Genomic DNA, 215828 nt, shown 5'->3' with positions numbered 1-215828 from the left:
TTCCACTCAGCAACCAGCTCCTGGGCCGGTTGCCGACCCTCCTTCGGGATGAGGATTCTCACCCTGTCCGGGATGAAGCCTGAGGGAAACTGCCAATTGCCCTCCAAGAGCTGGAAATATCGCAACGCGTAGCGTCCCTCCCCCACCTTCATGCCAAGATCCCGGCCACTGAGGATCCTGGGCTTGTCAGCCAGACTGCCTTCGAGCCGGATCTGCACCTGCCCCCGAAACAGCTCCCGCTTCTTGGCGGGTTGTGTGAGCGCCAGACGATAGTGGTAGCGACCCGGCACACTCGTCTCCTGCAATGTCAGATTGTCGATGGATACCCCCACCTGTTCGCCGGTGGGACGCATGATGCGTTCGAAGAAGGCGAGCTGACGCTTCTGCTCCTGTACCTGGGCTTCCTGATCCTTGAGCGTCTGCTGAAGTTGCTCGAAGGCGGCCTTCTGGGTCGCCAGCAGGGTCTCCCTGACGCCGAGATCCGTCTTCAGTTGTGCAATGGCCTTGCTCTGACGCTCCAACGTCTCTTGCTGCACCGTCATCAGGCTGCTCTGAGCCAGCTCCTGTCTGTTCCCGACGACATAACCGATACATGCCCCCACAGCCAGCACCACCAATAACTTCACGATTTGGGACATAAGGCCTCTTCTATATGCCGACATCAACACAGCCGGTTTCTTTTCACTATACGCGACCATGCCGGATTGATACGGATAAACAAAGAGTTAACCGGTCGCGATGCTGCTTTCACCCCGGTTTTGACGCGCAGCAAGCCGTAAAGTTCGCTCCAGGATCTGGGAATAGATGGGACGCCCCCCCAACCATTGCGCCACCAGGGTTGCCCCTATGGTGGTGATCATCATGGGCAGGATCAGCTGATAGTTGTCTGTCATCTCTGTCACCAGCACGATGCCGGTAATGGGGGCACGTACGGTGGCGGCGAAAAGCGCCCCCATGCCGGCGATGGCAAAGGCGCCCGGTTCGATGCCGAGATCGGGAAATGCAGAGTGGAACAGGTGACCAAAGATCACCCCGAACAGGGTGCCCAGCGCCAGGGTCGGCGCAAAGACACCACCAGGGGCCCCCGAGCAAAAGCAGATGAGGGTACCCACCAGTCGCACCGAGAAGATGATGAAGAGCGTCGCCATCGCATAGTCTCCCCCCGTCAGATGCGGGATGAGCTCGATTCCCCCTCCAGTGACCGAAGGGGCGAACAGCGACAGCATGCCAAAGGTTCCAGCCACCACCATGCCGATGATGACGAAGCGGTGGCGCTTGTTCTGATGCAATGCCAGGTAACCATCCTGACAGGCGAGCACCAGCTTGTTGAAGACGAACCCCAGCACACCAAAGCAGCCCCCCATGAAAAGAAACAGCCAGAGCGCCTTCAAGGCCGGAGCGTCGTAGTGAGGCAGCATGATGACGGGGGATTGCCCTTTCATGTTCTGCAGCATCAGGGTCGCCATGACGGCCGAAATCCCGACCGCCTTGATGGCGAGGAAGGAGTAGCGAAATTGCGGTCGCATCTCTTCCATGACAAACAGTATCCCTGCCAGCGGGGCATTGAAGGCCGCAGCGAGACCACCCGCCGCACCGGCAGCCAGCAGGGCATGGCCATGCTCCTTGGGCAACCGGAAGATATCCGCCACCATCTTGCCGAGGTTGCCCCCTATCTGCACCGAGGGCCCCTCCCGCCCCAGCACCATGCCGGAACTCAGGGTACAGACCCCGCCAAAAAACTTCACCGGCAACACCCGCCACCAGCGTACCGGGCGCAGGTCGTCCATGGCCCCTTCAATTTCCGGGATACCGGATCCCCCCGCCTCGGGGGCAAAGGCATGAGTGAGGAAATAGCCGACCAACCCCAGCAGGGCGCTGAAACCAAAGCCGAGCAGGCCGAGCTGCCACCAGGGGCGATCGGCCAGCAAGTCGACACGCTGCTGGGCCAGCCAGTGAACGCAAGACTCGAACAATCCGCACACCAGGCCTGCCAGCAGGCCGACCAGGGCCGCCAACAGGAGCACCAGCAGCGGCATCTTGTCCCGCCGTATCAGGCGCTGCAAGACTGGAGGACGACGCAGCGAGGCCGCGTCGGCGGAAGGAATGGCTTGTTGCTCCATGGATAATCACGCTCATCTAACGAGGACTAGGCACACCTCGGCCTCGGCTGCCCAGCTCTGGGCCTTTCTGCTATAGTCGGCCCGTTTCATGTATCACGGGCGAGAGTCCGGGGCGAGAGCGCAAAGCATACTCCTCCCGCCATCCCCTGCCGAGCCGCAATCGGCAGCCTGCGCCCGGGTAACGACCAAAATCCCATTAAGGATGATCCATGTCAAAATCAGATCAGCTGTTTGAACAGGCCCGCCAGACCATTCCGGGCGGCGTCAACTCACCGGTCCGCGCCTTCAACGGGGTCGGCGGCACACCCCGCTTCATCGATCACGCCGATGGCGCCTACCTCTATGACGTGGACGGCCAGGCCTATGTGGATTACATCGGTTCCTGGGGCCCCATGCTGCTGGGCCATAACCACCCGGCCATCAAGGCCGCCGTCATCAAGGCGGTGGAAAAAGGGCTGAGCTACGGCGCGCCGACCGAGATCGAAGTGCTGATGGCCGAGAAAGTGCGCCAGATCGTGCCCTCCATGGAGCAGGTGCGGATGGTCAACTCCGGCACCGAGGCGACCATGAGCGCCATCCGGCTGGCCCGCGGCTACACCGGCCGCGACAAGATAGTCAAATTCGAAGGCTGCTACCACGGCCACGCCGACTCCCTGCTGGTCAAGGCTGGCTCCGGCGCCCTGACCCTGGGTCAGCCCAACAGCCCGGGCGTACCGGCCGATTTCGCCAAGCACACCTTGACCTGCGTGTTCAACGATCTGGACTCGGTGCGCGAAGCCTTTACCCAGTACGGCAGCGAGATCGCCTGTATCATCGTCGAGCCGGTCGCTGGCAACATGAACTGCATCCCGCCGGTGCCCGGCTTCCTGGAAGGGCTGCGCGCCATTTGTGACGAGTTCGGCGCCCTGCTGATCCTGGATGAGGTGATGACGGGTTTTCGCGTCTCCCTGCGTGGTGCCCAGGGCCACTACAACATCGACCCGGATCTCACCACCCTCGGCAAGATCATCGGTGCCGGCATGCCGGTGGGCGCCTTCGGCGGCAAGAAGAAGGTGATGCAGCACATCGCCCCGACCGGCCCCGTCTATCAGGCCGGCACCCTCTCCGGCAACCCGGTGGCCATGGCCGCCGGCCTCACCATGCTGGATCTGCTGCTGGAGCCGGGCCTCTATGAGCAGCTGAGCACCAAGACCGCCCGTGTCGCCGAGGGGCTGAAAGCCGCCGCCGCCAGGCACGGCATCCCGCTTGCCATCAACTACGTGGGCGGCATGTTCGGCTTCTTCTTCACCGACGAGACCGAGATCACCCGCTACGAGCAGGTGACCCGCTGCGACATGGAACGCTTCAAGCGCTTCTATCATCTGATGCTGGAAGAGGGTGTCTATCTGGCGCCGAGCGCCTACGAGGCGGGCTTCCTGTCGTTGGCCCACGGCGACAAGGAGATTGAACACACCCTGGCGGCCGCCGAGCGCAGCTTCGCCAAGCTGGCTGGCTGACAAGCCGCAAGATGTGCAGAGGGCCCCGATGGGGCCCTTTTTTGTTTGCTCATCCCGGCAAGGCACCATAGTGGTGCATCCTTAAGTCCCTCACCGGAGCCTTGCCACCTGCTGGTGCGCCGCGCCGTACACGGGCTGTCATAAATCGGGCCCACAATTTGCAGGCCCCTGCTCAGGAGCCCATTGGACCGAGGTGTATATGGCAGAGATGAGCCCCATCGATGTGCTGCGGCGCTATCAGGAGTACGAAACCGAGCTGGCCCCCCTGCTGCTGGGGCTGCTTACCCTCCCCGAGGCGTCTCTCAAGACCTATGCCTTCGTCGAGGAGGTGAAGAGCCTGCCCCCCCAGATCAGGCCAGCCATACTGGCGCCCGTTCCGGCGGCCCAGGGGCAGCTGCGCCTGCTGGTGCAGGGCCATGGCCGGGAGCTGGAGATCAACCTGCACCAGCTGATCGCCTGGCTGATGGGGGACAGAGAGCGGCGGCGCGCCATTCCCTGGTTCAGGGCCGTCTACGTCGTCTTGAGTCTGGCCCTGTTTCTCATCGTCGGCACCCTCATCTGGCACGGGCTGGAACAGCTCTATCTGCTGCTGTGCGGCACCCAGCAGAACCGGCTCGGCGCCTTCAGCGCCATCATCTTCCTCACGCTCGCGCTGGCGGTGTTCGATCTCGGCAAGACCATCCTCGAAGAGGAAGTGCTGCTGCATAAGGACATCTTCCGCCACAGCGCAATCCGGCGCACCATTACCCGCTTTATCGCCGCCATCCTGATCGCGGTCTCCATCGAGGGGTTGCTGCTGCTGTTCAAGGGATCCCTCGGCCAGAGCGAACTGCTCTGGCCTGCGGTGGGGGTGATGGGCTGCGCCGTGGGGTTGCTGCTGGCGCTGGGGCTCTATGTGTTTCTCGGTGCCAGGGCGGAAGCCGCACTGGTCGCCTCCAGCCAACAGACTGCCCACTCGGAGGGGGCTGCCAGAGGCATCAGAAGACGCGCCAGGACCGGGCGAGCGGGATGACATACCAACGCGGGGTGCCCGTGCAGGCGGGCCTCGCCGACGCCAGCTAGCTCGTCGCCTCTGCCAGCGCGGGCGCTGGCTGTCGCCGCGCCGCCCGCCAGGAGGCGTACATGGTCCAGGAGGTATAGATGACGATGAAGGCCACCAGCCATTTGAGCATCTCCATCTCCATGGATTTGACCAGCATGGCCGCCAGCACCACGCCGATGGGGCCGAAGATGGCCACCGCCAGCACGGCCCGCGCATCGAAAGCCCCCTTGCGAATGAATGTCCCCGCCGAGAAGACGCTGAGCACGGCGGTGGATCCCATCATGATGGGGAAGGCCACCAGCGGGTTCATGCCGAGCAGATAGACCAGGGTCATGCAGGGGGCGAACAGGCCGATACCGACGTTCATCAGAGCTCCGAACAGGAAGTTGCCGGCAAGGGCGATCCCCAGCTTGTAACCGCTCAGCCCCATGGCCTCGCCACCGAGGGGGAAGAGCCCGAGCAGACCGGCAAAGATGAGACCGGCGACCACCAGCAGGGAGACCGCCATTACCAGCAGGATGGTCTGGCGATCAAAGGAAGCCACGTAACGGGCGCCCCAGGCCGCACCGGCCGCCGCCGCCGCCATCATGCTGATGAGGGTGACGGGATCCACGTTGACCACGCCGATGAAGATGAGAGCCTGGGTCACGGTCGGCAGCACGCACTGGCCGTTGAGGGTACCGGGCAGCACCCGATCATCGATCAGCCTGAACTGCTTGTAGCAGGCGGTCTTCACCGCAAAGCTCCCCACCCCCAGGGTATCGAGAAAATTGGTCACAAAACCGATGGCCGCCACCGGCCAGAAAGGGGTGGCTTCGAGCTGGCCATGACGCCGTTTGTGCCACCAGGCACGGACCAGCATAAAGAGAAAGACCAGAGCACAACCGATAAACAAGAAACGCAGAAAAGTGACAAGCATGGGGAGACCTCCAACAACGGGCGGCGATTCTAAGGCAGCGGAGGGAAAAAATCCTGGCCAGGATCATGAGACGACGGGTGCAAACGTTTAGCCCCGACTATTTTGGCTGGCAGAACCCGAATGGGGCTATCCATACTGGTTGGGAGGGCGACAGCCCGGGCTCATCGGGCGTAGTCCTGGTCATTTCGCGACGACCACAGCACCGGTGAGGCGTAAACGAAAGAAGGCGGGGTGACCCGCCTTCTTTTTTCATTCTCCGTCAGGCAATCCAGCGTGGCAGCCGGGGAGCCAGGCGGTCGATCAGGCGATCCGACACGGGAGTGAGCAACAGCAGCGGCAGGCAGATCAGGGAGAGGCAAAGAGCGCCCACATAGACGTCCGTCATCCAGTGCGCACCAGCCAGGATGCGGGGCGCCGAAAACAGGGGCACCATCACCACCGCAACTACCCCGGCCCAGCGCGGCAGATAGCGCAGGGCAAAACCGGCGAAGATCATCAGGAAGAGGGCGTGATCACCGGGGAAGCTGTCACCGGCGGAGTCCTTGGTGGGAATCGCACTGATCTCGGTCAGGCGCAGTGCCCCGTCCACCATCAAGGTGGGGCTGGGACGGCTGACCGGCAACAGATGCCCGAGCTGATTGATCACCAGGGCCCCCAGCAGCATCACGACCCCCATGGCCACCAGACGACGGCGCTCCTGCCCGTCGGCACGGAAGAAGCAACTGGCAAGGATCCCGCCCATGCAGGCCAGCGCGGCCAGATCGAACAGGCGGTTGTTGGTGATGGCCACCAGATCGGCCCAACGGGGGGAGTGGCCAATCCAGCCATTGACCAGCTGGAAGAGGGCGAGATCCCACCCATCCCAGGGGCCGTGCTCAGGCAGGGCGCCCCAACTGAAGGCGATGAGGCCCCCGGCCAGATAGAAAGGAATGAACTTGCTCATGCCGACGTGTCCTTCGAAAAACGCTCATTCTAGGCCAGCCGCAAGATGACTTGCATCACAAAAGTGTAAGAATTCGTGTAACAAAGGTATTCCATCGGCTCTTCTTTTGGCGCCGCCGACCGGGTGGGCAAGCGCGTCCCCTCCTTGGCTCTCCCACCGGTTGCGGCTAGTATGGGCGCTCCCTTCGTTCAGGATGATGATGATGCGCAGCTACCTTCGCATGATGTTGTTTGCCCTCGGTTTGCTGGCAGGTGTACAGATCCCCGGGCTGGTCGATCTCTACTTCCAGCGGCTGGATGCCCGGCTGCAGCAAGCCGGTCTGGCGCTGGCCCCCTTCCAGCGCACGGCGGACCAGCACTTCAATGGCGATCTGCAGGCGCTGGTCGCCCATTACGGTGCCAGCCAGGATCCCGTCTTCACCCAGGATGCCACCAGCCTCCAGCAACTGGTCAACCAGCAGCAGCACCTTCAGGGGGAGATCGCCGTGCGGGAGAGTCCCTGGTACCAGCAGCTCTCCCACCTGTTGCTGCGCGCCGATCCCGCCCTCTGGCAGGATACCCTGCACAACTACGGCTATGTGGTCCCCCTCAAACAGGCCGCCATTTTCTGCGGCGTGGCGGCGGGTCTGCTGGCCTCCCTGGCGGGGGATCTGCTGCTCGGCCTCCTGCTGCTGCCATTTCGCTCCCGCCAGCGCGTCCCCCGTCACGGCCTGCGCTGATCCCCTCTCACTGCCAACCGGGGTATCCGCCCCGGTTGGCGGCTACTCGAAGGGTTCGAGATAGGCTTCTATTGCCTTCTTCAGCCAGGCCAGCACCTTGCCGTGATGGGCGTTCTCCGACAGATAGACTCCGTAATCGCGCCACTGCAGACTGAACTTGTGCTTCAGGGTCAGCAGCTCTCCCAGGCGCAGCTGGCTCTGGATGAGGGGTGAAGGCAGCACCGCCCAACCCAGACCATCCAGCACCGCATCCCGCATCAGTTCGAAACTCGACAACCCGATATGCTGCCCTCCGATGGGCAGCAGGCTCTTGACCGAAAACGCGTCCACATAGGAGAGGGTGACCTGGGTGTGATCGGTCAGATCCTGCTGCAACACCCGCTTCAGCCCAGCCAGCGGGTGGCTTGGTGCGACCACCATCAGGGTGCGGATCGGATTGAGCACGTCGATGCAAAGACCGCTGCGCTCCTGTTCCTCGGTGATGAGGCCGAAGGCGGCATCCACGAACCCCTCTTCCACCAGGGCCGGCAGCTCCGGCGGTGAGGCCAGCACCAGGGAGATGCTGGTGCCCGGAAACTGGCGACGCAGCGCCCCCAGCATCTCGCGCCATACCACCTCGGGAATGGCGTCGTCCCGGGCTACCCGCAGCGCCACCTCGGCACCGGAGGCATGGTGCTCGCACTTGAGCTTCAGGCTGTTGGCGGCCTGCAACAGCCGCCGACAGTCGTCCAGCACTTGCTCGCCGATTTCGGTCAGTCGGCTCTGATTCGCCCCTCGTTCGAAAAGTTCGACGCCAAGCTCCACTTCCAGGGTTGCAATCGCCGAGCTCACGGCGCTGCGACTCTTGCCAAGTCGTCTGGCGGCATTGGCTATCGAACCACTGTCTGCTGTTTCTACAAAGAGTTGTATCTGATTTAGCTTCATGGCTTCAAACTGGCGGCAGATTATTCCATCACCACCTTATCCCCTGGCCCGCCCCCAAGGCAAACAAGCAGCGACAGCTTTCTCGACGCTCAGCGATAACCTTGCCGTTTCGGGTGCCGTTATCCTCTCTTCATCGCAGCAACAGAAGGAAACTGCATGTCATCCCGTCCCCTGCTTTTGGCCCGCCTCTTTCTGACAGGGGCCATCCTGACCGAGGTCGCCGGCACCTCCTCCATGGCCCTGATCCCAGAGAGCGCGAGCGGCTGGATCCACTATCTGCCGATGTGGCTCCTCATCACCCTCTCCTACCTGCTGCTCGCCAAGGCCGCCAGGACAATCTCCATTGGTATCGCGTTTGCGCTGTGGGAAGGGTTGGGGATCGCCCTCATCACCGCCGTCTCCGTCCTGTTCCTCGGCTACGAGCTGAGCATCCAGGAGTGGATCGGACTGGCGCTGGCCATAGTGGGGATTGTCATGGTGACCCTGGGCGAGACCCATCATGCACCAGCCCCCACCCGCCAAAAAAGGGAAGCCCCATGCACCCGTTGATCATCGTACTGGGCGCCGCCCTGCTGGATATCGGCGCCAACATGGCAATCAACCGCTCCGTCGGTTTTCGCGACAAGGGGTGGGGCGTCCTCGGCATTCTGCTGGTGCTCTGTGCCTTCACTCTGCTCAGCGAGGCGGTCAGTACCGGCAAGATCGACCTGGCCGTGGCCTATGCCACCTGGGGTGCCATCGGCATCCTGGGCACCGCCCTCGGGGGCCTGCTGCTGTTCGGCGAGCGCCTCAGACCCGTCGGCTGGCTCGGCATGATGGTGATGGCGGTGGCGGTCGCCCTGCTGACCACAGCATGATCCCCTCTCCAACCCCATGAAAAAAGCCGCCCTGTTCCCAGGGCGGCTTTTTTCATGGTCAAACCGATCACCCAGATTGCAACAGGCAGCCTAACGCGCTGCCTCGTACAGCTCCAGCGGCAGGCCGTCGGGGTCGGCGAAGAAGGTAAAGCGCTTGCCGGTCAGCTCGTCCACCCGCACCGGCTCAACTTCCACCCCGTGCTGCTCCAGGTGGGCGATGACCCGGTCGAGATCCGCTACCCGAAACGCCAGGTGGCGCAACCCGCACGCCTCCGGCCGGGAGGGGCGCGGTGGCGGCGCCGGGAAGCTGAACAGCTCCAGCTGGCTGCCGTCCGGCAGCGCCAGATCCAGCTTCCACGACTGACGCTCGGCCCGCAGGGTCTCGGCAATGATGGGCAACCCCAGCACCTGGTGATAGAAGTGGCGCGAGCGCGGATAGTCGCTGGCGATGATGGCCACGTGATGGATGGCCTCAAACAGGGGATGGGTCATGGCAATCCTTGCAAAACGGGCAGCCTGTGCTGCCCGTCTTCGTCAGTTGAAGAAACCGTTGAACCAGTTGTCCAGGGCATTCGCCGGGTCCGAGACCGGGCTGGCACAGCTCATGGGCTCGGCCAGACCGGCCAGCTTGGCCGGCACCTGGAGACTGCCGGGACAATCGCTGGCCACCCGGGCACCGCTCGAGCGGGAGAAGTTGGCCCAGCTCACCCCTTCGGGCATCTTCAGCCCCAGGCTGTTGACCCCTCGCTGGCTCATGTAGCCGCTGAACAGCTGCAAGGCGCCACTGGCACCGGTCAAGCCGGCCGGGGTGTTGTCGTCACGGCCGACCCAGACGCTCACCAACTCGTTGTTGTCCATCCCGGCAAACCAGGAGTCACGCAGCTCGTTGGTGGTACCGGTCTTGGCGGCCATGGTGGCCCCGGGGAACTTGGCACCGAGCGCCCGGGCCGTCCCCTGGCTCACCGTCTTGGTCATGGCGAACAGGGTCAGCCAGCTTGCCTGGGGATCCGTCACTCGCTTGGCCGCTTCGTCATGCAGGTAGAGCTGGCGTCCCTCGCCATTCACCACGGCCCGGATGGCCGACAGGGGCTGGGTCAACCCCTGGTTGGCGATGGGCAGGTACATCTGGTTCACTTCCATGGGCGAGAGCGCCACCGCCCCCAGCACCAGGGACGGATAGGGCTGGATCTCCTGCTGCACACCCAGCTTGTGCAGGGTGTCCACCACCTTGTCCAGGCCTATCTGCATCCCGAGGTTGACGGTCGGCACGTTGAGGGAGCTGGCAAGCGCCTCCATCAGGGGCACGCTCTGGCGGAACTTGCGGTCGTAGTTCTGCGGCGTCCAGATCTGGCCATCCTGGCCGCGAATGCGGATCGGCTGATCTTTAAGCGGCGTGCCCAGGGTCAGGCCGTTGGAGAGGCCGGTCAGGTAGACCGCCGGTTTGACCAGGGAGCCAATCTGACGGCGGGCATCCAGCGCCCGGTTGAAGCCGGCGTAGCGGGGATCCCGTCCCCCCACCATGGCGACCACCTCGCCCTTGTGCCAGTCGGAGACCACCATGGCCGCCTCCAGCTTCTTCTTGCCACGCTGCTTCTCGATGGTGGCCAGACCCGACTCCACCGCCTGCTCGGCGGCGTGCTGGGCGATGGGATCCAGACTGGTGAAGATCTTGAGGCCGGACTGCTTGAGCAGATCCGGGCCGAAGCGGTTCTGGATCTCCCGCTTGAGCAGCCCCATGAAGGCCGGGGTACGGCCATAGCTCATCTGGCCGCGGGCGATAATGCCAAGGGGCTGCTTGCTGGCCAGGTCATACTCGGCCTGGGTCAGGCTGCCGTGATCCGCAAGCAGTTTCAGCACCAGATCCCGGCGCGCCTTGGCCCGGTCGGGGAATCGCCAGGGATCGTAATAGGAGGGGCCCTTCACCATGCCCACCAGCAGGGCCACCTGATCGATGTCCAGCTCGTTGACCGGAATACCGAAGTAGAAGTAGGAGGCGAGCCCGAAGCCGTAGACCCCCTGGGAGAAGTTCTGCCCCAGATAGACCTCGTTGAGGTAGGCCTCCAGGATCTCGTCCTTGCTGTAGCGGTAGTCGATGAGCACCGCCATGTAGGCTTCCTGCAGTTTGCGCCACAGGCTGCGCTCACGGGTCAGGAAGAAGTTCTTGGCGAGCTGCTGGGTGAGCGTACTGCCCCCCTGCACGGTGCGACCCGCCAGCAGGTTGGCTGCCATGGCGCGCATGATGGCCACCGGCGAGACACCGCCATGCTGGTAGAAGTCCCTGTCTTCCGTGGTGAGCAGCGTCACCAGCAGGCTGTCCGGCACCTCGGAAAGGCGCACCAGCAGACGGTCTTCCCGATCCTCGGTGTTGAGGCGATCGAGCAGCACCGGGTCCATCTGGGCATAGCCGAGCTGACGCTGGTTCTCCAGGGACTGGATCCCCTCGAGGCGCGCCCCGTTGAAGGTGAGACGCAGGCCACGGGCGCCGTCGGCACCGTCGTGGAACTCGAACGGCCGGCGCACCAGCTCGATGCGATTGCCGCTCACCGCGTACTCACCCGGGGTATGAGGCTGACGCACCTGCTTGTAGCTCAGCATGTTGAGCTCGCGCAGCATCTGGGTCTGGGAGAGCCGCTGGCTGGGATAGAGCTCCAGCGGGCGGCTGTAGACCATCACCGGCAACTGCCACTTCTCGCCGTCGAAGCGCTCGCGCACCTTGGTGTCGAGATAGATGCCAAACACCACCATGAAGGCCGCCACCACCAGAGAGAGCTTGAAGCCCAGCCAGAACAGGGTGCGCCAGATGGTGCGTTTGGGCGCCGCCTTCTTGGGCGTGCGCTTGCGTCGTTGGGTTGCCATAAATCCTCTTGTCGTTCTCCTCGCCATCCCGCTGATGCGAGCGGCCTGCGATGCCTGTTGTGGAGGGGGACTGTGCCACCGCCATCTTGTTCTGATCGTACCGACCGATCACTGTCCCGTCGGCTACTCCTGCAATCCCATCTTCTTCTTGGTCACCCGGGTCGGCATCGCCTCCAGCGGGTTGTCCGGCCAGTAGTGACGGGGGTAGCGCCCCTTCATCTCTTTTTTCACCTGCTCATAGGATCCCGCCCAGAAGGCCGCGAGATCCGCGGTGATCTGCAAGGGGCGCTGGGCCGGGGAGAGCAGCTCCACCACCAGGGGCACCCGGCCATCGGCCACGCATGGGGTGGCGCCCAGCCCGAACATCTCCTGGATGCGCACCGGGATCGCCGGCGCCTGACCCGGCTGGTAGCGGATCCGCACCCGGCTGCCAGTCGGTGCGGTGAAGTGGCTCGGCAGCGCCTCGTCCAGCCGCCTTGGCAAGGGCCAGGGCAGAGACTGGCGCAGGATGTCGCTCATGTCGAGCCGCTTCAACTGCTCCAGCCGGGTCATGCCGCTCACCGCCGGCAGCAGCCACTGCTCGAGGTCGGCCAGCAGGCTCTCCTCATCCATGGCGGGCCAGGCTTCGTCGGGCAGCCAGTCGCGGGCGCAGCGCAAGCGGGCCAGCAGCCCCTCGCTGCTCTCGTCCCAGGGCAGCACGTGCAGCCCCTTGCGCCGAATGCCCTGCAGCAGGCAACGCCCCTTCTGTTCATCGGAGAGATCCGTCAGCGGCCGCTGGCCGAGCACCAGCTCGCCGAGCACCTGCTGGCGCTCCGCACGCACCCGTTCCTCCCGATCGTCCCAGTCGAACCACTGGCGCTCGCCGACTAGCTCGGGCAGCTGGCGCACCAACTCATCCAGCGCCACCGGCTCGGCGATGAAGATGCGGCTGCCGCGCTCGTTCTGACCCATTTCGACGGCCACGATGGCCCCCTGCCCCTGGCAGGGATGCCCTTCTACCAGATCGCAGCTCACCCCGCCACTGAGCTGATAGCGGCTGCCACTGCGCAGCTTGCCGATGCGATCGGGCCAGGCGAGGGCGCACAGCAACCCCAGCCATTGACCCTGCGGGCTGCTTGCCCGCACGCCGAGCCGCTCGAACCAGCGGGCCGCCCCCTGGCGCAGGGCGCCCTGACGGCGGTGGAACAGCACGGACAGGCGCTCCGATCCTCGCAGATCTTCTTCCAGCAGCGCCACCAGGAAAGCCGCATCGGCGACAATCCCTGTCAGACCCTCGGATTCCAGCTCCCGGGCCCGCAGCAACATGCGGGCGAGGCGGGGATGGGTGCCGAAGGCCGCCATGGCACGGCCTGCCGGGGTAAGTTGTTGCTCACCCTCCGGGGCCATGGCGCCCAGGGCCACCAGCAACCGCCGGGCGCTGGCCACGGCGGCAGGGGGCGGCATGTCCAGCAGGGGCAGCGCCTCCACCCGGGCCCCCCACTGGGCGGCGTCCATCAGCAGGCCGGTGAGCTCTTGCGTCAGGATGTCGGGGGGGCTCTGCTCGGCGAGGCGCTCCTGCACCTCGCTGCTCCAGAGCCGGTAGCAGACGCCGGGGCCAAGCCGCCCTGCCCGCCCCGCCCGCTGGGTGGCGGAGGCTTTGGCGATGGGCCGGGTCTCCAGCCGGGTAACGCCGCTCTTGATATCGAAGGTGGCGCGCCGCTCCAGTCCGCTGTCGATGACCACGGAGATCCCCTCGATGGTGAGGGAGGTCTCCGCCACGTTGGTGGTGAGCACCAGCTTGCGACGACCCGCAGGCGCAGGCTCGATGGCCGCTTGCTGGGCCGCGAGGTCAAGACGGCCATAGAGGGGAGCCAGGGTCACATCCCCTGGCAACCGCCCTTCCAGCCACTGTGCCAGCCGCTCTATCTCCCCCTGTCCCGGCAGGAACACCAGGGCACTGCCAGCCTGACTGGCGAGCGCCTCCAGCACCACGGCGCCGACCTGGGGCTCCAGCCACTGCTGGCGATTGGCGGGGCGATAGTGGTACTCGATGGGAAAGCCGCGCCCCTCGGAGCGCACCACGGGGGCACCTGGCAGCAGGCGCTCCAGGGCCATGCCATCCAGGGTGGCGGACATCACCAAGAGCTTGAGATCATCGCGCAACCCCTGCTGGCTTTCGATGGCGAAGGCCAGCGCGGTATCGGCGTGCAGGCTGCGCTCGTGGAACTCGTCAAAGATGACGAGCGACACGCCGGTGAGCTCAGGATCCTGCTGCAGCATCCGGGTCAGCACCCCCTCGGTCACGATCTCGAGCTGGGTCTGGCTGCTGGTGCGGCTCTCCCCGCGCACACGCAGGCCGATGCGCTCGCCCACCTTCTCCCCCAGCTGACGCGCGAGGAAGCTCGCGATGTTGCGCGCCGCAAGGCGCCTGGGCTCCAGCATGATGATGCGCCCGGGCAGCCGGTGCTGGCGCACCAGCTCCAGGGGCAGCAGGGTCGATTTGCCCGCGCCGGGGGGTGCCTGCAGGATCACGCTGGTATGGTTGTCGAGGGCTGCAATGAGTTCGGGCAACACCGGGACGATGGGGAGGGAAGACAAAGCGATGGGCACCTTCTGTGACACTTCTGAAAAGGGGTCCATTCTGCCACAGCCTCCCGGCCATCGTAAGCGCCCCTGCCGGGCAGGGGCAGGAAGCGTCAGGTGCAACACGGCAAGACATCCCGGGAGCGGCTGCCATAGAATGGCCCTTATCCGATACCCATCACGAGGACCAACACGCCGCATGCCCAAACTCTTCTTTGCCCTGCCCCTGCCAGAGCTTGCCCCCGAGCTTGCAACCTGGCGAGACCAGCGCCCCTGGCCCGGCCAGCCGGTGCCCGAGAGCAACCTGCACCTGACCCTGGCCTTTCTCGGGGAGGCCGACGAAACGACCCAGGCTCGCCTGATCGCGGCCGCCGAGCGACAGCACTGCCCCCCTTTCAGCGTCCATCTGGATCAGACCGGCTGGTTTCAGCGCGCCAAAGCCGCCTGGGTGGGGCCCGGTGAGTGGCCGAACGAGCTGACCGTGCTCGCGAGGGCACTGCGCCGCCACGGTGAAAAACTCGGGCTGGGCAACGGCGAGCAGGGCTATCGCCCCCACGTCACCCTGTCGCGCAAGGCGGGCGAGGCCCCCGGCGAGCTGCCTGCGCCGGATTTTCTGCTCAGGGCCGATCGCTTCTGCCTCTATCAATCCGTCAGCACGCCGGACGGTGTCCACTACGAACCGCTCGCCTGCTGGCCCCTGCGGGCCCGCGTCAAAGAACCGCACCGCGAGGAGCTCACCCCATGATCTTCGATCCCCCCCTGCAGTCCGGGCAGCTGATCTCACGCTACAAGCGCTTCCTGACGGATGTCGCGCTCAACAACGGCGAGGTGATCACCATCCACTGCGCCAATACAGGTGCCATGACCGGCTGCGCCCTGCCGGGCACCCGGGTCTGGTACTCCACATCCGACAACCCCAAGCGCAAGCTGCCAAACAGTTGGGAAATCGCCGAGAGCCCGGCGGGTCACTTCATCTGCGTCAACACGGCCCGTGCCAACCAGATCGCCCGGGAGCTCATCGAACAGGGCGCTCTCTCCCCCCTGGCAGGTTATGCCAGGCTGCGCACCGAAGTGAAATACGGGGAAGAGAACAGCCGCATCGACCTGCTGCTGGAAGATGACAACAGGCCGGATTGTTACATCGAGGTGAAATCCGTCACCCTGCTCGACGAGCGGGAGCAACCCGGCATGGGGTACTTCCCCGATGCGGTCACCACCCGCGGCGCCAAGCACTTGCGTGAATTGATGGCCATGAAGGCGGCAGGGCACCGGGCCGTGCTGCTGTTCATGGTATTGCACTCCGGCATCGCGAGAATGCGCCCTGCAGCCCATATCGATCCGCACTATAGTCAGCTTGTTGAACAGGCGATGGCGGCAGGGGTTGAAATTTTATGCTATCGCCCCCATGTTGGGGTGCAGGGCATGGTGGCTCAGGATTTTATCCCATTTGAATCTGACCATATGCTACCCGAGGGCGGAGAATAAATGCAGAAGTGGGTAACATTATTGATAAGGCTTGTTTGCCTCCCGTTGACCCTTCTGCTATAGATGTCGCCCTCAATTTATGGATGGCACGGGTAGCGTGCTGAATTAGGAGACAGGGCATGCCAACAGGCGAAAACAGGAAATCTCTGGGCCCCCTGGCCATTGCGGGTGTAGAGCCTTACCAGATGAAAGCCGGTGAGGAGTACATGAATGACCAACAGAAGGTACATTTTCGCAAGATCCTGGGAGCCTGGCGCAACCAACTGATGCAGGAAGTTGATCGCACCGTCGACCACATGAAGGATGAGGCTGCCAACTTCCCGGATCCCGTGGATCGCGCCGCGCAAGAAGAAGAGTTTGCTCTCGAACTGCGCACCCGCGACCGTGAACGCAAGCTGATCAAGAAGATCGAGAAAACCTTGCTGCTGCTCGAAGAAGATGACTTCGGTTACTGCGAGCATTGCGGCATCGAGATCGGCATCCGCCGTCTGGAAGCCCGTCCGACCGCAGACCTCTGCGTGGACTGCAAGACGCTGGCCGAGATCAAGGAAAAACAGATGGCTGGCTGATGCCGCCCATCCACAGAAACGAAAAGGGAGCCCAGGCTCCCTTTTTTATTGAGCTTTTGGTCGGGCCGTCCCAGAATGCAGCCTCAATGCATCGCCTACCCGAATTGCCATGGTCATGACATCCCCCCCCTCCCGACGCCCCTATGTGGGCCGCTTCGCCCCCTCACCGTCCGGTCCGCTCCACTTCGGATCCCTGGTCGCCGCCCTTGGCAGCTTCTTGCAGGCCAGGGCGCAGCAGGGACGCTGGCTGGTGCGCATCGAAGACATCGATCCCCCGCGGGAGATGCCGGGAGCGGCTGACCTTATCCTCACCACCCTGGAGGCACACGGTCTTGGCTGGGATGGGGAGGTGATGTTCCAAAGCGCGCGCCATGGCCGCTATGACGAGATCATCGATCAGCTCTATCGGGCCGGGGATCTCTACTGGTGCCGCTGTACCCGGCGCGAAATCATGGCCGCAGGGGGGTTCTACAACGGCCATTGCCGCGCTCTGGGGCTGACCGCAGAGGGGTGTGCCGCCCGTTTGCGCCAGCACCACCCGGTCTATCGGTTCGAGGATGCGCTTCAGGGAGAGATCACCGTCCCCGCGGCGCTGGCGGAGGAGGACTTCATCGTGCGCCGCCGAGACGGGCTCTACGCCTACAACCTGGCGGTGGTGGTGGATGACATGGACAGCGGCATCACCGAGATCGTCCGCGGCGCCGATCTGCTGGAACCCACGGTGCGCCAGATTGCCCTCTACCAGACTCTGGGGGCTGCCGTCCCCGATTGGGTGCACCTGCCGCTGGCGGTGCAAGCGGATGGCAACAAGCTCTCCAAGCAGAACCATGCGCCGGCGCTGTCGCAGGACGAGGTACGACCGGCCCTGTGGCAGGCGCTGCACTTTCTCGGCCAGTGCCCGCCGCCCGAGCTGATGGCGAGCCGGATCGACGAGATCATCGGCTGGGGCATCGCCCACTGGCAGCTGGCCCGGGTGCCCCGCCAGCAGAAGATCCCGCAAGGGCAAAGCTAGCCCCGGCTGCATTTCTTGCCCCAAAAGGACCAATCAAGGGGAAGCAGGCCACACCGTTTCTCATTTGGTTGGGGCTGAGCTATGATAGGCCGCTATTTTTTTGGCCTCCCGTCAATTTGAAGTCATAACGAGGTGTACCATTTTTTCCCAGATCGCAAACTTTTGCCGCAAAGTGCTCGGCAAGGAAGACGGCGAGCAGTCGGTGGAGTCCCCCATTCCGGCCCGTGTCGCCGGACAGCGCCGTACCTTGAGCCGTGACCAGCACCCGATTTCGCGCAAAGAGATCAGCGAGAATGCCCTCAAGGTGCTCTATCGCCTGAACAAGGGGGGCTATGAGGCCTACCTGGTCGGCGGCGGCGTCCGTGACCTGCTGCTCGGGAAGACCCCCAAGGATTTCGACATCGCCACCGACGCGACGCCGGAGCAGATCAAGGCGCTGTTCAGCAACTGCCGCCTGATTGGCCGCCGTTTCCGCCTGGCCCACATCGTCTTTGGTCGTGACGTGATCGAAGTGGCCACCTTCCGGGGTCACCACCATCAGGTCAATACCAGCAAGCATGTGTCGGCCCAGTCCGATGAAGGCATGCTGCTGCGGGACAACGTCTACGGCACCATCGAAGAGGATGCCGAGCGTCGCGACTTTACCGTCAACGCTCTCTACTACAGCGCCAAGGATTTCACCCTGCACGATTTCGAGGGCGGGCTGGAAGACCTGGCCGCGCGTAGACTGGAGCTCATCGGCGACCCCGAGACCCGCTACCGGGAAGATCCGGTGCGGATGCTGCGTGCCGTGCGCTTCGCCGCCAAGCTCGACATGACCATCAGCCCGCGCACCGCCGCCCCCATCCGGGAGCTCGCCCCGCTGCTGCAGGACATCCCGGCCGCCCGCCTGTTCGAGGAGACCCTCAAGCTGTTCCTGGCGGGGGACGGTCTGGCCACCTACAAGCTGCTGCGGGAATACGGGCTGTTCCAGCCGCTGTTCCCCCAGGTAGCCGCCCTGTTCACGCCCCACGGCAACTCGCCCTACGAGCAGTTCATCGAGCAGGCGCTGATGGACACCGATACCCGGGTCCGTGAAGAGAAGCGCGTCACTCCCGCCTTCCTCTACGCCACCCTGCTGTGGGGTGCCGTCGAGGCCCGCGGCCGCGTGCTGGAAAACGAGAGCGGCCTGCCCTGGTACGATGCCTTCATGCTGGCCATCAACGAGGTGCTCGACAACCAGGTGCGGATCATCGCCGTGCCACGCCGCTTCACCACGGACGTGCGCGACATCTGGGCCCTGCAACAGCGCCTGACCCGCCGCCAGGGCAAGCACCCCGAGCGCGCCATGGAGCACCCGAAATTCCGTGCGGCCTTCGACTTCCTGTTGCTGCGCAACCGGGTCGAGCGCGGCCTCGGCGAGCTGGCGAGCTGGTGGGAGCGCTATGTGGCCTCCAACCCGGACGTACGCCCGCAACTGCAACGGGAGGCGACCCGCCGCCCGGCGAGCGGCGAGCGCGCCGACTCCCGCAGCGGTGATGGCGAGAAGCGCAGCGGCAATGGCCGCAACCGCCGTCGCCCCCGTCGCCGCAAGCCGAAGTCGGCAGAGTAAGGGTCCGCCGATGATCGAGGTCTTCGTCGCCATCGGCTCCAACCTGGCCGACCCCCTCGGCCAGGCTCGTCGCGCCATCGCCGCGCTGGCGACCCTGCCCGAGTCCGAGCTGCTGCAGACCTCCCACCTTTACGGCAGCCGCCCCATGGGCCCTGCGGATCAGCCGGACTACGTCAATGCCGTGGCGCGCCTTGCCACCCGCCTCAGCCCTCTGGCGCTGCTGGACGAACTGCAGCGCATCGAGCAGGCACAGGGGCGAGTGCGCAAGGATGAGCGCTGGGGCCCCCGGACCCTGGATCTCGATCTGCTGCTGTACGGCGACGAAGTCATCCGACATGAGCGCCTGACGGTGCCTCACTATGGCATGAAGGAGCGGGAGTTCGTCCTGCTGCCCCTTGCCGAGATAGCCCCCTCCCTGGTGCTGCCCTGCGGCACCCCGCTCACCGAACTGGTTGCCCGCTGCCCGCGCAATGGACTCGCGATCCTGGCCGGTGCAGCAGGCGAGTAGAGAAGAGTAGGAACAACGTAATGAGCAAGATCACCATTACCCACCTGCAGAAAATGAAGCAGGACGGACAGAAAATCACCGCCATCACCGCCTATGACGCCACCTTCGCCAAGCTGTTCGACGACGAGGGCGCCCAGGTGCTGCTCATCGGCGACTCCCTCGGCATGGTATTGCAGGGCGGAGACGACACCCTGGCGGTCAGCATGGACGAGATGGTCTATCACACCCGCTGCGTGGTGCGCGGCACCACCAATGCCCTGGTGGTGACCGACATGCCGTTCATGAGCTACGCCACCCCGGAGCAGACCTACCAGAACGCGGCGCGCCTGATGGCGGCCGGTGCCCGCATGGTGAAGATGGAAGGGGGGGACTGGCTGTGTGACTCCATCCGCCACCTCACCCGCAACGGGGTGCCGGTGTGCGGCCATCTCGGCCTGACCCCGCAATCCGTCCACGTGTTTGGCGGCTTCAAGGTGCAGGGGCGCGACGAGTTCCACGCTCAGGAGATCTACCGCCAGGCGCTGGAGCTGCAAGCGGCCGGCATCCAGTTGCTGGTGCTCGAGTGCGTGCCCGTCTCTCTGGCAGAGCGCATCACCAAGGCGCTGCGCATTCCGGTGATCGGCATCGGTGCCGGCCCTGCCACCGACGGCCAGATCCTGGTGATGCACGATGCCTTCGGCATCACCTCCGGTTATGTGCCCAAGTTCACCAAGAACTTCCTGGCCGAGACCGGTGACATGCGTGCCGCCATTCGTCTCTATGTGAAGCAGGTGAGCGAGGGAACCTTCCCCGGCCCCGAGCACTGCTTCAACTGACTTTCTGTCGTCATGCGAGCGGGGGCCTGTGCCCCCGTCTCGCCCTCCCCCCTGACGACCCCCTCTTTTATTGATTCATCTGAAGGTGAACTGACGATGTTGGTTGTGAACAATCCCGCCGCGCTGCGCGAGCAGATCGGTCAATGGCATCGCGAAGGCCGCGCCATCGCATTCGTGCCCACCATGGGCAATCTGCATCAGGGTCATCTCACCCTGGTCGAGGAGGCCCGCCGCCATGGCGACAAGGTGGTGGTCAGCATCTTTGTGAACCCCTTGCAGTTCGACAAGGCCGAGGATCTCGCCAACTACCCCCGCACCCTGGAGCAGGATTGCGCCGCCCTGGAGGCCGCCGGTGTGGACCTGGTCTTCACCCCGACGCCGGAGATCATGTATCCCCAGGGGCTCGCCAGCCAGACCTTCGTCGAGGTGCCCGGCATCTCCAGCCTGCTGGAAGGGGCGCTGCGTCCGGGGCATTTTCGCGGGGTCAGCACCGTGGTCACCAAGCTGTTCAATCTGGTACAACCAAACGTGGCCTGCTTTGGCGAGAAGGATTACCAGCAGCTCGCGCTCATTCGCAAAATGGTGGCCGACATGGCCATGCCCATCGAGATCGTGGGCGTACCGACCGTGCGGGCCGAAGACGGGCTGGCCCTCTCTTCGCGCAACGGCTATCTGACCGCGGCCGAACGGGCCATCGCCCCCGAGCTCGCGCGCACCATGAACTGGATTGCCGAGCAGATTGAAGCGGGGAACAGTCACCTCCCCTCCCTGGTTGCCCAGGCCAGCCAACGCCTCGACAACGCGGGATTCAGGACGGATGCCATCGACATAGTCGATGCCGACACCCTGGAATCCGCCAGCGCCGAGAGCCAGCGCCTGGTGATCCTGATGGCCGCCTATCTGGGCAAGGCCCGCCTCATCGACAACCGGGTCGTCGCCCTGCGGGGTTGAGACACGGCAAGGAGACCACGATGTCCAAGAAGGTTTACTGCATCGCCCAGTTCCAACCCAAGCCGGGCCAGGAGCAGGCCCTGTTCCGCGTCCTGCAAGGGCTCGAACCCGACACCCTGCGTGAAGATGGCTGCCTGCAGTACATCGTCACCCGCCATATCCAGAGCCCCTTTGCCGAGGGGGAGAGCTTCCCCATCGTCTTCAACGAGATCTGGCGCGACATGGCGAGCTTCGAGGCCCACTGCCAGCGCGCCGGTATCAAGGCCTTCTTCGAGCGCTACTGCCTCGCGGATGATGGCCTCGCGGCCAAGTGGAACGTCTGCGTCTACAGCGACGAGCCCGCGGACTACGATGCCCCGGCCCTCTGAGACCGACATGTGCAAATAAAAGGCGCCCGAGGGCGCCTTTTTGCTGGCGGGTGCGCGCCTCAGTGGCGCAGACCGGTGCCACGGGAGATGAGCCACCAGGCCATCCCGTAGAGTACCAGGATGAAGCCGATGATGATGAGATAGGCGGTGCCGAGGGGCACGTCGGAGATCCCGAGGAAGCCGTAGCGGAACGCGTTCACCATGTAGATGATGGGGTTCACCTGGGAAACCCCCTGCCAGAACGGCGGCAGCAGGGTGATGGAGTAGAAGACGCCCCCCAGATAGGTCAGGGGAGTCAGGATGAAGGTCGGGATGATGCTGATGTCATCGAACGACTTCGCGAACACCGCGTTGATGAGCCCCCCCAGGGAGAAGAGGATGGAGGTGAGCAGCACGGTCACGCAGACGCTGAACAGATGATGGATCTGCAGCGGCACGAAGAACAGCGACACCAGGGTGACGATGAGGCCGACACAGAGGCCGCGCGCCACGCCACCGCCCACATACCCCGCGATGATGATGTAGTTGGGCACCGGCGCCACCAGCAGCTCCTCCACGTTGCGCTGGAACTTGGCGCTGTAGAAGGAGGAGGCGACGTTGGAGTAGGAGTTGGTGATGACCGACATCATGATGAGGCCGGGCACGATGAACTCCATGTAGCTGAAGCCACCCATGTCACCGATGCGCGAGCCGATGAGGTTGCCGAAGATGACGAAGTAGAGGCTCATGGTGATGGCGGGCGGCACCAGGGTCTGGATCCAGATCCGGGTGAAGCGGCTCACTTCCTTGGCCAGAATGCTCTTGAAGGCGATGTAATAGGTCATGGGGTTCATGCTTTGCGACCCTCCTCTACCAGATTGACGAACAGCTCTTCCAGCCGGTTCGCCTTGTTGCGCATGCTGAGCACCTTCACCCCCTGGGCGGAGAGCTGCTCGAACAGGCTGTTGAGGGACTGGCTCTTCTCCAGCTCCACTTCCAGGGTGTTCTCATCCTGCATCCGGCCGTTGAACTCGGGCAGGGCCGGTACGGTGGAACCCGGCACCAGATCCAGCAGGAAGGTCTCGCGACCCAGCTTGCCGAGCAGGCTCTTCATGCTGGTGTTCTCGATGAGACGGCCCTTGTCGATGATGCCGATGTTGCGGCACAGCATCTCGGCCTCTTCCAGGTAGTGGGTGGTCAGGATGATGGTCACCCCCTGCTCGTTGAGATCCTTGAGGAAACTCCACATGGAACGGCGGATCTCGATGTCCACCCCGGCGGTCGGCTCATCCAGGATCAGCAGCTTGGGCTCATGCATCAGGGCGCGGGCAATCATCAACCGGCGCTTCATGCCACCGGAGAGAGTGCGGGCGGCCATGTCGCGCTTGTCCCACAGATCGAGCTGACGCAGGTACTTCTCGGCGCGCACCTTGGCCTCGGCCCGCGGCACTCCATAGAAACCGGCCTGGTGAGTCACTATCTGGCTCACCTTCTCGAACTGGCTGAAGTTGAACTCCTGGGGCACCAGGCCGAGCTGGGACTTGGCCAGCTCCAGATCGGTATCGATGTCATGACCGAATACCTTCACCTTGCCGGCACTCTTGTTGACCAGTGAGCTGATCACGCCGATGGTGGTGGATTTGCCCGCCCCGTTGGGACCGAGCAGGGCGAAGAAATCCCCCTGTTTGACGGTGAGATCGATGCCCTTGAGGGCTTCGACGCCCCCCTGATAGGTCTTCTTCAGACCGCTGATTTCCAATGCGTTCATTGCAACCCCTGTGATGGATGAGCCCATCTCGAGACAGAAAAGGCGGCTGTGACGCCGCCTGAAGACAGTCGATGGCGGGCCGGCCAGCCTGCCTTGCTACTTCGGACCCGGCTTACTCTTGCGGTACCACCTTGCCGATGAAAGGCAGGTTACGGTACTTCTGGGCGTAGTCAATGCCACAGCCCACCACGAACTCGTCCGGGATGGAGAAGCCAAGCCAGTCCACCGGCACCTGAACCTCGCGGCGGGACGGTTTGTCCAGCAGGGTGCAGATGGCCAGGGATTTCGGCTCGCGCAGGGAGAGGATCTCGCGCACCTTGTTGAGGGTGTAACCGGTGTCGATGATGTCCTCGACGATCACCACGTCCTTGCCTTTGATGTCGTCATCCAGATCCTTGAGGATGCGCACGTCACGGGTGCTGTGCATGCCGGAGCCATAGCTGGAGGCAGTCATAAAGTCCAGGGTGATGGGCAACTGGCACTGACGGCAGAGATCCGCCAGGAAGACGCAGGAGCCGCGCAACAGGCAGATCATGACCACTTCCTCGGAGCCCTGGTAACGGGCGGTAATCTCTTCACCCAGCGTGGCGATCCGGGCTGCAACCTCGGCCTCGGGGATCATCACCTCGACAATGTGTTTCATCACATACTCCAATAATGACCAAAGGGTTATTGGCCGTTCATTAACGTCAAAACCGAGGATTCTACCACTCCAACCAGTGGGCGTCAGGCATACGTGATGCTTTTATCGGCTTATTTTAATTGATAGAGTTAGCAAGCCTTCGGGCATTATCGGTGACAATACTATAAACACCATAATCAATAACTATTAGATGAAAAAACTATGGAACCACGCGCAGAAATAAGACGTCGAACCCGGCTTTCACCGGAGGCTCGCCGTGATCAATTGATGGAGTGTGCCGTCGAGGTATTTTCCCGTCGCGGCATCGGCCGTGCGGGGCATGCCGAAATAGCCGAACAGGCAAAGGTCTCGGTTGCGACCGTTTTTAACTATTTCAATACTCGTGAAGATCTGGTCGACGAAGTGCTGACAGAAATCGAAGCCTTCGTACAGCAGATCCTCGAACAGGCTTACAACGGTCAGGGCTCCGCCAGGGAGAGCATTCACCGCCACGTGAAGCTGTTCGTTGACGCCGCCTATGACAAGCCCGATCACGCCAGCATCTGGCTGGAGTGGAGCTCCTCGGTGCGGGAAGAAGTGTGGCCTCGCTACACTCGGCTGCTGGACAAGGCGCTGGAGCGCATTGCCCCCCACCTGCAACGGGCCATCGACAACGGCGAGATCCAGAGCGTGCTGTCGGCGCAGGATCTGGCCCGCTCCCTGACCGGTTTTGGCTATGTGATGATGCAGATGATCAATCAGCCGCAGCGTCCGAGCCGGGAAGAGGTGACGGATTTCCTGTTCAAGTACGTGACGGCCCCCATCCAGGCCAGCTGACTCGCGCAGATGTTGACAAAGCGGCGCCGGGCTTTACGCCCGGCGCCGCTTTTTTGTCCGCTCCCCGCCGTATCAGTGGCTGGCATAACCCCAGCGACTGGTCAACTCATGCTCGACACCCAGGTGGTCGAGGATGCGGGCGACCATGAAGTCCACCAGATCCTCGATGCTTTTCGGTTCATGGTAGAACCCTGGCGCCGCCGGCATGATGGTCACGCCAAGACGGGCAAGCTTGAGCATGTTCTCCAGATGGATCGCCGAGAAGGGGCTCTCCCGGGGCACCAGGATGAGCTGGCCTCGCTCCTTGATCACCACGTCCGCCGCCCGCTCCAGCAGGTTGTCCGAGGTGCCGTTGGCGATCGCCGAGACGGTGCCCATGGAGCAGGGGCAGACCACCATCTGTTTGGGGGCCGCCGAGCCGGAAGCCACCGGCGAGAACCACTCCTCCTTGCCGCAGGCGACGATCTGACCCTCTTTGGCACCATATTGGCGACAGAGGTACGCCGACAGCTCCCTGGGAGAGCCCGGCCAATCCTGCTGCTGCTCGGTCTTGAGCACAACCCTGGCCGCCGAGGAGGCGAGCAGGAAGACCCGATAGTCCGCCTGCACCAGGCATTCCAGCAGGCGCAGGGCATAGGGAGCGCCGGAGGCGCCGGTCAGCGCCAGGGTGATGGCCTTGTTCATGATGCGCTCTGCTGCTCCTTGAGGCGGGCGATCAGCTTGTCGTGAATGCCACCGAACCCGCCGTTGCTCATGATCAGAATATGATCCCCTGGGCGGCTCTCGGCCACCAGAGCGCCAATCAGGGCATCAAGGGCCTCGAATACCCGGGCAGGCCGGGTCATGTGGGCCGTCACCTCCCCCAGATCCCAGCCGATGTTGGGGGGCTGGAAGAAGAACACCTGGTCGGCACCGTCGAAGCAACCGGCCAGCTCCTCCTTGTGAACCCCGAGCTTCATGGTGTTGGAGCGGGGCTCCAGCACCGCCAGGATGCGGGCCTTGCCCACCTTGGCGCGCAGGCCGCCCAGAGTGGTCTCGATGGCGGTGGGGTGGTGGGCGAAGTCGTCATAGACGCTGATGCCGGCCACTTCCCCTTTCAGCTCCATGCGCCGCTTGGGGGACTTGAACTGGCAGAGGGCGTTGATCCCGTGCTCCACCATGACACCGGCATGGCGGGCAGCGGCGATGGCCATCAGACCGTTGTTGACGTTGTGCTCGCCGATGCACTCCCAGTGCACCTCCCCCTGTTTCACGCCATCCAGCCACACCTCGAAGACGGAGCCGTCGTCCGCCAGCTTGACCGCCTTCCACTTGGCGTCGTCCTGGCCCACCAGCTCCACCTCGCTCCAGCAGCCCATCTCGCGCACGGCGGTAAGGTTGTCATCACCTTTGGGGAAGAGCACCCGGCCGTTGCTCGGCACGGTGCGCATCAGGTGGTGGAACTGGCGCTGGATGGCGGCGAGATCCGGGAAGATGTCCGCGTGGTCGAACTCCAGGTTGTTCATCACCAGGGTGCGCGGGTGGTAGTGGACAAACTTGGATCGCTTGTCGAAGAAGGCGCAGTCATATTCGTCCGCTTCAATCACAAAGAAGGGAGCCGAGCCGAGACGGGCGGAAACCGGGAAGTTGCCCGGCACGCCGCCGATGAGGAAACCGGGTTCCAGCTTGGCATACTCCAGCACCCAGGCCAGCATGCTGGCGGTGGTGGTCTTGCCATGGGTGCCCGCGACGGCCAGCACCCAGCGATCTTTCAGCACGTGCTCCAGCAGCCACTGGGGGCCGGAGATATAGGGCAGATTGCGGTCCAGCACATATTCCACACAGGGGTTGCCACGGCTCATGGCATTGCCGATCACCACCAGATCCGGCGCCGGATCGAGCTGGGAGGGGTCGTAGCCTTCGGTCAATTCGATGCCCTGTTGCTCGAGCTGGGTGCTCATGGGGGGATAGACGTTGGCGTCGGAGCCGGTCACCCGATAGCCAAGCTGTTTTGCCAACACCGCCAGACCACCCATGAAGGTGCCGCAGATCCCGAGAATGTGAATGTGCATACCGCTGCCTTTTCCAGTAAAGGGAGTGCGCATTCTAGGGTCTGTTGACCCGGTGGCACAAGCCGCCCCCATGGGGAGCGAAGGCATCGGCGCCCGCAGACGACAGAAATCGGGCAAGCGCGGGTAAAAGCCACCCTCCAGCACGCCACCCGGCCCTTGAAATATGGTCATTTGACGGGACATCGCTATAATGTCGGCCTGCAAACTTGACTCCAACACTCAAAGGAAACGTCATGAGCCTGAACCTGGTACCGGCCGGCAAGAGCCTGCCTGACGACATCTACGTCATCATCGAAATCCCGCAGAACGCCGACCCGATCAAATACGAAGTCGACAAGGACAGCGGCGCCATCTTCGTTGACCGTTTCATGTCCACCCCGATGTTCTACCCGTGCAACTACGGTTACGTGAACGCCACCCTGTCCCTGGACGGGGATCCGGTCGACGTGCTGGTTCCGACTCCCTACCCGCTGCTGGCCGGCTCCGTCATCCGCTGCCGCCCGGTCGGCGTGCTGAAGATGACCGACGAATCTGGCGAAGACGCCAAGATCGTGGCCGTTCCCCACTCCAAGCTGACCAAGCAGTACGATCACATCCAGGATGTGAACGATCTGCCCGAGCTGCTGAAAGCCCAGATCCAGCACTTCTTCGAGCGCTACAAAGAGCTGGAAGCGGGCAAGTGGGTCAAAGTGGAAGGTTGGGGCGACAAGGCCGCTGCCGAAGCCGAAATTAAGACCTCTGCCGAGCGTTACGCTGCAAAATAAGCGTATTCCTCGCAAAAAAGGCGCCTTATGGCGCCTTTTTTATTGGTCGTTGCGGGGACGCTCCGGGGGGATCCCCCTGGATATAGAGGTCGCGCCCGTTTTGCCGATAGGGGCGGTAATAGTCATCACCGCAGCGATATTCCTGACCGGCACCTCCCACCAGATCGCAGTTGACCGGCAGCACCTCCAGCCACTTGATGGCCTGCTGGAAGCGCAGCCACTCCTGCCATTCATGCTCCCGGGCCAGCTGATCCCGCAGGGCGAAGGTATCCGCGCTGGACAATCCCTGATTGACGATGACCTGCCCCGCCAGCGCCGGCGTGGCCACCAATATCAGCAGAAACCGTGAAACAAGCTTCATGATGATTTCCCCCATGACTTATTTCCTGAATTAAATTTAAAGTCAGATCAGATAATTACCAATATATCTGTCACCAGACCAATCCAAATGCCGGTCACTCACCTAGTTGTTTATTATCAACCCAGGCGGAGGCGCACCATGAAACTGGCACAAGGCTTTCTGTGCAGTCTGCTCTTCGGCACCATGGCGCAGGCCAACGAGATCAACCTGAGCTGGCAGTGGCAATCTGCGGATGGTCAGCAAAAGCACCTGCAATTGACGGCGGATGAGCGCACCTTTTCAGCCAGCCGTCACGAGATGACACAGCTCGACACCGCCCTCAACTTCCCGCTGGAAACACTCTACTCCTACATCAGTCCACGCCTCTACAACAGCATCAACCAGATCAACCAGCACAGCCCGGAGACGGCCACCAAGTTCCGCAACCTGGAACAGGCCTTTACCCTGCACGACAGCAGCCTCGAATCCGCCCAGTTCTGGCAGGCCTACCGGCAATATCAGGAGGACGCCTTCTACGAGATGCGGGTCCAACCCTGCGTTCACCCGGCCAATCAGAAGCTGCCCTGTGTGCGCCCCAACTACTCCCAGCTGTTCTATCAGTTCAAGGGAGACCTCAAACCCCTGGCACAGCAGTTTTCGGCCAAGGATCTCGCCACCAGCGTCATCCTGCTGCAGGAGTGGCTGAGCGGCATCCCCACCCCGCCCGAGCAGATGGACCACTTCGCTCCGCCCTTGCAGGCCCTGCAGGACAACAAGGCCGACAGCGACGAGAAGGCGCTGCTCATGGCCAGTCTGCTGGCGGAGCTGGCGCCCCAGTACAGCCTCAGCATCATCTATCCGAACATCAGCATAGGCAGCGTCTCGCCGGCCTGGCTCGCCATCACGGCCGACAGCGGCCTTGAGGGAGACACCCTGGTGATCGGCAATCAGCGCCACGTGCTGCTCACCGGCTCTCCCCTGCTGGCCCAGCAGATGACCATGGCCCAGATTCCCTTGATCAGCGAACCGCTCTACTAGCCTCTTCTGACCATCACTTGCTTTTGATGGATGACATGCCATCCTTGCCGCCGTCATTGGGGGGATGGCGCCCATGTTGACAAGATCACCGTCGCACCCTGCATTATTTAACACTTTTTAAACAGATCCGATCAGTTTAGGATGTTCAGGGTCCCATTCCCTCGACCCAAAAATCGTTATAACATCACAAAGGAGTGTCATCCGGATGAAACATCTCGTGCTTACTCTGGCGCTGCTGCCAACCCTGGTCATGGCCCACAACATCAAGGAATCAACCCAGGTGCCGCTGGTCAACATCAGCGACAAGGGGGAGCTGGTGCTCAAGGAGAAGGAGATCAGCTATCAGCCCTGGCAGAGCAAGGTCCTGACCGGCAAGGTCTTCCTGATCCAGCACATCGCGGGTCGCTCCAGCGCCAAGGAGCTCAATGCCCCCATGATCGAGGCGATCAAGGCGGCCAAGCTGCCCCACGACAAGTACCAGACCGTCACCATCATCAACAGCAATGACGCCATCTGGGGCACGTCCGGTTTCGTGAAGAGCAGTGCCGAGGACAGCAAGAAAGAGTTCCCCTGGTCCGCCATGGTGCTGGATGCCAAGGGGATGGCCCGCAACGCCTGGGCGCTCACCCCGGAAAGTTCGGCCATCATACTGCTGGATAAAGAGGGCAAGGTGCTGTTTGCCAAAGATGGCCAGCTCGATGCCGCCGAGATAACCAAGGTGATGGGGCTCATCCAGTCCCATCTCTGAATCAGAGAGAAGGGCGCTGATGGCGCCCTTTCCACAAGGGTCTATGGGTCGTTCCACACTGACAATCTGGGTGTTGCTGCTGGGCTGGTTGTGGATGCAACCGGCGCTGGCACAGCACCCTCTTGAAGCAGCCCTGCCCGATCACGGTCATGCCTGCACCCTCTGCGTCCTGCATCTGGATGGCAAGCTGGCACTGACGCCGACCCCCGTTCTCCCTCCCCTCTCCTCTGGCATCGACCGGTATATCGGCACTCCCCAACCGAGGGCGGCCACCGGCACCACGGGACATCGCCGTATCCGTGCCCCGCCGCCCCTTCATTGTTTCTTTTTTTGAACCAATCTTTTCTCTATTTATTCAAAAGGATTAACGATGAAAGCAGTCACCCTGTTGCTGGCCGCTGCCGCCTTCGGCGCCCAGGCCCATCACGACGAACACGAAAGCCACAGCCACGGTGCCCATGAGCACGGTCACGGCCACCTCAACCTGGTACTCGACGGCAACCAGCTGATGATCGAGTTGCAGGCCCCTGCCGCCGATCTGGTGGGCTTCGAGCATGCCGCCAACACCGATGAGGAGAAAGCGCAGTATGCCAAGGCGGTGGCCCGCCTCCAGCAGCCCGACGCCCTCTTCCGTTTCGACCCGGCCGCCGGCTGCAAGCTGACCCAGCAGGAACTGCAGGCCGCCAAGGAAGATCATGACCATGAGCACGAGCACGAGCACGAGCACGAGCACGACAAGGCTGATGGCGCTCACGATGAACACCATCACGACGACGCGGGCCATGCGGACATGGGGGCCATGTACACCTACACCTGCGCAACCCCGGCCAAGCTCACCGGTCTCGAGGCCACCCTGTTCAGCCTCTACCCGAGCCTGGAGAAGCTGAGCGTGCAGGGCATACTGCCCACCGGCCAGACCGCCGCCGAACTGACTCCGTCCGCCAACAAACTGGGCTGGTAACACCATGAAACATGCCGTGGTTGAGATCCGTGATCTGGCCTTTGCCTGGCCGGGTCACGAAGCCGTCCTCGATCTGCCCGCCCTTCGCATCCACGAGGGTGAGCGCGTCTTCATCAAGGGCCCATCGGGTTGTGGCAAGTCCACCCTGCTCGGGTTGCTGGCCGGTATCCAGACCGCCAACCACGGCACCCTGGAGGTGCTGGGCCAGCCCCTGGCCCGGCTTTCCGGCCGCGCCCGTGACCAGTTCCGGGCGGCCAATCTGGGGTACATCTTCCAGCAGTTCAATCTGCTGCCGTTTCTCTCGGTGCAGGACAACGTCACCGCTGCCCTCACCTTTTCACCCGCCAAGCGGGCCCGCCTGACAGGGAGCCCCGAGCAGGAGGCGCGCCGCCTGCTGGCAGAACTGCAACTGCCGGATGAAGCGCTCCATCGCCCCGTCCACGCCCTCAGCATCGGCCAGCAGCAGCGAGTCGCCGCCGCCCGCGCCCTGATAGGCTCCCCTCCTCTGGTGATCGCCGACGAGCCCACCTCGGCCCTGGACACCGACAACCGGGCCGCCTTCATCCGGCTGCTGTTCGAGGAGTGTGACAAGCAGGGATCTACCCTGGTCTTCGTCAGTCACGATCCCTATCTGGAGCCCCTCTTCCCCCGGGTGGAGAACCTGCAACAGCTCAACCGGAGGGCGGCATGACCACACGCCATCATCTCGCAGCCCGTCCGGCCATCTCCCCTTCACTGCGGAGGCTCTCATGCTGAAACTCGCCCTGCAAAGTCTCTGGGCCCGTCGCCTCACCGCCGGGCTCACCCTGCTGGCCGTCGCCATCAGCGTCACCCTGCTGCTCGGGGTGGAGCGGGTGCGCAGTCAGGCACGGGACAGCTTCGCCAACACCGTCTCCGGCACCGATCTCATCGTCGGCGCCCGCTCCGGCCAGGTGAACCTGCTGCTCTATTCGGTGTTTCGCATCGGCAACCCCACCAACAACGTGGGCTGGGACTCCTACCAGGCCATCAAGGCCAGGCCCGGTATCGCCTGGACCATCCCCCTCTCCCTTGGCGACTCCCACAAGGGGTTTCGCGTGCTCGGCACCAATGGGGACTACTTCACCCACCTGAAGTACGGCCAGCAGCAGGCGCTCGTCCTGCGCGAAGGCCGCCCCTTCGAAACACCGTTTGAAGCGGTGCTGGGTGCCCAGGTGGCCGAAAAGCTCGGCTATCACCTGGATCAATCCATCGTCATCGCACATGGCGCCGGCAACACCTCGTTCAGCCAGCACGACAACATGCCGTTCAAGGTGGTGGGGATCCTGGCCCCCACCGGCACCCCCATCGATCGCACCATTCATGTGCCGCTGGCGGGCATAGAGGCGATCCACCTGGGCTGGGACACCGGTCGTCACAGCAAGAACGTGACCCCGGAACAGGCGATGGCGCTGGATCTCACCCCCAAGACCATCACCGCCTTCATGGTGGGGCTGAGCAACCGGATCCTGGCGTTCCAGTTGCAGCGCAGCGTCAACACCTATCCCAGGGAGCCCCTGATGGCCATCCTGCCGGGAGCCGCCCTGCAGGAGCTCTGGGGGTTGATGAGCGTGGCGGAGACCGCCCTGTCGGTGATCGCGGGCTTCGTGGTGGTGGCGGGCCTCATCGGCATGCTGACCACCCTGCTCGCCGGCCTCAACGAGCGGCGCCGCGAGCTCGCCATTCTGCGCTCGCTGGGGGCGGGCCCTGCCCACCTCTTCCTGCTGCTGGCGCTGGAGGCGATGGCGCTCACCACGGCGGGCATCGCCCTCGGGGTGGCCGCTCTCTATCTCGGTCAGGGGCTTGCTAGCCCCTGGCTGCTCAGCCACTATGGCCTGCAAATGAGCCTGGGTCTGCCGAGCGCCTATGAGTGGCAACTGCTGGGCCTGGTCTGGCTGGCGGGCATGGTGATCGGGCTGCTGCCTGCCGCCCGCGCTTACCGCTACAGCCTGAGCGACGGCATGAGCATTCGCGTCTGACCCGACGCATCCGACCAAGAGAGAAGAACAGATGATGAAGTGGAAAATAGTGGCGCTGCTGGCCAGCCTGCTGGTGCTGCCTGCCATGGCCGCAGATTACAAGACCATCGACTGGGATATCCTCATCCCGGAGGGGGAAAAACTGCTGCCACCGCCCCAGGTCAGCCATGATGGCGACTTCTCCTCGGTGCCGCAGCCGGTGGGGGGCGTCAACAAGACGCTGGACAATCAGGAGGTGCGGATCCCCGGGTTCGTAGTGCCCCTGGAAGGGGATGCCAAGACCATCACCGCCTTCCTGCTGGTCCCCTACTTCGGCGCCTGCATTCACGTGCCGCCCCCGCCCACCAACCAGGTGATCTACGTGAGCTACCCCAAAGGGGCGCCGGTGGATGACCTCTGGGACGCCATCTGGGTCAAGGGCAAGATGCACACCGTCAGCTCCAGCCACGAGATGGCCACCGCCTCCTACTCCATGGACGCGGTCGAGGTCAGCGTCTACGAAGAGTGAGCCCCTGATGGCCTCCCCCGGGAGGTCATTTTTTTATCCCGTGACGACCCCGGCAAAGGGATTGTTCATGGATCTGGTTGGAGTAACATTCACTACCAGACCTTGCCATCACGGAGCCAGCATGGCTGACCTGCCCCCCAAGAAAGAGAGTTCCATCCTGAGCAGCCAGGAGCAGACCCTGCGCCTGGCCCGCAGCCGCGGCATCGATGGCATGCTCACCCGCAACAGCGACAGCACCTTTGAGCAGCGCGCCACCTTTCGCCAGCTGGCGGAGCAGGCCACCCGCCAGCGCAATCTGGAATCCATCATGGTGATGGCCGCGCGCCACTGCGAAGAGACTGCCGCCGGCGGCGAGATAGACAGCGACTGGCTCACCCGCTTCCTGCAACTGGCCGAAGACATCAGCATGACCCCCATGCAGCAGTTGTGGGGCCGCATCTTCGCCCTGGAAGTCGCCACCCCGGGCCGCTTCTCCATCCGGGCCCTCAATACCCTCAAGGAGATGACCCAGCGCGAAGCCCAGCTGTTCCAGCGCATCTGCGCCCTCTCCTGCCACTACGAGGGCAGCGACGAGCAGCGCCTGCTGCTGGGCATGCACAAGGGGGCCAGCCTGCTCAGTCGCGCCAAGGTCACCCGGATGGGGCTCGGCAAATACCGGGTGCCCTACAGCGCCCTGCTGCTGCTGTGCGATCTCGGGCTGCTGCACCGTGGCGAGCTCGAATCCGGTCCCCTGCCCGCCGACGGGGTCGAGCTGGCCTTTGGCAACCAGCGCTGGCGTCTGCGCCAACGCCAGAGCAACCTCACCCTGCTCTATTACCGGCTCACCCCCATCGGCAACGAGCTTGCCCTGCTGCTGGACGAGCCCCCTTTGGAGGAGTACCTGCAGGATCTGAAGACCCTGCTCTCCACCCACCTGCAGATAGAGACCCAGATACCGGCCCCGGTCAGCGAGCCGGATCTGCCCGCCTGAGACTGGCGGAGGCCCAGGCCCCGCCTTGCCAAATTGCGAAACCCGCCACGCCATTGCCAAAACGGCTCCCAAAAAGCGAATCCTGACGGCCGGGACAGACGCGAGCCCGGGCCATGTACGGCCCTCTGCGGGTTTTGAGCGCAAAAGATACATATAGAACGCAATTTAAGCGTTTTTGGGCACTCTGGTGTACGAATTGCAACCAGACTCTCTTTCCTCTGTCAGGCAGGAAGTACCATGAGAGTCAATCAACCCGTTACCCAGCGTGAGCGCCTCTACCCGTCGCACCAGAACCTGATTTCCACCACGGATCTGGAGAGCCGCATCACCTATGCCAACGACGAGTTCTGCCAGATAGCCGGCTTCACCCTGGAGGAGCTGCAAGGGGCACCCCACAACCTGGTCCGCCACCCCGACATGCCGCCCCAGGCGTTTGCCGACATGTGGCGCCATCTGCGGGAAGGCAAAAGCTGGATGGGCCCGGTCAAGAACCGCTGCAAGAACGGGGATCACTACTGGGTCAACGCCTTCGTCACCCCCATTCAGGACGCAAGCGGCAAGGTGGTGGAGTACCGGTCGGTGCGCACGGCGCCGGACGACGCGATCAAGCAGCGTGCGGAGCGGGTCTATGAAGAAATGCGCCGCGGCAAGACCCCCCGGGCCCTGCGCCTGCCCCCCTGCTGCCACACCCTGGGGATCCACCTCTGCCTGATGGCGTTGCTGGCCAGTCTGGTCACCCTCGGCTATCAGCACGGCCCGGGCTGGCCTCTGCTCATCGGCGCCCTGCCCCTGGTGGTTGTGCTCGTCATCTGCCAGACCCTCTCCCGGCGCCTCGCCCGGCTGGAGACCCTGGCCCGCCACCCTTTCGACAACCCCTTGATGCAACTGCTGTATACCGGCCGGGTCGATCGTCTGGCTGCCGTCGAGCTCGCCATGAAGATGAACCAGGCCGAGTTCAATGCGGTGCTGGCCCGCACCCAGCAGACCTGCCAGCAGATCGTGCAGGCGGCGCAGACGGATCTGAACAATGCCGAGTCCATCACCGGCAACCTGCAACAACAGCAGGCCCAGACCAACCAGGTCGCGACCGCCATCACCGAGATGACGGCGTCCATTCGCGAAGTCTCCCACAGCTCGAGCGCCTCCTCGGACAGCCTGGACAACACCGCCGTGCTGTTTCGGGAGGGCAATCGCAGCGTGCTCGATACCGTGGCGGCGGTGGAAGGGGTTCACGGCGAGCTGCTCACCTCCCGCGCCGTGATAGAAGCGCTGGCCAGCCAGTGCCGCGCCATCGACGGCATCCTGGACGTCATCAACAACATCGCCAACCAGACCAACCTGCTGGCCCTCAATGCGGCCATCGAGGCGGCCCGGGCGGGCGAGTCCGGTCGCGGCTTCTCGGTGGTGGCGGACGAAATCCGCACCCTGGCCATCAAGACCCAATCCTCCACCGGCGAGATCCAGCAGATGATAAGCCTCTTGCAGGCCAGCGCCGGCGATGCCCAGCAGGCCATGGCGCAAGGGGAGCAGCTCTCCGCCAGTTGCCGCCTCAAGGCCGCCGCCACCGGCGATATCCTGCAACAGATAAGCGAACGCCTGTTGCAGGTGACCGCAGGCAGCAACCAGATAGCCCAGGCGGTGCAGGAGCAATCCCTGGTCACCCAGGACATCCACCACAGCGTGCTGGACATCAAGCGTCTGGCCGACGACTCCAGCCAGGGCAGCCGCCACGCCGTGCAGGGCATCATTGCCCTCGTGAAGCAGCTCGGGGATCTGGAGCGGCTGGTACGCCAGTTCCAGCAGCATCCCGCCACCCGGCCAACCAGCACCGCCCTGACCAGCGGCCAACCCCTGCTGGCCCGCTAAGCCTTCACGGAGCAAACCAGACCCAAAGACCGTGCGCTAACAACAAAAACGGGCCCCTGCCGCCACCGGCAGCGGGCCCCTCTTTTGGGTGGTGCATGGGCGTCTGAGCGGGTTTCAAATTCGAGTCCTCGACTGAACCCGCGGCTCTTTCGCCCCCTCCCAACCACCTGCTCGCCCGTGCCAGGCCACCCCTCTCGGCTGCACCGCATGGCACTCGGCAGGGCAATGACCTCGCTCACTCTCCCATCCATACACCGTGAATCGTGGGCCTTGAGCGGGAAAGCGGGAACGCGTTGCGCCTTGAGAGCCTTCTTATCCAACCTGACGCAGGCCCCGCTGTCCCCCCAATTTATTGATCTTGCCCGAGAAATCACCCGATCCCCCTTCCCTAACCAGCTCCGTTCGGTAACATGGCAATCGGGATCACCTCTTGTCGGAGTCAGCCATGAACCAGACCGGAGCCACAGGAAAAGTGCAGCAGGCTGGAGGCTGAAATTCAGGGGCGGTAGCGTGTTTTTTGCCGGTTGGTGCAGAGCGCAGCGGCGCCCAACAAACGAGCATGGTCACATGAACCAGAGTGGGATAAAGAGGGATGGGGTCGAACGGTAACTAAAAATAGGTGATGCAACCAAAGTCAGACTGGACTTCCAGCCACGTTGTATTGTTCCTGATGAGGTTGATGTCCCTCTCGGTTTTGGCGTTGAAATTCTATTTTCTGCTGCACACATGATCGATATTGAACGACCACCTCAAGAGTATATTGATTGGCAATGAGGTCAAAAGCCAGAGGGAACCTGGTCACGAAACGGATGCACAATCGATGGGTAAAAAGAAACTTTCATCGCTCGGTGTTTTCAGCCCCATTGACCTAAATGGTTATTTTTGTTGCCGCAGAGTTTAGCGGTTATATGTTATCAGCCCCTTGATGGGCATTACTATTCACAAGGACGTGTCATGAAAAAATCCTCTATTGGTGCTGTTTTTTTACTTAGTTCAAGTGCGCTAGCCAACCCATATAAAAGTGAATTTGTTGATGTGGCATTTCAAATACAAGAAGGAAAAAATACATTTCAACTGGTCTGTCAACCCAAGCTCACCATGGGGGAGCTGCCCAAAAAATGGGTTGATACGTGCAATCAGATTGGCAAGAAGTTTTTGGAGTTGGCTGTCGAAAGCGGAATAAAGGTCGACCCCATTGACAACGCGTTTGGTTTGGCTGGTGAACTTGCTCAAAAAATGTCGAGTGACTTGCCAGAGAATGTTGTCCCCACACAAATTATTAGCCGTGAATTTGGTGGTTAATCACTGATAACAGGGTGCGAGAACCAATAAAAGCCGGGCTGGGGCGGTTTTCACTACGCTTCCTCAGCCCTTTTTCCATTCAAGAGGAATGAAGGTTTCAGCACTTATTAACGTACTGCCTCTATCATGACTCTCAGGGAATAATATGCAAGTCCGCGCAATATCTTTACTCTTGCTCATTTTTTCCTGCTCGGTAAGCGCAACAGCGATCATGACTCGCACAGTTAGCAGAGATGATGGTTCGTTTATTTCCTATTATCTTGTCCAACATGCCCATGACACAGATACACTGCTGTTGATCCTGCAAGGCTCTGATTGCAATAGCGTGCTTAACATAGACTCCATACTCACCGAGTATAAAAATGTCTGGCCAGAAGCTGATGTGTTGCTAATCGAAAAGTACGGCATCAATCGCAAGTTAAAATACAGTACCGACCCGGCACGCAAGGACTGCCCTGCTCAATACCTTGAAAAGGACAATCCTGCGCAGCGAGTCGCGGATATCAACACTGTGCTCGATATCGTTCGAAAAGACGGGCAATACAAAAAGCTCATCCAATTGGGCGGCAGTGAAGGTGCCGTTATCGCCAACCTGGTGAGCGCAGATATTGACTCTATCGATGCCACCATCGCCTTTAATGGCGGTGGCCGCTGGTTTATCGATGACGTTTCACACAGCATCGAGGTAAAGCATAAAAACCCCGAAGCGGCGAGAAAAGAGGTCGATGACTTTAAAGAGTTTGCCGAGCATGTTCTTCACAGCAAACCCTTTGAGCTTGAGGTGAGCGGACATGGTTATCATTGGTGGCAGCAGATGCTCTCCCTCGATCAGCTTGATACCCTGCAAAACGTAAAATCTCCTTTGCTGATCGTTCAGGGAGGGAGAGACACGTCGGTATCACCGCAAAAAACAGATGAATTGTGGCAGCGCCTTAAAGACCTAGGGAAAAACAATATTGAATATCGGCGTTACGAAAAACTCGATCATGGATTGAAGGACAGTGACGGGAAAAACCTGCGTAAAGAGGTCGTTAGCGATATGAATATGTGGTTAAAGTCGAAGCTAGGTAACCCAACCAATAACCCAGCGTCAGCTGATTGAGGTAGGATGGAGCTGGCGGGTCAATCTCCGCTTTAGACTAACGACAAGCAGTTAATTAATTTACCTCTCGTCGGAGTTATCCATGAGCCAGACCGGAGCCATATCGCAGGGAAAGCGCAGCAAGCTAGAGGCTGGAATTCAGGGGCGGTAGCGTTGCCTGATGAAACCGGCACACGAGTGGCTACACGCTAGGTATTACTCAAAATGGTGATAGTCCTTATTTTATTATCTATGTTTTTCTCTGCGGAAAGGTATAGCGAAAAGAATAATCCAAGCGAGTAAGTCACTATATCAGAGATAGTCGAATAAGATTATAATTTAAATTAATACTTCTATTTATTGAGCAGAGTTTCATGGAAGGCTAGATTGTCAAATCCGTACCGCTTTCCATCTAATTACCAGTATATTCACATACAAACCAAGAGTTATATATGATACGAGATACTTTAGACATCGGTGAAGTAAGAGCTAATAACCTAAAAAGTATAAATATACTACTAGGGAGAAATGGTGCCGGTAAAAGTAGGTTTCTTCGAGCAATAGACCAATACTTTATGGGAAACAGTGAGTTTAACGTGAGGTATATAAGCCCAGAGCGCGCAGGTGTTTTCAAGCGAGATGGAAACATTATGACCAACATGGAAAGTGATCCAAACTGGATTGGCTATGCGCGAAGAATGAATCAAGCTGCTAACTTTAAGGCAGCTTCTGCAAACCTACTTAGGGAGGTTGAAACAGCATATTTAAGAAAACTGCAGGACAACCCTGAAATAAGGCTTAATCAAACTAAGAACTTTCGCACAGAGCGATTAGACTCTATTAACAGATTACTTTCAAATCTGGAAATTTGCCAGGAGGGCTCGAACTTTGTATTTAGAAATATTAATGGTGAAGAAGTTCAGCCAGATCAAATCAGTAGCGGAGAGTCTGAATCGGTTTCTCTCGCAGTCGAAATGATGTATTTCTTTGATAATCTTAAAGAAGAGAAGTTCAATCTACTATTATTGGATGAGCCTGATGTTCACTTGCACCCAGATCTCCAAGCCAGGCTAGCAACGTTTTTAATAAATTTAGTAGAAGGGCTAAATGAAGTAAGAAGAAAAAATGTGGCAGTTATTCTCGCAACTCATAGCACTCCCCTAATATGTTCTCTTTCTCAGTCAGAATACACATCAATTGGCACTAAAGAATTCAATTCAAATAATGTTTCATTTGTTGAAATAAGTAATCAACTAAAGAAAATCGCACCATTTTTCGGACATCCTCTGTCATTAAGTCTAAGTCAAGACGTCATGCTAATTCTTGAGGGGGAAGATGATGAAAGGGTATGGCAGCAAGCATCTCGAAGTTCACAAGGAAGATTAAAAATCTTTCCTGTCATTGCTAGCTCGGTGAACCAGCAAACGGAACTAGAGAAATTTACAGCAGATCTAATTGATAGTCTTTATGATGAACCAAAAGCATTTTCTCTTCGTGATGGCGATGGAGTTTCAGGACCACTGACCAATATCAAATCGGTGATTAGATATCGACTTCAATGTTATGCGATCGAGAACTTATTACTTTCAGACCAATGCCTTTCTGTATTAGGTAAAACTTGGGAAGAGTTTAAATACACTGCTACATCTTGGCTAAAAGAAAATGAAAAACACAAAGATAGCGAGAAGATTCAGGAATTAATAGTCTCACCAACTCGGCTTGTAAATACTAAGATAAAAACAATCCGACAGTTAATCTGTGCTATTTGCGGAAGCGGAAAACCGTGGGAGGTTGTTGTTGGTCAGTCCATCGGCTCTCTTGACATTTCTAATCTTCCCGATGGAGATTTTGATCTTCCAAAACTTATTGGCCGAGATGCAACTCTCGCACTATTAGGTGAATAAACATAGTTAGAACGCAATAAGTAGGAGGGGGGAAATGCCCCCCCCTCCCTTATATCACTGCTCTGTATGAACAACCGACCTTAGTCAATCAACACCCGCAACCTTAGCGCAGTCAGCAACTCCTCCACCAGCGCATCCACCGGTTTACCGGCATTCAGCAGATGGATTTCCGGCTGCTCCGGTGCCTCGTAGGCCGAATCGATACCGGTAAAGTTGCGAATTTCCCCCGCTCGCGCCTTCTTGTAGAGCCCCTTGGGGTCGCGCTCTTCACAGACGGCGAGCGGCGCATCCACAAACACCTCGACAAACTCCCCTTCACCCACAAGATTGCGCACCAGTTGCCGCTCGGCACGGAACGGCGAGATAAAGGCAGTGAGCACGATAAGGCCCGCATCCACCATCAGTTTTGCCACTTCGCCGACCCGGCGGATATTCTCCTGGCGGGCGGCGTCATCGAAGCCGAGATCGCCACAGAGGCCGTGGCGCACATTGTCCCCATCCAGCAGATAGGTGTGCTTGCCCGAGGCGGCCAGCGCCTGCTCCAGCGCCCCCGCCAGGGTGGACTTGCCCGCCCCGGAGAGCCCGGTAAACCAGATCACCAGCGGCTTTTGCCCCTTCTGCTCGGCCCGGCTCTGTTTGTCGACGGCATGGGCATGCCACACGATATTGCTCATCCAACACTCCTTGATTGGCGCTCACGCCTCAATACTGAAAACTGTCCGCTACCGCGGGGAGTCGCCTCGCACCATGAGGCGGCAAGGTACTGATGCCCTGATATTGCGCATGCAACCCCCCCTGATTGGCGCTCACGCCTGGATGCCAGTGCCCTGGCACTCCCCTGTGTAATAAGCAGCCTTGATAAAAGCCGCGTTAACATAAGCAGCCCTTAACACATCCCCCGGTATCAGACCTTAAAACGGAAACAGCAGGGGTACCATGACGATCACCCCGATGCTGTAGGCCAGGGAGACCGGCAGGGCCAGCTTGAGATAATCCGGCATCTTGTAGTTGCCCGCCGCATAGACCATCAGGTTGGTCTGGTAGCCGTAGGGCAGGATAAAGCTGGAACTCGCCCCGAACAGCACCGCCAGAATGAACGGCATGGTGGAGACGTCCATGCTGAGCGCCAGCTGGAATCCCATGGGGAAGGCCAGGGCCGCCGCCGCGTTGTTGCTCATCAGCTCCGTCAGCACCAGGGTAAACAGATAGATCCCCACGAAGGCGATAAAGGGACTGGCCCCGTTGAACTCCCCCATCAGCCAGTCGGCGATGAGCTTGGCCAGACCGCTCTTCTCCAGCTGATCGGCGATGGCGAGGGCCCCGCCCACCACCAGCCAGATATCCAGCGGAAAGCGGCGGCGGATCTCGTCCAGGGTCAGGATGCGGGAGAAGAGCAGCACCACCAACATCACCAGCAGCCCCTTGAAGAGCGGCACCAGATCGAGCACCGACAGGGTCAGCACCCCGAGGAACCCCGCCACCACGGCGGCGCTGCGTGTGGCATCAAGCCGGGTGGAGGCCTCCAGCCCGCTCACCACCACGAACTCGCGGGAGAGGGACTTGTTGCTGGCAAACTTGGGGCCGGGGGCCAGCAGCAGGGTGTCCCCCGCATGCAATTCAATCTGGCCGAGGCCGCCGGTGAGCTGGGTCTCGCCCCGGCGCACCGCCAGCACCACCGCATCGAAGTGGGTGCGAAACTCCGCATCCTTGATGGTCTGACCCACCAGGCGCGAGCTGTGGCTGACGATCACCTCCACCAGGTGCTGGCCGTTGAGGCGGTGCTGGCCGTAGAGATCCAGCCCTTTGAGCTCCTGCAACACGCCGACGCTCTCCACGTCGCCACAGAACAGCAGCATGTCCCCCTCGTGCAGCTCGTGTTCCGGCTGCACCGGGCAGATCACCTGGTTGCCCCGGATGATCTCGGCGAGATAAAGGCTTTTCAGGCTGCGCAGGCCGTTCTCCTTGACGCTGCGCCCGGCCATCGGCGAGCCGGGGCCCACCTTGGCCTCGAGAAAATAGCCGGATTCCCGGCTCATCTCGGTGTCCTGCTCCGGCAGGTGGCGGGCAAACAGCAGCACGGCGATGAGGCCGGTCAGCAGGGTCCCCGCCCCCACCATGAAGAAGTCGAACATGCCGAGCGGCTTGGCCCCCATCTTGATGAGGAAGCTGTTGACGATGAGGTTGGTGGAGGTGCCGATCAGGGTCAGCACGCCGCCAAAGGTCGCCGCGAAGCACATGGGCAACAGCAGCCGGGAGGGCGCATGGTTGGGGTTGCGCTTGACCGCCCCCAGCATGGACGCCACCACGGCGGTGTTGTTGACGAACGCCGACAGGAAGGCGGTGGAAAACCACACCTTCACCAGCACCTTGTTGAAGGAGCCGGTGCCCACCAGGTTGGCAAACCAGCTCATGACCCGGGTCTTCTCCACCGCGAGCGACACCAGCAGCAACAGCACCAGGGTCAGCAGGGCGCTGTTGGTGTAGCCCGCCACCACGGCGTTAATGTCCGCCAGGCCGCTCAGATAGGTGATGAGCACGGCGCCCGAGAAGAGCAGCGCCGGCCGGAGTTTGCCCTGGATCAGCAGGGCGACGAGGGCAGCCAGCAGACCCAGCACCAGGGATTGTTGCCAGGTCATGGGCTTACTCCTTGCCGGAATCGTTGCTGATGGTCAGCGCCTGCCAGTGGGGGAAGTGCTTGCGCACCAGGGCGTTGAGCTCGACTTCGAACTCGCTGTATTGCCCTGCCACCGCCTTGGCCGCCAGCCCTTCCACTATCATGCCCGCGCCCACGGTGACGTTGGTCAGCCGGTCGATGAGGATGAAGCTGCCGGTGTCGCGGATCTCCTGGTAGGGGTCGAACGCCACCGGGTCGGTCAGGCTGAATTCACACAGGCCGATCTCGTTGAGCTTGAGCTCGGAGGCGGGCAGCTCGTCGAGCTTGTTGATCTCGATGCGGTGGCGGATGGCCTCCACCTGGCCACGGCTCTTCTTGGTGGCCAGCTTGACGTCATAGACCCGGCCCGGTTGCAGGGACTCTTCCCCCATCCAGACGATGTGAGCCAGCACGTTCTGGGTCACCTGGGGCTTGTTCGCCGCGTCCACCAGCAGGTCGCCCCGGCTGATGTCGATTTCATCCGCGAAGGTGACCGTGATGGCCTGACCCGGCAGGGCGTACTCCAGATCCCCGTCGAAGGTGACGATGCGGGTCACCGTGCTCTCTTTGCCGGACGGCAGCACGGCAAGCTTGTCGCCCACCCGCAGGATGCCGGAGGCGAGCGTGCCAGCGAAGCCGCGAAAATCGAGGTTGGGGCGGTTCACGTACTGCACCGGCAGGCGCACCGGGTGACGCTCCAGCTCGCGCTCCACTTCGGCAGACTCCAGCAAGGAGAGCAGGGTCTCGCCCTGGTACCAGGCCAGCTTGTCGCTCGGGTTCACCACGTTGTCGCCGTCCAGGGCCGAGACCGGCACGATGTGGATGGTGTTGACGCTGAGTTTCTTGGCGAATTCGCGGTACTCCAAGCTGATGCGATCGAACACCTCCTGGCTGAACTCCACCAGGTCCATCTTGTTCACTGCCACCACGAACTGCTTGATGCCGAGCAGGCTCGCGATAAAGCTGTGGCGGCGGGTCTGATCCAGCACCCCTTTGCGGGCGTCGATCAGGATGATGGCCAGATCGCAGGTGGAGGCGCCGGTGGCCATGTTGCGGGTGTACTGCTCATGGCCCGGGGTGTCCGAGATGATGAATTTGCGCTTGGCGGTGGAGAAATAGCGGTAGGCCACGTCGATGGTGATGCCCTGCTCGCGCTCCGCCTGCAGGCCGTCCACCAGCAGGGCCAGGTCCAGCTTCTCGCCGGTGGTGCCGAGCTTCTGGCTGTCGGACTCCAGCGCTTTGAGCTGATCTTCATAGATCTGCTGGGAGTCGTGCAGCAGGCGGCCGATGAGGGTGCTCTTGCCGTCGTCCACGCTGCCGCAGGTGAGAAAACGAAGCAGGCTCTTGTGCTGCTGGGCGTGCAGGTAGGCTTCAATGCCCTGTTCGCTGATGGCGGTCTGAATGTGGTTGTTCATGTTGCGATTCCTTAGAACATTTTTTAGAAATAGCCCTGACGCTTCTTCTGCTCCATGGAGCCGGCCTGATCGTGGTCGATGAGCCGCCCTTGCCGCTCGCTCGAGGTGGTGATCAGCATCTCTTCGATGATCTCCGGCAGGGTGGTGGCATTGGATTCGATGGCCCCGGTCAGCGGGTAGCAGCCGAGGGTACGGAAGCGCACCAGCTCCTGCTTCACTTCGTCTTCCGGGCCGATGGGCATGCGATCGTCATCCACCATGATCTTGATGCCGCCGCGATCCACCACGGGGCGCATGGCCGCGAAGTAGAGCGGGACTATGTCGATGTTCTCGAGATAGATGTATTGCCAGATGTCCAGCTCGGTCCAGTTGGAGAGCGGGAAGACACGGATGCTCTCCCCCTTGTTGACCTGGCTGTTGTAGACGCGCCACAGCTCCGGGCGCTGGTTCTTCGGATCCCAGCGGTGGGACTTGTCACGGAAGGAGTAGACGCGCTCCTTGGCGCGGGATTTCTCCTCGTCGCGACGGGCACCACCGAAGGCGGCGTCGAAGCCGTATTTGTTGAGCGCCTGCTTGAGCCCCTCGGTCTTCATGATGTCGGTGTGCTTGCTGCTGCCGTGCACGAAGGGGTTGATGTCCATGGCCAGACCATCCGGGTTCTTGTGGACGATGAGATCCAGCCCGAACTTTTTGGCGGTCTCGTCCCGGAACTTGATCATCTCCTTGAACTTCCAGTTGGTGTCCACGTGGAGCAGGGGGAAGGGGATCTTGCCCGGGTAGAAGGCCTTGCGGGCCAGGTGCAGCATGACGGAGGAGTCCTTGCCGATGGAGTACATCATCACCGGGTTTTCAAATTCGGCGGCCACCTCGCGGATGATATGGATGCTCTCGGCTTCCAGTTGCTGCAGGTGAGTCAGTCGCTCGCGGGTGACACCTGCACGGATGCTCTGTGCATCGGATGGCTGCAGTTGGGTCAGTCTTTCACGGTCCATGTCTGGGTCCTCGGTTCATTGCTATCGCACCTGTTCGGGGCGCGGTGTTGGTTCAGTTCGGTGCCGCCTTGGCCGCACCGTCAAATCGATTCGGGTCTCGCCTCTCAGGTCAGGCTCACCAGCTTGAGCTCGTGGCCGCTTTCTGCCTCCTGCCCTTGCCCCTGTTCGCCAAACCAGGCGAGTTGCTGGCGCAGGGCCACCACTTCACCGATGACGATAAGCGACGGGCTCACCGCCTGCTGGGCCAGCTCGGCCAGATCCGCCAGGGTGCCGGTCAGCACCCGCTGACGGGCCGTGGTGCCCCGCTCGATGATGGCGATAGGGGTGGCGGCGCGTCGGCCATGGCTCACCAGTTGCTGCTGGATATGCTCGGAGCGCATCAGCCCCATGTAGATGACCAGGGTCTGGTTGGTGGCCGCAAGCTGCTGCCAGTCGGGCTCCTTGCCCTCCTTCTGGCAGTGGCCGGTGATGAAGACGGCGCTCTGGGCATGGTCGCGGTGGGTGAGCGGAATGCCCGCATAGGCGGTGGCACCGGCGGCGGCGGTGATGCCGGGCACCACGGAGAAGGGAATGCCCTCCTCGGCCAGCACTTCCAGCTCCTCGCCACCACGGCCGAACATGAAGGGATCGCCCCCTTTGAGGCGCACCACCCGGTTGCCCGCTTTGGCGTATTCCACCAAGAGGCGATTGGTCTCTTCCTGGGGCACGCTGTGGGCCCCCGCCTTCTTGCCGACCGACACCAGGGTGGCGTCGCGGCGCACCAGGTCCAGGATCTCGGGGGAGACCAGCTGGTCATAGAGCACCACTTCGGCCTGCTGGATCTGTTGCAGCGCCTTGAGGGTCAGCAGGCCAGGATCCCCTGGGCCCGCCCCCACCAAGACCACTTCCCCCACCTCGGTCTGGGCCTTGTCCAGCCCCTCATTGAGCCACTGCTCGGCCCCTTGCCAATCGGCTTTCTCAATCAGACCGGCCAGGGTGTTGGAGGCAAAGGCGCGCTCCCAGAAGCGGCGGCGATCGGAGAGGGAGGCCAGCACCTGCTTGGCCCGGCTGCGCACCCGGCCGGAGAGCTCCGCCAGACCGCCGAGGTGGCGGGGCAGCAAGCTCTCGAGCCGCTCGCGCAACAGACGCACCAGCACGGGGGCCTTGCCGCCGCTGGAGACGGCCACCACGATGGGGCTGCGATCGATGATGGAGGGGAAGATAAAGCTGGAGCGCTCGGGGTCATCCACCAGGTTGACGAACAGACCGCGCTCGGTGGCGCTCTGGTAGACCAGGGCGTTGACCTCGAGATCGTCGGTCGCGGCCACCACCAGGATCTGTCCTGCCAGGTGGGCCGGGTCGAAACGCGCCGCCACATGGGTGAAGCGACCGGCAAATTCATGGAATTCGGGCTCGAGCGCGGGAGAGACCAGGGTGATCCGGGCACCTGCCGCCAGCAGCAGGCGCGCCTTGCGCAGGGCAACCTCGCCCCCGCCCACCAGCAGTACCGGGCGGCCTTCCAACCTGGCAAACATAGGTAAATAATCCATCAGGGCCCGCTCCTCGGCATCGCGACATCTGGGGCGACTATAGGCAGGAGCGCTTATCCCTCAAAATAATAAAAAATGCTCTTTAATGCGTTTTGGTAATTAGTAAAGCCGTGTGGCGGCAATAGAGAAGCGAATCTGCTTGTGGTGGATGGCACCAGACCCTAGGCTAGTGAAAGTGTTTCATAAGGAGCTTAATCATGAATGAGTCATTGATTGTATTGGGGATCTTCATATTCCTGGTACTCGCCACCCTGAGTGCCGGCATCAAGATAGTGCCCCAGGGTTACAACTGGACCGTGGAGCGCTTCGGCCGCTACACCCGCACCCTCTCCCCGGGCCTCAACCTGCTGATCCCCTACATCGACCGCATCGGCCACAAGATCATCATGATGGAGCAGGTGCTGGACATCCCGGCCCAGGAGGTGATCTCCCGGGACAACGCCAACGTCACCATCGACGCCATCAGCTTCGTGCAGGTGGTGGATGCCCGCAAGGCGGGCTACGAGGTCAACGATCTCACCAGCGCCATCCGCAATCTCACCATGACCAACATGCGGACCGTGCTCGGCGCCATGGAGCTGGACGAGATGCTCTCCCAGCGCGACACCATCAACGAGAAGCTGCTGCGCACCATGGATGCGGCCACCGCCCCCTGGGGCATCAAGGTGACCCGGATCGAGATCAAGGATGTGCGCCCGCCGCTCGCCCTGGTGGAAGCCATGAACGCCCAGATGAAGGCCGAGCGGCAGAAGCGGGCCGAGGTACTGGAAGCCGAAGGGGTGCGCCAGTCCAAGATCTTGAAAGCGGAAGGGGAGAAGCAGTCCCAGATCCTGAAAGCCGAGGGGGAACGTCAGGCCGCCTTCCTCGCCGCCGAGGCGCGGGAGCGTGCCGCCGAGGCGGAAGCCAAGGCGACCCATATGGTCTCGAAAGCTATAGCGGAAGGGGATATGCAGGCCATCAACTACTTCGTGGCCCAGAAATACACAGAGGCGCTGGCCCGCATAGGCGAGGGCCCCAACAGCAAGATCATCATGATGCCGCTGGAGGCGGGCAGCCTGATCGGCTCGGTGGCCGGCATGGCCGAGCTGTTCAACAAAGATGGCAAGGTCGGCAAGTCATGACAGCCCTGTTCGAGGGGCTGACCCACTGGCACTGGCTGGGGCTCGGCTTCGTGCTGCTGGCCATCGAGGTGATGGGGTCGGTAGGCTTTCTGCTCTGGACCGGCATCGCCGCCCTGGAGGTGGGACTCTTGCTGCTGGTCTGGCCCTTCGGCTGGCAGGCGCAGTTGCTGCTCTTCGCCCTGCAATCCCTGCTCACCACCTGGGCCTGGTGGCGCTGGCAGCATCGCCGGGATCGCTCCGGGCTGGATGCCGCAGCTCCCATCAACGAGCGGATGCAAAGCTACATGGGCCGCGAGCTGACCCTGCTGGACGAGGTCAGCCAGGGGATGAGCCGGGTGCATCTGGACGACACCGTCTGGACGGTGCGCTGCAACGCGCCGCTGCCGGCCGGCAGCCGGGTCAAGGTGGTGGGGGCCGACTCCCACATCCTGCTGGTGGAACCCCTCGGCTGACCGGGCAACGCCCAGCCATGGCCATAAAAAAACGGGCCCGGCGCGAGTGCGCCGGGCCCATTTTTCAATGAGGTGCTGGCTTAGTTGGCCTTGGCATCGCTCACGGCAGCTTCAGCCTTGGTGGCCACGTCAGCGGCAGCCTTCTCGACAGTAGCGGAAGCTTCGGAAGCAGCCTTCTCGACGGTAGCAGACGCTTCGCTAGCGGCTTTCTCGACAGTGGCAGCAACGTCTGCGGCCGGGGTCGCAGCCGGAGCGGCAGCTTCTTCTTTCTGACCACAGGCGGTCAACATCAGACCCAGGATACCGGCTACCAGTACTTTGTTCATGTGCATACCCTCAAAAAAAGATGGAGAGATGGTGCAGGGACCATCACTGTACGCCCCGGCTCCTGTCGGCACACCGGCCGCTGGAGCCCGAAGGCGCGCGAAATATATCCCCATATGCGGCCGATGAAAACGCGTATCACAATGATATTTTCTCGTTGGCATGATAAGAAACACTGCTGCAACGACAAATATTAATATAAAACACCCATTCATCACCAGATTCGCACAACAAATCGCCAATTACCTGACGATTGCCAGTCAGCCATTGTCTTTCTGTCAGGCTCTCGGCGCTGCCGGATTACGCCGTCAGTCAGACAGCTTCTGACAAGGCAGGCGCCGCCCCTGCTGGTCGCTCTCCCGGGCCAGGTCCAGCAAGGCCATCACCGCCAGGGCCTCGTCGGCCGGCACCGGGTTCTCCCCCTCTCCCCGGATGGCGGCGCAGACACCGCGATAGTAGGCGCCGTAGTCCCCCGCTTCGCCAGCCACGGTCTGCTGCACGAGCTGACCGTCCCGGATCTGGCTGAGCTGGCCGGGGGCGGGATCCACGCCCCAGTCCGCCGCCGGAGGCCGCTTGCCCTCCTTGAGCTGCTCCTCCTGCACGTCCATGCCGAACTTGATGAAGGAGCCCTGACTGCCGTGCACCACGAAGCGGGGCATCACGGCCGACACCAGACAACTGCCGTGCAGAATGACCCGCATCTCGCCGTAACCCAGCACCACATGGAAGTAGTCGTCCGCCAGGGCCCCGGGGCGCTGCTTGCCCAGATCCGCCTGCAACCAGTCCGGCTGACCGAACAGCTGGAGCGACTGATCCAAGATATGAGGGCCGAGATCGAACCAGAGACCGGAGCCCGGGCCGCCCGCCTCGCGCCAGCGCTGGCGCACCTCGGGGCGATAACGGTCGAAGTGGGATTCGAACTGGGCGACTTGCCCCAGCGCCCCCTCCGCCAGCAGACGGCGCACCGTGAGGAAATCCCCGTCCCAGCGCCGGTTGTGGAAGATGCTGAGCAGCCGCTGCTGCTTCTCCGCCAACTCGACCAGCGCCTTCGCTTCGGCCAGATCCAGGGCGAACGGCTTGTCGATCACCACGTGCTTGCCCGCCAGCAGGGCCTCGCGAGCGATGGGGGCATGGGTGTCGTTGGGGGTGGCGATCACCACCAGATCGAGGCTGTCATCGGCCAGCACCTGCTCCAGGGTGCCGACCCGGGTGCCGGGCAACGCGGCCTGTACCTTGGCGGCATCCCGGCTCACCACCCAGCGCAGGGTCAGGCCCGGGGTCGTGGCCAGGAAGGGGGCGTGAAAGGTCTGTCCTGCGAAGCCGTATCCCACCAGGGCGGCGTTGATTGTGTGGCTCATCCGGTTTTCTCCACGGGTCTGTGATCATGCGAGGCAGGCGGGTCGCCTGAAAAAGAGAAGGGGGCTCAAGGCCCCCTGAGTGTGCTCATCAGAGCACAGGATTTATTGCAAACACAAGCGCCGGCCCTGGCGGGTCATCAGCATCACCAGCGGGGGCAGCAGCAGCCACATGTGCAGGGCCAGCTGGCTCAGGGGATCCGGCATCAGCCAACCGGTGATCCCCACCAGGGCGCCGGAGCCGCTCATCTGGAACAGGCCGAGCAGGGCGGCCGCAGTGCCGGCGCAGTGGCCGAAGGGGGCCAGCGCCATACCGGCGGCGGCGCCCAGGATCATCGCAAAGCCGATGCTGGAGAGGAACACCGGGCCCATCATGGCCAGCGGGTGCGGGATGTGCATGGCCAGGGTCAGGGTGATGGCGGAGAGCAGCAGCACCAGCAGGCCGATACGCAGGGTCCGTCTTGGCCCTACCCGGGCGATGAAGCGCGGGGCCAGGAAGCAGGCCAGGATGTTGAGTGCCGCATTGGCGGTGAACCAGTGGCTGAAGCCACTCATGTCCAGCCCCAGGGTCACCATCAGTTGTACCGGTGCCGCCGTCACGTAGGCGAGGATCACCGCCATCGCCAGCATGCACAGCGCCGCGTTGAACAGGAAGCTCGGGGAGCGCAGCACCGGGCTGTAGCGGGACCAGCTGATGAGCGGGCCAGCACTGCTGGTCTCCTCAGGGCGGGTTTCCGGCATCCGCCACAGCAGCCAGCTGCCGACCACGACGGCGTAACCCGCCATGAACCAGAAGTTCGCCGACCAGCCCGCCTTGGCGGTGAGCCAGCCACCCAGCAGGGGCGCCAGTGCGGGGATAAAGCAGATCGCACCGTTCAGATAGGAGATCATCTGACCGCTCTTCTTGGGGCCATAGCTGTCACGGACCACCGAGAAGGCGGCCACCGAGGTGGCGCAGGCCCCGAAGCCTTGCAGCACTCGCGCCAGCATCAGCTCGCCCAGGCTGGCAGCAAAGCCGGCTGCCAGGGCGCTCAGGCCGTAGAGCAGCACGCCCCCCAGGGCAATGGGTTTGCGCCCGTAGCGATCGGCGAGCGGCCCCACCAGCAGTTGCCCCAGCCCCATGCTGAACAGGAACCAGGTGATGGTGCCCTGCATCAGGGTCACTTCGGCCCCCAGCTGCTCGGCCATCTGGGGGATGGCAGGCAGATAGATGTCGATGGCCAGCGGGCTGAACAACACCAGGAGTACAAGCAAAAGAATCAATGGCATCAGTCACCTCAAGCCCTAGGAATATCGATTGGGCCGCGAGTCTACTGACTCAGAGTAATGAATTGAAATGGTATTTAATCACTTCGGTTATTCCCTGCTGGAAACATGTATCTCTTCTACCTCTCAGGGGGTGGAACCCGGATCCCCCGTTGGCACCGGATCCCGGGCAATTGGCGCTTTTACTAAACCCCTCCCCCGCATAGAATGCGCAGATTATTTTTGCGGAGGTGTGTGATGAACAAGCTTGTCCTGGCAACAGGGAACCAGAAAAAGGTGAAGGAATTGGCCGCCATGCTGGCCGATATGAAGATCCAGGTGATCCCGCAGAGCGAGTTTGCAGTCTCCGATGCCGACGAGACCGGCACCACCTTCGTCGAGAATGCCATCATCAAGGCCCGCCACGCCGCCCGCGTCACCGGCCTGCCCGCCGTGGCCGACGACTCCGGTCTGGAAGTGGATCTGCTGCACGGCCGCCCCGGCGTCTACTCCGCCCGTTTTGCCGGTGCCGGTGCCAGCGACAAGGAGAACATCGACAAGCTGCTGGCCGAGCTCAAGGGCGCGCCGGATTACCTGAAAAGCGCCCGCTTCTGGTGCGTGCTGGTCTACATGCGCCACGCCGACGATCCCACCCCCATTATCTGCCAGGCCAGCTGGGAAGGGATGATCATCGACGAACCCCGCGGCCAGCACGGCTTTGGCTACGACCCCGTGTTCTTCGTCCCCGACCACGACTGCACCTCGGCCCAGATGCCGGCGGAACTCAAGAACCAGCTCAGCCACCGTGGCCAGGCCCTGGCCAAGCTCAAAGCGGCCCTGGCGGCGGTCAACTAAAGCGCTGTCTCCCGCCGCGTTGTCATCTACAATGGGGGCCGTCGGCCCCCGTTTCGTTCGCGGCGCCCCGCCCGTTGTCACCGGCAACCAGGGCCACCCGACCCCATTTGATTGTTGAATACTGGAAATCCCATGCTGCAACTGCCGCCCCTCTCCCTCTATATCCACGTGCCCTGGTGCGTCCAGAAGTGCCCCTACTGCGACTTCAACTCCCACGCCCAGAAGGGGGAGCTGCCCCACCTCGAGTACGTGGCGGCCCTGCTGGAGGATCTGGAGCAGGATCTGCACTGGGCCCAGGGGCGCCCCCTCTCCTCCATCTTTATCGGTGGCGGCACGCCGAGCCTGCTCTCCGTCAACGCCATGCAGGCGCTGCTGGACGGGGTGCGCGCACGCATCGAACTCACCGCAGACTGCGAGATTACCATGGAGGCCAACCCGGGCACGGTGGAGGCGGACAAGTTCGCCGGCTTCCAGCGGGCCGGTATCAACCGCATCTCCATCGGGGTACAGAGCTTCCAGCAGGAGAAATTGACCCGGCTCGGCCGCATCCACGGCCCCGAGGAGGCGCGCAAGGCCGCCGAACTGGCCCACGCCATCGCGCTTCCCACCTTCAACCTGGATCTGATGCACGGCCTGCCGGATCAGAGCCTGGACGATGCGCTCTACGACCTGCAGCAGGCCATCGACTGCGCGCCGCCGCACCTCTCCTGGTATCAGCTCACCATAGAGCCGAACACGGCATTCGCCTCCAAGCCCCCCACATTGCCGGAAGATGACACCCTGTGGGACATCTACGAGCAGGGCCACGCCATGCTGACCGCCCAGGGCTATCAGCAGTACGAGATCTCGGCCTATGCCAAAGAGGGGTATCAGTGCCGCCATAACCTCAACTACTGGCGCTTTGGCGACTATCTGGGGATCGGCTGCGGCGCCCACGGCAAGGTGACGGATCTCGCGAGCCAGCAGATCCTGCGCACCGCCAAGGTGAAGCATCCGAAAGGTTATCTGGATCAGAGCCGCCCCTATCTGGACAGCCAATGGCAGGTGAGCGCGGACGATTTGCCCCTGGAATACTTCATGAACCGGTTCAGATTGTTTGAACCCGCCCCCAAGGCGGAGTTCGAGGCCTTCACGGGGCTACCGCTGGAGCGGGTAGAGACCATGCTCGCCATCGCCCGGACCAAGGAGCTTGTCGAGGATCTTGGCGACAGCTGGCAGCTCACCCCCCTCGGCCATCGCTATCTCAATGTGCTGCTCGAACTCTTTATGGACGAGTGAAAACTTGTTCACGATCTTGCTGCGAAGCCGTGATCAAGGTTCATGCACTGCTCGGAATCCTCACGTATGTCTATACGCTCCGGTTCCTGCGCTGCTCTTCACCTTGCTGACAGCTTCTCGCGACAGGTCGTGAGCCAGTTTTGTAAAACCGTGTTTCTACATAACAATCAGGGCGCCCATGGGCGCCCTGATTGTTTTCGTTACAAGGGGTAGAAACCCGCTCAACAGCAGACGCATTGCATCCGCTGTTGGCCGGGCTCCCACCGCTTGCCGTGCTTGGCCTTGCGTTGATAGCTGCCCTTGCCCTTCTTGCTCGGCTCGACCCGGGCCTGGAACAGGGGGGAGGTCACCAGTGCCTTGAGGTGGTTGTCCTGAATGATGCCGCGCTGATGTTCGCAGGCGGGTTCGGCGGTGACACAGGTCACCTTCTTCTTGGCCATATGGGCTCCTTGATGGGGTTGTCGTGTTTGCCTATCGTCCCTGCCTGGAAGGGCAGGTGGCGAAAAACGCGCCGATTGTGCGCCTCTTGCCTCCCCCGTGCAAGCTGTCAGGCGGGGTGATAGATAACCCGCACCAGGCCGCTTGGCAGCACGGCGCTCGACACCGGTCTCAACCCTGCGGGGAGAGGCCCGGTAAAGAGCGGGATCCCGCCCCCCAGGGTGACCGGTACCCAGAACAGGGTCAGCTCGTCCACCAGGGCCCCCTGCAGACCCTGCCTCACCAGCTCCCCGCCATCCAGATAGAGGTGACGGCTTCCTCCCTGCCACAACTCGTCCAGCACCTGCGCCAGCGCCCCCTGCCTGAACGCGACTCGAGGACGGGGGTCGGCGGGCCTGTGGGTCAGTACCACCAGCGGCTTGTCCCCGTAGGGCCACTCGGGAAAGGCGCTCACGATATCGTAGGTGTTGCGCCCCATCAGCAGGGTGTCCGCGCTCGCCATCAGGGCGCTGTAGCCGGTCTCCTCCGGCCCGTCGCCACCATAGGGGGCCAGCCATGCCAGATCGCCCCCCTCCCCGGCGATGAAACCGTCGAGGGAGAGGGCGAGAAAGGCGGAGACCCGGGGCCGACGCAGCTCAGAGCTCATGGTCGTGGTGCTCGTGGCGGGAAGGGGCGCCGGACTCCAGGGTCTCGAGGATGGCGCAGTGCTCCGCCGAGCGCGGGCCGCCGCAGCAGATGTCGGAGAGGGCCTTCAGGTTCTCGCGAAAACGGGTCAGCTCCAGGAGCTTCTGCTCCACCTGTTCGAGCTTGGTGTCGGCCACCGCCTTCACCTCCTGGCAGGTGACCTTGGCCTTGTTGGTGTCGAGGGCGAGCAGCTCGCCGATGTCCGCGAGGGAGAAGCCCACCGACTTGGCGCGGATGATGAACTCCAGCCGCCGCTTGTCCTGCTCCCCGTAGAGGCGATAGCCGGATTCGTTGCGAATGCCCGGCGAGATGAGGCCGTTCTTCTCGTAAAAGCGCAGGGTGTCGGCCTTCACCCCGCACGCCTTGGCCAGTTCACCGATCCGATACATGGTCCTCTCCCCCCGCATGACATTCCCGACATGGTACTCAATATAAACCGGCCTCCACTATCACCTCTTTGCCCGGCGATTGCCAGTCAAAGGCAGGAAAGCAGCAGCTAACCCCTCACTTGCCGGCCATTTATCCCCAAAACACTGAAAAGACAAACGTTTCACAAAAATTCACCAGAAAACGTTTAACGCCGCATCCCACAAGGGTTTGTCTCTTTAAAAAATCCACCACAGGTCACATTTTTTGTGTAGAATACGCGCCCACAAGAGAGCGTCGCGTCAAGCGGGCATTTCCTAAAACGCTTTTGCCAACGGCCGCCCCGGGCGAGAGTGGTTTGCGAAATCCCCCACTTCCATTTATTTGGGGACTCTCTGTGTGTTGAGCCTCGCCTCCCATGGAACGGTCCCCGTTATGCTGAGGACGATAGTGTGATGGAACAAGCTCGACCCATTCGCCGTGCACTGCTGAGTGTGTCTGACAAGACTGGCATCCTGGAATTTGCCAAGGCACTCGACGCGCGTGGTGTGGCCCTGCTCTCCACCGGTGGTACCGCCAAGCTGCTGGCCGATGCGGGCCTGCCGGTGACCGAGGTGTCCGACTACACCGGATTCCCCGAGATGATGGATGGCCGGGTCAAGACCCTGCATCCCAAGGTCCACGGCGGCATTCTCGGCCGGCGCGAGCAAGACGACGCCATCATGGCCCAGCACGCTATCTCCCCCATCGACATGGTCGTGGTCAACCTCTATCCCTTCGCCGCGACCGTCGCCAAGCCCGGCTGCACCCTGGCCGATGCGGTCGAGAACATCGACATCGGCGGCCCGACCATGGTTCGCTCCGCCGCCAAGAACCACAAAGATGTGGCCATCGTGGTCAAGGCTGCCGACTATGACCGCGTCATCCGCGAGATGGATGGCAACCGCAACAGCCTGAAACTGGCCACCCGTTTCGATCTGGCCATTGCCGCCTTCGAGCACACCGCCGCCTACGACGGCATGATCGCCAACTACTTCGGCACCATGGTTCCCTCTTACGGTGACAACAAGGAGGGTGACGAGGAGTCCCGCTTCCCGCGCACCTTCAACAGCCAGTTCATCAAGAAACAAGACATGCGCTACGGCGAGAACAGCCACCAGGCCGCCGCCTTCTATGCCGAGGAGCAGGCCGCACCAGGTTCGGTGGCCAGCGCCATCCAGCTGCAGGGCAAGGCCCTCTCCTACAACAACATCGCCGACACCGACGCGGCGCTGGAGTGCGTCAAGGAGTTCGACCAGCCGGCCTGCGTCATCGTCAAGCACGCCAACCCGTGTGGTGTGGCCATTGGCAGCGACCTGCTGAGCGCCTACGAGCGCGCCTGGCAGACCGACCCCACCTCCGCGTTTGGCGGCATCATCGCCTTCAACCGTGAACTGGATGGTGCCACCGCCAAGGCCATCGTCGAGCGCCAGTTCGTCGAGGTGATCATCGCCCCCACCGTCAGCCAGGCGGCCCGCGAGGCGGTCGCCGCCAAGCAGAACGTGCGCCTGCTGGAATGCGGCCAGTGGACTGCCCCGGCGCAAGGCTTTGACTTCAAGCGCGTCAACGGCGGCCTGCTGGTACAGGAGCGCGATCTGGGCATGGTGACGCTCGGGGATCTGACCGTGGTCAGCCAGCGTCAACCCACCGAGGCCGAGCTGCAGGATCTGCTGTTCTGCTGGAAGGTCGCCAAGTTCGTCAAATCCAACGCCATCGTCTACGCCAAGAACGGCCAGACCATCGGTGTGGGCGCCGGCCAGATGAGCCGCGTCTACTCTGCCAAGATCGCCGGCATCAAGGCCGAGGATGAAGGGCTGACCGTGGCGGGCTCCGTCATGGCCTCCGACGCCTTCTTCCCGTTCCGCGACGGCATCGATGCCGCCGCTGCCGCGGGCATCTCCTGCGTCATCCAGCCAGGTGGCTCGATGCGCGACCAGGAGGTGATCGACGCCGCCAACGAACACGGCATGTGCATGGTGTTCACCAACATGCGTCATTTCCGTCACTGACAGCCCAGGGCCGCCGATGGCGGCCCTGCCTCTTTAGCACCGGATCCTTTCCACTGGCAGTGCCACCGCAGCGCCAGTGAACTCAGACAGAAGCGAGCGAGACGATGAAAGTACTGATCATTGGCAACGGCGGCCGTGAACACGCCCTGGCCTGGAAGGCCAAACACTCCCCCCTGGTGACCCAGGTCTTCGTGGCACCGGGCAATGCGGGCACCCAGCTTGAGCCGGGCATCGAGAACGTCGCCATCCAGGCCACCGACATCGAGGGCCTGCTGGCCTTCGCCAAGGCGAACCAGGTCGGCCTCACCATCGTCGGACCGGAAGCCCCCCTGGTGAAAGGGGTGGTCGATGCCTTCCGCGCCGCCGATCAGACCATCTTCGGCCCGACCGCCGCCGCCGCCCAGCTGGAAGGCTCCAAGGCCTTCACCAAGGACTTCCTGGCCCGCCACGCCATTCCCACCGCCGATTACCAGAACTTCACCGAGGTGGAGCCGGCGCTGGCCTATCTGCGCGAGAAGGGCGCCCCCATCGTCATCAAGGCCGACGGTCTGGCCGCCGGCAAAGGGGTGATCGTCGCCATGACCCTCGACGAGGCGGAAGCGGCGGTGCGTGACATGCTCTCCGGCAATGCCTTCGGCGATGCCGGCGCCCGGGTGGTGATCGAGGAGTTTCTGGACGGGGAAGAGGCGAGCTTCATCGTGATGGTGGACGGCGAGCACGTGCTGCCCATGGCCACCAGCCAGGATCACAAGCGCGCCTTCGACGGCGACACCGGCCCCAACACCGGCGGCATGGGGGCTTACTCCCCGGCGCCCGTGGTGACCGACGAAGTGCACCAGCGCGTGATGGAACGGGTGATCATGCCGACCGTGCGCGGCATGGCGGCCGAGGGCAACGTCTACACCGGCTTCCTCTACGCCGGCCTGATGATCGATGCCGAGGGCAACCCCAAGGTGATCGAGTTCAACTGCCGCTTCGGCGACCCCGAAACCCAGCCCATCATGCTGCGGATGCAGTCCGATCTGGTGGATCTCTGCCTCGCCGCCTGCGCCGGCCAGCTGGATCAGAAGGAAGCCGTCTATGACCCCCGTGCCGCCATCGGCGTGGTGCTGGCGGCGGGTGGCTATCCCGGCGACTACACCAGCAACCACCCCATCAGCGGTCTGCCGGTGGACGAAGTGGCAGGGGAGAAGGTGTTCCATGCAGGCACCCGCCTGGAAGGACACACCAGCCTGACCCAGGGTGGCCGCGTGCTGTGCGCCACCGCCCTCGGCCACACGGTGCAGGAAGCCCAGCAGCGGGCCTATGCCCTGGCTGGTCGCATCCAGTGGGACGGCATCTTCTATCGCAAGGACATCGGTTGGCGTGCCATCGAGCGCGAGCAGGCCGAATAAGGGCCGGATCCCGATCACTCAAAGGGCCTGCGGGCCCTTTTTTTGTTGCACGGCGTCTGTGCGGGCAGTGGAATCGTCCATGGGTGGTGGCTTTCAAAAACAAAAACACCTGAAAAACTCACCTGACTTTAAAAAACCGATGTGTGATAAAAAATGGCAGCATGATTCACTGCCTGCGGACCCCTTCCCGGGCCAGATGCGCGCCCTTGTATCCCCTGCCGGAGGCGAGATCCGGTGGCCGTTCTCTTTCGGCTACATTCCCACAGCAATCCCCTGCACAATTCGTCACAATTGGTCGCACTTTCTTCATACAATGATCGCCCTTTCATGGCATCATGATGCGTGAAACCGCACTCAAATGAGTGCTATAACAACCTGCAATCTCGTCGTCTCATAAGGAAATCCCATGCTGAAAACTGTGCGTCCCCTGCTGCTGCCCCTGATGTTCGGCCTGATGGCCCTGCCTGCCATGGCCGGCGATCTGGAGCAGCCGATGAAGAAGATCGGCTTCAACTACAAGCAGGCCGTCAAGGCCGACGACGCGGCCACCATGGAGAAATACATCAAGGAGATGAAGGCCCAGCTGGACGTCGCCAAGGGCAAGAACATGCCCGCCGCCAAGAAGGAGAAGTTCCTGGAAGGCATGACCGAAGTGCAGACCGAGCTGGATGCCAGCCTGGCAGCCCTCCAGGCCGGTGACGAAGCCAAGGCGCGCGAGCACCTGGCCAAGGTCAACGACCTGAAGAAGGAGTACCACAACTATGCCAAGCAGAAAGGCTGATCCCTTCCACTGGGATCCTCTGGTGCGCCTCACCCACTGGGGTGTGGCGGCCATCTGTATCGGCAACCTCTGGCTCAACGAGGCGGGCGAGGAGTGGCACGAGCGGATGGGATACGCCGTCATGGTGCTCATCGGCATACGCCTGCTGTGGGGGCTCACCTTCGCTCGCGGCCACGCCCGCCTGCGTGCCCTCATCCCGAGCCGGGCGGATTTTCGCCATCAGGCCGACGCCCTGCGCGAACGGACCCCGCCCACCCCTGGCCATCACGGCAGCGGCAAGCTGGCGGTCTGGGCACTCTGGCTGCTGGTACTCGCCACCGCAGGGACCGGCTGGTTCCAGAACACCGAGACCGGCTTCGATCTGGGGGCGGACGACTGGCACGAGTGGTGCACCTGGGCACTCCAGGGCATGATCGCCCTGCACCTGTGCGCCATCGCCTACACCTCCTGGCGCCAGCGCAGCAACCTGGTCACCCGCATGCTGCCAGGGCGTCGTGCCCGGGCCAGTGCCGGGCAGCAGGAACCCAACGTCTGAACGTTCACGGGGCCCCTGTTCATCCCCTTCGCTACCCGCTTGACGGGATCTCGCACCGATCTGCTCCCCTCTGCATCCTCCTGCTGCCACCGACTGGCATGAAAGCATTTTCATTCACATTTCTTAATTAATTCAGCTTGTTCGATTTTCAACCACATCGATTTCATGAATGCTACGGAGCTGAACGAGGTTGTTTGTTGTCCGTTCGACTACACGACAGTGATACGTCAATAACAAGATCGAAGGGAAAATCGTCATGCACAACACACTGTTTCGAACCGCCCTGCTGGCGGCGGCACTCGGCTCTTTCAGCCACACTGCCAGCGCCGAAGGGGTCATGGTTCACCTGTTCCAATGGAAATTCAACGACATCGCCAACGAGTGCGAGACCGTGCTCGGGCCCAAGGGGTTCGGTGGCGTCCAGATCACCCCACCCGCCGAGCACAAGCAGGGCAGCCAGGTCTGGTGGACCGTCTATCAACCGGTCAGCTTCAAGAATTTCAACAGCTTCGGCGGTAGCGAGGCAGAGCTCAGAAGCATGATCGCCCGCTGCAACGCGGCCGGGGTCAAGGTCTATGCCGACGCTGTCTTCAACCAGCTGGCATCGGGTTCGGGCACCGCCACCGGCGGCGGCAGCTACAACTCGGGGCAATACCAATATCCCCAGTTCGGCTACAACGACTTCCATCACAGCGGCGACATCACCAACTACGGTGACAGCAACAACGTCTGGAACGGCGCCCTCTACGGTATGCCGGACCTCAACACCGGCTCATCCTACGTCCAGGATCAGATCGCCACCTACATGAAGACCCTGCTCGGCTGGGGCGTGGCGGGCTTTCGCATCGATGCGGCCAAGCACATGGCGCCGGCCGATGTGAAGGCCATCCTCGACAAGGCGGGCAGCCCCAGGGCCTACCTGGAGGTGATCGGCGCAGGCGGGGAGTCCCCCGACATCCAGCCGGGCCGCTACACCTATATCGACACCGTCACCGACTTCAAATACGGCACCGATCTCGCCGCCAACTTCAACGGCCAGATCAAGAACCTCAAGACCCTGGGCGAGAGCTGGGGCCTGCTCCCCTCCAACAAGGCCTTCGTCTTCGTGGTCAACCACGACCGCGAACGCGGCCACGGCGGTGGCGGCATGCTCACCTTCATGAGCGGTGCCCGCTACGATCTGGCCAACACCTTCATGATGGCCTGGCCCTATGGCTGGAAACAGGTGATGTCGGGCTATCGCTTCGAAAACATGGGCACCTATGAAACCGACAAGGGGGCGCCGGGTAGCACGCCCTGCACGGACAGCCAGTGGAACTGCGAACAGCGCCGACCGACCATCATGAACATGGCCCTGTTCCACAACCGGACCGAAGGCCAGCCCGTCAGCAACTGGTGGGACAACGGCAACAACCAGATCGCCTTCAGCCGCGGTAACAAGGGCTTCGTCGCCATCAACAACGAAAGCGGCAGCCTGGTGGCCTCGGTGCAGACCGGTCTGCCGGCCGGCGAGTACTGCAACCTCCTGGGGGGCAATGACTACTGCAGCGGCGGTTATGTCACCGTCGACGGCAGCGGCAAGGCCAGCCTGAACGTCCCCGGCATGAAGGCGGCCGCCATCATCGCCGGTTGCACCAAGGCCAGCCCCTGCGGCGGTTCCGTCCTGCCGGGCAACAAGTTCAGCAGCATGAACCTGCGCGGCACCCACAACGCCTGGGGCAACACCCCCATGACCGTCGATGCCAACCGTGTCTGGTCCGCCACCCTCACCCTGACCGGCAACGGTGACGCCACCGGTGCCCAGCGCTTCAAGTTCGACGTCTTCGGCAACTGGGCCGAGAACTACGGCGACAACGAAGGGGATGGCATCGCCGACAAGGGCAGCAGCAAGGATATCCTGGTCAGCGGGGTGGGCACCTACCGCATCACCCTGAGCGAGAGCGATCTGCGCTACACGGTCACACCCCTCACCAGCAACCAGGCACCGGTCGCTACCCTCTCCCCCAAAACCCTCAGCGTCAAGGCGGGGGAGAGCGTGGTGTTCGACGCCTCCGCTTCCAGCGATGACGGCGGCGTGGTGAGCTACAGCTGGTCCAGCGGGGGCACCGCCGCCACGGAGACAGTCCGGTTCGATACCCCGGGTACCCATACCGTGACGGTCACCGTGACCGATGCGGAAGGGTTGACCGCCAGTGCCAGCGCCACCGTGACCGTCACCGATGACAACGGCACCTACGCCAGCGTATTGCCCACCCTGAACTTCCGCGGCACCCCCAATGCCTGGGGCTCCCTTGCCATGACACTGGTCGCCGACAATCAGTGGGAAGCCCTGGTCACCTTCAACGGTCAGACCAACCAGCGCTTCAAGTTCGACGTCAAGGGGGACTGGACCCAGAACTACGGCGACACCAACAAGGACGGCGTGGCCGAACTGACCGGCAGTGACATCCTCACCCCGGTCATCGGCCAGTACCGGGTACGTTTCAACGATCAGACCCTGCAATACAGCCTGACTCCGGTGAGCGTCATCTATGCCAAGAATGTCGCCAGCCTCAACATTCGCGGCACCACCAACAACTGGGGCACCACCCCCATGTCCCTGGTCGGGGATCACCTCTGGCAGGCCAGCGTCACCTTCACCGGCAGCGGTGATGGCAACGGCAGCCAGCGCTTCAAGTTCGACGTCAAGGGGGACTGGACCCAGAACTACGGCGACACCAACAAGGATGGCGTGGCCGAGCTGGCCGGGGCAGACATCACCACGGCAGTGGTCGGTGCCTATGTGGTGCGCTTCAACGACCAGACCCTGGCCTACAGCCTGAGCGCCCAGTAGGGCTGGACACACGCCAGGGCCATTGCGCCCCGGCGCCGAACCAGGCCTCCCGCCATCGGCGGGAGGCCTTTTTCATGGCCCCATGACCCGTTCCCCGCCAGCCTGCCGGCAGGCATACTGATCCTTCATCCCCATGCAGGAGCGCATATGAAACAGTTGAACACCCTCAAGGCCGAGGGACGGCTCGAGGAAGCCCGTCAGCACGGTCTGCTGCAACTCATCGCGCACCCAACCCACGCCGAGCTGCATTACGAAGTGGCCGGACTGCACGACATGCTGGGGCGAGAGGCCGAGGCCATTCCGCTCTATCAGAAGGCCGTGTCGCTGGGGCTTGGCGAGGCGTCGCTGCGCGGGGCCCTGCTTGGACTAGGCAGCTCCTATCGCACCACGGGCCGTCATGCCGAGGCGCTGGTCACCTTTGACGAGGCCCTGTCCCGCTTCCCCGATGCCATGGAGTTCAAGGTGTTTCGTGCCATGACCTGCTACAACCTGGGGCGCAGCAAGGAGGGGATGGAGACGCTGCTGGGGATCCTCGCGACCACCACCACGGATCCCGCCCTGCTTCCCTACCGGCGCGCGATGGCACTCTATGCCGAGGATCTGGACAGACGCTGGTGAGCGCCAGAAACGACAAAGCCGCTCAAAAGAGCGGCTTTTTCTGAAAATGGTGGCCCCTGGGGGACTTGAACCCACGACCAATCGATTATGAGTCGACTGCTCTGACCAACTGAGCTAAGGGGCCATTGATGCTGGTTAGCGGCGTGGATTATAGGGGATGGCGGATACCCCGTCCATAGTCAGATCAACCACTTGGCGAGATTTCATCCATATTCAAGCGGTTCCATGACCCCTCTTCACGCCCATGCCAGCACGGATAAAACAAAGCCCCGCACGGCGGGGCTTTTTGTTGCAATGTCAGGCTGACAGAACCCGGGACTACTCGTCCAGGAAACTGCGCAGCACTTCCGAGCGGCTCGGATGGCGCAGTTTGCGCAGGGCCTTGGCTTCGATCTGACGGATACGCTCACGGGTGACGTCGAACTGCTTGCCCACTTCCTCGAGGGTGTGGTCGGTGTTCATGTCGATACCGAAGCGCATGCGCAGTACCTTGGCTTCCCGTGCGGTCAGCCCGGCCAGCACTTCGCGGGTCGCGTTGCGCAGGCTCTCGCTGGTGGCCGCATCCGCTGGCAGAGCCAGGGTGGTATCTTCGATGAAGTCGCCCAAGTGGGAGTCTTCATCATCACCGATGGGCGTCTCCATGGAGATGGGCTCCTTGGCGATTTTCAGTACCTTGCGGATCTTGTCTTCCGGCATGCCCATGCGCATGGCCAGCTCTTCCGGGTTCGGTTCACGACCCATCTCCTGCAGCATCTGGCGGGAGATACGGTTGAGCTTGTTGATGGTCTCGATCATGTGCACCGGGATACGGATAGTACGGGCCTGATCCGCGATGGAGCGGGTAATGGCCTGACGGATCCACCAGGTGGCATAGGTCGAGAACTTGTAGCCGCGACGATATTCGAACTTGTCGACCGCCTTCATCAGACCGATGTTGCCCTCCTGGATCAGATCCAGGAACTGCAGACCGCGGTTGGTGTACTTCTTGGCGATGGAGATAACCAGACGCAAGTTGGCCTCGACCATCTCTTTCTTGGCACGGCGGGCTTTGGCCTCACCAATGCTCATGCGGCGGTTGATGTCCTTGATCTGGGCGATGGACAGACCGGTCTCTTCTTCGATCTGCTGCAGCTTGCCGATGGAACGCAGTACTTCTTCGTCCATCTCGAGCAGACGGGGAGACCACGCCTTGCCGGCCTGCTTCTGGTATTCGAACCAGGCAGTTTCGCACTCGTTGTTGGTGAAGGCCGCGACGAAGGTCTTCTTCGGCATCTTGGCCTGCTCAACGCAGAGCTTCATGATGATGCGTTCCTGCACGCGGACACGCTCCATCATCTCCCGCATATTGTTGACCAGGCGATCGAACTGCTTGGGCATCAGGCGGAATTGACGGAAGACATCGGCCAGCTGGGCGATGGCATTCTGGGTGTCGTCGTGGGCACGACCATTCTGCTGAATGGAGAGACGAGTCACCTCGTACTGGGCACGCAGTTCGCCGAATTTCTCGCGAGCGACTTCCGGATCCGGGCCACCGTCGCCATCATCGTCGGAGTTGTCACCGTCTTCGTCTTCGTCCTCATCTTCGTCTTCGTCTTCGTCGGCGAGGTCGTCCTCGCTGAGCTCGGAGCCGATATGAGTGGCGGTCGGCGCCACGTCATCCACTTCGTTCGGATCGATGAAGCCGGAGATGATGTCGGACAGGCGAAGCTGCTCGGCTTCGTACTTGTCGTACTGTTCGAGCAGATAGGTGATGGCTTCAGGGTACTCGGCGACGGAGCTTTGTACCTGGTTGATACCGTCTTCGATCCGCTTGGCGATGTCGATCTCGCCTTCGCGGGTCAGCAGTTCGACGGTACCCATTTCCCGCATGTACATGCGGACGGGATCGGTCGTGCGACCAATCTCAGATTCAACAGATGCCAGAGCCTGGGCCGCTGCTTCGGCAGCGTCCTCATCGGCGGTACCACCTTCAGCCATGATAAGGTCATCGGCATCCGGAGCGTTTTCAACCACTTGAATGCCCATATCGTTGATCATCTGGATGATGTCTTCGATCTGGTCTGAATCGACAATGTCTTGCGGGAGGTGATCGTTCACCTCGGCATAGGTCAGGTAGCCCTGTTCTTTACCTTTGGCAACGAGGAGTTTAAGCTGAGACTGCGGGGTTTGCTCCATAGAACTCATCCGGTTGGTGTTGCTAGGTTGCGCGTACAGTGCGCTGCTGCGCAAATAGCCAATTCTAATAGAAAACCGCCAGACATGCTATGTCTGGTTGCGGCGTCGGTCATGAGAAACCCCTGCCCGCAGTGTTGTCGGGGCCAGGTGGTTATAAAGTGTTTGCTTTCAATCCCGTCGATTCGGGCAACGCTATTCATATTGGGACTGCTCACTCAAATATCAAGCCCCACTCTCATTTCTTTTCTCAATCTGCACCTCTCTGATCAGCATCATCAGCTCCTGAGTTTCTTCAGAGCTTAGCCCTTCCTGCGCCACCTTGGCCTGCAATTCTTCGATCCGTTGCTTCAGGAAAAGGTTGATGAAACCGACAAAGGTATCCTGCAATTCTCCCAGAATATCGGGCTCCTGGTCGAGCTTTACCTCTTCAAACAGGTCATGCATCGCCAGCTGGGCAAGTATTTCTCCCTCTTTTGTGCCGCGCCAATGCTCCAGCAGGATACCCGTTGTCACTCCCGGCTGGATCAGGATCTGCTGGTGCAGTTGCAGCAGGAAAGGGATCCCCTGCAGGCGCAGCCCGGCCAACTCGGGCATGGCCGGCAGCTCGGCGGTGATCGCCGGATACTGCACCATCAGGGCCAGAGCCCTGCGGATCGGCGTCAGTTTGGTCGCCTTGGGTTTGTTAACTTCCGCCTTGGGCTGGCTGTTGCGGGCAAACAGCTCGGCAATCCGCTGCTTGTTTTCTCCCCAGCGCATCATGCTGGAAAGTCGGGTAATCAACCCCTCGCGAGTGAAACCTTCCGGTACCCGACGAATCAGCTCGGCGGCCTTGTTGGCCACTTCAAACTTGCCTGCCTCACCGGAAAGAGCCGCATCGCGCCCGAGGCGTTCGAACATGAAATCCGCAAACGACTGGGCCTTGTCGAGCAGCGCTTCGAACCCCTCCTTGCCGATCTGGCGTACCAGCGAGTCGGGATCCTCGCCATCCGGCAAAAAGACGAACTTGAGTTCACGGCCGTCCTGCAGGTGGGAGAGCGCGTTATCGAGCGCCCGCCAGGCCGCTTCCCGACCGGCGTTGTCGCCGTCGTAGCAACAGACCACCTCTGCCGTGGTACGGAACAGGGTGTGGATGTGATCGCTGGTGGTCGCAGTCCCCAGTGCCGCCACCGCATAGTCGATGTCGTACTGGCCGAGCGCCACCACATCCATGTAGCCTTCCACCACAAGGATCCGGCGCGGATCCTTGTGTGCCTGCTTGACCTCATAAAGGCCGAACAGCTCTCGCCCCTTGTGGAAGATGGGGGTTTCGGGGGAGTTCAGGTACTTGGGCGTGCCATCCCCCAGCACTCGGCCACCGAAGCCGATGACCCGACCGCGTTTGTCTCGGATCGGAAACATGATGCGATCGCGGAAACGATCGTAGCTGCCCGGGCCGCTGTCACGGGGGATCAGCATACCGCCCGAAATCAGCAGTTGTTCGTGATCCCTACTGGCGCCAAAGCGGCGACGCACCTGATCCCAGTCCCCAGGGGCATAACCGATGTTGAAGCGCTTGACCACCTCGCCAGTCAGGCCCCGGCCTTTCAGATACTCCACCGCCTGAGGCGCGTTCTTGAGATTGCTCTCGTAGAAGCGCGCAATCTGGTTCATCAGCTCGAACAGATCCTTGCTGACGGCTGGTTGGCTATGGCTTGATCCACTCGCCGTTTGCTCACGGGGGACCTGCATACCGTGCAGGCTTGCCAGCTCTTCGATGGCATCGGGGAATTCCAGGCCGTCGTACTCCATGACAAAGCCGATGGCATTGCCGTGGGCACCACAACCGAAACAGTGATAGAACTGCTTCTCCTGGCTGACGGTAAAGGAGGGGCTTTTTTCGTTATGAAAAGGGCAGCAAGCCTGGTAGTTCTTACCGGCTTTCTTCAACCGCACACGGGAGTCGATCAACTCGACTATGTCCGTGCGTACGAGCAGATCATCGATAAAGGATTGCGGGATCCTGCCAGCCATAACCGTCCTGTTTCATTGCATAGGAAATAAAAAAGCCGCGCATTCCAATGGGAAGCACGGCTTCTTCGACCAAACAAGAGAGTTGCCTGTTACGCCAAGCGGGTTTTCACCTGAGCACTGACGGCGCCGACATCGGCACGCCCCTGAATTTTTGGCTTCAAGACAGCCATGACTTTACCCATGTCAGCCATGACGGCAGCACCACTTTCAGTGATGGCTTGCTCGATCAGGGCGGCAATTTCGTCTGCGGTCAGCTGTTGTGGCAGGAACTCCTGCAGCACAACGATCTCGGCGGACTCTTTGTCGGCGAGATCCTGGCGACCGGCAGCTTCAAACTGGCTGATGGAATCGCGACGCTGTTTGACCATTTTGGTCACGACAGCGAGGATCTCTTCATCATTGAGCTCGACACGGGTATCGACTTCACGCTGCTTGATTTCTGCCATCAACAAGCGGATAGCACCCAACCGAGGCTTGTCTTTGGCAAGCATGGCGAGCTTTTGCTGATCCTTGAGTTGATCCTTCAGAGACACGGCATGATCCCTTGATTAGTACAGGCGGATACGACGTGCGTTTTCGCGGGACAGCTTCTTGGCGTGACGCTTGACAGCGGACGCTTTGGCGCGCTTGCGAATGGTAGTCGGCTTCTCGTAGAACTCACGGCTACGAACTTCGGACAGGATACCGGCCTTTTCGCAAGAACGCTTGAAGCGACGCAGAGCAACGTCAAACGGCTCATTTTCACGGACTTTGATTACTGGCATGTGCCTTTCACCTCAGTGATAAATTGTTAGCTGACCTTCAATCGATCAGCATGTCTTAAAATGGTGCGAAATTATACTCTGGACAGGGAATGAAAGTAAACCCGCAGAGATCGCTCTGGTTTAAAAAACCCGCGAAGGTTACCATAGCCGTCTCATTTTAGCAGTGAAATTTTTTAGCAATGCGTGTATTGGGCATAGAGACATCCTGTGACGAAACCGGGATCGCGATCTTCGATGATCAAAAAGGGATCCTTTCCCACCAGTTGTACAGCCAGGTCAAGCTGCATGCGGACTACGGCGGCGTCGTTCCCGAGCTCGCCAGCCGGGACCATGTACGCAAGACGATCCCCTTGATCCAGGCCGCCTTGAAAGAGGCCGGACTTGGCAAGGATGACATCGATGGCATCGCCTATACCGCGGGGCCTGGTCTGGTTGGCGCCATCCTGGTCGGGGCTACCATAGGCCGCTCGCTGGCCATGGCCTGGGACAAGCCGGCCATCGCCGTTCACCACATGGAAGGTCACCTGCTGGCCCCCATGCTGGAAGAAAAGGCACCCGAGTTCCCCTTCGTGGCGCTCTTGGTTTCCGGCGGCCACTCCATGCTGGTTCGGGTCGATGGTATCGGCAGCTATCAGCTGCTGGGCGAATCGATCGACGATGCCGCCGGTGAGGCGTTCGACAAGACCGCCAAGCTGATGGGTCTGGATTATCCCGGTGGCCCGCTGCTCTCCCGGCTGGCAGAAAAGGGCACCACTGGGCGCTTCACCTTCCCCCGTCCCATGACCGATCGCCCTGGGCTCGACATGAGCTTCTCCGGCCTCAAGACCTTTGCCGCCAATACCATAGCAGCCAATGGCGACGACGAGCAGACCCGTGCCGACATCGCCCGGGCGTTTGAGGATGCGGTGGTCGACACCCTGGCCATCAAGTGCCGTCGTGCCCTGAAAGAGACCGGTCTCAATCGTCTGGTCGTGGCAGGCGGCGTCAGCGCCAACCGTCATCTGCGCGCCCAGCTGGCCGAGCTGATGGAGAGCCTCAAAGGTGAAGTCTTCTACCCGCGCACCGAATACTGCACCGACAACGGCGCCATGATCGCCTATGCCGGCATGCAACGCCTGAAAGCGGGAGTCTTCGAACCCCTCGTCGTCAAGGCCGTGCCGCGCTGGCCGCTGGATACCCTGGATCCGGTGTGATCCTGACGATCCACGACAAAAAGAAAGGGGCCTGCGGCCCCTTTTTCATCTTGATGACGGTATTCATACCCGTTTAGTTGGTGCGGAACAGCGCCTCAATGGACAGCCCCTGCCCCAGCAGAATTTCCCGCAGACGGCGCAACCCTTCCACCTGGATCTGGCGCACCCGCTCGCGGGTCAAACCAATCTCGGCGCCCACGTCTTCCAGGGTGGCCGGTTCATAGCCGAGCAGACCGAAACGGCGGGCCAGCACTTCGCGCTGCTTGGGATTCAGCTCCTCCAGCCAGTGCACTATGCTGCTGCGCATGTCATCTTCCTGGGACTCCAGCTCGGGCCCCATGCCGCGCTCGTCGGAAAGTACATCCAGCAGCGCCTTGTCGCGATCGCCACCAATGGGAGTATCCACCGAGGTGATCTTCTCGTTGAGCTTGAGCATGCGATTCACATCGTCCACAGAGCGATCCAGTGCAGAGGCGATATCCTCGGCGGTCGGCTCATGGTCGAGACGATGAGAAAGCTCGCGCGCAGTGCGCAGATAGACGTTCAGCTCCTTGACCACATGGATGGGCAGACGAATGGTACGGGTCTGGTTCATGATGGCCCGTTCTATGGTCTGGCGGATCCACCAGGTGGCATAGGTAGAGAAACGGAAGCCTCGCTCGGGGTCGAACTTCTCGACGGCGCGGATGAGACCGAGGTTGCCCTCTTCGATGAGATCCAGCAGCACCAGGCCGCGGTTGTTGTAGCGCCGGGCAATCTTGACCACCAGGCGCAGGTTGGATTCAATCATGCGCTTGCGCGCCGCTTTGTCGCCACGCAGGGCACGGCGGGCGTAGTAGACTTCCTCTTCGGCCGTGAGCAAGGGGGAGAAACCTATCTCCCCCAGATAGAGCTGGGTGGCGTCCATTACCTTGTTCAGCTCTGGCGCCATCAGTTCATCGGAAATGGTCTCTTCGGCTTCGGCCGCCACTTCCTGAACCTCTTCTTCCTCCTGAACCTCCAGCTCCTCGTCGAACTCTAACTCTGCATCCTGCATTACCAGTTGTTCTTGGCTCATGATATCTCTCCCTGACCTACACCAGAGTAAGACTCAGCTCTCTGAGTTAACGCTTTGGCAAATAGCCCATCGGGTTGATCGACTTGCCTTTGTACCGGATTTCAAAGTGCAAGCGCACATCCGGCGCATCCGTGCTACCCATATTGGCGATAACCGCTCCGCCCTTCACGGTGTCTCCCTCCTTGACCCTCAACTCATCGTTGTGAGCGTAGGCGGAGAGGTAATCATCGTTGTGCTTGAGAATTATCAGCTTGCCATAACCTCGCAGTGCACTGCCCGCATAGACCACTTTGCCGCTGCTCGCAGCGTAAATGGGTTGGCCCTTCTGGCCGGAAATGTCGATGCCCTTGTTGCCTTGTTCCGCAACGGAGAAGCCTTCAACGATCCGCCCTTTGGTCGGCCAATGCCAGGAGAGTGTTGACGAGGAACTGACGGTTTTTTGTTCTTTCGCCTGAGCGTATGCTGTTGACGAGGCAGGAGCAATCGTTTTCTGAGCAATAAATGGTGTGGTCGTACCTGCCGGAGCCGTGGCCAGGGGTTTGGGCCCCGTGCTGGTCACAACCGGTGTGGTTGCTGCCACCATCTGACCACCCGAGGAACCCGAGCCCCCCACATTGAGCACCTGGCCCACGTGCAATGCATAAGGAGCCTGGAGGTTGTTGCGCTGGGCCAAGGCCTGGTTGGAAAGACCGAACTGGCGACCGATGCTGCTCAATGTATCGCCACGGCGCACCTCGTAACTACCAGACCCCGTCACGCTGCCACGACTGACAGGGCTGCCGACGGTTGCCACCGCCATGGGGGCGGAAGCGCCATCGAGCCTGAGCTGCTGGCCGGGATAAATGTTATAGGGGGGAGTGATGCCATTGATGCTGATAAGCGAAGCCACATCCATGCCAGAACGAAATGCAATGGAGTAGAGAGTGTCTCCTTTGACCACGGTGTACCCGTTGCCTGCAATGCCGGGCTTGGTCATACCTTGACGCACGGGGATGGTCGAAGCGACCTGATCATTGCCCAGGCTGTGCACCGGAGCCGCAGTCTTGCTGGAGGAACAGGCAAGCAGCAGCCATGACAACACGACGACACCGCTACCTTGCCAAACACGCGAACACATAGTGGATCCTTAACGACTAAACCAGAAATAGGCCGCAACGGCCAAACCAATACAGAGCCAGCCCAGCACATCCACATAGTGCATCAGCTTGCGCTCCATCTTCTCGCCGCCCCAGCGCATCAGACCTGCAACCAGGAAGAAGCGCATGCCACGACCGATCAGCGAGGTCAGGATGAAAGGCAACAGTGCCATGTGGAGCAAGCCAGCCGTGACGGTAAACACCTTGTAGGGGATCGGCGTGAAGCTGGCAATAAAAATAACCCAGATGCCCCACTGCGCGAACCACTGCTCGGCCAGGGCAATCTTGTCCTCATAGCCAACCGAGGTCACCAGCGGCTGCACCACTGGCTCCCACAGGGCATAGCCGAGCAGATAACCAAACAGGGCGCCCAGCACCGACAAGAGGGTAGCCAGCGCGGCATAGTGCCAGGCGCGATGAGGTTTGCCGAGCGCCATGGGCGCCAGCATCACATCCACCGGGATGGGCCAGAAGATGGATTCAATAAAGGCGGTGATGGCCAGATACCAGGGGGCATACTTGTGGCGTGCCCACTGCATCACCAGAACATAAAGGCGGGAAAACAACTTCACTCGACATCTCCGTCAATCAGGGGAACGAAACGTACCGGCTCCAGAATCCGGCTGGTGAGCTGGGAGCCCGATCGCTCGATGAGCTGCAGGGTCTGCTGGCCATCACCCACCGGCAACACCAGACGACCACCGTCAGCCAGCTGATCGGTCAGGGCCTTGGGGACCTCACTGGCCGCCGCCGTCACCAGAATGGCGTCGAAAGGGCCCTTGTTGGGCCAACCTAGCCACCCATTGCCGTGCTTGGCCGACACATTGTGCAGATCGAGCTGGCGCAATCTGCGCCTAGCCTGAAACTGCAGCGACTTGATCCGCTCCATGGTGTAGACATGCTCCACCAGGTGGGCCAGTACCGCCGTCTGGTAGCCCGATCCCGTCCCGATCTCCAGCACATGGGCCGGATCGTTCTGGATCAGCAGCTCGGTCATGCGCGCCACGATGTAAGGCTGGGAGATGGTCTGCCCATGGCCGATGGGCAGGGCCGTATTGTCCCAGGCCTTGTGGGCCATGGCCTCGTCCACAAACAGCTGGCGCGGCACCTTCGCGATCGCCGCCAATACGCGGAAATCGCGGACATCCTGGGCAATCAGTTGATTCAACAGGCGCTGTACTATCACAACGTCATCCCTGCAGATCCAGCCACGCGCCCAGGGTCGACAGACTGCCGTAGGCCGTCATGTCGATGGTCAGGGGAGTGATGGAGACATAACCCTGCTCGATGGCGGCAAAGTCCGTTCCCTCTCCCGCATCCTGCTGGTTGCCGGGGGGACCAATCCAGTAGACCGGCTGACCACGGGGATCCTCGGTGCGGATCACCGACTCCGCCCGGTGGCGATTGCCAAGGCGCGTCACCCTGATCCCCTTGATCTGCTCAAGCGGCAGGTCAGGCACATTCACGTTGAGGATCTGATCCGCAGGCAACGGATGCACCATCAGCCCCCGCACCAGCTGGGCGGCGTAGTGGGCCGCACTGGCGAAATGGGTCTTGCCCACCAGCGATACGGCGATGGAGGGGAAACCAAGATGACGCCCTTCCGTCGCGGCCGCGACCGTCCCCGAGTAGATGACGTCATCCCCCAGATTGGCCCCGTGATTGATACCGGCCACCACCATGTCGGGCTCAGGGCGCAGCAGTTCGTTGACCGCCAGATGAACGCAGTCGGTCGGCGTCCCCTTGACCGCATAACTCTTGATGCCGTGAAAACTGGACGCATCGAGGCGGGTGACCCGCAGCGGCACTTCCAGCGTCAGGGAGTGGCTGGCACCGCTGCGGTTGCGATCCGGCGCCACCACCACGACCTCGCCACAGGCACGCAACGCCTCGCTGAGGGCGCGAATGCCCTCGGCGTGTACCCCATCGTCATTACTGACCAGAATTCGCATCGGTTGAGTTCCTGAAACCGTGATCGGCCTCTTCGGCCTGCATTAACTCTCGTACCACGCTGGTGGCAAAGGCACCGGCAGGCAGGAAGAACGACAGGGTCAGCACCGCGTCCTCCCGTTGCCAGCTCATCTGCTCCGGCTTGAGCAGCAGCGGGCGCCTGTCCTGATCCAGCCCAGCTTTCTCCAGCCCCTCGCACCAGTCACCATAAGGAGCCAGCACTTCTTGCTCGAACTCGGCGGCAGCACCCTGGCTCGCCAGACGGCCACGGCCCCACTGGGGAGCGGTCAGTTGCACGTCTCCGGAGGCAAGGCGTGCTTCCAGCTCGGGGGTCACGCTCTCTTCACTGAAGATGGAGTGGCTGCCCTTGAGCATCACGCAGTCGCCAGCCAGCAGCTGATGGGCCAGTCCCTGCTCGATGCGGGCGCTGACGATGGCATTGAACAGCATGCTGCGGGCGGCGGACAGATAGAGGGAGCGCTTGTTGCGATCCTTGATCCGTTTGCCGGCGAACATCGCCTTGGCGGCCTCCAGGTTGTTTCCACCGCGGCCGAAACGCTGCTCGCCGTAGTAGTTGGGAACCCCCTGGGTTGCAATCGCCTGCAGACGGGATTCCAGCCCGTCGGCCTGCTCCAGCCCGGTGAGGCGCAGGGTGAAGTGGTTGCCCTTGAGATAGCCGACCCGCAGCTTCTTGTTGTGGCGCTTCACCTCAAGGATCCGGATGTTGTCGTTCTCGATGACCGAGAGATCCGGCTCGCCCTTGCCCGGCAGATGGATGCCGAACCACTGTTCGGTCACCGCATGGCGATCTTTCAGACCAGCCCAGGTCACCGCATTGCGGGCAACCCCGGCCGCATCGGCCAGCAGGCCAGCCACCCAGGCGGTATTCTCGCCGGTTTTGCGTACCCGGACGAAGATGTGTTCCCCCTCGCCGCAAGGTGCAAACCCGAGATCTTCATTGACCACGAAGTCGGCGGCCTCGGCCTTGAGGATGCCGCGAGCAGTGGGCGTCCCGTGCAGATAGGCAAGTTGTTCAAGCATCATTGTTTCACCAGCAAGACGACGGCTTCGGTGGCGATCCCTTCCTTGCGCCCCGTGAATCCAAGTTGTTCGGTGGTGGTCGCCTTGACGTTCACCCGGTCCAAGTCACATTGCAGATCCGCGGCCAGCACGGCGCACATGGCGTCGATATGGGGGGCCATCTTGGGGGCCTGGGCGATGATGGTCACATCCAGGTTGCCGATGGCATAACCTGCGAGCTGCACGCGGGCAAAGACATCCCGCAGCAGGATGCGGCTGTCGATGCCCTTGAATTCGGCGGCGGTATCGGGGAAGTGGCGGCCGATGTCGCCGGCGCCGATGGCCCCCAGCAGGGCATCGCTCACCGCATGCAACACCACGTCGCCATCGGAGTGGGCCAGCAGGCCCTGTTCATAGGGCACTGCCACCCCGCCCAGCATGCAGGGGCCGACCCCGCCAAACTTGTGAACATCAAAACCATGTCCGATCCGCATCATGCTTGCGCCCTCCTCAATACACGGAAATCTGTCTCATCAAAACCATGTCCGGTGCGGATCATGCCTGCTCCTCTGGGGATGAATCGGGTCGTGCCGACCGGCACGCACGTTGTTGCTGTAAATAGAGCCCGGCCAGGGAGAGATCTTCCGGCCGGGTCACCTTGATGTTGTCGGCCCGCCCTTCCACCATGCGCACGGGGAAACCGGCGCGTTCCATGGCGGAGGCTTCATCGGTGATGGCGGCGCCGAGCGCCAGCCCCTCCTCCAGCGCCCGCTTGAGGGGGCGGACCAAAAACATCTGGGGCGTCAGGGCATGCCAGAGCTGCTCGCGATCCACGGTGGCGAGGATATTGCCGGCCGCATCGGTGCGCTTCATGGTATCGCGCACCCGGCTGCCGAGGATGGCACCGCCAGAGGCCATGGCGGCAACAATGAGCGCATCGAGATCCTCATGGGTCAGACAGGGCCGGGCGGCGTCATGCACCAGTGCCCACTCCCCTTCTGCCACGTGCAACGCATTGAGCACGGAGAAGGCGCGCTCGCTTCCCCCTTCCACTCGCAGCACCCGCGGGTCAGTGGCCACGGTCAAGGTCTCAAACCAGCTGTCGTGGGGCGCCAGCGCCACGATCACACGGGCGATGGCGGGATGGGAGAGCAAACGCTCCAGGGTGTGCTCCAGAATGCATTTCCCTGCCAGGGACAGGTACTGCTTGGGGCAACTGGCCCCCATGCGACTACCAATACCGGCAGCCGGGACGATGGCGGTCAGGCCGCTCAGGCTATCAGTCATCGTAGGGGGCACCATCAGGCTCCGTCACCTGATCCTTTTCTTTGGGAATGATTCGGTAGAAGGTCTCGCCCTGCTTGATATAGCCAAGATCGTTGCGCGACAACTCCTCGATGGCCTCAAGGCCAGAGGTAAGATCGTCGATTTCCCGGTAAATCAGACTGTTGCGATCCTTGAGTACCAGGTTGTCCTGTTGCTGCCGCTCGATGGCGGTGGAGAGTTCCCGATAGTCGGAGAGGCCGTTTTTCCCCAGCCAGAGGTCATATTGCAGCCCTCCCAACAGGAGGAGCAGGATAAGAGTGAGTAGCCGCATGCACTGAGTCTCCTTCAAGCGGCCTAGTTTCCCATATTCGCAGGCAAGACAAAAGAAAGCCTGTGTGCCGGATGGGTTGGTCGGAATAAAAAATGCAGGTCGCACACGCCCATAAGCGCAGAACGAAAAAGCCCCGCCAGATGGCGGGGCTTTGTGAAGCATGAACGCAGGCGAAAATTAAGCCTGGTTCTTCACTTCTTTCAGACCACGGAACGGAGCCTTGGCACCCAGGGCTTCTTCGATACGGATCAGCTGGTTGTACTTGGCAACACGGTCAGAACGGCTCATGGAACCGGTCTTGATCTGGCCAGCAGCGGTACCCACAGCCAGGTCGGCGATGGTCGCGTCTTCGGTCTCACCGGAACGGTGGGAGATGACGGCAGTGTAGCCAGCGTCTTTGGCCATCTTGATGGCAGCCAGAGTTTCGGTCAGGGAACCGATCTGGTTGAACTTGATCAGGATGGAGTTGGCGATGCCGTTGTCGATACCGCGCTTCAGGATCTTGGTGTTGGTTACGAACAGGTCGTCACCCACGATCTGGATTTTCTTGCCCAGTTCGGCGGTCTGGTAGGCGAAGCCTTCCCAGTCGGATTCGTCCAGGCCATCTTCGATGGAGACGATCGGGAACTTGGTGGTCAGGTCAGCCAGGAAGTCGGAGAAACCGTTGGAGGTGAAGATACGACCTTCGCCCTTCAGGTTGTACTCTTTCTTCTCTGCGTCGTAGAACTCGGACGCAGCGCAGTCCATGGCCAGGGTGATGTCGGTGCCCAGTTTGTAACCGGCAGCGGCAACAGCTTCAGCGATCACTTCCAGCGCTTCGGCGTTGGATTTCAGGTTCGGAGCGAAACCACCTTCGTCACCGACGGCAGTGTTGTAGCCCTTGGACTTCAGCACTTTGGCCAGGTTGTGGAACACTTCTGCGCCCATGCGAACGGCTTCTTTCAGGGTCTTGGCGCCAACCGGCTGGATCATGAACTCCTGGATGTCGACGTTGTTGTCAGCGTGCTCACCACCGTTGATGATGTTCATCATGGGCAGCGGCATGGAGTAGACACCCGGGGTGCCATTCAGCTCGGCGATGTGGGCGTACAGCGGCATGCCTTTGGCAGCAGCGGCAGCTTTGGCGTTGGCCAGGGAAACAGCCAGGATGGCGTTGGCGCCGAACTTGGATTTGTTCTCGGTACCGTCGAGGTCGATCATGATCTGGTCGACAGTGGCCTGGTCCTTGGCATCTTTACCCAGCAGAGCCTGAGCGATCGGGCCGTTGACGGCTTCGATGGCTTTCAGCACGCCTTTACCCAGGAAACGGCTCTTGTCGCCGTCACGCAGTTCCAGCGCTTCGCGGGAACCGGTGGACGCGCCAGACGGAGCGGCTGCCATACCAACAAAACCACCTTCCAGGTGAACTTCGGCCTCAACGGTCGGGTTACCACGGGAGTCGATGATTTCACGACCGATCACTTTAACGATCTTGGACATGTGTATTTCCTCAGGTTTCGTAAAAAAACAACAAAAATATGCCAAAAAAAGCGGCTGTGGCACAGAGCCCCAACCGCATTTATTTTCAATTACTTCAAATTACGCTTCTGATACTCGCCCGCCGCCTTCACAAAACCGGCGAACAGGGCGTGGCCATCACGGGGAGTCGAGGTGAACTCCGGGTGGAACTGCGCGGCCACGAACCAGGGGTGATCCGGGATCTCGATGATTTCCACCAGCTTCTTGTCGGCGGAGAGACCGGTCACCTTCAGACCTGCCGCTTCAATCTGCGGCAGCAGCTTGTTGTTCACTTCATAACGGTGACGGTGGCGCTCGTAAATGGTCGGGCTGCCGTACATCTGACGGACCTTGGAATCTTCCACCAGGTGGCAGAGCTGGGAGCCCAGACGCATGGTGCCGCCCAGATCGGACTTCTCGGTCCGGGTCTCGACGTTGCCTTCATCATCCACCCACTCGGTGATGAGACCGACCACGGGGAACGGGCTGTCTTTCTTGAACTCGGAGGAGTGAGCCCCTTCCATGCCCGCCACGTTGCGGGCGTATTCGATCAAGGCAACCTGCATGCCCAGGCAGATACCGAGGTACGGGATCTTGTTCTCGCGGGCATATTTGGCGGCCAGAATCTTGCCTTCCACGCCGCGTTCGCCGAAGCCACCTGGTACCAGGATCGCATCCAGACCTTCCAGCAGCTCGGCGCCACGGGTCTCGATGTCCTGGGAGTCGATGTACTTGATGTTGACGGAGAGACGGGTCTTCAGGCCACCGTGCTTGAGCGCTTCGTTGACGGACTTGTAGGCGTCCGGCAGGGAGACATACTTGCCCACCATGCCGATGGTGACTTCGGCAGTCGGGTTGGCCTCTTCATAGATGACCTGTTCCCACTCGGCCAGGTCGGCTTCTTTGCACTCGATGCCGAAGCGCTCGGTGATGTAGCCGTCCAGACCCTGGGATTTCAGCAGCGCCGGGATCTTGTAGATGGAGTCGACATCCTTCATAGAGATGACGGCGCGCTCGGGCACATTGCAGAACAGGGCGATCTTGGCACGCTCGTTGGCCGGAATGGCGCGGTCGGAGCGGCAGATCAGCACATCCGGCTGGATACCGATGGAGAGCAGCTCCTTCACGGAGTGCTGGGTCGGCTTGGTCTTCACCTCGCCGGCGGCGGCCAGGTAAGGAACCAGGGTCAGGTGCATGAACATGGCATTGTTGCGACCCACGATGGCCGCCAGCTGACGAATGGCTTCAAGGAATGGCAGGGACTCGATGTCGCCCACGGTACCGCCCACTTCGACGATGGCAACCTGATGACCTTCGGCACCGGCAATCACCCGCTCCTTGATGGCGTTGGTGATGTGCGGGATCACCTGGATGGTGGCGCCCAGATAGTCACCACGACGCTCCTTGCGCAGCACGTCTGCATAGATGCGACCGGTGGTGAAGTTGTTGCGGCGGGTCATCTTGGTGCGGATGAAACGCTCGTAGTGGCCCAAATCCAGATCGGTTTCGGCCCCGTCCTCGGTTACGAACACTTCACCATGCTGGGTCGGGCTCATGGTGCCCGGATCCACGTTGATGTACGGGTCCAGTTTCATGATGGTCACATCCAGACCACGGGCTTCCAGAATGGCTGCCAGAGAAGCTGCGGCAATGCCTTTGCCGAGGGATGAAACAACGCCACCAGTCACAAAAATATATTTGGTCGTCATGCTGAACCTGAAAGAAGTTTAGGGAATTTTAAGGGGTGCTTCGGGGATGAAGCAGGACGGGGAAACAGTATACCAAAACCCCCACTCCCAAACAATGAACAAAAATCTATCAGGCTCCCCGCCGCCCCGTCTTGCGCCAAATCAACTTTGCTCGGTTTCCTTGGCCTTGTTCCAGGCCTCGTCCAGCTTCTCCAGGGAGCAATCCGTCATTTTCAGACCTTCTGCGGCAATAAAGTGTTCAACCTGACGAAAACGACGCTCAAACTTGGTGTTGGCACCCCGCAGCACCTGCTCCGGATCCTTGCCCAGATGGCGCACCAGATTGACGGTGGCGAACAGGAGATCGCCGAGCTCGTCGCTCACCCGAGTCTCGTCCACGTCTACCATCAGCGCCTCTTCCATCACCTCTTCGATCTCCTCGTGGATCTTGTCCACCACGGGCCCCAGGGTCTTCCAGTCAAAACCGACGGTGGCGCAGCGCTTCTGGATCTTGGCTGCCCGGGTCAGGGCAGGCAGGGAGAGGGGGATATCGTCCAGCACGCTCTCCTTGTCGAGCGCCGCACGCTCTTTCGCCTTTTCCGCCTCCCAGTTCGCTTTGACCGCCTTCTCGTCACCGAGATCGGCATCGGAGAAAACATGGGGGTGGCGGCGAATGAGCTTCTCGCTCACGGTATCGATGATGTCGGCAAAGTCGAACAACCCCTGCTCCTTGCCGAGCTGGGCATAGAACACGACCTGGAACAGCAGATCACCGAGTTCCCCCTTCAGCCCTTGCCAATCTTCGCTCTCGATGGCATCCGCCACCTCGTAGGCCTCCTCCAGGGTGTGCGGCACTATGGTCTGGAAGCTCTGCTTCAGATCCCAGGGGCAGCCCCCGTTCGGGTCACGCAATCTGGCCATGATGTCGAGCAGTTGGGGAAGGTCGTAGCGTTGGGACATGGGCAACTCACTTTCGATTCAGTAAATGGGGTTCATGAATATCCGCTCACGCCACTGTTCCAGATGATATGGAGCCATGGCGGACGGAGATGGGGCGCATGATATCCGTCTTCAATGCTCTACAAGGAGGGAGAAAATGCAGACCGGCCACTGGGGCCGGTCGGTTGAGCATTACAGCCGCTTGGCGCTGATCACGTCGTTGAGCTGACTGAGCTTGGCCAACGCCCGGTTGAAGGCGTTGATGTTGTAAATCTCCAGCTCCATGTCTATTTCGGCGGTCTGCTCGCGCACGTTGGAGCGCGAACGCACTCCCATCACGTTGATCTTCTCGTTGGCGAGCACGGTGGTGATGTCGCGCAGCAGGCCGGACCTGTCGTTGGAGAGAATGCGGATGGTGAGACCGTAACCGCCGGAGTAGTTCTCCCCCCAGACCGCATCGATCAAGCGCTCCGGGTTGCGACGCGACAGCTCCTTGAGCTGCTCGCAATCCTCCCGGTGGATGGAAACCCCCCGTCCCATGGTGATGAAGCCCTGGATGGCGTCCCCCGGGATGGGCTGGCAGCAGCGGGCGATGTGAGTCATCAGGTTGCCCACCCCTTCCACTACTATGTGATCCTTGGGTTTGGGGCGGAAGGGCACATTGGCCTTCTGCTCCAGCTTCTCCAGCAGACGGCGATCTTCTTCTTCCGCCGTCGGCTTGTTGTAGCGGGTGTCCAGATAATTGAGCAGCTGGTTGATGCGGATGTCGCCGCTGCCGATACCGGCCAGCAAATCTTCCAGCTCCTCCGCATGGAAGCGCTCCAGCACCACCTTGTCCACCTTGGATAGGGTGAGGTTGTGTCTGTCCAGCTCTTTCTCCAGCAGCTCCTTGCCGGCGGCGATGTTCTTGTCCCGGTCCAGCTTTCTGAACCAGGTGGCCACCTTGGCCCGCGCCCGGCTGGAGCGCAGGAAGCCGGCGTTCGGGTTCATCCAGTCGCGGCTCGGGTTCGGCTCCTTCTGGGTGATCACCTCAACCTGATCACCGGTTTGCAGCGTATAGGTGAAGGGCACGATACGACCGTCGATCTTGGTGCCGATGCAGCGGTGACCGATCATGCTGTGCACGTGATAGGCGAAGTCGAGCGGCGTCGCCCCTGCCGGCAGGTCGATGACATCGCCCTTGGGAGTGAAGACATAAACCCTGTCCTCGAACACCTGACTGCGCAGATCGTCCAGCAAGGAGCCGCTCTCCGAGAGGTCCTCCTGCCAGGCGAGGAGTTTGCGCAGCCATTCGATCTTGTCTTCGAAGGTGCTGGTCTTGGCAGCGGCCTGGGCCCCTTCCTTGTAGCGCCAGTGCGCAGCCACACCGAGCTCCGCATCCTGATGCATCTGCTCGGTACGGATCTGGATCTCCACTGTCTTGCCCTCCTCCCCCACCACCACGGTGTGGATGGACTGGTAGCCATTGGGCTTGGGGTTGGCGACATAGTCGTCAAATTCGCGGGGAATATGGTGGAAATGGGTGTGAACGATACCGAGCGCCGCGTAGCAATCCTGCAGCCGCTTGGTGATCACCCGCACCGCGCGCACATCGAACAGCTCGTTGAATTCGAGGTGCTTCTTCTGCATCTTGCGCCAGATGCTGTAGATGTGTTTCGGTCGGCCATAGACCTCGGCCTCGACGCCGGCCTCGGCCAGGGCATCGCGCAGGGACTGCACGAATTCGCGGATGTAGCGCTCGCGGTCGAGCCGTTTCTCGTCCAGTTGCTTGGCGATCTGCTTGTAGGTATCCGGGTGCAGGTAGCGGAAGGCGAGATCCTCGAGCTCCCACTTGAGCTGACCGATACCGAGGCGGTTCGCAAGGGGAGCATAGATGTTGGTGATCTCCTGGGCCATCAGCACCCGGGTCTCCTCATCCGCTTTCTTCGCCTCACGCAGGCAGGCGATGCGCTCCGCCAGCTTGATGACCACGGCGCGCACGTCCTCGACCATGGCGAGCAGCATGCGGCGCACGTTGTCCACCTGCTCCGGCGAGGTTTCGCTGCGGTGAAGGGTTTGCAGGGAGCGGATGGCCTCCATCTCCAGCACCCCTTCCACCAGCTTGGCGATCTTGGGGCCGAAGTCCTCGTTCACCTTTTCCTGGCTGATGAGACCGGCTTCGACGAAGGGATAGAGAATGGCGGCCTTGAGGGTGGCGAGATCCATGCTGAGCATCAGCAGGATGCCCACCATCTCGACCCCGCGCACCAGCAGGCGGTTGGTGAGCGCTTCGTCACCCAGGGTCAGGCAGTACTGGTAGACGGTTCGCAGCTGATTCTTGTCACTTTCACTCAGGGTAAGGGAACTGACCCACTCATCCAGAGTGAAATTGTCTTTCAAATGAATATCGCGCACCGCAACCATGGTATCAATCCTTAAAAGTGTGGGGTCGAAAGCCGATGCTCTCCTCATCCCCTCATCAACTGATGACTGCCTCAAATGGGGATGCATGAAAGAGTTTTCAAGGCATGTCACCGCGCAAGGTGACAGGGCTCTTCCCCGCATCCGATCCACTATCGACGACCTAGATTACCCTAATCACTCCCGCTCAAACAGCGCTGCCGCCGCTGGAAAACCAAGATAACCGCATGCTGCCCTGCCCATTGAAGGCAGCGAGAAACACCTGTTTTACCTCACTCTGGCAGCATCATGCACATCGAAAAATCATCACGACCGCATCTTGATTCACCCAGAATAATGCGGTCGTCTCGACTCAGCCTCGTTCGAACAGCGCCATGGACTCCAGATGACCAGTGTGGGGGAACATGTCCAGCATCCCCAGACGGGTCAGCTTGTAGCCCCCCTGCACCAGCACCTGACTGTCACGGGCCAGGGTGACCGGGTTACAGGAAACATAGACCACCCGTTTGGGGGAAAGTGCCACCACGTGGCTCATCACCTCCAGCGCCCCGGGTCTGGCCGGATCCAGCAGTACCAGATCGAATCCTTCCCGGGCCCAGGACATGCCCACGATGTCACCGCTCAAGTCCGCCTTGTAGAAGCGGGCGTTGTCGATGCCGTTGCGGCGGGCATTCTCCTGTGCACGCGTCACCATGGCGAGCTCCCCTTCCACCCCCACCACTTCGCGGGCCTGACGGGCCAGCGGCAGGGTGAAGTTGCCGATGCCGCAGAAGAGGTCCAGCACCTTGTCATCCTTGCCTGCGTCGAGCCAGCTCAATGCCTGCTCCACCATGCGCTGGTTGACGGGCCCGTTGACCTGGATGAAGTCGCCGGGAGCGAATGCAAGAGACAGGCCATCCAGCGTGTAACTTGGCTGAGACTGTTGACGCAGAGGTTCGATCTGCTCGTCCGCCGCCTGCAGATAGAGGTCTATCCCCTGGGCGGTGGCAAACTCAGTCAAGTGCGCCCGATCTGCCTCGGTGGGGCGACCGGTGTGGCGCAGCAGCATCAGAATGCCCTGCTCCCCCTTAATGAGTTCCGCATGGCCCAGTTCGCGCTGGCTCTTCAACCGGTTGAGGCATTCGCGCAGAGGGGCGATAAGAGCAGAGAGGGGCTCGGCCAGCACAGGACAGCCGGCAATCTCTACCAGATCGTTCGACTGGCGACGACGAAAGCCCACCCGGGTGCAGCGACCGTTCTTGTCAAACTTGATGGCCAGACGGCAGACCCGGCGGTAGGCGCGGGACTCCCCCGTCAGCGCAGGTGCCAACGCTGGCGCCTGGATGTTGCCAAGGCGCTCGAACAGGCTGACCAGTCCCGCCTCCTTGGCCGCCAGCTGATCTCCCTCTCCCAGGTGCTGGGCACTGCAACCGCCACACTCGCGATAGTGGTCGCAGAAGGGGGCAACCCGGTTGACCGCCGGGGTCACCACCTGTTGCAGGGCGGCGTGGGCATAGTGCTTCTTGTCGTCGATGATGCGGGCCTTGATGGCCTCGCCGGGCAGCGCCCCTTCGACGAAGATGGCCTTGCCTTGATGACGGCCGACGCCGACACAGTGGTGATCCAGACTGTCTACCGTAAATTCAATACGTTGGGGCTGGGTGGATTTCTTTTGGGGCTTGAAAAACTGGGCCATAAAACTTGGTGCCTATAGGTGGCTATGTCATGATTGTGGAATCTGCGGCAGACCATTGTCCCACAAGAATAATCGTATGACCAAATACGGCCTGAGGGCCCCAGCCGCGGCATCCGCCCCATCGTCCATTCTGACCAAAAGTGGCCCATTGATATGACCGGATACGGCCTGAGACCCCGTACAGCGACAATGACTGTATTGCCTGCCCGACCCCGGTGCCTGCATGCGCCCCGGATCATGGCTTCTCTTGCGAAAGGCGGGTCGGCGGCATGACCAAGTACGGTCTCAGGGCCCGGGTGCTGGCCTTCACCATCTTGCCGACCCTCATCATTGGCGGCCTCATCGCCGGCTATTTCACCTTCCACCGCTATCAGCAGCTGGAAAACAACCTCATCGATCAGGGCATCAACATCATCGAGCCCCTGGCCATCGCCAGCGAATACGGCATGACACAGCACAGCCGCGAATCCCTCAAGCGGCTGATCGGGCTCACCCATCGCAAAAACTCGCCCTTCATCAAGTCCATCGCCGTCTTCACCCAGGAGAACCAGCTGTTCGTGACGTCCAACTATCACAGGGACTTCAGCCAGCTTCGTCTGCCGGACGGCAGCGTCATCCCGGCCCTGACCAGCGTCTCCGTCAACGGCGATGACATCATACTGCGCACCCCCATCCAGGCAGAGACCAGCCTGGACGGCTTCCCGCTGCCAAGCGACCTGGAGCCGCCGGTCATTGGCTACATCTCCATGCAACTCGCCACGGACAGGGCCATCGTCCTGCAGTACCGCGACGCCTTCTTCGCGGTCATCATCGTGCTCATCGGGCTGGCCATCAGCGCCCTGTTCGGCTTCCGTCTGGTCAAGAGCGTGACCCAGCCCATCACCGACATGGTGCAGGCGGTGCACCGGATCAGGGAGGGGCGACTCGATACCCGGGTCAGCGGCCAGCTCACCGGCGAGCTGGACATGCTCAAGAACGGCATCAACGCCATGGCCAAGGCGCTCTCCGAATATCACGAGGAGATGCAGCAGAACATCGATCAGGCGACGTCGGATCTGCGGGAGACCCTCGAGCAGATCGAGATCCAGAACGTCGAGCTCGACATGGCGAAGAAGCGCGCCCAGGAGGCGGCCAGGGTCAAGTCCGAGTTTCTCGCCAACATGTCCCACGAGCTGCGCACCCCGCTCAACGGGGTCATCGGCTTCACCCGCCAACTGCTCAAGACCAGTCTGACCCCGAGCCAGACCGACTACATGCAGACCATCGAGAAGTCGGCACGCAACCTCCTTGGGATCATCAACGACATCCTCGACTTCTCCAAGCTGGAGGCGGGCAAGCTGCAGCTCGAGCACATCCCCTTCAGCCTGCGGGACACCCTCAACGAGACCATGCACCTGCTGGGGCCGAGCGCCCACGACAAGCAGCTCGAACTCTCCCTCCAGGTGGATGCCGCCGTGCCGGACTACCTCACCGGCGACCCCATGCGCCTGCAGCAGGTGCTCACCAACCTCACCGGCAACGCCATCAAGTTCACCGAGCGCGGCAACGTGGACGTGCGTGTCGAGCAGACCGGGGAATCGAACGGCAACAAGGTGCGCCTGCGGGCGCTGATTCGCGATACCGGCATCGGCATCTCGGAAGAGCAGCAGCGCCAGTTGTTCCAGGCCTTCAACCAGGCAGACTCCTCCATCTCCCGCCGCTATGGGGGCACCGGGCTCGGGCTCGTCATCACCCAGAAGCTGGTGCAGCAGATGGGGGGCCAGATCCGCTTCGAATCCGAACTCGGCAAGGGGTCGGTCTTCTCGTTCCACCTGGATCTGGATGTCTCGCCCCTGCCCCAGAGCGAGCGGCTTCCGCTGGATCGCATCCAGGGCAAGCGGGTCTGGCTGCTGGAGCCGGATCCCTTCACTCACGCCTCCCTGCTTGCCCTGCTGGGAGAGTGGCACCTGGATGTGCACTCCCTGACGGTGGACGAGGAGTGGCCCCCGATGAGCAGCCAGGACATGGTGCTCATCGGCAGCAGCACCCTGCACAGCCCGCAGCAGGTGATTGCCCGTCTCGACGGACTGGACGGCCAGCAGAACACCATAGTGCTGCTCAGCAGCCACGAGCCGGCCCTCTACGACGCCATGCTGGCCCACGGCGCCGTCCACTGCCTCTCCAAGCCCATCAACCATCGCAAGTTGCTGCACGCTCTGCTCTCCCCCGAGGCGGTACGCCGTGCCCCCCTGCCCGCGCCGACGCCGCGCAGCGTGCAGGCTGTCAAGGTGCTTGCGGTGGATGACAACGCCGCCAACCTCAAGCTCATCGCCGCCATGCTCAAGGAGATGGTGACCGAGGTGGTGGTGTGCAAGAACGGCAAGGAGGCGGTCAACCTGGCCCAGAGCCAGCCGTTCGACATCATCTTCATGGATATCCAGATGCCCGTCATGGACGGCATCAGCGCCACCCAGGCGATCCGCCACCACTCCCTCAACACCGAGACCCCCATCGTCGCGGTCACCGCCCATGCCATTCCCGGTGAGCGGGAGCGCCTCATTCGCCAGGGCATGGACGACTACCTGGCCAAACCCATCGACGAGGGGATGCTGGCGCAGCTCATCACCGACTTCGCTCACCGGCGGCACCAGAATCACGGGGATCAGCAGATAGACTGGCCCCTCGCCGTGCGTCAGGCCGCCGGCAAGCCAGCCCTCGCCCGGGAGATGCTGACCATGCTGCTGGCCAGCTTCGACGAGGTGGAGCCCATCCTGGCGGCGGCGCTGGAAGGGAGTGCCGACGATGCAGACGTGCTGGCCCAGCTCCACCGCCTCAACGGTGGCTGCGCCTACTCCGGGGTGCCGGGTCTGCAACGCCTGCTCTCCCAGCTCGAGCAGCAGCTGCGCGACGGGGTCACCGTGAGCGATCTGGAACCCGAATTGCTGGAGCTGCAGGATGCCCTGGAGCAGGTGAGGCAGGAGGCCCCCCGCTACCTGGCCCTGACCGACTGAGGCGCTTTTTCTGACTGGACAGGCGGCAGGTGGTAACATCTGCGCCGTTTCCACAGGAGTCAACATGACCAACAACGATATTCTGCGCCGCCTGCGCTATGCCCTCAGCATCAGTAACGACCAGATGGTCGAGATCTTTGCCAAGGGCAATCTGGCCATCACCCATGCCCAGTTGCACGGCTGGCTGATGAAAGAGGCCGAAGAGGGCGAGGCACAGGAAGCGGGCTTCGCCGCCTGCCCGGACTCGGCACTGAGCCAGTTCCTCGACGGCTTCATCGCCCTGCGCCGCGGTGTGCGGGAAGATGCCCCGCCCCAGGTGATCCCGAACCGGATCAACAACAACCTGATCCTGCGCAAGCTGCGCATCGGCCTCAACTACAAGGAAGAGGAGATGCTGGGCACCCTCAAGCTCGCGAACTTCAACCTCTCCAAGTCCGAGCTGAGCGCCCTGTTCCGTGCCAGGGATCACAAGCACTATCAGGATTGCGGGGATCAGATCCTGCGCAACTTCCTGATTGGCCTCACCGCCAAATACAGGCCCGGGCCCTGATGACCGCCTCCGGCCAGGTGCGAGGCTAGACCATGGGCTGGCGCCGCCTGCTGACTCCACGCCCGTCGGCGAGCGGCGGCGCGTGCCGGTTCGCGGCGCGCTGGCGCTGGTCACTGCCCCTCATCCTGCTGCTCGGCGCCTGCCAGCCTGCGCCCTATCGTCTCAACCAGGATCATCAGAGCGCCAGCCAGAACGAACGCATCGCCTTTCTCATCCTGCACTACACGGATGAAGAGGATGCCCGCTCCCTACGCCTGCTGACCGAACCGGAGCACAAGGTGAGCGCCCACTACCTGATCCCCCGCGACACCGACGAGCAACCGTTCCCGGTCTACCAGCTGGTGCCCGACAGCCAGCGGGCCTGGCACGCCGGACGCAGTCGCTGGCATCACTACGCCGGGCTCAACGCCAGTTCGCTCGGCATCGAGATAGTGAATCTCGGGTATGACGAGAAAGACGCGGCCCTGCCCGCCCATCTGAGACACTGGCAACCCTATCCTCCTGCCCAGATCGCCGCCCTCGGCGCCCTCGCCCGGGATCTGGTCGAACGCTACCAGATCCCCCCCACCCAGGTGCTGGCCCACAGCGACGTCGCCCCCGAGCGCAAGCAGGATCCCGGCCCCCGGTTCCCCTGGCGCGAGCTCGCCCTGCGCTACGGTGTCGGCGCCTGGCCCGACGAGGCCCGGGTGGCCGAGCTGCGCCAGACGCAGCTCATCCCCTGGGATGCGCTGCAATGGCAGCAGCAGCTTGCCCGTTACGGCTACGGCCTCCCCCAGCACGGCGCCTGGGATGAGCAGAGTCGCGCCGTCCTGCGCGCCTTCCAGCTTCACTTTCGCCCCGCCCTGGTCACCGGCGAGCCGGATGCCGAGTGCCAGGCCATCCTCACCGCCCTGCTGGAGCGCTACTTCCCGGAACCAGGCTGAGACGCCCCTTCCCTTTCGCCCTCTGCACACGGATGCCCGGCCCCATGCCAGATGAGCACGGGGTTCACCCCGCCTTCCACTCCTGAAAACCACAAGGGACGCCGAAGCGTCCCTTGTGGTTTTCATACCTGCGAAGCGGCATCAGATCCCCTGACGGGCTTCCTGCATCAGCGCACGCATGTCGCTGACCGCCTTGGCCAGACCGTCGAAGGCGGCGCGACCGATGATGGCATGACCGATGTTGAGCTCATAGAGCTCGGGGATCGCGGCGATGGCCTTGACGTTGTGGTAGTGCAGGCCGTGGCCCGCATTGACCTTCAAGCCCTTGCCAGCGGCGTAGGAAGCTCCGGCTGCGATGCGCTTGAACTCGGCGTTGCGCTCGGCATCCGTGGTGGCATCGGCGTAGCGGCCGGTGTGGATCTCGATGAAGGGAGCACCGCTCGCGGCGGCCGCATCGATCTGCAACGGATCCGCATCGATGAAGAGCGACACCTGGGCGCCCACGGCGGCCAGGCGGGTCACCGCATCGGTCACCTTGTCCAGCTGGCCCGCCACGTCCAGACCACCCTCGGTGGTCACCTCGGTGCGCTTCTCCGGCACCAGGCAGACGAAGTGGGGCTTGATGCGGCAGGCGATGCCGATCATCTCCTCGGTCACCGCCATCTCCAGGTTCATCCTGGTCTGGATGGTCTGGCGCAGGATCTCCACGTCCCGGTCGGTGATGTGGCGGCGATCTTCCCGCAGGTGGACCGTGATGCCATCGGCACCGGCCTGCTCGGCCACGAAGGCGGCCTGTACCGGATCCGGATACTGGGTGCCGCGGGCGTTGCGCAGGGTGGCGATATGGTCGATGTTCACACCCAGGTAGATCTCGCTCATTGCTTACTCCTTGATACAGGTCATCTGTGAATGCCGGAGCGGGTGGAGCCCGCTCCTCTGTCCATGTGCCGCCGCAGGCCGGTTCTGGTCGCGGCGACAGCATTATTGTTCATGAAAGGCGATGTCATAAACACAAAACATCACCAGATAATAAAAATCAGCTTGAAACACTGCCTTTTCGCTTCAAAAAGAGCTCCCTGCTCTTCAGTTGACGCTTGCCGAGATAGGGCTGCAGCGCCAGTCGGCTGAAACGCTTGGCCGCCTGCAGCAAGGGAGGCGTGTCAAAACGCCCCTCGGCGAAGGCCAGCAGGTGGGCGCCGAGGAACAGGGTACGGGGATCCGGCGCCCGCTCGCAAGCGACAAAGCCGAGCTCCCGCTCGAAGCCGTAGAGCAGGGTGGGGTCGATGGGGGAGTCGTCGTCCGCGGCATATTCGAAGTCCACCGCGTAGCCCAGGGCCTGCAGCAGCAGGAACTCGAAGCGGCGCAGGGGCAGCTCCGGGGTCTCGCCGTCCGCCAGGGCCATGATGGCACGGGCATAGGCGTCGAACACCTCGGGGAAGGGGGTGTGCGCTTCCAGCAGGTAGTAGACCAGCTCGTTGAGATAGAGGCCGTAGAAGAGACGATCCCCGCCGAGGCGCAACGAGTGATCCGGGCACTCCACCTGGGTGAGGTTCTTGAGATCCCCCTTGCCGCGCCAGGCAATGGTGAGCAGGGTGAAGGGCTGAAGCAGCCCCTTCAGAGAGGAGCGTGGCCCGCGGGAACCGCGAGCCACCAGGGTGAATCGACCGCTATCCTGGGTGAAGACCTCGACCAGCTGGCTGGTCTCCCGATAGGGCCGACTGTGGATGACGAAAGCCGGGGTCAGCAATCAGTCGTCGCCATACCCGAGGCTGCGCAGGGCCCGCTCGTCGTCGGCCCAGCCGGACTTGACCTTGACCCACAGCTCGAGATGCACCTTGTTCTGGAACAGCCGTTCCATGTCGATGCGCGCCTCTGTGCCGATGGTCTTGATCTTCTCGCCCTTGTTGCCGATGACCATCTTTTTCTGGCCTTCGCGCTCCACCAGGATGAGCCCGTGGATGTGGTAGAGACCGGTCTCCTCCACCTTGAAGCGCTCGATCTCCACCGTCACCGAATAGGGCAGCTCCTCACCGGTGAAGCGCATCAGCTTCTCGCGGATGATCTCGGAGGCCATGAAGCGGGAAGAACGGTCGGTCACGTAATCTTCCGGGAAGAAGTGGACGTTCTCCGGCAGCAGATCCTTGGCCCACTCGCGGATCTTCTCCACGTTGGTGCCCTTCTCGGCGCTGATGGGCAGGATGTGGGCAAAGTTCATCTGCTGACCCAGCCACTCGAGGTGCGGCAGCAGATCCTCTTTCTCCTTGACGTTGTCGATCTTGTTGACCGCCAGCACCACGGGGCACTTGAGGTGGCGCAGCTTGCCCAGCACCATCTCGTCATCCTTGGTCCAGTGAGTGCCGTCCACCACGAACACCACCATGGCCACGTCCCCCAGGGAACTGGTGGCGGCGCGGTTCATCAGACGGTTGATGGCCCGCTTCTCCTCGATGTGCAGACCCGGGGTATCCACATAGATGGTCTGATGGTTCTCCTCGGTGTCGATCCCCAGGATCCGGTGACGGGTAGTCTGGGGCTTCTTCGAGGTGATGCTGACCTTCTGGCCGAGCAACTTGTTGAGCAGGGTGGACTTGCCCACGTTGGGGCGGCCCACGATGGCGACAAAGCCGCAATAGGTGGTATCTGTCATGACCGCGTTCCCAATGCTGATGGAGTGAAATGAGCGCACAGTGCCGGATCCGTCATGGTGCTCATGACAGCCGTTCCAGTGCTTGCTGCGCCGCGGCCTGTTCGGCCTTGCGGCGGCTGGAGCCGATCCCGACCAGGGGGCCATCCAGCCCATCCACTTCGCACTGGACGGTGAACTCCTGGTTGTGGGCCTCGCCCTTGACGTTGGTCACCGTGTAGGTCGGCAGGGATTTGCGGCTGCCCTGCAGGATCTCTTGCAGACGGGTCTTGGGATCCTTCTGTTCGATCCCGGGCTTGATCTCGCCAAGGCGGCTGGCATACCAGCCGAGCAGGAGGCTGCGCACCCGCTCCAGATCCGTGTCCAGATAGATGGCGCCGATCACCGCCTCGACGGTGTCGGCCAGGATGGACTCGCGGCGAAAACCGCCGCTTTTCAGCTCCCCCGGCCCCAGGATCAGGTGATCCCCGAGGTCGAATTCCCGGCCCAGCTCGGCCAGCGTCTTCTCGCGCACCAGGGTGGCGCGCATCCGGCTGAGATCCCCTTCCGCCGCCTGCGGGAAGCGGTGGAAGAGGTCATCGGCAATCACCAGACTCAGGATGGAGTCCCCCAGAAATTCCAGGCGCTCGTTGTGACGGGACCCTGCGCTGCGATGGGTCAGGGCCCGGGTCAGCAGCTCAGGATCCTGAAAGACATGCCCGAGACGGGACTGCAGTCTGTTCATCTTGATATTCATTTACTTGATTCCGCCAATGCGGTTGAAGCGCACACCGGTCGGCACCCAGCTCGGCAAGCTGGACCCTTCCTCGCGCTCGAATTCGAAACTGATCCAGATGGCGACCGCCTTGCCCACCAGGTTCTGTTCGGGCACGAAACCCCAGAAACGGCTGTCGGTGCTGTTGTCGCGGTTGTCACCCATCACGAAATAGTGGCCTTCCGGCACCACCCACTCGTCGGGGTAGGTGCCGGGCTGGCGATAGTAGCGGTCCACCAGGTCCGGCATCAGCGGGTTGCGCAAGGTCTCGTGGGAGACATCGCCCAGCTGTTCGGTGTAGCGATCCAGCGGGATCCCCATCTGGCTGAACTCGCCGCGCTGCTCGAACTTGACGTCCAGCTTCTGGAAGCCGGGGCAGGTTTTCCCTTCCTGTTCGTCGCGGCTCTCTTCCACACAGCGCGGCCGGATCATCAGCTCCTTGTTGCGATAGATGACCCGATCGCCGGGCATGCCGACCACCCGCTTGATGTAGTCCACCCGGGTATCCAGCGGATACTTGAAGACCACCACATCACCGCGCTTCGGCTCACCGGTCTCGAGGAACTTGGTGTTGGTCACCGGGTCCTTGAGGCCGTAGGCAAACTTCTCCACCAGGATGAAGTCGCCCACCAGCAGGGTCGGCATCATGGAGCCGGACGGGATCTGGAACGGCTCGAAGATGAAGGAGCGCAGGATCAGCACCAGCGCGATCACCGGGAAAACCCCGCCGGTCTGTTCGATCCAGACCGGCATGGGGGCCACCTTGGCCAGTGTCTTCTCGTCCACATCCGGACCGGCATTGGCACGGGCGGCGGCAATCTTGGCTGCCCGCTGCTTGGCCCAGACCAGCTTGTCGAGCGTCCAGATGATGCCGGTCAGCAGGGTGACGACGACGAGGATCAGGGAAAAGGTGCTTGCCATCGATTAATCCTTTCCGACGTGGAGAATGGCGAGGAAGGCCTCTTGCGGCACGTCCACACGACCCAGGGACTTCATCCGCTTCTTGCCTTCTTTCTGCTTGTTCAACAGCTTCTTCTTCCGGCTCACGTCACCACCGTAGCACTTGGCGGTGACGTCTTTACGCAATGCCTTGACGGTGCTGCGGGCGATGATCTGGTTGCCGATGGCGGCCTGAATGGCGATGTCGAACATCTGGCGCGGGATCAGCTCGCGCATCTTCTCCACCACCTGGCGACCGCGATACTGGGCGTTCTCCTTGTGGGTGATGATGGCCAGGGCGTCGACCCGCTCGCCGTTGATCATGATGTCCAGACGGACCATGTCGGAGGTTTCGAAACGCTTGAAGCCGTAGTCAAGGGAGGCGTAGCCGCGACTGGTGGACTTCAGACGGTCGAAGAAGTCGAGCACCACTTCCGCCATCGGGATCTCGTAGGTCAGCGCCACCTGCTTGCCGTGGTAGACCATGTTGGTCTGTACGCCGCGCTTCTCGATGCAGAGGGTGATGACGTTGCCCATGTACTCCTGCGGCAGCAGGATGTGACACTCAGCGATGGGCTCGCGCATCTCCTTGATGTTGTTGATGGCAGGCATCTGGGCCGGGCTGTCGATGTGGATGGTGGAGCCATCGTTCAGCTCGATCTCGTAGACCACGGTCGGCGCGGTGGTGATGAGATCCAGATCGTATTCACGCTCCAGACGCTCCTGGATGATCTCCATGTGCAGCATCCCGAGGAAGCCGCAGCGGAAGCCGAAGCCCAGCGCCGTGGAGCTCTCCGGTTCGTAGAACAAGGAGGCGTCGTTGAGGGAGAGCTTCTCCAGCGCATCGCGGAAGGACTCGTAGTCATCGCTGGAGATGGGGAACAGGCCCGCATAGACCTGGGGCTTCACCTTCTTGAAGCCGGCCAGCGCCTTCTCGGCACCGTGCTTGGCCAGGGTCAGGGTATCCCCCACCGGCGCACCGTGGATGTCCTTGATGCCGCAGACGACCCAACCTACCTCGCCACAACCCAGGCCGTCGGTGTCCACCTGCTTGGGGGTGAAGATACCGATGCGATCCACACCCCACACCTGACCGGTGCTCATCACCTTGATCTTGTCGTTCTTCTTCAGGGAACCGTTCTTGATCCGCACGAGCGACACGACCCCGAGGTAGGAGTCGAACCAGGAGTCGATGATCAGCGCCTGCAGCGGCGCCTCCGGATCCCCTTCCGGGGACGGGATCTTGGCGACGATCTCTTCCAGCACCAGATCGACACCGAGGCCGGTCTTGGCGGAGCAGCGCACCGCGTCCACCGCGTCGATGCCGACGATGTCCTCGATCTCCTCGGCAACCCGCTCGGGCTCTGCGGCCGGCAGGTCAATCTTGTTCAGCACCGGCACCACTTCCAGCTCCATTTCCATGGCGGTGTAGCAGTTGGCCAGAGTCTGTGCCTCAACCCCCTGACCGGCATCCACCACCAGCAGTGCCCCTTCACAGGCAGCCAGGGAGCGAGAAACCTCGTAGGAGAAATCCACGTGGCCCGGGGTGTCGATAAAGTTCAGCTGATAGGTGTTACCGTCTTGTGCCTGGTAGTTCAGGGTCACACTCTGTGCCTTGATGGTAATGCCGCGCTCGCGCTCCAGATCCATGGAGTCCAGCACCTGGGCCTGCATCTCGCGATCGGACAGGCCGCCGCAAGTCTGGATCAGACGGTCCGACAGGGTCGACTTACCGTGGTCGATGTGCGCAATAATCGAAAAGTTACGAATGTGTTTCATCGAGCAAGAATCACTCAAAATTAAGTTAGGGTCGGATATGAGGGCAGGATTTTACTGGATAACCCGGTCGACGGCCAATCTTTAGTCGGCGGGCCCCACAAATAGCGCCTTGTCTGGCGGGCGTTGGGCACCTAGATGCCCTCCGCCAGACCCGGCTCCTCAAGAGAGATGACGGGTATTGAGCACCACCCCGAGCATGCGGGGACCGTATTCCCCCTGCTCGAGCCGGTCAGAAAAGTAACGAACCAGTAAAAATCCGATGGCGCCGCCCAGCAGACAGCAGAGGATGGTCACCCCCTCTCCCGCCGACAAGAGCGGCACCAGCCAGAGCTGGCCGAGCAGGGCGCCCAGCAGCAGACAGAAGAGCGGCAGCACGTACACCAGGGCCGCACCGCGCAGGATGCTGGCCTGAGGGATGCCCAGGCGGATCTGCTGGCCCACCGCCACATCGCCGGTGAGGGCGACCCGCAGCCGCTGCGCCTTCATGGGAAAGGCCTTGGCGACGGTGCCGGTCCCGCAGCTGGATTGTTGGTGGCAACCGCTGCAGGCGGATCGCCGCTCGCACTCCACCCAGGCGTGATTGCCGTCGATGGCCACTACTGTGGCCAGCTCTTCACTCATGTTACTCACCTGATGACTCCTCACAGGGGGCGGTGGATGCACCGGATCTCAGCACGGCGGCACCCTCAGGGCAAGTCTCACGGCAAAGACTCACTGCACCGCCTCGTTGCGGGCCAGGGGCTGCACTGCCTCGGCGATGCGCTTGGCGGTTTCGGCGGGCACCTCGCCCACCACGGTGATCTCCACCCCGACCTCGTTGACGAAGCTCACCAGCGAGGTAGCCCCCTGGCGAATCAACTGCTGGCGCACCGCCTGCTTGGGATCGACCCGGGAGACGTAGACGGAGAGATCCACCAGCCCGTCGGAGAGCATCATGTAATCCACCGGCAGACTGGTGCTGACCAGCTGATGCCGATCCTGAGAGAGCACCTTGAAGCCATCGGGCAACCAGGTCAGGTGCCAGTTGAGGGTCTGCTGGGGAGCGGGATAGGCATCTTCCAGCGCCAGCGCATCCGGCAGCTTGCTGCGTGCCAGGGTGACCAGCCAGGGGGCCGGCGCAGATTGCCTGTCCAGATCCACCCCCAGCACCTGTTCCACCAGATTGCCTTCCCGATCCACCATGTCCACCCGCAGCAGCAGATGGCTCTGTTCGTCAATCCAGAGCACGAAGCCGTACTTGTCCGCCTCCTTGGGCACCAGCCGCACCACTTGTGCCACCAGGCCGGCCACCCGGCTGCGGCCCGCCAGCACGGGGTCATAGCTCTCCATCACCCGGGGCAGCGGCATCCTCACCAGGCTCGACCACACCCCGGGGAAACGCGCCCCTTTGAGGGTGTAGGGTTCATGGGTGTTTTCGAAGAAGGTGTATTCGTTCTGGCGTTGCAGGAACTCCACGGCCTTGCCGTCGAGATAGCTCAGGTGAGCCACCTCCTTGCCATCGATGATCCCGTGGCTGAAACGGATAGGCTCGAGGCGCCCCTGGCGGGCCTTGACCATGGACAATTCGAAGTTTTGTTGCGAAACGGCACTCTGCATCTGCTGCAACAAGGCCTCGGCCGACAGATCGTCGGCCGAGGCCTTGGCACAAATCAACAGGAGAGAGGCCAGCAGGATACGGCTGGACTGGCGCACGATCTGATCCCTAAAAATGCGTTATTCCTGAATCTGCTTGTCTTGCAGCAGACGCTGTTGCAGTTGATGGTCGCGCAGGAAGGCATTGATGCGCTCGCGCTGCTCCTGCATCTGCTGCTCGCTCAGACCTTGCTGACGCACACCGGTCCGGCTGCCATCCTGGGGATAGTGCACGCTCACCGGCGCAGCACTGCCACCCACGGGTATGGTATTGAGCACCGGGCTGGTCGGCACACCATCCTTGCCCTGGTACTGCTGCACGCCGAAGATGACGGCGGCAGCCACGGAGGCGGCAATGGCATACTGCCCCACTTGCTGGCCAAAGCGGCGAACGAAGGGGATCACCTTGCCGGCGGGCTGCACCTGGGGCGCAGCAGGCTGTGCCGGCTTGGGCGCCAGTATGGCGGGTTCATCCTCCAGCGCCAGCATGATGCTGTCGCTGAGATCCAGTTGCAGATTGACCGGCAGGTCACCCCGCATGGCATCACCGATCAGATGGTAACGCGACCAGGTATCCTGCAGAGCGGGATCCGTTCCCAGCTCGTTCAGTACCTCGATTTCGCTGAGGTCGCCATCCATCAGGGCTGAAAGTTGCTCTTTATTTGCCATAAGTTTGCCTGTCTTTCCCCAGTTAATGCTCGATCAGAGGTTGCAGCTTTTTATCGATTGCTTCCCTCGCCCGGAAGATGCGGGATCTCACCGTACCCACCGGGCAATCCATGATCTCCGCAATCTCCTCGTAGCTCAGCCCTTCCATTTCACGAAGGGTGATCGCCGTTCTCAAATCTTCTGGCAAGGCTTCTATGGCGGTAAACACGGTGCGCTTGATCTCGTCGGTCAGCGCCAGGTTTTCCGGGGTGGCCACCTCTTGCAGGGCTTCACCACCACCATAATATTCAGCCTCGTCCGCTTCGACATCACTGCTGGGCGGTCTGCGCCCCTGTGACGTCAGGTAGTTTTTGGCCGTGTTGACGGCGATCCGGTACAACCAGGTGTAAAACGCGCTCTCGCCACGGAATGTCGGCAACGCACGGTAGGCCTTGATGAATGCCTCCTGCGCCACATCCGGTACATCGCCCGGATTGTTGACATACCTGGCCACCAGGTTGACCACCTTGTGCTGGTACTTGCGTACCAACAGGTTGAATGCATTTTTATCGCCACGCTGGACCCGTTCAACCAGCTGTTCGTCCAGTAGATTCTGGTCGCTCATCAGAGCCGTAAAACCCCCATCAGGTTATCGTTTTTCTTTTCCGGCCCCTTCTAAGCGCACAAGTTCAGACAGGAGGAATCAGGGAAAGTTCGCTTGCATTGAAAAAAATGTGATGCGGGCTGCATCACAACCCCCCTTGGGCTACCATGGGGCCAGTTCTTAATCCAGGCCAATGATACTTATGAAAGCAAGTGTTGAATACCTTTGCGACGTACTCATCATTGGCAGCGGTGCCGCCGGTCTGTCCCTCGCGTTGCGATTGGCAGACCAGGCCAAAGTCCTGGTTCTGAGCAAGGGGCCCATCAGTGAGGGGGCCACTCTCTATGCGCAAGGAGGCATCGCTGCCGTGTTCGACGAGACCGACAGCATCGAATCCCACGTGAGCGACACGCTCAACGCCGGCGCCGGGTTGTGCGACCCGGCGGTGGTGGAGTTCACCGCCCGCAACGCCCGCGACTCCATCCAGTGGCTCATTCAGCAAGGGGTCCCCTTCGATCAGGAAGAGGATGCCGAGGGGGAATCCCACTATCACCTGACCCGGGAAGGGGGCCACAGCCATCGCCGCATCTTCCACGCGGCCGACGCCACCGGCAAGGCGGTGCAGCTCACCCTGATCGACCAGGTGCGCGCCCACCCCAACATCCAGCTGATGGAGCGCTTCAACGCGGTCGATCTCATCACCACCCGCAAGCTGGGTCTGCCGGGCAACAAGGTACTGGGAGCCTATGTCTGGAATCGCAACGCCGAGCAGGTCGAGGTGATCCGCGCCCGCTTCGTGGCACTGGCCACCGGCGGGGCCTCCAAGGTGTACCAGTACACCTCCAACCCCGATGTAAGCTCCGGCGATGGCATCGCCATGGCATGGCGCGCCGGCTGCCGGGTGGCGAACCTGGAGTTCAACCAGTTCCACCCCACCAGCCTGTTCCACCCGGACGACCCCAACTTCCTGCTGACCGAGGCCCTGCGCGGCGAAGGGGCCTATCTGCGCCGTCCCGACGGCAGCCGCTTCATGCCGGAGTTTGACGAGCGGGCCGAGCTGGCCCCGCGGGACATCGTCGCCCGCGCCATCGACCACGAGATGAAGCGCCTCGGGGCGGATTGCATGTATCTGGACATCAGCCACAAGCCGGCGGATTTCATCATCAAGCACTTCCCGACCATTTATGAGCGCTGCCTCGCGGTCGGTATCGACATCACCAGGGAGGCGATGCCCATCGTCCCGGCGGCCCACTACACCTGTGGCGGCGTGATGATCGACAACAACGGCCAGACCGACATCCCCGGCCTCTATGCCATCGGCGAGGTGACCTATACCGGGTTGCACGGCGCCAATCGCATGGCCTCCAACTCCCTGCTCGAATGCGTGGTCTATGCCCATCAGGCGGGAGCCGACATCCTGGCCAAGCTGCCCACCAGCGTGGCGCCCCCCAGCCTGCCGGCCTGGGACGAGAGCCAGGTGGATGACTCGGACGAGCAGGTGGTGATCCAGCACAACTGGCACGAACTGCGACTGATGATGTGGGACTACGTGGGCATAGTGCGCACCAACAAGCGCCTGGCCCGGGCCAAGCGTCGCATCGATCTGCTCAAGCAGGAGGTGCAGGAGTACTACGCCAACTTCCGGGTCTCCAACAACCTGCTGGAGCTGCGCAACCTGTTGCAGGTGGCCGAGCTCATCGTCAACTGCGCCCTGGAGCGCAAGGAGTCTCGCGGTTTGCACTACAACCTGGATTATCCGGACATGCAGCCGGACTCCAAGCCGACCGTGCTGACCCCGGATCGGGAATGACGCCGGATCAGGAATAAGGCCGTTGCGTTCGATTCGGGCGTATGCCCTCCCCCAGATGACCCCGCCCAGGCGGGGTCATCTGCTATGAGCGGCAGATGTGGCAGGTAGAGAGAGACGCCCCTAGCGGACAGCGAGGTGGATGGCGCGGGCCAGGGCGCGGTAGTGTGCTGGGGCCAGGGCATCGGAGAAGAGCCAGAGCTGCCCCTCGGAGCCCTCCACCGTCTTCAGCCGCAACCAGAGCACCCCGGGCAGGATGCGGCTGCGAGGATCGAGCCGATGGCGCGCCCCTTGCCACTCGAGCCACTCCCCATCCCAGACGAGCACGCCGCTCGCCGCCGGATGGCGGCGCAACGCGCGCCACAGACTCAGCCCCCAGACAGGGAGGAACAGCCCCCATTGCCAGCCCTGGATCAGGCTGGCGACGGGCAAGAGCAGCAACAGAAACAGGATGCACAGCAGCAGACGCTGCTGGCGGGAGGCGATCACGGGCATCACTACCCGCTGGGAAGACGCGAGGCTGACCATGAGGGGTGGCGGTCGCGAGTCGGGCTCAGCGCAGGCTGTCGTGGCGGGCCTGGTTGCGCTCGAGGATCAGGGGGATCATGGCGGCAAAAGCGGGATCCTCGGGCACGCCGTGACCCATGCACCAGCGGAACAGCTCGGGATCCTCGCACTCCAGCAGGCGGATGAAGGTGCGCTGTTCGGCCTCGCCGAGGCCATCGAACTCGTGCTCAAAGAAGGGCATAAAGATCACATCCAGCTCGAGCATGCCGCGACGGCAGGCCCACTTCAGGCGGGACTTCTCACTTGGGTTCAACATGGAACTCTCCTTACAAAGACCGGGGAATGGTAGCAGCAGGATTTTCCGGCTGACAAACATTCCTTACGTCTTTACCATGCAGGTCACATACTTTCTGTCTCTGGAATCCCATCGTGAGCCTGCCGACCCCTCTTCTTCCTGCCGAGCCGACCCTGTTTTCCCTGACCAACCTGGCCATCACCCGCCTCGGCGGCCCGGATCGCGCCAAGTATCTGCAAGGTCAGGTCACCTGCGACGTCAACGCCCTGCAACCGGGCCAGAGCACCCTCGGCGGCCACTGCGATCCCAAGGGCAAGCTGTGGAGCGATTTTCGCCTGCTCTGCCTGGAAGACAGCCTGCTGATGCTGACCAAGCCCTCGGTGCTGGCCCGCCAGCTGCCGGAGCTCAAGAAGTTTGCGATCTTTGCCAAGGTCGAGATCGGCGAGTTTCAGGGCAGCCTGACCGGACTGGCCGGTCAGGGGACGGACGACTGGATGGCACAACACTTCGCGCTGACCGGCACCGGCCTGGTGGAGGGCGGCATGGCAGTCAGGGTGGAGGCGGACCGCTGGCTGCTGGCGAGCACATCCCCGCTGGCCCTGAACCTGCCGGTGGGCGACGAAGGACTCTGGTGGGGGCTGGAAATCAAAGCCGGTCTCCCCCATCTGGAAGCGGTCCATCAGGGGGAATACATCCCCCAGATGCTGAACCTGCAAGCCCTTGATGGCATCAGTTTCAACAAGGGCTGCTACATGGGGCAGGAGACGGTGGCGCGCGCCAAGTATCGCGGCGCCAACAACCGCGCCCTCTTCGTGCTGAGCGGCACTGCCGCAACGCAGGTAGCCAGCGGTGACACCCTGGAGATCCAGCTCGGTGACAACTGGCGCCGCAGCGGTCTGGTGCTCAACGCCTGGCAGCAGCAAGGTCAGGTGTGGCTCACCGCCGTGCTGCCCAAGGATACCGAGGCCGACGCCCGCTTCCGCCTCAAGCTGGAAGAGGGCTCCAGCCTCGGTCTGCAACCCCTGCCCTATGCGTTGATCGACTGAATCCCCCCTAGCGAGGCACCCGCGCCAGCAGTGCCTCCTGCAACCAGCGCCCCGCCTGCCCGAGCGGGCGGGCGCGATACCACTGCAACTCCAGCGCCAGTTCCGCCTCGGCGATGAAGTCCGGCTTGAGCACCACCAGCTCCCCCCGCGCCAGGGGCCGGTGCAGCAGAAACTCGGGCACCGCCGCCCATCCCAGCCCCAGTTTCACCAGCTCCAGGATCCCGAGATCCCCCTCCACCCACCACACTTGCGCCGAGAGACGGAAGCGATGACGCTCCGTCCCCTCCCGCCGTCCGGTCACCATCAACTGGCGAGCCCCTTGCAGGTCGCTCTCCTTCAACGGCGTCTTGTGGGCCAGGGGGTGATCCGGAGAGACCACCAGGGGCATGGTGACCGTCCCCAGGGAGCGGGAGACCAGCTCCCGCTCGGGGTGCGCCTTTTGATAGCTGATGCCGAGCTGGGTACGGCCGCTCTTGAGCAGCTCGGTCACGTCCTCCATCAGCGGGAACAACAGCTCCAGCTCCACCGCCGGGTAACGGCTGGCGAACTCCTCCAGCAGGGAACCAAGCCAGGGCAGGTGGGAGTCATCGTCGATGGCCAGGGTGAGGCGCGACTCGACGCCGTTGGCCAGTTCTCCTGCGATGGCCTGCAGTCGCTCGCTCTGGGCCAGCAGCACCCCTGCCTCCTGACAGATGCGGGCACCCGCCTCGGTCAGCACGGGATAGCGGCCGCTGCGATCGAACAGCGCAAGGCCGAGATCGATCTCCAGGTTGGCGATGGCGGCACTCACCACCGACTGGGCCTTGCCCAGCCTGCGCGCCGCCGCCGAGAACGACCCGGTCTCGGCCGTCGCCAGCAATGCCTTGAAGTGTTCCAGTGAAGGGGTCATGAGCCTGCTCCGCCGTGCCGTTGTGTCGTCACATCTATCTATTTTAGCGATAGATACCAACGTGAATCTATCCAGTTTTGGCGATACATTGCCGCCATTCCCTGACCAAAGAGAGAGATAAACCATGCGTACGACCCGTGACCGCCTGCGCCACGCCATCGGCTTCGAATTGATTGGCCTGCTGATCGCCGCCCCGCTGGCTAGCTGGGTGACCGGCGTCGGGCTCAACCACATGGGCCCCCTGGCCCTGTTCTTCTCGGTGGTCGCCACCGTCTGGAACTATGTCTACAACATCGGCGTCGACAGGCTGCTGCTGCGCCTGCAGGGCCATACCCACAAGAGCCTGTGGCAGCGGGTGCTGCATACCTTGGGTTTCGAGGGGGGCTTGCTGATCGTCGCCCTGCCGGTGATGGCCTGGTGGCTCGACATCGGCCTGCTGGAGGCGCTGGTGCTGGATATGGGCTTCGTGCTCTTCTACCTGGTCTATGCCTTCGTCTACAACTGGAGTTACGATAAGGTGTTCCCCATTCCCATGGGACAGGTGCAGAAGGCACTGGGATAAGTGATTCGAGGGGTAAGGGCGAGGCACCATCATGCGATGGCATGATGGTGCTGAAGAGGGCCTCGCGGGGTCAGGCCTGGGCCTTGACCTCTTCCGGCGGGGTATCGTCCTGCCTGGTTTCCTGGCGCATCATGGCTTCGAGGTCGCTCTGGTACTGGTTCAGCATGCGCTGGGCCGCCACCATGTCCCCCTTGTGCAGGCGCTCGAACAGATGATGCTGCACCACGCCGTTGAGGTACTCCACCGTGATGGGTTGCTCCAACGCCGACAACAGCTCCTCTTTTTCCAGCTCCGCATTGATCTCGTCGACACTGGTACGCAGCAGACCGGCCAGTTGCACCAGCATGCGGCGCTCCCCTTCACGCAACAGGCTCAACATGCGGTTTCTCTGCTGCTCATTCTGTTGGGTCATACATTTCCTTACGTAGAATTGGAACAAGCCCGCTCATTCTGCCCTGTCCTTTTCACAGCGTCCATCTCGGGCGCATGACTTATTCCGGGTGCGGGGGGCCGGGTGCTATTTGCCCCCCGGCCCGGTATAGTAACGGCTGATCCAGGGGGCCCGTGCGCCCCGTTGCCGAGACCGTCCATCCCTATGACCGATGCCATTCTGGTGCTCTGCACCTGCCCCGACGAGACCAGTGCAGACCGCCTCTGCGAGCAGCTGCTCGACCAGCGCCTCGCCGCCTGCATCAACCAGCTACCCGGGGTCACCTCCGTCTATCGCTGGCAGGGCAAGACGGAGCGAACCCGGGAGATCCAGCTCGTCATCAAGAGTCGGGCCGCGCTGTTCGAACCCCTGCGCCAGTGCATTCTCGCCCACCATCCCTACGAGGTACCGGAGATCCTGGCGCTCCCGGCAAGCCAGGGCCACCCTGCCTATCTCGACTGGTTGACACAGGAGACCTCATGACCGCCTCTCGCCCCCTCTCCTTCCTGCTGATGCTGCTGGGCCTGCTCTGCGTCCTGACGACGGCCCCCGCCCGGGCCAGCAGCCAGGATCTGCTCGGCAGCCTCGGCATCGAGACCCAGCCCAGATTCCTCAAGGTGGATCAGGCCTTCGCCCTCGAGAGCGAACAACAGGGTGATCGGCTGCTGCTCCGGATACGCATCGCCGACGGCTACTACCTCTATCGCCACAGCATCCGTGTGAAGGGAGAGAACCTCGCCTTTGACGAGCCCGTCCTGCCCCCCGGTACCGAGCACGAGGATGACTTCTTCGGCAAGAGCCGGGTCTATTACCAGGAGGTGCAGATCCCCGTGGCGCTGACCCGGGTCGGGGACGCGGCCAGCCTCACCCTGAGTTACCAGGGCTGCACCGAGGGACTCTGCTACCCACCGACCGACAAGCGGATCGCCGTCGAGCCCCTCACTGCCCCCGCCCAGGCGGAAGCGGCGGCCAGCCTTCAGGGCACAGACGTGCCGGGCAGCCAGCAGGACAGGCTGGCGGCCGCCCTCGGCAGCCAGGGGTTCTGGATCAGCGTCGCCGCCTTCTTCGCCCTGGGTCTCGGCCTCGCCTTCACCCCCTGCGTCTTCCCCATGTATCCCATCCTGACCGGGATCATCGCCGGGGCCGGGCATCGCCTCTCCACCCGTCGCGCCTTCCTGCTCTCCTTTGTCTATGTGCAGGGGATGGCGGTCACCTATACCCTGCTCGGGCTCGTCGTCGCCTCGGCAGGCCTGCAGTTCCAGGCGGCCCTGCAGCACCCCTATGTGCTCATCGGCCTCTCGGTGATGTTCGTGCTGCTCGCCCTCTCCATGTTCGGGCTCTACACCCTGCAACTGCCGAGCAGCCTGCAAACCCGTCTCTCGGGCTTCTCCAACCGCCAGCAGGGCGGATCCGTGGCCGGCGTTGCCATCATGGGCATGATCTCGGGACTGGTCTGCTCCCCCTGCACCACGGCGCCGCTCTCCGGGGCCCTTATCTACGTGGCCCAGAGTGGCGATCTCTGGCTCGGCGGTGCGGCCCTCTATGCCCTCTCCCTGGGCATGGGGCTGCCGCTGCTCTTGCTCGGCACCTCTGGCGGCAAGCTGCTGCCCAGGGCCGGCGCCTGGATGGATGTGATCAAGCAACTCTTCGGTTTTGCGCTGCTGGCGGTACCCATCCTACTGCTCTCAAGGCTCCTGAGCGATCAGGTGGCTACCCTGCTCTGGCTCGGCTGGGGGCTGGTGCTGTGCGGTTATCTCTATCACCACAACCAGCATCGCGCCCATTCGGTGGGCAAGAGCCTTGGCGGCTTCGTCCTGCTGCTGGCGATGATGGGTCTGGTGGTTGTGGGCAAGGATCTGCTGCTGCCACCCGAGGGGGCCAATGCAGCCGCCCAGACCCAGGCCCCCCGATTCATCCGCATCAAGACCCTGGACGATCTCAAGGTGCAGCTCGCCGCCGCCCGCGGCAAGCCGGTGCTGCTGGATCTCTACGCCGACTGGTGCGTGGCCTGCAAGGAGTTCGAGCACAAGACCTTCAGCAACCCCGATGTGCAGGCGCGCTTCAGCGAGATGGTGCTGCTGCAGGCGGACGTCACCGCCAACGACGACGCCGACGTGGATCTGCTCAACGGCCTCAACGTGCTGGGATTGCCGACCCTCCTCTTCTTCGATCGCGATGGCAACGAGATGAACGGCCAGCGGGTGACCGGCTTCATGGGGCCTGTCGAATTTCTCGGCCAGCTGGACAAGCTGCGCTGATACCGGGTGGCCCGTGCAACCGTGTGGGCCCCCGGTTTGACCGCCATTTTTCCGGCAATCCCTTGTATATGACCGACGCCGTGGCAGAATTTGCCCTTTCCCGTCTCGTTCGTCCGGAGTTTTGATGAAAAAGTGGTTCATCCCCCTGCTGGCCCTCTGGCTTTATGGCTGCAACGCAGGTCCCGGTGAAGAGACCATCCAGAGCCAGGTCACCGCCAGGTTGCAGGCGGGCACGGATGCTGACCTGTTCGACATCCGCGACTTCGCCGTGCTCGGCAAGGAGGAGCGGATGGAGGGGGTCTATCTGGTCAAGGTGAGCTACCAGCTCCACTTCAAGCAGGGACTGGATCAGTTGCAGGTGCTGCACGACGAGGATCTCGTCTATGACAGGGTCGGCCCCTTCCAGCAGGAGATGGGGCTGATGGAGCTCGAGCGCAAATATGGCGACTTCGAGGCTGGCCAGGCCCTGGCGCAGGAGACCCAGGTCTGGATGATGAAGACGGAGCAGGGCTGGCGCCTGGCCGAGCCAGACGCGACGCAGCAGGGATAATCCCGAGCCCCCCTCCCCCTAGAGCAGATCCTTCAGCCGATACCAGAGCATCCCGAGCGCCAGCAACGGAGAGCGCAGCGCCGGGCCACCCGGGAAGGTCATGTGGGGGACGCGGCTGAAGAGATCGAAGCCCCGGCTCTCCCCCTTGATCGCCTCCGCCACCAGCTTGCCCGCCATGTGGGTGGCATTGAGGCCATGGCCCGAATAGGCCTGGGCATAGAAGACGTTGGGATGCTGCTCGAGGCGGCCTATCTGGGGCAGCCGGTTGGCGCCTATGCCTATCATGCCCCCCCACTGGAACTCGATGGCGGTACCCGCGAGCTCGGGGAAGACCCGCAGCAGCTTGGGCAGCATGAAGGCCTTGATGTCGCGGGGATCCCTTCCCGAGTAGTTGCAGGCCCCGCCAAACAGCAGGCGACCGTCGGCGGAGAGGCGGTAGTAGTCGAGCGCTACGTTCTGATCGCACACCGCCATGTTTTGTGGCAGCAAGCGCTGGCGCAGGCGCTTCTCCAGCACCTGGGTGGCGAGAATGTAGGAGCCCGCCGGCAGCACCTTGCCCCCGAGATCGGGCTGGAGGTCGCCCAGGTAAGCGTTGCAGCCGATCACCAGGTAGTCCGCGCTGACCCGGCCGTGGGCCGTGGTCACCTCGACCCGCTCGCCGTAATCGATGTGGGTCACCCTTGAGTGTTCGAACAGGGAGACCCCGAGACTGGCTGCCGCACGCGCTTCGCCGAGGGCCAGGTTGAGAGGATGCAGATGACCGGAGCCCATGTCGATCATCCCGCCGATATAGCGATCCGACCCGACCACGGTGTGCATCTCCTCCCGCGCCACCATTTTCAGTGCGTGCCGGTAACCCAGGCTAGCCAGGTGCTCGGCATCCTCCTCGAACCCCTTCAGGTGGCGCGCCTTGGTGGCAAGATCGCAATAGCCCCAGGTGAGATCGCACTCGATATTGAAACGCTCGACCCGCTCGCGCACCAGTTGCACCGCTTCGATCCCCATCAGATCCAGCTCCCGCACGCCCGCCTCGCCAATCCAGCGGGCAAACTGGCTGGTATCGTGGCCGATGCCGCGGATCAGCTGGCCGCCGTTGCGCCCCGACGCTCCCCAACCGATGCGGTTGGCCTCCAGCAGCACCACCTTGTAACCGGCATCGGCCAGGTTGATGGCGGTGTTGAGGCCGGTGAAACCGCCACCGATGACGCAGACGTCCGCATCCAGCTCACCACTGAGCTCGGGCCACTGCCGATGGTCGTTGCGAGTGGCCGCGTAATAGGAGGCCGTGTGTTCCTGATGTCCCTGTCTTCCTGTCTGCATGCTCAGCATCCTGCCTGGTTGCATTCGTTTACTAAATTAAACGGGTGTCATCGATAATACCCAGCCCCCCATCCCCATTCCAGCCCGTCAGGATCACAGAAATGCAAAAGGCGCCCCGAAGGGCGCCTTTTCATGCAATCAAGGTGCTGCGAATTACAGTACGTCGATGGCGTTCAGGTCGGAGAAGGCCTTCTCCAGACGTGCGATCATGGAAGTCTGACCGGCACGCAGCCATACGCGCGGATCGTAGAACTTCTTGTTCGGCTTGTCGGCACCTTCCGGGTTGCCCAGCTGGCCTTGCAGGTAGGCTTCGTTGGACTTGTAGAAGTTCAGCACGCCTTCCCAGGTCGCCCACTGGGTGTCGGTGTCGATGTTCATCTTCACCACACCGTAGGAGATGGATTCGCGGATCTCTTCCAGGGTAGAGCCGGAGCCACCGTGGAACACGAAGTCCAGGGACTTGGCAGGCAGACCGAACTTCTCGGAGACGTACTTCTGGGAGTTGTCCAGGATCTTCGGAGTCAGCTTGACGTTACCCGGCTTGTACACACCGTGCACGTTGCCGAAGGAGGCAGCGATGGTGAAGCGCGGGCTGATCTTGGACAGACGCTCGTAGGCGTAGGCCACGTCTTCCGGCTGGGTGTACAGGGAGGATTGGTCCAGGTGGCTGTTGTCCACGCCGTCTTCTTCACCGCCGGTGCAGCCCAGTTCCAGCTCCAGAGTCATGTTCATCTTGGCCATGCGGGTCAGGTACTCGCAGCAGATGTCGATGTTCTCTTCCAGAGACTCTTCGGACAGATCCAGCATGTGGGAGGAGAACAGCGGCTTGCCGGTTTCAGCAAAGTGCTTCTCACCGGCATCCAGCAGACCGTCGATCCACGGCAGCAGCTTCTTGGCGGCGTGGTCGGTGTGCAGGATCACCGGTACACCGTAGGCTTCGGCAACGGCGTGCACGTGCTTGGCACCGGAGATGGCACCCAGGATGGCAGCTTGCTGGCCTTCCAGCTTCAGACCCTTGCCGGCGGTGAACACGGCACCACCGTTGGAGAACTGTACGATAACCGGGGCTTTGACCTTGGCGGCAGCTTCCAGCACGGCGTTCACGGAGTCGGTACCGACGCAGTTGACGGCCGGCAGAGCGAAGCCGTTTTCCTTGGCGATGGCGAACACTTTCTGAACGTCATCACCAGTGATCACGCCGGGTTTTACGAAGTCGAAAATTTTCTTAGACATGTTTAATCGTCCTGTCTCGTATGCCGTTAATAAAAAGTGGGGGGTTCATCATGAACCGGCACAGCGGCCACATGATAAACGAAACGGGAGGCTTTTGCCCCCCGTCCCGGGTCAATTAGGCTTTGGCGCGCTCTTCGAGAATCGCGACAGCCGGCAGTACCTTGCCTTCTACGAACTCCAGGAAGGCGCCGCCGCCGGTGGAGATGTAGGAGACCTTGTCGGCGATGCCGAACTTGTCGATGGCAGCCAGGGTGTCACCACCGCCAGCGATGGAGAAGGCCGGGGATTCAGCGATGGCGCGAGCGATCACTTCGGTACCCTTGGCGAACTGGTCGAACTCGAACACGCCGACCGGGCCGTTCCACAGGATGGTCTTGGCGTTCATGATGATGTCGGCCAGGGCCTTGGCGGAATCCGGACCGATGTCGAAGATCATGTCGCCGTCAGTCACGTCGGACACGGACTTGATGGTGGCCGGGGTGGATTCGGAGAATTCGCTACCCACAACCACGTCGGTGGTCACCGGAATGTTGGTTTCGGCAGCCAGTTTCTTGGCGGTGTCGATCAGATCGTGCTCGCACAGGGACTTGCCGACGTTGTGACCGGCAGCAGCGATGAAGGTGTTGGCGATGCCACCACCGACCACCAGCTGGTCAGCGATCTTGGAGAGGGATTCCAGCACGGTCAGCTTGGTGGAGACCTTGGAGCCGCCCACGATGGCAACCATGGGGCGCTCGGGCTTCAGCATGGCTTTGCCCAGGGCTTCCAGTTCACCGGCCAGCAGGGGGCCTGCACAGGCAACCGGCGCGAACTGGGCCACACCGTAGGTAGAGCCTTCGGCGCGGTGAGCAGTACCGAATGCATCCATTACAAAGACGTCACACAGGGCGGCGTATTTTTTGGCCAGCTCTTCGGTGTTCTTCTTCTCGCCTTTGTTGAAGCGGCAGTTTTCCAGCACAACCAGCTCACCGGCGGCGACGTCTACGCCATCCAGGTAGTCTTTGGCCAGACGAACCGGGCAGGACAGTGCGTCTTTCAGATAGTTGACAACCGGAGCCAGGGAGAATTCTTCGTTGTATTCACCCTCGGTCGGACGACCCAGGTGGGAGGTGATCATCAGCTTGGCGCCCTTTTCCAGAGCCAGCTTGATGGTCGGCAGAGTCGCAACGATACGTGCATCGGAAGTGACCTTGCCGTCTTTTACCGGCACGTTCAGGTCAGCACGGATCAGAACGCGTTTGCCCGCCAGATCCAGGTCGGTCATCTTGATAACAGACATATTCAGTCCTCTATATATTTTCAGGTAATGTTAAAAAAACAGTAACCTTGCGCCCGGTGCAGACTTTCAGCCTGCGGCCATCATGGCCCGGGTGGTATCCAGCATGCGGTTGGCGAAGCCCCATTCGTTATCGCACCACATCAACATCTTGACGAGGTTGGCATCGCTGACCCGGGTCTGGGTACCATCAATGATGCAGGAGTGTGCATCATGATTAAAGTCTACGGAGACCAGTGGCTCTTCCGTGTAGTCCAGAATACCGTGTAATGTACCTCTGGATGCCCGTTGCAGGGCTTGATTTACGTCACTAACTGTCACTTTTTTACGAACAGTAATGCTCAGATCCATGGCGGTTACATTGATGGTCGGTACCCGTACCGCGATCGCCTCGAACTTGCCGGCAAAGTGGGGAAGGATACGTTCCAACCCCTTTGCCAGCTTGGTGTCCACCGGGATGATGGACTGGCTGGCTGCCCGGGTTCTGCGCAAGTCGCCGTGATAGGCATCGATGACTTGCTGATCGTGCATGGCCGAATGAATTGTCGTAATAGTACCACAATTTATCTCGAATTCTCGATGCAATGTTTCGATGACGGGGACCACGCAGTTGGTGGTGCAGGAGGCGTTGGAGACGATCCGCTCCCGCCCGGTCAGCACCTGGTGGTTGACCCCGTAGACGATGGTGGCGTCCACGTCCGCGTCCGCCGGATGGGAGAAGAGCACCTTGCCCGCTCCCGCCCCCAGATGCAGCTCGGCATCGGCCCGGGAGCCGAACACCCCGGTGCAGTCCAGCACCACGTCCACCCCCAGCGCCCGCCACGGCAAGTTCGACGGATCCCGCTCGGCAAACAGGGCGATGAGATCCTCCCCCACCTGCATGCTGTTGCCCGCCAGTTGCACCGGATAGCGGAAGCGACCGTGGCTGGTGTCGAAGCGGGTCAGGTGCACCATGGCCTCGGGGGCCGCCAGCTCGTTGATGGCCACTATCTTGATAGTCTTGTCGCGGCCGCTCTCGTAGAGGGCCCGCAGCACGTTGCGGCCGATGCGGCCATAGCCGTTGATGGCAATCTTGATCATGGAAACGTTGTGTCCTTAGCTGCGACAAAGGGATGGGAGGAAGGGGCGACTCACGAGAGCAGTGCCTCGCGAAAGACGCCGCGGGCCAGCAGTGCGGCACCGAATACCCCGGCGCTGTCCCCCAGGGCCGGCGCTATCATGGGGGTGGCGAAACGGGGGTTGAACAGGAAGGGCAATACCGTTTCGCGCCCGGCGCGATAGAGGCTCTGCACATTGCCCACGCCGCCACCGATGACGATGACGTCCGGATCGAGAATATTGATCACGTTGGCGAGGGCCTGGCCGAACAGCAGGTGCAACCTGTCCATGGTGAGCCTGGCGACGTGATCATGGGCACTGGCCGCAGCAATCTGGGCGAGCGAGAGACGGCGTTTGGTCCTGGCCTCGTACCAGGCCTCCAGCGCCGGGCCGCTGATGAGGGTTTCGACGCAGCCGCGCTTGCCGCAGTAGCACTCTGGCCCCTCCGGCAACAGGACGTTGTGCCCCCACTCCCCGGCGATGCCGTGGTGACCGTTGAGGATCTGGCCGTTGATGACGATGCCGGCCCCGACCCCGGTGCCCATGATGATGCCAAACACCACTTTTGCATCGGGATGCTGCTGGCGCACCGCCCCCAGATGGGTTTCCGCCAGGGCGAAACAGTTGGCGTCGTTGGCGATGAGCACGGGGACGCCCAGCCTGCGCTCCAGATCTTCCTTGAGCGGCTTGCCGTTGAACTCGGTGGTGTTGCTGTTTTTCAGCAGCCCGGTCTGGGGGTCCCGGGCCCCCGGCGTCCCCATGCCGATGAGTGCAGGACGCTGACCGAGTTTGGCGGCACACTCGTCCACCAGTTTGGCGATCTGGCCCAGCATGTGCTGGTAGCCGCCGTGCCGTTCAGTGGGAATGCGGTGGCGCAGCAACACCTCGTCGCCATCGAGCACCACGCACTCGCACTTGGTCCCGCCAAAGTCGATCCCCCAATCCCACGCCTGCTTCTCCATCCAGCCTCCTGCCCCTCAACGACCCCATCCCGGCCACGACTGCCAACATGGGGGTGCAGTGTAACCCGAGCCGCAACCAGGATGCAGCCCCCTGTGTCACGGACAGCAAAACGGGGCCCGCAGGCCCCGTTCATCACGCTGTTTGCCGCGCTCAGCGACCGTGGTACCGGGCGGAGAGCTCATGCACCGCGTTGACGAACACGCCGGCATGTTCCGGGTCCACATCCTGATGGATGCCGTGCCCCAGGTTGAAGACATGACCGTTGCCATGACCGAAGCCGGCCAGGATGGAGGCGACCTCTTCACGGATGCGGGCCGGGCTGGCGTAGAGCATGGAGGGGTCCATGTTGCCCTGCAGCGCCACCTTGTCGCCGACCCGGCGCTTGGCGTCGGCGATGTCGGTGGTCCAGTCCAGACCCAGCGCATCGCAACCGGTGGCGGCGATCTGCTCCAGCCACTGGCCGCCGTTCTTGGTGAACAGGGTGACCGGCACACGGCGGCCCTCATGTTCACGGATCAGGCCATCGACGATCTTGTGCATGTACTGCAGGGAGAAGTCGCGGTAATCGCGCGGGGTGAGCACGCCGCCCCAGGTGTCGAATACCATGACCGCCTGGGCACCCGCCCTGATCTGGGCGTTGAGATAGCTAATCACGCTGTCGGCCAGCTTGTCGAGCAGCAGATGCAGGGTCTGCGGCTCTGCATACATCATCTGCTTGATCTTGGTGAAGGCCTTGGAGCTGCCCCCCTCCACCATGTAGGTGGCCAGGGTCCAGGGGCTGCCGGAGAAGCCGATGAGCGGCACGTCGCCCTTGAGCTCACGGCGGATGGTGCGCACCGCATTCATCACGTAGCCGAGCTCGTCTTCCGGATCCGGGATGGGCAGGGCCTGCACGTCGGCCATGGAGGTGATCGGGCGCTCGAAGCGCGGGCCTTCCCCGTGTTCGAAGTAGAGGCCCAGCCCCATGGCATCGGGCACGGTCAGGATGTCGGAGAAGAGAATGGCGGCATCGAGTGGATAGCGGCGCAGGGGCTGCAAGGTGACTTCACAGGCCAGCTCGGCGTTGCGACACAGGGACATGAAATCCCCCGCAACGGCGCGGGTCGCCTTGTATTCCGGCAGATAACGGCCAGCCTGACGCATCATCCATACCGGGGTCATGTCCACTTCCTGGCGCAGCAGGGCACGCAGGTATCGATCGTTTTTCAGCTCTTTCATCCCAGTTCCTGAGTCATGTCACGCATAAAATGGCGGACATGATACCACTTTGTGCAAGGCTGAGGGCGACCCTGACGCCGCACATCGCCGCAGGAGTGCAAAGATGTGAGGGGGCGCATACAAGCGCCCCCGTTTTCCCTCAACGCGCCTCGGCGAGACACTGTTCGATGAGCCGGCGCGCTATGGTGCCATGAGGGGGCAAGCGCGGCAGCCGGTCAGCCTCAAAGAAGCCTGCCGCCACCAGTTCGTCATCCTGCACCCGGATCTCGCCGCTCTCGTAGTCGGCGGTGAAGCCCATCATCAGGCTGTGGGGGAAGGGCCAGGGCTGGCTCGCCACGTAACGCACATTGGTCACCCGGATGCCGCTCTCCTCGAACACCTCCCGCGCCACGCACTGCTCCAGATTCTCCCCTGCCTCCACGAAGCCGGCCAGCACGGTATACATGGGATCATCCGCCTGATAGTAACGGCGGTGGACTGCCAGCAAGATGGCCGGCCCCTTGCGCACCGCGACGATGATGCAGGGGGAGATGCGCGGATAGACGACATGGCCGTGATGACACCCCTGGGCCCACTCCCCTTCCCTCGGGGTCATGGGGGCGCCGCACTCACCGCAGAAACGATGGGTACGGCGAAAAGTGGCGAGCTGCCAGGCCCGCCCTGCGAGGCGAAAGCCCTCTTCGTCCCCCGCCACCATAAGCTGGCGCAGCGGGGCCATGGCCCCGGTCTCCGCCTCGCCCCCCAGATCCAGCAGATGGCAAGGCAGGCCGTCCCACTCGTCGAAGCGCTCGAAGGAGGCGGTGTGCAGATGGGTGGGCAAAACGGCGCGGGGCCCTTGTGGAATGCGCCCCTGTTCATCCAGCAGGACGAGGTGATCGCCCCCCAGCACGAACCAGAAGGCCTGTTCAGTTGATGACATATGATGAAGGCTCTTGTTGAGAATGCGCGCGGCACAGGATCGTTTGCCTCATATTACGAGCGGGAAGGGCCGATGGCGACCCCCGACATGGCCCTCTTCTCGCCAGGCACACCATGAAAAAAGGCCGCCTCTGGCGACCTTTCATCCTGTTGACCGCCCGGGCGATCAGTTCATCCAGCGCTCGCTGCTCTTACGACGGCGCGGGAGCATGGGCAGGAGGATCCCGAGCAGGATTCCGCCCCCCACCATGGCACCACCGCGGATGAACCAGTCCATCTGCATGTCGTGCTCACGGTTGTCATAGCTCTGGGTCAGGGCGTCGTTCTGTTCCTTGAGGCTGCTCATCTCGGCGCTCTGGCTGTCCAGACGGGCTTTGAGGCTGGCGATCTCCTTGCTCTGCTCGGCGATCTTGCCATCCTTCTCGGCGAAGCGTTTCTCGTTGTCGCCATTGAGGTTCAGCAGGCGGGCCTTGGCTTCGTCCAGCTCTTTCTGAACCTGGGGAAGACGTTCACGCAGGCTGATCTCCCCCTGCAGCTCGCTGTTCTTGATCCAGCCCTCGCGGCCACGACCGTCCACCACCTGGGTGAATCCGGCCTCCTGGTTCACCGCCTTGACCTCCAGCGGCTCACCGGCCTTGACGCTGCCGAGGATCCGGTACTGGGTACCCGGACCGTTGTGGATATAGGTAAAGATGTTGTCTGAAACATAGCGGGTATCGGCCAGTGCCTGTTGGGCACACAAGCAGATCAGGATCCCGAGAAGGGCGCGCATGGTCGATCGATTCTCTTCGTTGGATTAGGTTGCAGGCCGAATGTTAAGCCGCCTGCGGGTCAAAGGACAAGCAAAGAAAAGCGCCATCTCCCCGAGTGAGAGCTGTCTCGCAGCGCCGCCGGTTTACGACGCGACCATTCCAGACGTCGCACCTACTTCTGTTTCAGCGCCTGCACCTCGGCGCGCAGGGCCTTGAGCTCTTTGAGCAGTTGCGCCTGCTGCTCGCTCTGCTGGCGTCGCCACACAGCGGTGTCGTCGTTGGTCTTGCCGGGATGGACGAACAGGCTGGCCATGAAGCCGCTGAGGGCGCCAAACAACCCCACTCCAAAGAGGATCAGCAGGCTGGCGACGAAGCGCCCCTCCTCCGTCTTGGGCACCAGATCCCCGTACCCCACGGTAGAGAGGGTCACCAGCGTCCACCAGAAGGCATCGTAAGGAGTCTGGATCTGGCTGCCGGGTTGCCCCGTTTCCAGCCAGTACATGACGCCGGAGCCGACCCCCAGCAACAGGAAGAAGAGGAAGAGAATGCCGGAGAGGGTGGTTTCGTTGCGTTCACGACGGAACATGGCCAGCAGATCCGGTCTGTCCCGGAGCAACTGGTAGACCCGCCACAGCTGGATGAGCCGCGCCCAACGTAGTTGTTCCACCATGGGCAGGCTGCCGGGCAGATAGAACCAGTTGCTCTTGAAGAAGGCCATCCTGTCGGAGGCGCGCGCCCAGCCATAGGCGAAGTGAGCGAGGAAGAAGTAGCAGATCAGGCTGTCGACATCATAAAAGAGCTGCAAAGTCTGGGGGCTCAGTTCACCGTGCCCCAGCCAGCGAGCAGCCACCAGGCAAACCGAAATCACGGAGAGAAACCCCATCAGCAGATCCATGGTACGCAAATGAGTTAAGTGATGTCGCATACATTTTCCAACTTTAAGCACGGTGCAAATTAATAAAAAGGAAGATAATGCCGATAGCTATGACGGCAAAGGAATAATGGACGTTGAAAGGAGAAAAATTATGCAGTTGAACCCGCTGGAGAGGCGCATGAGCAACATCCGACTGGTGCCCAAGGTGGTGCTGCTCATGGTGTTCAGCACCCTGCTGCTGCTGGCCAAACTCTGGTTCGATGCCAGCAACCTGGAAGCGACCCTGCTCAGCGAGGGCATTGATGCCGCCATGGCCAACACCATCGCCGATCGCCTGCTCTGGACCGGGCTGGTGGAGACGGCGCTCATGGGGGTCGTCTTCGTGGTGCTGCTGCTCACCGGCTCCCGCCTCATGGTCAAGCAGGTCCACTACTTGGTGGGGCTGCTGGAGCGTTTCGCCAACAAGGATCTCAGCCACAGCGTGCTGCTCAAGTCCCGGGACGAGTTCGGCGACATCGCCAAGGCGGTGGCCCACTCCCAGGAGAACCTCAAGGAGGTGTTCGGGACCCAGCGTGCCGCCTGCAAGGAGCTCAACGAGATCGCCTCCCAAGTGACTCTCTGCATGGATGAGGCGAACGAGGCCATCAACGAGGAGTTCACCCAGATTGAGCAGCTTGCCAGCGCCATGAGCCAGATGGTAGGTGCCATTCGAGAAGTGGCCAACCACGCGGAGCAGGCGTCCCACGCCACCGCCGAAACCAGCCAGCTGGCCGAGGAGGGCAGCCGCTGCGTGGCGGCTACCGTCAACACCATCGACACTCTCTCCGGCAACATCCAGCGCTCCTCCACCGTGGTCAACGAAGTGGAGCACGGGGTCGATCGCATCGGCTCCGTGGTGGACACCATCCGCAGCATCTCCGAGCAGACCAACCTGCTGGCCCTGAACGCCGCCATCGAAGCCGCACGCGCCGGTGAGGCGGGTCGCGGTTTTGCCGTGGTCGCCTCCGAGGTGCGCGAACTCGCGAACCGTGCCCAGGCCGCCACCGTCGAGATCCAGAAGATGATCGAGCAGCTTCAGGGCAACGCCCGCCAGGCCGTCGGCCTAATGGCCGAGAGCGTGCAGCAGGCGGACAAGGGGGTGGAGCAGGTGACCCAGGCTGGTACCCAGCTCGACACCATAGTGCAGCGGGTGCAGGGAGTGGCCGACATGAACCGCCAGATCGCCGCCGCCTCCGAGCAGCAGAGCTCGGTCGCCGAGGAGATGAATGCCAACCTGGAGCAGGTCAAACAGGTGGTGGAAGGCTCCGTCGTGGTGCTGCGGGAGCTGAAAGATGCCTCCGAACTGGTGGAACACCACAGCCAGACGCTGGACAGCCATATCCAGGCCTTCAAGCTGGCCTGATGCTGGCCTGATGCTGGCGCCCATCGTCAAACCTTCAGGCTGGCCTGAGGTCGTGATTTGAGTACACTGGAAGGCCCCCTTAGGGGCCTTTCTTTTTTCATCACGGCAAGGAGCCAGGATGCAGACCACAGAACGTGCGCTTGAGATAAGCGACGACAAGGGGCGCCTCGACGTCCCGCTCATTCACCGTTTCCTCAGTGAAGAGGCCTACTGGTGCCTCGGCATTCCCCTCGCTACCCTGCAGCGGGCCATCAACCACTCCCTGTGCTTCGGAGCCTATCTCGACGGCCAGCAGGTCGCCTTCGCCCGGGTCATCACCGACAAGGCCACCTTCGGTTATCTCGCCGACGTCTTCGTGCTGCCCGAACATCGCGGGCGCGGTCACAGCAAGGCCCTGGTGGCAGCCATCCTCGCCCACCCGGAGCTGCAAGGGCTGCGCCGTCTCTCCCTCGCCACCTCCGATGCCCACGGCCTCTACGCCGGTTTCGGTTTTGTGCCGCCGAGAAGCCCCGGCAGCCTGATGGAAATCTACGACCCCGAGATCTACCGGCGTCCCTGAGCCCGGCCGATCGCCAGATCCGTCGCCGGATCACCTTCCGGGCAGCGGCGCTGTGACGCCAGCGCCCGGGAGTGCTAGATTGGCAGCCGGCATTTCACTCTCCCTGCAGACTCGTCAACCACAAGGATGGCAACCGTGGCCCAGCACTCTCCCTCTTTCTCCGCCTTCTCTCCCTTGTTGCAGGAGCAGGCCCTGCGCCACTGGCAGCGGCTGCTCGCCCTGGCGCCCCAGTATGACGCACTGCCCGAGTCCACCCGCCAGACCCTGCTGACCCTGCTCGGCCTCTCCGACTTTGTCGCCGACTCCCTTATCAAGCAGCCGGGGCTGCTGGCCGAGACCCTGGCATCGGACGCACTGACCCGGGCCGAGCGCTGGCCCGCCTATGAACCTGAGCTCGCAGCCCTGCTCGCCGAGGTCGCGGACGAGGAGGCGCTCAAGCGCATCCTGCGTCAGTTCCGCCGCAGCCGCATGCTGGTGATCGCCTGGCGCGAGCTGCTCGGGGAGTCCGAGGTCGAAGAGAGCTTCATCCATCTCACCAAGCTGGCGGATGCCCTCATCTGTGGTGCCCGCGACTGGCTCTACGCCAAACAGTGCAGCGAGCTGGGCACCCCCATGGACGGCGATGGCAACCCCCAGCCGCTGCTCATCCTCGGGATGGGCAAGCTCGGCGGCGGCGAGCTCAACTTCTCCTCGGACATCGACCTTATCTTCACCTTCCCCGAGAACGGCTACACCGTTGGCGGTCGGCGGGAGCTCGCCAACCAGCAGTTCTTCATCAAGCTGGGGCAGCGTCTCATCAACGCCCTCCACCAGCCCACCCAGGATGGTCAGGTGTTCCGGGTCGACATGCGGCTGCGCCCCTTTGGCGATGCGGGGCCGCTCGCCATCTCCTTCGCCGCCATGGAGGACTACTACCAGCATCACGGCCGCAACTGGGAGCGCTACGCCATGGTCAAGGCGCGGGTGCTGGGCCCCCAGTGCGAACACGCCATGGCCCTGACCGAACTGCTGCGCCCCTTCGTGTTCCGCCGCTACATCGACTTCGGCGTCATCGACGGCCTGCGCCAGATGAAGGCGATGATCGCCGCCGAGGTGCGCCGCAAGGGACTGGAGGGCAACATCAAGCTGGGGGCCGGGGGCATTCGCGAGGTGGAGTTCATCGCCCAGGCGCTGCAACTCATCCGTGGCGGGCGCGAGCCCGCCCTGCGGGTACGCCACCTGCCCGAGGCGCTGGCCGCCATCGCCCAGGGGGGTGCCCTGGAGGGGAGCCAGTGCGAACGCCTGCTCACCGCCTATCGCTTCCTGCGCCGGGTGGAAAACATCTTGCAGGAGATCGGCGATCAGCAGACCCAGACTCTGCCCACCGAGGATCGGGATCGCCAGCGGCTCATCGCCACCCTCGGCTTTACCGACTGGGACGCCTTCATGGCCCACCTCGATGAGGAGATGGCCGCCGTCCATCAGGAGTTCGTCGCCGTGGTGGGGGAAGAGAAGGAGGCCCCCGCCCACCTGGAACAGCTCTGGCTCGATCTCTGGCGCACCGAGCTTGATGCCGCCGAGCTGGAAAAACTGCTGACCACGCAGGGAGTGGTGGAGCCCGCCCCCCTCTGCGCCGCCCTGCTGCGTTTCAAGGAGGAGTACAAGCGCCGTCAGGTAGGGCCCCAGGGGCGCATCGCCCTGGACTGGCTGATGCCGGAGCTGCTGCGGCTGGTGGTGGCGAGCCGCGAGCCTGCCCGCCTGTTCGAGCGGGTCTGCACCCTGCTGACCCGCATCTTCACCCGCAGCGCCTATCTGCAACTGCTGGCGGAAAACCCCGCCGCCCTGCGCCAGCTGGTACGCCTGTGTGACGAGAGCAACCTGGTGAGCGAGCAGCTGGCCCGCTACCCCATCCTGCTGGACGAGCTGCTGGATCCCCAGCACCTCTACCACCCCACCCCGCTGGATCAGTACAAGCCCCAGCTGCGCCAGTTCCTGCTGCGCATCCCCGAGGAGGACGTGGAGCAGCAGATGGAGGCGCTGCGCCAGTTCAAGCAGGTGCAGCTCCTGCGCATCGTCGCCGCCGACATCGCCGGCGCCCTGCCGCTGATGAAGGTGAGCGACCACCTCACCTGGCTGGCGGAGGCGATCACCGAGGAGGTGGTCAATCAGGCGTGGGCCCAGATGAGCGAACGCTACGGGGTGCCGCCCGAGGTGGCGGTAAGCGGCCAGCGCGGCTTTGCGGTGGTGGCCTACGGCAAGCTGGGGGGCATCGAACTCGGCTACGGCTCGGATCTCGATCTGGTGTTCCTGCACGGCGGCGACCCCAACAGTTACACCGATGGCCGCAAGCCCATCGACAGCCGCCAGTTCTACCTGCGCCTGGCCCAGCGGATCCTGCATCTGTTCAGCACCCGCACTCCGTCCGGCATCCTCTACGAGATCGACATGCGGCTGCGCCCCTCCGGCGACGCCGGCCTGCTGGTCTCATCGCTGTCGGCCTATGAGCAGTACCAGCAGCAGGAAGCCTGGACCTGGGAGCATCAGGCCCTGGTGCGAGCCCGTCCCATCTATGGCGATGATGCCGTGGTCGCCGAATTTGCCCGCATCCGCCGCGACGTGCTGGCCAAGGAGCGGGATCTGCCCACCCTGGCCCGCGAAGTGCGGGAGATGCGCCACAAGATGCGGGATCACCTGCTCAAGGCGGGAGAGGGAGAGTTCGATCTCAAGCAGTCCCCCGGCGGCATGGTGGACATCGAGTTCATCGCCCAGTACCTGGTGCTGGCCCATGCCTGCGGTGAGCCGGACGCTCTCACCCGCTGGTCAGACAATGTGCGCATCTTCGATGAGTGCGTGATGGCGGGGGTACTCACACTGGAGCAGGCAGAGGGGCTCAAGCAGGCCTATCTGGAGATCCGCAACCTCGGCCATCGCCTCAATCTCTCGGAGATCTCCCGCAAGGTGGGGGACGATCAGTTGCCGCGAGAGCGGGGCCATGTGCTGGCGGTCTGGCAACAGCTGCTGGGAGAATAAGCAGAAGGGGCGCCATGGCGCCCCTTCTCGTTAACACCACCGATATAGAACCGTTTTCTTCTCTAACCACACTCAATAGCGGTGAGCTGGATCCAGTTTCGAGCACTCTGCGCTTGGAATCGTATGGCACTTTGCTATGTATAGGCAGAGGACTAATTCCAGGTCATTAATGAAAGCCCAGCGTGGTAGAGAGAGGAAAAAATGGATTTTTCAGAACAGTTGCAAAGCCTTGCCAAAAAAATTGCTCAGCAATCCTCCATGATCACAACTGAGGAAGCGACCAAAAACGCTTTTGTCATGCCATTTCTCAATCGTGTACTTGGTTATGATGTATTCGATCCTACTGAAGTGATTCCCGAGTTCACAGCTGACACTGGCATTAAAAAAGGCGAAAAGGTTGACTACGCCATTCTAAAAGATGGCCAAGTTCAAATTCTGGTCGAATGTAAAAAGTATAGTGAAAAACTATCAGCTAAACACTCTGGTCAACTCTTCCGTTATTTCTCTGTTACAAATGCCCGCATAGGTATTTTGACTAATGGTGCACAATATGAGTTCTATACAGATCTTGATGCTCCAAACAAAATGGATGAGAAACCATTTCTTACGCTGGATCTGGAAGATATTGACGAACACGTAGTTCCTGAAGTACTGAAATTAACCAAAACTTCCTTCGATGTAGAGTCTGTTGTTGATGCAGCTGGTGAGCTTAAATATCTTAGTCAGATTAAAAAGTTACTTGCAGAACAATTTGGGGCACCGGAAGAGGATTTTGTGAAATTTTTTGCCTCCCGAATTTATGATGGAGTATTGACTGCTCGTGTCAAACAGTCCTTCACCGACATTACAAAAAAGGCATTGAGTCAATTCCTCAATGACAGCATCAACGCAAGATTAAAATCCGCAATAGGTAGTGGCCTTAGCACCTCAACAGCACAGCCAATATCAGAGGCTGAACAATCCATAGAAAATAATGAATCTGGCAATAGCCAAGAAAAATCAAAAGTAGAAACCACGATTGAGGAAATGGAAGCATTTAATATTGTGAAAGCGATTCTTAGACAAAAATTCGATGTAAGTCGAATCGCACCAAGAGACACACAAAGCTATTTTGGTGTGTTGCTTGACGATAACAATCGGAAACCTCTATGTCGGCTACATTTCAACTCAAAACAGAAATATTTGGGATTGTTTGATGAAGAAAAGAAAGAAACCAGACATCCCATTAGTTCTATAGATGAGATTTTTACTCTTGCTGACAAATTGCTTTCTACAACTGCTGTCTACGAATAACCATTCCTTAGGGGGAGCGTCCTCCCCCCTTTTTTCTACGATGACCTAGCGCCCGCCTGCCACATCGATAAAGGTGCCGGTGGCATAGGAGGCCTCGTCCGACAGCAGCCAGGCGATGGCGGTCGCCACCTCACGGGGTTCGCCGCCCCGTTGCAGCGGAATGGCCCCCTTGATCCTGTCCACCCGGCCGGGCTCGCCGCCGTCGGCATGCATCTCGGTGTAGATGAAACCCGGACGCACCCCGTTGACCCGGATCCCCTGAGCCGCCAGCTCCAGCGACAAGCCTCTGGTCAGCACGTCGACGGCCCCCTTGGCGGCGGCATAATCCACGTACTCCCCGGGGGAGCCCAGCCTGGCAGCGGCGGAAGAGACGTTGACGATGGCGCCCCCCGCCGTCATGCGGCGCACTGCCTCGCGGCAGCAGAGAAAGCAGCTGGTGACATTGGTGGTCAGGGTCTGGTTGATGCGCTCGGCGCTCATCTCCAGTACCCGCATCTGGGGCTGCAACCTGCCGGCGTTGTTCACCAGGTGGGTAACGGGGCCGAGCCGCGCGTCCATCTCCTCGAACAGGCGCACCACCTCGGCCTCCACGCTGACATCGGCCTGCACCGCGATGCACTCGACCGGATGGGTGGCCAGAATCTCAGCCACCACCGCCTCGGCGGACGCCTTGTCCTGACGATAGTTGAGACAGAGATGGTAACCCTGCGCCGCCAGATAGCGGGCTGTCGCGGCCCCGATACCTCTGCCACCGCCGGTGATCAGCACCCGTTTGTTCATGAACCCTCCCGGTTCCCGGTTTCGATGACTGCTTCGCATAGTACCTCATGTTGGCGACCACACCTCGTCCCGTGACGCCCGGCACAACAACAAAGAGCCCGCACGGGGCGGGCTCTTGATGGCAATAACGGGAGGTTGGCTATTTGAACAGACCCTTGAGCAGCTGGTCCGCCACCCCCTTCACCCCTTCGTTGTCGGCCTTGTCACCCAGCAGCTTCTTGAGACCGCGCTCGGCCTCCTTGCGGGCCTTCTCCTCCAGCACCTTGTTGTTGCTGAGCAAGGCCTTCACGTCGAGCTTGTAGCTCGGCGCCTGCCAGTGGCCGCCGATGCGCACCGGTATGGTGATGTCCTTGAGCTCATCCACCGTCTTGCCCCCCTGCCCCTTGCTGCTCTCCACCACGGAGGTGAGGAACAGGAAGTCGAGGGTCTCCGGCACCAGGGCGGTCTGGCCCTGCCCCTTCACCCGCAGGGCGGGGGCAAAGAGCTGGATGTCATCGCTCCTGGCAACCCCGTTGGCAATCTGGAAGCTGGCGGTGAGGGCGCTGAAGTCGGTCTTGCGCACCTCCTTCACCTGATCCGCCCCCTTGCCGGTCAGGGTGGCCCGCGCCTCGCGGATCATCTCCGCCAAGTTGATGCCGTGCAGGGCGCCATCGCTCAACTTGAGGTTCACCTTGCCCTGCATCCGGCTGCGCAGCGCCTGCTCGGAGAGTCCTGAGCCCTGCACCTGCACCTCCAGATCCCCTTTGCCTTCCAGCAGGTCGGTCTGGGCCAGGATCTGCAGCAGGGGCCGCACATCGACTCCCTGCACCCGCTTGCTGGCCTGATAGCGGGCGGGTTGCTGACGGGCATCGAGCAGACCGCTGGCGGTCACCTTGCCGCCGGCCACCCCGGCACTGAACTGCTTGAGGGTGAGCTGACCACCGGCCAGGGCCAGTTGCAGATCGACGGCGCTCAGATCCAGCCCCTTGAGGCGCAGGCTACCCAGTTGCAGGCGGCCAGCCAGGTCCACCGACTTGAGGGCGGTCAGATCCGGTTCGGCCGTGGAGAGCGCCCTGTTGGCGGGCACGGCGGTCTGTGCCGGCGTTCCGGCCGGTGCAGCCGCTCCCGAGGTGGCGGCCACAGGTGCAGCCTTGGCCGGTTGACCGAGCCAGCCGTCGAGATCCAGCTTCTCCCCCTTGAGGTCAAACCCTACCCTGGGCACGGCGCCAAGCTGCACGCTGCCGTTGCCGCTCAGCAGAGCATCATCCACCCCCATCACCAGGTTGCTGAGGGTGACGGCCTGCTTGTCCAGCTCGGCGCGGGCAAAGCCCGCCAGCTTCACCTGCATCTGCGGACGTGGCAGGGCATCGCCGCTGAGCTTGGCGGCCAGCACGGCATCCGATATCTCCAGCAGTTGCCGGTTCTCATCGAGGCGCGCCTTGAGGGTCCCCTCCAGGGTGCCGGCCAGGGTCGGCTTGTCCGCTGCCCCCTGTGCCCCTTGCAGACTGAGGGTGAGGCTGCTCCACTGCCCCAGCGCCAGCCGATCGGCCTTGAGGGAGAAGGCATCCAGCCGCTGGATCGGTTCGCTCAGGCTCCCCGCCAGTGCGACATCTTTCAGCTCGCTGCGGCTGGCATCGGACGCCAGCTTGAGCTGGGCCGACCCCTTGAGATCAAACGCCAGTTCACCCTGGGCACCCTTGGCGGCCAGGGTCACCGGTACCCACTGAGCCACCGCCAGCTGGCCCAGGTTCAGGTCCAGCTGTTCGAGGCGGGAGACGGTGCCGTTGCGATCGTCCTGCAGCAGGGCGCTGGCCTGTTGCAGCTCCACCCCTTGCAGGCTGATCTGCCAGGGCCGCTCGTCGCTGGCGGCAGGGGACGTCGTTGCGACAGGCTCGGAGGCCGCCTCCCCCTTGGGCTCGGCGGAGGCCTTGAGCAGATCCCTCAGGTTGGAGCTGCCGTCAGCCTTGGTCTGGATAAACAGATGGGCACCGCTCAGGGTCACCTTGCCGATCTCAAGCTTGTGGGAGAGCAGTGGCAACAGGCCCACCGAGGCCTCCCCGCGCGTGAAGCGCACTAGGTCGGGCTCGGCAAAGCCGGCGGGGTTGCGCAGCGCCACCTGCTCGAGGGAGAGGCCCAGGCTTGGCCAGAAACGCCAACCGATATCCCCTTGTATCACCAGCTCGCGGCCGGTGCTCTTGCGCACCTGTTCCACCAGCTGGGGCTTGAACTGATTGGGATCGATGAGGGACACCAGGGCGGCGATGGCCACCACGGCCGCCAGCGCCAACCCCAGCAGGATGTAGATGATCTTCTTCACGATGGACTCCTTGAATGCGGATCTTGTGGCTGACTATACCACCGGGGGGATGACAGATGGGGCCCGTCTACCAAAGCGGGCCAGCGGCGAGACAGGGATGGTCGTAGGCCCACGTTCAAACGCGCGACAATAAAAGGGCCCCGCAGGGCCCTGATGATAATGGATGGCTGGCGCCCGCCTCGCCCGGATCAAGGCTGACGAGGCAACTGCTGATAGCCCATCTCGTACAGAGTGAAGGCATAGATGTCCGCACTCTGCTCGATAAGTTTGGCCACCGGCGTGCCCGCCCCGTGCCCGGCATTGGTCTCGATGCGGATGAGCTGGGGATGGGGGCCGGCATTGTCGGCCTGCAGGGTGGCGGCAAACTTGAAGGAGTGGGCCGGCACCACCCGATCGTCGTGATCCGCCGTGGTCACCAGGGTCGAGGGGTAGCTGACCCCGGGCCGGACGTTGTGCAGGGGCGAGTAGCCCTTCAGGTAGTCGAACATCGCCTCGCTGTCGGCGCTGGTGCCGTAGTCATAGGCCCAGCCCGCCCCGGCGGTGAAGGTGTGGTAGCGCAGCATGTCGAGCACCCCCACCGCCGGCAGGGCGACCCGCATCAGATCCGGCCGCTGGGTCATCACGGCCCCCACCAGCAGACCGCCGTTGGAGCCACCTCGGATCGCCAGCCGATCGGTGCGGGTGTAGCCCTCGGCCTTGAGGTACTCGGCCGCCGCGATGAAATCGTCGAACACGTTCTGCTTGTTCTGCTGGGTGCCCGCCAGGTGCCAGGCCTGGCCGTACTCGCCGCCCCCGCGCAGGTTGGCCACCGCATAGACGCCCCCCAGATCCAGCCAGTTGGCTACCGACACGCTGAAGCTCGGGGTCAGGCTCACGTCGAAGCCGCCATAGCCGTAGAGGATCGTCGGGTTGCTGCCATCGAGTTTCAGCCCCTTGCGGTAGCTGATGATGAGCGGCACCCGGGTGCCGTCCTTGCTCTGGTAGAAGCGCTGCTCGGAAACGTAATCCTCCGGTTTGAACGGCGCCGCCGAGGCGCGATAGAGGCTGATGGCGCCGCTCTTGGGCTCGAACCGGTAGAGAGTCGGCGGCTGGGCATAGTGCTCGAAGCCGAAGTAGAGGGCGGGATCATCGTGCTTGCCGTTGAAGCCGCTGACGCTGCCAAGGCCGGGCAGCGCCACCTCGCGCACCCGCTTGCCTTCGTAGTCGAACTGCTCGACCCGGGCGGTGGCATCCACCATGTATTCGGCGAACAGATAGCCGCTGCCGCTGTGCACCGTCAGCACCTGCTGGCGCTCGGGGATGAGATCCCGCCAGCGGGCCGGACCCGGGTTGGCGGCATCCACCGTCACCAGCCGGCCATTGGGGGCGTCCCGGTTGGTCAGCAGGTAAAGGGTGCCGCCCTTGTTATCCACCAGGCTCACGTCCGCCTCCAGATCCCCCTGCACCGTCAGCAGCGGCGCGTTCTCCTGGCTCAGATCCTTCACATAGAGGCGGTTGCCTGAGGTGGAGTTCGCCGCCGAGATAAGCAGGAAGCGGTCATCTTCGGTGACGGTCGCCCCCACGTAACGGTGGTGCTGGGCCGGGATGGCGCCGAACACCAGCCGGTCATCCTCCTGCGCCGTGCCGAGCCGGTGGAAATAGACCTTGTGCTGATCGGTCCTGGCCGACAGCTCGCTGCCGTCGGGCTTGTCGTAGCTCGAGTAGAAGAAGCCCTCGTTGCCGAGCCAGCTGATGCCGCTGAACTTCACGTCCTTGAGGGGCGCTTCCAGCGGCTGCTTGCTCTCCACGTCCATCAAGTGGATCTCGCGCCAGTCGCTGCCGGCCAGCGACAATGAGTAGGCCAGGATGCGGCCGTCCCGGGAGAAGCTCAGCTGATCCAGCGCCGTGGTGCCGTCAGGGCTGAGGGTATTGGGATCGAGGAACACCTCGGCCGGCTTGCCCTCCTGCTGGCGCCACAGCACGTTCTGGTTCTGCAGGCCGTCGTTCTTGAAGAAGTAGTGGTAGCGCCCCTCGCGAAACGGCGCCCCCTCCTTGGCGTAGTTCCAGGACGCGGCGAGCTTCTCCTTGATGGCGGCGCGATACGGGATCTGCGCCAGGTAGTCCCGGGTCACGGCGTTCTGGGCCTCGACCCAGGCCTCGGTCTCGGGGCTGCGGTCATCCTCCAGCCAGCGATAGGGGTCGGCCACGGCCTGGCCGAAGTAGTGATCCACCTGCTCACCCTGGCGGGTGACGGGGTAGTGAAGGCTCGCTTTCCCTGACATGGCATCCTCTTTGGTTGACTGACCGCTGCACGCACACAGCAGTGACAGGGCCAGCAGGCTGACAATGGCTCGCATCGAGGCGGCTCCCTGCAATTTCGGTGAAGCGGGCAGGGTAACAAAGAGTGCCGGATGGCCCAACCCCCCAGCGGGGTCGGCGTCGCCCTGCCGCCCCCCTTCATCTCGCAGGAGTCATATGACTTTTTTCGCTTAAGTTTGCCGCTTTATTTTGTTTGTTATCCGGCCCCTGGGTCACAGGATGGAATAAGAAACCAGCCAACGTGACACATTCAGGATAAAGCATGCCGTACAGCTACCTATCACATCTGCGGTGCAGCAAGACGGGCGAGATCCATGATGCCGATCAGCCCCAGCAACTGAGCCGGGTCGGTGCGCCACTGCTCGCCAGCTACGATCTCGAGGCCCTGAAGCAGGCCTGGCATCCGGCCGCCCTGCTGGGCCGTCCCGCCAGCCTGTGGCGTTATCACGAGCTGCTGCCGGTACGCGACCCCGCCCAGGTGGTCACCCTGGGGGAAGGCTTCACCCCCCTGCTGCCCCTGCCCACCCTGGGCAAGCAGATAGGCATCCCGGATCTCTGGATGAAGGATGAGAGCGTCATCCCCACCGGCTCCTTCAAGGCCCGTGGCGCCGCGGTCGGCGTCTCCCGCGCCCGGGAGCTCGGCGTCACCCACTTCGCCATGCCCACCAACGGCAACGCTGGTGCGGCCTGGGCGCTCTACGGCGCCCGCGCCGGGCTGCGCAGCACCATAGTCATGCCCCAGGCGGCCCCCGCCATCACCCGGCTGGAGACATCCTTGGCTGGCTCCCGCCTCTATCTGGTGGACGGCCTCATCAGCGACGCCGGTCGCCAGGTGGCCGAGGCGGTGGCCGAGCAGGGACTGTTCGATGCCTCCACCCTTAAGGAGCCCTATCGCATCGAGGGCAAGAAGACCATGGGGCTGGAGATCGCCGAGCAGCTCGGCTGGACCCTGCCGGACGTCATCCTCTACCCCACAGGTGGCGGAGTCGGCCTCATCGGTATCTACAAGGCGCTGCGGGAATTGCAGGAGCTGGGCTGGGTCAAGGGCGACCTGCCCCGGCTGGTGGCGGTGCAGGCGAGCGGCTGCGCCCCCATAGTCCAGGCCTGGCAACAGGGGGAGCGCGAGTCGCGCTTCTGGCCCGACTCCCAGACCCTGGCGTTCGGCATCAATGTGCCCAAGGCGCTGGGGGACTTTCTGGTGCTGGACGCCCTCTATCGCACCGAGGGCTGCGCCGTCGCGGTGGACGACAGGGCCATCCAGAGCGAGATCCGCCAGCTCGCCTCCCGGGAAGGCAGCTTCGTCTGCCCGGAAGGGGCGGCCGCCTTCGCCGCCGCCCGCCAGCTGCGAGAGTCGGGCTGGATCCAGGGGGGCGAGCGGGTGGTGGTGCTCAACACCGGCGCCGGCATCAAGTACCCGGACGCCATCACAGTGCTGCCCCAGCGGCTGCGCCGTGACGGGAGGATCCCGGCATGAGTTTCGACTGGTCCTTTGTCCTCACCACCCTGCCGGCCTTTGGCCAATCGGTCTGGGTCACCCTGCAACTCGGCGCCATCGTCATTGTCACCTCCCTCACCGTGGCCCTGCTCAACGTGACGCTGCAAAGCTTGCACAAGCCCTGGCTGAACCGGGTGATCCACGCCTATGTGGAGCTGGCCCGCAACACGCCGCTCCTGATCCAGCTGTTCTTTCTCTACTTCGGGCTGCCGGCGCTCGACCTGTCGCTGTCGGGCTTTGCCACTGCGGTGATCGCCATGACCTTCCTCGGCGGCGGCTACCTGACCGAGGCGCTGCGGGCCGGGGTGCAGGCGGTCCCCGCCAGTCAGCTGGAGGCGGGTCGGGCCATCGGCCTCTCCCGCTGGCAACTGCTGCGCCATGTGCAACTGCCCCAGGCCTGGCTCGCCAGCCTGCCGGCGCTGTTTGCCAACTTCATCTTCCTGCTCAAAGAGACCACGGTGGCCTCGGCGGTGGCGGTGCCCGAGCTCCTTTACACCACCAGGAACTACATCGCCCTCTACTACAAGACCTACGAGATGCTGGCGGTGCTGACCTTGATGTGCGTGTTGATCTTTCTGCCGCTCTCCTTGGCCCTGCGCGTCGTTGAAAGGAGGCTGCAGTATGGTCAGTTCGGTCACTGAATCGCTGATGCAGGCATCTATTTTCCTGCTGCCACCGTCACTCGCCACCAATGCAGAGGAAAGGAGGGATCAATATGGTCAGTCCGGTCACTGAATCGCTGATGCAGACGAGGATCCCGATGTGGGGACTTATCTTTCTGCCGCCGTCACTCGCCACCCATACACAAGAAGGGAGGGGTCACTATGGCCAGTCCGGTCACTGAGCAGTTGGCGCAGGCGCTGCCGCTGCTGGCGGTGGGCGCGGGTCAGACCCTCGCCATCTCCCTGCTCGCCATCCTGTTCGCCACCCTGGGCGGGGTCGGTTACGGCGTGCTGGCCCAGCAAGGGGGAAGGCTGACTCGGGTAGTGCTTCGGGTCTATCTGGAGCTGTTTCGGGTGGTGCCCGTGCTGGTCTGGCTCTACCTCTTCTTCTTCGGGCTGCCGATCTTCTTTGGCCTGGATATCCCGGCCTTCTGGTGCGCCGTGCTGGTGCTGGCCCTGTGGGGCGCCAGCGAGGTGGGAGAGGTAGTGCGCGGCGGCCTCAAGTCCCTCGCCCGCGGCCAGCAGGAGGCTGGCCTGGCGCTCGGGCTCTCCCGCTGGCAACTCTATCGTCACGTGCTGCTGCCCCAGGCGCTGCAACGGCTGACGCCGCCGACCATCAACATCTACACCCGCATCATCAAGACCAGCTCGCTGGCGGTGCTGATCGGGGTGGTGGAGGTGATCAAGGTGGGCCAGCAGATCATCGAGCGCACCTATGGCTCGCTGCTCATCTACGGTCTGCTGTTCCTGTTCTTTTTTCTGGTCTGCTATCCGCTCTCGCTTGCCTCGCGCCGGCTGGAGCAACAATGGGGTAATGCGGTATGACACCTCTGCTTGAGCTCAATGCTGTCAGCAAACAATTCGGCCAACACCGGGTACTGGACGAGGTCAGCCTCACGGTGAACGCCGGGGAAGTGATCGTCATCCTGGGGCCGAGCGGCTGCGGCAAGAGTACCTTGCTGCGCACCCTCAACGGGCTCGAACCCATTCAGGGGGGCGACATTCGCTTCGATGGAGACAGGCTGGATGCCAGCACCGACTGGCAGCGGCTGCGCCAGCGCATCGGCATGGTGTTCCAGAGCTATCACCTCTTCCCCAACCTGACGGTGCTGGAGAACGTGCTGCTCGGCCCTGTGCAGGTGCAGAAGCGGGAGCGGCAGGAAGCCCTGCTGCAGGCGGAACAGCTGCTGACTCGCATCGGCCTGTGGGAGCGGCGCCACGACTATCCACGTCAGCTTTCCGGCGGCCAGCAGCAGCGCATCGCCATCGTGCGGGCCCTGTGCATGAACCCGCAGGTGATGCTGTTTGACGAGGTGACCGCTGCGCTGGATCCCGAGATGGTGCAGGAGGTGTTGGAGGTGATCCGGGATCTCGCCGGCAGCGGCATGACCCTGCTCATCGTCACCCACGAGCTGGCGTTCGCCCAGGCGGTGGCGGATCGCATCGTCTTCATGGACGGCGGCCACATCCTGGAGCAGGCAGCCCCCCATCAATTTTTCGACAATCCCAGGAGCCAGCGTGCCCGCCAGTTCCTCGCTAAGTTTTCTTATACAACTGTCAGCAAACGAAAGGAGTCAGCATGAAGATAATTACCTCGGTCCTGTTTAGCGCCCTCATCGGCCTGGGCCTCGCCAGCGGCGCCGCCCAGGCAGAAGACGGTTCCCTCGCCAAGATCAAGGCCCGTGACAAGCTCATCGTCGGCGTCTTCACCGACAAGCCGCCGTTTGGCTATGTGGACGAGAAGGGCAACTACGTCGGCTTTGACACCGATCTCGGCCGCCGCTTCGCCAAGGATCTGCTGGGGGACGAGAACAAGGTCGAGTTCGTGGCGGTGGAGCCCGCCAGCCGCATCCCCTTCCTGCAGAGCGACAAGGTGGATCTCATCCTCGCCAACATGACGGTGACCCCGGAGCGGCGGCAGGTGGTGGACTTCACCAACCCGAACCTCAAGGTCGCGGTGCAGGTGCTGGTGCCGGAAGGCAGCGACGCCAAGAAGCTCGACGATCTGGCCAGCAAGCGGCTTATCGTCACCACCGGCACCACGGCCGACATCTGGCTGACCCGCAACCACCCGGAGTGGAAGGTGCTCAAGTTCGAGAAGAACACCGAATCCCTGCAGGCGCTGACCCAGGGCCGTGGCGATGCCTATGCCCAGGACAACCTGGTGCTGTTCAGCTGGGCCAAGGAGAACCCGGGCTATCGGGTGCTGCCCGAGAAGCTGGGCTCGGAAGACCCCATCGCCCCGGCGGTGAAGAAGGGCAATATCGAGCTGCGGGACTGGGTCAACGACCGTCTCGCCAAGCTGGGGGAAGAGAAGTACCTGCTCAAACTCTACGACCAGTATGTGCGCGACAAACTGAGCGCCGATACCGATCCCAACGACGTGATAGTGGAAGGAGGCAAGTGGCAGGGTTGAGCCCTGCCCCCACAGCAGTGCTGAGTTTGAAGTGTGTGATCTTTGGTTCCGTTGGTCTGCAAACCGCAAGGTTTGACCTTTCCAGGCGCCCCCTCCAGGTGGCGCCTTTTTTTTGTTTGCAAGACCCCGGCAGGCGGGACACCAGCCCTGTGAGCCAGCTCCCCCTGCCCCGGGATGCCCTGTGCCATCCTCACTGAAACGGCAGCGGGAGGAGAAACCCATGTGGATAGAGGCCGAGCCCGTCTACGGCGCCCTGGTGTCCCTGGCCATCGGGCTCATCATCGGGCTGGAGCGGGGCTGGCAGGTGCGCCAGCTCGGAGACAACCAGCGCATCGCCGGGATGCGCACCTATGGCCTCATCGGTCTGCTCGGCGGGGTCTGCGCCCTGCTGCTGCCCACCCTGGGCGCCTGGCTGGCCCTGCTCGGTCTGCTGACCGTGGTGACGGGGTGCGGCCTCTCGGTCTGGCTGGCCCAGCGCTGGCAGGGGGAGTTCGGCCTCACCAGCTCGGTAGCCATGGTGCTCACCTACCTGCTGGGGCTGATGTCGGTGCTGCAGAGCCCGAGCGAGGCGGTGGCCTGCGCCGTGCTGGCGGCCCTCCTGATGGGGCTCAAGGGCAAGATCCAGCAGGGGATGCTGTTCTTGAGCGAAATGGAGTTTCACGCCACCCTGCGCTTTCTGCTCATCTCCCTGGTGCTGCTGCCGGTGCTCCCCGATACCGAGATGGGTCCCCTCAATGCCTTCAATCCCTTCAAGATCTGGCTCATGGTGGTGGTGATCGCCGGCATCTCGTTCTGTGGTCACTTCGCGGTGCGCCTGCTCGGCACCCGCTCCGGGCTGGTGCTCACCAGCATGCTGGCGGGGCTCGCCTCCTCCACCGCCCTCACCCTGCAATTTGCCCGCCTCAACAAGGAGCAGGGGGGGCTGGAGCGGCTGCTGGCCACCGGCATCCTGCTGGCGGGGGCCACCATGTGGCTCAGGCTGCTGGCACTGGTGCTGATCATCCACGGAGAGCTGGCGCTGCGTCTGGCTGTCCCCCTGCTGCTGCTGGCAGCCATCGTCTACGGCTTTGCGTTCTGGTTCTGGCGCCAGCGGGAAGAGATGCCGGACGGCCCGGTACAGCCCGAAACCCGCAACCCGCTGGATCTCGCCACCGCCATCAAGTTCGGTCTGCTGCTCGCCCTCATCGGCTTCATGGCCACCCTGCTGCAAAACAAGGTGGGCAACTCCGGGGTCTATCTGCTGTCGCTGGTCTCCGGCATCACGGACGTGGACGCCATCACCCTATCCCTCTCCCAGCTCGCCCAGAAGGAGCTGGCCCTGGAGGTGGCGGCCAGAGGCATACTGCTCGCCGGGCTGGTCAACTCCCTGGTGAAAGGGGTGCTGGCACTGGTGATTGGCGGACGCAGCCTGGGGCGGCGGGTCTTGCTCCCCTACCTCGTCTCCATCCTGCTCATCCTGCCCCTTGTCCTGATGACGTGATGACGTGATGACGTGATGACGTGATGACAGGATGACGGGGATCACCTGACGGGCCCGGCACTCTGACACCCCCTCCCCTTGTCGCGTATACTGCCCCCTCTTGCAGCAGGAGGAGATGACCATGGCAAGCGACTGGGACAAGGTACTGGCGGGGGGCGCCCTGGACAGCCAGAGCGAGGAGATAGCGAACGACCGCATTCGCGGCCAGGCGCTGCTGAGCCGGCTCAACGCCTCACCGGCGGGGGATCACGTCCTGCGCCAGCAGATCTGCCGCGACCTCTTCGCCCACTGTCCCGACTCCTGCTGGATCAGCACCCCCTTCACCTGCGAATTCGGCCGCAACATCCACATCGGCGAGAAGACCTTCTTCAACTTCAACGTCACCATACTCGACGTGGGCGAGGTGCACATCGGCAACCATGTGTTGCTGGCCCCCAACGTGCAGATCTACACCGCCACCCACACCATGGACTATCTGGAGCGACGCAACTGGACCGCCTACAACAAGCCGGTGCGGATCGGCGATGACTGCTGGATTGGCGGCGGGGCCATCATCTGCCCAGGCGTCACCATAGGGCCCCGCTCCATCATAGGGGCTGGCGCCGTGGTCACCCGGGACATCCCGGCGGACTCCCTGGCGGTGGGTAATCCGGCCCGGGTGATCCGCACGCTACAACCGGGCGAGACTCGGGATCAGGCGTGCCTGTCATGATGGCCCTTGCCCTGCTGCCTTTGGGTTGGGCAGGCTGGCTCGGCGCGCACGATGCCAACTGGTGGCCGCTGGCCCTGATCCTGCTGATGAGCCTGCTGACCCTGGTCGTCTACGCCTGGGACAAACGCCAGGCCATTCGTGGCGGCTGGCGCGTCCCCGAGGCCCGCCTGCATCTGCTTGAGCTGTGCGGCGGCTGGCCTGGCGCCCTGGTCGCCCGCCAGTGGCTGCGCCACAAGACCCAGAAGGGGAGCTACCGCCTGCGGTTCTGGGCCATCGTCTGGGGGCAGTTGCTGCTGCTCGGGATCTGGCTCGGCTGGCCGCTCTGGCCGCTCTGAACAACCAGGCGGGCATTGCCGCCCAAGGTCGGGTATGAGACAACGACAGCGCGGGAGACAGATCCTCTCGTTCAAATCTTGAAAGGAGTCATTCATGACCATGTGGACAGGTATCGTCCTGATCGTCTTTATCAGCGTGTCGTTCAGCTATCTCACCAAACGCGCCCGCTACCAGATGGGGGATGCCCGCATTACCGATCGTCTCGGCAAGCAGGACATGATCATCAAGGAGTTGCAGGAGCGCATCGCCAATCTGGAGGCCATCGTCATCGAGGAGGAGAAGCGCCGCCCGTTCAAGGAGCTCTGATCCGGCAAGCCGGGCGGCAAACCGGCCAGCCCCCGGGCTGCAAGGGTTTGCCGCCGCCCCCGCTCGCACCCGCCCGTCCTCCGCCTGGCAAAAACGAAATTCACAGCAGGATCAATCCCCTGCCATTTTTCGGTTGAATGTTCGCCAAGCTGGCCCGTTCCCTGCTCCGTCATGACATCAGTCGTACGGAGAGTGACATCATGATCGCCATCGGCACCCTGCCTCCCCTCGCCTCCCTTGCCATCAAGCTCGGCAGCAAGCTGCTGGGCGACGGCACGCCGCCCGCCCAGACCGAGCCTGCCGTGCACCTTGCCCCCATGGTGCAGAGCCTGTTCCAGCGCCTCGGCATCCAGGAGGCTGACAGCGAGCAGAACCGCCCCGCCATCAACCACTTCATGGGGGCGCTGATGCAGACCCTGGGTCAGGAATCCTCGGGCCAGCCCCTGCCCCAGGCCATCGATGCCGCCCGCACCCAGTTGGCAGACGGCACCCAGAGCACCCGCCTCGACGCGCTGCAGAGCGAGCTCGACACCCTCAAGGGCTCCCTCGGCAACAGCGACCTCAACCTCGATCAGCTGCTTTCTGCCTTCAAGCAAACCCTGCCCCAGGGCCCGGGGGAAGGCGTCGGCAAGCTGCTCAATGCCAGCGCGTGAGCGGGAGTGGAACCATGAAAAACGGCAACCAGACGGTTGCCGTTTTTGTCGGGCCGGATCTCAAGGTGTCACGCTAGGGCTGTGAAGGAGGCGGGCTCAGCATGGCGCCGGCCAGTGCGGTCTGCCCGCGCTCCTGCAGGGCATTGGCCGCTCCCAGGCGATCCGCCGCCTCCTTGTTCTGACCCAGCTTGAACTTGCCGACCAGCCGCTCAATCTCGATCTCTATGCCCACCACGGCCTGCACCATGGTCTCGAGATAGTCTCTCGGTGCATCCGCCATCTTCCAGGGGGTGGATTCTCCCGCCTCGTGGGTACGGGTCAGGGTCGCGAGCAGGCGACGCACGAAGCGGGCATCGTCCCTCACCCGGATACGGCCATGGGCGTGCACCACGCAGTAGTTCCATGTCGGCACCTGCTTGTGATGCACCTGCTTGCCCGGATACCAGCTGGGGGAGATATAACCCTCGGCGGCCCGGAAGATCACCAGCACCTCGTCGCCCTCTTTCACCTCCTGCCAAAGCGGGTTGTTGCGGGCCACATGGGCCCGCAGCACACCGTGGGGCCCCTGCGCCCCATCAAACTCGAACGGCAGGTGGTTGGCATCCAGCCCCCCTTCACCACAGGTGATCAGGGCCCCCAGGGGGTTCGCCTGCATCAGCTGGTGCAGCGCCTCGGGGTCGGTAACGGCGAAATGGGGTGGCAGGTACATGGGAACTCCTTGATCCGGTTGACGCGTCCATACGCATTGCAGCGGGATCATGCCCTGCCCGGCGCGGGCCGTCACCCTGAATGTGCCCCACTGAGCCAGTTCATTGCCGCAGGCGGCCGCAATGCCACATCATCATCCGCAAGCGAGATATAACACCCTATGTTCACGGTTCGAATATCACTTTCACAGCCAAAGTGAATGGAAAAACGACCTCAATGACAAAGATAATTCCGCTTTACCCCCCTCTCCCCCTCGCCAGATAGCCGATACGGTAGATCTCGCCCCCGCCAGGCAAGGGCGATGAGAGGGACAGGAGAAAATCCGCCTCCAGCCATTCCCATCGGGTGAGATCCCAGCCGCTCACCATGGCCTCGCCGTGCAGGTCGGCAAGCTCGCCGTGGGAAGTGACCTTGGTGCGCCGCAGCCTGGCCATGCAAGCCCCGTCGAGGGAGGCCGGATCCGGCGCCCGCAGCAGATGCCAGGTCTCGATGCGGGGCCAACCGAAATGCCGGGTGAGCGCCGCGAATCCCTCGCTTGCCAGGAATCGGTGCATCGCCTCGGCGCTGTGCCACACATAGAAGGGGGCATAGCGGTTCTCCTGCCCCGGCAGGGCCCCATCGTCCTGACGGCTGTAGAGATAGGCCTTGAACAACAGACCGGGAAAGCCGTCCAGTCTGGCGCCATTGCTGGCGATCCGCTGCTCGATCAGCGCCATGTCGTAGTCTGCGGGCAGGGTGAATCGGTAGTGCATGGCGATCATGAGGCCACCTCCTGTCTGAACATCCGGCCCTGACCGAAACTCCACGCCTCGGCATCGGTCTGCTGGATCACCACCATGAGGTTGTCGGGGTGGATCCCAAGCTCGGCCTCAAGGCGCTCGGCGAGACGTGCATAAAGCCGCTCCCTGGTCGCGGTGCTGCGCACCTTGCCCGCCAGGATCTGGAAGAGGATGAAACCCTGGTCCCGGCGGCCGGTCTGGTAGTGGGGGTCATAGATGAGCGCACTGGCAGGCAAGATCTCGAGGATCTGGAATTTATCCTTCGGCGGCACCTCGAACACCTCCACCAGGGTCTGGTGGTAGAGGGCGCTGAGTTGCTGCAGGTGTGCGTCGCTCATCCCCTCGCACAGGGTGATGCGGGTCAGCGGCATGGGGTCACCTCCTCGCGGGGGGGCAGATAGCCCACGGCCGTCACTGCGGCGGGCAAACCGGCGTAGAAGGCAAGATGGGTGAACAGCTCTTCCAGCTCATCCCGGGACAGGCCGTTTTGCCGGGCGAATGCAATATGCCAGGGCAGTTGTTGCACCCGGCCCAGGGACGCCAGGATGGCCAGGGTGATCAGGCTGCGCTCGCGGGCCGAGAGGGTGGGGCGCTGCCAGATATCGCCAAACAGCGTCTCTTCCGCCAGTCGGGCGAGTCGGGGGGCAAGCTGCGCCAGGGTGGCGCGATCGGGAACATCGGGTGTCATGGCAATCTCCTTGGTGGATGAAGCCACTCTCCCTCACTGCTACAATTTAAAAAATCGAAATATTCAAGACCAATCATCCCGATTAAAAGGATAGTTATGTCACCCCTTCCCCCCAGCCTGGATCTCGATGCCCTGCGCAGCTACGTGCTGGGGCTGGAGTGCGGCAGCTTTGCGCTGGCGGCGCAGCGGCTGTGCCGCTCCACCTCGGCGGTCAGTGCCCAGTTGAAAAAACTCGAACAACAGTGCGGCACCGATCTGGTCATGAAGCAGGGACGTCACCTGGTGCCGACGGCCAGCGGTGAGCGCCTGCTGGGCTACGCCAAGCGGCTGCTGGCGCTCAATGACGAAGCCGTGCTCGCCCTCAAAGGGGAATTGCTGCAAGGGGAGATCCGGCTCGGGGTGCAGGAGGACTTCGGCGAATCTTTGCTCCCCGCCGTGCTGGGGCCCCTCTGTCGCCAGCACCCGGCCCTGCGCATGACGACCCGCATCGATCGCAACGGGGCCCTGGTGCAGGGGATCAGGGAGGGCACCCTCGACATGGCTCTCGCCTGGCAGCCACAGGGAGAGCGGGAGGATCTTTCCCTCATCGAGGTGGTGCAACTGGCCTGGATTGCCCACCCCGAGTGGGACCCCGCTCCTTTGCTCGCGCGCGGGGAGCCCCTGCCCCTGGTGCTCTTCGATGCCCCCTGCCTGATGCGGGCACGGGCCATCCGCGCCCTCGACGATGCCGGGATCCCTTGGCGGATCGCCTTCACCAGCCAGAGCCTGGGCGGGATCTGGGCCGCCGTGCAGGCCGGACTCGGGATCACGGTGCGTTCCCCCATCGGCATGCCGGCCAGTCTCGCCACCCTCGGCGGCGTGCTGCCCTCACCGGGCACCCTGGGGGTGGTGCTGCTCACTGCCAGCCATGAAACCGACGAGGCCAGGAGCCAGTTGCAACGACTGCTCACGGACGCCGTACATCATGCCAGCGCCGGACACAGGGGCTGAACAGCCCCTGGTCAACGCGCCCCACGGCGCCTAGGCGTACCCATAAAAAAAACGGCAACCCTGAGGTTGCCGTTCTGCCTTCTTGTTCCCATGGCGAGCCGGTTGGCTTAACCCGCCCGCTTGCTCAGCCAGGCTTCGGCGGCGGTGAGGGCTGCCTCTATCTGCTCGCGAGCGACGCCTCCCTTGGCAACCCGCTTGGCCAGAGTCGCTTCCAGCTCCAGGTTCGGGTAAACATCCTCCCCCACCACGGGGCTGAAGCGCTGGAACTCGGGGAGGGAGAGTTCTTCCAGGGGCTTTTTCACCTGGATCGCATAGACCACGGTCTCGCCGACGATATGGTGCGCCTCACGGAACGGAATCCCCTTGGCCACCAGATAGTCCGCCAGCTCGGTGGCGTTGGCGTAGCCGCCCTGGGCTGCCGCCTTGGTGCGCTCGCCATTGACCTTCAGATCGATCAGCACCAGCGCCGCCATGTCGAGGCAGTCGTGCCAGGTGTCGAGGGCGTCGAACAGCCCTTCCTTGTCTTCCTGCATGTCCTTGTTGTAGGCCAGCGGCAGCGCCTTGAGGCTCATCAGCATGCCCATCTGGGCACCGACCACCCGGCCGGTCTTGCCACGAATGAGCTCCAGCGCGTCCGGGTTCTTCTTTTGGGGCATCAGGGACGAGCCAGAGGTGACGGCGTCAGACAGCTCAACAAAGCCCGCCTCGCCGGTGTTGTAGAAAATGAGATCTTCGGCAAACCGCGACAGGTGCGCCATGGACAGCGACGCCACGTGCATCAGCTCCACCACGTGATCCCGATCGGACACCGAATCCAGGCTGTTGCGGGTGGCACCGGCAAAGCCCATGTCGAGCGCCAGGGCTTCGCGGTCGATGGCATAGGCGGTGCCCGCCAGGGCGCCGCAGCCGAGGGGGCTGGTGTCGAGGCGCTTGAGGGCATCCTGCAGGCGGGAATGGTCCCGCTCCAGCATCTCCACATAGGCCAGCGCCCAGTGGGCGTAGGTGACCGGCTGGGCCCGCTGCAGGTGGGTGTAACCGGGCAGCACCGCGGCCTGGTTGGCACGGGCGGAGGCCACCAGCCCCTGTTGCAGGGCGGTGATGGAACCGAGCAGCAGTTCACCCTGTGCCTTGCACCAGAGCTTGAGGTCGGTGGCAACCTGATCGTTGCGCGAGCGGCCGGTGTGCAGCTTCTTGCCAAGGGCGCCGACGGCGTCGATGAGCTGGCTCTCGACCCAGGAGTGGATGTCTTCGGCGTCCGAGTTCAGGATCTGCTGGGGATCCTGCTGCACGGAGGCGAGCAGTACCTCCATCGCCTGCTGCAACTGAGCCTGCTCACCCTCGGTCAACACCCCCACCTTGACCAGCGCTTTGGCCCAGGCCATGGAGCCCTGAATATCCTGCTCCGCCAGACGGTAGTCGAACCGCAGCGAATCGTTGAACTGCTTGAACCGGCTATCGGCTCCCTGACTGAAGCGTCCACCCCAAAGTGCCATACTGCTCTCCTTGAATGCGTTGTCGGCGGCGCCTTGCGCCGTCGAACTTGAAATCTTGCCCTGTTTTTCTGTGAGCCTGTTATCTCACAGAAGCGGCCAGGGCGCAGCCGCTCTTGTCACACCCGATGAGGATGGCAAAAGGCCTCTCTGCCTGTAAAAGAGGGGGCCATGCCCCCTCGAATCAACGGGTGATAGCGCTTGCTTAGCCGTGGGTATGGTCGCCACCGATGGCTTGATGCTGCTCTTTCATGGCGCGGATCCGGCTCGCCAGGGTGTAGAGACGGATGAAGCCTTCGGCATGGCTCTGGTCGTACACTTCGTCGGCACCGAAGGTGGCGAAGTCTTCGGAGTAGAGGCTGTTCGGCGACTTCTTCTGCACCGCGGTGACCTGACCCTTGTACATCTTCAGCACCACTTCACCGTCGAGCTCCTCGGCGATGGCGTTGGCGGAGGCGACAATGGCCTTGCACAGCGGAGTGAACCAGCGACCGTCATACACCAAGTGGGAGAACTCGGCACCCAGCTTTTCCCGCCAGGCGCGGGTCGGTCTGTCCAGTACCAGCTCTTCCACGGCGCGCAGTGCGGCAACCATCACGGTACCACCCGGGGTCTCGTAGCAGCCACGGGACTTCATGCCCACCATCCGGTTCTCGGTGATGTCGATCCGGCCCACGCCGTGCTTGCCGGCACGCTCGTTCAGGGTGGTCAGGATCTGGTGCGGGCTGAGCGGCTGGTCGTCAACGGCGACCACTTCGCCCTTGGCCACGGTCAGCTTGACGTATTCCGGCTCGTTCGGGGCATCCTCTGCAGAGACGGTCCACTGCCAGACCGCTTCGGACGGCTCGTTCCAGGTGCTTTCCAGCTCGCCACCCTCGGTGGAGATGTGCCAGGCGTTGGCGTCGCGGCTATAGATCTTCTTCAGGGTCGCCTTGCAGGGGATGTTGCGGGCTTCCAGATAGGCCAGCAGATCTTCCCGGGAGCGCATGTCCCACAACCGCCAGGGGGCGATCACTTTCAGCTGGGGCGCCAGAGCAGCCACCGCCCCTTCGAACCGCACCTGGTCGTTGCCCTTGCCGGTGCAACCGTGGGAGATGGCATCAGCCCCTTCTGCCAGGGCAGCCTCGACCATCGCCTTGGCGATCACCGGACGAGCCATGGAGGTGCCCAGCAGGTAGGTGCCTTCATAGACGGCGCCGGTCTTCAGGGTCGGGTAGACATACTCTTTGACGAACTCTTCCCGCAGATCCTTGACGATGCACTTGACCGCGCCGGAGGCGATGGCCTTCTGCTCGATCCCTTCCAGATCGTCACGCTCCTGGCCCACGTCGGCGACGAAGGCGATGATTTCAGCGTCATAGTGCTCCTTCAGCCAGGGAATGATGGCCGAGGTATCCAGTCCGCCCGAGTAAGCCAGTACGATCTTGTTGATTCCGCTCATTTACTTCTCTCCGTGATGATTCGATAAAAAGGGGTGATTCCGGGTCGGTTGCCGGATTACTTCTGGCCCTGTCCGAACAGGGTCAGCAGCACGGCGTTCTGGATATGCATCCGGTTTTCTGCCTCATCCATGATGAGGGAGGCTGGGCCGTCCATGACCTCCGAGGTGATCTCCAGCTCCCGGTGGGCCGGCTGGCAGTGCAGCACATGCTGGATGCCGGTCCGATCGAGCAGGGCCTGGTTGATCTGATAAGGCATGAAGATATCTTTTACCTGCTCCATTGGTGTGTTGTCACCCATGGAAACCCAGGTATCGGTATAAACCACGTCAAAGCCTTCGATATCCGCGACATCATCGCTGATATGTATGGTCGCGCCAGATTGAGCTGCCAGCGCCTGGGCCTGCAGGAAGATCTGGGTATCCGGGCCATGGCCTTTCGGGCAGACCAGGGTCACGTCGGTGCCGAGGGTCGCCCCCAGCAGCAGCAGGGAGTGGCTCACGTTGTTGCCATCGCCGAGATAGGCCAGCTTCACCTTGGACAGATCGCTGTAGTGCTCGCTGATGGTCATGAAATCCGCCAGCCCCTGGCAGGGGTGGTAGAGGTTGCACAGGCTGTTGACCACAGGCACCGAGCCGAACTCGGCCAGCTCGACCAGGGTCTGGTGATCGAACACCCGGGCGACGATGGCGTCACACCAGCGGGACAGGTTGCTGGCGAAATCCTTCACCGACTCCCGCTTGCCGAGCGCCCCGTTCTGCTGATCCAGATAGACACTGTGACCACCCAGTTTGGCGATGCCGATGTCGAAGGTGACCCGGGTACGCAGGGAGGGCTTCTCGAACAGGGTGACCACGCTCTTGCCCGCCAGGGCCTGGCTGTATTTCTTCGGATCGGCCTTGACCGCTTTGCCAAGCGCCAGCAGCGCCTCGATCTGGGCCTTGCTTAAATCACTGTCTTTCAGAAGATGTTGCATCGGATTGTCCTTTTCCCGGTGGAGATCAGAGGGTGACCTGGGTGCCGACCGCGCCGCCAGCCAGCAGCTTGAGCAGCTGATCCGGGTAGCGCCAGCTGGCGACACAGACCGGCTTGCCCAGAGTTTCGGCGGCGTGCAGGGCGGCTTTCACCTTGACGGCCATGCCGTCCGTGATAACTCCCTTCTCCATCAGGTCCAGCGCGCTCTGCTTGTCCAGTTGCGGCACCAGCTTGCCCTTGCCATCCAGAATGCCGCTCACATCCGACAGCATCACCAGATCGGCGCCCAGCGCTTCGGCGATGGCGGTGGCCGCCTGATCCGCATTGACGTTCATCATCTGTCCGTCGGCGGTGATGCCGATGGAGCTCACCACCGGCAGGAAGCCCTGCCCCAGGATGCCGGCCACCAGCGCCGGGTTGCCGGGTTTGCAGTCACCGACCGCACCGAGATCCGGATCGAGCTGGGTCACCTGGCACAGACCGCCGTCGGCGAGGCACAGACCCACAGCAGGAATGCCGGTGGAGATGGCCTTGGCCATCATCATCTTGTTGGCGGTACCGGCCAGGGCACCGGCAATCACGGGGATCTGCTCGAACGGGGTCACCCGCAGGCCGTTCTTCTTGGTGGAGGTCATGCCCAGCCCCTTGAGCAGGTCGTCCACCAGGCAGCCACCACCGTGCACCAGCACCAGAGGACGGTGCTGATCATCCAGGAAGGTCTTCAGGGTGGCGAACAGGGCGGTCAGGGCCTCGTCGTTCTCGATCAGGGCACCACCCAACTTGATTACCAGCGTCTGCTTGTCCATCTTCTCGATCCTTTCTTAAAGCGTTAAATCAGGCCGGTGGCCGGTTCAAAACCAAACTTGATATTTATGCACTGCATGGCTTGCGAGGCGGCCCCCTTGAGCAGGTTGTCGATGGCAGAAACCACCACCAGCATGTTGCCCTGCTGCTGCCAGGCGATGTCGCAGTAGGGCGTGCTCGCCACGCCACGGATGGAGGGCATCTGGCCGGTGAGGCGTACCAGCGGCTTGCCTTCGTAGGCCTTGAGGTAGGCCTGATCGACCTGGGTCGGCGTCACCCCTTCCGCCAGTTGCACATAGATGGTGGCCAGGATGCCCCGCACATAGTTGCCGAGGTGGGGCTGGAACAGCACCTCCTTGCCGAGGTGGTGGCTGATCTCCGGCTGGTGCCTGTGATTGAAGGTGCCGTAGGGATTGAGGCTCACTTCGCAGAAACTGGTGTTGATGGCGGCCTTGCGACCGGCCCCGGAGACGCCGGAAACCGCATTGATGATGGGCTGCCACCCCTGGGCAATCAGCCCGGCCTGTTGCAGCGGCTTGAGGGCGCACAGGGAGGCGGTCGGGTAGCATCCCGGCACGGCAATCAGCTGGGCGGCCTTGACGGCATCGGCATTCCACTCGGCCAGACCGTAGGCGGCCTGCTCCAGCCACTGCTCATTCTCGTGGGTGAAGCCGTAGAAGGAGGAGTAGAACTGCTGATCATTGACCCGGAAGGCACCGGAGAGATCGAACACCGGCAACCCCTTGGCCAGGAACTTGGGCGCGAGTTCCGCACTCACCTCGTGAGCAGTGGCCAGCACCACCAGATCGGCCTGGGTCAGGATCCGGGTCATGCCGTCTTCGTCCAGGGGCAGCAGCGGCTGATCCAGCTTGCCCACCCACTGGGGATGCTGGGAAGAGAAGCGCTTGTGGGCGTCCTGGCTGCCGGCGGAAACATAGAGGCCGAACAGCTCGAGTTGTGGATGGTTCTGGACCAGAGCGGCCAGTTCGGCCCCCGCGTAGCCACTGGCACCGACGATAACGGTCTTAAGCATGTTTGAGTATTCCAAGTCTGGGTTCGAAATTCACAGCATGGTGCTGCGGTGCAAGGGGTCGGCTATCGCCCCTTTAATGCAACGAGTGCGGAGGGGCAATTCAGGCGGATATGCGTCGTCGGTTACAGATCAGGTGACAGAACATTAACTTTCCCTTACAACTAGAGGCCTTGTCGATGAGCACTTGAATAGAATATTCATGCACTCACTTTGCATTTGTATTTTCTAACAGAAACACTCCGGGGACGCAAGGAGGAGCTGATGGCCAAACTGGATTTTTTTTCACTTTATAAGAATATTATTGCGATTCCCTCTATCAGCAGCACGGATACTCGCTGGGATCAGAGCAACGAGGCGGTGATCCGGCTGCTGGCCGACTGGTTCGGCCAGCTTGGGTTCCAGTGCGAGGTGACGGCCCTGCCGGATCTGCCGGGCAAGTTCAACCTGGTGGCGACCTATGGTCAGGGAGAAGGGGGGCTGCTGCTGGCGGGTCACACGGATACCGTTCCCTTTGATGAAGGAGCCTGGACAAAGGATCCCTTCAAGGTGACCGAAGAGGGCAACCGCCTGTACGGGCTCGGCACCATCGACATGAAGGGCTTCTTCGCCTTTATCGTGGAAGCGCTCAAGGAGGTCGACCTCAAGACCCTGGGCAAGCCGCTGCGCATCCTGGCCACCGCCGATGAAGAGACCACCATGGCCGGGGCCCGCGCCATCGCCGCCGCAGCTGAACTCAAACCCGACTACGCGGTGATCGGCGAACCCACCGGGCTGGTGCCCGTGGTGGCCCACAAGGGCCACATGTCGGAAGCCATTCGCATCACAGGCCGAAGCGGCCACAGTTCGGATCCCGCCAACGGCGTCAATGCCATGGAGATCATGCACAAGGCCATGGGTCAGGTGCTCAGGCTCCAGCAGGATCTGAAGGAGAAGTACGCGGATCACCGTTTCGCCGTGCCCCAGCCCACCCTGAACCTTGGCTACATCCAGGGGGGCGACAGCCCGAACCGCATCTGCGGCTGCTGCGAGCTGCACATCGACATGCGCCCCACCCCGCAGGTGGGTCCCGACGAGCTGATGGGCATGCTGAAAGAGGCGCTCTCCCCCATCGAGATCCACCAGCCCGGCTGCCTGCACCTGCAGCACCTGCACGAACCCATTCCGGCCTATGCCTGCCAGGATGATTCCGAGCTGGTGCGGGAGGCGGAAAAGGCGAGCGGCAGGGCCGCCGAGTCCGTGAACTATTGCACCGAAGCCCCCTTTATCCAGCAGCTGGGTTGCGAGACCATAGTGATGGGCCCAGGCCATATCACCCAGGCCCACCAGCCCGATGAATACCTGGATCTGTCGTTCGTCAAACCGACCACGGCGGTGCTGCAGCACCTGATCCGGCGCTTCTGCGTCTAGCCAAATAGGGATGTAAGTAAGTTACATGACAGGCGCCTTGGGACAGGTGAGGGAAATACATGTTCTGAATCGGCTTGTTATTTGACCTTGCGCAGACAATCTGGGTAGATTGTCCCCCTAAGATGACGGAGCATATGTTGTAATCGCACAACAATAAGTGAGGTCGCCTCCCGCCTGGAAGGTCAGGAGGCACCAACAAAATAAGGATGTGGAATGAACGAAAAGTACGCCGCACTACGGGCCAACGTAGGCATGTTGGGCCAACTGCTGGGTAAATCCATCAAGGATCATCAGGGGCAGGCCTTCCTCGACAAGATTGAGACCATTCGCCAACTTGCCAAGTCTTCCCGCAAGGGGAACGAGGCTGACAGAGAGCGCCTGCTCGACACCCTGCGTACCCTCTCCGATGACGAACTGCTGCCCGTGGCCCGTGCCTTCAGCCAGTTCCTCAACCTGGCGAACGTGGCGGAGCAGTTCCACACCATCTCCCGTCGCTGCGAAGAGCAGGTCTGCACCCCGGACCCGCTGGAGCAGATGTTCGACAAGCTGAAAGCCTCCAACCTGTCCCAGGAGGCCATCATCCAGGCCGTGCGCGAGCTGGACATCGATCTGGTGCTGACCGCTCACCCCACCGAGGTGACCCGTCGTACCCTGATCCACAAGCACGTGCAGCTCAACGACTGCCTCGAGGCCCTGGAACTCTCCGATCTGCTGCCCCGCGAGCGGGACAAGATCCAGAGTCGCATCGAGCAACTGGTCAACCAGGCCTGGCACACCAACGAGATCCGCGAACAGCGCCCGACCCCGGTGGACGAAGCCAAGTGGGGCTTCGCCGTGGTGGAAAACAGCCTGTGGCCGGCCATCCCCGAATTCATGCGCAATCTGGACGAGCGCCTGCAACACCATCTGGGTGTGCGGCTGCCGCTGGACGCCGCGCCGGTCAAGTTCACCTCCTGGATGGGCGGTGACCGCGACGGCAACCCCTTCGTCACCGCCAAGGTGACCGCCGAAGTGCTGGAGCTGGGCCGCTGGATGGCGGTGAGCCTGTTCTACAAGGACATCAAGGAGCTTACCTCCGAGCTCTCCATGGCCGATTGCACCGACGCCGTGCGTGCCCGGGTCGGCGACAATCCCGAGCCCTATCGCGCCCTGGTGCGTGAGCTGCGCGAGCAGCTGCGCGAGACCCAGGAGTACCTGACCGCCAAGGTACAGGGCCAGGCGAGCGAGAGCCGGGATCTGGTCAAGAGCACCGCCCAGCTGCGCGAGCCCCTGGAGCTCTGCTACCACTCCCTGCACGCCTGCGGCATGGGCAACATCGCCGACGGCATGCTGCTGGACGTGCTGCGCAAGCTGGCCTGCTTCGGCATCCACCTGGTCAAGCTGGACATCCGTCAGGATGGCGAGCGTCACGGCCAGGTCTTCTCCGAGCTGACCCGCTACCTGGGTGTGGGCGACTACGCCGAGTGGAGCGAAGAGGACAAGCAGGCCTTCCTGCTGCGCGAGCTGAACTCCCGCCGCCCCCTCATCCCGAGCGACTGGGATCCCAGTGCCGAGACCCGCGAGACCATCGACACCTGTCGCGTCATCGCCCAGCACGACCCCGATGCGTTCGGCATCTATATCATCTCCATGGCCGGTGCCCCGTCCGATGTCTTGGCGGTCCAGCTGTTGCTGAAGGAAGCTGGCTGCAAGTTCCGCATGCCGGTTGCCCCGCTGTTCGAGACCCAGGAAGACCTGATGGCGGGCACCGCCGTGATGGAACGCCTGCTGTCGGTGGACTGGTATCGCGGTTACATCCAGGGCCGTCAGTACGTGATGATCGGCTACTCCGACTCAGCCAAGGATGCGGGCATGATGGCCGCTGGCTGGGCCCAGTACGCCGCCATGGAATCCCTGGTGGCGCTGGCTGAAGCCAACAACATCCGCCTCACCCTGTTCCATGGCCGTGGCGGTACCGTCGGCCGTGGCGGCGCCCCCGCCCATCAGGCGATCCTCTCCCAACCCCCGGGATCCCTGCGCGGCGGCCTGCGGGTCACCGAACAGGGAGAGATGATCCGCTTCAAGTTCGGCCTGCCGAAGGTGGCCATCCAGAGCCTGAACCTCTACACCAGCGCCGTGCTGGAGGGGAACCTGCTGCCGCCGCCCAAGCCGAAAGAGAGCTGGCGCGCCGTGATGGAGCAGCTGGCGTCTGTCTCCTGCGATCACTACCGCAGTATCGTGCGCGGTCACCCGGACTTCGTGCCTTACTTCCGTGCCGCCACCCCGGAGATGGAGCTCGGCAAGCTGCCGCTCGGTTCCCGCCCCGCCAAGCGCAAGCCCAACGGCGGTGTCGAGAGCCTGCGCGCCATCCCCTGGATCTTCGCCTGGACCCAGAATCGGCTGATGCTGCCGGCCTGGCTCGGCGCCCACAAGGGATTGCAACAGGCCATCGACGACGGCCAGAAGAGTGTGCTGGACGAGATGAGCCGCCAGTGGCCCTTCTTCCGCACCCGTCTCGAAATGCTGGAGATGGTGTTCCTCAAGGCCGACCTCTGGCTGGCGGAATACTATGACACCCGCCTGGTGCCGGAGAACCTGTGGGCACTCGGCACGCAGCTGCGTCAGGAGCTTGCCGACTCCATCGAGGTGGTGCTGAAACTGCGCCCGCAGGGCGACCTGCTGGACGATCAGCCCTGGATCAAGGAGTCCATCAAGCTGCGCAACCCCTACACCGACCCGCTCAACGTGCTGCAGGCCGAGCTGCTCAATCGCTCCCGCAACCACCCGGAGACCCTGCACCCCGAGCTGGATCAGGCGCTGATGGTCACCATCGCCGGCATCGCCGCCGGCATGCGCAACACCGGCTGATCCCGGACCGTTGCAAACAAGGGCGCCCCGGCGCCCTTTTTCGTCTCTGCCGGGCACGGGGATCCCTATATTGCCGCCAGCACAGCCCCCTCTAAGGGAAAAAAACATCCACAACAAACAGGGCGCCATGATGGCGCCCTGTTTTATTTCGCGATATAGCCTCTCATCAGGATACCTGGTTGCGACCACGACGTTTTGCCTCATAAAGTCGCTGGTCCACGCACTGAAGCCAGTCATCCATGCGCCTGTAACTCATCTGATAGGGGGTGAGCCCCACGCTGATGGTGACGGTGATCGCCTGATGCTGGTACAGGAAGGTGTGCTGCTCCACCTGGTGCCGGATGCGCTCCATGATGGTGTGGGCCTCCTCCAGGGTCGTGCCCCGCAGCAGCAGGATGAACTCCTCCCCGCCAAATCGCGCCACCAGATCCTTGCTGCGCACCGCCTGCATCAGGAGCCCCGCCAGCGACGCCAGCACGGCATCCCCGGCAAGGTGTCCATATACATCATTGATTTGCTTGAAGAAGTCGATGTCAATCAAGGCCAAGCAGCAGGCCTCCCCTTCGGCGGGATGGTGCTGGACGTGATCCAGCAACACGTTTGCCTGCTGGAAAAAGCTGCTGCGGTTGGGCAGCTTGGTCAAGAAGTCGTGCTCGGCGTTGAAGCGCAGCACCCGCTCCATGCGGCTGCGCTCATCCTCCAGGTTGCGGGCGTGGATAAGGGTGCCAAGGGCCGTGGTGAGGGGCTCGAGCAGGCTGACATGGGTCTCGTCAAAGCCACCCGGGCGGTTGGCCAGGGCGATCATGCCGATCGCCTCTCCCTTGTGGCGGATGGGAATGCCGAGGAAGCTCTCCAGGTGTGGATGACCACGGGGGGAGACACCGCGACTGGCTGGATGGCTCGGCAGATCGTTGCAGCACACCAGGGTATTGTGGGTCACCACGTGCCCAAACAGGTTGTCGAGCTTGCTGAAGATGAGCCCGCCCCGGCTCTGGCGCTGCTGCTCATACCAGGCATGGGTCGCCTCGTCCCAGGAGACATTGGAGATGGAGGGGACATAGAGACTGGGGCGGCCATCCTCGTACTGGATGATGCCGATGAAACCATAGGAGCTTTCGCTCACGCTCAGCAGCCGCTCGAAGACGGTGTCGCAGGCGGAGCCGAGATTGCGATCGAGCAGAAAACTCTGGTGAGCGGCCACCACGATGTCAAACAGCTGGCTCTGCTGCTCGACCCGCTGCTTGGCCATCACAGCCGAGGTAATGTCGTGCGCCAGCTTGACCACCCCCAGCAGGATGCCTGCCTCGTCGGTCACGGGCATGTAGGTGGCATGGAGCCAGAGGGGGTTGCCACCTTGCCTGACCCGGCGAAACTCCCCCGACTGGATCTCGCCACCCAATACCCTCTGCCAGAAGAGCTCATGCTCGGCCTGCAGATCCGGCGGCAAGAGCATGAGATGGGACTGGCCCACCAGCGCTTCGGGGGGATAACCCAGCATGTCGCAAAACAGGGGATTGACCGACACCATGCGACCATCGAGATCGAACTCGACCATGCCATAGGCCCGATCAAGGGCGGTCAGCCTGGCGAGGGTCTCATATCGATCCATCGCGTCGATATCGCGAGCGCAAAGTGCTGTGGTATTCATGGCTACGATTCCTTTCGATCGCCGGCGCATTGCATTGGAATGCGGGGACAAGTGCCCAAATCATAGGATCCGGCACCCGGTTACGCTAACACAGGCCCCGATTGGGTGTGAAGACTGGTTCTTGCCACATCCGGCTCCCGGGCGCAGACTGTCTGGCCTTGCCACGGTTCGAGGAGACCCCATGACACCCGCCATCAACTTGCTGAAAAAGCTCAAGATCCCCCACAGGCTCTACCCCTACGAGTGCGAAGCCCACGACGACTTCGGCAAGCATGCCGCTACCCAGCTGGGTCTGCCCCAGGCGCAGGTGTTCAAGACCCTGCTCGCCCATCACGACAAGCAGGCGGTGGTGGCCATCGTGCCCTCCTCGGGCATGTGCAGCCTCAAGCAGCTCGCCAAGGCCACCGGGCTCAAGAAGGTGGAGATGATGAAGCCGGCGGAAGCCGAAAAGCTGACCGGCTACAAGGTGGGCGGCATCAGTCCCCTGGCCCAGAAGAAGCTGCTGCCCACCGTGCTGGACGACTCCGCCATGGCCTTCGACGAGATCCTGGTGAGCGGTGGCAAGCGGGGGCTCTCGGTCGGCGTGGCCCCCGGGGACATGGTCCGGCTGATGAACTGGATTGCGGCCCCCATCGGCGATCATCACGACTGAACAAACAAAAGAGGCGCCATGACTGGCGCCTCTTGCGTCTGGATGTCGGATCTGGCGCCTGTGTGCGAAGGATACCCAAAGCCCCGGCACCGGAAACCGCCCCGTCCCGGCGGGTGATCTGCCGCCCTCAACACGCCGCAGAGCGGCAGGCGGCGGTCAGTTCGGAGAGTCGGCGACGCTGACGCCCGGCATGGTCGAAGTTGCCGTCCTCCAGCCAGCGCTCGAAGCACCCTTTCAGGGCGGGCCACTCGCTGTCGATGACGGAGAACCAGGCCGTATCCCGGTTGTGTCCCTTGTCCACCCGCGCCTGACGGAAGGTCCCCTCATAGTGAAAGCCGAGGCGCAGGGCCGCCTGGCGCGAAGGCAGGTTCAGGGCATTGCACTTCCACTCGTAGCGCCGGTATCCCAGAGCAAAGGCATTGGCCATCATCAACACCATGGCCGCCGTCGCCAGCCGTGACTGCTGCATGGCGGGGGAGAAGTGCAGCCAGCCCACCTCGATGCTGCCCGCCAGGGGATCGATGCGCAGGTAGCTCGCCAGCCCCAGCGCCCGTCCGCTCCCCTCGTCGATGATGCCGTAGAACTGGGGATCCCGCTTGGTGGCGACCTCCCGCAGCCAGACCCCCATGGCGGCCTCGTCCGCGAAAGGGCCGCTGGTCAGGTAAGTCCACATGGCCCCGCTGTCGACACTGAATGCCTGCCACAGATCCCCCAGGTGGCGCTCGGGATCAAGGGGCTCGAGACGACAGCCCCAGCCATGCAGTGCACGGTGGGGAGGGAACTCGGCGCCGCGCCATTCTGGCAGCGCACGCCCCAGAGGCTGCCCAAAGTCGTTGAAAAGGGCGGCGCCGGACAGAGAGGCGTCGCCCCCCTCATTGCAACGTTCAACAGGCACAGGCAATTCCCCCTTCCAGCAGCACTCCGGGCTCACTGCCCGTGGCGACGGCGAAACCGTCCTGACGCCACCAGTGCAGACCCCCTATCAACTCCTTGACCTCAAACCCGAGGGACGCCAGCTTGTAGGCCCCCTGGGTCGAACCGTTGCAGCCGATGCCGTCGCAATAGCAGACATACACCAGGTTCCGGTCCAGTACCGCCGTGGTCGACGCCGTCATGGTCCTGTGGGGGAAGGAGATGGCGCCGGGAATGTGCCCCTCGGCATAGTGTGCGGGGGAGCGGGTATCGATGACCACGATGCCCGCCGCCCCGGCCAGCAGATCGGCGGCCAGATCCGCCGGATCGGTACGAAACTTCAGTTGGGCCTCGAAAAAGGCGCTGGCTTCGGCGGCCCCTGCCACCCCTGTGCTCAATACATGACTCATCCTGAACGCTCCTGATGACTAGATGACGATCTCTGTGGTGACGACGGTGTTGACCGAGTTGGCGATGAAGCACTCCTCATGGGCCTGGTGGTGCAACTGCTCCAGATCAGCCAGGGCGGGCTCCTGCTCTCCCCCGAAGATCACCCTGGGACGCAGGGTGACCCGGGTCATGGCGAGGCGACCTTGCCCGTTTTTCGCCATGATGCCGACCGCTTCGTCCCGGTAGCTCTCTACCCGATAGCCCGCCTTCGCCGCCAGCCAGAGGAAGGTGAGCATGTGGCAACTGGAGAGGGCCGCCACAAACGCCTCTTCCGGGTCCACATGTTCCGCCACCGAGTAAGGCAGCGGCACCACATGGGGAGAGGAGGAGGCCGGCACCCTGACCCCGCCATCAAACGCCCACTCATGGGCCCGGCTGTAACGCTGATCGACGAAGGGCTCGTGCTCCCCCCGCTGCCAACTGATGGTGGCACTGTATTCCGACATGCAGACTCCTTGTGTTGCCAATCCGTGCCGCCTGCTGGCGCCACCCTGTGACCACCAATGTAGCGACAAAATGGCCTTGCCACGCCGACCAATTTTGCCAATATGGGCAGACCAATTTCATCGAGCCGCCACCATGACCATCCACCCCACCCGCTCTGCCCGTCGGTCGCCAGCCCCACAGCCGCGCCATGCCCTGCGGGTAGGATCCCTGCCTCGAAAGGGGCGCAACCCCCGCGCCAACGGGAGCGCATCATGACCGTTCTGCCAACGCTCTTCGCCAGCCAGCAACAAGGGGATCTACCCCTGCACGAACAACTGGTGCGTACCCTGCGCGAGGCCATCCTGGCGGGCCACCTGCCCCTGCACAGCCGCCTGCCCGCCAGCCGTCTCCTGGCCCGGGATCTCGGTATCTCCCGCAGCACGGTGGAACTGGCCTATGGCCGGCTTGAGGCGGAGGGGTATCTGGTGCGCAAGGTGGGCGCCGGCAGCTTTGTCGCCCTGGCGGCGGTGCGCCCCGCGCCGCGCCCGCCCCAGTCAGCGGCTGGCCTCTCCCGTCGCGGCCAGGAGATGGCCCAGGGTGGCGCCTGTCACGACGTGCCCGAGGTGGGCACCACCTTTGCTTCCAGCCAGCCGGATCCCCGTCTCTTCCCCCAGGCACTCTGGGGTCGGCTGATGCAGCAACAGTGGCGCCAGCGCGCCAGCGACTGGATGAACTACGGGGATCCCCAGGGGCTTGGGGAACTTCGCGCCGCCATCAGCAGCTATCTGGTGCAGTCCCGCGGCGTGGTGTGCGAGCCGGATCAGATCCTGATCCTCACCAGCTCCCAGCAGGGGATCCTGCTGGCGACCCAGTTGCTCATCGATGCCGGTGACACCGTCTGGGTGGAAGACCCCGGTTATCCCGGGGCTCGCACCGCCATGGAGAGCGCCGGTGCCCGGGTGCATCCGGTGCCGGTGGATGAAGAGGGGCTCAACCCTCATGGGGATCACCCGGCGCCGCGCCTCATCTACTGCACCCCGGCACACCAGTATCCCCTTGGCGTCCCCATGAGCCTGCCCCGCCGCATGGCGCTGCTGGCCGAGGCAGAGCGTCACGGCGCCTGGATCCTGGAAGACGATTACGACGGGGAGTACCAGTATGATCAGCGTCCCCTGCCCGCCCTGCAGGGGCTCGACGGCCAGGGGCGGGTGATCTATGTGGGCACCTTCAGCAAGGTGCTGTTCGGCTCACTGCGCCTCGCCTACCTGGTGCTGCCCAGGCCGCTGATGGACTCCTTCTGCCGCGCCCGGGCCGCCGTCGACGGCCACAGCAACCAGTTGCAGCAAGCGGTCACGGCAGACTTCATCCGGGGCGGGCACTTCGCCACCCACCTGCGCCAGAGCCGCCTCCTCTACCAGAGCAGACGGGATCTGCTGCTGGCGGAACTGGCCGAGCACTGCCCGGGGCTCACCCCCATCCACAGCGGCGCCGGCCTGCAGTGCGCCGTGCTGCTGCCCCCCGGTGGCGAGGCGCGCTGGACCGATGCCGCCAACGCCTGCGGGCTGGGGCTGCGTCATCTGGGCCAGTTCTACCTGGGCCCGCCGACGCTGGAGGGGTGGCTGCTCGGCTTTGGCTGCCTCGACAACCAGACGCTGCGCCAACTCTGTCGTCGCCTGGGTCTCTTGATGAAATCCGCATGACCCCCTTCTCAAGAGGTCAGATCTGCCAGAGCCTGATAGCGCTGTGTCGACGGGTATGGCCCGTCTATACTGGGCACAATCCCGTTGCCGAACCCGGTCAAGATGCATCGAATCCTGCTCCTTTTGCTCGCCCTCTCCCTCCCGTCCCTCACGATGGCGGCCACCCGCTTCACCCTGATCACCGGGGAGACCCAACAGGATGTCCGCATGAATTATTACCGGGCGGCGATGCGGCTGGCGCTGGAGAAAACACGGCCCGATTACGGCGACTATGAACTGCTCGACGCCATCAGGATGAACAAGGCGAGGATGCGGCTCGAAGTGCAAACGCCGGGCAAGAATGCCCTCTTCATCGTCGACAGCTGGCCCCAGGAGATCCCTCAACCCGGCGTCACCCTGGTCCCCTTCCCCATCGATCTGGGCGTGCTCGGCTACCGGGTCTGTTTTGTCGGCAGCGCCCGTGCCCAGGCCCTGGCCGGGGTTCACACCCTGTCCCAGTTGCAGCAGTTCACGCAAGGGGTGGGCACAGGCTGGCGGGATGCCGACATCCTGCGCTACAACGGCTTCAGGGTGCAGGAGGTGGATAACTATGAGTCACTGTTTCGCCTGGTGGCCCGTGGCCGGATCGATCTCTTCTGCCGTGGTGCCAACGAGATATTGAGCGAGTGGAAAAACCACAGACCCGGCCTGCCGGGGCTGACCGTGGATAGCCATGTCGCCCTCTTCTATCCGCTCATCCACTCCCTCTATAGCCACGCCACCTACAGCAAGGAGCGCGAGCGCCTTTTGCGCGGCCTGCAACTGGCCTGGAAAGATGGCTCCCTGCAGCGCCTCTGGCGCCAACATTTCCAGCCTTCCCTGGTCTTTGCCCGACTCGATTCACGCCAGATCTTCCGGCTGACCAACCCGCAGTTGCCCGACGAGAGCACCGACTACCGCTCCTATCTCTATGACCCGATGAGGGATGACTTTGGTATCGCTCCCTGACTGGCTCGCCGGTTCTCCCCTGTCAGGCAGGCTCCCCTTGCGCACTCTCTGCCTGGCGCTGCTGCTCTGGTTGCTGCCGACCTGCGTCATGGCCGCCCCCGGCAGCATTCGTGCCTGCATGGAGAACAGCGATTCGCCTCCCTGGTTGCTGATGTCCGGCGAGGGGATAGTGCAGTTCCACCTCAAGGAGGTGGCAAACCGGATCGGGCATCCCATCATTCTCACCCCCCTTCCCTGGAAACGCTGCCTCTCCCTCGTCAGCCAGGGCCAGCTCGATGCCGCCGTCAAGCTGAGCTACAGCGAAGAGCGTGCTCGCACCATAGGGGTCTACCCCATGCGACACGGGGCACCTGATCCCGCCAAGCGCCTGCTCACCGAGAGCTACAGCCTCTACCAGCCAAAAGGCGGACAGGTTCGCTGGGATGGCCGGCAGCTCGTCGCCCATGGCGTCATTGCGGCGCAGTCCGGTTTCTCCATCGTCGCCCAGCTGCAGGAGAGCGGTGTCAGGGTGGATGACTCCAGCAGGGAACCACTGATCCTGCTCAAGAAGGTCACGATGCAGCGCGCCGTTGCCGCCGCCCTGCAAACCGGGGTCGCAGAACGGACCCTGGCCGCCCACCCGCAGTTGCAGGCCACACTCGAGCGGATCACCCCTCCCCTGGTCGAAAAACCCTACTACCTCATCTTCTCCCACCCCTTCCATCAAGCCCACCCCGATCTCAGCCAACAGGTGTGGGACGAGATTGAGGAGGTGCGACACTCCGCAGCCTATGCCCGCTTCGTCACAGGCATGGCGTCACCGGGGACCCCCTAACCCCAGCCCCGCTCTTCAGCCCTGCTCGCGGCACAGGGCAAGCCAGGCCTCGGCGGTGCGGGAGAGGTAGCGATCCCCTGGCCAGATCACCCCGAGCCGCCAGCTCAGCGCCGGGGCCAGAGGGCGCAACACCAGGCCGTCCGGCGTCAGCCGCCGGCAGATGGGCTCCGGCAGGAAGGCGACCCCCATGCCGCTTCGCACCATGGCGGTGAGAAAGTCCCACTGGCTGCTGCGGGCCGCCACCTGAGGCACGAACCCGGCTTGCTCGCAGGCCTGCTCCAGCCGCTCGCTCAGGGTGAAGGCCTGGGTATAGAGCAGGAAGGGTTCGTCCCGCAGAGCCTCCAGCCGGATCTCGCCCCCCTCGCGCCAGCGGGGCAGGTCCGGCAGCACCACCCGGATGGGGTAACTGTCCAGATCCAGGGCGCAGAGAGCCCCCTCTTCCCTGGTCGGCAGCATGGTGATGGCGAGATCCAGCTCCCCCGCCAGCACCGCCTGCTCGATGCGCCGCCCGCCATATTCGACGATGGAGAGCTCCACGCCGGGGTAGCGGCTGCGATAGGTACGGATGAGATCCGCATAGACATGGCCCACCATGGGCGGGATGCCGAGGGCAAGACGCCCGGATTGCAGGCTCTGCAGATCCGCCAGCTCCGCCTCCAGCTGCTGCATCTCCGCCAGGATGGTCTGGGCCCGAGTGAACAGCACCTGGCCGCTGTCGGTCAGGGTGAAGCGGCGGCCGACCCGGCTCAGCAGGGGCTGGCCCAGCTCCTCTTCCATGTTGCGGATCATTTTGCTGATGGTGGGCTGGGTGACGAACAGCTTCTCGGAGGCGCGGGTGAAGCTCTGCTCCCGCACCAGCTCGACGAAGTAACGCAGGGCTCGAATATCCATGGTGCTCTCTTGACGGGGATGGCTGGCTAAATCATGCCTCTTTGGCATGATTTTGATAATTTAAATTCATTTTTTGCAGGTTTGGTCCCTCTCTATACTGTGAGCAGGTTCACAGAAAGACGCTTGCCATGAAAACCCTCTGCCTTCGCTGGTTGCAAACCCCCTTCCAAATCGCCCTGCTGGCGGCCATCTGGTTGCTGGCCGACATCGCAGTGCGCACCTTGCACCTGCCCCTGCCCGCCAACCTCACTGGCATGTTGCTGCTGCTGGTCTGCATCCTGCTCGGGGTGGTCAAGGCCCAGTGGTTCAGTGCCGGGGCCCGCTGGCTGCTGGCGGAGATGCTGCTCTTCTTCGTCCCCGCCGTGGTGGCCGTGGTCAACTATCAGGAGCTGCTGCTGCAGGAGGGGTGGCGCATCATGGTGGTCCTGATCGTCAGCACCGTGCTGGTGCTCGGCACCACGGCGCTGGTGGTGGACAGGGTCTATCGCCTCGAGCTGAAGCTGGCCCGCCGGAGTCGCCGCCATGTCTGACACCCTGCTCGGCCTGCTCTGCTTCGCCCTGACCCTGCTCTTCTACTACGCCAGCAAGTGGCTCTATGGCAAAAAGCGCATCCTGCCCCTGATGCCGCTGCTGCTGGCCCCCACCCTGCTGGTGGCCGTGGTGATGCTGTTCCACATTCCCTACCGGGACTACATGGCCGAATCCCACTGGCTGCTCTGGCTGCTGGGCCCTGCCACCGTCGCCTTCGCGGTGCCCGTCTACGAGAATCGCCAGCTGATGCGCCGCCACTGGCTCTCCCTCTCGGTCGGGGTCGTGGCGTCCGTGGTGATGGCGGTGGGCAGCACAGTGCTGCTGGCCCGCTGGCTCAACCTCTCCGAGCTGTTGCAGCGCAGCATGGCCATGAGATCCATCACCACCCCCTTCGCGGTGGAGGCGACCCGTTCCGTGGGTGGTAACGCCGATCTCACCGCCCTGTTCGTGGTGCTGACCGGCGTCATCGGCATGGCGGTGGGAGAAAGCGTGCTCACCGTGCTCGCCATCCGCAGCCGCCTTGGCAAGGGCGCGGGCTTTGGTGCCTCGGCCCACGGGGCCGGGACAGCCAGGGCCTATCAGATGGGCAACGAGGAGGGGGTGGTCTCCAGCATGGTGATGATGATCGCCGGCATGGCCACCGTGCTGCTCGCCCCCCTCCTGGGCCGGCTGTTCTGGTAACTCCGCCACCCGATAACAGAAGAGGCGCCCTGGGGCGCCTCTTCTCATTGCATCGTGTCACGCAGCCTCAGAGGCTGGCGCAGATCTGCCAGAGATCGTACTGGATGGCGGCGGCCGTCACTTCCCGGCCCGCTCCCGGCCCCTGGATCACCAGGGGGTTGGTGCGATAGCTGTCGCTCTCGATGGCGAACACGTTGTCGCAGGGCAAGAGGTTGGCAAACGGGTGATGGGGCTCCAGCGCCTCCAACCCGACGCGGGCCTTGCCGTCGTGCTCGAAGCGGGCGACATAACGCAGCACCTTGCCGACCCGGCGCGCCCCCTCGAAGGCGGTCTGGATAGGGTCATCCAGCTCCTTGAGCCTGTCCATGAACTGATCCGCACTCACCTTGCGCAGGGCCACCGGCACCAGGTTCTCCAGCTCGATGTCGGCGGAGTCGAGCTCGAAGCCCGCCTCCCGCGCCAGGATGAGCAGCTTGCGGCGCACATCCTGACCGGAGAGATCCTCCCGGGGATCCGGCTCGGTCAGGCCGTGTTGCCACGCCTCGTCCACCAGTTCGGAGAAGGGGCGAGTGCCGTCATACTGCTGGAACAGCCAGGAGAGGGTGCCGGAGAAGATGCCGGAGACCCCCTGGATGCGGTCACCGCTCTGACGCAGCATCTGGATGCTGGACTGGATGGGCAGCCCGGCCCCCACGGTGGCGTTGTAGCGCCACTGCACCTGATGGTCGCGGCAGGTCTGCTTGATGCGCTGGTAAAACTCGCTGTCGGCGGCACCGGCAAACTTGTTGGCGGCGATGATGTGGATGCCGAGCTGGGCAAAGTCCGGGTAGTAGCGGCTCACCGTCTCGCTGGCGGTCATGTCGAGCGCGATCAGGGAGTCAAAACTGTGCTGCTCCAGCTGGGAGAGCAGCTCCGGCCAGATAAGCGGCTTGGGATTGAAGTTGTCCTGTACCTTGAGGGGATCCAGCCCCTCTTCGTCCAGCAGCCCGCCCTTGGAGTCGAAGACCCCGTAGAGGGTGAGCGCCAGATTGAGCTCATGCTCGAGGCGCGCCTTCTCGCGGGCGTAGAGCCCCAGCCAGTGACCGCCGATATTGCCTTTGCCGAACACCACCAGCCCGACCCGGGTCGGGCGGCTGAACAGGGCACTGTGCAGAGCGATGAGCAGCGGCTCCAGCACGATCTGGCGCAGCACGGCCACCAGGCTCAGGCCGTCTTTGGCCACCTGCACGAACTCCAGAGGCTGATCCGCCAGCAGCTGGTAGAAACGGTGGCACTGCTCGGCATTGTCGGTGACGCCGGCCCCCACCAGGGCGACCAGGCTGAACCCTTCCTTCTGGATGAGGCCGGTAAAGTTGCCCTGCAACTGGAAGTCACGGAGCACCTCGAAGGCCCCTTGTGCCACCTCCAGGGTGTAGGCCAGACGCAGCACCCGCCGATCCGGCTGGCGCTGCAGGGTGAGCGGATGGAGGCGATGGCGGGCCAGATGGGCCTCGATGGCCGCCACTGTCTGCTCAAAGTCAGTCTGCGGCAGCACCTTGAGCTCGATGAGGGCTATCTGATCCACCGAGGAGACGATGCGGGCACCGCCGGAGCGGGGCGCACGGCGCAGGATGTGGGTGCAGCCTTCGTCCGGATTGTAGCTGCAGCGCAGGGTGAGGCGCTGACGGCTGTCGGCCACCGGCTGCAGGGTACGCGAATGCAGCACCGAGGAGCCCAGGCGCGCCAGCTCGTTGGCCTCGGCCAGGCTCAGGCGCTCCAGCAGACGCGCCTCTTTCACCCGGCGCGGGTCGGCACTGTAGACCCCGGCCACGTCGCTCCAGATGGTAGTCGACTCCCCGTCCGCCAGCGCCGCCAGGAGGCTGGCACTGTAGTCGGAGCCGTTGCGCCCCAGCAGCAGGGAACGCCCCTCCATGTCGGCGGCGATGAAGCCGGTCACCACGATGCGACCGGCGTGCTCGGCCAGGCGGGCCTTGAGCAGCTCGCTGGAGAGGGCGGTATCCACCTTGATGAGGGCGCCGTCTTCTGCGCGCAGGAAACTGCGAGCATCGAGCCAGGCGGCCGCCTCACCCCGGCTGGTGAGCAGGGCAGCCAGCAGACGGGCGGACCACACCTCGCCAAAGGCGAGCAGGCCGTTGCGCTCGAAGCGGTCAAACTGCCCCTCCAGGGTCTTGGCGATCAGCTGCATGTCGCCCGTCAATTGCTGGCTCAGATCGAGGTGAAGCTCCCCTTCCAGCAGGCCGTCGATCAGGCTCTGCTGATAGGCGTGCAGGGCGGTGATGGCTTCGCCTGCGGCCTCATCCCCCGCTTCCGCCAGCTCCACCAGCTGGATCAGCCGGTTGGTGGTCTTGCCCGCGGCGGAGACCACCACCAGCTCGTTGCCCCCCACCTGTTGCTCGACGATGCTGGCGACCCGGCGATAACAGACCGGATCCGCCAAGCTGCTGCCGCCGAACTTGTGTACATGGCGCCGCTTGAAGACTGCCTCTGTTGCCACCACACACTCTCCTTGTTGTTGTTCCATTACTTCACCTGCTCTGCCTGTTGTGCCAACTGCGCCTGTTCAAACCCCTGGGCCAGATCGGCCACCAGATCCTCACCGTGTTCGATCCCCACCGACAGGCGCAGCAACTGGGCACTGATACCCGCCGCCTGCTGGGCCGCAGGGGTCATGGCCCTGTGGGTCATGCTGGCCGGATGGGCCACCAGACTCTCCACCCCGCCGAGGGACTCCGCCACCGAGAAGAGGCGCAGCCCCGCGAGGAAGGCGCGCAGCCCCGTCTCGTTGCAATCGAGCTCAAAACTTAGCATGGCGCCAAAGCCGGACTGTTGACGGCGCGCAATGTCGTGGCCCGGATGGCTCGGCAGGCTGGGGTGATAGATCCGCTTGACCAGCGGCTGCTGCTGCAAGAAGGCGAGGATGCGATCCGTGTTCTCCTGATGGGTGCGCAGGCGCGGAGCCAGGGTGCGCAGGCCCCGCAGGGTGAGGTAGGAGTCAAAGGCACCGGAGGTGAGCCCCAGGCAGTTGGCCCACCACACCAGGGAGTCGGCCAGAGCCTGATCCTTGGCGATCGCCACACCTCCTACCACGTCGGAGTGGCCGTTGATGTACTTGGTTGTGGAGTGGACCACCACGTCGGCACCAAGGGCCAGGGGCTGTTGCAGCAAGGGGGAGAGGAAGGTGTTGTCCACCACCACCTGGGCCCCCACCCCGTGGGAGGCCTCGGCGATGGCGGCGATGTCCACCACCCGCAGCAGCGGATTGGAGGGGGTCTCCACCCACACCAGTGCGGGTTTCTGGGCCAGTGCGGCGGCCAGCGCCCCCTCGTCTCCCTGATCCACGAACTGCACCTGGTAGTGGCCCTTGGCCGCCAGATACTCGAACAGGCGCCAGGTACCGCCGTAGCAGTCGTGGGGGGCGATCAGCAGATCCCCCGCCTTGAGCAGAGCCGTGGTCACCAGGTGAACGGCCCCCATGCCGGTGCCGGTCACCACGGCGCCGGCCCCCCCTTCCAGGGCCGCCAGGGCGTCCGCCAGATTGGTGCGGGTCGGGTTGCCGGAGCGGGCATAGTCGTATTGACGGGGCTCGCCAAAGTCGGCAAAGGTGTAGTTGCTGGAGAGGTAGATGGGGGGCACCACGGCACCGTGCTGCGTGTCTGTCTCAATCCCGGTGCGTACCGCCAGGGTGGCCTTGTGGGTCATGTCACTCTCCTTGATGGGTTGCCGGAGCCGGTCCGCCTCGTGGGTCGTCCAGCCCCGCTCTCATTTTCGCTGGCCGGACTGCCGGCCCATGGTGCACCACACTACGCCACCTTAAAAAAGCCGTCAACACTTCTAGACGTCTAAATGGCTTTGCTGTTGGATTGCCATTGAATTCCTTAAGGGTTAAAATCCGCGCTCACGGCCAAACGACTACAGGTGGAACATGGGTACAGAGTGGAACGGCGACTACGTCAGCCCCTATGCAGAGCACGGCAAGAAGAGCGAACAGGTCAAGAAGATAACCGTCTCGATCCCGCTCAAGGTGCTGAAGGTGTTGACCGATGAGCGCACCCGTCGCCAGGTGAACAACCTGCGTCATGCGACCAACAGCGAGCTGCTCTGCGAAGCCTTCCTGCACGCCTTCACCGGCCAGCCGCTGCCCTGTGACGACGACCTGCGCAAGGATCACCCGGACAGCGTCCCCGCCGAGGCCCGCGCCATCATGGAAGCCCTTGGCAAAGAGATCGAAGACTTCGACGCCGAGTAATGCGGCTGCCCATGGCAAACGATGCATCCCTTTCAATGACGCGGCCCGGTGCCGCGTCATGCTTATCTGCCGCCTCCCCCTTCAGCCTGCGTCACTACCAGAGCGACATACAGAGCCACAGTCATGACCACGCCCAGCTGGTGATCCCCCTCGTCGGCCCCCTCGAGATCGAGGTGCAGGGCCGGGGATGTCGCCTCGCCCCCGGTTTTGCCTGCATCATCGCCCCTGGCCTTCGCCACGACTACGCCGCCGACCCGGCGCACGTGTTTCTGGTGCAAGAGAGCCACTGGCTGCCGGCAGCCCTGGGGGACCGCCCCTTCGTCGAGCTGGATGAGGCCCAGCGCCACTACCTCGCCTTCCTGCACCGCATGGTGGCCGAGGGGCGCCACGTGGCCGGCATGGATCAAGTGTGGCTCGGGCTGCTGACCGAGGGACGCGGCATGGGCCCCGCCGTCGCTCCCCGCATAGCCCCTCGTATCGCCAAGGTGCAGCGTCATATGGAAGCCCACCTCGCAGACCCCCTCACCAACGAGGAACTCGCCGCCATCGCCTGCCTCGGCCTGAGCCAGTTCAAACACGCCTTTCGCCAGCAGGTGGGCACGAGCGTCTCCCACTACCTCAGGATGCGGCGCATGGCGCTGGCCCGCACCCTGCTGGCCCAGACCGCCCTGCCCATAGGCGAGGTGGCCAGCCGCTGCGGCTACCAGAACCAGGGAGCCTTTGCCGAGCGTTTCCTGGCCGAGACCGGACTGACCCCTTCCCTCTGGCGCCGGCAAAACGGCTGCCTGCCGTAATCGGTCGGCTCTTTGCCGAAGACAATCCCCGGGCACTCGAGGCATGCTGAGGCTCATGCAAGGTATGGGCAACGAGGAGCCAAGATGCAGACCATAAGCTGGCAGGATTTCGAGATGGTGGAGCTCAGGGTGGGCACCCTGGTGCGGGTCGAGCCCTTCCCCGAGGCGCGCCGCCCCGCCTACAAGGTGTGGGCGGATTTCGGCCCCGAGATCGGGGTGCGCAAGAGCAGCGCCCAGATCACCGACCTCTATCGACCGGAGGATCTGGTGGGCCGCCAGATCGTCGCCGTGGTGAACTTTCCCCCCAAGCAGATAGGCCCCATCCAGTCGGAGTTTCTGCTGACCGGCTTCTATCGCCCGGATGGCGCCGTGGTGATCGCCATCCCCGAGCAGGCGGTGGAGAACGGCGCCAAGCTGGGGTGAGACGACGGCAAGGCAACCAGAGAGCAGAAGCAAGAGAGGCGACCCCCGGGGTCGCCTCTCTTGTTTGATGCAGACGGCCTGGCTTATTTCAGCAGGCTGAACAGCAGGGCCGAGACCGCCAGGGCACCGGTCAGCAGGATGAAGCCGTTGACCCAACGGTGACGGAAGCGGGCCAGCGCCTCCACCTTGTAGATGGCCACCACCGGCATGATGAAGAGGATCATGGCGATGACGGGACCGGAGAGGGTCTCCATCAACCCCAGAATGCCCGGGTTGATGATGGCGGCGCCCCAGATGGCGAAGAACATCAGGGCGATGCCGAGCTTGTCCGCCTTCGCCAGCGGCAGGCCGGTGGGCTTGGCGATCAGGCTTTTCAGGCTCTCGCGGGCACCGAGGAAGTGGCCGAGGAAGGAGGAGCTGATGGCGATGAAGGCGATGAGCGGCCCCAGGGTCACGATCACCGGGTTGTCGGTGATGTTGGCGAGATAGGAGAGCACGGAGACGTTCTGGGCCTTGGCCTCGGCCAGCTGGGCCGGGGAGAGGCTCAGCACGCAGGAGAAGACGAAGAAGAGCACGAAGCCCACCAGCATGACGGTGGTGTTGCGCAGGATCAGGCCGCTCTTGGTTTCGGCCTGCTCCCCGTACTCCCGGCGCTGCACATTGGCAAAGCCCGAGATGGCGGCGGCGTGGCTGAAGGCAAACACGGTGACCGGCAGCGCCAGCCAGACGGTGTTGAGGAAGCTCGTGCCTTCAAAGGCGGTCACTTCCGGCCACTGCCACTGGGGAATGAGATAGCAGGAGAGGGCCAGCAGGATCGCCGCCAGCGGGTAGACCATGACGGCGAAGGCCCGCAGCATCGCCTTCTCGCCTGCCAGCATCACGGCGATCATGGCGAACACCAGCACGCCGGAGAGCATCACCCGATCCGGGGAGGCCAGGCCTAGCTGGTTGACCATGAAGCTCTCCACCGTGTTGGTCAGCCCGACGCCGTAGATGAGCAGGATCGGGAAGATGGAGAGGAAATAGAGCGCCGAGATGAGGCGCCCGGCCATCTTGCCGAAATGCTCCTCGGCCACCTCGGTGAAGTCGGCCTGGGGGCGCGACGACGAGAGCACGAAACGCGCCAGCCCGCGGTGGGCCAGGAAGGTCATGGGACCGGCCAGCACGGCGACGATGACGAGGGGCCAGATCCCCCCCAGACCCAGGTTGATGGGCAGGAACAGAATGCCGGCGCCGACGGCGGTGCCGAACAGGCTGATGACCCAATGGGTGTCGTGGCGACGCCAGCCGGTGCTGGCCATGGTGGAGGGGGAACCGGACAGCTCCCGTGAGACGTCTGCAGATAAACTCATCGATAAATCACTTTTACGTAGTATTAAAATCTAAAAACATTGTGCTCTTTTAGCATTTAATTCTCAAAAATGGAGACTGGCAGATCTCACTGGCAAAGCCCTGTTCCACCAGTGAGATTGGGAGGAAATCTCACCCCGAATTATTCAATTAATCCTGATACAAACCAAAAGTTAGGAATATAAAACCAAAATTAAAACCCACGCCGATTTTTTGTTTCGATGAAATGCATGTTTTCAGAATTAACTGAAAATTATGCCAGTGCAGCCAGATTGGATGTGATGATCCACTGCCGTTATCGCCATCACTAGCGAATCTCCCTAAAATCCCCGTAACCAGCCAGTGGATCACACCAATGCAATCAGGCGACCCTGTGGTCGCCTGATTGCATTCTCTGCGAGCTGGTCGACCCGTCAGTGGGCCAGAATGCGACCCCAGGCGAGATCCGGGTCCCCCATCACGATGAAGTCCGGGTTCTCCAGCGACTCGGTCTCGTTGTAGCTCAGCGGTTGCAGCGCCAGGCTGAGGATGCGCCCCCCTGCCGCCTCCACGATGCACTGGGCGGCAGCGGTATCCCACTCCCCGGTGGGGCCCAGGCGCACGTAGCAATCCGCCACGCCTTCCGCTACCAGACAGGACTTGAGGGAGCTGGAGCCGAGCGGGATCAGCTCGTAGTGGATGGCCGGGTTGAGGCGGCGGGTCAGGTTCTCCAGTTTCTGGCGGCGGCTGATGGCCACCACCAGGGAGTCAGGCTGATCGTGTTCATGATGGATGGCGCTGATGGGACGGCTCTCGCCGTTCGCCTCCTTGAAGGCGCCGTGACCGCGCACCGCCCAGTAAAGCAGATCGGATTCGGGGGCATAGATGACCCCGAGCACCGGGACATTGTCCCGCACCAGGGCGATCAGGGTGGCGAAGTCGCCGCTGCCTGCGATGAACTCACCAGTGCCGTCCAGCGGGTCCACCAGCCAGTACTGGCGCCAGTTCGCACGCTGGCTGAAGGGGATGTCGGCCGCCTCTTCGGTCAGCACGGGGACATGGGGAGTGAGCGCTGCCAGCGCCTGTTTGAGGTAGGCATCGGCAGCAAGATCGGCACTGGTGACCGGGGTCGCATCCTCCTTCAACTGGCGTTCGAACTGACCGCCGCGATAGATCTCGTGAAGGATCCTGCCCGCCTCACGGGCGATCTCCTTGACCTCGGGTATCCAGGCCAACAACTCCTGCATGGTGCTTACCTCTGCCTCTGATTGCCAAACAGACCCTCTGCGGGCTAATTTCCCTGCTCCGCCAGCCATTTGCTGGCCAGCAGCAGGGCACTGATGCTGCGCGACTCGGTGAAGTCCGGTCGTGCCAGCAACTCGTCGATCCGGTTGAGGGGCCAGGGGATCACCTCGAGAGGCTCGGGCTCGTCACCGACCCGCTGCTCGGGGTAGAGATCCCGCGCCAGCAAGATGTCCATCCGGCTGGAGAAATACCCCGGCGCCAGCGACACCTGCTTGAGCAGGGTCAGGCTGCTCGCCCCGAAGCCTGCCTCCTCCATCAGCTCCCGGTTGCCCGCCTCGAAGGCATTTTCACCGGGGTCTATCAATCCCTTGGGGAAACCCAGCTCGTAGGAGTGGGTGCCCGCCGCGTATTCACGTACCAGCAGCAGGGTGTGGACGTCGAACAGGGGCACCACCATGACGGCACCCCGGTTGCCGCCGCGCATCCGCTCGTAGACCCGCTCCTCGCCGTTGGAGAATTTCAGGTGAAGGGACTCCACCTTGAACAGCCGGCTCTCGGCCACGATCTCGGCCTTGAGGATCTCCGGCTTGCTCTTGTCATGGGCCATGGTCTCGACACTGAGGTGGACGGGATTGCGCTTGTGGGGATCGCTCATCGGGGGCTGACTGCTCGTTAAAAAATCGTGTTTCAAGAGTAAACGACTCCCCTGCCGAACACCACGGGGCAAAGAGGGGAAAGATGTCTGAAAAATCCGTTATAATGCGCCCCGTTTTTCCCATCACCACAGACATCGCGAGGCCCCATGTCGACTCCCCTGCCCTGGCACCAGATTGATACCGTGTTGCTCGACATGGATGGCACCCTGATCGATCTCCATTTTGACAGCCATCTGTGGCAAACCCTGGTGCCGGCGCGCTACGCCGAGCGACTCGGCCTGCCGCTGGCCGAGGCGAAGGCGCAGATAGACACCCACTATCATGCGGTCAACGGCACCCTCGACTGGTACTGCGTGGATTACTGGACCCGGACGCTCGGGCTCGACATCCGCGCCCTCAAACAGGAGATCCTGGAGAAGATCCAGTGGCGCCCCAACGTCATTCCCTTCCTGACCGCACTCAAGGCCGCCGGCAAGCAGGTGGTGCTCTTCATCAATGCCCATCCCGCCAGCCTGTCGGTGAAGGATGCACGCCTCGGCCTCGCCCAGCACCTCGATCTGATGGTGAGCACCCATGAGCTCGGGTGGTCGAAGGAGAGCCAGCACTGCTGGCAGGCACTGGCCGAGCGGCTGGCGTTCGACCCGGCCCGCACCCTCTTCGTGGATGACAGCGAGCGGATCCTGGCCGCCTCGGCCGAGTTCGGCATCGCCCACCAGCTCGGCATCCGTCACCCCGACAGCCAGATGCCGCCGCTCACCTTCCAGCACTTCCCGGCGCTCGAGGACTACGCCGACCTGCTCCCTCTCGGCGCCTGACACGCACAAGGCCCTCTTCACGAGGGCCTTGTCACATCAGCTCAACAGCCTGCCGAGCGCATCCCGTTCATGAAAGCCCTCAGGCCGCATCGCGCGGGGCCAGCACCCCCATGCCGGCCAGGTAGTCGAGGACGCTTGGGGTGAAGCCGACCTCCGTGAGGTGCGCCGCCGTGAAAGGGGCTGCATGCAGAGGCAGGCCGCGGCTCACCCGTTCCATCCAGTCCGGATTGCCAAGGGCCGCCGTGCCCACCGCCACCAGATCGGCGCCGCCGGCCAGAGCCCGCTCCGCCGAATCTGCGTCGCTAATCTTGCCCGCCACCATGAGCGGCACCCGCCCGGCCAACCCGATCCTTACCGCCTCCAGCAGGGCGCCGCCGTCGGGATCCCCCGCCACCGCCTTGAAGCTGTCCCCCATGGAGAAGTGCAGGTAGTCGATCCCCTCGTCCGCCAGCAGGCGCGCCACCGCCAGCTGATGGGCCAGTTCGATGCCCTGGATATGGGCATAGCTCTCGGGGGAGAGACGCACCCCGACCAGGAAACCCCGGGGTAGACGGGCGCGAATGCCGCGCACTATCTCCACCAGGATCCGCGCCCGGTTGGCGAGGCTGCCCCCCCAGCGGTCGGTGCGCCGGTTGTGCAGGGGGTTGAGGAAGTTGCAGAGCAGGAAGTGGTGGGCTGCGTGCAGCTCGACCCCGTGCAGGCCGGCGCCATGGGCCCGCTCGGCAGCGCTCACAAAGGCATCAATGAGCGTCAGAATCTCCTCCTCGCTCAGCCCCTTGACCCCGAGGGGGTAACGCCCGCCCGGCGCCAGCGCGCACGGGCCGACCGGCGCCCCGTCGTTCAGCTCGGGCAGAGCCCGCATCCCGCCGTGATGCAGTTGCACCACCGCCAGCGCCCCGGCCTGCCGCGCACTGTCGGCCAGGGCCGTGAAGGCCTGCTGCTGGGCGTCCGTCATCAGGGCAGGCTGCCCCGCCCAGCAGCGTCCGCCGGGCTGCACCTGGGTGGCGGCGGCGATGAGCAGGCCGAAGCCGCCACGGGCGCAGCGCGCCAGCCAGTCGAGCTCGGCCTGGCCGGGATCACCGCCTGCGCCGCTCATGTTGTGGGTCAAAGGGGCCAGCACGGCCCGGTTCTTGAGCCGCAATCCGGCTCGCTCGAAGTGGAAGCTGTCGCCCAATGTCTTGTTCATCGTCCTCTCCCGGGATCGCAATGGCATGGCGGCCACTATAAACCCGGGCCAGGAGGATATAATCAGACGTACAAGCAAGACATTCATTCCCAGCAAGACATAATAGGCCACCCCTCATGAGTCACCACAAGCTCGACACCCTCTACCTGATGCGCCTGCTGGTCGCCATCGTCCGCTGCGGATCCTTCGCCGCGGCGGCGTCCCAGCTCGGCATCACCCCGAGCAAGGCGTCAAAAGATCTGCGCCACCTGGAGCAGAGCCTCGGCAGCGTGCTCCTGAGCCGCACCACCCGCCGGGTGCAACTGACCGACGCAGGAGAGCTCGCCTACCGCCAGGCCGACCAGATGATCGCCCTGCACGAGCAGTTGCTGGACGGCCTGCAGCGCCGCCGCTCGGCACTGTGCGGGGAGCTGCGCATCACGGCGCCGGATCTCTGGGGAGAAGTGGTGCTGACCCCGGTACTGCTGCGCTTTCGCGCCGACCACCCGGAGGTGCGGATCATCGCCGACTTCAGCAATACCCCGGCCGACCTGCTGCGCGACAACCTGCACGTGGCGTTTCGCAGCACTGAGCTCGGCACCCAGCCCTACCTGGCGCGCCCCATCGCGGTGGACGATCTGGTGCTCTGCGCCAGCGCCGACTACCTGGACCGCCACCCGCCCCTCACCACACCGCAGGATCTGCACCAGCACAGCCTCATCACCCGCAGCCAGGAGTACGGCCGCCATGAGCGCTGGCCCCTGCTTGCCCAGGGGCGCGAGATCCCTCTCGAGGTAGCGGGCGAGCTGGCCTTCAGCAGCAAGAAGGCGATTCACCAGGGGATGCGCCAGGGACTGGGGATAGCCCGCCTGCCGCGCTACCTGGTGGCGGCCGAGCTGGCCGAGGGGGTGGTGCGCGAAGTGCTGCCGGACTATCGCCCCAAGGGGGCCCATTTCTACGCCCTCTATACCCAGCGCCGGGCCGAGTCGGCCCTGGTCGGCCACTTCCTCGACTACGTCATCGAGGCGCTCACCCCTTCATGAGCAGATCACCAGGTGGTACTGCTTCTTGCCCCGGCGCAGCAGCAGGTAGCGGCCGAACAGCCGATCGTCGGCGGTGAGCGGCTCATCCCGGCGGATCGCACCGTTGACGCTGACGGCCCCCGCCGCCAGCAGCTCGCGGGCGATCCGCTTTGAGTTGGCCAGGCCGCACTCCACCAGCAGGGTCACCAGATCCGTTTCCCCCTTGATGGGGCTGCTTGGCATGCCATCTTGCGCCAGCTGGGCCAGATCGCTCTCCCCAAGGCGGGCTACCTCGCCACTGAACAACAATTCGCTGATGCGCTGCACCGCCGCCAACGCCCCCTTGCCGTGTACCAGTTCGGTCAGCTCGTCCGCCAGCACCTGTTGGGCCAGCTTGCGCCCCTGCCGCTTCGCATCCTCCGCCTCCAGCGCCTCAATCTCGGCCAGCGGCATAAAGCTGTAGTAGCGCAGGAAGCGGTAGACATCCTCGTCTGCGGTACCGAGCCAGAACTGGTAGAAGGCGTAAGGGGAGGTGAGCGCCGGGTCGAGCCAGATAGCGCCCCCCTCGGTCTTGCCGAACTTGGTGCCATCGGCCTTGGTGATGAGCGGCAGCGTCATGCCATAGACCTGTGTCTGATGCAGCCGCCTAGTGAGATCCATGCCGCTGGTGATGTTGCCCCACTGGTCGTTGCCGCCGATCTGCAGGGTGCAGCCGAGGCGCTGGTTGAGCACGGCGAAGTCCTGGGATTGCAGCAGGGTGTAGGAGAACTCGGTGAACGAGATGCCCTGATCCGGACGGGCCAGGCGCTGGCGCACCGATTCCCGGGCCAGCATGGCGTTGACCGAGAAGTGCTTGCCGATGTCCCGCAGAAAATCGAGGGCGGACATCTGCCCCATCCAGTCGGCGTTGTTGACCAGCAGCGGCGCCGCCAGCCCGTCGCTCGCTGGCAGCAGGGCGCTTATCTGGGCCGACAGGCTGGCGACCCAGCCCTGCACCGTCTCGGCGCTGTTGAGGGTGCGCTCGCTTGCCTTGAAGCTGGGATCGCCGATAAGGCCGGTGGCACCGCCCACCAGGGCCACCGGGGTGTGGCCCGCCAACTGGAAGCGGCGCAGCATCAACAGTGGCACCAGATGGCCGATGTGCAGGCTGCCGGCGGTGGGATCGAACCCGCAGTAGACGGTGAGCGGGGTGGCGAGGTGGTCGGCCAGCGCCACCGGGTCGGAATTCTGGGCCACCAGGCCGCGCTGGGTCAGCTCATCGAGCAAGTGAGGATTTGTCATGGAGGGCTCCAACAGCAAGAGAAAGAGGGCCATCCTCGCCGTTTGCGGTGCTGGCAGATATGTCCCCCAGGGGACAGTTTTGCCACTCCCGTGCTAGCATCCTGCCATCGTGGGGAAGCCATTCCCTGACCCGGAGCCCATCGCCATGCCCCCGTCTCCTGCCACGGATACCCTGAGCCTGACCGCCGCCGTCGATGCCCTGCACGGCAGCGGCTTCCCGGCAGCCCTGGTGCGCCTCATCCAGCAACAGGTGGCATTCGACTGTGCCCTGCTGCTCGGGGTGGGGCTGCGCCCCGTCTACCTCTACGACAACCTGCATCATCAGCGGGCCCTATTGTTCGACCGCTACCTCACCCGCCACTTCAGTCAGGATCCCTTCATGCAGGCGCTGGAACAGGGGCTGGGTGCCGGGGTCTGGACCCTGGCGCAGGTGTCGCGGGGGCGGCTCGACCCCGAGTATCGCCACCACTTCTATCAGGCCACCGGCTGGCAGGAGGAGGTGGGGCTGATCCTGCCGGTGCGCGGCGGCCTCACCCTGATGCTGTTTCTGGGCCGCCTCGACAAGCGCAGCTCCCTCAGCCGTGACGAGCTGGCCAGGCTGGAGGCACTGTTCCCGCTGGTCCACTCCCTGTGTCGCCAGCACTGGCGGGAAGAGACACCCCGCCTGGCCCGCAGCCCGGCCAGGTCAGATGGCACTGACCTCAAGGGGGCGGTGGAGCAGGCTATCGCCAGTGTGGGGGGAGATCAGCTAACCCGGCGGGAGCGCCAGGTGGCGGGTTTGCTGTTGCAGGGGCTGGATACCGAGGCCATTGCCGGTGCACTCGGCATCGGCAGCGGCACGGTGAAGAATCACCGCAAGCATCTCTACGCCAAGTTGAACCTGCACTCCCGGGCCGAGTTGTTCAGCTTCTTCCTCAATCACCTCATCACGGCGCCAGCCGGCGCGCCCCCATAACGACACCACCCCGCCGGGGCGGGGTGGTTCAAACCATGGGCAACGCCGTCAGATGCGGCCCTGATAACGCAGCGGGAAGCGCCCCTGCCCATCGGGCTGGCCGAGGAAGGGGAGCCCCTGCTTCATCTGGTCCGGCAGCTCGGGACCCGGTTTCAGGGTGCCCTGGAACAGGTACTGGCGATTGGCCTGCAACTCCAGCTTGCCCAGCACCTGTACCGCCTCCGAGCCCTGCTTGATCTCGGCCACCAGCCGGGAGTCGAGACAGGTGAGCGTGATCTCGGGATCCCCCAGGGCCAGCTTGCCCGCCGGGGTGTCCGCCTGTGCGTCATACCAGTGAAGATCCCCGTAAAGGTTGTCGCACCAGGGAGTGCCCTGGGCAAACTGATCGATCTTGAGCTGCAACTGACCCGTCGCCGTCAACGGGAACGGGGGTCTCATCGGCACCCTCTCCAGCACCCAGGGGGCAGGCGCATTCAGGGTGATGTCGCGCCCGAAAGCGGCACCGTTCCAACCCAGGATCCCCTGCCCGTTGAGTCCGCTGCGCTCGCCAAAGCGCACCGACACCTCGGGCGCCAGCCGCAGCAGGGACCAGCCATCGAGATCCCAGCGCAACTGGGTGAGGGACTCGCTGGCATATTGCACCCGGGCGGCCTGACCGCTCCAGAGGGTGCCGCTCACCCCCTCCAACCGCACCAGATTGGGGGGCAGCGGCAGATGGCGCACCACCAGGGATGCTGGCAACTGGGCCAGCAGGAAACCGAGATAGGCCAGCAGGAAGAGACTGGCGATCACTATTTTTCGCTTCATTGGGAACGACTCAACTGCAAACGTCTGACCTTGACCAGCCCGGGGGCCAGCCCCTCGCGGGCCAGCTCGATGATCTGCACCTGGACGCCGTATTGATCCGAGAGGGTCGCAAGCCAGATCAGCAGATCATCGAACGGCACTGTGTCTATCCATACCTGCAGCTCCTGACCCTGGGGCTGCAAGCGGGCAATCTTGATCTTCTGGTTGAAGGCGGTGCGGTTCACCACACCGTCCAGGGTACCGCCAGTGTCGATCTGGCGCCCCTGTCCCCCCTGCATCGCCAACACCTCCTGTCCCTTCTCCTTGAGCCAGGCCAGGGTCTGCTGCTGGTTCACCACCTGCCGCTCGCGCTCGGCAATGCGATTTGCCACCGGCTGCCAGATCGCCCAGTAGAAGAGCCCGATGAGCAGCACGCTGCCCCCCACCGCCACCAGCCGCTGCTCGCGGGCACTGATGCCGCGCCACCAGCTCTGCAGTTTGTCCATCATGACGACCTCCCCTTGAGCACCAGCGCCCCTTCGACCTTGCCTTCGGTGCTTCGCACCTCACCCTGCTGCACCGCGAAGCGCTTGCCCGCCAGCTCGCGGAAACGTTCGATCTCGGTGAAGCCGGGGGCCGTCACCTGCAACCTCAGCTCGCCCCGGGCTGCATCGAAGCGCAGCACTTCGGGCTTGAGGCCGGGCACCTCGGCAAACACCGGGGCCAGCTCGGTCAGGAGCAACAGGACGCCATCCTGGGGAGCCTGCCCCAACTGCTGGAGGTGCTGGGTCATCTGGCTGCGCACGTTGACGATGCGCGTCTCCCCCGGGAAGATCCGGGTGTAGACCTGCCGGATCTCCGCCTTGAGGGCCTTGTCCTGTTCCGTCAGCTGGTGCAGATGCACACCGCGCTGCACCAGGGCCACCAGCAACAATACGCCTGCCAGCACCGCCACCTTGCGCCACTGCAACCAGTAGCGGGCGTATTCGGTCTGGGGACGATAGGGCCCCTGCAACAGGTTGGCCTGGCAGGTCAGCGCCCCTTTCGCCAGCAACAGCATGGGCAGTTCTGGGTCAGCCTCCTGCCAGTTCCCCGCCGCCATGGCGGGGATGGGAGTATGGCAGTGAAGGGTGACGGGTTCGGTCTGCGCTGCCAACAGCATGGCCAGCAGGGATTCCTCCGCCACTATGCCCTGACGGGGGGCCTGGCGGACCAGCCACTCCTCCCCCAGTTGCAGGGCTGACCAGCCATCGGCGGCGAGCGGCAGCGCCAGCACGTCGGGCAGCAGGTGCAGGGTCTTGAGCCCTGCCTGCTCCAGCCAGCCGAGCCAGGAGTGCATCTTCCCCTTGTCCACCGCCATCAGATCCACCTCGCGGCCCTGATGGCCGAGCACCACCAGGTGCAGATCGTCCACGTCTGAGGCGATCTGCTCCTCCAGCAGATAGGGCAGGGCCGCCGCACTCTGGCGGCTGTATTTGCCCGGCAGATTGACCCGCCGGAAGATAAGATCGCTGCCGGGCACCAGGGTCACCACGGGGCGACCACCGGCACGCTCCTGCAGCTCGCCGAGGGCGTGCGCCGAGGCCAGGATGCCGGAGGCGATGATCTCCTGCTCCTGCGCCGACCAGACCAGCCAGTGCACTGGCTGCTGCGCATTGGTCCCCAGACGGATGACCAGACTCTCGCTCACTAATGTCTCTCCTGCCATGCCCGCTCCTCCCTCAGGGGGGCGGGCGCACAGCCATGGGTTGCAGTCCAATCGGGGGATGCGCAGGGCAGCTGAAACCGCCCCACGCCCCCTTGTTATTCGGCGCCGCCGCTCAGGCGACGCAGCATCACCAGCTTGTTGTCCTTGCCACGCTGGAAGACGGTCTCAAGCCTGGCGCGGGTCTCCCCTACCTCCGCCAGCAGGCGGGCCTCGAAGAAGCTGCTCTTGATGTCCAGGGCGCCATCCAGCCCGGTGATGGCACCCGGCTGAACCTGCAACTGCTCCGTCATCTCCTGCTTGCTCTTCCACCCCTTCTTGGGGCGGCTGGTCAGCACCCGCTTGGCATCGTCCAGCCCGATCTTCCCCTGGTAGAGCCCCACCAGCAGGGCCGCCTGCTCCGGCCGGATGGTGTTGATGTTCACCACCAGCTTGTCATTGGGCAGGGAGCACACATAGGGGGCCAACCGGGCGTACAGGCTGGCGCTCACCCCGCGCACCGCCCGCAATTCGTCGGTGCCCAGCATCCGCTGGTTAGCCACCAGGTAGGGGGGATTGAGTCCCTCGTAGTAGGCATCCTCGGCCCCGTTGCTCGAGACCAGCTGGGTATCCTTGTCGGTCCAGTCGCGGATGGCGTCCGTCAGCTGTACCGCTTCGTAATCATCCACCTCGAGCTGGGCGAGCAGGGCCCGGAACACCTTGAACTGGTAAGGCTGGGCATCGAGATCGTCGCCGTTCTCCCCCTCCTTGAGGGGCACGCTCAGGCTGTTGAGGTTGAAGCAGGATTGCAGATCCCGCACCCGGCCCGAGAGAGTGCCATCCTCCACCGGGAAGACCCCATCCTCCCGCGCCCAGTTCTGTCCCAGACTCACCCGATCCGGGTCATCCTTGAAGTCCTGGTTCAGCACCTTGATCACCAGGGCCTCCGCCGACATGGCATACCACCAGGCCTGCTTGCCCAGGGTGAGGTTGGCAGTGCGGCGCAGCTCAAGTTGCAGGCGGCCGCTCATGTTGCTGGCGACGATCACCATCACCGCGAGGATGAGCAGCACCACCAGCAGGGCCATGCCCCCCTGGCGGCCCAGTGTAGTGCGGGATCGGCCCCGGTCGCGCTTAATTGCCATTGTCCACTCGCTGGCCACCAGCACCGATCAGGAACTGGCGACGTCGAATAGTGCCGTCACCCTCCGTGACGGACAGGGGAAAACGACGATCAGTTACCATTCTCTGCCCTCTGACCACCGGCTCCGATCAGGAACTGGCGACGGATGGTGCCGTAGTCTTCAAGCTCCAGCTCCACCGCCAGCCCGTAGGGCAATAGGTCACGCTGGGTCCACTCCTCCTTCCACTGTCCCTTGTCGTAGAAATAGAGGCGCAGCGCCGTCACGCCGGTCAGCACGGGCTGAATGCGCGGCTCGGTGCCAATGGCCGGATCCGGATAGAGGTAGCTCAACCGCTCCAGGGTCTGCCCCTTGAGACGCCAACCCACCCGTTGCAGGCCGGAGCGCGGCAGTATGCCGTCCGGATTGAGCCAGCCGCCGCGAATGAAGGCCATGCCCCAGTCGTCGCTCTGCTGGCCGAAGCGGGACGCCGCCAGCAGCACCTTGTTGTTCTCGCCGTCGATGCGACCGCTGCGCGGCACCATCTGGGTGACATCCCGCTCCAGCAGGCTGAAGGCGAGCTGCAGCTCCGAGAGACGGGCCTCCTTGCGCTTGGCCACCTCGTCGCTGGTCAGCACCCCTTGCAGCACCTGATAGGCCCCCAGGCTCAGGGTGGCGAAGATGGCGATGGCCACCAGCATCTCAAGCAGGGTAAAGCCGCGGTGGTGCGATGGGTGGGTGTTGCTCTGGATCATCGGCTGACACCGGCTCCGGATCATGGACGCACGTTGATGAATGTTCATCGGCTGAGATAGGTCCGGATCATGGCCACCGGGCTGTCGGCCTTGGGCGCGGTGCGCACTTCCATGTCCAGCGCCCTGAAGTTGCTGTCCGCCGTGGCGACGCCGCGATAGCGCCAGTACCAGGTCTGCCCGGCCATCTCCTCGTCCCCTTCCACCCAGCTGTCTCCCGGCCACTTGCCTTCGAGCTTCTGCTGCACCAGCTGATTCTCCACCACCCAGGTCGCCAGGGTCTTCTGCTCCAGATAATTGAGGCCGGCCAGGTGTTCGCTCGCGGTCTTCATCACCGCCAGCCCGGCGATGGCAAACACCGCCAGGGCCACCATGACCTCCAGCAGCGTCATGCCGCGCACCCGGGCGGGGCCGCCCGACAGAGCGGTGCGACGCGCTAGAACGCCCCCTGCGGGCCTGGTGCTCCTCACTCTTCTTCCTCTTCATCCTGCAACAGGGAGAGACGACCGAACTCGTCCCCCCTGACGGTGCGCAGGTAGTGCAGATCCTCGTCCTGCTGGCTCAGGGTCAGCACGAAGGGAGAGAGCTCTCCCCCCGGAAAGACCAGGATCTGGGGTGTCCGCTCGCGCTCGTCGCGACCCTGCTCCTGGCGTTCGTCCGACGCAGTGCGCCAGTTGAAACCTTCCAGCTCCACCGCCAGGGTCATCCCCTCCGGCAACGTCACCGGCCCCAGCAGCTTGTCACCCGTCAGTGCGCGCCACTTGCGATCCTTGGGATCCCGGGACATAAACTGCCAGCCGTTCTCCTCGACCCGCAGCCCCAGCAGCCTGCCATCCATGACCGAATACTCCTGGGCCTGCTGCAGGGTCGCCATGAAGCGGCGCGCCTGCTTGTCGAGCTCCCGATCCCCCCTGGCGCCCCCCATGCTGAGGGTGACGGCGGTCGCCACCAGTCCCATCAACATGGCCACCAGCAACACCTCCAGCAGGGTAAAACCGGCCTGGTGACGGGCAGAAGAGGCCACCTTCATTCAGGCAGCCCCGGGGTGGCCCGGTGAGCACGACGCGGCGGAATCACTTATTGGAAGTCCTTCAGGTTCCAGTTGCCGATGTCGTCATCGGTCCCGGCTTCGCCGTCCATCCCCATGGAGAAGATGTCGATCTTGCCGAACTGGCCCGGGCTCAGCAGCTGGTACTGGTTGCCCCAGGGATCCTGCGGCAGGCGCTTGATGTAGCCCCCTTCCCGGTAGCTGCGCGGCTCAGGGGATGCGGTCGGCTTGTTGACCAGGGCATCCAGCCCCTGCTCGGTGGTGGGGTAGCGGTTGTTGTCCAGCTTGTACATATCGAGGGCATTTTCCAGCGCCACTATGTCGGAGACCGCTTTTTGCTGATCCGCCTTCTCCTTGTTGCCCATCAGGTTGGGCACCACCAGGCTGGCCAGGATCCCCAGGATCACGATGACCACCATCACTTCCAGCAGGGTAAAACCCGATTGACGACGCTTTTGCATGACTGACTCCCTAACGAAATGAGATGGCATTAGCCATCAACGATTAACTGTTAAACCACGATCGTTCGATTGAATGTGCAGGTTCGAATGGCGAAGCCTATTCGGGCACCCGACCCTCACAGATTCACCATATTGTTGAGCTCGAGCGAGTTGACCGCGGGATCGACCGATGTCACACGCACGCCAGCCTCACAAATTCACCATGTTGTTGAGCTCCAGGATCGGCTGCAGGATCGACATCACGATAAACAGCACCACCCCGGCCATGGAGACCACCAGCATGGGCTCGAACACCCCGAGGGCGATGTTCACCTGGGTTTCGAACTCCCTGTCCTGGTTGTCCGCCGCCCGCTCCAGCATGCTGTCGAGCTCGCCGCTCTGCTCGCCCGAGGCGATCATGTGCAGCATCATGGGCGGAAAAATTCTGGTTTCATCCAGCGACTTGCGCAGGCTTGTCCCCTCCCGCACCCGCTCGGTGGCCTCACCGATGCGCATGCGGGCATAGTCGTTGGAGAGCACTTCGCCGGCGATCTTCATTCCCTCCAGCAGGGGCACGGCGCTGGCGTTGAGGATGCTCAGGGTGCGGGCAAAGCGGGCGGTGTTGAGACCGCGGCTGACCCGACCGATCACTGGCAGGCGCAGTATCACCTGGTGCCAGCGACGACGACGCTTGTCGTCGGTCAGCCACCAGCGCCAGATCAGGCCGCCAATGCCAAGGAGCAGCAGGAACCAGAGGCCGTAGTGCTGCAACAGCTCGCTGGTGCCGATGAGGAAACGGGTGGTGCCCGGCAGTTGCTGGCCCATGTGTTCGAACTGGGCCACCACCTTGGGCACCACGGCGGTGAGCAGGATGGAGATGACCCCCACCGCCACCAGGGTGAGGACGATGGGATAGATCATCGCCTGCAGCAGCTTGGTGCGCATGTGCTGGCGCTGCTCTGTGTAATCGGCGAGACGGTTGAGCACCTTCTCCAGGTGACCGGACTTCTCGCCGGCCGCCACCATGGAGCGGAACAGCTGGTCGAACACATGGGGGAAGGCCCCCAGCGAATCGGCCAGGGAATACCCCTCCACCACCTTGCTGCGCACCGTCGCCACCAGGCTGCGCAGGTGGGCCTTCTCGCACTGTTCGGCGACCGCCTTGAGGGCCTCTTCGATGGTGAGACCGGCCCCCACCAGGGTCGCCAGCTGGCGGGTGATGAGGGCAAGCTCCGAGGTGGAGGCGCCACGGCGAAACAGCACGAAGCGGTTCGCCTCCCGTTTGGCCTTCTCGGTGGTCTCGTTCACCTCGAGGGGGGTCAGCCCCTGCTCGCGCAGCAGCTGGCGCACCTGGCGGGCGGAATCCCCTTCCAGCACGCCGCTCTTGTTGCGCCCCTTGCCGTCGAGGGCCTTGTATTCAAATGCCGCCATCTCAGTCTTCCCGGGTCACGCGCAGCACCTCTTCGAGGCTGGTCTGCCCCTTGAGCACCTTGTCGATGCCGTCGCGGCGGATGCTGGGGGTGTGACCCCGGATCAGCCGCTCGATGGCGAGCTCGCCGCTGGCGCTGTGGATCGCCTCGCGCACCGCCTCGTCCACCACCACCAGCTCGTGGATGCCGGTCCGGCCGCGATAGCCGGTATGGTTGCACTGCTCGCAGCCCACCGGACGCCAGATCTGCTGATCCGGCGCAAGCTCGATGCCCATGGCAACACGCTCCTGCTCGGTGACAGGGTGCGGTGCGCGGCAATCCGGGCAGAGAGTACGCACCAGCCGCTGGGCCAGTACCGCCAGGAGCGACGAGGAGAGCAGGAAGGGCTCGATCCCCATGTCCCGCATCCGGGTGATGGCGCCGATGGCGGTGTTGGTGTGCAGGGTCGACATCACCAGGTGACCGGTGAGGGATGCCTGCACCGCGATCTGGGCGGTCTCGAGGTCACGGATTTCCCCCACCATCACCACGTCCGGATCCTGGCGCAGAATGGCGCGCAGGCCCCGGGCGAAGGTCATGTCCACCTTGCTGTTGACCTGGGTCTGGCCCACCCCTTCGAGGTCATATTCGATGGGGTCTTCGACGGTCAGGATGTTGCGATCCCGGGAGTTGATCTCCGAGAGGGCCGCATAAAGGGTGGTGGACTTGCCCGAACCGGTCGGGCCCGTCACCAGGATGATGCCGTGGGGCTTGCGAATGAGTTCGCTGATGATGTTGCGGTTGGCCAGCGTCATGCCGAGCTGCTTGAGCTCGAGGCGCACGTTGTTCTTGTCGAGCAGTCGCAATACCACCCGCTCGCCGTAGCTGGAGGGCATGGTGGAGACCCGCACGTCCACCGCCCGGCCGCCGATGCGCAGTGAGATGCGGCCATCCTGGGGCACCCGCTTCTCGGCGATGTCCATGCGCGACATGACCTTGATGCGCGACACCAGCAGGGAGGCGAGTTTGCGATGGGGGCGCAGGATCTCCCGCAGCACCCCATCGATGCGAAAACGGATCACCAGGGCCCGCTCGAAGGTCTCGATGTGGATGTCGGACGCCTCTTCTTTTATCGCCTCGCTCAACATGGCATTGATGAGGCGAATGATGGGGGCGTCGTCGTCGGCGTCCAGCAGATCCTCGCTCTGAGGCAGCTCTTCGGCCAGGGCAAAGAAGTCCATCTCGTTGCCGAGATCCTCCATCAGCTGGCGCGCCTCGGAGGAGTCACGCTGATAGTGGGCCATCAGGAGCGTCTCGAACTCGTCGTTGCCAAGCTGCTCCACCGCGAAGGCACAGCCCGCCACCCGTCGCACCTCCAGCAGGGTCTGGGGGGAGATCCCCTGACGACAGAGCAGCACCGGGGCACCCTGGCGCTCGGTCAGGATGGCCCCGAAGTTGCGGGCAAACGCGAACGGCAGTTCCGGCAGGGGAGCCGGCAGCTCGCTGCCATCGAGCTGGTAGGCGGCCATCAGGGCTTGCTCTGCACGAAGGGCTGCTCCTGCACCTGGGCGCGCACGCCGGTGGCGGTCGCCTGCTGCTGGGCCTGCATTCTCTGGATCTGCTGCTGCACCTCGGGGGACATCATCACGTCCTGGCCATAGGCGGGCAGCACCTGGCGAGCCGGCGAGGTGGCATAGCCCTCTTCCGCAGCCCGGCTCAGCTGTTCAGCCCTGAACAGGGTGTACTTGTTGCTGGAGACCCCGGAGTAGACATTGGCGTCACGCAATATGGTCGGGCGGATGAAGACCATCAGGTTGCGCTTGGCGGTGGAGGTCTTGGAGGAACGGAACAGGTAGCCCAGCACCGGAATGTCCCCGAGCAGGGGCACCTTGGAGATCTGCTCCTGGGTCTGTTCGTCCATCAGGCCACCCAGCACCACTGTCTCGCCGCTCTTGACCAGCACGGCGTTCTTCACGGTGCGGGTATCGAAGGTGGGGCCCAGGTTGGCGGTCCCGGTCGCCTGCTTCTGTGCCACGCTGGAGACCTCCTGCTCGATGTTGAGCAGCACGGAATCTCCTTCGTTGATCTGGGGCGTCACCACCAGCTTGGTCCCCACCGTCTTGCGCTCTATGGTGTTGAACACCTGATCGCTGGTGGTGGAGCTCTGGGAGCCGCTCTGCACCGGCACTTCCTGACCGACGTTGAAGGAGGCCTCCTTGTTGTCCATGGTGACGATGCTCGGGGTGGAGAGGATGTCGTTCTTGCTGTTGGTGGAGAGCGCCGTCACCAGCGCCGCCCAGTCTCCGTGATAGAAGCCTGCCGCCATGCCGCTGAAGCTGCCCGCCAGGGATGACAGGCCGTCGGTGTTGCCGTTGTCTTTGTAATCCTTGGCGGCGATGGCCAGGGAGCCGATGGGCAGACCGGTGTCGGTGAACTGGGTGCCGCCGCCATTGGTGTTGGCCCACTGCACCCCGAGGTTCATGCCGTCACCATCCGATATCTCGACGATGATGGCCTCCACCAGCACCTGGGCACGACGAATGTCGAGCTTGGCGATGACCTGCTCCAGCTCGGCCATCACATCCGGCTGGGCGGTGATCACCAGGGCATTGGTGGTCTCGTCGGCGGAGATGGCGAGCTGGCCGCCGCCGATGCTGGCGCCGCCCGTGGCCGTGGCAGCCGCCCCGCCCTTCTTGTCGGCGGCGATGCTGGAGCTGACCCCCTTGAGGACGTCCACCAGATCCTTGGCCTTGCCATATTTCAGGTAGAAGACCCGGGTGTTGCCCTGGCTCTGCAGATCCCGGTCGAGCTGGCGCACCATCTGGATGATGCGGGCACGGGCCTTGGGCTCGCCGCTGATGACCACGGAGTTGGTGCGCTCGTCGGCCACCACCTTGGGAGAGAGCAGCAGCGAGGCGTTGGCCCCCTGATTGCTGCCATCCTTGTTGAGGTTGGTCACCAGCCGCACCATCTCGCCGGCGGAGGCGAACTTGAGCTTGATGACGTCCATGTCCTGATCCCCCGCCTTGTCCACCCGGCGAACTACCTCCACCAGGCGGTTGACGACGGCGGCGCGGCCAGTGATGAGCAGCACGTTGGAGGGCTCGTAGTGGACCACGTTACCGCCGCCGGCGTTGTCGTTGAGCTGACGCAGCAGGGGGGCCAGTTCACGGACCGAGACATTGCGCACCGGCACGACCCGGGTCACCATCTCGTCACCCACGCCGGGGTTGGTGTCATCCACCACGGGGATGGCCGAGGTCTTGGCATCCTTGGAGCGCACCACCTTGAGCACGCCGTTGTTCATGGGCACCACGGCAAAGCCGTAAACGTCGAGCACGCTCAGGAAGAACTGGTAGTACTGATCCTCGTTGAGCAGGTCATAGCTGCGCACGTTGATCTTGCCGCGTACCGATGGCTCTATGATGATGGTTTTGTTCAGGTTCTTGCCGACCGTGTTGATGAACTCCTCGATGTCGGCGTTCTTGAAACTGGCGGAATACTCGGTGGCCCAGGCAGAACCGGCCATCATCAAGGCTGCCGCCATGGTGGCCAGACGCCAGCCCTTCCCTTTATTTGTCATTCTTGGTGCTACTCCAATTCATTATTCTGACAAGCCGACATAGACGTCGTAGAGCTGTCCTTGCCGCTCGACGGTGACGGTCATTTCCGTGGCGCCCGCCACCTGCTGCATCGCCTGCATGGCCTGGGCGTTGTCACGCAGATCCAGGCCGTTGATGCTGACCGCCAGATCGTTGGCGACCAGTCCGAGTTGATTGAACAGTTCCGGATTGCGACCCGGGTTGAGGCGATAGCCGGTCATGCGACCGTCCACCCGGACCGGAGAAATATTGAGGTAATCGGTGATCTTGCCCGGGTTGCCCAGCAGTTCGCTGCGCACGGAGGAGAGCCCCTCCTGGCGGGCCGGTTTGGGCAGGGGCTTGCCATACTCTTCCCCGTCCAGCATCAGGGTCTCGTCACGGCCGTCCCGGGCGATGATGACCCGATCGGCAAACACCTGGCGTATCCTGGCCTGGGTACCGTCGATGTAGTCTCCGATGCCGTAAGAGTTCTGTGTCCCGTTGTGGGCGATGATGGCGATGGACTTGGCGGGATCCGAGCTTGCCAGCACCCCGTTGAGCTGGGCGTTGAGCTGGGTTTTCGGGGCATCCGCCGCCACCGTCTCTGCCGCCTTGTCCGCCTGGGGTTGCAGCGCCTTGCCAAAGAGAGAGAGGCGGCTGAGGTTGCCAAGATCGAGGCGATCGCCACCACTCCCCTGCACCGAGGTGACCGAGGGTTGCCAGGGGGTCAGGGGAGCGGGCTGGGCCAGTTCGTACAGGCGCCAGGTGAGCACGGCACACTGCTGGGCCAGCAACAGCAGCAGAAGCCAGAACAGGGGCTGGCTGAAACGGGAAAGTGGCATGGCCTTGCAGCGAGCCAGAAGGGAAGTCAACAAATCATCCCTGAACGGTAGCGTCATCTTTCTCAAAATTGTCTGGCATCCAAGTCGGTTGGCTATTGTGTACGGCAATGGACCCAGAGACAACCGACCGGATGGGACCAAGGGGTGAAAATTCAGTTTCCGTCACACCCGGATGCCCCCTGTTTCTATCCCGGGGCCCGCCTCTGGTATAATCAGGCACCTTTTCAGCCATCCCGGAGCCGATCCATGTCGAATCCAGCACAAAGCAGCACTCAGGTCCGTCTCGACAAGTGGCTGTGGGCCGCCCGCTTTTACAAGACCCGCAGTCTGGCGCGGGATCAGATCGACGGCGGCAAGGTGCACTACAACGGCCAGCGCACCAAGCCGGGCAAGGCGGTCGAGGTCGGCGCCCTGGTGCGATTCTGGCAAGGCCAGGACGAGCGGGAGGTGCGGGTGCTCGAGGTGAGCGAGCAGCGCAAATCCGCCCCGCTGGCCCAGCAACTCTATGAAGAGACAGAGGCCAGCCTGAAGAAACGGGCCGAAAACAGCGAAGCCCGCCGCTTCAACAGCCAGTTTGCCCCAAGCCCGGAGCGCCGACCTGACAAGCAGGAGCGACGCCAGCTTATCCGGGTCAAGCAATCCTAATCCGCGTCTGTGGCCCCTTTATGACGACAGGTGGAGGAATTAGTTCCTAACCACCTGTTTAACAATGTGTTTATTTTCCCCCAAGAACATCCTAGGAAACCATGATGAGTAACCAAGACCTCCTGTATCGCTATCTGTTCGAAGAGTACGAAGTGCGTGGGGAGCTGGTCCAGCTGGATCGTACCTACCGCCACATCATCGACGCCCAGAACTACCCGGTACAGGTGCAGCACCTGTTGGGCGAGCTGCTGGTTGCCACCAGCCTGCTGACCGCCACCCTCAAGTTCGAAGGCTCCATCACGGTGCAGCTGCAGGGGGACGGTCCGGTACGTCTGGCCGTCATCAACGGCGACAACAACCAGCAATTGCGCGGCGTGGCACGCTATGAAGGGGAATTGCCGACGGACGGCAAGCTGCAAAGCCTGATCGGCAACGGCCATCTGGTCATCACCATCACCCCGGATCAGGGAGAGCGCTATCAGGGCATCATCGCCCTGGAGGCCGACACCCTGGCGGCCTGCCTGGAGCACTACTTCGCCCAGTCCGAACAACTGGCTACCCGCCTCTGGATCCGCACCGGCCACCACGAGGGCGAGCCCCGTGCGGCGGGCATCCTGCTGCAGGAGCTGCCGGCCCAGAGCGAGGATCACAGCGAAGATTTCGACCACCTGGTCCAGCTCACCACCACCATCAAGGACGAAGAGCTGTTCGGTCTGGACGCGGAAGAGATCCTCTACCGCCTCTACCACCAGGACAAGGTACGGGTGTTCGATCCCCAGGCCATCGAGTTCCGCTGCACCTGCTCCCGCGCCCGTTGCGAAGGGGCCTTGCTGCAGATAGACAAGGAGGAAGCGGTATCCATGGTGCAGGAGCTCGGCAAGATCGACATGCACTGCGATTACTGCGGCGCCCACTACGAATTCGACGGGATAGACATCGAAACCCTGTTCAGCAGGGCTCCCGGTAATGATGCAAACCAGTTACACTAATCAAAGGCGGGCAAAACCCGCCTTTAACTTAAATAACAAAAAAATACCCTATTTTATAAAGTTTGATGGCGATCGCTAAAAACTACCACCTAGGTGGTAGCATGAACGTCAGATAGAACCCTACACACCTCTGAACCCAGGAGAATACAATGACAATCGTGGTAGAACCCACCCTGGCCCAACAACTGAAGCTGGACCAATACGGTATCAAAAACAGCCAGGAAATCGTTCGCAACCCCTCCTATGAGCAGCTTTTCGCTGAAGAGACCCGCTCTGACCTTGAGGGCTTCGAACGTGGCGTCGTCACCGAGCTTGGCGCCGTCAACGTCAACACTGGCATCTTCACCGGCCGCTCCCCTAAAGATAAATATATCGTCAAAGATGCCACTACCCAGGATACTGTGTGGTGGTCTGACCAGGGTAAGAACGATAACAAGGCGATTACCCCGGAAGTGTGGTCACATCTGAAAGGGCTGGTCACCAAACAGCTCTCCGGCAAGCGTCTGTTCGTGGTGGACGGCTTCTGCGGCGCCAACCCGGACACCCGCCTGGCGGTGCGCATCATCACCGAGGTGGCCTGGCAGGCGCACTTCGTGAAGAACATGTTCATCCGCCCGAGCGAAGAGGAGCTGAAGGCCTTCAAACCGGACTTCGTGGTGATGAACGGTGCCAAGTGCACCAACCCGAACTGGAAGGAGCAGGGTCTCAACTCCGAGAACTTCGTCGCCTTCAACATGACCGAGAAGATGCAACTCATCGGCGGCACCTGGTACGGTGGCGAGATGAAGAAGGGCATGTTCTCCATGATGAACTACTTCCTTCCCCTGCGCGGCATCGCCTCCATGCACTGCTCCGCCAACGTGGGCAAGGATGGGGACGTGGCCATCTTCTTCGGCCTCTCCGGCACCGGCAAAACCACCCTCTCCACCGATCCCAAGCGTCAGCTGATCGGCGATGACGAGCACGGCTGGGATGATCACGGCGTGTTCAACTTCGAAGGGGGCTGCTACGCCAAGACCATCAAGCTCTCCGAAGAGGCCGAGCCGGACATCTACCACGCCATCCGCCGCGATGCGCTGCTGGAAAACGTGACCGTGGCCGCCGATGGCACCATCGACTTCGACGACGGTTCCCGCACCGAGAATACCCGGGTCTCCTACCCCATCTATCACATCGACAACATCGTCAAGCCGGTCTCCAAGGCGGGTCACGCCACCAAGGTGATCTTCCTGACCGCAGACGCCTTCGGTGTGCTGCCCCCGGTCGCCAAGCTGACCAAGGAGCAGACCAAGTACCACTTCCTGTCCGGCTTTACCGCCAAGCTGGCCGGTACCGAGCGCGGCATCACAGAGCCGACCCCGACCTTCTCCTCCTGCTTCGGCGCGGCTTTCCTCAGCCTGCACCCGACCAAGTACGGCCAGGAGCTGGTGAAACGGATGGAAGCGGCAGGGGCTGAAGCCTATCTGGTCAACACCGGCTGGAACGGCACAGGCAAGCGGATCTCCATCAAGGATACCCGTGGCATCATCGACGCCATCCTGGATGGTTCCATCGAGAAGGCGCCGACCAAGGTGCTGCCTGTGTTCAATCTGGAAGTGCCGACCGAGCTGCCGGGCGTCAACCCCGCCATCCTGGACCCGCGAGACACTTATGCCGACCAGGCCGAGTGGGATGCCAAGGCGGCCGATCTGGCCGGGCGTTTCATCAAGAACTTCGAGCGCTTCACCGACAACGACGAAGGCAAACGCCTGGTCGCGGCGGGCCCGCAGTTGTAAGAAACGCGCCTCGCGTCTCACAATCCCGTACCGGTCAGCCCTGCTGGCCGGTATTTTTTTGGCCGATGCGCGGCATATGGCTCCCGCCAAGCCTTGCCTTGACGGCCCTTGCGCGTTAGATTCAGCCAAACTTTATACAATATACAATTTTGCAACCTGCCCGTGACCCCAGCATGACCCCACCTTACAAGACCCGAACCCAGATGGTGATGGAGAACCTCCGCGGCCGGATATTGCGTGGCGAGTTTGCAGCGGGCGCCCCCCTGCGCCAGGACGCCATCGCCAAGGAGCTGGCGGTGAGCCGTATCCCGGTACGGGAAGCCCTGATGCAACTGGAAGCCCAGGGGCTGGTGAAGTTCGAGGCCCATCGCGGCGCCGTGGTGACCATGCTGGATGCCTCGGCCATCGAGGAGCTCTTTTATTTGCGGGCACTGCTCGAAGCCGATACCCTGTTCCACGCCGTCGACCTGATGACGGAGGAGACCTTCGCCCAGGCGCAAGCCATCCTCGCCCAGTTTGATCTGGCGCTGGAGTCTGGCACCCAGATCGAACACTGGGCCGAGTTGAATCACCGCTTTCACGCCACCCTCTACCAGGCAGCCAATCGCCCCCAGGCACTGGAACTGATCGCCCAGATCAATCTGAGCTGCGACCGCTATGTGCGTTTCGAACTGCTGTTCGCCCAGGGCGGCGTGGACAAGGCCGAGCGGGAGCACTCCCGACTCCTTGAACTGTGCCGCGCCCGGCGCAAGCACGAAGCAGTGGTACTGCTCAAGCAACACATCGAGGCGGCAGGCCAGTCGATCAGACAGATCCTGGCAGGCGGCCACCATCAATGAACACTCACATCACCACAAGCTGGCAATAACGACATGAACCATTTCGAGATTATTGAAACCCGCGTCGCCCAGGTCAGGGCCACACTGGCCACGCTGGAGCTGGACGCCTTCATCGTTCCCCACGACGACGAGCATCTGGGGGAGTACATTCCCGCCTATGCCGAGCGGCTGGACTGGATCACGGGTTTCAACGGCTCCGCCGGGCTCGCCATCATCATGGCGCATCGGGCGGCCCTGTTCATCGACGGTCGTTATACCGTGCAGGCGCGCATGCAGGCGCCGGCCGAGCTGTTCGAGTTTCTCCACCTCAATGAAGACCCCCACGTGCAGTGGCTGGCCGAGCAGCTGCCTGCCGGTTCCCGGGTCGGCTTCGATGCCCGCCTGCACAGCCTGGCCTGGTATCGACACGCCAAAGAGATCCTGACCGAGCGCGGTATCGAGCTGGTGCGTGTGGATCAGAACCCCATCGATCTGCACTGGAGCGATCGCCCCGCCCCCACCAAGAATCCGGCCATCCTCTACAGCGAGGCGCTGGCGGGCCAGTCCAGCCAGGCCAAGCGCGAGCTGCTGGCCAGCGATCTGCGCAAGCGCGGGCTGGATGCGGTGCTGCTGACCCAGGCCGAGCCCATCAACTGGCTGCTCAACCTGCGTGGTCGCGACGTGGAGCGGCTGCCGGTGGTGCTGGGCTTTGCGGTGCTCTACGCCAACGCCACCATGGATTTCTTCGTCGACACCGACAAGATCGACTGCTTCGCCTTCAGCCAGCACGTGGGGCAGGATGTCTCCGTCTACCCCATCGACAAGCTGGGTGACGTGCTCAAGCGCATCGGCGAAGATCAGCAGAAGGTGCTGGCCGATCCCAACACCGCCAACGCCTGGACCCAGCTGGTCATGGAAGAGGCGGGCGCCATCCTGGTGGCCGGTCAGGATCCGACCATGCTGCCGAAGGCGTGCAAGAACGAGGTGGAGCTGGCTGGCATGCGTGCCGCCCATCTGCGCGACGGCGTCGCCGTCACCCGCTTCCTGGCCTGGCTGGATCGGCTGATCGCCAGCGGCGAGTTCGACGGGGTGGATGAAGGCACTCTGGCCGACCAGCTGGAAGCCTTCCGCCGCGAGCAGGAGCACTACGGCGAGCCGAGCTTCGACACCATCTCGGCGCTCGGCCCCAACGCCGCCATGTGCCACTACCGCCACACCAACGGCACCCCGCGTACCTTTGGTCAGGACAGCATCTATCTGGTGGACTCCGGCGCCCAGTATCTGGACGGCACCACCGACATCACTCGCACCGTCAAAGTGGGTGAGGTGACCGACGAGCACAAGGCGATGTTCACCCGGGTACTGCAGGGTCACATCGCCCTGGATCAGGCCCGCTTCCCGCGCGGCACCGCCGGCATCCAGCTCGACGTGCTGGCCCGCATGCCGCTGTGGCAGGCCGGTTACAACTACGACCATGGCACCGGCCACGGGGTCGGCCACTTCCTCAGCGTGCACGAAGGTCCGCAGCGCATCGCCCCCAAGGGCAGCCTGGTGGCCCTGCAGCCGGGCATGGTGCTCTCCAACGAGCCGGGCTACTACCGGGAAGATGCCTTCGGCATCCGCTGTGAAAACCTGGTGGTGGTGACCGAGCAGGAAGCCCGCGGCGAGCTGCCGATGCTGGGCTTCGAGCGACTGACCTATGTGCCGTTCGACATCCGCCTCATCGATCGCAGCCTGCTGAGTCCGGCGGAGTTCCGCTGGATCAACGAATACCATGCGGAGGTCTACCGCCGTCTGAGCCCGCTGCTGGAGGGCGAGGATCTCGCCTGGCTGGAGCAGGCGACCAGCCTCCTCTGATGACACAGGGCCTGCGGGCCCTGTTTCTTTATCTACGGCATGCCACAAATGCCCCCCTTGCATCGACTCCCCGCCCCTTCTACCCTGTGCCTCCTTTTTGGCTGCCCCGCAGCAGAGACCCGATCAGAGGAGCCCCGATGCACTCGTCCCCCGTATTGCGCCTTGCCACCCACGCCGACATGCACACCATCTGGCAGATAGATGCCGATGTCTTCGGCGAGGATGTCTACCCCGGTTTCTTCTTTCGCCAGGCCATGGATCTGTGGCCCGAACTGCTGGTCGTCGCGGAGCGGGAAGGCCGGCTGCTGGGCTATGCCCTGGGCGGGCTTGGTCAGGATCGGTCGCAGGGCTGGCTGCTCTCCCTCGCGGTGCGCCCCGAAGCGCGCGGCTTCGGCCTGGCCGAGCAAATGATGTTGCAGGTGGAGCAGGGACTGCTGAAACTGGAAGTTGAGCGGGTCAGACTGACCGTTGATCCCGCCAATCCGGCCCAGCGCCTCTACTTCAGGCTGGGTTATCAGCAGTTGGCAGAAGAGAGAGGCTACTTCGGGCCGGGCGAAGATCGCCTGCTGCTGGAAAAAGCCCTGACCTGACCATCCACCACCGGCACGGGAGCCTTCCGGCCACATAATTGGTTACACTTTGCGGGTTTAATGCGCAATCTGGTTGGCGTAAAGTGCAATTCATCACCAGATTAATCCGATGCCCGCCCAGGAGGCCCATCATGTTCAAACGTATTGCTCTCGTCACCCTGCTGGCGGCCACCACCGCCATCACCGGCTGTGCCAACAGCGACGTCTACTCCGGCGATGTCTACACCAAGGATCGCGCCAAGCAGGTACAGACCGTCAGCTATGGCACCATCCTCTCCACCCGCCCCGTCAAGATCCAGGCCGATGAGAACTCCCTGATCGGCACCATTGGCGGTGCCGTGGTCGGCGGCCTGCTCGGCAGCACCATAGGCGGCGGTCGTGGCAGTGACATCGCGGCGGCCGGTGGCGCCATCGCGGGTGCGGCGGCCGGCAAGGCGGCAGGGGACAAACTCAACCAGGTTGACGGGGTCGAGCTCGAGATCAAGAAAGAGAACGGCGAATCCATCGTGGTGGTACAAAAGGCCAGCCCCACCTTTGTGCCTGGCGCCCGGGTCCGCATGACCCAGGGCAACGGCACCATCAACGTGGCCGTGGTGAACTGATAGCGCCGCTCAAGGTGCAACTGCCATAAAAAAGGTGAGCCCGGGCTCACCTTTTTGCGCTCTGCACCACTGAGGATTCACTCCCCCAGATGCAGCCAGGCCGCGATGGACAACTGCAGGCCCACCAGGTCGGCATGGTGGAACAGGGCATGCAGTGATGCACGATCCCCGGCCACCTGCATCATCAGACGCTGTTGCGCCTGCAGGTCAGCCAGCCAGGAGGGGGGCACCGTCAGCGTGCCTGCTGTCTCGGCAACCAGGGATACCCCCTCAAGCAGGGCATGCAGCGCCCGTTGTTGTTCGCCAGCATCGCCACTCTCGAGCCAGAGCTGCTCATGATGCTGCCAGTGCTGCAGACCCAGGGTAATGCTGGCCTTCTGATCTTTGCCCTCAATCCTTTGCAGGGGCTGCACGGCCAGTGGCTTGCCAAGCCCAGCCAGCCTGTATCCGCGCTGCGCCTTGGACTGGGCACCCAGCCGCAATCCTCCTAGCGCCGCCAGCTTGCTCGCCAGGGTGAACAGGGCGCGGGCATCGCCGGATTTCAGCTCCAGCTCCAGCTCGTCGATCCCGGTACGCCCCAGGGCACCGGCAATCTCCCCCTGATCCCAGGCCAGCTCGATCTCGGCATCTCCGAATGCGATCAGCCAGTGGCGGCGCAGGAAATCGGTGCTGAACTGGGCCACCAGACGGCTCTGGAGTTCATCGCGCACAGCCAGACTCGGCCAGATATCGGCAGGAAAGGCAGACAGGGTTGGAATGGTGCCCTCCACCGGGGCGTTGTACTCGGGTCTGGCGTGCAGTCCGCCCACGACCTGCCCCCGGCACTTGATGGTCTGCTCGGAAAAATCATCGCTGCGACGAATGCGCAACCCCATATCGAGCCCACGCAAACCCAGATCGGGCGTGTCGAAATAGACGTTGCCAAGAGCGGCTTGATTGGAAGAAATAATCTTTAGTGAATTCAGAAGGTTGGAGAGGGATTCTTGAATATTGCTGGTGACGAAAAACTTTATCTCGATCTCAGTTTGCATAGTCATTCCGGGCTGGCGGGCAACTTTGGGGGGCATGTTCAGGGTCGCGAGGATATAATGCCAACGACAGTTCACGATTAATTCACGGTTTTATTGATGGCACAGTTCGGTTACCATGCGCCCCTCATAAAATCGTATCGAGTGTTTTTTCACCGACACAGGTTTGGCCATGCCAGTAAATACTATTTTGGGTCTTTTTGCCAAGTCCCCCATCAAGCCGCTGCAGAAGCATATCGTCAAGGTTCACGTGTGCTGCGAACAGCTCATTCCCTTCTTTGATGCCGTTGCCGAAGACCGCTGGGAAGATGCCGAGAAGATCCGGCAACAGATCGCCCAGCTGGAAAAAGAAGCGGACATCCTCAAGCGCGAAATCCGCTTGAAACTCCCCCGCGGCCTGTTCCTGCCGGTCGCCCGTACCGATCTGCTGGAGCTCTTGACCCAGCAGGACAAGATTGCCAACCGTGCCAAGGATATTTCCGGTCGCATGCTTGGCCGCAAGATGGAATTCCCCACCGAGATGCGCGCCGATTTCATGGCCTATCTCAAACGCTGTATCGATGCGACCGCCCAAGCCGAAAAAGCCATCGGAGAACTCGATGAGCTGCTCGAAACCGGCTTTAAAGGACGTGAAGTTGAAATGGTTGCCGAGATGATCCACCAGTTGGATCTCATCGAGGACGATACTGACACCATGCAGATCGGACTGCGCCAACAGCTGCAAGCCGTTGAGCACAAATACAATCCGATCGACGTTATGTTCCTCTACAAGATCCTCGAATGGGTAGGTGACCTGGCTGATCAGGCAGAGCGCGTTGGCGCCCGTCTGGAATTGATGCTGGCTCGTTCGTAATCGACTGACTGGGTAAACACTACTAATGGACATTATCGCGAATTACGGCACCACCCTGGTGCTCGTGGCGGCCTTGTTCGGCTTTTTGATGGCCTGGGGCATTGGTGCGAACGACGTCGCCAATGCCATGGGCACATCGGTCGGCACCAAGTCCCTGACCATCCGTCAGGCGATCATCATCGCCATGATCTTTGAATTTGCCGGCGCCTATCTGGCCGGTGGCGAAGTGACGGCAACCATCCGCAGCGGCATCATCGACAGCAACGCCTTTGCCGACACGCCGGATCTGCTGGTGCTCGGCATGATCGCCTCCCTGCTGGCTGCGGGTCTATGGCTGATCCTGGCCTCCTATTTCGGCTGGCCCGTCTCCACCACCCACTCCATCATCGGCGCCATCGTGGGCTTCGCCGTGGTGAGCATCGGTCCGGAAGCGGTACAGTGGAACAAGTTTGGCGGCATCGTCGGCTCCTGGATCATCACGCCGGCCATCTCGGGCATCATCGCCTACTTCATGTTCATCAGCGTGCAGAAGCTCATCTTCAACACGGACAATCCCCTGGACAACGCCAAGCGCTATGTCCCCTTCTACATGTTCCTGACGTCGCTGGTCATCTGCCTGGTCACCATCAAGAAGGGGCTGACCCACGTCGGTCTGCACCTGAGCAATGGCGAAGGCGCGCTGCTCTCCGTCGCCATCTCTATCGCGGTGGCGTTTGCCGGCTGGATCTATATCCGCGGCCAGCAGTACAACCCGAAAGATGACAGCAAGATGCACTTCGCCAACGTGGAGAAGGTGTTCGGCATCCTGATGATCATCACCGCCTGTGCCATGGCCTTCGCCCACGGCTCCAACGACGTGGCCAACGCCATCGGTCCGCTCTCTGCAGTCGCCTCCATCGTGGCGGCCGGCGGCGAGATCGGCGGCAGCTCCCACATCGCCTGGTGGATCCTCCCCCTTGGCGGCATCGGCATCGTCATCGGTCTGGCCACCATGGGCGAGAAGGTGATGGCGACCGTCGGCACCGGCATCACCCACCTGACCCCGAGCCGTGGCTTCGCCGCCCAGCTGGCCACTGCCGCCACCGTGGTGATCGCCTCCGGCACCGGTCTGCCCATCTCCACCACCCAGACCCTGGTGGGTGCCGTCATGGGCGTCGGTCTGGCACGGGGCATCGCGGCCCTGAACCTGGGCGTGCTGCGCAACATCGTGGTCTCCTGGGTCATCACCCTGCCCGCGGGCGCCATCCTGGCCATCGCCATCTTCTACGTGCTGCAGGCCTGCTTCTCCTGAGCAGCCCACGCCGCACGACAAAAAAGCCCGGGTCATTGACCCGGGCTTTTTTATGCTTCGCCCATATCACGCCGTCGATTGAGCGTCGATCGGCTGCGGCGTTTACTCCTCGATAAAGGTCCACTCATCGCGCACCCGGCTGATGGCATCGAGCCGCCGCTTGGCAAGCTGCTCGCGGATTGCCTCCCCTTTGAAGCCGGCCGCCACTATCTCCTTGACCGGCACAGCCTGCGCCGCCTCCAGGGCCTCGGCGACATAGTCCGGCTGACTGTAGACCTTCTCTTCGAAGCCGGTACGACCGTGGAAGTCGGCGCGACAGGCATCGAGAAGCTGGGCAAAGCGCTCCGGTCTGCGCCAGGCATCGGCCTTGTCGAATACCTTGAGCAGGGTCGCGGGCTTGAGCTCGAAGGCAATGTGGATATGGGTGTGCAGGTCGCTCACCAGCAGTGCCAGATCGCGACACTCGTTCGGCACCCGGAAGCGCTCGCAAAAATCGCGAATGAGCGGCAACCCCTTCTGGCCATGGCCGTGATGGCTCGGCCAGAAGGCGGGCGGGGTCAGCCCCTTGCCAAAGTCGTGGCAGAGGGACGCGAAGCGCACGGTCAGTTCGGGGGAGAGACGACATGCCTGCGCCAGCACCATCATGGTGTGGATGCCGGTGTCGATCTCCGGGTGCCATCTGGCAGGGGCCGGCACACCGAACAGGGCATCGAGCTCGGGGAAGAGCGCCTTGAGTGCGCCGCATTCGCGCAGCACCTCGAAGAAGATCTGGGGTGTCGACCCCAGCAGCACTTTTTCCAGCTCCTTCCAGACCCGCTCCGGGGTCAGGTGGGCCAGCTCTCCAGCCTCCGTCATCTCGCGCATCAGCCCCAGCGTCTCGGGGGCCACCACGAACCCCTGGGCATGGAAACGGGCGGCGAAGCGCGCCACCCGCAGGATGCGCAGAGGATCCTCGGCAAAGGCCGGCGAGACATGGCGCAGCAACCGCGCCTCCAGATCCTGCACGCCGCCGTAGGGATCGTGCAGTTGCCCATCCTTATCTTCGGCGATGGCGTTGATGGTGAGATCCCGGCGCAGCAGATCCTGCTCCAGCGTCACCTCGGGGGCGGCATGGCAGACGAAGCCGGTGTAACCCTGCCCCTGCTTGCGCTCGGTGCGCGCCAGGGCGTACTCCTGCTGGGTTTTGGGGTGAAGAAAGACCGGAAAGTCTCGGCCCACCTGGGTGAATCCGAGACCCAGCATCTGCTCCACCGTGGCGCCGACCACCAGGTGATCCCTGTCACCCTGGGGCAGTCCCAACAGGCGATCCCGTACCGCCCCTCCTACCAGATAAATCTGCACGCGCACTCTCCCTCGATAAACTTGCCCCGATGATACCGCTTTTGGCCAAGAGAGACGATGTGCCCCCGCCGCACCGGGCTCGTCATCACTCGGCCGGGCGGCCGCTTTCCGCCATCGTCCTGGGTGAGTCAGCCCGTGGTTCGAGCCAGCTCCCCTTATGGTATCCGGGTCTTTGACATCCCTTTTGGGAGGCTTTAACCTGCCGCCCATAACAATGGAATGGATCCTTATGTACACACAGTTCTTCGGTCTGTCGGAGCCCCCGTTCTCCATCTCGCCCAACCCCAAATACCTCTATATGAGCGAGCGTCACGGGGAGGCCCTCGCCCACCTCAACTACGGGTTGCAGGACGGTGGCGGCTTCGTGTTGCTGACCGGGGAAGTGGGTACGGGGAAAACCACCGTCTCCCGCTGTCTGCTGCAGCAATTGCCCGCCGACACCGAGATCGCCTACATCCTCAATCCCTCTCTGACCGAGCGGGATCTGCTGGCCGCCATCTGCGACGAATTCCAGTTGCCCTACGGCGAAGAGGCCAGCCTCAAGCAGTTGTTCGACCTTATCCGGGATCATCTGCTGGCGAATCTGGCGGCAGGCAAGCGCAGCGTGGTGCTGGTGGATGAAGCCCAGCACCTGCTGCCCGGCGTGCTGGAGCAGTTGCGACTGCTCACCAATCTGGAGACAGACGAGAAGAAACTGCTGCAGGTGGTGCTCATCGGCCAGCCCGAGCTGCAACAGATGCTGCGCCAGCCCCTGCTGCGCCAGCTGGCGCAGCGGATCACCGCCCGCTATCACCTGCTGCCGCTGTCGCGCCAGGATGTGGATGCCTATGTCCGCTTCCGGTTGCAGGTGGCAGGCTGCGTCCAGCCCATCTTCACCCCCAGGGCCATCCAGACCCTGCACCGCCTCTCCGGGGGCATTCCCCGCCTCATCAACCTCATCTGCGACCGCGCCCTCATCGCCGCCTTCGCCCGTGGCAGCCACAAGATAGTGCACGGGGACATCAGCCAGTCCGCGTATGAGGTGAGCGGCATTCGCGACGAGGGGAGCTGGCAATCCGGCCTCACGGTCGCCCTGGTGGGCGCCCTGCTGGTCGCCACCGGCTGGTGGGGCTGGCAATTCTTTGGATTCTTCCCAGCCCGCCCCCTGGTCAAGGTCGAGGTACCGGTCAAGGTGGATGACACGCCAGAGCAGCAGGCCCAGCTGACCCGCGCCATCAATCAGGCGCTGGAGCCGGACGTCGCCATGCAGAATCTCTACAAGGTATGGGGCTACCAGGCCGAGCTGGAGGAGGCAACCTGCGACAATGCCCCCCGTGCGGGCCTGCGCTGCCAGGAGGGAGAAGCCTCCCTGGCACAATTGCAGGCGCTGCAATACCCGGCCCTCATCAGTCTCACCGACGAGACCGGCGGCCTCTATTACGCCACCCTGGTCAGCCTGGGGGCGGACAAGGCTTCCCTGCTCATCGGCAACCAGAGCTGGCAGGTGGACAGGCAGTGGCTCTCCGACGCCTGGGGCGGCAGCTACACCCTGCTCTGGCGCATGCCCAGGGGCAACGTGCCCCTGATAGCGAGCAATGCCGGGGCTGCCCAGGTGCAGTGGCTGGACAACGCCCTTAGCCGCGCCATGCAGCAACCCGATCGCAAGGTGAGCCGCTTTGATGCCACCCTCAAGAACAAGCTGCAACAGTTCCAGCGCGAGCAGGGACTGACCCCGGACGGCATCGCCGGCAGCAACACCCTGCTGCGGCTGAATGTGGCCTCCGGCGAACCCATGCCCAGGCTGGAGGATGAATCCCTGCGAGCCAGCACGCCGGTCGATCTCGACAGCGTGGCAGATGATGAGACGGACCCCATGGTCGAGGAGGCCTCCTGATGTCCACCCTGCTCAAGGCCCTGCGCCGGGCCGACCAGCCCCAGTTCACCCCCCATATGCCGCTCATGGGTCTGCCCGTGAGCCAGGAAGAGGAGCCCAACCGCCGCTGGATCTGGTGGGCCCTGGTGCCCCTGGCCCTGGTGATGGGCGCCGCCGCCAACTATGGCTGGCACCTCTATCACCTCAAACCAGTGGAACAGCAGGTCGAAGTGAAGGAAGTGGTGACTCCCCCCTTCGTGCGGGTCGAACCCAGGCCCATGATCACCCGGCCGCTGCCGCCCCCCCTGCCGGAGCCCGTGGTCGCTCCAAGACCTGCCGCAACCCCGGCTGCGACTACCGCAAGCCAGGGGGGACAGAGTCTGGCAGAGCGGCTGATGGCCGCCCTCAACAACACGCCGCTGGTGGAAGAGAGTGCGCCCCAGGCTCAAGTCCAGACCAGTGCCATCCCCCTCGGCGCCCTGGCCCCGGCCCTGAAACAGCAGGTACCGTCCCTGACCTATGGTGCCCACAACTACTCCTCCGACCCGGCCAAGCGGGCCGTCGTGCTCAATGGACGGGAGTGGCGCGAGGGCAATGAGATCGCCCCCGGTGTCATCCTGGCAGCCATCGCCCAGGACTACATCGTCCTGCAGGTCGGCGGCCAGTATGCCAGCCTCAAGGCGCTGCAAGACTGGCGCGGCTGATCTGTCGGCATCCGGTGGCCCTCTCCTGGGAGGGTCACCGCCCATTCTGAGGGAGCCCGAGAGCTCCCCTTTTTAATCAATAACCTACACTCGACCTTTGCCATGCGCCGGGTCGAGGATCGCCCTCCTGATGGCGGGCGGACTTATCATCAGAACATGAGTACACTGTGAGCCACTCAGACAACACCACCTTCGCCACCCGCATTCTGGACTGGTACCAGATCCACGGCCGCAAGACCCTGCCCTGGCAGCAGGACAAAACCCCCTACCGGGTCTGGGTCTCCGAGATCATGCTGCAACAGACCCAGGTTGCCACTGTCATCCCCTATTACGAGCGGTTCATGGCCCGCTTCCCCGACGTGCTGGCCCTGGCCAACGCCCCCATCGACGAGGTGCTGCATCACTGGACCGGGCTTGGCTACTACGCGCGCGCCCGCAACCTGCACAAGGCTGCCCAGCAGATCCGCGATCTGCACGGCGGCCTCTTTCCGGAACAACTGGAAGAGGTGATGGCCCTGCCCGGCATCGGTCGCTCCACCGCCGGGGCCGTGCTCTCCCTCTCTCTGGGCCAGCCCCACGCCATCCTGGATGGCAACGTGAAGCGGGTACTCACCCGCTGGCTGGCGCTGACGGGCTGGCCGGGTCAGAAGCAGGTCGAGCACGATCTCTGGGAGCTGGCGACCCGCCTCACCCCGCGCGTCGGGGTGGCCCAGTACAACCAGGCCATGATGGACATGGGGGCCACCGTCTGCACCCGCAGCAAGCCCGCCTGCGAGCGCTGCCCGGTGCAGGCCGATTGCCAGGGGCTGTCGCAGGGCAACCCCACCGCCTACCCTCACAGCAAGCCGAAGAAGAGCATTCCGGCACGCAACGGCATTATGCTGATCATCCGCCACGGCGATCAGCTGCTGCTGGAGAAGCGTCCGCCGCAAGGGATCTGGGGCGGGCTCTACTGCTTCCCGCAGGTGGAATCCCTCACCGAGGTGACCGGACGACTGCGGGAGTTGGGGCTGGAGGATGCCGCCTATCAGGAGCTCGCTGGATTTCGTCACACTTTCAGCCACTTCCACCTCGATATCCGCCCTTTGCTGATCGAAATGGCTGTTCCGCCCGCCCCCCTGCTCATGGAAGCGGATACCCGACTCTGGTATAACTTACGCCATCCTGCCGAGGTGGGATTGGCGGCGGCCACGGCCCGTCTGCTCGCCTACCCGGACTTACAACCAGACTTGCAACCACAGAGGTCAACATGAGCCGTACCGTATTTTGCCTGCGCCTGAAGAAAGAAGCGCCGGGTCTCGATTTCCAACTCTACCCCGGTGAACTCGGCAAGCGGATCTTCGACAACATCAGCAAGGAAGCCTGGACCGAGTGGCAGAAGAAGCAGGTCATGCTGATCAACGAGAAGAAGCTGAACATGATGAATCTCGAGCACCGCCAGTTGCTGGAAAAAGAGATGGTCAGCTATCTGTTCGACGCGGGTGAAGTCCAGATCGACGGCTACACCCCTCCCAGCCAGTGAGCGGGAATCGAGTCAAAGGGCCAGCGTCCCCCTGAGTCGTCGACATGCCGCAGGGTGACACCAATCCTGGCTCAGGCCAGTCAGTGACGGGCGGCCCCACCGCCCGGTTTGAGGATCTTATGGGTCGTTTTTTTGGGCTGCTGTGCGCCCTGCTGTTTCTCTCTGCCTGTTCATCCACACCCCAGACCAGCGGGAGTGGCGATGATGATCTGGTCAACGGCAAGGACGTGCGCGGTTTTGAACACATGATCAGTGCGCTCTCCCATAACGTGAACGAGATATGGGGGCGCGAGGCGCTGTTCGCGGGCAAGTTTGACTACGTCAAATACACGGATCAGTACAAGAGCCGCGCCCACATCGATTTCTCCAGCGGTCACATCATGGTGGAGACCGTCTCGGGTCTGGATCCCCGTGCCCACCTGCGTCGCGCCATCATCGAAACCCTGCTGACCCCGGACGATCCGGCAGAGGTCGACCTCTATTCCGACCGTGAGATCATGCCAGGTGGCGAGCCCTTCCTCTATGGCCAGGTGCTGGACAACCAGGGACAAGCGATCCGCTCCAGCTGGCGTGCAGAGCGTTATGCCGACTATCTGATCGCCAACGCGATGAAGAAGCGCACCCTCGGGATCCGCAACATCTTCTTCATCGACATTCCCATGGTGGCCAACCACGAAGACAGGCGCGGCTACAAATACGCCAGCATCATCCGCGACGCCTCCCGCAAGTACGGGGTCGCCGAGAGTCTCATCTACGCGGTGATCAAGACCGAGAGCAGCTTCAACCCCTATGCGGTCAGCCACGCCAACGCCTATGGCCTGATGCAGGTGATCCCGGCTACCGCTGGGCGGGATGTCTATGTGAGGGTCAAGGGCAAGGATGGCCAGCCGACCAGGGAAGATCTGTTCAATCCGGCCTACAACATCGATGTGGGGACCGCCTACCTGCACCTGCTGCAGACCGTCTATCTGGCGGATATCCAGGATCCCCAGTCCCGCCGCTATGCGGTGATCTCCGCCTACAACGGTGGTGCGGGAGGGGTGCTCAACACCTTCTCCAACGATCGCAAGGCGGCCCCCGGCATGATCAACCGCCTCTCCCCCGAGGCCGTCTATCAGGTGCTGACCGAACAGCATCCCAAGGCAGAGGCTCGCCGCTATCTCTACAAGGTCAATCAGGCCGAGAAGGGGTTCAAGCGAACCGTCGCAAGCCGGGCTGGCTGATGGCATGCAAGAAGGGCGCTCCTGGAGCGCCCTTCCCATTTACTGTGGCCTGAAAACTTACTTGGCGATGAAGCCACCCTTGCTCAGGGGCGCTGCCCCCACCTTCTCCAGGTGTTCCACCTCGACTTCGGTCTTGTTCCAGCTGTGGTCCACCTCGCCGCGCACGCGGATCAGATCGTCAGGGCCCACCTCGGTACCGCGCCACACGTCACCATCCACCTCCACTTCCACCTCGCCGCTGTCGTCACGGAACAGGTAGTTTTCGCCACCCAGGTGTTTGACCAGCTTGCCTTCCAGGGTCACCCACTGATCATCGGCCACGTCTTTCAACTGGGCGACCGATACCTTGTTCTGCTCCTTGGGGCCGGTGTAGGCCGCCATGGCGAAGGAAGAGACGGACATCAGGGCCACCAGGGCGATTGCTTTTGCGTTGTTCATTTCATGCTCCTGTCTTTGCGGTATGAGGGCATCTTGCCCGGGGGCGCGTGAAACAAACGTGAAGCCTCCCCATTCAGGGAGGAGTGATGTGATCGCAAGCGATTAAATGGCCACGGCATGCTGCAATAATGTATTCGAGTGGATACCTTTTCACCTGGCCATGCGGGTTCCCAGCCCGCCGCCATCGAGGAACAGCCCGCAGGCCCGCCCTGCCCCATCCATGAGAACAGCTACATGAACAAATGGCTTTTGTGTTTATTGGGACTCTTCGCCCTCACGGTCCATGCCGCCGAGACGCGTCCCCCCTTCTCCCGCATCGTGATGTTCGGCGACAGCCTCTCCGACACCGGCAAGATGTACACCAAGATGCGCGGTTACCTCCCCTCCAGCCCTCCCTACCATCAAGGCCGCTTCTCCAATGGCCCGGTCTGGCTGGAGCAGCTCACCCAGCACTTCCCGGGCCTCGCCATCGCCAACGAGGCGGAAGGGGGCGCCACTGCCGTGGCCTACAACAAGATCTCCTGGAATCCCAAGTATCAGGTCATCAACAACCTGGATTACGAGGTGACCCAGTTCCTGCAAAAGGACAGCTTCAAGCCCGATGATCTGGTGATCCTCTGGGTCGGTGCCAACGATTACCTGGCCTATGGCTGGAACACCGAGCAGGATGCCAAGCGGGTGCGCGACGCCATCAGCGATGCGGCCAACCGCATGGTATTGAATGGCGCCAAGCAGATCTTGCTGTTCAACCTGCCGGATCTGGGCCAGAACCCCTCGGCCCGCAGCCAGAAAGTGGTCGAGGCAGCCAGCCATGTCTCCGCCTACCACAACCAGCTGCTGCTGAACCTGGCACGCCAGCTGGCCCCCACCGGCATGGTGAAATTGTTCGAGATCGACAAGCAGTTCGCCGAGATGCTGCGCGAGCCGCAGAACTTCGGCCTGAGCGACACCGAACACGCCTGCTATGGCGGCGGCTATGTGTGGAAGCCGTTTGCCTCCCGCAGCGCCGCCACCGACAGTCGGCTGGCCCCCTTCAATCCCGAGGAGCGCCTTGCCATCGCCGGCAACCCCCTGCTGGCTCAGGCCGTCGCAACGCCCATGGCGCGCCGCAGTGCGGGCGAGCTGAACTGTGAAGGCAAGATGTTCTGGGACCAGGTCCACCCCACCACAGTGGTACACGCCGCCCTGAGCGAGCGGGCTGCCGCCTTCATCGAACAGGAGTACGAATTCCTCCCTCGATAACGGAGGCCATCCTGCCAGGGCCGGCGCTTCGCCGGCCCTCTTGCCGACAAGGGCAAGCAACCCCATATGACACCCATCACAGATTCGAGTCACGGTTCCCCGGCGGTCTTCTGTCTCCACTATGATGCAGATGGATATCACAATATGTTTTATATCAGTTGCTTGTAGATCGAGAAAAGCGAGCTACGTTTAAACGTGTTGTGGTCGAACACAGGCCCAACCCACGAGGCGAGGCGACATGAATTCGCGCTCCCCACACACAAGATTGCAGAGGCATCTATGAACAAAACACTGATTACCTTGCTGGTTTCAGGCTTGCTTGCGGCCAACGCCCAGGCAGCCGGACAAGACAACACCTGGTATGGCGGTGCCAAACTGGGTTGGTCCAACTTCTACGGTGTCGATGAGAGCAATTCCATCGCCATCACCGACAAAGACGACGATGAAGTCGGCGCCGGTGCCTTCGCCGGTTACCAGATCAACCAGAATCTGGGTGTCGAACTGGGTTATGACTACCTTGGCAAGCTCAAGTACAGCGGCACCCGCAATGGCGCGGCCTTCAATGACTCCGTGCAAGCCCAGCTGGCCCAGCTCACGCTGAAACTGGGGTTCCCGGTTGCGGACAATCTGGACCTTTACGGCCGTGTCGGGGGCGGCTATGGCTGGACCGACAGCGATCAGCTGGAAAACGACAGCCGCTTCACCTTCGTCGGCGCGCTCGGTGCGGAGTATGCCCTGAGCCTGGATTGGGCAGCCCGCCTCGAATACCAGTACAGCACCCCGTATGGCAGCCGTGACGATACCGGCCTGCGCATGGACAACGGCCTGCTCTCCCTGGCCGCCGTCTATCGCTTCGGTCAAGTTGCACCGGCTCTGCCGGTCGCAGCTCCCGTCCCCGCGCCCGAGCCCGTGATGGTCGACAAGCAGTTCACCTTGAGCTCGGACGTGCTGTTTGACTTCAACAAGGCCACCCTCAAGCCCCAGGCCGGGCAGGCGCTGGATACCCTCTACAGCCAGATTGAAGAGGCCAGGCCCAAAGACGGGTCGGCCACCGTCATCGGCTATACCGACCGCATTGGCTCCGAGGCCTACAACCAGAAGTTGTCCGAGCAGCGTGCCCGGACCGTGGCCGATTACCTGATTGGCAAGGGCCTGCCGGCCGGCAAGGTCAATGTGGAAGGGCGTGGCAAGCAGTCTCCCGTCACCGGCGACAGCTGCACCAGCAAATCCAAGCGTGAGCTGATCGTCTGCCTGGCCCCGGATCGCCGGGTAGAGGTCAAGGTACAGGGCATCTCGGAAGTACAGCAATAACGACGACCCCAAACAAAACGGGAGGCCATGGCCTCCCGTCTTTTTTTATGCTTCCTCAGATGCGCGTGCGCACATCCGCCGCAATCTGATCGAGCAACAGTTGCCAGCCCTGTCCCAACTCGTTCACCAGGGCGCCATACCCATCGGCAGGCAGCACCCGCTCCTGCAGGAAGGGAACATCTCTCAACACGACCCCCTCCTCCGTCAGCAGGCGCCAGCGACCGCTGAGCAGGGCGCGGCCGTCGTGCCGCCCCTGGAAACGCTCGACCGAGATGCTCAGCACAGGCCCCTTGCGGGCCCCGTCCTGACGCACCACCCAGCCAGGCAAGCGGCTGGAGAGGCCATTGAGGGTCAACTGGTTCAACTGGGCATCGAGGGAACCTGCCCAGCGATGGTACTCGGCAAAGTGCAGCTCCTTGCCCTCCAGCTGATAGACCAGGCTCATCCGGTCAAGCTGACCGGACAGGGCGACGGGGCGCAGCACCAACTGGTGCTGCGGCTGCGCCGTGGTGACACTCGACGGCGCCGTGTCGGCATCCAGCGAATAGTAATGCAGCGTCGTCGGCGCACTGCCACATCCCGCCAGCAGGCCCAGCAAGGCCAGCGTCATCATCCGTTTTTTCATCATTTTCCTCGCTTGGGCTCGGGATCCCGCGGACGAGCGCGGTCAAAGATCAACGAACTCGGCTGCTCGTTCAGTGAATGGACCAGAGGTTGCAACTCGCTCATCAGCTGGTTGAGGGATTGCACCGACTGACGCAGCTCCTGATTGGTCTGGGAACCGGCATCATAGGTCTGCAACGTCTCCTGCAACTGCTTGAGGCTCTGGTTGAGGGAGGCCGGCAACTGCTGGGTCGACTGCTGGCCGGTAAACTGCTCCAGATTCGCACTCACGGCACTGACATGCTTGAGCGTCTTGTCCAGTGTCATCAGGGTGCTGTTGACCTGAGTGAGGGTGGTGGCCATGTCCATGTCGACGAACTTGTCGAGGATGAGGTTCACCTTGCGTTCGATCTGATCCAGCCCGGCTTGGGCAGTCGGGAAGACCTGATAGCCCGCCATCTTGAGCGGCTGATAGACAGGCGCATCCGGATAGAAGTTCAGATCGATCACCTTGCCCCCCGTCAGCAGGCTGGCGGTCTTGAGGCTAGCCCTCAGCCCTTCCTTGAACTGCTTGTTGAACAGGGCCCGCCACTGCTCCTTCTCCGCATTGGCATAACGGTGGGAGAGACGCTGCACCTCGATGCGCGCCAGCACCGGGATCTGCCGGCTCTTGAACAGCTGGACGCCCTTGTCGTCGATGAGATAGGGAGCCGAGATGACGGTACCGACCCGGATGCCGCGATACTGTACCGCCGCGCCGGGATGCAGCCCACCCACATCATTGTCGAACAGGAAGACATAGTCGATGAACTGATCCAGGCTACCGGCCAGCACGCTCTCCTCGTCCTTGAACAGCACGAACTCGTCGTTCTGTTTCACCGGCTCCCCCGGCAACCAGCCGGGAGGCAGCCCCATGGTGATGCCGCCGTTGATCAGGCTCTCCAGCGAGTCCATCTTCACCTTCATCCCCTCGCTGCTCATGGAGACCTCGAAGCCGGGCGTCAACCAGAACCGGGAGTTGCTGCTCACCAGTACGTCATAAGGCGCGTTGATGAAGAGCTGGTACTGCATCTCGCTCTTCTCGGGCAGGAACTTGGCCTCTTCGACCTGGCCGATGGTGAATCCCTGATAGCTGATGGGGGAACCCGCGCCCAGCGCGTTGGCATCCCGGCTGGACAGGGAGAGTCGCAATCCCTTGGCATCCAGGGATGCCAGGGGTGGCCTGTCCAGCATGGCGTATTCGCTTCGCGCCCTGCCCTTCTTGCCGGGAGAAAGCTCGATATAGGCACCGGAGAGCAAGGTGCCAAGACCGGAAACGCCCTCACGCCCGACCCTGGGCTTGACCACCCAGAACTGGCTGTCTTTCTTGAGCATGCCGGCGGCGGCATTGGTCAGGCGAGCCTTGAGCACGGCATGGCTGTAGTCCTCGCTGAGCTCCACCGTCTCGATACGGCCCACCTCCACTTCACGAGAACGGATCACCGTCTTGCCTGCCACTATGCCCTCGGCGGTCGCCACCGTCAGGGTGAAGCTCGGCCCTTGTGAATACCAGTGCTGGAACAGCATCCAAGCGCCGATGAAGAGCGCCAGCAAGGGCACCATCCAGATAGCGGCAGCCGAACTCATGAAATCAGAGCCCGGTTTCCACCTTGTCTTACGCTCACTCACGTTCGCGTTCTCCTTGTTGTAAATCCCAGATCAGGCGGGAATCGAAACTCATGGCAGCCACCATGGTGACCAGTACGACCCCGGCAAAGGCGACGGCCGCAGGGCCAGGGTAGATGGTCATCAGATTGTCGAGCCGAATGAGACCGGCCAGGATGGCCACCACGAAGACGTCGATCATCGACCAGCGCCCCACAAATTCGGTCATGCGATAGAGTTTGAGCTTGCCGAGGGGAGATGCCCCCTGGCCGCGCTGCACCACGTAGCAGAGCCACAGCAGCGCCAGGATCTTCACCAGCGGCACCACCACGCTGGCGAAAAAAATCACCGCGGCAATCGGGTAGGAGCCCATGGCCCACAGCAGCACCACCCCGCCCATGATGGTCGAGGGGCTGTCATCCCCCAGGAACACGGTGTCCATGATGGGATACAGGTTGGCTGGGACATAGAGGATCACCGAAGTGATCAGCAGGGCCCAGGTGCGGTTCAGACCACCCGGCTTGCGGCTGTGCAGGTGATCCCCGCAGCGAACGCAACTATGGGCATCCTGCTCGTTCAGGGCGCCGCAGATGTGACAGCCCACCAGACCGCACGACAGGGCGCTCTCCTCGGGATCCAGCTCCCTCGCCGCCGTCGGGCCGAACAGCCGCTGCCACAGCCACATCCGATCCAGGGAGGAGATCATCTTGATGAGCAGCAGGGTGTAGCCAACGAAGGCCCAGAACGACAGCCCCATCTTGATGTCGGCCATCCCCATCAGCTTGACCAGCGAGATGAGCACCCCGATGAGGAAGACGTCCACCATCAGCCAGGGCTTGATCCGGCACAGCAGGCGGCCAAGGGAGCGCAGGGCCTTGCTGTGCAGATCCTTGTCCAGGCGCCACAGCACCAGCATGATGGAGCCGATATAGACCAGCGGCAACCCGATCAGGGTAATGCTCAGCACGGCCCCGAGGAACAGGTAGCCTTGATCCACCAGGGTGGTGATGCACTGCAGGAAGGTCATCTCCTGCCCCACCCCCTTGGCCGAGAACGACATGAAGGTAAAGGCGTTGGAGAGCACGAACATGATGATGGCCGCAAAGCCATAGGCGATGGGCCTACGCTCCTGCTCCGGCAGATGACGAGTCAGGGTATGGCCGCAGCGCGGACAACTGCTCGTCTCCCCCACGGCCAGCTCGGTGGCCGGCACCAGCAGGTCACACTCTTCGCAGGCGGTCGCGTCATGGGTATAGGTGGGTGGATGTTGGTGTGAAACCGGATGCAAGATAAGACCCCAGCATGAGGCCCGCCACGGGGCCAGAGCCGCCAATTATTGCAGCAGCGGCCCCTGCCGACCAGCCCTGTCGTTATCCATCCTGCCCGGGTGTGAGAATGACTTTGACAAGGCAGTGACCATTTAGCACAATCAAACGCCACTTTTTTTCCGCGGGACAATAATTTATGACAACTGAATCCCCAAGCTACTCCACTATCGAGCAGGCCTTCTCCCTCGGGAACGGGCAAGATTCTGCCCTCAACTGGTTGCGCAAAAACCGTAGCCAGGTCGCCATCTTCCTGGTGAGCGGCATCAAGCTAGAGGGGACCATCAGCGGTTTTGACCAGTACAGCGTGCTGTTGACCGATGCCCATGGCAATCAGCAACTGGTCTACAAGGCCAAGATTTCCACCATTGCCATGCACTCCGGCCGTCCTGCCGTCAGCATCCAGCGGGCCCGCAAGCCACGGGTTTCCATGGCACCGCGCCCCCATGGCGCCCCCAGCCGTTATGACGACAACCAGGGTGGTGGCAGCGAGCAGTAAATCTCGCCCCCGCCCATCCTGACGGTGTTGCTGCGTCAGCCAGTGACATCTGCTCCCCACTCTCATGTTTCGCCTGTCCCGTATGAGAGTGGGGCTTCTCTCCCGAGCCGGTTGTTGACCCGCTCGTCTTCGTCACTCAGCAGGTCAACCCGACCGGTTTTCCCTCTCTGACCATGCAGACCTGCATGCCGGCCGCTTCACCGGCCTGCGCGCCTATGCCCGTGTCCTCGAACACCAGACATTGACCGGGCTCGATCCCCAGGCGTCGCGCCACCAGCAGGAAGGTGTCTGGATGGGGTTTGTGCAGCTCCACGTCGTCGGCGGTAACCACCACGGGGAAATACCGATCCAGCCCTGTGTTGCGCAGCACCGCTTCGGCATTGATACGGGGGGAGCCTGTCCCTATGCCCATGGGGAGCCGGCCGTGATAGCGTTCCACCAGATCCAGCATGGCCGGGAAGGGGGTGGCCTTGTGCAGGTTGGCGACATAGTGTTCGGTCTTGCAGCGTGTCACCACCAGGGGATCCAGCGCGATCTGCTGCACTTCGGCCACCAGCAGGGCTATCTTGCGGCTGGGCATGCCTCCCAGCTCATAAAACCAGTCGGCGTCGAACCGAAAGCCAAACTCGCGGGCGGTGTGCTCCCAGGCGGCCAGGTGCAAGGGCATGGAGTCCACCAGAGTGCCGTCGAGGTCGAAAACCAGGCCTTGAAATCCGGATAGGGTCATGGTGCAGGATCTGTCTGTGAAAAATGGGCCCCCATTCTAGCCAGAGCGCGGGCGCATCGCCATGCGCCAGATGGCGAGAAACGCTTGCCACCTCATTTATACAGGGCGATGCCAGGAAGCAGCCCCCACGCAGGTGTCAGCGATAGGCCAGGGTACAGGCCCGCCCTTGTGATTTGGCGTGATAGAGTGCCTGATCCGCCTGATCGGTCAGGGTTTGCCACTCCTTGTCCGATGACGGAACCAGATAGCTGAACCCGATGCTGACGGTGAGTGTCGCCGCCACCCGGGAGGCCGGATGGGGAATCTGCAAGGCGTCAAGGCCGTGGTGGATCTGCTCCGCCAGCCGCTCCGCTTCTCCCGGCTGCGGTGAACACAGCAGGATGACAAACTCCTCCCCCCCATAGCGGGCCACCAGGTTGGTGCGCCGCCGCTCGGTGTCCTGCAGCAGTGCCGCCACCCGCTGCAGGCACTGATCCCCCTTGCCGTGGCCGAAGTGATCGTTGTAGGACTTGAACTCGTCCACATCGATCATCAGCACCGCCAGCACCCCCTGATGGCGGCGAGCCCGCTCCCACTCCCGTTCCATGGTGATGTCCCATTGGCGGCGGTTGGCGATGCCAGTCAGGGGATCTTCCAGAGACAGCAGGGAGAGGCGCCGGTTGGCCTCCTCCAGCGCCCGGTTGGTATCGGCCAGTTGCCGGGTCCGCTCCTGCACCCTCAGCTCCAGCTCCCGATTGAAGCGCTCAAGCTTCTCCTGGGTGCGCTGGCGGATCAGCAACTGGGAGAGCACGGCGGCATACTGCTTGAAGATCTCGCTCTGATACGCCTTGAGGGGGCGCCGCCAGAGCAGGTTGTCGGCGGCGATCCAGCCGATGGGGGTACTCCCGTCCCAGAGCGACACCATGGCGTTCCAGCCGCGACCCACCTCCTGCTTCTCGTAATAGAGAGGCGTGTCCTCCAGCACCAGGACATAGTCCTTGCGACGCAGCGCCTCCTGCACCGTGGGATGATCCGGAATGGGGCTGATGAAATGGCGCTCGTCGATGAGCTCACCCGCCTCGTTGGTACCCCAGGTACCGTGCATGGTCTTGAATTCACTGTCAGTCAGGAAGATGGCGATGCGATCGAACTGCAACTCCTGGCGGGCCAGTGCCACCGCGTCGTGCAGCAAACGATCCTCGCTCTCGCAGCGGGAGAGCTTGACCCCCACCTGATGCAGCGCCTGCAGCATGCTGAGGAAAGAGTCCTGCAGGGCCTGGCTGCGCACGAGGTCTGCCTGGGTGTGGAGCCGCTGATCCCGCTCCAGATCCACCTGTCCCGCGAGTCGCCGACTCTCGAGCTCGGCGGCGAGATAATGCATGAGCAGCTGGATGCTCTGCTGCTGGCGTCTTGGCAGGCGATCGAGACGACGGCGGGTTTCCAGATAGACCACGGCCTCCAGCCCCTTGTGACGCTTGAGGGGGAAGCTGGCGCGCAGGCGCGGGATCTCGGGTTCGACGCTCTCCCTCTCCCAGATGGCACGGGTCGGCGCGATGGGCTCCACCAGCAACTGGCCGAGCGCAAGGGAACGTTCGATGAAGAGGATGGGCAACTCGAGGGAAGAGAGGATGTCAGCGCTCAGGCAGAGCAGACCCTGTTCCGGGCGATAGTGATAGAGCTGGGGCGTCGGAGCACGCAGCCACAGATAGATCTGTTCAGCCTCTGTTTTTTCCCTGACCGCAGACAAGGTCACTTCACAGAGATGTTCAAAACTGGTGAAGTGCTCCGGATCCCATTCTTCCATGCCAAATCATCCTTGGTTGTATCCAAGCGAGTATATCGGCAAAGCCCGGCCATTAATTGACCGGGCAATCAAAAGCGAGATCCAGAGCCCAGTTTTTACAACAGATTCAATGCCTGCATGGCACTGCGGATGCGCTCGCGGGTGGCCTCGGAGAGCGGCATCACCGGCAGACGGCACTCTTCGCTGCACAGACCCAGCAGGGAGACCGCATACTTGGCCCCTGCGGGGCTCGGCTCGGCGAACATGGCCTGGTGCAGCGGAATGAGCTTGTCCTGCAATTCGCGGGCAGCTTGCCACTCACCGGCCAGCGCCAGGTTCTGCACCTCGGCCACCAGCTTGGGGGCCACGTTGGCCGTCACCGAGATGCAACCCTGGCCACCACCGATGTTGTAGGCCACGGCGGTGGCATCTTCACCGGAGAGCCAGGCAAACGGCTTCTTGATGAGCTGGCGTTCAACCCAGGGGCGGGCCAGATCACCGGTGGCATCCTTCACGCCGGCAATGCGCGGCAACTCGGCCAGACGGGCCAGGGTCGCCGGCTGCACGTCAACGATGGCGCGGGGCGGAATGTTGTAGACGATGATGGGTTTGGTGGTGGCGTCATGCACCGCCTTGAAGTGGTGGTAGAGCCCTTCCTGATTGGGGCGGTTGTAGTAACCGGCCACATGCAGGGTGGCATCCGCTCCCATCTGCTCGGCATAGCGGGTGTATTCAATGGCTTCAACCGGGTTGTTGGAGCCTGCACCTGCGATCACGGGAATGCGCCCGGCCACCAGCTTGACCACCAGCTCCACCACGCGGCAATGCTCATCGTGGGTCAGGGTCGGGCTCTCCCCGGTCGTGCCGACCGGCACTATGCCATGGGTTCCCTGCTCTATGTGCCACTCTACCAGGCGAGCCAGTGCGGCCTCGTCCAGCTGGCCCTGTCGAAATGGGGTGATCAGGGCAACTATCGAACCTTGAAACATGGGATTTCCTTCTCCTAAACAGATGGATTGGTCAATAAAAAGCCCCGGTACGGGAGTCGCTACCGGGGCTTGAATCGTCTCAGGGATGAGAGGTTACGTGCGCACGCCAGCAGGCCCGATTGTCAGGCTGTGTTTATGCTTTCGTTTCGATACGCATGACCGCATTGCATCATCTCTGGGTAAATAAGGCGTCTGGGCATATTTCGGGAACACGGCATAAATGTCAAGGCGAAAGCGGCCATGTATAATGGCCGCCCAAAAATGCGTGGAGAGACCCAATGAGCCGTCCTGTCAGTGCCGTCAGTCAGATGCTGGAACGTAACCAAGCCCTCTTTGTCGGCAAGCGGCTGTTGGTGTGCGGTGCCCTGGAGGATGATTATCCTCGTCAACTGGCCGAGTTGGCACAAAGCCTGACCGTCTTCACCACGGATTACTGCTATTACCGCAGCCAGCAGGCTGCTCTGGGAGACGCCATCCTGTTCGATCACCAGCTGGGGGGCGCCCCCCGATTCGATGCCCTGCTGCTGCTGATGCCCAAGGCCAAGGCCGAGGCGCAATACCTGCTGGCCATGATGACGCCGCTGCTCGAAAGCGGGGCCGACCTGTTCCTCGCCGGCGAGAACCGGGGCGGCATCAACGGGGCAGACAAGCTGCTGGCACCTTATGGCGAGAAACCGATCAAACGCGACTCTGCGCGCCGCTGCTCTCTCTACCACGGCACGTTCGACAAACCGGTTGTCCCCTTCGAGCTGGACGCCTGGTTCAGTCGCTATGAGTGCCAGGCGGGCGACACCACCCTGACCGTCATGGCCCTGCCCGGGGTCTTCAGTGCAGACGGCCTGGATCTCGGCACCCAGATGCTGCTGGCGAGCCTCCCCCCCGTAACGGGCAAGCTGCTCGACTTTGGCTGCGGCGCCGGCGTCATCGGTTCCGTGCTGGCCAAGCGCAACCCGGCCCTGGCTGTCACCATGGTGGATATCAATGCCCTGGCACTGGAGTCCAGCCGCCGAACCCTGGCGGTCAACGGTCTGAGCGGACGTGTTCATGCCTCCGATGTCTATTCCGACATTGCCGAAACATTCCAACAGATTGTCTCGAATCCCCCCTTCCATGCCGGGCTCAAGACCTTCTACGCCGCCACCGAAACCTTCCTGGCAAAGGCACCTGAGTACCTGACCGCAAATGGCGCCCTGACCATAGTCGCCAATGCCTTCCTGCGATACCAGCCTATACTCGATGCGCACTTCAAACAGACCGAGGTGATCGCGGGCGATGCCAAATTCAAGGTGTATCTGAGCAAAGCTTAAAGAAGTGCAACGGTTGTAATAAAACAAGTAGAGAGTGCCAGACGGGATCTGTTAAGGTACCAAGAAAACGTTTACCACCCCTTTAGGGGTGTTTTTTTCGCAGCGACATGAAAACCTTTTCAACATCATGATCTCAGGGAGAGAACGACGATGGCAGGCATACTCACCATGATACTGGCAGGCGGTGAAGGTACCCGACTGCAACCGCTGACCACCACCCGCAGCAAACCCTCCGTACCCTTTGGCGGCAGTTACCGGTTGATCGACTTCGTGCTCAACAACTTCGTCAACGCCGACTTCCTGCGCATCTATGTACTCACCCAGTTCAAGTCCCAGTCCCTTTACCTGCACATGAAGAAGGGCTGGAACATCGTCGGCATCACGGATCGCTTCATCGACCCCATTCCGGCCCAGATGCGAATGGGCAAACGCTGGTATGACGGCACCGCAGACGCCATTTATCAGAACCTGCGCTTCATCGAGATCTCCGACCCCGAGCACGTCTGCATCTTCGGCTCCGATCACATCTACAAGATGGACGTGAGCCAGATGGTGAGCTTCCACAAGCAGAAAGCGGCCGCCCTGACCGTCGCGGCACTACGCATGCCCATCGAGGAAGCAAGCGCCTTCGGGGTGATCGAGGTGGATCAGGAAGGGCGCATGATTGGCTTTGAAGAAAAGCCCCGTCACCCGAAACACATCCCCGGCGACCCCACCCAGGCCCTGGTCTCCATGGGTAACTACATCTTCGAGACCGAGGCCCTCTATCGGGAGCTCAAGCGGGATGCCGCCGAGGAGAACTCCAGTCACGATTTCGGCAAGGACATCATTCCCAGCCTGTTCCCCCGTGCCCCCGTCTATGTCTACGACTACAGCACCAACGTGATCCCGGGCGAGAAGCCCAACGTCTACTGGCGCGATGTGGGGACGCTCGACTCTTACTGGCAGGCACACATGGACCTGGTGGCCGACGATGCCCCCTTCTCTCTCTACAATCGCAAGTGGCCGCTGCACACCCATTACCCGCCCCTGCCCCCCGCCACCTTCATCGATACCGACGACTGCAAGGTCAAGATCGCCAACTCCCTGATCTCCGGTGGCTGCTTCATTCAGGGCAGCCAGATCCAGCGATCCATACTGGGATTTCGCTGCAACATAGGCCCCTGCAGCCACATCAGTGAATCCGTGCTGCTGGGGGATGTGAAAATCGGCGAAGGTTGCTCCATTCGCCGCGCCATCATCGACAAAAACGTTGAAATTGCACCCGGCACCGTGATCGGTGAGAATCTGGACCATGACAGAGAGCGGTTTACCGTATCCGAAGGCGGTATCGTCGTGGTACCTAAGGGAGCAAGAGTTGGCTATTAACCCACTGAAAATCCTGTTTGTAGCCTCGGAGGTTGAGGGGCTGGTGAAGACCGGGGGCCTGGCAGATGTGGCCAAGGCCCTGCCGCAGCATCTCGCCCGTCAGGGGCACGATGTGCGCATCATTATGCCCTTCTACAAGACCATCAAGCGCCGGGACGAGGCCACCCTCCTCGCCTCGCGCTGGCTCCCCACCCCCCAGGATCGCAGTGATATCAGCTATCGCATCCATCAGCTGGAACTGGACGGGATCTGCGTCTATCTGCTCGATTGCCCGCACTATTTCGACCGCCCCCAGCTTTATGCCGAGAACAACCAGGCCTATCCCGACAACGGTGAACGCTTTGCCTTTCTGGCCGCAGCGGCCCTGCATGCGTGCGAACAGCTGGGTTTCGCTCCCGACATCGCCCACTGCAACGACTGGCACACCGGTCTGCTGCCGCTGCTGCTGAAAACCCGTCATGCCCACAACCCCTTCTTCCAGCGCACCCGGTCGGTCATCAGCATTCACAACGCGGCCTTTCAGGGCGTGTTCGATCGCCAGCAGTTCTGGGCCGTGCCGGAAATCCACGACTACGAGCAGCGCATCAACTACGACTATGGTCACATCAATCTGCTCAAGTGCGGTGTGCTCTATGCAGACAAGATCAATGCGGTCAGCCCCAACTACGCCAGCGAGCTGCTGACGCACCTGGGCGCTCACGGCATGGCCAGCGTATTCCAGCAGCGGGCAGCTGACCTGCGTGGCATCCTCAACGGCTGTGACTATCAGGACTGGGATCCCGCCTTCGATCCTCTGTTGCCCGCCACCTATGATGCCGACAACCTGGATGGCAAACACACCTGCAAGCGCATCCTGCAGCAGGAGACGGGGCTCCCCGTCGGCAACCTCCCCATCTATGGCATGGTGTGTCGACTGACCGAGCAGAAAGGAGTACACCTTCTCATCCCGGCGCTGGACAAGTTCTTGCAGCATCAGGTCCAGGTGGTAATTGTGGGCTCCGGTGATCCCTCTCTCGCCGCCCAGTTGCAAAGCATTGCCCAGCAGCATCCCGACAAGTTTGCCTTCATCAATGCCTATGACGACCGTCTGGCCCACCTGGTGGAGGCCGGCGCCGACTTCTTCCTGATGCCTTCTCTGTTCGAGCCATGCGGGCTCAACCAGATGTACAGTCTGGCCTATGGCACCCTGCCCCTGGTGCGGGCCGTCGGCGGATTGAAAGATACCGTCGTGGACTGGGATGCTGACCCGGCGAATGCGACCGGTTTCTGCTTCAACGATCCCACTGCCAGCACCTTGCTCGATGCCATGCGCCGCAGCCTGCTCCATTATCTGCAGGAGCCGGCACGTTTTGCCCGTGTGCAGCACCACGCCATGAACACCCGCTTCGACTGGGCAGACTCCGTCATCCTGTACGAACAGATGTATCAGGAT

General features: G+C 62.6%; 209 protein-coding genes and 1 tRNA gene (2 of these 210 only partly in view). 98 read left to right on the top strand and 112 right to left on the bottom strand.

Annotated features, from left to right (window positions below; genetic code table 11):
- Both I6L32_RS10880 and clcA read right to left on the bottom strand, forming a co-directional pair.
- Positions 1 to 638, bottom strand: the 5' portion of a protein-coding gene (locus I6L32_RS10880) for a DUF6776 family protein (protein ID WP_069651854.1). It extends 55 nt beyond the left edge of the window; 638 of the gene's 693 nt are visible here — the first part of the coding sequence; its start codon is at positions 636 to 638; its stop codon lies off the left edge, out of view.
- Between the two features lie 87 nt (positions 639 to 725).
- Entirely contained in the window at positions 726 to 2120 is a 1395-nt protein-coding gene (gene clcA, locus I6L32_RS10875) for a H(+)/Cl(-) exchange transporter ClcA (RefSeq protein WP_045521911.1), read from the bottom strand.
- A gap of 209 nt (positions 2121 to 2329) precedes the next feature.
- Between clcA and hemL the strand changes: the two genes are divergently transcribed.
- Positions 2330 to 3616, top strand: coding sequence for a glutamate-1-semialdehyde 2,1-aminomutase (gene hemL / locus I6L32_RS10870; protein WP_216945074.1), 1287 nt, complete (start codon positions 2330 to 2332; stop codon positions 3614 to 3616).
- 199 nt (positions 3617 to 3815) lie between these two features.
- Positions 3816 to 4628: a hypothetical protein gene (locus I6L32_RS10865; protein WP_041213869.1), complete on the top strand. Its 813-nt coding sequence runs from the start codon at positions 3816 to 3818 to the stop codon at positions 4626 to 4628.
- A gap of 46 nt (positions 4629 to 4674) precedes the next feature.
- Here I6L32_RS10865 and I6L32_RS10860 read toward each other — a convergent pair whose 3' ends face one another.
- Both I6L32_RS10860 and I6L32_RS10855 read right to left on the bottom strand, forming a co-directional pair.
- Complete coding sequence (locus I6L32_RS10860) at positions 4675 to 5577, bottom strand: sulfite exporter TauE/SafE family protein (RefSeq protein ID WP_216945072.1); 903 nt, start codon at positions 5575 to 5577, stop codon at positions 4675 to 4677.
- A gap of 259 nt (positions 5578 to 5836) precedes the next feature.
- Positions 5837 to 6520, bottom strand: a complete 684-nt coding sequence (locus tag I6L32_RS10855; RefSeq protein WP_010675560.1) for a phosphatase PAP2 family protein — start codon at positions 6518 to 6520, stop codon at positions 5837 to 5839.
- Between the two features lie 202 nt (positions 6521 to 6722).
- On the opposite strand from I6L32_RS10855, the gene I6L32_RS10850 reads away from it, so the two are divergent.
- Positions 6723 to 7238, top strand: a complete 516-nt coding sequence (locus tag I6L32_RS10850; protein ID WP_010675561.1) for a DUF2937 family protein — start codon at positions 6723 to 6725, stop codon at positions 7236 to 7238.
- A gap of 42 nt (positions 7239 to 7280) precedes the next feature.
- Here I6L32_RS10850 and I6L32_RS10845 read toward each other — a convergent pair whose 3' ends face one another.
- Positions 7281 to 8162 (bottom strand): LysR family transcriptional regulator, encoded by an 882-nt coding sequence (locus tag I6L32_RS10845; RefSeq protein WP_202016248.1) that lies wholly within the window; start codon positions 8160 to 8162, stop codon positions 7281 to 7283.
- Positions 8163 to 8318: 156 nt separating this feature from the next.
- Here I6L32_RS10845 and I6L32_RS10840 point away from each other — a divergent pair, with 156 nt between their 5' ends.
- Positions 8319 to 8711, top strand: a complete 393-nt coding sequence (locus I6L32_RS10840) for a multidrug efflux SMR transporter (protein WP_069651856.1) — start codon at positions 8319 to 8321, stop codon at positions 8709 to 8711.
- Complete coding sequence (locus tag I6L32_RS10835; RefSeq protein WP_010675564.1) at positions 8699 to 9019, top strand: SMR family transporter; 321 nt, start codon at positions 8699 to 8701, stop codon at positions 9017 to 9019. Before I6L32_RS10840 ends, I6L32_RS10835 begins: the two co-directional genes overlap by 13 nt.
- A gap of 90 nt (positions 9020 to 9109) precedes the next feature.
- Here the strand turns inward: I6L32_RS10835 and I6L32_RS10830 are convergent, their stop codons facing one another.
- From I6L32_RS10830 to hrpB, 3 genes are all read right to left on the bottom strand, one after another.
- Positions 9110 to 9511 (bottom strand): VOC family protein, encoded by a 402-nt coding sequence (locus tag I6L32_RS10830; RefSeq protein WP_010675565.1) that lies wholly within the window; start codon positions 9509 to 9511, stop codon positions 9110 to 9112.
- A gap of 42 nt (positions 9512 to 9553) precedes the next feature.
- Positions 9554 to 11875, bottom strand: coding sequence for a penicillin-binding protein 1B (mrcB, locus tag I6L32_RS10825; RefSeq protein ID WP_216945069.1), 2322 nt, complete (start codon positions 11873 to 11875; stop codon positions 9554 to 9556).
- A 123-nt stretch (positions 11876 to 11998) separates the two neighbouring features.
- Positions 11999 to 14452 (bottom strand): ATP-dependent helicase HrpB, encoded by a 2454-nt coding sequence (gene hrpB / locus I6L32_RS10820; protein WP_216945157.1) that lies wholly within the window; start codon positions 14450 to 14452, stop codon positions 11999 to 12001.
- A 184-nt stretch (positions 14453 to 14636) separates the two neighbouring features.
- On the opposite strand from hrpB, the gene thpR reads away from it, so the two are divergent.
- The 9 genes from thpR to I6L32_RS10775 all read left to right on the top strand — a co-directional run bounded on the left by thpR (position 14637) and on the right by I6L32_RS10775 (position 21736).
- Complete coding sequence (gene thpR / locus I6L32_RS10815) at positions 14637 to 15182, top strand: RNA 2',3'-cyclic phosphodiesterase (protein WP_109422518.1); 546 nt, start codon at positions 14637 to 14639, stop codon at positions 15180 to 15182.
- Positions 15179 to 15922: a DNA/RNA nuclease SfsA gene (sfsA, locus tag I6L32_RS10810; protein ID WP_216945068.1), complete on the top strand. Its 744-nt coding sequence runs from the start codon at positions 15179 to 15181 to the stop codon at positions 15920 to 15922. Before thpR ends, sfsA begins: the two co-directional genes overlap by 4 nt.
- Before the next feature lie 119 nt (positions 15923 to 16041).
- Complete coding sequence (gene dksA, locus I6L32_RS10805; RefSeq protein WP_029314801.1) at positions 16042 to 16491, top strand: RNA polymerase-binding protein DksA; 450 nt, start codon at positions 16042 to 16044, stop codon at positions 16489 to 16491.
- 109 nt (positions 16492 to 16600) lie between these two features.
- Positions 16601 to 17503: a tRNA glutamyl-Q(34) synthetase GluQRS gene (gluQRS, locus tag I6L32_RS10800; RefSeq protein WP_182935267.1), complete on the top strand. Its 903-nt coding sequence runs from the start codon at positions 16601 to 16603 to the stop codon at positions 17501 to 17503.
- A gap of 100 nt (positions 17504 to 17603) precedes the next feature.
- A complete protein-coding gene (pcnB, locus tag I6L32_RS10795; protein ID WP_029314802.1) occupies positions 17604 to 19094 on the top strand; it encodes a polynucleotide adenylyltransferase PcnB in 1491 nt (496 codons plus the stop codon).
- A gap of 10 nt (positions 19095 to 19104) precedes the next feature.
- Positions 19105 to 19602 (top strand): 2-amino-4-hydroxy-6-hydroxymethyldihydropteridine diphosphokinase, encoded by a 498-nt coding sequence (gene folK / locus I6L32_RS10790; protein WP_039040848.1) that lies wholly within the window; start codon positions 19105 to 19107, stop codon positions 19600 to 19602.
- A gap of 20 nt (positions 19603 to 19622) precedes the next feature.
- Entirely contained in the window at positions 19623 to 20417 is a 795-nt protein-coding gene (panB, locus tag I6L32_RS10785; RefSeq protein ID WP_103858011.1) for a 3-methyl-2-oxobutanoate hydroxymethyltransferase, read from the top strand.
- A 96-nt stretch (positions 20418 to 20513) separates the two neighbouring features.
- Positions 20514 to 21368, top strand: coding sequence for a pantoate--beta-alanine ligase (gene panC / locus I6L32_RS10780; RefSeq protein ID WP_010675575.1), 855 nt, complete (start codon positions 20514 to 20516; stop codon positions 21366 to 21368).
- Positions 21369 to 21388: 20 nt separating this feature from the next.
- On the top strand, positions 21389 to 21736 hold the full coding sequence (locus tag I6L32_RS10775; RefSeq protein ID WP_010675576.1) for a putative quinol monooxygenase: 348 nt from the start codon (positions 21389 to 21391) through the stop codon (positions 21734 to 21736).
- A 59-nt stretch (positions 21737 to 21795) separates the two neighbouring features.
- Here I6L32_RS10775 and I6L32_RS10770 read toward each other — a convergent pair whose 3' ends face one another.
- The 3 genes from I6L32_RS10770 to hpt all read right to left on the bottom strand — a co-directional run bounded on the left by I6L32_RS10770 (position 21796) and on the right by hpt (position 24126).
- Entirely contained in the window at positions 21796 to 22569 is a 774-nt protein-coding gene (locus tag I6L32_RS10770) for an ABC transporter permease (RefSeq protein WP_010675577.1), read from the bottom strand.
- Positions 22566 to 23483, bottom strand: a complete 918-nt coding sequence (locus I6L32_RS10765; protein WP_039040845.1) for an ABC transporter ATP-binding protein — start codon at positions 23481 to 23483, stop codon at positions 22566 to 22568. Before I6L32_RS10765 ends, I6L32_RS10770 begins: the two co-directional genes overlap by 4 nt.
- Before the next feature lie 112 nt (positions 23484 to 23595).
- Positions 23596 to 24126 (bottom strand): hypoxanthine phosphoribosyltransferase, encoded by a 531-nt coding sequence (gene hpt / locus I6L32_RS10760; RefSeq protein ID WP_216945065.1) that lies wholly within the window; start codon positions 24124 to 24126, stop codon positions 23596 to 23598.
- Between the two features lie 201 nt (positions 24127 to 24327).
- Here hpt and I6L32_RS10755 point away from each other — a divergent pair, with 201 nt between their 5' ends.
- Positions 24328 to 24942, top strand: coding sequence for a TetR/AcrR family transcriptional regulator (locus I6L32_RS10755; RefSeq protein ID WP_029314803.1), 615 nt, complete (start codon positions 24328 to 24330; stop codon positions 24940 to 24942).
- Positions 24943 to 25014: 72 nt separating this feature from the next.
- On the opposite strand, the gene I6L32_RS10750 is transcribed toward I6L32_RS10755, so the two are convergent.
- Entirely contained in the window at positions 25015 to 25626 is a 612-nt protein-coding gene (locus tag I6L32_RS10750) for a flavin prenyltransferase UbiX (protein ID WP_103259575.1), read from the bottom strand.
- Entirely contained in the window at positions 25623 to 26993 is a 1371-nt protein-coding gene (gene mpl / locus I6L32_RS10745) for a UDP-N-acetylmuramate:L-alanyl-gamma-D-glutamyl-meso-diaminopimelate ligase (protein WP_216945063.1), read from the bottom strand. Before mpl ends, I6L32_RS10750 begins: the two co-directional genes overlap by 4 nt.
- A 233-nt stretch (positions 26994 to 27226) precedes the next feature.
- Here mpl and ppa point away from each other — a divergent pair, with 233 nt between their 5' ends.
- Positions 27227 to 27757 carry an inorganic diphosphatase gene (gene ppa, locus I6L32_RS10740; RefSeq protein ID WP_005335667.1) on the top strand — a complete coding sequence of 177 codons (531 nt, stop codon included), beginning with the start codon at positions 27227 to 27229 and terminating at the stop codon, positions 27755 to 27757.
- A 25-nt stretch (positions 27758 to 27782) separates the two neighbouring features.
- Here ppa and I6L32_RS10735 read toward each other — a convergent pair whose 3' ends face one another.
- Positions 27783 to 28133: a hypothetical protein gene (locus I6L32_RS10735; RefSeq protein WP_010675583.1), complete on the bottom strand. Its 351-nt coding sequence runs from the start codon at positions 28131 to 28133 to the stop codon at positions 27783 to 27785.
- Positions 28134 to 28256: 123 nt separating this feature from the next.
- Between I6L32_RS10735 and I6L32_RS10730 the strand changes: the two genes are divergently transcribed.
- The 12 genes from I6L32_RS10730 to I6L32_RS10675 all read left to right on the top strand — a co-directional run bounded on the left by I6L32_RS10730 (position 28257) and on the right by I6L32_RS10675 (position 40472).
- Entirely contained in the window at positions 28257 to 29135 is an 879-nt protein-coding gene (locus I6L32_RS10730; protein WP_042880471.1) for a hypothetical protein, read from the top strand.
- A 205-nt stretch (positions 29136 to 29340) separates the two neighbouring features.
- A complete protein-coding gene (locus I6L32_RS10725; protein WP_010675585.1) occupies positions 29341 to 29883 on the top strand; it encodes a YtfJ family protein in 543 nt (180 codons plus the stop codon).
- Between the two features lie 43 nt (positions 29884 to 29926).
- Entirely contained in the window at positions 29927 to 30217 is a 291-nt protein-coding gene (locus tag I6L32_RS10720) for a hypothetical protein (RefSeq protein ID WP_080768013.1), read from the top strand.
- 36 nt (positions 30218 to 30253) lie between these two features.
- On the top strand, positions 30254 to 30844 hold the full coding sequence (locus I6L32_RS10715; RefSeq protein WP_109112832.1) for a DUF2796 domain-containing protein: 591 nt from the start codon (positions 30254 to 30256) through the stop codon (positions 30842 to 30844).
- 4 nt (positions 30845 to 30848) lie between these two features.
- Positions 30849 to 31535 (top strand): ABC transporter ATP-binding protein, encoded by a 687-nt coding sequence (locus I6L32_RS10710; protein WP_039040841.1) that lies wholly within the window; start codon positions 30849 to 30851, stop codon positions 31533 to 31535.
- A 58-nt stretch (positions 31536 to 31593) separates the two neighbouring features.
- Positions 31594 to 32841 carry an ABC transporter permease gene (locus tag I6L32_RS10705; RefSeq protein WP_039040840.1) on the top strand — a complete coding sequence of 416 codons (1248 nt, stop codon included), beginning with the start codon at positions 31594 to 31596 and terminating at the stop codon, positions 32839 to 32841.
- 31 nt (positions 32842 to 32872) lie between these two features.
- Positions 32873 to 33349 carry a DUF3299 domain-containing protein gene (locus I6L32_RS10700; RefSeq protein WP_216945062.1) on the top strand — a complete coding sequence of 159 codons (477 nt, stop codon included), beginning with the start codon at positions 32873 to 32875 and terminating at the stop codon, positions 33347 to 33349.
- Between the two features lie 121 nt (positions 33350 to 33470).
- The gene (locus I6L32_RS10695; RefSeq protein ID WP_041213881.1) at positions 33471 to 34319 is read left to right on the top strand and encodes a TIGR03899 family protein; all 849 of its coding nucleotides are present in this window, start codon (positions 33471 to 33473) and stop codon (positions 34317 to 34319) included.
- A 237-nt stretch (positions 34320 to 34556) separates the two neighbouring features.
- On the top strand, positions 34557 to 36185 hold the full coding sequence (locus tag I6L32_RS10690) for a PAS domain-containing methyl-accepting chemotaxis protein (RefSeq protein ID WP_216945061.1): 1629 nt from the start codon (positions 34557 to 34559) through the stop codon (positions 36183 to 36185).
- A 954-nt stretch (positions 36186 to 37139) separates the two neighbouring features.
- Positions 37140 to 37487, top strand: coding sequence for a hypothetical protein (locus I6L32_RS10685; RefSeq protein WP_210600807.1), 348 nt, complete (start codon positions 37140 to 37142; stop codon positions 37485 to 37487).
- Between the two features lie 145 nt (positions 37488 to 37632).
- Positions 37633 to 38589, top strand: a complete 957-nt coding sequence (locus I6L32_RS10680; RefSeq protein ID WP_216945060.1) for a S9 family peptidase — start codon at positions 37633 to 37635, stop codon at positions 38587 to 38589.
- Between the two features lie 431 nt (positions 38590 to 39020).
- Positions 39021 to 40472 (top strand): AAA family ATPase, encoded by a 1452-nt coding sequence (locus tag I6L32_RS10675; protein WP_216945059.1) that lies wholly within the window; start codon positions 39021 to 39023, stop codon positions 40470 to 40472.
- 80 nt (positions 40473 to 40552) lie between these two features.
- Here I6L32_RS10675 and cysC read toward each other — a convergent pair whose 3' ends face one another.
- The 5 genes from cysC to cysG all read right to left on the bottom strand — a co-directional run bounded on the left by cysC (position 40553) and on the right by cysG (position 47061).
- The gene (cysC, locus tag I6L32_RS10670) at positions 40553 to 41146 is read right to left on the bottom strand and encodes an adenylyl-sulfate kinase (RefSeq protein ID WP_210599736.1); all 594 of its coding nucleotides are present in this window, start codon (positions 41144 to 41146) and stop codon (positions 40553 to 40555) included.
- Positions 41147 to 41383: 237 nt separating this feature from the next.
- Positions 41384 to 43108 (bottom strand): SLC13 family permease, encoded by a 1725-nt coding sequence (locus tag I6L32_RS10665; RefSeq protein WP_128296049.1) that lies wholly within the window; start codon positions 43106 to 43108, stop codon positions 41384 to 41386.
- 4 nt (positions 43109 to 43112) lie between these two features.
- Entirely contained in the window at positions 43113 to 44540 is a 1428-nt protein-coding gene (gene cysN / locus I6L32_RS10660) for a sulfate adenylyltransferase subunit CysN (protein ID WP_128296050.1), read from the bottom strand.
- A gap of 23 nt (positions 44541 to 44563) precedes the next feature.
- Positions 44564 to 45532: a sulfate adenylyltransferase subunit CysD gene (gene cysD, locus I6L32_RS10655; protein ID WP_052224733.1), complete on the bottom strand. Its 969-nt coding sequence runs from the start codon at positions 45530 to 45532 to the stop codon at positions 44564 to 44566.
- A 104-nt stretch (positions 45533 to 45636) separates the two neighbouring features.
- Positions 45637 to 47061: a siroheme synthase CysG gene (gene cysG, locus I6L32_RS10650; protein ID WP_216945058.1), complete on the bottom strand. Its 1425-nt coding sequence runs from the start codon at positions 47059 to 47061 to the stop codon at positions 45637 to 45639.
- Positions 47062 to 47258: 197 nt separating this feature from the next.
- Here cysG and I6L32_RS10645 point away from each other — a divergent pair, with 197 nt between their 5' ends.
- Positions 47259 to 48182, top strand: coding sequence for an SPFH domain-containing protein (locus I6L32_RS10645; protein ID WP_216945057.1), 924 nt, complete (start codon positions 47259 to 47261; stop codon positions 48180 to 48182).
- Complete coding sequence (locus I6L32_RS10640) at positions 48179 to 48634, top strand: NfeD family protein (protein ID WP_010675601.1); 456 nt, start codon at positions 48179 to 48181, stop codon at positions 48632 to 48634. Before I6L32_RS10645 ends, I6L32_RS10640 begins: the two co-directional genes overlap by 4 nt.
- An 80-nt stretch (positions 48635 to 48714) precedes the next feature.
- On the opposite strand, the gene I6L32_RS10635 is transcribed toward I6L32_RS10640, so the two are convergent.
- The 3 genes from I6L32_RS10635 to I6L32_RS10625 all read right to left on the bottom strand — a co-directional run bounded on the left by I6L32_RS10635 (position 48715) and on the right by I6L32_RS10625 (position 51582).
- Positions 48715 to 48960, bottom strand: a complete 246-nt coding sequence (locus tag I6L32_RS10635; RefSeq protein ID WP_010675602.1) for a hypothetical protein — start codon at positions 48958 to 48960, stop codon at positions 48715 to 48717.
- A 306-nt stretch (positions 48961 to 49266) separates the two neighbouring features.
- Positions 49267 to 50316, bottom strand: a complete 1050-nt coding sequence (locus tag I6L32_RS10630; protein WP_041213888.1) for an oxidoreductase — start codon at positions 50314 to 50316, stop codon at positions 49267 to 49269.
- A 102-nt stretch (positions 50317 to 50418) separates the two neighbouring features.
- Positions 50419 to 51582 carry a multidrug effflux MFS transporter gene (locus I6L32_RS10625; protein ID WP_039040832.1) on the bottom strand — a complete coding sequence of 388 codons (1164 nt, stop codon included), beginning with the start codon at positions 51580 to 51582 and terminating at the stop codon, positions 50419 to 50421.
- 234 nt (positions 51583 to 51816) lie between these two features.
- Here I6L32_RS10625 and rdgB point away from each other — a divergent pair, with 234 nt between their 5' ends.
- The gene (rdgB, locus tag I6L32_RS10620) at positions 51817 to 52413 is read left to right on the top strand and encodes an RdgB/HAM1 family non-canonical purine NTP pyrophosphatase (protein ID WP_010675605.1); all 597 of its coding nucleotides are present in this window, start codon (positions 51817 to 51819) and stop codon (positions 52411 to 52413) included.
- A 132-nt stretch (positions 52414 to 52545) separates the two neighbouring features.
- Entirely contained in the window at positions 52546 to 53691 is a 1146-nt protein-coding gene (hemW, locus tag I6L32_RS10615) for a radical SAM family heme chaperone HemW (RefSeq protein WP_216945056.1), read from the top strand.
- A 221-nt stretch (positions 53692 to 53912) separates the two neighbouring features.
- Here the strand turns inward: hemW and I6L32_RS10610 are convergent, their stop codons facing one another.
- The 3 genes from I6L32_RS10610 to zntR form a co-directional block, all read right to left on the bottom strand.
- Positions 53913 to 54131, bottom strand: coding sequence for an alternative ribosome-rescue factor A (locus I6L32_RS10610; protein WP_201926482.1), 219 nt, complete (start codon positions 54129 to 54131; stop codon positions 53913 to 53915).
- Positions 54132 to 54238: 107 nt separating this feature from the next.
- Positions 54239 to 54775, bottom strand: coding sequence for a dihydrofolate reductase family protein (locus I6L32_RS10605; RefSeq protein WP_216945055.1), 537 nt, complete (start codon positions 54773 to 54775; stop codon positions 54239 to 54241).
- Complete coding sequence (gene zntR, locus I6L32_RS10600) at positions 54765 to 55202, bottom strand: Zn(2+)-responsive transcriptional regulator (RefSeq protein WP_216945054.1); 438 nt, start codon at positions 55200 to 55202, stop codon at positions 54765 to 54767. Before zntR ends, I6L32_RS10605 begins: the two co-directional genes overlap by 11 nt.
- A gap of 432 nt (positions 55203 to 55634) precedes the next feature.
- Here zntR and purH point away from each other — a divergent pair, with 432 nt between their 5' ends.
- From purH to I6L32_RS10565, 7 genes are all read left to right on the top strand, one after another.
- Positions 55635 to 57227, top strand: a complete 1593-nt coding sequence (purH, locus tag I6L32_RS10595) for a bifunctional phosphoribosylaminoimidazolecarboxamide formyltransferase/IMP cyclohydrolase (RefSeq protein WP_216945053.1) — start codon at positions 55635 to 55637, stop codon at positions 57225 to 57227.
- Positions 57228 to 57331: 104 nt separating this feature from the next.
- Positions 57332 to 58621, top strand: a complete 1290-nt coding sequence (gene purD / locus I6L32_RS10590) for a phosphoribosylamine--glycine ligase (protein WP_069651882.1) — start codon at positions 57332 to 57334, stop codon at positions 58619 to 58621.
- A 79-nt stretch (positions 58622 to 58700) separates the two neighbouring features.
- Positions 58701 to 58967, top strand: a complete 267-nt coding sequence (locus I6L32_RS10585; protein WP_152610201.1) for a hypothetical protein — start codon at positions 58701 to 58703, stop codon at positions 58965 to 58967.
- A gap of 60 nt (positions 58968 to 59027) precedes the next feature.
- Positions 59028 to 59402, top strand: a complete 375-nt coding sequence (locus I6L32_RS10580; protein ID WP_010675612.1) for a cytochrome b562 — start codon at positions 59028 to 59030, stop codon at positions 59400 to 59402.
- On the top strand, positions 59383 to 59937 hold the full coding sequence (locus I6L32_RS10575; protein WP_201890299.1) for a cytochrome b/b6 domain-containing protein: 555 nt from the start codon (positions 59383 to 59385) through the stop codon (positions 59935 to 59937). The genes I6L32_RS10580 and I6L32_RS10575 overlap by 20 nt, the downstream gene beginning before the upstream one ends.
- Before the next feature lie 256 nt (positions 59938 to 60193).
- Positions 60194 to 62770 carry an alpha amylase C-terminal domain-containing protein gene (locus I6L32_RS10570; protein WP_216945052.1) on the top strand — a complete coding sequence of 859 codons (2577 nt, stop codon included), beginning with the start codon at positions 60194 to 60196 and terminating at the stop codon, positions 62768 to 62770.
- Positions 62771 to 62917: 147 nt separating this feature from the next.
- Positions 62918 to 63388 (top strand): tetratricopeptide repeat protein, encoded by a 471-nt coding sequence (locus I6L32_RS10565; protein ID WP_113068961.1) that lies wholly within the window; start codon positions 62918 to 62920, stop codon positions 63386 to 63388.
- A gap of 47 nt (positions 63389 to 63435) precedes the next feature.
- On the opposite strand, the gene I6L32_RS10560 is transcribed toward I6L32_RS10565, so the two are convergent.
- The 5 genes from I6L32_RS10560 to rpsU form a co-directional block, all read right to left on the bottom strand.
- A tRNA-Ile gene (locus I6L32_RS10560) sits at positions 63436 to 63512 on the bottom strand.
- 194 nt (positions 63513 to 63706) lie between these two features.
- Positions 63707 to 65563, bottom strand: a complete 1857-nt coding sequence (rpoD, locus tag I6L32_RS10555; protein ID WP_010675616.1) for an RNA polymerase sigma factor RpoD — start codon at positions 65561 to 65563, stop codon at positions 63707 to 63709.
- 222 nt (positions 65564 to 65785) lie between these two features.
- On the bottom strand, positions 65786 to 67573 hold the full coding sequence (gene dnaG, locus I6L32_RS10550; protein WP_049636101.1) for a DNA primase: 1788 nt from the start codon (positions 67571 to 67573) through the stop codon (positions 65786 to 65788).
- A gap of 89 nt (positions 67574 to 67662) precedes the next feature.
- Positions 67663 to 68106: a GatB/YqeY domain-containing protein gene (locus tag I6L32_RS10545; protein ID WP_010675618.1), complete on the bottom strand. Its 444-nt coding sequence runs from the start codon at positions 68104 to 68106 to the stop codon at positions 67663 to 67665.
- A 15-nt stretch (positions 68107 to 68121) separates the two neighbouring features.
- Positions 68122 to 68337, bottom strand: a complete 216-nt coding sequence (gene rpsU / locus I6L32_RS10540) for a 30S ribosomal protein S21 (protein WP_005309452.1) — start codon at positions 68335 to 68337, stop codon at positions 68122 to 68124.
- 179 nt (positions 68338 to 68516) lie between these two features.
- Here rpsU and tsaD point away from each other — a divergent pair, with 179 nt between their 5' ends.
- Positions 68517 to 69530 (top strand): tRNA (adenosine(37)-N6)-threonylcarbamoyltransferase complex transferase subunit TsaD, encoded by a 1014-nt coding sequence (gene tsaD, locus I6L32_RS10535; protein WP_041213897.1) that lies wholly within the window; start codon positions 68517 to 68519, stop codon positions 69528 to 69530.
- A 73-nt stretch (positions 69531 to 69603) separates the two neighbouring features.
- On the opposite strand, the gene rpoS is transcribed toward tsaD, so the two are convergent.
- The 14 genes from rpoS to rlmD form a co-directional block, all read right to left on the bottom strand.
- Positions 69604 to 70587: an RNA polymerase sigma factor RpoS gene (gene rpoS / locus I6L32_RS10530; protein WP_010675620.1), complete on the bottom strand. Its 984-nt coding sequence runs from the start codon at positions 70585 to 70587 to the stop codon at positions 69604 to 69606.
- 46 nt (positions 70588 to 70633) lie between these two features.
- Entirely contained in the window at positions 70634 to 71704 is a 1071-nt protein-coding gene (locus tag I6L32_RS10525) for a LysM peptidoglycan-binding domain-containing protein (protein ID WP_039041047.1), read from the bottom strand.
- A 9-nt stretch (positions 71705 to 71713) separates the two neighbouring features.
- Entirely contained in the window at positions 71714 to 72295 is a 582-nt protein-coding gene (locus I6L32_RS10520; protein ID WP_039041046.1) for a YqaA family protein, read from the bottom strand.
- A complete protein-coding gene (locus I6L32_RS10515) occupies positions 72292 to 72909 on the bottom strand; it encodes a protein-L-isoaspartate(D-aspartate) O-methyltransferase (RefSeq protein ID WP_010675623.1) in 618 nt (205 codons plus the stop codon). Before I6L32_RS10515 ends, I6L32_RS10520 begins: the two co-directional genes overlap by 4 nt.
- Positions 72910 to 72913: 4 nt before the next feature.
- Positions 72914 to 73675, bottom strand: a complete 762-nt coding sequence (gene surE, locus I6L32_RS10510; protein ID WP_041211067.1) for a 5'/3'-nucleotidase SurE — start codon at positions 73673 to 73675, stop codon at positions 72914 to 72916.
- Complete coding sequence (gene truD, locus I6L32_RS10505; protein ID WP_216945149.1) at positions 73656 to 74714, bottom strand: tRNA pseudouridine(13) synthase TruD; 1059 nt, start codon at positions 74712 to 74714, stop codon at positions 73656 to 73658. The genes surE and truD overlap by 20 nt, the downstream gene beginning before the upstream one ends.
- A complete protein-coding gene (ispF, locus tag I6L32_RS10500; protein ID WP_216945051.1) occupies positions 74714 to 75190 on the bottom strand; it encodes a 2-C-methyl-D-erythritol 2,4-cyclodiphosphate synthase in 477 nt (158 codons plus the stop codon). Before ispF ends, truD begins: the two co-directional genes overlap by 1 nt.
- Positions 75191 to 75248: 58 nt before the next feature.
- Positions 75249 to 75980 carry a 2-C-methyl-D-erythritol 4-phosphate cytidylyltransferase gene (gene ispD, locus I6L32_RS10495; RefSeq protein ID WP_043154802.1) on the bottom strand — a complete coding sequence of 244 codons (732 nt, stop codon included), beginning with the start codon at positions 75978 to 75980 and terminating at the stop codon, positions 75249 to 75251.
- Complete coding sequence (gene ftsB / locus I6L32_RS10490; protein ID WP_010675628.1) at positions 75973 to 76290, bottom strand: cell division protein FtsB; 318 nt, start codon at positions 76288 to 76290, stop codon at positions 75973 to 75975. Before ftsB ends, ispD begins: the two co-directional genes overlap by 8 nt.
- Before the next feature lie 177 nt (positions 76291 to 76467).
- Positions 76468 to 77769, bottom strand: a complete 1302-nt coding sequence (gene eno, locus I6L32_RS10485; protein WP_043154803.1) for a phosphopyruvate hydratase — start codon at positions 77767 to 77769, stop codon at positions 76468 to 76470.
- Positions 77770 to 77858: 89 nt separating this feature from the next.
- A complete protein-coding gene (gene pyrG, locus I6L32_RS10480) occupies positions 77859 to 79496 on the bottom strand; it encodes a glutamine hydrolyzing CTP synthase (protein ID WP_010675629.1) in 1638 nt (545 codons plus the stop codon).
- Positions 79497 to 79637: 141 nt separating this feature from the next.
- The gene (mazG, locus tag I6L32_RS10475) at positions 79638 to 80435 is read right to left on the bottom strand and encodes a nucleoside triphosphate pyrophosphohydrolase (protein WP_052814804.1); all 798 of its coding nucleotides are present in this window, start codon (positions 80433 to 80435) and stop codon (positions 79638 to 79640) included.
- Positions 80436 to 80606: 171 nt separating this feature from the next.
- Positions 80607 to 82817: a GTP diphosphokinase gene (gene relA, locus I6L32_RS10470; protein WP_010675631.1), complete on the bottom strand. Its 2211-nt coding sequence runs from the start codon at positions 82815 to 82817 to the stop codon at positions 80607 to 80609.
- Positions 82818 to 83166: 349 nt separating this feature from the next.
- Positions 83167 to 84489 carry a 23S rRNA (uracil(1939)-C(5))-methyltransferase RlmD gene (gene rlmD / locus I6L32_RS10465; protein ID WP_052814803.1) on the bottom strand — a complete coding sequence of 441 codons (1323 nt, stop codon included), beginning with the start codon at positions 84487 to 84489 and terminating at the stop codon, positions 83167 to 83169.
- 269 nt (positions 84490 to 84758) lie between these two features.
- Between rlmD and barA the strand changes: the two genes are divergently transcribed.
- From barA to I6L32_RS10450, 3 genes are all read left to right on the top strand, one after another.
- The gene (gene barA, locus I6L32_RS10460; protein ID WP_052814802.1) at positions 84759 to 87479 is read left to right on the top strand and encodes a two-component sensor histidine kinase BarA; all 2721 of its coding nucleotides are present in this window, start codon (positions 84759 to 84761) and stop codon (positions 87477 to 87479) included.
- A 64-nt stretch (positions 87480 to 87543) separates the two neighbouring features.
- Positions 87544 to 88029, top strand: a complete 486-nt coding sequence (locus I6L32_RS10455; protein WP_010675634.1) for a DUF1456 family protein — start codon at positions 87544 to 87546, stop codon at positions 88027 to 88029.
- 32 nt (positions 88030 to 88061) lie between these two features.
- Positions 88062 to 88952, top strand: coding sequence for an N-acetylmuramoyl-L-alanine amidase (locus I6L32_RS10450; RefSeq protein ID WP_161470273.1), 891 nt, complete (start codon positions 88062 to 88064; stop codon positions 88950 to 88952).
- Positions 88953 to 89093: 141 nt separating this feature from the next.
- Here I6L32_RS10450 and pdxJ read toward each other — a convergent pair whose 3' ends face one another.
- The 10 genes from pdxJ to rpoE all read right to left on the bottom strand — a co-directional run bounded on the left by pdxJ (position 89094) and on the right by rpoE (position 97973).
- A complete protein-coding gene (gene pdxJ, locus I6L32_RS10445; protein WP_010675636.1) occupies positions 89094 to 89831 on the bottom strand; it encodes a pyridoxine 5'-phosphate synthase in 738 nt (245 codons plus the stop codon).
- Positions 89832 to 89988: 157 nt separating this feature from the next.
- Positions 89989 to 90699, bottom strand: a complete 711-nt coding sequence (gene recO / locus I6L32_RS10440) for a DNA repair protein RecO (protein WP_039040537.1) — start codon at positions 90697 to 90699, stop codon at positions 89989 to 89991.
- Positions 90700 to 91599 carry a GTPase Era gene (era, locus tag I6L32_RS10435; RefSeq protein ID WP_041211854.1) on the bottom strand — a complete coding sequence of 300 codons (900 nt, stop codon included), beginning with the start codon at positions 91597 to 91599 and terminating at the stop codon, positions 90700 to 90702. It abuts the gene before it with no gap.
- Between the two features lie 61 nt (positions 91600 to 91660).
- The gene (gene rnc / locus I6L32_RS10430) at positions 91661 to 92332 is read right to left on the bottom strand and encodes a ribonuclease III (RefSeq protein WP_010675639.1); all 672 of its coding nucleotides are present in this window, start codon (positions 92330 to 92332) and stop codon (positions 91661 to 91663) included.
- Positions 92333 to 93271, bottom strand: a complete 939-nt coding sequence (lepB, locus tag I6L32_RS10425; protein WP_216945050.1) for a signal peptidase I — start codon at positions 93269 to 93271, stop codon at positions 92333 to 92335.
- Between the two features lie 3 nt (positions 93272 to 93274).
- Complete coding sequence (gene lepA / locus I6L32_RS10420) at positions 93275 to 95068, bottom strand: translation elongation factor 4 (RefSeq protein ID WP_042016225.1); 1794 nt, start codon at positions 95066 to 95068, stop codon at positions 93275 to 93277.
- A gap of 159 nt (positions 95069 to 95227) precedes the next feature.
- Positions 95228 to 95689, bottom strand: a complete 462-nt coding sequence (locus tag I6L32_RS10415; RefSeq protein WP_039040538.1) for a SoxR reducing system RseC family protein — start codon at positions 95687 to 95689, stop codon at positions 95228 to 95230.
- Between the two features lie 90 nt (positions 95690 to 95779).
- Positions 95780 to 96760 carry a MucB/RseB C-terminal domain-containing protein gene (locus I6L32_RS10410; RefSeq protein WP_010675643.1) on the bottom strand — a complete coding sequence of 327 codons (981 nt, stop codon included), beginning with the start codon at positions 96758 to 96760 and terminating at the stop codon, positions 95780 to 95782.
- A gap of 21 nt (positions 96761 to 96781) precedes the next feature.
- Positions 96782 to 97369, bottom strand: coding sequence for a sigma-E factor negative regulatory protein (locus I6L32_RS10405; protein WP_041211670.1), 588 nt, complete (start codon positions 97367 to 97369; stop codon positions 96782 to 96784).
- A gap of 22 nt (positions 97370 to 97391) precedes the next feature.
- Positions 97392 to 97973, bottom strand: a complete 582-nt coding sequence (gene rpoE, locus I6L32_RS10400) for an RNA polymerase sigma factor RpoE (RefSeq protein ID WP_010675645.1) — start codon at positions 97971 to 97973, stop codon at positions 97392 to 97394.
- Positions 97974 to 98154: 181 nt separating this feature from the next.
- Here rpoE and nadB point away from each other — a divergent pair, with 181 nt between their 5' ends.
- Complete coding sequence (gene nadB, locus I6L32_RS10395) at positions 98155 to 99762, top strand: L-aspartate oxidase (protein ID WP_010675646.1); 1608 nt, start codon at positions 98155 to 98157, stop codon at positions 99760 to 99762.
- 120 nt (positions 99763 to 99882) lie between these two features.
- Here the strand turns inward: nadB and I6L32_RS10390 are convergent, their stop codons facing one another.
- Together I6L32_RS10390 and I6L32_RS10385 are read right to left on the bottom strand one after the other, a co-directional pair.
- Complete coding sequence (locus I6L32_RS10390) at positions 99883 to 100254, bottom strand: protein YgfX (protein WP_043154867.1); 372 nt, start codon at positions 100252 to 100254, stop codon at positions 99883 to 99885.
- Positions 100255 to 100312: 58 nt separating this feature from the next.
- Positions 100313 to 100582 carry a succinate dehydrogenase assembly factor 2 gene (locus tag I6L32_RS10385; RefSeq protein WP_010675648.1) on the bottom strand — a complete coding sequence of 90 codons (270 nt, stop codon included), beginning with the start codon at positions 100580 to 100582 and terminating at the stop codon, positions 100313 to 100315.
- Positions 100583 to 100695: 113 nt separating this feature from the next.
- On the opposite strand from I6L32_RS10385, the gene ygfZ reads away from it, so the two are divergent.
- The gene (gene ygfZ / locus I6L32_RS10380) at positions 100696 to 101607 is read left to right on the top strand and encodes a tRNA-modifying protein YgfZ (RefSeq protein WP_039040540.1); all 912 of its coding nucleotides are present in this window, start codon (positions 100696 to 100698) and stop codon (positions 101605 to 101607) included.
- 7 nt (positions 101608 to 101614) lie between these two features.
- On the opposite strand, the gene I6L32_RS10375 is transcribed toward ygfZ, so the two are convergent.
- Positions 101615 to 102496: a LysR family transcriptional regulator gene (locus tag I6L32_RS10375; RefSeq protein ID WP_216945049.1), complete on the bottom strand. Its 882-nt coding sequence runs from the start codon at positions 102494 to 102496 to the stop codon at positions 101615 to 101617.
- 124 nt (positions 102497 to 102620) lie between these two features.
- Between I6L32_RS10375 and I6L32_RS10370 the strand changes: the two genes are divergently transcribed.
- Positions 102621 to 103058, top strand: coding sequence for a PACE efflux transporter (locus tag I6L32_RS10370; protein WP_124244252.1), 438 nt, complete (start codon positions 102621 to 102623; stop codon positions 103056 to 103058).
- A gap of 70 nt (positions 103059 to 103128) precedes the next feature.
- Here I6L32_RS10370 and I6L32_RS10365 read toward each other — a convergent pair whose 3' ends face one another.
- The gene (locus tag I6L32_RS10365) at positions 103129 to 103470 is read right to left on the bottom strand and encodes a hypothetical protein (RefSeq protein WP_010675652.1); all 342 of its coding nucleotides are present in this window, start codon (positions 103468 to 103470) and stop codon (positions 103129 to 103131) included.
- Between the two features lie 183 nt (positions 103471 to 103653).
- Between I6L32_RS10365 and cutA the strand changes: the two genes are divergently transcribed.
- The 3 genes from cutA (at position 103654) to I6L32_RS10350 (ending at position 106296) form a co-directional block, all read left to right on the top strand.
- Positions 103654 to 103971 (top strand): divalent-cation tolerance protein CutA, encoded by a 318-nt coding sequence (gene cutA / locus I6L32_RS10360; protein ID WP_010675653.1) that lies wholly within the window; start codon positions 103654 to 103656, stop codon positions 103969 to 103971.
- On the top strand, positions 103968 to 105746 hold the full coding sequence (locus I6L32_RS10355; RefSeq protein WP_216945048.1) for a protein-disulfide reductase DsbD: 1779 nt from the start codon (positions 103968 to 103970) through the stop codon (positions 105744 to 105746). Before cutA ends, I6L32_RS10355 begins: the two co-directional genes overlap by 4 nt.
- Before the next feature lie 124 nt (positions 105747 to 105870).
- A complete protein-coding gene (locus I6L32_RS10350) occupies positions 105871 to 106296 on the top strand; it encodes a hypothetical protein (protein WP_039040544.1) in 426 nt (141 codons plus the stop codon).
- Between the two features lie 18 nt (positions 106297 to 106314).
- On the opposite strand, the gene I6L32_RS10345 is transcribed toward I6L32_RS10350, so the two are convergent.
- From I6L32_RS10345 to I6L32_RS10305, 9 genes are all read right to left on the bottom strand, one after another.
- Complete coding sequence (locus I6L32_RS10345; protein WP_041213912.1) at positions 106315 to 107616, bottom strand: FAD-binding oxidoreductase; 1302 nt, start codon at positions 107614 to 107616, stop codon at positions 106315 to 106317.
- A 153-nt stretch (positions 107617 to 107769) separates the two neighbouring features.
- Positions 107770 to 108849 carry a class II fructose-bisphosphate aldolase gene (fbaA, locus tag I6L32_RS10340; protein ID WP_010675658.1) on the bottom strand — a complete coding sequence of 360 codons (1080 nt, stop codon included), beginning with the start codon at positions 108847 to 108849 and terminating at the stop codon, positions 107770 to 107772.
- A 115-nt stretch (positions 108850 to 108964) separates the two neighbouring features.
- A complete protein-coding gene (locus I6L32_RS10335; protein ID WP_216945047.1) occupies positions 108965 to 110128 on the bottom strand; it encodes a phosphoglycerate kinase in 1164 nt (387 codons plus the stop codon).
- A 66-nt stretch (positions 110129 to 110194) separates the two neighbouring features.
- Positions 110195 to 111205, bottom strand: a complete 1011-nt coding sequence (gene epd, locus I6L32_RS10330; protein ID WP_041211676.1) for an erythrose-4-phosphate dehydrogenase — start codon at positions 111203 to 111205, stop codon at positions 110195 to 110197.
- 50 nt (positions 111206 to 111255) lie between these two features.
- Positions 111256 to 112185, bottom strand: a complete 930-nt coding sequence (locus tag I6L32_RS10325) for an ROK family protein (protein ID WP_216945046.1) — start codon at positions 112183 to 112185, stop codon at positions 111256 to 111258.
- Positions 112186 to 112336: 151 nt separating this feature from the next.
- Entirely contained in the window at positions 112337 to 113404 is a 1068-nt protein-coding gene (hemE, locus tag I6L32_RS10320) for a uroporphyrinogen decarboxylase (protein ID WP_216945045.1), read from the bottom strand.
- 139 nt (positions 113405 to 113543) lie between these two features.
- Positions 113544 to 114323 carry an NAD(+) diphosphatase gene (gene nudC, locus I6L32_RS10315; protein WP_119197312.1) on the bottom strand — a complete coding sequence of 260 codons (780 nt, stop codon included), beginning with the start codon at positions 114321 to 114323 and terminating at the stop codon, positions 113544 to 113546.
- Between the two features lie 165 nt (positions 114324 to 114488).
- The gene (locus tag I6L32_RS10310; protein WP_010675664.1) at positions 114489 to 115094 is read right to left on the bottom strand and encodes a TIGR04211 family SH3 domain-containing protein; all 606 of its coding nucleotides are present in this window, start codon (positions 115092 to 115094) and stop codon (positions 114489 to 114491) included.
- 152 nt (positions 115095 to 115246) lie between these two features.
- Positions 115247 to 115999 (bottom strand): potassium channel family protein, encoded by a 753-nt coding sequence (locus tag I6L32_RS10305; RefSeq protein ID WP_029314808.1) that lies wholly within the window; start codon positions 115997 to 115999, stop codon positions 115247 to 115249.
- A gap of 100 nt (positions 116000 to 116099) precedes the next feature.
- Between I6L32_RS10305 and I6L32_RS10300 the strand changes: the two genes are divergently transcribed.
- The 4 genes from I6L32_RS10300 to I6L32_RS10285 all read left to right on the top strand — a co-directional run bounded on the left by I6L32_RS10300 (position 116100) and on the right by I6L32_RS10285 (position 122211).
- Positions 116100 to 117350 carry a methyl-accepting chemotaxis protein gene (locus tag I6L32_RS10300; protein WP_010675666.1) on the top strand — a complete coding sequence of 417 codons (1251 nt, stop codon included), beginning with the start codon at positions 116100 to 116102 and terminating at the stop codon, positions 117348 to 117350.
- Positions 117351 to 117468: 118 nt separating this feature from the next.
- Complete coding sequence (locus I6L32_RS10295) at positions 117469 to 117909, top strand: GNAT family N-acetyltransferase (RefSeq protein WP_010675667.1); 441 nt, start codon at positions 117469 to 117471, stop codon at positions 117907 to 117909.
- A gap of 135 nt (positions 117910 to 118044) precedes the next feature.
- Complete coding sequence (glnE, locus tag I6L32_RS10290) at positions 118045 to 120918, top strand: bifunctional [glutamate--ammonia ligase]-adenylyl-L-tyrosine phosphorylase/[glutamate--ammonia-ligase] adenylyltransferase (RefSeq protein WP_244812315.1); 2874 nt, start codon at positions 118045 to 118047, stop codon at positions 120916 to 120918.
- A gap of 201 nt (positions 120919 to 121119) precedes the next feature.
- Positions 121120 to 122211, top strand: coding sequence for a type I restriction endonuclease (locus I6L32_RS10285; RefSeq protein WP_201871878.1), 1092 nt, complete (start codon positions 121120 to 121122; stop codon positions 122209 to 122211).
- Positions 122212 to 122256: 45 nt separating this feature from the next.
- On the opposite strand, the gene I6L32_RS10280 is transcribed toward I6L32_RS10285, so the two are convergent.
- The 3 genes from I6L32_RS10280 to I6L32_RS10270 form a co-directional block, all read right to left on the bottom strand.
- Positions 122257 to 122991: an SDR family oxidoreductase gene (locus I6L32_RS10280; RefSeq protein ID WP_201871871.1), complete on the bottom strand. Its 735-nt coding sequence runs from the start codon at positions 122989 to 122991 to the stop codon at positions 122257 to 122259.
- Between the two features lie 139 nt (positions 122992 to 123130).
- Positions 123131 to 125287 (bottom strand): AsmA family protein, encoded by a 2157-nt coding sequence (locus I6L32_RS10275; RefSeq protein ID WP_216945044.1) that lies wholly within the window; start codon positions 125285 to 125287, stop codon positions 123131 to 123133.
- A gap of 188 nt (positions 125288 to 125475) precedes the next feature.
- A complete protein-coding gene (locus I6L32_RS10270; protein ID WP_216945043.1) occupies positions 125476 to 127623 on the bottom strand; it encodes a prolyl oligopeptidase family protein in 2148 nt (715 codons plus the stop codon).
- Positions 127624 to 127847: 224 nt separating this feature from the next.
- Here I6L32_RS10270 and I6L32_RS10265 point away from each other — a divergent pair, with 224 nt between their 5' ends.
- The 10 genes from I6L32_RS10265 to I6L32_RS10220 all read left to right on the top strand — a co-directional run bounded on the left by I6L32_RS10265 (position 127848) and on the right by I6L32_RS10220 (position 135645).
- Positions 127848 to 129059: a threonine synthase gene (locus I6L32_RS10265; RefSeq protein ID WP_216945042.1), complete on the top strand. Its 1212-nt coding sequence runs from the start codon at positions 127848 to 127850 to the stop codon at positions 129057 to 129059.
- A complete protein-coding gene (locus tag I6L32_RS10260) occupies positions 129056 to 129721 on the top strand; it encodes an amino acid ABC transporter permease (RefSeq protein WP_216945041.1) in 666 nt (221 codons plus the stop codon). Before I6L32_RS10265 ends, I6L32_RS10260 begins: the two co-directional genes overlap by 4 nt.
- 183 nt (positions 129722 to 129904) lie before the next feature.
- Complete coding sequence (locus tag I6L32_RS10255) at positions 129905 to 130567, top strand: amino acid ABC transporter permease (RefSeq protein WP_069784247.1); 663 nt, start codon at positions 129905 to 129907, stop codon at positions 130565 to 130567.
- Positions 130564 to 131325, top strand: coding sequence for an amino acid ABC transporter ATP-binding protein (locus I6L32_RS10250; protein ID WP_069784248.1), 762 nt, complete (start codon positions 130564 to 130566; stop codon positions 131323 to 131325). The genes I6L32_RS10255 and I6L32_RS10250 overlap by 4 nt, the downstream gene beginning before the upstream one ends.
- Positions 131322 to 132158 carry a transporter substrate-binding domain-containing protein gene (locus I6L32_RS10245; protein WP_216945040.1) on the top strand — a complete coding sequence of 279 codons (837 nt, stop codon included), beginning with the start codon at positions 131322 to 131324 and terminating at the stop codon, positions 132156 to 132158. Before I6L32_RS10250 ends, I6L32_RS10245 begins: the two co-directional genes overlap by 4 nt.
- Positions 132159 to 132378: 220 nt before the next feature.
- A complete protein-coding gene (locus tag I6L32_RS10240; protein ID WP_124244267.1) occupies positions 132379 to 133638 on the top strand; it encodes an MgtC/SapB family protein in 1260 nt (419 codons plus the stop codon).
- 121 nt (positions 133639 to 133759) lie between these two features.
- Positions 133760 to 134350 (top strand): sugar O-acetyltransferase, encoded by a 591-nt coding sequence (locus I6L32_RS10235; RefSeq protein WP_041215770.1) that lies wholly within the window; start codon positions 133760 to 133762, stop codon positions 134348 to 134350.
- A complete protein-coding gene (locus I6L32_RS10230; RefSeq protein ID WP_039040562.1) occupies positions 134347 to 134685 on the top strand; it encodes a DUF1294 domain-containing protein in 339 nt (112 codons plus the stop codon). The genes I6L32_RS10235 and I6L32_RS10230 overlap by 4 nt, the downstream gene beginning before the upstream one ends.
- A gap of 94 nt (positions 134686 to 134779) precedes the next feature.
- A complete protein-coding gene (locus I6L32_RS10225) occupies positions 134780 to 134992 on the top strand; it encodes a hypothetical protein (protein WP_041211694.1) in 213 nt (70 codons plus the stop codon).
- Between the two features lie 200 nt (positions 134993 to 135192).
- Positions 135193 to 135645, top strand: a complete 453-nt coding sequence (locus I6L32_RS10220) for a hypothetical protein (RefSeq protein ID WP_216945039.1) — start codon at positions 135193 to 135195, stop codon at positions 135643 to 135645.
- Between the two features lie 73 nt (positions 135646 to 135718).
- Here the strand turns inward: I6L32_RS10220 and I6L32_RS10215 are convergent, their stop codons facing one another.
- The 4 genes from I6L32_RS10215 to I6L32_RS10200 all read right to left on the bottom strand — a co-directional run bounded on the left by I6L32_RS10215 (position 135719) and on the right by I6L32_RS10200 (position 137820).
- Positions 135719 to 136354, bottom strand: coding sequence for an FMN-binding negative transcriptional regulator (locus tag I6L32_RS10215; RefSeq protein WP_216945038.1), 636 nt, complete (start codon positions 136352 to 136354; stop codon positions 135719 to 135721).
- 235 nt (positions 136355 to 136589) lie between these two features.
- The gene (locus tag I6L32_RS10210; protein ID WP_216945037.1) at positions 136590 to 137114 is read right to left on the bottom strand and encodes a DUF4865 family protein; all 525 of its coding nucleotides are present in this window, start codon (positions 137112 to 137114) and stop codon (positions 136590 to 136592) included.
- Entirely contained in the window at positions 137111 to 137503 is a 393-nt protein-coding gene (locus tag I6L32_RS10205) for a tautomerase family protein (protein WP_010675683.1), read from the bottom strand. The genes I6L32_RS10210 and I6L32_RS10205 overlap by 4 nt, the downstream gene beginning before the upstream one ends.
- Positions 137494 to 137820 (bottom strand): carboxymuconolactone decarboxylase family protein, encoded by a 327-nt coding sequence (locus I6L32_RS10200; RefSeq protein ID WP_010675684.1) that lies wholly within the window; start codon positions 137818 to 137820, stop codon positions 137494 to 137496. Before I6L32_RS10200 ends, I6L32_RS10205 begins: the two co-directional genes overlap by 10 nt.
- 96 nt (positions 137821 to 137916) lie before the next feature.
- Between I6L32_RS10200 and I6L32_RS10195 the strand changes: the two genes are divergently transcribed.
- Positions 137917 to 138810, top strand: a complete 894-nt coding sequence (locus I6L32_RS10195; RefSeq protein ID WP_216945036.1) for a LysR substrate-binding domain-containing protein — start codon at positions 137917 to 137919, stop codon at positions 138808 to 138810.
- 107 nt (positions 138811 to 138917) lie between these two features.
- Here the strand turns inward: I6L32_RS10195 and argH are convergent, their stop codons facing one another.
- The 5 genes from argH to argC all read right to left on the bottom strand — a co-directional run bounded on the left by argH (position 138918) and on the right by argC (position 144551).
- Positions 138918 to 140303 carry an argininosuccinate lyase gene (argH, locus tag I6L32_RS10190; protein ID WP_216945035.1) on the bottom strand — a complete coding sequence of 462 codons (1386 nt, stop codon included), beginning with the start codon at positions 140301 to 140303 and terminating at the stop codon, positions 138918 to 138920.
- A 202-nt stretch (positions 140304 to 140505) separates the two neighbouring features.
- Complete coding sequence (locus tag I6L32_RS10185) at positions 140506 to 141741, bottom strand: argininosuccinate synthase (RefSeq protein WP_010675687.1); 1236 nt, start codon at positions 141739 to 141741, stop codon at positions 140506 to 140508.
- A 56-nt stretch (positions 141742 to 141797) separates the two neighbouring features.
- On the bottom strand, positions 141798 to 142715 hold the full coding sequence (locus I6L32_RS10180) for an ornithine carbamoyltransferase (RefSeq protein WP_010675688.1): 918 nt from the start codon (positions 142713 to 142715) through the stop codon (positions 141798 to 141800).
- 25 nt (positions 142716 to 142740) lie between these two features.
- Entirely contained in the window at positions 142741 to 143520 is a 780-nt protein-coding gene (gene argB, locus I6L32_RS10175) for an acetylglutamate kinase (protein ID WP_010675689.1), read from the bottom strand.
- A gap of 23 nt (positions 143521 to 143543) precedes the next feature.
- Positions 143544 to 144551, bottom strand: a complete 1008-nt coding sequence (argC, locus tag I6L32_RS10170; RefSeq protein WP_216945034.1) for an N-acetyl-gamma-glutamyl-phosphate reductase — start codon at positions 144549 to 144551, stop codon at positions 143544 to 143546.
- Positions 144552 to 144812: 261 nt separating this feature from the next.
- On the opposite strand from argC, the gene argE reads away from it, so the two are divergent.
- Both argE and ppc read left to right on the top strand, forming a co-directional pair.
- The gene (argE, locus tag I6L32_RS10165) at positions 144813 to 145958 is read left to right on the top strand and encodes an acetylornithine deacetylase (RefSeq protein ID WP_216945033.1); all 1146 of its coding nucleotides are present in this window, start codon (positions 144813 to 144815) and stop codon (positions 145956 to 145958) included.
- A 213-nt stretch (positions 145959 to 146171) separates the two neighbouring features.
- The gene (gene ppc, locus I6L32_RS10160; RefSeq protein WP_043152777.1) at positions 146172 to 148805 is read left to right on the top strand and encodes a phosphoenolpyruvate carboxylase; all 2634 of its coding nucleotides are present in this window, start codon (positions 146172 to 146174) and stop codon (positions 148803 to 148805) included.
- Between the two features lie 166 nt (positions 148806 to 148971).
- Here ppc and I6L32_RS10155 read toward each other — a convergent pair whose 3' ends face one another.
- Positions 148972 to 150453, bottom strand: coding sequence for a sensor domain-containing diguanylate cyclase (locus tag I6L32_RS10155; protein WP_069651918.1), 1482 nt, complete (start codon positions 150451 to 150453; stop codon positions 148972 to 148974).
- A gap of 181 nt (positions 150454 to 150634) precedes the next feature.
- On the opposite strand from I6L32_RS10155, the gene ybaK reads away from it, so the two are divergent.
- Complete coding sequence (ybaK, locus tag I6L32_RS10150; RefSeq protein WP_043152781.1) at positions 150635 to 151105, top strand: Cys-tRNA(Pro) deacylase; 471 nt, start codon at positions 150635 to 150637, stop codon at positions 151103 to 151105.
- Between the two features lie 127 nt (positions 151106 to 151232).
- On the opposite strand, the gene I6L32_RS10145 is transcribed toward ybaK, so the two are convergent.
- Genes I6L32_RS10145 through I6L32_RS10135 form a run of 3 tightly spaced genes read right to left on the bottom strand, consistent with a single transcriptional unit; the run spans position 151233 to position 152913 of the window.
- Positions 151233 to 152000, bottom strand: coding sequence for a GNAT family N-acetyltransferase (locus I6L32_RS10145; RefSeq protein ID WP_254203896.1), 768 nt, complete (start codon positions 151998 to 152000; stop codon positions 151233 to 151235).
- Complete coding sequence (locus tag I6L32_RS10140; protein ID WP_042878345.1) at positions 151990 to 152427, bottom strand: rhodanese-like domain-containing protein; 438 nt, start codon at positions 152425 to 152427, stop codon at positions 151990 to 151992. Before I6L32_RS10140 ends, I6L32_RS10145 begins: the two co-directional genes overlap by 11 nt.
- Before the next feature lie 18 nt (positions 152428 to 152445).
- Complete coding sequence (locus tag I6L32_RS10135) at positions 152446 to 152913, bottom strand: OsmC family protein (RefSeq protein WP_010675697.1); 468 nt, start codon at positions 152911 to 152913, stop codon at positions 152446 to 152448.
- A gap of 252 nt (positions 152914 to 153165) precedes the next feature.
- Between I6L32_RS10135 and I6L32_RS10130 the strand changes: the two genes are divergently transcribed.
- The 3 genes from I6L32_RS10130 to I6L32_RS10120 all read left to right on the top strand — a co-directional run bounded on the left by I6L32_RS10130 (position 153166) and on the right by I6L32_RS10120 (position 156394).
- Positions 153166 to 154593, top strand: coding sequence for a PLP-dependent aminotransferase family protein (locus I6L32_RS10130; protein ID WP_103259522.1), 1428 nt, complete (start codon positions 153166 to 153168; stop codon positions 154591 to 154593).
- A gap of 102 nt (positions 154594 to 154695) precedes the next feature.
- Positions 154696 to 155580, top strand: a complete 885-nt coding sequence (locus I6L32_RS10125) for a hypothetical protein (protein WP_167826122.1) — start codon at positions 154696 to 154698, stop codon at positions 155578 to 155580.
- Positions 155558 to 156394 (top strand): transporter substrate-binding domain-containing protein, encoded by an 837-nt coding sequence (locus I6L32_RS10120; RefSeq protein ID WP_223920067.1) that lies wholly within the window; start codon positions 155558 to 155560, stop codon positions 156392 to 156394. The genes I6L32_RS10125 and I6L32_RS10120 overlap by 23 nt, the downstream gene beginning before the upstream one ends.
- Positions 156395 to 156409: 15 nt before the next feature.
- On the opposite strand, the gene I6L32_RS10115 is transcribed toward I6L32_RS10120, so the two are convergent.
- Positions 156410 to 157285 (bottom strand): LysR family transcriptional regulator, encoded by an 876-nt coding sequence (locus I6L32_RS10115; RefSeq protein ID WP_042880749.1) that lies wholly within the window; start codon positions 157283 to 157285, stop codon positions 156410 to 156412.
- Between the two features lie 128 nt (positions 157286 to 157413).
- Between I6L32_RS10115 and I6L32_RS10110 the strand changes: the two genes are divergently transcribed.
- Together I6L32_RS10110 and I6L32_RS10105 are read left to right on the top strand one after the other, a co-directional pair.
- Entirely contained in the window at positions 157414 to 157815 is a 402-nt protein-coding gene (locus tag I6L32_RS10110; protein WP_039040574.1) for a CidA/LrgA family protein, read from the top strand.
- A complete protein-coding gene (locus I6L32_RS10105) occupies positions 157808 to 158497 on the top strand; it encodes an LrgB family protein (protein ID WP_010675703.1) in 690 nt (229 codons plus the stop codon). The genes I6L32_RS10110 and I6L32_RS10105 overlap by 8 nt, the downstream gene beginning before the upstream one ends.
- 67 nt (positions 158498 to 158564) lie before the next feature.
- On the opposite strand, the gene I6L32_RS10100 is transcribed toward I6L32_RS10105, so the two are convergent.
- Together I6L32_RS10100 and metB are read right to left on the bottom strand one after the other, a co-directional pair.
- Complete coding sequence (locus I6L32_RS10100) at positions 158565 to 161018, bottom strand: bifunctional aspartate kinase/homoserine dehydrogenase II (protein ID WP_216945032.1); 2454 nt, start codon at positions 161016 to 161018, stop codon at positions 158565 to 158567.
- Positions 161018 to 162196: a cystathionine gamma-synthase gene (gene metB / locus I6L32_RS10095; protein ID WP_069651922.1), complete on the bottom strand. Its 1179-nt coding sequence runs from the start codon at positions 162194 to 162196 to the stop codon at positions 161018 to 161020. The genes I6L32_RS10100 and metB overlap by 1 nt, the downstream gene beginning before the upstream one ends.
- Positions 162197 to 162419: 223 nt before the next feature.
- On the opposite strand from metB, the gene metJ reads away from it, so the two are divergent.
- The 3 genes from metJ (at position 162420) to I6L32_RS10080 (ending at position 163960) form a co-directional block, all read left to right on the top strand.
- Positions 162420 to 162743 carry a met regulon transcriptional regulator MetJ gene (metJ, locus tag I6L32_RS10090; protein WP_005327165.1) on the top strand — a complete coding sequence of 108 codons (324 nt, stop codon included), beginning with the start codon at positions 162420 to 162422 and terminating at the stop codon, positions 162741 to 162743.
- Between the two features lie 35 nt (positions 162744 to 162778).
- The gene (locus I6L32_RS10085; protein WP_171865717.1) at positions 162779 to 163537 is read left to right on the top strand and encodes an AraC family transcriptional regulator; all 759 of its coding nucleotides are present in this window, start codon (positions 162779 to 162781) and stop codon (positions 163535 to 163537) included.
- Positions 163538 to 163621: 84 nt separating this feature from the next.
- Positions 163622 to 163960: a tRNA-binding protein gene (locus I6L32_RS10080; RefSeq protein ID WP_103261510.1), complete on the top strand. Its 339-nt coding sequence runs from the start codon at positions 163622 to 163624 to the stop codon at positions 163958 to 163960.
- Between the two features lie 83 nt (positions 163961 to 164043).
- Here I6L32_RS10080 and I6L32_RS10075 read toward each other — a convergent pair whose 3' ends face one another.
- From I6L32_RS10075 to nudE, 3 genes are all read right to left on the bottom strand, one after another.
- Positions 164044 to 165312, bottom strand: a complete 1269-nt coding sequence (locus I6L32_RS10075) for an aromatic amino acid transport family protein (RefSeq protein ID WP_124812922.1) — start codon at positions 165310 to 165312, stop codon at positions 164044 to 164046.
- A 411-nt stretch (positions 165313 to 165723) separates the two neighbouring features.
- Complete coding sequence (cysQ, locus tag I6L32_RS10070) at positions 165724 to 166536, bottom strand: 3'(2'),5'-bisphosphate nucleotidase CysQ (protein ID WP_010675709.1); 813 nt, start codon at positions 166534 to 166536, stop codon at positions 165724 to 165726.
- Between the two features lie 44 nt (positions 166537 to 166580).
- Positions 166581 to 167189, bottom strand: a complete 609-nt coding sequence (nudE, locus tag I6L32_RS10065; RefSeq protein WP_041213939.1) for an ADP compounds hydrolase NudE — start codon at positions 167187 to 167189, stop codon at positions 166581 to 166583.
- A 147-nt stretch (positions 167190 to 167336) separates the two neighbouring features.
- On the opposite strand from nudE, the gene yrfG reads away from it, so the two are divergent.
- Entirely contained in the window at positions 167337 to 168005 is a 669-nt protein-coding gene (yrfG, locus tag I6L32_RS10060) for a GMP/IMP nucleotidase (protein WP_216945031.1), read from the top strand.
- Positions 168006 to 168084: 79 nt separating this feature from the next.
- Here yrfG and I6L32_RS10055 read toward each other — a convergent pair whose 3' ends face one another.
- The gene (locus tag I6L32_RS10055; protein ID WP_216945030.1) at positions 168085 to 169191 is read right to left on the bottom strand and encodes an NADH:flavin oxidoreductase; all 1107 of its coding nucleotides are present in this window, start codon (positions 169189 to 169191) and stop codon (positions 168085 to 168087) included.
- A 116-nt stretch (positions 169192 to 169307) separates the two neighbouring features.
- On the opposite strand from I6L32_RS10055, the gene I6L32_RS10050 reads away from it, so the two are divergent.
- Positions 169308 to 170213: a LysR family transcriptional regulator gene (locus I6L32_RS10050; RefSeq protein WP_216945029.1), complete on the top strand. Its 906-nt coding sequence runs from the start codon at positions 169308 to 169310 to the stop codon at positions 170211 to 170213.
- Here I6L32_RS10050 and tyrS read toward each other — a convergent pair.
- Positions 170208 to 171473: a tyrosine--tRNA ligase gene (gene tyrS / locus I6L32_RS10045; protein WP_216945028.1), complete on the bottom strand. Its 1266-nt coding sequence runs from the start codon at positions 171471 to 171473 to the stop codon at positions 170208 to 170210. The two genes, I6L32_RS10050 and tyrS, sit on opposite strands and share 6 nt — an antisense overlap.
- Before the next feature lie 145 nt (positions 171474 to 171618).
- On the opposite strand from tyrS, the gene I6L32_RS10040 reads away from it, so the two are divergent.
- Positions 171619 to 172428, top strand: coding sequence for a helix-turn-helix transcriptional regulator (locus I6L32_RS10040; protein WP_052815529.1), 810 nt, complete (start codon positions 171619 to 171621; stop codon positions 172426 to 172428).
- 48 nt (positions 172429 to 172476) lie between these two features.
- On the opposite strand, the gene exeN is transcribed toward I6L32_RS10040, so the two are convergent.
- From exeN to exeC, 12 genes are all read right to left on the bottom strand, one after another.
- Positions 172477 to 173235 carry a GspN family type II secretion system protein ExeN gene (gene exeN / locus I6L32_RS10035; RefSeq protein WP_039040581.1) on the bottom strand — a complete coding sequence of 253 codons (759 nt, stop codon included), beginning with the start codon at positions 173233 to 173235 and terminating at the stop codon, positions 172477 to 172479.
- On the bottom strand, positions 173232 to 173723 hold the full coding sequence (exeM, locus tag I6L32_RS10030) for a GspM family type II secretion system protein ExeM (protein WP_010675717.1): 492 nt from the start codon (positions 173721 to 173723) through the stop codon (positions 173232 to 173234). Before exeM ends, exeN begins: the two co-directional genes overlap by 4 nt.
- Positions 173720 to 174904 carry a GspL family type II secretion system protein ExeL gene (gene exeL / locus I6L32_RS10025; RefSeq protein WP_216945027.1) on the bottom strand — a complete coding sequence of 395 codons (1185 nt, stop codon included), beginning with the start codon at positions 174902 to 174904 and terminating at the stop codon, positions 173720 to 173722. The genes exeM and exeL overlap by 4 nt, the downstream gene beginning before the upstream one ends.
- A gap of 113 nt (positions 174905 to 175017) precedes the next feature.
- The gene (gene exeK, locus I6L32_RS10020; protein WP_216945026.1) at positions 175018 to 176043 is read right to left on the bottom strand and encodes a GspK family T2SS minor pseudopilin variant ExeK; all 1026 of its coding nucleotides are present in this window, start codon (positions 176041 to 176043) and stop codon (positions 175018 to 175020) included.
- Positions 176044 to 176132: 89 nt separating this feature from the next.
- Positions 176133 to 176774 carry a GspJ family T2SS minor pseudopilin variant ExeJ gene (gene exeJ, locus I6L32_RS10015; RefSeq protein ID WP_041211717.1) on the bottom strand — a complete coding sequence of 214 codons (642 nt, stop codon included), beginning with the start codon at positions 176772 to 176774 and terminating at the stop codon, positions 176133 to 176135.
- Between the two features lie 44 nt (positions 176775 to 176818).
- Positions 176819 to 177163, bottom strand: coding sequence for a GspI family T2SS minor pseudopilin variant ExeI (gene exeI / locus I6L32_RS10010; protein WP_010675721.1), 345 nt, complete (start codon positions 177161 to 177163; stop codon positions 176819 to 176821).
- 74 nt (positions 177164 to 177237) lie between these two features.
- Positions 177238 to 177801 carry a GspH family T2SS minor pseudopilin variant ExeH gene (gene exeH, locus I6L32_RS10005; protein ID WP_010675722.1) on the bottom strand — a complete coding sequence of 188 codons (564 nt, stop codon included), beginning with the start codon at positions 177799 to 177801 and terminating at the stop codon, positions 177238 to 177240.
- Between the two features lie 47 nt (positions 177802 to 177848).
- Positions 177849 to 178280 carry a GspG family T2SS major pseudopilin variant ExeG gene (gene exeG, locus I6L32_RS10000; protein WP_010675723.1) on the bottom strand — a complete coding sequence of 144 codons (432 nt, stop codon included), beginning with the start codon at positions 178278 to 178280 and terminating at the stop codon, positions 177849 to 177851.
- A gap of 189 nt (positions 178281 to 178469) precedes the next feature.
- The gene (gene exeF, locus I6L32_RS09995) at positions 178470 to 179690 is read right to left on the bottom strand and encodes a GspF family T2SS innner membrane protein variant ExeF (protein WP_045522076.1); all 1221 of its coding nucleotides are present in this window, start codon (positions 179688 to 179690) and stop codon (positions 178470 to 178472) included.
- Between the two features lies 1 nt (position 179691).
- Positions 179692 to 181197, bottom strand: coding sequence for a GspE family T2SS ATPase variant ExeE (gene exeE / locus I6L32_RS09990; protein WP_042014784.1), 1506 nt, complete (start codon positions 181195 to 181197; stop codon positions 179692 to 179694).
- Entirely contained in the window at positions 181197 to 183251 is a 2055-nt protein-coding gene (gene exeD / locus I6L32_RS09985) for a GspD family T2SS secretin variant ExeD (protein WP_010675726.1), read from the bottom strand. Before exeD ends, exeE begins: the two co-directional genes overlap by 1 nt.
- Before the next feature lie 21 nt (positions 183252 to 183272).
- Positions 183273 to 184124, bottom strand: a complete 852-nt coding sequence (gene exeC / locus I6L32_RS09980; RefSeq protein WP_272865916.1) for a GspC family type II secretion system variant ExeC — start codon at positions 184122 to 184124, stop codon at positions 183273 to 183275.
- A 213-nt stretch (positions 184125 to 184337) separates the two neighbouring features.
- On the opposite strand from exeC, the gene hslR reads away from it, so the two are divergent.
- The 7 genes from hslR (at position 184338) to I6L32_RS09945 (ending at position 191367) form a co-directional block, all read left to right on the top strand.
- Complete coding sequence (gene hslR, locus I6L32_RS09975) at positions 184338 to 184736, top strand: ribosome-associated heat shock protein Hsp15 (RefSeq protein ID WP_010675728.1); 399 nt, start codon at positions 184338 to 184340, stop codon at positions 184734 to 184736.
- A gap of 104 nt (positions 184737 to 184840) precedes the next feature.
- On the top strand, positions 184841 to 185725 hold the full coding sequence (gene hslO / locus I6L32_RS09970; RefSeq protein ID WP_010675729.1) for an Hsp33 family molecular chaperone HslO: 885 nt from the start codon (positions 184841 to 184843) through the stop codon (positions 185723 to 185725).
- Positions 185726 to 185874: 149 nt separating this feature from the next.
- Positions 185875 to 187500 carry a phosphoenolpyruvate carboxykinase (ATP) gene (gene pckA, locus I6L32_RS09965; protein ID WP_069784268.1) on the top strand — a complete coding sequence of 542 codons (1626 nt, stop codon included), beginning with the start codon at positions 185875 to 185877 and terminating at the stop codon, positions 187498 to 187500.
- Positions 187501 to 187673: 173 nt separating this feature from the next.
- Positions 187674 to 188339, top strand: coding sequence for a GntR family transcriptional regulator (locus tag I6L32_RS09960; protein ID WP_216945025.1), 666 nt, complete (start codon positions 187674 to 187676; stop codon positions 188337 to 188339).
- A gap of 33 nt (positions 188340 to 188372) precedes the next feature.
- Positions 188373 to 190175 (top strand): aminopeptidase P family protein, encoded by a 1803-nt coding sequence (locus I6L32_RS09955; RefSeq protein ID WP_216945024.1) that lies wholly within the window; start codon positions 188373 to 188375, stop codon positions 190173 to 190175.
- A gap of 137 nt (positions 190176 to 190312) precedes the next feature.
- The gene (locus I6L32_RS09950; protein WP_216945023.1) at positions 190313 to 190765 is read left to right on the top strand and encodes an N-acetyltransferase; all 453 of its coding nucleotides are present in this window, start codon (positions 190313 to 190315) and stop codon (positions 190763 to 190765) included.
- 131 nt (positions 190766 to 190896) lie between these two features.
- Positions 190897 to 191367, top strand: a complete 471-nt coding sequence (locus I6L32_RS09945; RefSeq protein WP_010675734.1) for a glycine zipper 2TM domain-containing protein — start codon at positions 190897 to 190899, stop codon at positions 191365 to 191367.
- A gap of 77 nt (positions 191368 to 191444) precedes the next feature.
- Here I6L32_RS09945 and I6L32_RS09940 read toward each other — a convergent pair whose 3' ends face one another.
- Positions 191445 to 192398, bottom strand: coding sequence for an inorganic triphosphatase (locus tag I6L32_RS09940; protein ID WP_216945022.1), 954 nt, complete (start codon positions 192396 to 192398; stop codon positions 191445 to 191447).
- Positions 192399 to 192567: 169 nt separating this feature from the next.
- Here I6L32_RS09940 and I6L32_RS09935 point away from each other — a divergent pair, with 169 nt between their 5' ends.
- Complete coding sequence (locus I6L32_RS09935) at positions 192568 to 193248, top strand: TIGR00153 family protein (RefSeq protein ID WP_010675736.1); 681 nt, start codon at positions 192568 to 192570, stop codon at positions 193246 to 193248.
- A gap of 25 nt (positions 193249 to 193273) precedes the next feature.
- Entirely contained in the window at positions 193274 to 194539 is a 1266-nt protein-coding gene (locus I6L32_RS09930) for an inorganic phosphate transporter (protein WP_069784272.1), read from the top strand.
- A 102-nt stretch (positions 194540 to 194641) separates the two neighbouring features.
- Here I6L32_RS09930 and I6L32_RS09925 read toward each other — a convergent pair whose 3' ends face one another.
- Positions 194642 to 195880: a multifunctional CCA addition/repair protein gene (locus I6L32_RS09925; protein WP_216945021.1), complete on the bottom strand. Its 1239-nt coding sequence runs from the start codon at positions 195878 to 195880 to the stop codon at positions 194642 to 194644.
- Between the two features lie 229 nt (positions 195881 to 196109).
- On the opposite strand from I6L32_RS09925, the gene I6L32_RS09920 reads away from it, so the two are divergent.
- From I6L32_RS09920 to mltC, 5 genes are all read left to right on the top strand, one after another.
- Entirely contained in the window at positions 196110 to 197753 is a 1644-nt protein-coding gene (locus tag I6L32_RS09920; protein WP_010675739.1) for an ExeA family protein, read from the top strand.
- The gene (exeB, locus tag I6L32_RS09915; protein ID WP_053288784.1) at positions 197753 to 198436 is read left to right on the top strand and encodes a GspB family T2SS assembly factor variant ExeB; all 684 of its coding nucleotides are present in this window, start codon (positions 197753 to 197755) and stop codon (positions 198434 to 198436) included. Before I6L32_RS09920 ends, exeB begins: the two co-directional genes overlap by 1 nt.
- A 167-nt stretch (positions 198437 to 198603) precedes the next feature.
- The gene (mutY, locus tag I6L32_RS09910; protein ID WP_202016111.1) at positions 198604 to 199689 is read left to right on the top strand and encodes an A/G-specific adenine glycosylase; all 1086 of its coding nucleotides are present in this window, start codon (positions 198604 to 198606) and stop codon (positions 199687 to 199689) included.
- On the top strand, positions 199686 to 199958 hold the full coding sequence (locus I6L32_RS09905) for an oxidative damage protection protein (protein WP_010675742.1): 273 nt from the start codon (positions 199686 to 199688) through the stop codon (positions 199956 to 199958). Before mutY ends, I6L32_RS09905 begins: the two co-directional genes overlap by 4 nt.
- Positions 199959 to 200077: 119 nt before the next feature.
- Positions 200078 to 201181, top strand: a complete 1104-nt coding sequence (mltC, locus tag I6L32_RS09900; RefSeq protein WP_010675743.1) for a membrane-bound lytic murein transglycosylase MltC — start codon at positions 200078 to 200080, stop codon at positions 201179 to 201181.
- A gap of 57 nt (positions 201182 to 201238) precedes the next feature.
- On the opposite strand, the gene I6L32_RS09895 is transcribed toward mltC, so the two are convergent.
- The gene (locus I6L32_RS09895; RefSeq protein WP_039040598.1) at positions 201239 to 201619 is read right to left on the bottom strand and encodes a YgiW/YdeI family stress tolerance OB fold protein; all 381 of its coding nucleotides are present in this window, start codon (positions 201617 to 201619) and stop codon (positions 201239 to 201241) included.
- A 234-nt stretch (positions 201620 to 201853) separates the two neighbouring features.
- Between I6L32_RS09895 and I6L32_RS09890 the strand changes: the two genes are divergently transcribed.
- On the top strand, positions 201854 to 202861 hold the full coding sequence (locus I6L32_RS09890) for an SGNH/GDSL hydrolase family protein (protein ID WP_119197792.1): 1008 nt from the start codon (positions 201854 to 201856) through the stop codon (positions 202859 to 202861).
- A gap of 279 nt (positions 202862 to 203140) precedes the next feature.
- A complete protein-coding gene (ompA, locus tag I6L32_RS09885) occupies positions 203141 to 204172 on the top strand; it encodes a porin OmpA (protein WP_216945020.1) in 1032 nt (343 codons plus the stop codon).
- Between the two features lie 55 nt (positions 204173 to 204227).
- On the opposite strand, the gene I6L32_RS09880 is transcribed toward ompA, so the two are convergent.
- From I6L32_RS09880 to I6L32_RS09870, 3 genes are read right to left on the bottom strand one after another with little or no spacing between them, the layout of a single operon-like run.
- Positions 204228 to 204797 (bottom strand): membrane integrity-associated transporter subunit PqiC, encoded by a 570-nt coding sequence (locus tag I6L32_RS09880; RefSeq protein ID WP_216945019.1) that lies wholly within the window; start codon positions 204795 to 204797, stop codon positions 204228 to 204230.
- Positions 204797 to 206443 carry an intermembrane transport protein PqiB gene (pqiB, locus tag I6L32_RS09875; protein WP_069651939.1) on the bottom strand — a complete coding sequence of 549 codons (1647 nt, stop codon included), beginning with the start codon at positions 206441 to 206443 and terminating at the stop codon, positions 204797 to 204799. Before pqiB ends, I6L32_RS09880 begins: the two co-directional genes overlap by 1 nt.
- Entirely contained in the window at positions 206436 to 207707 is a 1272-nt protein-coding gene (locus I6L32_RS09870; protein ID WP_041211730.1) for a paraquat-inducible protein A, read from the bottom strand. The genes pqiB and I6L32_RS09870 overlap by 8 nt, the downstream gene beginning before the upstream one ends.
- Before the next feature lie 176 nt (positions 207708 to 207883).
- Here I6L32_RS09870 and hfq point away from each other — a divergent pair, with 176 nt between their 5' ends.
- Positions 207884 to 208243 carry an RNA chaperone Hfq gene (gene hfq / locus I6L32_RS09865; protein ID WP_039040603.1) on the top strand — a complete coding sequence of 120 codons (360 nt, stop codon included), beginning with the start codon at positions 207884 to 207886 and terminating at the stop codon, positions 208241 to 208243.
- 136 nt (positions 208244 to 208379) lie between these two features.
- On the opposite strand, the gene I6L32_RS09860 is transcribed toward hfq, so the two are convergent.
- The 3 genes from I6L32_RS09860 to dapA all read right to left on the bottom strand — a co-directional run bounded on the left by I6L32_RS09860 (position 208380) and on the right by dapA (position 211721).
- Positions 208380 to 208970 (bottom strand): HAD family phosphatase, encoded by a 591-nt coding sequence (locus tag I6L32_RS09860; protein WP_216945018.1) that lies wholly within the window; start codon positions 208968 to 208970, stop codon positions 208380 to 208382.
- A gap of 136 nt (positions 208971 to 209106) precedes the next feature.
- On the bottom strand, positions 209107 to 210753 hold the full coding sequence (locus tag I6L32_RS09855; RefSeq protein WP_119197280.1) for a diguanylate cyclase: 1647 nt from the start codon (positions 210751 to 210753) through the stop codon (positions 209107 to 209109).
- A gap of 95 nt (positions 210754 to 210848) precedes the next feature.
- Positions 210849 to 211721 carry a 4-hydroxy-tetrahydrodipicolinate synthase gene (gene dapA, locus I6L32_RS09850; RefSeq protein WP_039040606.1) on the bottom strand — a complete coding sequence of 291 codons (873 nt, stop codon included), beginning with the start codon at positions 211719 to 211721 and terminating at the stop codon, positions 210849 to 210851.
- A gap of 278 nt (positions 211722 to 211999) precedes the next feature.
- Here dapA and rsmC point away from each other — a divergent pair, with 278 nt between their 5' ends.
- The 3 genes from rsmC to glgA form a co-directional block, all read left to right on the top strand.
- Complete coding sequence (rsmC, locus tag I6L32_RS09845; protein ID WP_053288787.1) at positions 212000 to 213028, top strand: 16S rRNA (guanine(1207)-N(2))-methyltransferase RsmC; 1029 nt, start codon at positions 212000 to 212002, stop codon at positions 213026 to 213028.
- A 150-nt stretch (positions 213029 to 213178) separates the two neighbouring features.
- Positions 213179 to 214396 carry a glucose-1-phosphate adenylyltransferase gene (gene glgC / locus I6L32_RS09840; protein WP_010675755.1) on the top strand — a complete coding sequence of 406 codons (1218 nt, stop codon included), beginning with the start codon at positions 213179 to 213181 and terminating at the stop codon, positions 214394 to 214396.
- Positions 214386 to 215828 carry the 5' portion of a glycogen synthase GlgA gene (glgA, locus tag I6L32_RS09835; RefSeq protein ID WP_119197279.1) on the top strand. The gene runs 18 nt beyond the window's last position, so 1443 of the gene's 1461 nt are visible here — the first part of the coding sequence; its start codon is at positions 214386 to 214388; its stop codon lies beyond the right edge, outside the window. The genes glgC and glgA overlap by 11 nt, the downstream gene beginning before the upstream one ends.

This window comes from Aeromonas sp. FDAARGOS 1402 (genome assembly GCF_019046925.1).
Classification (GTDB): domain Bacteria; phylum Pseudomonadota; class Gammaproteobacteria; order Enterobacterales; family Aeromonadaceae; genus Aeromonas; species Aeromonas caviae.
Note: the sequence above shows the minus strand (reverse complement) of the source record. Positions and strands in the feature narration are given on the sequence as shown.

Bases quoted from the DNA above. Each gene is read 5' to 3' on its own strand.
- I6L32_RS10255 (WP_069784247.1), top strand. From the start codon at position 129,905: ATGGCCAGTCCGGTCACTGAGCAGTTGGCGCAGGCGCTGCCGCTGCTG.
- eno (WP_043154803.1), bottom strand. From the start codon at position 77,769: ATGTCCAAGATCGTTAAAGTGATCGGTCGTGAAATCATCGACTCCCGT.
- purD (WP_069651882.1), top strand. From the start codon at position 57,332: ATGAAAGTACTGATCATTGGCAACGGCGGCCGTGAACACGCCCTGGCC.
- dapA (WP_039040606.1), bottom strand. From the start codon at position 211,721: ATGTTTCAAGGTTCGATAGTTGCCCTGATCACCCCATTTCGACAGGGC.
- I6L32_RS10185 (WP_010675687.1), bottom strand. From the start codon at position 141,741: ATGAGCGGAATCAACAAGATCGTACTGGCTTACTCGGGCGGACTGGAT.
- I6L32_RS10210 (WP_216945037.1), bottom strand. From the start codon at position 137,114: ATGATCGCCATGCACTACCGATTCACCCTGCCCGCAGACTACGACATG.
- I6L32_RS10125 (WP_167826122.1), top strand. From the start codon at position 154,696: ATGCATCGAATCCTGCTCCTTTTGCTCGCCCTCTCCCTCCCGTCCCTC.
- dnaG (WP_049636101.1), bottom strand. From the start codon at position 67,573: ATGGCTGGCAGGATCCCGCAATCCTTTATCGATGATCTGCTCGTACGC.
- I6L32_RS10370 (WP_124244252.1), top strand. From the start codon at position 102,621: ATGCGTACGACCCGTGACCGCCTGCGCCACGCCATCGGCTTCGAATTG.
- I6L32_RS10240 (WP_124244267.1), top strand. From the start codon at position 132,379: ATGTGGATAGAGGCCGAGCCCGTCTACGGCGCCCTGGTGTCCCTGGCC.
- I6L32_RS10080 (WP_103261510.1), top strand. From the start codon at position 163,622: ATGCAGACCATAAGCTGGCAGGATTTCGAGATGGTGGAGCTCAGGGTG.
- I6L32_RS10840 (WP_069651856.1), top strand. From the start codon at position 8,319: ATGTCATCCCGTCCCCTGCTTTTGGCCCGCCTCTTTCTGACAGGGGCC.
- I6L32_RS09920 (WP_010675739.1), top strand. From the start codon at position 196,110: ATGTACACACAGTTCTTCGGTCTGTCGGAGCCCCCGTTCTCCATCTCG.
- hemW (WP_216945056.1), top strand. From the start codon at position 52,546: ATGCTGCAACTGCCGCCCCTCTCCCTCTATATCCACGTGCCCTGGTGC.
- I6L32_RS10585 (WP_152610201.1), top strand. From the start codon at position 58,701: ATGGGTGGTGGCTTTCAAAAACAAAAACACCTGAAAAACTCACCTGAC.
- I6L32_RS09860 (WP_216945018.1), bottom strand. From the start codon at position 208,970: ATGACCCTATCCGGATTTCAAGGCCTGGTTTTCGACCTCGACGGCACT.
- I6L32_RS10110 (WP_039040574.1), top strand. From the start codon at position 157,414: ATGAAAACCCTCTGCCTTCGCTGGTTGCAAACCCCCTTCCAAATCGCC.
- I6L32_RS10200 (WP_010675684.1), bottom strand. From the start codon at position 137,820: ATGACACCCGATGTTCCCGATCGCGCCACCCTGGCGCAGCTTGCCCCC.
- rlmD (WP_052814803.1), bottom strand. From the start codon at position 84,489: ATGGCCCAGTTTTTCAAGCCCCAAAAGAAATCCACCCAGCCCCAACGT.
- I6L32_RS10345 (WP_041213912.1), bottom strand. From the start codon at position 107,616: ATGCAGACAGGAAGACAGGGACATCAGGAACACACGGCCTCCTATTAC.
- I6L32_RS10765 (WP_039040845.1), bottom strand. From the start codon at position 23,483: ATGAACGCATTGGAAATCAGCGGTCTGAAGAAGACCTATCAGGGGGGC.
- rnc (WP_010675639.1), bottom strand. From the start codon at position 92,332: ATGAATATCAAGATGAACAGACTGCAGTCCCGTCTCGGGCATGTCTTT.
- thpR (WP_109422518.1), top strand. From the start codon at position 14,637: ATGCCCAAACTCTTCTTTGCCCTGCCCCTGCCAGAGCTTGCCCCCGAG.
- I6L32_RS10225 (WP_041211694.1), top strand. From the start codon at position 134,780: ATGACCATGTGGACAGGTATCGTCCTGATCGTCTTTATCAGCGTGTCG.
- I6L32_RS10605 (WP_216945055.1), bottom strand. From the start codon at position 54,775: ATGAGCTCTGAGCTGCGTCGGCCCCGGGTCTCCGCCTTTCTCGCCCTC.
- I6L32_RS10195 (WP_216945036.1), top strand. From the start codon at position 137,917: ATGTCACCCCTTCCCCCCAGCCTGGATCTCGATGCCCTGCGCAGCTAC.
- I6L32_RS09930 (WP_069784272.1), top strand. From the start codon at position 193,274: ATGGACATTATCGCGAATTACGGCACCACCCTGGTGCTCGTGGCGGCC.
- exeJ (WP_041211717.1), bottom strand. From the start codon at position 176,774: ATGATCCAGAGCAACACCCACCCATCGCACCACCGCGGCTTTACCCTG.
- rpoS (WP_010675620.1), bottom strand. From the start codon at position 70,587: ATGAGCCAAGAACAACTGGTAATGCAGGATGCAGAGTTAGAGTTCGAC.
- I6L32_RS10705 (WP_039040840.1), top strand. From the start codon at position 31,594: ATGCTGAAACTCGCCCTGCAAAGTCTCTGGGCCCGTCGCCTCACCGCC.
- pdxJ (WP_010675636.1), bottom strand. From the start codon at position 89,831: ATGAGCGAGATCTACCTGGGTGTGAACATCGACCATATCGCCACCCTG.
- I6L32_RS10640 (WP_010675601.1), top strand. From the start codon at position 48,179: ATGACAGCCCTGTTCGAGGGGCTGACCCACTGGCACTGGCTGGGGCTC.
- exeN (WP_039040581.1), bottom strand. From the start codon at position 173,235: ATGAAGCGAAAAATAGTGATCGCCAGTCTCTTCCTGCTGGCCTATCTC.
- cysG (WP_216945058.1), bottom strand. From the start codon at position 47,061: ATGGATTATTTACCTATGTTTGCCAGGTTGGAAGGCCGCCCGGTACTG.
- I6L32_RS10220 (WP_216945039.1), top strand. From the start codon at position 135,193: ATGATCGCCATCGGCACCCTGCCTCCCCTCGCCTCCCTTGCCATCAAG.
- I6L32_RS10385 (WP_010675648.1), bottom strand. From the start codon at position 100,582: ATGTTGAACCCAAGTGAGAAGTCCCGCCTGAAGTGGGCCTGCCGTCGC.
- I6L32_RS10455 (WP_010675634.1), top strand. From the start codon at position 87,544: ATGACCAACAACGATATTCTGCGCCGCCTGCGCTATGCCCTCAGCATC.
- lepB (WP_216945050.1), bottom strand. From the start codon at position 93,271: ATGGCAAGCACCTTTTCCCTGATCCTCGTCGTCGTCACCCTGCTGACC.
- I6L32_RS10610 (WP_201926482.1), bottom strand. From the start codon at position 54,131: ATGGCCAAGAAGAAGGTGACCTGTGTCACCGCCGAACCCGCCTGCGAA.
- I6L32_RS10355 (WP_216945048.1), top strand. From the start codon at position 103,968: ATGACCGCCTCTCGCCCCCTCTCCTTCCTGCTGATGCTGCTGGGCCTG.
- rpoD (WP_010675616.1), bottom strand. From the start codon at position 65,563: ATGGAGCAAACCCCGCAGTCTCAGCTTAAACTCCTCGTTGCCAAAGGT.
- I6L32_RS10350 (WP_039040544.1), top strand. From the start codon at position 105,871: ATGAAAAAGTGGTTCATCCCCCTGCTGGCCCTCTGGCTTTATGGCTGC.
- I6L32_RS10565 (WP_113068961.1), top strand. From the start codon at position 62,918: ATGAAACAGTTGAACACCCTCAAGGCCGAGGGACGGCTCGAGGAAGCC.
- ftsB (WP_010675628.1), bottom strand. From the start codon at position 76,290: ATGCGGCTACTCACTCTTATCCTGCTCCTCCTGTTGGGAGGGCTGCAA.
- I6L32_RS09960 (WP_216945025.1), top strand. From the start codon at position 187,674: ATGACCCCACCTTACAAGACCCGAACCCAGATGGTGATGGAGAACCTC.
- I6L32_RS10115 (WP_042880749.1), bottom strand. From the start codon at position 157,285: ATGGATATTCGAGCCCTGCGTTACTTCGTCGAGCTGGTGCGGGAGCAG.
- mazG (WP_052814804.1), bottom strand. From the start codon at position 80,435: ATGTCCCAACGCTACGACCTTCCCCAACTGCTCGACATCATGGCCAGA.
- I6L32_RS10850 (WP_010675561.1), top strand. From the start codon at position 6,723: ATGCGCAGCTACCTTCGCATGATGTTGTTTGCCCTCGGTTTGCTGGCA.
- hslR (WP_010675728.1), top strand. From the start codon at position 184,338: ATGTCGAATCCAGCACAAAGCAGCACTCAGGTCCGTCTCGACAAGTGG.
- I6L32_RS09905 (WP_010675742.1), top strand. From the start codon at position 199,686: ATGAGCCGTACCGTATTTTGCCTGCGCCTGAAGAAAGAAGCGCCGGGT.
- cysN (WP_128296050.1), bottom strand. From the start codon at position 44,540: ATGAACAACCACATTCAGACCGCCATCAGCGAACAGGGCATTGAAGCC.
- barA (WP_052814802.1), top strand. From the start codon at position 84,759: ATGACCAAGTACGGTCTCAGGGCCCGGGTGCTGGCCTTCACCATCTTG.
- exeM (WP_010675717.1), bottom strand. From the start codon at position 173,723: ATGATGGACAAACTGCAGAGCTGGTGGCGCGGCATCAGTGCCCGCGAG.
- I6L32_RS10735 (WP_010675583.1), bottom strand. From the start codon at position 28,133: ATGGGGGAAATCATCATGAAGCTTGTTTCACGGTTTCTGCTGATATTG.
- ybaK (WP_043152781.1), top strand. From the start codon at position 150,635: ATGACACCCGCCATCAACTTGCTGAAAAAGCTCAAGATCCCCCACAGG.
- exeF (WP_045522076.1), bottom strand. From the start codon at position 179,690: ATGGCGGCATTTGAATACAAGGCCCTCGACGGCAAGGGGCGCAACAAG.
- argC (WP_216945034.1), bottom strand. From the start codon at position 144,551: ATGCTTAAGACCGTTATCGTCGGTGCCAGTGGCTACGCGGGGGCCGAA.
- hemE (WP_216945045.1), bottom strand. From the start codon at position 113,404: ATGAAAGAGCTGAAAAACGATCGATACCTGCGTGCCCTGCTGCGCCAG.
- ppa (WP_005335667.1), top strand. From the start codon at position 27,227: ATGAGCCTGAACCTGGTACCGGCCGGCAAGAGCCTGCCTGACGACATC.
- I6L32_RS10235 (WP_041215770.1), top strand. From the start codon at position 133,760: ATGGCAAGCGACTGGGACAAGGTACTGGCGGGGGGCGCCCTGGACAGC.
- ompA (WP_216945020.1), top strand. From the start codon at position 203,141: ATGAACAAAACACTGATTACCTTGCTGGTTTCAGGCTTGCTTGCGGCC.
- I6L32_RS10310 (WP_010675664.1), bottom strand. From the start codon at position 115,094: ATGCGCGCCCTTCTCGGGATCCTGATCTGCTTGTGTGCCCAACAGGCA.
- sfsA (WP_216945068.1), top strand. From the start codon at position 15,179: ATGATCTTCGATCCCCCCCTGCAGTCCGGGCAGCTGATCTCACGCTAC.
- exeH (WP_010675722.1), bottom strand. From the start codon at position 177,801: ATGAAGGTGGCCTCTTCTGCCCGTCACCAGGCCGGTTTTACCCTGCTG.
- argE (WP_216945033.1), top strand. From the start codon at position 144,813: ATGGCCAAACTGGATTTTTTTTCACTTTATAAGAATATTATTGCGATT.
- I6L32_RS10710 (WP_039040841.1), top strand. From the start codon at position 30,849: ATGAAACATGCCGTGGTTGAGATCCGTGATCTGGCCTTTGCCTGGCCG.
- exeD (WP_010675726.1), bottom strand. From the start codon at position 183,251: ATGACAAATAAAGGGAAGGGCTGGCGTCTGGCCACCATGGCGGCAGCC.
- I6L32_RS10830 (WP_010675565.1), bottom strand. From the start codon at position 9,511: ATGACCCATCCCCTGTTTGAGGCCATCCATCACGTGGCCATCATCGCC.
- mpl (WP_216945063.1), bottom strand. From the start codon at position 26,993: ATGCACATTCACATTCTCGGGATCTGCGGCACCTTCATGGGTGGTCTG.
- truD (WP_216945149.1), bottom strand. From the start codon at position 74,714: ATGCTTGAACAACTTGCCTATCTGCACGGGACGCCCACTGCTCGCGGC.
- mltC (WP_010675743.1), top strand. From the start codon at position 200,078: ATGGGTCGTTTTTTTGGGCTGCTGTGCGCCCTGCTGTTTCTCTCTGCC.
- I6L32_RS10570 (WP_216945052.1), top strand. From the start codon at position 60,194: ATGCACAACACACTGTTTCGAACCGCCCTGCTGGCGGCGGCACTCGGC.
- I6L32_RS10270 (WP_216945043.1), bottom strand. From the start codon at position 127,623: ATGCGAGCCATTGTCAGCCTGCTGGCCCTGTCACTGCTGTGTGCGTGC.
- metB (WP_069651922.1), bottom strand. From the start codon at position 162,196: ATGACCCACAAGGCCACCCTGGCGGTACGCACCGGGATTGAGACAGAC.
- cysQ (WP_010675709.1), bottom strand. From the start codon at position 166,536: ATGCAGGAGTTGTTGGCCTGGATACCCGAGGTCAAGGAGATCGCCCGT.
- ispD (WP_043154802.1), bottom strand. From the start codon at position 75,980: ATGACTGATAGCCTGAGCGGCCTGACCGCCATCGTCCCGGCTGCCGGT.
- argH (WP_216945035.1), bottom strand. From the start codon at position 140,303: ATGGCACTTTGGGGTGGACGCTTCAGTCAGGGAGCCGATAGCCGGTTC.
- exeI (WP_010675721.1), bottom strand. From the start codon at position 177,163: ATGACGCTGCTGGAGGTCATGGTGGCCCTGGCGGTGTTTGCCATCGCC.
- I6L32_RS10130 (WP_103259522.1), top strand. From the start codon at position 153,166: ATGACCGTTCTGCCAACGCTCTTCGCCAGCCAGCAACAAGGGGATCTA.
- I6L32_RS10140 (WP_042878345.1), bottom strand. From the start codon at position 152,427: ATGAGTCATGTATTGAGCACAGGGGTGGCAGGGGCCGCCGAAGCCAGC.
- rpsU (WP_005309452.1), bottom strand. From the start codon at position 68,337: ATGCCAGTAATCAAAGTCCGTGAAAATGAGCCGTTTGACGTTGCTCTG.
- hemL (WP_216945074.1), top strand. From the start codon at position 2,330: ATGTCAAAATCAGATCAGCTGTTTGAACAGGCCCGCCAGACCATTCCG.
- I6L32_RS10280 (WP_201871871.1), bottom strand. From the start codon at position 122,991: ATGAACAAACGGGTGCTGATCACCGGCGGTGGCAGAGGTATCGGGGCC.
- I6L32_RS10075 (WP_124812922.1), bottom strand. From the start codon at position 165,312: ATGAGTTTATCTGCAGACGTCTCACGGGAGCTGTCCGGTTCCCCCTCC.
- pckA (WP_069784268.1), top strand. From the start codon at position 185,875: ATGACAATCGTGGTAGAACCCACCCTGGCCCAACAACTGAAGCTGGAC.
- I6L32_RS10260 (WP_216945041.1), top strand. From the start codon at position 129,056: ATGAGTTTCGACTGGTCCTTTGTCCTCACCACCCTGCCGGCCTTTGGC.
- I6L32_RS10635 (WP_010675602.1), bottom strand. From the start codon at position 48,960: ATGAACAAAGTACTGGTAGCCGGTATCCTGGGTCTGATGTTGACCGCC.
- I6L32_RS10105 (WP_010675703.1), top strand. From the start codon at position 157,808: ATGTCTGACACCCTGCTCGGCCTGCTCTGCTTCGCCCTGACCCTGCTC.
- exeG (WP_010675723.1), bottom strand. From the start codon at position 178,280: ATGCAAAAGCGTCGTCAATCGGGTTTTACCCTGCTGGAAGTGATGGTG.
- exeB (WP_053288784.1), top strand. From the start codon at position 197,753: ATGTCCACCCTGCTCAAGGCCCTGCGCCGGGCCGACCAGCCCCAGTTC.
- rpoE (WP_010675645.1), bottom strand. From the start codon at position 97,973: ATGAGCGACCAGAATCTACTGGACGAACAGCTGGTTGAACGGGTCCAG.
- hslO (WP_010675729.1), top strand. From the start codon at position 184,841: ATGAGTAACCAAGACCTCCTGTATCGCTATCTGTTCGAAGAGTACGAA.
- exeK (WP_216945026.1), bottom strand. From the start codon at position 176,043: ATGGCAATTAAGCGCGACCGGGGCCGATCCCGCACTACACTGGGCCGC.
- era (WP_041211854.1), bottom strand. From the start codon at position 91,599: ATGACAGATACCACCTATTGCGGCTTTGTCGCCATCGTGGGCCGCCCC.
- I6L32_RS10730 (WP_042880471.1), top strand. From the start codon at position 28,257: ATGAAACTGGCACAAGGCTTTCTGTGCAGTCTGCTCTTCGGCACCATG.
- epd (WP_041211676.1), bottom strand. From the start codon at position 111,205: ATGATCAAGATTGCCATCAACGGCTATGGCCGCATCGGCCGCAACGTG.
- I6L32_RS10085 (WP_171865717.1), top strand. From the start codon at position 162,779: ATGACGCGGCCCGGTGCCGCGTCATGCTTATCTGCCGCCTCCCCCTTC.
- I6L32_RS09940 (WP_216945022.1), bottom strand. From the start codon at position 192,398: ATGCAAACTGAGATCGAGATAAAGTTTTTCGTCACCAGCAATATTCAA.
- I6L32_RS10215 (WP_216945038.1), bottom strand. From the start codon at position 136,354: ATGTACCTGCCACCCCATTTCGCCGTTACCGACCCCGAGGCGCTGCAC.
- I6L32_RS10365 (WP_010675652.1), bottom strand. From the start codon at position 103,470: ATGACCCAACAGAATGAGCAGCAGAGAAACCGCATGTTGAGCCTGTTG.
- I6L32_RS10205 (WP_010675683.1), bottom strand. From the start codon at position 137,503: ATGCCGCTGACCCGCATCACCCTGTGCGAGGGGATGAGCGACGCACAC.
- I6L32_RS10715 (WP_109112832.1), top strand. From the start codon at position 30,254: ATGAAAGCAGTCACCCTGTTGCTGGCCGCTGCCGCCTTCGGCGCCCAG.
- I6L32_RS10300 (WP_010675666.1), top strand. From the start codon at position 116,100: ATGCAGTTGAACCCGCTGGAGAGGCGCATGAGCAACATCCGACTGGTG.
- purH (WP_216945053.1), top strand. From the start codon at position 55,635: ATGGAACAAGCTCGACCCATTCGCCGTGCACTGCTGAGTGTGTCTGAC.
- I6L32_RS10685 (WP_210600807.1), top strand. From the start codon at position 37,140: ATGAAAAAATCCTCTATTGGTGCTGTTTTTTTACTTAGTTCAAGTGCG.
- folK (WP_039040848.1), top strand. From the start codon at position 19,105: ATGATCGAGGTCTTCGTCGCCATCGGCTCCAACCTGGCCGACCCCCTC.
- I6L32_RS10525 (WP_039041047.1), bottom strand. From the start codon at position 71,704: ATGTGTTCGCGTGTTTGGCAAGGTAGCGGTGTCGTCGTGTTGTCATGG.
- exeE (WP_042014784.1), bottom strand. From the start codon at position 181,197: ATGGCCGCCTACCAGCTCGATGGCAGCGAGCTGCCGGCTCCCCTGCCG.
- hfq (WP_039040603.1), top strand. From the start codon at position 207,884: ATGACAACTGAATCCCCAAGCTACTCCACTATCGAGCAGGCCTTCTCC.
- I6L32_RS10625 (WP_039040832.1), bottom strand. From the start codon at position 51,582: ATGCCATTGATTCTTTTGCTTGTACTCCTGGTGTTGTTCAGCCCGCTG.
- I6L32_RS10040 (WP_052815529.1), top strand. From the start codon at position 171,619: ATGCCCCCGTCTCCTGCCACGGATACCCTGAGCCTGACCGCCGCCGTC.
- hpt (WP_216945065.1), bottom strand. From the start codon at position 24,126: ATGAAACACATTGTCGAGGTGATGATCCCCGAGGCCGAGGTTGCAGCC.
- I6L32_RS10865 (WP_041213869.1), top strand. From the start codon at position 3,816: ATGGCAGAGATGAGCCCCATCGATGTGCTGCGGCGCTATCAGGAGTAC.
- I6L32_RS10845 (WP_202016248.1), bottom strand. From the start codon at position 8,162: ATGAAGCTAAATCAGATACAACTCTTTGTAGAAACAGCAGACAGTGGT.
- I6L32_RS09955 (WP_216945024.1), top strand. From the start codon at position 188,373: ATGAACCATTTCGAGATTATTGAAACCCGCGTCGCCCAGGTCAGGGCC.
- I6L32_RS10390 (WP_043154867.1), bottom strand. From the start codon at position 100,254: ATGCCCGTGATCGCCTCCCGCCAGCAGCGTCTGCTGCTGTGCATCCTG.
- mrcB (WP_216945069.1), bottom strand. From the start codon at position 11,875: ATGGCAACCCAACGACGCAAGCGCACGCCCAAGAAGGCGGCGCCCAAA.
- surE (WP_041211067.1), bottom strand. From the start codon at position 73,675: ATGCGAATTCTGGTCAGTAATGACGATGGGGTACACGCCGAGGGCATT.
- I6L32_RS09895 (WP_039040598.1), bottom strand. From the start codon at position 201,619: ATGAACAACGCAAAAGCAATCGCCCTGGTGGCCCTGATGTCCGTCTCT.
- rdgB (WP_010675605.1), top strand. From the start codon at position 51,817: ATGAACAAGCTTGTCCTGGCAACAGGGAACCAGAAAAAGGTGAAGGAA.
- I6L32_RS10645 (WP_216945057.1), top strand. From the start codon at position 47,259: ATGAATGAGTCATTGATTGTATTGGGGATCTTCATATTCCTGGTACTC.
- I6L32_RS10050 (WP_216945029.1), top strand. From the start codon at position 169,308: ATGAGTCACCACAAGCTCGACACCCTCTACCTGATGCGCCTGCTGGTC.
- I6L32_RS10755 (WP_029314803.1), top strand. From the start codon at position 24,328: ATGGAACCACGCGCAGAAATAAGACGTCGAACCCGGCTTTCACCGGAG.
- rsmC (WP_053288787.1), top strand. From the start codon at position 212,000: ATGAGCCGTCCTGTCAGTGCCGTCAGTCAGATGCTGGAACGTAACCAA.
- I6L32_RS10375 (WP_216945049.1), bottom strand. From the start codon at position 102,496: ATGACCCCTTCACTGGAACACTTCAAGGCATTGCTGGCGACGGCCGAG.
- zntR (WP_216945054.1), bottom strand. From the start codon at position 55,202: ATGTATCGGATCGGTGAACTGGCCAAGGCGTGCGGGGTGAAGGCCGAC.
- I6L32_RS10725 (WP_010675585.1), top strand. From the start codon at position 29,341: ATGAAACATCTCGTGCTTACTCTGGCGCTGCTGCCAACCCTGGTCATG.
- I6L32_RS10325 (WP_216945046.1), bottom strand. From the start codon at position 112,185: ATGGAGAAGCAGGCGTGGGATTGGGGGATCGACTTTGGCGGGACCAAG.
- cysD (WP_052224733.1), bottom strand. From the start codon at position 45,532: ATGGACCGTGAAAGACTGACCCAACTGCAGCCATCCGATGCACAGAGC.
- I6L32_RS09950 (WP_216945023.1), top strand. From the start codon at position 190,313: ATGCACTCGTCCCCCGTATTGCGCCTTGCCACCCACGCCGACATGCAC.
- I6L32_RS10155 (WP_069651918.1), bottom strand. From the start codon at position 150,453: ATGAATACCACAGCACTTTGCGCTCGCGATATCGACGCGATGGATCGA.
- I6L32_RS10245 (WP_216945040.1), top strand. From the start codon at position 131,322: ATGAAGATAATTACCTCGGTCCTGTTTAGCGCCCTCATCGGCCTGGGC.
- I6L32_RS10405 (WP_041211670.1), bottom strand. From the start codon at position 97,369: ATGGCAAATAAAGAGCAACTTTCAGCCCTGATGGATGGCGACCTCAGC.
- nudC (WP_119197312.1), bottom strand. From the start codon at position 114,323: ATGTCATCAACTGAACAGGCCTTCTGGTTCGTGCTGGGGGGCGATCAC.
- nadB (WP_010675646.1), top strand. From the start codon at position 98,155: ATGAAAGCAAGTGTTGAATACCTTTGCGACGTACTCATCATTGGCAGC.
- I6L32_RS10630 (WP_041213888.1), bottom strand. From the start codon at position 50,316: ATGAGCCACACAATCAACGCCGCCCTGGTGGGATACGGCTTCGCAGGA.
- I6L32_RS09890 (WP_119197792.1), top strand. From the start codon at position 201,854: ATGAACAAATGGCTTTTGTGTTTATTGGGACTCTTCGCCCTCACGGTC.
- nudE (WP_041213939.1), bottom strand. From the start codon at position 167,189: ATGAGCGATCCCCACAAGCGCAATCCCGTCCACCTCAGTGTCGAGACC.
- I6L32_RS10135 (WP_010675697.1), bottom strand. From the start codon at position 152,913: ATGTCGGAATACAGTGCCACCATCAGTTGGCAGCGGGGGGAGCACGAG.
- I6L32_RS09855 (WP_119197280.1), bottom strand. From the start codon at position 210,753: ATGGAAGAATGGGATCCGGAGCACTTCACCAGTTTTGAACATCTCTGT.
- I6L32_RS10305 (WP_029314808.1), bottom strand. From the start codon at position 115,999: ATGCGACATCACTTAACTCATTTGCGTACCATGGATCTGCTGATGGGG.
- I6L32_RS10295 (WP_010675667.1), top strand. From the start codon at position 117,469: ATGCAGACCACAGAACGTGCGCTTGAGATAAGCGACGACAAGGGGCGC.
- I6L32_RS10450 (WP_161470273.1), top strand. From the start codon at position 88,062: ATGGGCTGGCGCCGCCTGCTGACTCCACGCCCGTCGGCGAGCGGCGGC.
- cysC (WP_210599736.1), bottom strand. From the start codon at position 41,146: ATGAGCAATATCGTGTGGCATGCCCATGCCGTCGACAAACAGAGCCGG.
- I6L32_RS10695 (WP_041213881.1), top strand. From the start codon at position 33,471: ATGGCTGACCTGCCCCCCAAGAAAGAGAGTTCCATCCTGAGCAGCCAG.
- I6L32_RS10855 (WP_010675560.1), bottom strand. From the start codon at position 6,520: ATGAGCAAGTTCATTCCTTTCTATCTGGCCGGGGGCCTCATCGCCTTC.
- dksA (WP_029314801.1), top strand. From the start codon at position 16,042: ATGCCAACAGGCGAAAACAGGAAATCTCTGGGCCCCCTGGCCATTGCG.
- I6L32_RS10835 (WP_010675564.1), top strand. From the start codon at position 8,699: ATGCACCCGTTGATCATCGTACTGGGCGCCGCCCTGCTGGATATCGGC.
- clcA (WP_045521911.1), bottom strand. From the start codon at position 2,120: ATGGAGCAACAAGCCATTCCTTCCGCCGACGCGGCCTCGCTGCGTCGT.
- I6L32_RS10055 (WP_216945030.1), bottom strand. From the start codon at position 169,191: ATGAACAAGACATTGGGCGACAGCTTCCACTTCGAGCGAGCCGGATTG.
- fbaA (WP_010675658.1), bottom strand. From the start codon at position 108,849: ATGTCTAAGAAAATTTTCGACTTCGTAAAACCCGGCGTGATCACTGGT.
- glgC (WP_010675755.1), top strand. From the start codon at position 213,179: ATGGCAGGCATACTCACCATGATACTGGCAGGCGGTGAAGGTACCCGA.
- I6L32_RS10575 (WP_201890299.1), top strand. From the start codon at position 59,383: ATGCCAAGCAGAAAGGCTGATCCCTTCCACTGGGATCCTCTGGTGCGC.
- I6L32_RS10285 (WP_201871878.1), top strand. From the start codon at position 121,120: ATGGATTTTTCAGAACAGTTGCAAAGCCTTGCCAAAAAAATTGCTCAG.
- tsaD (WP_041213897.1), top strand. From the start codon at position 68,517: ATGCGTGTATTGGGCATAGAGACATCCTGTGACGAAACCGGGATCGCG.
- I6L32_RS10770 (WP_010675577.1), bottom strand. From the start codon at position 22,569: ATGAACCCCATGACCTATTACATCGCCTTCAAGAGCATTCTGGCCAAG.
- yrfG (WP_216945031.1), top strand. From the start codon at position 167,337: ATGTCGACTCCCCTGCCCTGGCACCAGATTGATACCGTGTTGCTCGAC.
- argB (WP_010675689.1), bottom strand. From the start codon at position 143,520: ATGGACAAGCAGACGCTGGTAATCAAGTTGGGTGGTGCCCTGATCGAG.
- I6L32_RS10250 (WP_069784248.1), top strand. From the start codon at position 130,564: ATGACACCTCTGCTTGAGCTCAATGCTGTCAGCAAACAATTCGGCCAA.
- cutA (WP_010675653.1), top strand. From the start codon at position 103,654: ATGACCGATGCCATTCTGGTGCTCTGCACCTGCCCCGACGAGACCAGT.
- lepA (WP_042016225.1), bottom strand. From the start codon at position 95,068: ATGAAACACATTCGTAACTTTTCGATTATTGCGCACATCGACCACGGT.
- panB (WP_103858011.1), top strand. From the start codon at position 19,623: ATGAGCAAGATCACCATTACCCACCTGCAGAAAATGAAGCAGGACGGA.
- I6L32_RS10860 (WP_216945072.1), bottom strand. From the start codon at position 5,577: ATGCTTGTCACTTTTCTGCGTTTCTTGTTTATCGGTTGTGCTCTGGTC.
- ppc (WP_043152777.1), top strand. From the start codon at position 146,172: ATGAACGAAAAGTACGCCGCACTACGGGCCAACGTAGGCATGTTGGGC.
- panC (WP_010675575.1), top strand. From the start codon at position 20,514: ATGTTGGTTGTGAACAATCCCGCCGCGCTGCGCGAGCAGATCGGTCAA.
- I6L32_RS10675 (WP_216945059.1), top strand. From the start codon at position 39,021: ATGATACGAGATACTTTAGACATCGGTGAAGTAAGAGCTAATAACCTA.
- gluQRS (WP_182935267.1), top strand. From the start codon at position 16,601: ATGGTCATGACATCCCCCCCCTCCCGACGCCCCTATGTGGGCCGCTTC.
- pyrG (WP_010675629.1), bottom strand. From the start codon at position 79,496: ATGACGACCAAATATATTTTTGTGACTGGTGGCGTTGTTTCATCCCTC.
- I6L32_RS10335 (WP_216945047.1), bottom strand. From the start codon at position 110,128: ATGTCTGTTATCAAGATGACCGACCTGGATCTGGCGGGCAAACGCGTT.
- I6L32_RS10415 (WP_039040538.1), bottom strand. From the start codon at position 95,689: ATGAGTGAAGAGCTGGCCACAGTAGTGGCCATCGACGGCAATCACGCC.
- I6L32_RS10690 (WP_216945061.1), top strand. From the start codon at position 34,557: ATGAGAGTCAATCAACCCGTTACCCAGCGTGAGCGCCTCTACCCGTCG.
- I6L32_RS09880 (WP_216945019.1), bottom strand. From the start codon at position 204,797: ATGAAAAAACGGATGATGACGCTGGCCTTGCTGGGCCTGCTGGCGGGA.
- I6L32_RS10750 (WP_103259575.1), bottom strand. From the start codon at position 25,626: ATGAACAAGGCCATCACCCTGGCGCTGACCGGCGCCTCCGGCGCTCCC.
- I6L32_RS10580 (WP_010675612.1), top strand. From the start codon at position 59,028: ATGCTGAAAACTGTGCGTCCCCTGCTGCTGCCCCTGATGTTCGGCCTG.
- I6L32_RS10230 (WP_039040562.1), top strand. From the start codon at position 134,347: ATGATGGCCCTTGCCCTGCTGCCTTTGGGTTGGGCAGGCTGGCTCGGC.
- I6L32_RS09945 (WP_010675734.1), top strand. From the start codon at position 190,897: ATGTTCAAACGTATTGCTCTCGTCACCCTGCTGGCGGCCACCACCGCC.
- I6L32_RS10700 (WP_216945062.1), top strand. From the start codon at position 32,873: ATGATGAAGTGGAAAATAGTGGCGCTGCTGGCCAGCCTGCTGGTGCTG.
- I6L32_RS10775 (WP_010675576.1), top strand. From the start codon at position 21,389: ATGTCCAAGAAGGTTTACTGCATCGCCCAGTTCCAACCCAAGCCGGGC.
- I6L32_RS10180 (WP_010675688.1), bottom strand. From the start codon at position 142,715: ATGCAACATCTTCTGAAAGACAGTGATTTAAGCAAGGCCCAGATCGAG.
- I6L32_RS10100 (WP_216945032.1), bottom strand. From the start codon at position 161,018: ATGGAACAACAACAAGGAGAGTGTGTGGTGGCAACAGAGGCAGTCTTC.
- I6L32_RS10720 (WP_080768013.1), top strand. From the start codon at position 29,927: ATGGGTCGTTCCACACTGACAATCTGGGTGTTGCTGCTGGGCTGGTTG.
- I6L32_RS10680 (WP_216945060.1), top strand. From the start codon at position 37,633: ATGCAAGTCCGCGCAATATCTTTACTCTTGCTCATTTTTTCCTGCTCG.
- I6L32_RS10120 (WP_223920067.1), top strand. From the start codon at position 155,558: ATGACTTTGGTATCGCTCCCTGACTGGCTCGCCGGTTCTCCCCTGTCA.
- I6L32_RS09935 (WP_010675736.1), top strand. From the start codon at position 192,568: ATGCCAGTAAATACTATTTTGGGTCTTTTTGCCAAGTCCCCCATCAAG.
- I6L32_RS10265 (WP_216945042.1), top strand. From the start codon at position 127,848: ATGCCGTACAGCTACCTATCACATCTGCGGTGCAGCAAGACGGGCGAG.
- ispF (WP_216945051.1), bottom strand. From the start codon at position 75,190: ATGATGCGGATCGGACATGGTTTTGATGTTCACAAGTTTGGCGGGGTC.
- metJ (WP_005327165.1), top strand. From the start codon at position 162,420: ATGGGTACAGAGTGGAACGGCGACTACGTCAGCCCCTATGCAGAGCAC.
- tyrS (WP_216945028.1), bottom strand. From the start codon at position 171,473: ATGACAAATCCTCACTTGCTCGATGAGCTGACCCAGCGCGGCCTGGTG.
- I6L32_RS10665 (WP_128296049.1), bottom strand. From the start codon at position 43,108: ATGACCTGGCAACAATCCCTGGTGCTGGGTCTGCTGGCTGCCCTCGTC.
- relA (WP_010675631.1), bottom strand. From the start codon at position 82,817: ATGGTTGCGGTGCGCGATATTCATTTGAAAGACAATTTCACTCTGGAT.